Origin of the sequence: Citrobacter freundii complex sp. 2024EL-00216 (genome assembly GCF_043945515.1) — a bacterium.
Classification (GTDB): Bacteria; Pseudomonadota; Gammaproteobacteria; order Enterobacterales; family Enterobacteriaceae; genus Citrobacter; species Citrobacter portucalensis.
Window position 1 is genome coordinate 115344 of record NZ_JBIMRA010000003.1, and the last position, 230686, is coordinate 346029.

At 51.4% G+C, this 230686-nt stretch carries 189 protein-coding genes, 4 tRNA genes, 1 other RNA gene and 2 pseudogenes (1 of these 196 running past the window's edge); 77 read left to right on the top strand and 119 right to left on the bottom strand.

All coding sequences use genetic code 11. The features are described 5' to 3' along the window. On the bottom strand, window positions 1-1024 hold the beginning of the coding sequence (locus tag ACHHZ7_RS04940) for an EAL domain-containing protein (protein WP_008785653.1). 1187 nt of this gene lie to the left of the window's left edge; only the first 1024 of its 2211 coding nucleotides appear in the window; its start codon is at window positions 1022-1024; its stop codon lies off the left edge, out of view. A gap of 610 nt (window positions 1025-1634) precedes the next feature. On the opposite strand from ACHHZ7_RS04940, the gene ACHHZ7_RS04945 reads away from it, so the two are divergent. From ACHHZ7_RS04945 to lapD, 6 genes are read left to right on the top strand one after another with little or no spacing between them, the layout of a single operon-like run. Next, on the top strand, window positions 1635-2861 hold the full coding sequence (locus tag ACHHZ7_RS04945; RefSeq protein ID WP_395148698.1) for a diguanylate cyclase domain-containing protein: 1227 nt from the start codon (window positions 1635-1637) through the stop codon (window positions 2859-2861). After that, on the top strand, window positions 2792-3829 hold the full coding sequence (locus ACHHZ7_RS04950; RefSeq protein WP_395148769.1) for a putative bifunctional diguanylate cyclase/phosphodiesterase: 1038 nt from the start codon (window positions 2792-2794) through the stop codon (window positions 3827-3829). The genes ACHHZ7_RS04945 and ACHHZ7_RS04950 overlap by 70 nt, the downstream gene beginning before the upstream one ends. Further along, window positions 3822-4754 (top strand): amino acid ABC transporter substrate-binding protein, encoded by a 933-nt coding sequence (locus ACHHZ7_RS04955; protein WP_048236654.1) that lies wholly within the window; start codon window positions 3822-3824, stop codon window positions 4752-4754. Before ACHHZ7_RS04950 ends, ACHHZ7_RS04955 begins: the two co-directional genes overlap by 8 nt. Window positions 4755-4761: 7 nt before the next feature. Further along, window positions 4762-5631 carry a transporter substrate-binding domain-containing protein gene (locus ACHHZ7_RS04960; RefSeq protein ID WP_223849080.1) on the top strand — a complete coding sequence of 290 codons (870 nt, stop codon included), beginning with the start codon at window positions 4762-4764 and terminating at the stop codon, window positions 5629-5631. Window positions 5632-5633: 2 nt separating this feature from the next. After that, complete coding sequence (gene lapG / locus ACHHZ7_RS04965; protein WP_032941747.1) at window positions 5634-6326, top strand: cysteine protease LapG; 693 nt, start codon at window positions 5634-5636, stop codon at window positions 6324-6326. A 9-nt stretch (window positions 6327-6335) separates the two neighbouring features. After that, a complete protein-coding gene (gene lapD, locus ACHHZ7_RS04970) occupies window positions 6336-8270 on the top strand; it encodes a cyclic di-GMP receptor LapD (protein WP_060683325.1) in 1935 nt (644 codons plus the stop codon). A gap of 77 nt (window positions 8271-8347) precedes the next feature. Here lapD and ACHHZ7_RS04975 read toward each other — a convergent pair whose 3' ends face one another. After that, window positions 8348-8623, bottom strand: coding sequence for a hypothetical protein (locus ACHHZ7_RS04975; protein WP_008785658.1), 276 nt, complete (start codon window positions 8621-8623; stop codon window positions 8348-8350). Between the two features lie 62 nt (window positions 8624-8685). After that, window positions 8686-19758, bottom strand: coding sequence for a retention module-containing protein (locus ACHHZ7_RS04980; protein ID WP_395148701.1), 11073 nt, complete (start codon window positions 19756-19758; stop codon window positions 8686-8688). 332 nt (window positions 19759-20090) lie between these two features. Here ACHHZ7_RS04980 and ACHHZ7_RS04985 point away from each other — a divergent pair, with 332 nt between their 5' ends. The 3 genes from ACHHZ7_RS04985 to ACHHZ7_RS04995 all read left to right on the top strand — a co-directional run bounded on the left by ACHHZ7_RS04985 (window position 20091) and on the right by ACHHZ7_RS04995 (window position 25076). After that, complete coding sequence (locus ACHHZ7_RS04985) at window positions 20091-21434, top strand: TolC family outer membrane protein (RefSeq protein ID WP_032944790.1); 1344 nt, start codon at window positions 20091-20093, stop codon at window positions 21432-21434. A gap of 89 nt (window positions 21435-21523) precedes the next feature. After that, window positions 21524-23716, top strand: a complete 2193-nt coding sequence (locus tag ACHHZ7_RS04990) for a type I secretion system permease/ATPase (protein WP_050592545.1) — start codon at window positions 21524-21526, stop codon at window positions 23714-23716. Continuing rightward, complete coding sequence (locus tag ACHHZ7_RS04995) at window positions 23703-25076, top strand: HlyD family type I secretion periplasmic adaptor subunit (protein WP_032944793.1); 1374 nt, start codon at window positions 23703-23705, stop codon at window positions 25074-25076. The genes ACHHZ7_RS04990 and ACHHZ7_RS04995 overlap by 14 nt, the downstream gene beginning before the upstream one ends. 41 nt (window positions 25077-25117) lie before the next feature. On the opposite strand, the gene ACHHZ7_RS05000 is transcribed toward ACHHZ7_RS04995, so the two are convergent. Continuing rightward, window positions 25118-25675: a helix-turn-helix domain-containing protein gene (locus ACHHZ7_RS05000; RefSeq protein ID WP_225623030.1), complete on the bottom strand. Its 558-nt coding sequence runs from the start codon at window positions 25673-25675 to the stop codon at window positions 25118-25120. Between the two features lie 503 nt (window positions 25676-26178). Here ACHHZ7_RS05000 and ACHHZ7_RS05005 point away from each other — a divergent pair. The 5 genes and pseudogenes from ACHHZ7_RS05005 to ACHHZ7_RS05025 form a co-directional block, all read left to right on the top strand. Next, complete coding sequence (locus tag ACHHZ7_RS05005; protein WP_032944795.1) at window positions 26179-26964, top strand: winged helix-turn-helix domain-containing protein; 786 nt, start codon at window positions 26179-26181, stop codon at window positions 26962-26964. Further along, window positions 26964-27476: a hypothetical protein gene (locus ACHHZ7_RS05010; RefSeq protein ID WP_003825820.1), complete on the top strand. Its 513-nt coding sequence runs from the start codon at window positions 26964-26966 to the stop codon at window positions 27474-27476. Before ACHHZ7_RS05005 ends, ACHHZ7_RS05010 begins: the two co-directional genes overlap by 1 nt. A gap of 555 nt (window positions 27477-28031) precedes the next feature. Beyond that, the gene (locus ACHHZ7_RS05015; protein ID WP_016239654.1) at window positions 28032-29216 is read left to right on the top strand and encodes a DUF4297 family anti-phage-associated protein; all 1185 of its coding nucleotides are present in this window, start codon (window positions 28032-28034) and stop codon (window positions 29214-29216) included. Beyond that, window positions 29216-30931: an anti-phage-associated helicase HerA gene (gene herA / locus ACHHZ7_RS05020; protein WP_016239655.1), complete on the top strand. Its 1716-nt coding sequence runs from the start codon at window positions 29216-29218 to the stop codon at window positions 30929-30931. Before ACHHZ7_RS05015 ends, herA begins: the two co-directional genes overlap by 1 nt. 136 nt (window positions 30932-31067) lie before the next feature. Beyond that, window positions 31068-31283: pseudogene (locus ACHHZ7_RS05025) on the top strand (hypothetical protein); the annotation flags it as partial. A 213-nt stretch (window positions 31284-31496) separates the two neighbouring features. Here ACHHZ7_RS05025 and ACHHZ7_RS05030 read toward each other — a convergent pair. Beyond that, entirely contained in the window at window positions 31497-31691 is a 195-nt protein-coding gene (locus tag ACHHZ7_RS05030) for a hypothetical protein (RefSeq protein WP_016239656.1), read from the bottom strand. Window positions 31692-32391: 700 nt separating this feature from the next. Then, window positions 32392-32657: pseudogene (locus tag ACHHZ7_RS05035) on the bottom strand (integrase core domain-containing protein); the annotation flags it as partial. A 214-nt stretch (window positions 32658-32871) separates the two neighbouring features. On the opposite strand from ACHHZ7_RS05035, the gene ACHHZ7_RS05040 reads away from it, so the two are divergent. From ACHHZ7_RS05040 to ACHHZ7_RS05100, 13 genes are all read left to right on the top strand, one after another. After that, window positions 32872-34419 carry a class I SAM-dependent DNA methyltransferase gene (locus ACHHZ7_RS05040; protein ID WP_045286511.1) on the top strand — a complete coding sequence of 516 codons (1548 nt, stop codon included), beginning with the start codon at window positions 32872-32874 and terminating at the stop codon, window positions 34417-34419. Beyond that, window positions 34416-35537 (top strand): restriction endonuclease subunit S, encoded by a 1122-nt coding sequence (locus tag ACHHZ7_RS05045; protein WP_021536851.1) that lies wholly within the window; start codon window positions 34416-34418, stop codon window positions 35535-35537. Before ACHHZ7_RS05040 ends, ACHHZ7_RS05045 begins: the two co-directional genes overlap by 4 nt. A 58-nt stretch (window positions 35538-35595) precedes the next feature. After that, window positions 35596-38835, top strand: a complete 3240-nt coding sequence (locus ACHHZ7_RS05050) for a type I restriction endonuclease subunit R (RefSeq protein ID WP_060415841.1) — start codon at window positions 35596-35598, stop codon at window positions 38833-38835. 52 nt (window positions 38836-38887) lie between these two features. Then, window positions 38888-39481 carry an anti-phage protein KwaA gene (kwaA, locus tag ACHHZ7_RS05055; RefSeq protein WP_064150751.1) on the top strand — a complete coding sequence of 198 codons (594 nt, stop codon included), beginning with the start codon at window positions 38888-38890 and terminating at the stop codon, window positions 39479-39481. A gap of 10 nt (window positions 39482-39491) precedes the next feature. Next, window positions 39492-40463, top strand: a complete 972-nt coding sequence (locus ACHHZ7_RS05060; protein ID WP_060415843.1) for a Kiwa anti-phage protein KwaB-like domain-containing protein — start codon at window positions 39492-39494, stop codon at window positions 40461-40463. Window positions 40464-40892: 429 nt separating this feature from the next. Beyond that, window positions 40893-41879: an ankyrin repeat domain-containing protein gene (locus ACHHZ7_RS05065; protein WP_045286509.1), complete on the top strand. Its 987-nt coding sequence runs from the start codon at window positions 40893-40895 to the stop codon at window positions 41877-41879. 356 nt (window positions 41880-42235) lie between these two features. After that, the gene (locus tag ACHHZ7_RS05070) at window positions 42236-42676 is read left to right on the top strand and encodes a hypothetical protein (protein WP_045286508.1); all 441 of its coding nucleotides are present in this window, start codon (window positions 42236-42238) and stop codon (window positions 42674-42676) included. 15 nt (window positions 42677-42691) lie between these two features. Then, window positions 42692-43636 carry an ankyrin repeat domain-containing protein gene (locus tag ACHHZ7_RS05075; protein ID WP_395148708.1) on the top strand — a complete coding sequence of 315 codons (945 nt, stop codon included), beginning with the start codon at window positions 42692-42694 and terminating at the stop codon, window positions 43634-43636. Between the two features lie 177 nt (window positions 43637-43813). After that, entirely contained in the window at window positions 43814-44218 is a 405-nt protein-coding gene (locus tag ACHHZ7_RS05080; protein WP_001594377.1) for a hypothetical protein, read from the top strand. Next, the gene (locus tag ACHHZ7_RS05085; protein ID WP_060415844.1) at window positions 44215-45450 is read left to right on the top strand and encodes a relaxase/mobilization nuclease domain-containing protein; all 1236 of its coding nucleotides are present in this window, start codon (window positions 44215-44217) and stop codon (window positions 45448-45450) included. The genes ACHHZ7_RS05080 and ACHHZ7_RS05085 overlap by 4 nt, the downstream gene beginning before the upstream one ends. A 189-nt stretch (window positions 45451-45639) precedes the next feature. Next, window positions 45640-45912: a hypothetical protein gene (locus ACHHZ7_RS05090; protein ID WP_016239672.1), complete on the top strand. Its 273-nt coding sequence runs from the start codon at window positions 45640-45642 to the stop codon at window positions 45910-45912. A gap of 49 nt (window positions 45913-45961) precedes the next feature. Then, the gene (locus ACHHZ7_RS05095; RefSeq protein WP_016239673.1) at window positions 45962-46348 is read left to right on the top strand and encodes a hypothetical protein; all 387 of its coding nucleotides are present in this window, start codon (window positions 45962-45964) and stop codon (window positions 46346-46348) included. A gap of 26 nt (window positions 46349-46374) precedes the next feature. Then, a complete protein-coding gene (locus tag ACHHZ7_RS05100) occupies window positions 46375-46695 on the top strand; it encodes a hypothetical protein (protein ID WP_016239674.1) in 321 nt (106 codons plus the stop codon). A 145-nt stretch (window positions 46696-46840) separates the two neighbouring features. On the opposite strand, the gene ACHHZ7_RS05105 is transcribed toward ACHHZ7_RS05100, so the two are convergent. Then, window positions 46841-47266, bottom strand: coding sequence for a hypothetical protein (locus ACHHZ7_RS05105; protein WP_004114857.1), 426 nt, complete (start codon window positions 47264-47266; stop codon window positions 46841-46843). A 983-nt stretch (window positions 47267-48249) separates the two neighbouring features. On the opposite strand from ACHHZ7_RS05105, the gene ACHHZ7_RS05110 reads away from it, so the two are divergent. Beyond that, window positions 48250-48816 carry a helix-turn-helix domain-containing protein gene (locus tag ACHHZ7_RS05110; protein WP_016239675.1) on the top strand — a complete coding sequence of 189 codons (567 nt, stop codon included), beginning with the start codon at window positions 48250-48252 and terminating at the stop codon, window positions 48814-48816. An 89-nt stretch (window positions 48817-48905) separates the two neighbouring features. Here ACHHZ7_RS05110 and ACHHZ7_RS05115 read toward each other — a convergent pair whose 3' ends face one another. After that, window positions 48906-49481, bottom strand: a complete 576-nt coding sequence (locus ACHHZ7_RS05115) for a hypothetical protein (protein WP_016239676.1) — start codon at window positions 49479-49481, stop codon at window positions 48906-48908. Then, window positions 49478-50947 carry a tyrosine-type recombinase/integrase gene (locus ACHHZ7_RS05120; protein ID WP_016239677.1) on the bottom strand — a complete coding sequence of 490 codons (1470 nt, stop codon included), beginning with the start codon at window positions 50945-50947 and terminating at the stop codon, window positions 49478-49480. Before ACHHZ7_RS05120 ends, ACHHZ7_RS05115 begins: the two co-directional genes overlap by 4 nt. 159 nt (window positions 50948-51106) lie before the next feature. Here ACHHZ7_RS05120 and mutS point away from each other — a divergent pair, with 159 nt between their 5' ends. Beyond that, a complete protein-coding gene (gene mutS / locus ACHHZ7_RS05125) occupies window positions 51107-53674 on the top strand; it encodes a DNA mismatch repair protein MutS (RefSeq protein WP_395148772.1) in 2568 nt (855 codons plus the stop codon). 92 nt (window positions 53675-53766) lie between these two features. Here the strand turns inward: mutS and ACHHZ7_RS05130 are convergent, their stop codons facing one another. Genes ACHHZ7_RS05130 through ACHHZ7_RS05140 form a run of 3 tightly spaced genes read right to left on the bottom strand, consistent with a single transcriptional unit; the run spans window position 53767 to window position 56034 of the window. Continuing rightward, window positions 53767-54003 (bottom strand): non-oxidative hydroxyarylic acid decarboxylases subunit D, encoded by a 237-nt coding sequence (locus ACHHZ7_RS05130; protein ID WP_032944812.1) that lies wholly within the window; start codon window positions 54001-54003, stop codon window positions 53767-53769. 10 nt (window positions 54004-54013) lie between these two features. Next, window positions 54014-55441, bottom strand: a complete 1428-nt coding sequence (locus ACHHZ7_RS05135; protein WP_060683321.1) for a non-oxidative hydroxyarylic acid decarboxylases subunit C — start codon at window positions 55439-55441, stop codon at window positions 54014-54016. After that, window positions 55441-56034, bottom strand: coding sequence for a non-oxidative hydroxyarylic acid decarboxylases subunit B (locus ACHHZ7_RS05140; RefSeq protein ID WP_057068062.1), 594 nt, complete (start codon window positions 56032-56034; stop codon window positions 55441-55443). Before ACHHZ7_RS05140 ends, ACHHZ7_RS05135 begins: the two co-directional genes overlap by 1 nt. 160 nt (window positions 56035-56194) lie before the next feature. Between ACHHZ7_RS05140 and ACHHZ7_RS05145 the strand changes: the two genes are divergently transcribed. After that, window positions 56195-56599, top strand: a complete 405-nt coding sequence (locus ACHHZ7_RS05145) for a MarR family winged helix-turn-helix transcriptional regulator (protein ID WP_060683320.1) — start codon at window positions 56195-56197, stop codon at window positions 56597-56599. Window positions 56600-56741: 142 nt separating this feature from the next. Here the strand turns inward: ACHHZ7_RS05145 and rpoS are convergent, their stop codons facing one another. The 12 genes from rpoS to cysD all read right to left on the bottom strand — a co-directional run bounded on the left by rpoS (window position 56742) and on the right by cysD (window position 66568). Further along, window positions 56742-57734, bottom strand: coding sequence for an RNA polymerase sigma factor RpoS (gene rpoS / locus ACHHZ7_RS05150; RefSeq protein WP_000081498.1), 993 nt, complete (start codon window positions 57732-57734; stop codon window positions 56742-56744). A gap of 62 nt (window positions 57735-57796) precedes the next feature. Continuing rightward, window positions 57797-58879 (bottom strand): murein hydrolase activator NlpD, encoded by a 1083-nt coding sequence (nlpD, locus tag ACHHZ7_RS05155; protein ID WP_223849051.1) that lies wholly within the window; start codon window positions 58877-58879, stop codon window positions 57797-57799. A gap of 184 nt (window positions 58880-59063) precedes the next feature. Beyond that, complete coding sequence (locus tag ACHHZ7_RS05160; RefSeq protein WP_003034172.1) at window positions 59064-59690, bottom strand: protein-L-isoaspartate(D-aspartate) O-methyltransferase; 627 nt, start codon at window positions 59688-59690, stop codon at window positions 59064-59066. After that, a complete protein-coding gene (gene surE, locus ACHHZ7_RS05165) occupies window positions 59684-60445 on the bottom strand; it encodes a 5'/3'-nucleotidase SurE (protein ID WP_032944818.1) in 762 nt (253 codons plus the stop codon). The genes ACHHZ7_RS05160 and surE overlap by 7 nt, the downstream gene beginning before the upstream one ends. Then, complete coding sequence (gene truD, locus ACHHZ7_RS05170; RefSeq protein WP_060683319.1) at window positions 60426-61475, bottom strand: tRNA pseudouridine(13) synthase TruD; 1050 nt, start codon at window positions 61473-61475, stop codon at window positions 60426-60428. Before truD ends, surE begins: the two co-directional genes overlap by 20 nt. Next, on the bottom strand, window positions 61472-61951 hold the full coding sequence (gene ispF, locus ACHHZ7_RS05175; RefSeq protein ID WP_003034167.1) for a 2-C-methyl-D-erythritol 2,4-cyclodiphosphate synthase: 480 nt from the start codon (window positions 61949-61951) through the stop codon (window positions 61472-61474). Before ispF ends, truD begins: the two co-directional genes overlap by 4 nt. A 55-nt stretch (window positions 61952-62006) precedes the next feature. Next, window positions 62007-62702, bottom strand: coding sequence for a 2-C-methyl-D-erythritol 4-phosphate cytidylyltransferase (gene ispD, locus ACHHZ7_RS05180; protein WP_003825722.1), 696 nt, complete (start codon window positions 62700-62702; stop codon window positions 62007-62009). An 18-nt stretch (window positions 62703-62720) separates the two neighbouring features. Then, window positions 62721-63032 carry a cell division protein FtsB gene (gene ftsB, locus ACHHZ7_RS05185; protein ID WP_003034163.1) on the bottom strand — a complete coding sequence of 104 codons (312 nt, stop codon included), beginning with the start codon at window positions 63030-63032 and terminating at the stop codon, window positions 62721-62723. 214 nt (window positions 63033-63246) lie between these two features. Continuing rightward, window positions 63247-63570 (bottom strand): DUF3561 family protein, encoded by a 324-nt coding sequence (locus ACHHZ7_RS05190; RefSeq protein WP_060683318.1) that lies wholly within the window; start codon window positions 63568-63570, stop codon window positions 63247-63249. A 47-nt stretch (window positions 63571-63617) separates the two neighbouring features. Continuing rightward, the gene (gene cysC, locus ACHHZ7_RS05195) at window positions 63618-64223 is read right to left on the bottom strand and encodes an adenylyl-sulfate kinase (protein WP_060683317.1); all 606 of its coding nucleotides are present in this window, start codon (window positions 64221-64223) and stop codon (window positions 63618-63620) included. Then, window positions 64223-65650 (bottom strand): sulfate adenylyltransferase subunit CysN, encoded by a 1428-nt coding sequence (cysN, locus tag ACHHZ7_RS05200; protein WP_008785677.1) that lies wholly within the window; start codon window positions 65648-65650, stop codon window positions 64223-64225. Before cysN ends, cysC begins: the two co-directional genes overlap by 1 nt. Window positions 65651-65659: 9 nt before the next feature. Then, entirely contained in the window at window positions 65660-66568 is a 909-nt protein-coding gene (gene cysD / locus ACHHZ7_RS05205; RefSeq protein ID WP_003034152.1) for a sulfate adenylyltransferase subunit CysD, read from the bottom strand. 254 nt (window positions 66569-66822) lie between these two features. Between cysD and ACHHZ7_RS05210 the strand changes: the two genes are divergently transcribed. Beyond that, window positions 66823-67866 carry an aminopeptidase gene (locus ACHHZ7_RS05210; protein WP_032944823.1) on the top strand — a complete coding sequence of 348 codons (1044 nt, stop codon included), beginning with the start codon at window positions 66823-66825 and terminating at the stop codon, window positions 67864-67866. A gap of 46 nt (window positions 67867-67912) precedes the next feature. On the opposite strand, the gene cysH is transcribed toward ACHHZ7_RS05210, so the two are convergent. From cysH to cysJ, 3 genes are all read right to left on the bottom strand, one after another. Next, the gene (gene cysH / locus ACHHZ7_RS05215) at window positions 67913-68647 is read right to left on the bottom strand and encodes a phosphoadenosine phosphosulfate reductase (protein ID WP_060683316.1); all 735 of its coding nucleotides are present in this window, start codon (window positions 68645-68647) and stop codon (window positions 67913-67915) included. An 83-nt stretch (window positions 68648-68730) separates the two neighbouring features. Next, window positions 68731-70443: an assimilatory sulfite reductase (NADPH) hemoprotein subunit gene (gene cysI, locus ACHHZ7_RS05220; RefSeq protein WP_060683315.1), complete on the bottom strand. Its 1713-nt coding sequence runs from the start codon at window positions 70441-70443 to the stop codon at window positions 68731-68733. Further along, entirely contained in the window at window positions 70443-72242 is a 1800-nt protein-coding gene (gene cysJ / locus ACHHZ7_RS05225; RefSeq protein ID WP_060683314.1) for an NADPH-dependent assimilatory sulfite reductase flavoprotein subunit, read from the bottom strand. The genes cysI and cysJ overlap by 1 nt, the downstream gene beginning before the upstream one ends. A gap of 430 nt (window positions 72243-72672) precedes the next feature. Between cysJ and queD the strand changes: the two genes are divergently transcribed. Beyond that, window positions 72673-73035 carry a 6-carboxytetrahydropterin synthase QueD gene (gene queD / locus ACHHZ7_RS05230; RefSeq protein WP_060683313.1) on the top strand — a complete coding sequence of 121 codons (363 nt, stop codon included), beginning with the start codon at window positions 72673-72675 and terminating at the stop codon, window positions 73033-73035. Window positions 73036-73125: 90 nt separating this feature from the next. Here queD and queE read toward each other — a convergent pair whose 3' ends face one another. The 3 genes from queE to ACHHZ7_RS05245 all read right to left on the bottom strand — a co-directional run bounded on the left by queE (window position 73126) and on the right by ACHHZ7_RS05245 (window position 76114). Then, on the bottom strand, window positions 73126-73797 hold the full coding sequence (gene queE, locus ACHHZ7_RS05235) for a 7-carboxy-7-deazaguanine synthase QueE (protein WP_003034139.1): 672 nt from the start codon (window positions 73795-73797) through the stop codon (window positions 73126-73128). Window positions 73798-73868: 71 nt separating this feature from the next. Further along, entirely contained in the window at window positions 73869-74558 is a 690-nt protein-coding gene (locus ACHHZ7_RS05240; RefSeq protein ID WP_048225328.1) for an N-acetylmannosamine-6-phosphate 2-epimerase, read from the bottom strand. Further along, window positions 74558-76114, bottom strand: coding sequence for a maltose/glucose-specific PTS transporter subunit IIC (locus ACHHZ7_RS05245; protein ID WP_060683778.1), 1557 nt, complete (start codon window positions 76112-76114; stop codon window positions 74558-74560). Before ACHHZ7_RS05245 ends, ACHHZ7_RS05240 begins: the two co-directional genes overlap by 1 nt. 165 nt (window positions 76115-76279) lie before the next feature. Between ACHHZ7_RS05245 and ACHHZ7_RS05250 the strand changes: the two genes are divergently transcribed. Then, complete coding sequence (locus ACHHZ7_RS05250) at window positions 76280-77104, top strand: MurR/RpiR family transcriptional regulator (protein WP_395148720.1); 825 nt, start codon at window positions 76280-76282, stop codon at window positions 77102-77104. A gap of 55 nt (window positions 77105-77159) precedes the next feature. Here ACHHZ7_RS05250 and eno read toward each other — a convergent pair whose 3' ends face one another. The 5 genes from eno to rlmD all read right to left on the bottom strand — a co-directional run bounded on the left by eno (window position 77160) and on the right by rlmD (window position 85089). Continuing rightward, window positions 77160-78458, bottom strand: a complete 1299-nt coding sequence (gene eno, locus ACHHZ7_RS05255; RefSeq protein ID WP_003034129.1) for a phosphopyruvate hydratase — start codon at window positions 78456-78458, stop codon at window positions 77160-77162. An 87-nt stretch (window positions 78459-78545) separates the two neighbouring features. Next, window positions 78546-80183 (bottom strand): glutamine hydrolyzing CTP synthase, encoded by a 1638-nt coding sequence (pyrG, locus tag ACHHZ7_RS05260; RefSeq protein ID WP_003034127.1) that lies wholly within the window; start codon window positions 80181-80183, stop codon window positions 78546-78548. Window positions 80184-80533: 350 nt separating this feature from the next. Next, a complete protein-coding gene (gene mazG / locus ACHHZ7_RS05265) occupies window positions 80534-81325 on the bottom strand; it encodes a nucleoside triphosphate pyrophosphohydrolase (RefSeq protein WP_003825693.1) in 792 nt (263 codons plus the stop codon). 130 nt (window positions 81326-81455) lie between these two features. Then, complete coding sequence (gene relA, locus ACHHZ7_RS05270) at window positions 81456-83690, bottom strand: GTP diphosphokinase (RefSeq protein WP_003825690.1); 2235 nt, start codon at window positions 83688-83690, stop codon at window positions 81456-81458. Between the two features lie 100 nt (window positions 83691-83790). Next, on the bottom strand, window positions 83791-85089 hold the full coding sequence (rlmD, locus tag ACHHZ7_RS05275) for a 23S rRNA (uracil(1939)-C(5))-methyltransferase RlmD (protein WP_395148723.1): 1299 nt from the start codon (window positions 85087-85089) through the stop codon (window positions 83791-83793). Window positions 85090-85146: 57 nt separating this feature from the next. On the opposite strand from rlmD, the gene barA reads away from it, so the two are divergent. Beyond that, on the top strand, window positions 85147-87903 hold the full coding sequence (gene barA, locus ACHHZ7_RS05280) for a two-component sensor histidine kinase BarA (RefSeq protein ID WP_060683311.1): 2757 nt from the start codon (window positions 85147-85149) through the stop codon (window positions 87901-87903). Between the two features lie 263 nt (window positions 87904-88166). Here the strand turns inward: barA and ACHHZ7_RS05285 are convergent, their stop codons facing one another. From ACHHZ7_RS05285 to syd, 8 genes are all read right to left on the bottom strand, one after another. Further along, on the bottom strand, window positions 88167-89309 hold the full coding sequence (locus tag ACHHZ7_RS05285; protein ID WP_060683310.1) for a glycerate kinase: 1143 nt from the start codon (window positions 89307-89309) through the stop codon (window positions 88167-88169). 82 nt (window positions 89310-89391) lie between these two features. Continuing rightward, on the bottom strand, window positions 89392-90732 hold the full coding sequence (gudD, locus tag ACHHZ7_RS05290) for a glucarate dehydratase (RefSeq protein ID WP_008785687.1): 1341 nt from the start codon (window positions 90730-90732) through the stop codon (window positions 89392-89394). 20 nt (window positions 90733-90752) lie between these two features. Continuing rightward, window positions 90753-92093, bottom strand: a complete 1341-nt coding sequence (locus tag ACHHZ7_RS05295) for an enolase C-terminal domain-like protein (protein WP_048215648.1) — start codon at window positions 92091-92093, stop codon at window positions 90753-90755. A gap of 2 nt (window positions 92094-92095) precedes the next feature. Further along, window positions 92096-93448 (bottom strand): galactarate/glucarate/glycerate transporter GudP, encoded by a 1353-nt coding sequence (gudP, locus tag ACHHZ7_RS05300; RefSeq protein ID WP_048215647.1) that lies wholly within the window; start codon window positions 93446-93448, stop codon window positions 92096-92098. Window positions 93449-93791: 343 nt separating this feature from the next. After that, on the bottom strand, window positions 93792-94241 hold the full coding sequence (locus ACHHZ7_RS05305) for a flavodoxin (RefSeq protein WP_003825676.1): 450 nt from the start codon (window positions 94239-94241) through the stop codon (window positions 93792-93794). Between the two features lie 19 nt (window positions 94242-94260). Beyond that, complete coding sequence (gene truC, locus ACHHZ7_RS05310; protein WP_003825671.1) at window positions 94261-95043, bottom strand: tRNA pseudouridine(65) synthase TruC; 783 nt, start codon at window positions 95041-95043, stop codon at window positions 94261-94263. After that, complete coding sequence (locus tag ACHHZ7_RS05315; protein WP_003825670.1) at window positions 95043-95372, bottom strand: YqcC family protein; 330 nt, start codon at window positions 95370-95372, stop codon at window positions 95043-95045. Before ACHHZ7_RS05315 ends, truC begins: the two co-directional genes overlap by 1 nt. 632 nt (window positions 95373-96004) lie before the next feature. Next, window positions 96005-96550 carry a SecY-interacting protein gene (gene syd, locus ACHHZ7_RS05320; RefSeq protein WP_060683309.1) on the bottom strand — a complete coding sequence of 182 codons (546 nt, stop codon included), beginning with the start codon at window positions 96548-96550 and terminating at the stop codon, window positions 96005-96007. Window positions 96551-96618: 68 nt separating this feature from the next. On the opposite strand from syd, the gene queF reads away from it, so the two are divergent. The 5 genes from queF to xni all read left to right on the top strand — a co-directional run bounded on the left by queF (window position 96619) and on the right by xni (window position 103141). Beyond that, window positions 96619-97467 (top strand): NADPH-dependent 7-cyano-7-deazaguanine reductase QueF, encoded by an 849-nt coding sequence (queF, locus tag ACHHZ7_RS05325; protein WP_003825665.1) that lies wholly within the window; start codon window positions 96619-96621, stop codon window positions 97465-97467. Window positions 97468-97580: 113 nt separating this feature from the next. Then, entirely contained in the window at window positions 97581-98945 is a 1365-nt protein-coding gene (ppnN, locus tag ACHHZ7_RS05330; protein WP_003034076.1) for a nucleotide 5'-monophosphate nucleosidase PpnN, read from the top strand. A gap of 560 nt (window positions 98946-99505) precedes the next feature. Then, on the top strand, window positions 99506-100795 hold the full coding sequence (locus ACHHZ7_RS05335; protein WP_003034073.1) for an HAAAP family serine/threonine permease: 1290 nt from the start codon (window positions 99506-99508) through the stop codon (window positions 100793-100795). Window positions 100796-100848: 53 nt separating this feature from the next. Further along, on the top strand, window positions 100849-102216 hold the full coding sequence (locus tag ACHHZ7_RS05340) for an L-serine ammonia-lyase (protein WP_060683308.1): 1368 nt from the start codon (window positions 100849-100851) through the stop codon (window positions 102214-102216). A gap of 169 nt (window positions 102217-102385) precedes the next feature. Continuing rightward, window positions 102386-103141 carry a flap endonuclease Xni gene (gene xni, locus ACHHZ7_RS05345; RefSeq protein WP_003825659.1) on the top strand — a complete coding sequence of 252 codons (756 nt, stop codon included), beginning with the start codon at window positions 102386-102388 and terminating at the stop codon, window positions 103139-103141. 76 nt (window positions 103142-103217) lie between these two features. On the opposite strand, the gene fucO is transcribed toward xni, so the two are convergent. Together fucO and fucA are read right to left on the bottom strand one after the other, a co-directional pair. Next, window positions 103218-104366: a lactaldehyde reductase gene (gene fucO, locus ACHHZ7_RS05350; protein ID WP_060683307.1), complete on the bottom strand. Its 1149-nt coding sequence runs from the start codon at window positions 104364-104366 to the stop codon at window positions 103218-103220. Between the two features lie 11 nt (window positions 104367-104377). Beyond that, window positions 104378-105025 (bottom strand): L-fuculose-phosphate aldolase, encoded by a 648-nt coding sequence (fucA, locus tag ACHHZ7_RS05355; protein ID WP_003825656.1) that lies wholly within the window; start codon window positions 105023-105025, stop codon window positions 104378-104380. 563 nt (window positions 105026-105588) lie between these two features. Here fucA and fucP point away from each other — a divergent pair. The 5 genes from fucP to fucR all read left to right on the top strand — a co-directional run bounded on the left by fucP (window position 105589) and on the right by fucR (window position 111442). Further along, the gene (gene fucP, locus ACHHZ7_RS05360; protein WP_008785696.1) at window positions 105589-106899 is read left to right on the top strand and encodes an L-fucose:H+ symporter permease; all 1311 of its coding nucleotides are present in this window, start codon (window positions 105589-105591) and stop codon (window positions 106897-106899) included. A gap of 31 nt (window positions 106900-106930) precedes the next feature. After that, a complete protein-coding gene (fucI, locus tag ACHHZ7_RS05365) occupies window positions 106931-108706 on the top strand; it encodes an L-fucose isomerase (RefSeq protein WP_060683306.1) in 1776 nt (591 codons plus the stop codon). Between the two features lie 107 nt (window positions 108707-108813). Next, entirely contained in the window at window positions 108814-110232 is a 1419-nt protein-coding gene (fucK, locus tag ACHHZ7_RS05370) for an L-fuculokinase (protein ID WP_008785697.1), read from the top strand. A 1-nt stretch (window position 110233) separates the two neighbouring features. Then, window positions 110234-110656 carry an L-fucose mutarotase gene (gene fucU, locus ACHHZ7_RS05375; protein WP_060683305.1) on the top strand — a complete coding sequence of 141 codons (423 nt, stop codon included), beginning with the start codon at window positions 110234-110236 and terminating at the stop codon, window positions 110654-110656. Window positions 110657-110713: 57 nt separating this feature from the next. After that, window positions 110714-111442, top strand: coding sequence for an L-fucose operon activator (fucR, locus tag ACHHZ7_RS05380; protein ID WP_060683304.1), 729 nt, complete (start codon window positions 110714-110716; stop codon window positions 111440-111442). A 35-nt stretch (window positions 111443-111477) separates the two neighbouring features. On the opposite strand, the gene rlmM is transcribed toward fucR, so the two are convergent. From rlmM to ACHHZ7_RS05400, 4 genes are all read right to left on the bottom strand, one after another. Beyond that, entirely contained in the window at window positions 111478-112578 is a 1101-nt protein-coding gene (gene rlmM, locus ACHHZ7_RS05385; protein WP_003034040.1) for a 23S rRNA (cytidine(2498)-2'-O)-methyltransferase RlmM, read from the bottom strand. Beyond that, the gene (locus ACHHZ7_RS05390) at window positions 112571-112966 is read right to left on the bottom strand and encodes a DUF423 domain-containing protein (protein WP_003034037.1); all 396 of its coding nucleotides are present in this window, start codon (window positions 112964-112966) and stop codon (window positions 112571-112573) included. Before ACHHZ7_RS05390 ends, rlmM begins: the two co-directional genes overlap by 8 nt. An 18-nt stretch (window positions 112967-112984) precedes the next feature. Beyond that, window positions 112985-113902, bottom strand: a complete 918-nt coding sequence (gcvA, locus tag ACHHZ7_RS05395; RefSeq protein WP_003034035.1) for a glycine cleavage system transcriptional regulator GcvA — start codon at window positions 113900-113902, stop codon at window positions 112985-112987. A 365-nt stretch (window positions 113903-114267) separates the two neighbouring features. Further along, a complete protein-coding gene (locus ACHHZ7_RS05400) occupies window positions 114268-114495 on the bottom strand; it encodes a YgdI/YgdR family lipoprotein (protein ID WP_003825635.1) in 228 nt (75 codons plus the stop codon). Window positions 114496-114687: 192 nt separating this feature from the next. Here ACHHZ7_RS05400 and csdA point away from each other — a divergent pair, with 192 nt between their 5' ends. Continuing rightward, window positions 114688-115893, top strand: a complete 1206-nt coding sequence (gene csdA / locus ACHHZ7_RS05405) for a cysteine desulfurase CsdA (protein WP_032944843.1) — start codon at window positions 114688-114690, stop codon at window positions 115891-115893. Next, complete coding sequence (gene csdE / locus ACHHZ7_RS05410) at window positions 115893-116339, top strand: cysteine desulfurase sulfur acceptor subunit CsdE (protein ID WP_060683303.1); 447 nt, start codon at window positions 115893-115895, stop codon at window positions 116337-116339. Before csdA ends, csdE begins: the two co-directional genes overlap by 1 nt. A 77-nt stretch (window positions 116340-116416) precedes the next feature. Here csdE and tcdA read toward each other — a convergent pair whose 3' ends face one another. Together tcdA and mltA are read right to left on the bottom strand one after the other, a co-directional pair. Further along, window positions 116417-117223, bottom strand: coding sequence for a tRNA cyclic N6-threonylcarbamoyladenosine(37) synthase TcdA (gene tcdA / locus ACHHZ7_RS05415; protein WP_003825630.1), 807 nt, complete (start codon window positions 117221-117223; stop codon window positions 116417-116419). Between the two features lie 108 nt (window positions 117224-117331). Then, window positions 117332-118429: a murein transglycosylase A gene (mltA, locus tag ACHHZ7_RS05420; protein WP_008785702.1), complete on the bottom strand. Its 1098-nt coding sequence runs from the start codon at window positions 118427-118429 to the stop codon at window positions 117332-117334. A 205-nt stretch (window positions 118430-118634) separates the two neighbouring features. On the opposite strand from mltA, the gene ACHHZ7_RS05425 reads away from it, so the two are divergent. The 3 genes from ACHHZ7_RS05425 to ACHHZ7_RS05435 all read left to right on the top strand — a co-directional run bounded on the left by ACHHZ7_RS05425 (window position 118635) and on the right by ACHHZ7_RS05435 (window position 119050). Then, window positions 118635-118711 (top strand) — tRNA-Met (locus ACHHZ7_RS05425). Window positions 118712-118863: 152 nt separating this feature from the next. Then, window positions 118864-118940, top strand: a tRNA-Met gene (locus ACHHZ7_RS05430). Window positions 118941-118973: 33 nt separating this feature from the next. Beyond that, window positions 118974-119050 (top strand) — tRNA-Met (locus ACHHZ7_RS05435). Window positions 119051-119124: 74 nt separating this feature from the next. On the opposite strand, the gene amiC is transcribed toward ACHHZ7_RS05435, so the two are convergent. Next, window positions 119125-120378 (bottom strand): N-acetylmuramoyl-L-alanine amidase AmiC, encoded by a 1254-nt coding sequence (gene amiC, locus ACHHZ7_RS05440; protein ID WP_048215635.1) that lies wholly within the window; start codon window positions 120376-120378, stop codon window positions 119125-119127. A 234-nt stretch (window positions 120379-120612) separates the two neighbouring features. Here amiC and argA point away from each other — a divergent pair, with 234 nt between their 5' ends. Next, window positions 120613-121944: an amino-acid N-acetyltransferase gene (argA, locus tag ACHHZ7_RS05445; protein ID WP_003034012.1), complete on the top strand. Its 1332-nt coding sequence runs from the start codon at window positions 120613-120615 to the stop codon at window positions 121942-121944. Window positions 121945-122041: 97 nt separating this feature from the next. Here argA and recD read toward each other — a convergent pair whose 3' ends face one another. The 12 genes from recD to rppH all read right to left on the bottom strand — a co-directional run bounded on the left by recD (window position 122042) and on the right by rppH (window position 140431). After that, window positions 122042-123871 carry an exodeoxyribonuclease V subunit alpha gene (gene recD, locus ACHHZ7_RS05450; RefSeq protein WP_060683302.1) on the bottom strand — a complete coding sequence of 610 codons (1830 nt, stop codon included), beginning with the start codon at window positions 123869-123871 and terminating at the stop codon, window positions 122042-122044. Beyond that, entirely contained in the window at window positions 123868-127413 is a 3546-nt protein-coding gene (gene recB / locus ACHHZ7_RS05455) for an exodeoxyribonuclease V subunit beta (RefSeq protein ID WP_060683301.1), read from the bottom strand. Before recB ends, recD begins: the two co-directional genes overlap by 4 nt. Then, window positions 127406-130294, bottom strand: coding sequence for a pitrilysin (gene ptrA / locus ACHHZ7_RS05460; RefSeq protein ID WP_032944851.1), 2889 nt, complete (start codon window positions 130292-130294; stop codon window positions 127406-127408). The genes recB and ptrA overlap by 8 nt, the downstream gene beginning before the upstream one ends. Window positions 130295-130473: 179 nt before the next feature. Next, on the bottom strand, window positions 130474-133842 hold the full coding sequence (gene recC, locus ACHHZ7_RS05465) for an exodeoxyribonuclease V subunit gamma (protein ID WP_060683300.1): 3369 nt from the start codon (window positions 133840-133842) through the stop codon (window positions 130474-130476). 12 nt (window positions 133843-133854) lie between these two features. Further along, window positions 133855-134178: a prepilin-type N-terminal cleavage/methylation domain-containing protein gene (locus ACHHZ7_RS05470; RefSeq protein ID WP_008785708.1), complete on the bottom strand. Its 324-nt coding sequence runs from the start codon at window positions 134176-134178 to the stop codon at window positions 133855-133857. Continuing rightward, entirely contained in the window at window positions 134163-134570 is a 408-nt protein-coding gene (locus ACHHZ7_RS05475) for a DUF2509 family protein (protein WP_060683299.1), read from the bottom strand. Before ACHHZ7_RS05475 ends, ACHHZ7_RS05470 begins: the two co-directional genes overlap by 16 nt. Continuing rightward, entirely contained in the window at window positions 134567-135130 is a 564-nt protein-coding gene (locus ACHHZ7_RS05480; RefSeq protein ID WP_060683298.1) for a prepilin peptidase-dependent protein, read from the bottom strand. The genes ACHHZ7_RS05475 and ACHHZ7_RS05480 overlap by 4 nt, the downstream gene beginning before the upstream one ends. Next, a complete protein-coding gene (locus ACHHZ7_RS05485; RefSeq protein WP_060683297.1) occupies window positions 135121-135591 on the bottom strand; it encodes a prepilin peptidase-dependent protein in 471 nt (156 codons plus the stop codon). Before ACHHZ7_RS05485 ends, ACHHZ7_RS05480 begins: the two co-directional genes overlap by 10 nt. A gap of 183 nt (window positions 135592-135774) precedes the next feature. Beyond that, window positions 135775-136569, bottom strand: a complete 795-nt coding sequence (thyA, locus tag ACHHZ7_RS05490) for a thymidylate synthase (RefSeq protein WP_060683296.1) — start codon at window positions 136567-136569, stop codon at window positions 135775-135777. 6 nt (window positions 136570-136575) lie between these two features. After that, on the bottom strand, window positions 136576-137451 hold the full coding sequence (gene lgt, locus ACHHZ7_RS05495; RefSeq protein WP_003825606.1) for a prolipoprotein diacylglyceryl transferase: 876 nt from the start codon (window positions 137449-137451) through the stop codon (window positions 136576-136578). A 190-nt stretch (window positions 137452-137641) separates the two neighbouring features. After that, entirely contained in the window at window positions 137642-139888 is a 2247-nt protein-coding gene (gene ptsP, locus ACHHZ7_RS05500; RefSeq protein ID WP_003825604.1) for a phosphoenolpyruvate--protein phosphotransferase, read from the bottom strand. 12 nt (window positions 139889-139900) lie between these two features. After that, window positions 139901-140431, bottom strand: coding sequence for an RNA pyrophosphohydrolase (gene rppH, locus ACHHZ7_RS05505; protein ID WP_003825602.1), 531 nt, complete (start codon window positions 140429-140431; stop codon window positions 139901-139903). Window positions 140432-141115: 684 nt separating this feature from the next. Here rppH and mutH point away from each other — a divergent pair. From mutH to ACHHZ7_RS05525, 4 genes are all read left to right on the top strand, one after another. Next, window positions 141116-141811, top strand: a complete 696-nt coding sequence (mutH, locus tag ACHHZ7_RS05510; RefSeq protein WP_003033965.1) for a DNA mismatch repair endonuclease MutH — start codon at window positions 141116-141118, stop codon at window positions 141809-141811. A 75-nt stretch (window positions 141812-141886) separates the two neighbouring features. Then, the gene (locus ACHHZ7_RS05515) at window positions 141887-142600 is read left to right on the top strand and encodes a TerC family protein (protein WP_003033961.1); all 714 of its coding nucleotides are present in this window, start codon (window positions 141887-141889) and stop codon (window positions 142598-142600) included. 144 nt (window positions 142601-142744) lie between these two features. Next, window positions 142745-142963 (top strand): lipoprotein YgdR, encoded by a 219-nt coding sequence (gene ygdR, locus ACHHZ7_RS05520; protein ID WP_000758660.1) that lies wholly within the window; start codon window positions 142745-142747, stop codon window positions 142961-142963. Window positions 142964-143069: 106 nt separating this feature from the next. Beyond that, complete coding sequence (locus ACHHZ7_RS05525) at window positions 143070-144110, top strand: NADP(H)-dependent aldo-keto reductase (protein ID WP_060683295.1); 1041 nt, start codon at window positions 143070-143072, stop codon at window positions 144108-144110. Between the two features lie 100 nt (window positions 144111-144210). On the opposite strand, the gene lplT is transcribed toward ACHHZ7_RS05525, so the two are convergent. Together lplT and aas are read right to left on the bottom strand one after the other, a co-directional pair. Further along, window positions 144211-145404, bottom strand: coding sequence for a lysophospholipid transporter LplT (gene lplT / locus ACHHZ7_RS05530; RefSeq protein WP_060683294.1), 1194 nt, complete (start codon window positions 145402-145404; stop codon window positions 144211-144213). After that, window positions 145397-147556: a bifunctional acyl-ACP--phospholipid O-acyltransferase/long-chain-fatty-acid--ACP ligase gene (gene aas / locus ACHHZ7_RS05535; RefSeq protein WP_060683293.1), complete on the bottom strand. Its 2160-nt coding sequence runs from the start codon at window positions 147554-147556 to the stop codon at window positions 145397-145399. The genes lplT and aas overlap by 8 nt, the downstream gene beginning before the upstream one ends. Window positions 147557-148153: 597 nt before the next feature. Here aas and galR point away from each other — a divergent pair. Then, window positions 148154-149182, top strand: coding sequence for an HTH-type transcriptional regulator GalR (gene galR, locus ACHHZ7_RS05540; protein ID WP_008785714.1), 1029 nt, complete (start codon window positions 148154-148156; stop codon window positions 149180-149182). 13 nt (window positions 149183-149195) lie between these two features. Further along, window positions 149196-150206 (top strand): LacI family DNA-binding transcriptional regulator, encoded by a 1011-nt coding sequence (locus ACHHZ7_RS05545; protein WP_008785715.1) that lies wholly within the window; start codon window positions 149196-149198, stop codon window positions 150204-150206. Between the two features lie 78 nt (window positions 150207-150284). Here the strand turns inward: ACHHZ7_RS05545 and lysA are convergent, their stop codons facing one another. Beyond that, window positions 150285-151541: a diaminopimelate decarboxylase gene (gene lysA / locus ACHHZ7_RS05550; RefSeq protein ID WP_060683292.1), complete on the bottom strand. Its 1257-nt coding sequence runs from the start codon at window positions 151539-151541 to the stop codon at window positions 150285-150287. 118 nt (window positions 151542-151659) lie between these two features. Here lysA and ACHHZ7_RS05555 point away from each other — a divergent pair, with 118 nt between their 5' ends. Beyond that, complete coding sequence (locus tag ACHHZ7_RS05555) at window positions 151660-152595, top strand: LysR family transcriptional regulator (protein ID WP_008785717.1); 936 nt, start codon at window positions 151660-151662, stop codon at window positions 152593-152595. Here ACHHZ7_RS05555 and ACHHZ7_RS05560 read toward each other — a convergent pair. Then, window positions 152567-153274, bottom strand: coding sequence for an aspartate/glutamate racemase (locus ACHHZ7_RS05560; protein WP_060683291.1), 708 nt, complete (start codon window positions 153272-153274; stop codon window positions 152567-152569). The two genes, ACHHZ7_RS05555 and ACHHZ7_RS05560, sit on opposite strands and share 29 nt — an antisense overlap. A gap of 141 nt (window positions 153275-153415) precedes the next feature. On the opposite strand from ACHHZ7_RS05560, the gene ACHHZ7_RS05565 reads away from it, so the two are divergent. Then, entirely contained in the window at window positions 153416-153742 is a 327-nt protein-coding gene (locus tag ACHHZ7_RS05565; protein ID WP_003825583.1) for a cupin domain-containing protein, read from the top strand. 106 nt (window positions 153743-153848) lie between these two features. On the opposite strand, the gene araE is transcribed toward ACHHZ7_RS05565, so the two are convergent. The 5 genes from araE to ACHHZ7_RS05590 all read right to left on the bottom strand — a co-directional run bounded on the left by araE (window position 153849) and on the right by ACHHZ7_RS05590 (window position 160072). Beyond that, window positions 153849-155267, bottom strand: a complete 1419-nt coding sequence (gene araE, locus ACHHZ7_RS05570) for an arabinose-proton symporter AraE (protein ID WP_003033926.1) — start codon at window positions 155265-155267, stop codon at window positions 153849-153851. A 315-nt stretch (window positions 155268-155582) separates the two neighbouring features. Then, entirely contained in the window at window positions 155583-156344 is a 762-nt protein-coding gene (kduD, locus tag ACHHZ7_RS05575; RefSeq protein WP_003033923.1) for a 2-dehydro-3-deoxy-D-gluconate 5-dehydrogenase KduD, read from the bottom strand. Between the two features lie 57 nt (window positions 156345-156401). Then, a complete protein-coding gene (kduI, locus tag ACHHZ7_RS05580; protein ID WP_048215619.1) occupies window positions 156402-157238 on the bottom strand; it encodes a 5-dehydro-4-deoxy-D-glucuronate isomerase in 837 nt (278 codons plus the stop codon). A gap of 668 nt (window positions 157239-157906) precedes the next feature. After that, window positions 157907-159085, bottom strand: coding sequence for an acetyl-CoA C-acetyltransferase (locus ACHHZ7_RS05585; protein ID WP_032944867.1), 1179 nt, complete (start codon window positions 159083-159085; stop codon window positions 157907-157909). A gap of 102 nt (window positions 159086-159187) precedes the next feature. Then, window positions 159188-160072 (bottom strand): LysR family transcriptional regulator, encoded by an 885-nt coding sequence (locus ACHHZ7_RS05590; RefSeq protein WP_060683290.1) that lies wholly within the window; start codon window positions 160070-160072, stop codon window positions 159188-159190. Window positions 160073-160173: 101 nt separating this feature from the next. Between ACHHZ7_RS05590 and ACHHZ7_RS05595 the strand changes: the two genes are divergently transcribed. Together ACHHZ7_RS05595 and ACHHZ7_RS05600 are read left to right on the top strand one after the other, a co-directional pair. Further along, a complete protein-coding gene (locus ACHHZ7_RS05595) occupies window positions 160174-160629 on the top strand; it encodes a multidrug/biocide efflux PACE transporter (RefSeq protein ID WP_008785723.1) in 456 nt (151 codons plus the stop codon). A gap of 142 nt (window positions 160630-160771) precedes the next feature. Beyond that, window positions 160772-162001, top strand: a complete 1230-nt coding sequence (locus tag ACHHZ7_RS05600; RefSeq protein ID WP_008785724.1) for an amino acid permease — start codon at window positions 160772-160774, stop codon at window positions 161999-162001. A gap of 387 nt (window positions 162002-162388) precedes the next feature. On the opposite strand, the gene rcnR is transcribed toward ACHHZ7_RS05600, so the two are convergent. Further along, window positions 162389-162661, bottom strand: a complete 273-nt coding sequence (rcnR, locus tag ACHHZ7_RS05605) for a Ni(II)/Co(II)-binding transcriptional repressor RcnR (protein WP_060683289.1) — start codon at window positions 162659-162661, stop codon at window positions 162389-162391. A 120-nt stretch (window positions 162662-162781) separates the two neighbouring features. Between rcnR and ACHHZ7_RS05610 the strand changes: the two genes are divergently transcribed. Continuing rightward, window positions 162782-163678 carry a nickel/cobalt efflux protein RcnA gene (locus tag ACHHZ7_RS05610; RefSeq protein ID WP_060683288.1) on the top strand — a complete coding sequence of 299 codons (897 nt, stop codon included), beginning with the start codon at window positions 162782-162784 and terminating at the stop codon, window positions 163676-163678. Window positions 163679-163723: 45 nt separating this feature from the next. On the opposite strand, the gene ACHHZ7_RS05615 is transcribed toward ACHHZ7_RS05610, so the two are convergent. The 7 genes from ACHHZ7_RS05615 to ACHHZ7_RS05645 form a co-directional block, all read right to left on the bottom strand. Next, the gene (locus ACHHZ7_RS05615) at window positions 163724-165106 is read right to left on the bottom strand and encodes an amidohydrolase family protein (protein ID WP_060683287.1); all 1383 of its coding nucleotides are present in this window, start codon (window positions 165104-165106) and stop codon (window positions 163724-163726) included. Between the two features lie 12 nt (window positions 165107-165118). Continuing rightward, the gene (locus tag ACHHZ7_RS05620; RefSeq protein ID WP_060683286.1) at window positions 165119-166069 is read right to left on the bottom strand and encodes a carbamate kinase family protein; all 951 of its coding nucleotides are present in this window, start codon (window positions 166067-166069) and stop codon (window positions 165119-165121) included. 26 nt (window positions 166070-166095) lie between these two features. Beyond that, window positions 166096-167646, bottom strand: coding sequence for a hypothetical protein (locus ACHHZ7_RS05625; protein ID WP_060683285.1), 1551 nt, complete (start codon window positions 167644-167646; stop codon window positions 166096-166098). Window positions 167647-167763: 117 nt separating this feature from the next. Continuing rightward, window positions 167764-169182: a DUF1116 domain-containing protein gene (locus ACHHZ7_RS05630; protein WP_008785728.1), complete on the bottom strand. Its 1419-nt coding sequence runs from the start codon at window positions 169180-169182 to the stop codon at window positions 167764-167766. After that, window positions 169182-170729: an acyl-CoA synthetase FdrA gene (gene fdrA, locus ACHHZ7_RS05635; RefSeq protein WP_060683284.1), complete on the bottom strand. Its 1548-nt coding sequence runs from the start codon at window positions 170727-170729 to the stop codon at window positions 169182-169184. The genes ACHHZ7_RS05630 and fdrA overlap by 1 nt, the downstream gene beginning before the upstream one ends. Then, complete coding sequence (locus ACHHZ7_RS05640) at window positions 170707-171495, bottom strand: DUF2877 domain-containing protein (RefSeq protein ID WP_060683283.1); 789 nt, start codon at window positions 171493-171495, stop codon at window positions 170707-170709. Before ACHHZ7_RS05640 ends, fdrA begins: the two co-directional genes overlap by 23 nt. A gap of 126 nt (window positions 171496-171621) precedes the next feature. Next, window positions 171622-172227 carry an ankyrin repeat domain-containing protein gene (locus ACHHZ7_RS05645; protein WP_008785731.1) on the bottom strand — a complete coding sequence of 202 codons (606 nt, stop codon included), beginning with the start codon at window positions 172225-172227 and terminating at the stop codon, window positions 171622-171624. A gap of 390 nt (window positions 172228-172617) precedes the next feature. Here ACHHZ7_RS05645 and ACHHZ7_RS05650 point away from each other — a divergent pair, with 390 nt between their 5' ends. Next, on the top strand, window positions 172618-173547 hold the full coding sequence (locus ACHHZ7_RS05650) for a LysR substrate-binding domain-containing protein (protein ID WP_003825551.1): 930 nt from the start codon (window positions 172618-172620) through the stop codon (window positions 173545-173547). Window positions 173548-173589: 42 nt separating this feature from the next. On the opposite strand, the gene ACHHZ7_RS05655 is transcribed toward ACHHZ7_RS05650, so the two are convergent. The 6 genes from ACHHZ7_RS05655 to pgaA form a co-directional block, all read right to left on the bottom strand. Beyond that, complete coding sequence (locus ACHHZ7_RS05655; protein ID WP_003033869.1) at window positions 173590-173862, bottom strand: GNAT family N-acetyltransferase; 273 nt, start codon at window positions 173860-173862, stop codon at window positions 173590-173592. 11 nt (window positions 173863-173873) lie between these two features. Then, on the bottom strand, window positions 173874-174104 hold the full coding sequence (gene yjdI, locus ACHHZ7_RS05660; protein ID WP_003825544.1) for a 4Fe-4S mono-cluster protein YjdI: 231 nt from the start codon (window positions 174102-174104) through the stop codon (window positions 173874-173876). A gap of 82 nt (window positions 174105-174186) precedes the next feature. Further along, complete coding sequence (gene pgaD, locus ACHHZ7_RS05665) at window positions 174187-174693, bottom strand: poly-beta-1,6-N-acetyl-D-glucosamine biosynthesis protein PgaD (protein WP_003825542.1); 507 nt, start codon at window positions 174691-174693, stop codon at window positions 174187-174189. Beyond that, window positions 174690-176024 (bottom strand): poly-beta-1,6-N-acetyl-D-glucosamine synthase, encoded by a 1335-nt coding sequence (gene pgaC / locus ACHHZ7_RS05670; RefSeq protein ID WP_003033859.1) that lies wholly within the window; start codon window positions 176022-176024, stop codon window positions 174690-174692. The genes pgaD and pgaC overlap by 4 nt, the downstream gene beginning before the upstream one ends. After that, entirely contained in the window at window positions 176021-178042 is a 2022-nt protein-coding gene (pgaB, locus tag ACHHZ7_RS05675) for a poly-beta-1,6-N-acetyl-D-glucosamine N-deacetylase PgaB (RefSeq protein WP_048215612.1), read from the bottom strand. Before pgaB ends, pgaC begins: the two co-directional genes overlap by 4 nt. Window positions 178043-178051: 9 nt before the next feature. Next, complete coding sequence (gene pgaA, locus ACHHZ7_RS05680; protein WP_060683282.1) at window positions 178052-180514, bottom strand: poly-beta-1,6 N-acetyl-D-glucosamine export porin PgaA; 2463 nt, start codon at window positions 180512-180514, stop codon at window positions 178052-178054. A gap of 816 nt (window positions 180515-181330) precedes the next feature. On the opposite strand from pgaA, the gene ACHHZ7_RS05685 reads away from it, so the two are divergent. Further along, window positions 181331-181867 (top strand): GNAT family N-acetyltransferase, encoded by a 537-nt coding sequence (locus tag ACHHZ7_RS05685; protein WP_060683281.1) that lies wholly within the window; start codon window positions 181331-181333, stop codon window positions 181865-181867. A gap of 33 nt (window positions 181868-181900) precedes the next feature. Here ACHHZ7_RS05685 and ACHHZ7_RS05690 read toward each other — a convergent pair. Continuing rightward, window positions 181901-181974 (bottom strand) — tRNA-Gly (locus ACHHZ7_RS05690). Between the two features lie 79 nt (window positions 181975-182053). Then, window positions 182054-182812: an amidase activator ActS gene (gene actS, locus ACHHZ7_RS05695; RefSeq protein ID WP_020996306.1), complete on the bottom strand. Its 759-nt coding sequence runs from the start codon at window positions 182810-182812 to the stop codon at window positions 182054-182056. Window positions 182813-182978: 166 nt separating this feature from the next. On the opposite strand from actS, the gene idi reads away from it, so the two are divergent. Next, window positions 182979-183533, top strand: a complete 555-nt coding sequence (idi, locus tag ACHHZ7_RS05700; protein WP_032944889.1) for an isopentenyl-diphosphate Delta-isomerase — start codon at window positions 182979-182981, stop codon at window positions 183531-183533. Between the two features lie 77 nt (window positions 183534-183610). Here idi and lysS read toward each other — a convergent pair whose 3' ends face one another. From lysS to xerD, 5 genes are all read right to left on the bottom strand, one after another. Further along, window positions 183611-185128 (bottom strand): lysine--tRNA ligase, encoded by a 1518-nt coding sequence (gene lysS, locus ACHHZ7_RS05705; RefSeq protein WP_395148748.1) that lies wholly within the window; start codon window positions 185126-185128, stop codon window positions 183611-183613. Between the two features lie 9 nt (window positions 185129-185137). Then, window positions 185138-186236 (bottom strand): peptide chain release factor 2 gene (gene prfB / locus ACHHZ7_RS05710; RefSeq protein WP_100194817.1). Its coding sequence is split into 2 segments (ribosomal slippage): window positions 185138-186160 and window positions 186162-186236, totalling 1098 coding nucleotides; the frame shifts between segments, so codons are not numbered across the junction. A gap of 91 nt (window positions 186237-186327) precedes the next feature. Beyond that, entirely contained in the window at window positions 186328-188061 is a 1734-nt protein-coding gene (gene recJ, locus ACHHZ7_RS05715) for a single-stranded-DNA-specific exonuclease RecJ (protein ID WP_048215591.1), read from the bottom strand. 5 nt (window positions 188062-188066) lie between these two features. Next, window positions 188067-188777: a bifunctional protein-disulfide isomerase/oxidoreductase DsbC gene (gene dsbC / locus ACHHZ7_RS05720; RefSeq protein ID WP_060683280.1), complete on the bottom strand. Its 711-nt coding sequence runs from the start codon at window positions 188775-188777 to the stop codon at window positions 188067-188069. 23 nt (window positions 188778-188800) lie between these two features. Continuing rightward, entirely contained in the window at window positions 188801-189697 is an 897-nt protein-coding gene (gene xerD / locus ACHHZ7_RS05725; RefSeq protein ID WP_003825519.1) for a site-specific tyrosine recombinase XerD, read from the bottom strand. Between the two features lie 113 nt (window positions 189698-189810). Here xerD and fldB point away from each other — a divergent pair, with 113 nt between their 5' ends. Next, on the top strand, window positions 189811-190332 hold the full coding sequence (gene fldB, locus ACHHZ7_RS05730) for a flavodoxin FldB (RefSeq protein WP_003026933.1): 522 nt from the start codon (window positions 189811-189813) through the stop codon (window positions 190330-190332). Between the two features lie 101 nt (window positions 190333-190433). Here the strand turns inward: fldB and ACHHZ7_RS05735 are convergent, their stop codons facing one another. Next, window positions 190434-190841 carry a protein YgfX gene (locus tag ACHHZ7_RS05735; RefSeq protein ID WP_003825515.1) on the bottom strand — a complete coding sequence of 136 codons (408 nt, stop codon included), beginning with the start codon at window positions 190839-190841 and terminating at the stop codon, window positions 190434-190436. Next, window positions 190822-191088: an FAD assembly factor SdhE gene (sdhE, locus tag ACHHZ7_RS05740; protein WP_003825514.1), complete on the bottom strand. Its 267-nt coding sequence runs from the start codon at window positions 191086-191088 to the stop codon at window positions 190822-190824. Before sdhE ends, ACHHZ7_RS05735 begins: the two co-directional genes overlap by 20 nt. Before the next feature lie 257 nt (window positions 191089-191345). Between sdhE and ygfZ the strand changes: the two genes are divergently transcribed. Then, window positions 191346-192329, top strand: a complete 984-nt coding sequence (gene ygfZ, locus ACHHZ7_RS05745; protein ID WP_060683278.1) for a tRNA-modifying protein YgfZ — start codon at window positions 191346-191348, stop codon at window positions 192327-192329. Between the two features lie 131 nt (window positions 192330-192460). On the opposite strand, the gene ACHHZ7_RS05750 is transcribed toward ygfZ, so the two are convergent. Beyond that, entirely contained in the window at window positions 192461-193123 is a 663-nt protein-coding gene (locus ACHHZ7_RS05750; protein WP_060683277.1) for a hemolysin III family protein, read from the bottom strand. Window positions 193124-193286: 163 nt separating this feature from the next. After that, entirely contained in the window at window positions 193287-193598 is a 312-nt protein-coding gene (gene yqfB / locus ACHHZ7_RS05755; protein ID WP_048225466.1) for a N(4)-acetylcytidine aminohydrolase, read from the bottom strand. Window positions 193599-193650: 52 nt separating this feature from the next. Here yqfB and ACHHZ7_RS05760 point away from each other — a divergent pair, with 52 nt between their 5' ends. Both ACHHZ7_RS05760 and bglA read left to right on the top strand, forming a co-directional pair. Then, complete coding sequence (locus ACHHZ7_RS05760) at window positions 193651-194379, top strand: MurR/RpiR family transcriptional regulator (RefSeq protein ID WP_008785744.1); 729 nt, start codon at window positions 193651-193653, stop codon at window positions 194377-194379. Between the two features lie 120 nt (window positions 194380-194499). Then, the gene (gene bglA, locus ACHHZ7_RS05765; RefSeq protein ID WP_060683276.1) at window positions 194500-195933 is read left to right on the top strand and encodes a 6-phospho-beta-glucosidase BglA; all 1434 of its coding nucleotides are present in this window, start codon (window positions 194500-194502) and stop codon (window positions 195931-195933) included. Window positions 195934-196026: 93 nt separating this feature from the next. Here bglA and ACHHZ7_RS05770 read toward each other — a convergent pair whose 3' ends face one another. The 8 genes from ACHHZ7_RS05770 to ACHHZ7_RS05805 form a co-directional block, all read right to left on the bottom strand. Continuing rightward, on the bottom strand, window positions 196027-196770 hold the full coding sequence (locus ACHHZ7_RS05770; RefSeq protein WP_060683275.1) for an SDR family oxidoreductase: 744 nt from the start codon (window positions 196768-196770) through the stop codon (window positions 196027-196029). Window positions 196771-196847: 77 nt separating this feature from the next. Continuing rightward, complete coding sequence (gcvP, locus tag ACHHZ7_RS05775; protein WP_003825499.1) at window positions 196848-199721, bottom strand: aminomethyl-transferring glycine dehydrogenase; 2874 nt, start codon at window positions 199719-199721, stop codon at window positions 196848-196850. A gap of 127 nt (window positions 199722-199848) precedes the next feature. Continuing rightward, window positions 199849-200238 carry a glycine cleavage system protein GcvH gene (gcvH, locus tag ACHHZ7_RS05780; protein ID WP_060683274.1) on the bottom strand — a complete coding sequence of 130 codons (390 nt, stop codon included), beginning with the start codon at window positions 200236-200238 and terminating at the stop codon, window positions 199849-199851. A gap of 25 nt (window positions 200239-200263) precedes the next feature. Continuing rightward, the gene (gene gcvT / locus ACHHZ7_RS05785; protein WP_048215585.1) at window positions 200264-201358 is read right to left on the bottom strand and encodes a glycine cleavage system aminomethyltransferase GcvT; all 1095 of its coding nucleotides are present in this window, start codon (window positions 201356-201358) and stop codon (window positions 200264-200266) included. Window positions 201359-201810: 452 nt separating this feature from the next. Further along, a complete protein-coding gene (ubiI, locus tag ACHHZ7_RS05790) occupies window positions 201811-203013 on the bottom strand; it encodes an FAD-dependent 2-octaprenylphenol hydroxylase (protein WP_008785748.1) in 1203 nt (400 codons plus the stop codon). A 115-nt stretch (window positions 203014-203128) separates the two neighbouring features. After that, complete coding sequence (gene ubiH, locus ACHHZ7_RS05795) at window positions 203129-204307, bottom strand: 2-octaprenyl-6-methoxyphenyl hydroxylase (RefSeq protein ID WP_060683273.1); 1179 nt, start codon at window positions 204305-204307, stop codon at window positions 203129-203131. Continuing rightward, window positions 204304-205629, bottom strand: coding sequence for a Xaa-Pro aminopeptidase (gene pepP, locus ACHHZ7_RS05800; RefSeq protein ID WP_060683272.1), 1326 nt, complete (start codon window positions 205627-205629; stop codon window positions 204304-204306). The genes ubiH and pepP overlap by 4 nt, the downstream gene beginning before the upstream one ends. Window positions 205630-205653: 24 nt before the next feature. Beyond that, window positions 205654-206232 carry a YecA family protein gene (locus ACHHZ7_RS05805; RefSeq protein ID WP_003026978.1) on the bottom strand — a complete coding sequence of 193 codons (579 nt, stop codon included), beginning with the start codon at window positions 206230-206232 and terminating at the stop codon, window positions 205654-205656. A 167-nt stretch (window positions 206233-206399) separates the two neighbouring features. On the opposite strand from ACHHZ7_RS05805, the gene zapA reads away from it, so the two are divergent. From zapA to ACHHZ7_RS05820, 3 genes are all read left to right on the top strand, one after another. Continuing rightward, a complete protein-coding gene (zapA, locus tag ACHHZ7_RS05810) occupies window positions 206400-206729 on the top strand; it encodes a cell division protein ZapA (protein ID WP_003026980.1) in 330 nt (109 codons plus the stop codon). 41 nt (window positions 206730-206770) lie between these two features. After that, window positions 206771-206954: non-coding RNA, 6S RNA (gene ssrS, locus ACHHZ7_RS05815), on the top strand. Between the two features lie 19 nt (window positions 206955-206973). Then, a complete protein-coding gene (locus ACHHZ7_RS05820) occupies window positions 206974-207570 on the top strand; it encodes a 5-formyltetrahydrofolate cyclo-ligase (RefSeq protein ID WP_048236724.1) in 597 nt (198 codons plus the stop codon). A 121-nt stretch (window positions 207571-207691) separates the two neighbouring features. On the opposite strand, the gene serA is transcribed toward ACHHZ7_RS05820, so the two are convergent. Both serA and rpiA read right to left on the bottom strand, forming a co-directional pair. Beyond that, window positions 207692-208924: a phosphoglycerate dehydrogenase gene (gene serA / locus ACHHZ7_RS05825; protein WP_003825480.1), complete on the bottom strand. Its 1233-nt coding sequence runs from the start codon at window positions 208922-208924 to the stop codon at window positions 207692-207694. Window positions 208925-209195: 271 nt separating this feature from the next. Continuing rightward, a complete protein-coding gene (rpiA, locus tag ACHHZ7_RS05830; protein WP_003825479.1) occupies window positions 209196-209855 on the bottom strand; it encodes a ribose-5-phosphate isomerase RpiA in 660 nt (219 codons plus the stop codon). Between the two features lie 170 nt (window positions 209856-210025). Between rpiA and argP the strand changes: the two genes are divergently transcribed. The 5 genes from argP (at window position 210026) to ACHHZ7_RS05855 (ending at window position 216572) form a co-directional block, all read left to right on the top strand. Further along, the gene (argP, locus tag ACHHZ7_RS05835) at window positions 210026-210919 is read left to right on the top strand and encodes a DNA-binding transcriptional regulator ArgP (RefSeq protein ID WP_060683271.1); all 894 of its coding nucleotides are present in this window, start codon (window positions 210026-210028) and stop codon (window positions 210917-210919) included. Between the two features lie 233 nt (window positions 210920-211152). Further along, window positions 211153-213297, top strand: a complete 2145-nt coding sequence (gene scpA, locus ACHHZ7_RS05840) for a methylmalonyl-CoA mutase (protein WP_060683270.1) — start codon at window positions 211153-211155, stop codon at window positions 213295-213297. Then, window positions 213290-214285 (top strand): methylmalonyl Co-A mutase-associated GTPase MeaB, encoded by a 996-nt coding sequence (gene meaB / locus ACHHZ7_RS05845; RefSeq protein WP_060683269.1) that lies wholly within the window; start codon window positions 213290-213292, stop codon window positions 214283-214285. The genes scpA and meaB overlap by 8 nt, the downstream gene beginning before the upstream one ends. Before the next feature lie 10 nt (window positions 214286-214295). After that, on the top strand, window positions 214296-215081 hold the full coding sequence (gene scpB / locus ACHHZ7_RS05850; RefSeq protein WP_060683268.1) for a methylmalonyl-CoA decarboxylase: 786 nt from the start codon (window positions 214296-214298) through the stop codon (window positions 215079-215081). Between the two features lie 24 nt (window positions 215082-215105). Next, window positions 215106-216572 (top strand): acetyl-CoA hydrolase/transferase family protein, encoded by a 1467-nt coding sequence (locus ACHHZ7_RS05855; RefSeq protein ID WP_060683267.1) that lies wholly within the window; start codon window positions 215106-215108, stop codon window positions 216570-216572. Here ACHHZ7_RS05855 and ACHHZ7_RS05860 read toward each other — a convergent pair. From ACHHZ7_RS05860 to tkt, 8 genes are all read right to left on the bottom strand, one after another. Next, complete coding sequence (locus ACHHZ7_RS05860) at window positions 216569-217465, bottom strand: LysR family transcriptional regulator (RefSeq protein WP_003026999.1); 897 nt, start codon at window positions 217463-217465, stop codon at window positions 216569-216571. The genes ACHHZ7_RS05855 and ACHHZ7_RS05860 overlap by 4 nt on opposite strands. Before the next feature lie 123 nt (window positions 217466-217588). After that, window positions 217589-218335, bottom strand: a complete 747-nt coding sequence (locus ACHHZ7_RS05865) for an oxidative stress defense protein (RefSeq protein ID WP_060683266.1) — start codon at window positions 218333-218335, stop codon at window positions 217589-217591. 93 nt (window positions 218336-218428) lie between these two features. Continuing rightward, window positions 218429-219064: an arginine exporter ArgO gene (gene argO, locus ACHHZ7_RS05870; protein WP_003027005.1), complete on the bottom strand. Its 636-nt coding sequence runs from the start codon at window positions 219062-219064 to the stop codon at window positions 218429-218431. Window positions 219065-219256: 192 nt separating this feature from the next. Further along, complete coding sequence (locus ACHHZ7_RS05875) at window positions 219257-220117, bottom strand: small-conductance mechanosensitive channel MscS (protein WP_003825461.1); 861 nt, start codon at window positions 220115-220117, stop codon at window positions 219257-219259. A 191-nt stretch (window positions 220118-220308) separates the two neighbouring features. Then, entirely contained in the window at window positions 220309-221388 is a 1080-nt protein-coding gene (fbaA, locus tag ACHHZ7_RS05880) for a class II fructose-bisphosphate aldolase (RefSeq protein ID WP_003027029.1), read from the bottom strand. 88 nt (window positions 221389-221476) lie between these two features. After that, on the bottom strand, window positions 221477-222640 hold the full coding sequence (gene pgk / locus ACHHZ7_RS05885) for a phosphoglycerate kinase (RefSeq protein WP_003027032.1): 1164 nt from the start codon (window positions 222638-222640) through the stop codon (window positions 221477-221479). Window positions 222641-222679: 39 nt separating this feature from the next. Continuing rightward, window positions 222680-223708: an erythrose-4-phosphate dehydrogenase gene (gene epd, locus ACHHZ7_RS05890; RefSeq protein ID WP_008785759.1), complete on the bottom strand. Its 1029-nt coding sequence runs from the start codon at window positions 223706-223708 to the stop codon at window positions 222680-222682. A gap of 491 nt (window positions 223709-224199) precedes the next feature. Beyond that, window positions 224200-226191, bottom strand: coding sequence for a transketolase (tkt, locus tag ACHHZ7_RS05895; protein ID WP_003825453.1), 1992 nt, complete (start codon window positions 226189-226191; stop codon window positions 224200-224202). Between the two features lie 279 nt (window positions 226192-226470). Between tkt and ACHHZ7_RS05900 the strand changes: the two genes are divergently transcribed. Next, window positions 226471-227229, top strand: coding sequence for a M48 family metallopeptidase (locus tag ACHHZ7_RS05900; RefSeq protein ID WP_032944921.1), 759 nt, complete (start codon window positions 226471-226473; stop codon window positions 227227-227229). A gap of 99 nt (window positions 227230-227328) precedes the next feature. Here ACHHZ7_RS05900 and speB read toward each other — a convergent pair whose 3' ends face one another. From speB to yqgB, 3 genes are all read right to left on the bottom strand, one after another. Next, on the bottom strand, window positions 227329-228249 hold the full coding sequence (gene speB, locus ACHHZ7_RS05905; protein ID WP_005123314.1) for an agmatinase: 921 nt from the start codon (window positions 228247-228249) through the stop codon (window positions 227329-227331). Window positions 228250-228456: 207 nt separating this feature from the next. After that, complete coding sequence (gene speA, locus ACHHZ7_RS05910) at window positions 228457-230433, bottom strand: biosynthetic arginine decarboxylase (RefSeq protein ID WP_020996310.1); 1977 nt, start codon at window positions 230431-230433, stop codon at window positions 228457-228459. Then, window positions 230426-230572: an acid stress response protein YqgB gene (yqgB, locus tag ACHHZ7_RS05915; RefSeq protein ID WP_071692618.1), complete on the bottom strand. Its 147-nt coding sequence runs from the start codon at window positions 230570-230572 to the stop codon at window positions 230426-230428. The genes speA and yqgB overlap by 8 nt, the downstream gene beginning before the upstream one ends. Between the last annotated feature and the right edge of the window lie 114 nt (window positions 230573-230686).

The following is a 230686-nucleotide window of genomic DNA, read 5'->3' on the forward strand; positions in this document are numbered from 1 at the left end:
TCAGCGCCCGTAAATTTGCCATGCCTGTCATCGGGTCAGTCAGCCCCAGCAGCAGCGCCTGGTTAAAGCGCTGACGGGTAAATTTTGCCAGTACCCCCATGATCACAATGGTGAGTGAAAAGACAAAGATCAACGTCGAAACCAGCGCCTGATGCAGCATGAAGTTAACATCGCTGGCGATATAGCTGTCGTTATGTTTGCCTAAGATGATTAATACGATCGTCCACACCAGCATTGTGAACAAGTGGCCAATCTTGATTGCTCCCCACAACATCAACGGAAATAACAGGATCAGGCTATAGATAGAGAAAAAAACATCCAAATTATCCGGTGATGTTAAGAAGAACATCAGAAAAAACAGCAAGATGCACCATGATATAACGCCGTAGACGCCGATATTGCCTTTACACTGTTCAGCAATGGCCCGCAGAAAGGTCAGCAGGAAAGACGGTCGACGAATGATGCGGTAAATCTTGTAAAATAAAGGGATCCCCGTCAAGCAACCGTTGATGATCCCCTGAATACGTACCAGCATGCCCAGACTCAACGCCGGAATGTTATCCACATCGGGGCGTTGTCCGTGGGCGACAAACATTGCAAAGAGTTTGCTGAACACCAGATACAGCAGGACGTTGTAGCCACAAAGCCAGAGCAGACGATTAAAGCTAATTTTGATGCGACCAAAGCTAACGCAGCTGCGTCTGCCGGTGAATTTGCGGTACGCGGCATAACTTAAGGTCGACGCGATGATCAGGCACAACGCATCTACCCGTTCATTTTGCGGACCGACCACAAACATGACCGTCAGGAACAGAAGAAACCCCGGCAACACCCGAAAACCGAACAAGACCAATGCGGCAGAAAATACGGCTAGCTTGAGATCGTAAACTGTTAAAATAGTATTATTGAGAATGCTATAACCGTTAAGATATTGTGCCAGCGGGTAAAAAAGGCCAGGTAAGACAAGTGGCAGGCACCATTCCCGAATGTTTTTTATCGTGTTTGAATTTATTATTGCGTCCAAATCAATTTATCCGCTATGCACTATACCAATAGGACTTTAATCCAGACTCGAATGTCACAAACAAATCCTTTTGGGTCAGCCGATGAACCATAGCAAAATTGTCAACATTGACCGCGCACTGAGAAAATAAAATAAGGTTCTATAATGAAGAGAGCATGTTATTCATATCAAATCAGGAAATAAATACCCATTTATAGACAAAAATGGACATCCGGTGGGGATGAAATCACTAAAATGCCTGTCAAAAAAACTGCTAATTCATTGATGTTTAGTAAAAAACAAAAAATCCTTTGTCAGTTTCCCAACACCTCCAACCAGTGCGTATAAAAAATCTTCTCAAGCACCATGAATGTCAACATTAATATCCTGAAAGGGGCATTCAGAAAATGTATTTTTATGTACACTTTTGCCTATTGACGAAAAGGGCAGCGTTATCTATATTCGCATACCGTTATTTTTGTCATTACTCACCATGGTTCAATGTTAGTTATTTGTTACGTCATTAAGTTTCACATCTTTCATCTACTTATTTGCAACAATAATATTCCATCAAGTAATAACAGAAATTAATTTTAGTATCGAATAATCTTTTCAGGAATTAACATAATCCGTGGCAAAGTCTCTGTTTTCCCTTAAAGCAATAAAAGGGTGGCAACATTCAATCACTGGCAAAATAACGCAATTCTTGCTGGCGGGTATCGTTATTGCGTTTAGTGCTGGCGCGTTTACCAACTGGAGCCTGATAGATAACTTTTCTTATCAGCAGTGGGTACAGCGGGCTGAAGCGAATGCACAGATTATGACCTACATCATCCGCAACGTGTATACCACCGTTTCGGTCGAAACCAGCGACGCAGGGCAGATATCCCGCATTGTCTCCGACAGACAGATTGGTGACACCGACTCTATTATGCAAACCGGTTATAACCCGGTTGACGTTCTGGCACTGGCTTCAGTACAGACCCATAGCCCCACCTGGTTGTTTCTGTATACGCCGGAGAAAGGGTTTGTTGGCATCAACAACAAGTCAGAAGAGGGTGAAGGGATCATCTCTTTCCCCGGTCGTCTGCCGCGCGATGTGCTGGGTAACTACTATGTTGGCTTCGCCCAAATTAATGGCGAAGAGTGCTTTATCAGCGCCGTTCCTATTTTGACGCCTTCAGGTGAGATCCTCGGTAGCCTGATTAGCAGCATTGGAAAAAAAAGCGATCTCTACGCCACCTACGATGCGATGCTGAAAAAAAGCAGTATCATTTTTGTTCTGATTTTGCTGGTAACGCTGGCACTGGTCACGATGTTTATGCGCCGTTTATTCCGTCCGGTTCCGCTGCTGATTAACTCCCTTACCCGCATCGCCCATGAAGAGACGGACTGTATAACGCCCTATCTTGATCAGGACGATGAGATTGGACATCTGGCCGGGGCGATTGAAAAATTGCGCGTCGCCATGAAAGAACGCGGCTATCTGCAACGAATGCATGAAATGTCGCAAAAGATGGAGCATATGGCCCATCATGATTCACTGACCGGATTGCCCAACCGCGTTTCGTTTGGCCAGGCGTTAGATAAACGCGTCAGTGAAATCCATCAGGACGAAAAACCATTTAACCTGCTGTTGATTGACCTCGACAACTTCAAACCAGTAAACGACACCTTTGGTCATAAAGCGGGCGATGAGCTGTTAATCAGCGTTGCCCAGCGCCTGCGCAGCTCTTGCTGGGACCTAACGATATCGCAGCGCGTCTGGGCGGTGATGAATTCGCCATTCTGCAACATGTCAGCGATAACGCCATCAAAGAAGCGAATCGGCTGGCGAAGCGGATTATTCGTGCGCTGAGCACCCCGTTTACCTGGAGTACGCATACTTTTTCCATCAGCTGCAGTATCGGTATCACCACCGCGCCGTATCAGGGCAATAATACCTCGACGTTGATGATCAATGCCGACCTTGCCATGTACGCCTCAAAACATCATGGCCGGGGTTGCTTCCATTTCTTCGAAGACGGCATGGTGATGAAGCATACCCACAGCCTGTTTATTAATCAGGAAATCATCGATGGTATTGATAACAAGGAATTCGAGCTTCATTACCAGCCAATCATCAATCTGGAAGATGAAAGCGTATATGGCTACGAATCGCTGATACGCTGGAATCATCCCACCAAGGGTCTGATTTACCCTGATTATTTTATCAACATCGCCGAGAACTCCGGTCTGATTGTCCGTTTGGGCGAATGGATTATTCGTCAGTCCTGTGAAGCCGCTGCCAAATGGCCGGAGCGTATCAGGGTAGCCGTCAATATATCGGCCTACCAACTGCACAGCCCAGGACTGGTTGACGTTATCAAAGATGCGTTACGCATCAGTCAACTTTCAGCCGAACGTCTTGAAATAGAAATTACCGAATCCGAAAAGCTGGATAAGTCGATTGCCTTGCCCGTGCTGCAAGAGATCCGCTCACTGGGCATTGAAATCGCGATGGATGATTTAGGCACCGGCTACGCGGCGCTGGATTATCTGCTGATCTATCCTTTCACTCGCATCAAGATTGCGCGCACGCTGGTCGATAAGCTCCAGCAAGATAATGCCAGTCAGTATTTGATTGTGATGCTGATTCAGTTTGCCCATAAGTACAATATGTCGGTCACCGCTGAAGGGGTAGAAACCGCGCAGCAGCGTGACATTCTGCGCGACATTGAGTGCCAGAATGTTCAGGGCTATTTCTTTAGCTATCCGCTGCGCGAGCGTGAAGTGCTTTCCGCATTTGCCAAAGAGGTCATTGAAGAAGGACTGTGCAATGTCTGACTTCTTTCGCCAGGTAAAGCGCATGCTGACGATTTTTGCCCTGTTAATAGTTTCAGCAACGCCATGCTTAGCAGGCTCAGCCCTGCCGTTGCACACGCTGGAGCAAATCGCCAGCAAGAAAAGCATTACCCTTGGTTATCAGGATGATGCGTTTCCTTTCTCCTGGCAGAATGGCAACGTACCTGCCGGCTATTCCATTGATATTTGCAACAGTATCGTCAGCGCGCTCAAGACAAAACTTCAGCTTAAAAACCTGAAGGTTGAGTGGGTAAAAGCTAACTCGGCATCGCAGTTTGTCCTGATTAAAAATCACATGGCAGACATCATGTGTATCCCGGCCTTTTATTCGAAAAGTCGCCACAGCATTAGCGAGTTCTCGCTTCCGTTTTATTTTTCAAGTACCCGCTTCGTCATGCGTAAAAATGAAAGCAACGACAATCTGGCAGAGCTTTCCGGACATAGCGTACTGGTAAAAAGCGGCACGATTTACGTTGAGCAACTGCAAAAAGTGAATGCCGCCAATGACCTGGATATTAATATTCAACTCGATACCAACAACATTACCGCCTTCAATGAACTGAAGAATGGTGAGTATTCTGCACTGATCTCCAGTACGGTTTTACTCAAAGGGATGATCGCGCAAACGCCTAATCCTGGAGACTATAAACTTTCCGACATTGCGCTCAGCGCCCCGCTACCGGCCGGCTTGTTACTCCCGTTACACGATAAAGAATTTAAAGAATTTGTTGATGACACTCTCTCCTCGCTGATGGCCAGCAACGAATTTACTGCGCTGTACAATAAATGGTTTCAGTCACCGATTCCGCCGAAAGCCATTAATTTAAACATTCCCATGTCAGATAACCTGAAAGCATTAACGTCTGCTAAAAAGAAGATCAGTTTTGATTATGAAAAATATAATTAATCGTGAGATGACAAGGGTGAACCGCATAGTGCAATGGCTGTTTTTACTGGCAGGCATCGGTATCACCCCCGCGCTGATGGCGCAGCAGAACGCCGCGACGCTCGATCATATTCAGAACAGCAGCGTGCTCAACGTGGGTTATCGCCAGCTGCCACCGTTTTCTTTTACTGACCACAATGGCAAAGTCACGGGTTATACCATCGCGGTATGTAACATGATTGCCGATAAGTTGCGCCAGTATTTGAAGCTCAACAGCTTAACCATTCATTATATCCCCGTGAATTTTGCCGAACGTTTCTCCGCATTAAACACACGGAAAATAGATATGGACTGTGGTGTAAATACTAACGCACCGGAGCGGACCTCCAGCGTTTCATTTTCGCTCAACTACTATACCGCGAAAATGCGCATCATCTCTTTGCGTAAAAATAATATAAATTCAATTGCCGATCTAAAAGGACGCACGGTAAGTCTGACCGGTAGCTCTAAAGATTTGCTGGAATTTAATAAAGCCAACAGAGAGCAACACCTTAATATTTCAACGATTACCACCACCACTATAAACGGCGCATTTGAGAAAATGGCGCATAATGAATCCGCCGCTTTCTTTGTCGATGACATTCTGGCCTGGCCGCTGATTAATCATAGCGAGCAACCTGAACTGTTCAGCGTCTCTTCTGAGAGCATCGGCAATGAGATGCACTATGCCATTATGATGAGGAAAAACGATCCGCAGTTTGTGACGTTTGTTGACAGTACGCTGACAGATTTTTTTGCCTCGCCGGCCAACGTGCAATTACGTAAAAAGTGGTTGTCCCCTTGGTCCTGCGAAAAGATGAAAAACCCGTCACCGGGCAGTTGCCAGCATAGCCATTGAACATTATCCGCCGCTGCTTACGCCACCGCCTGCTACGCCTGTGGAAAATCCCCGGGGCGCTGCTGCTATTGCTGTCAGTCCATTCGCTACGCGCGGCCTGGGATTTTGCCAATATTCAACAAAAGTCCGATGCGCTATATGGCCCGGCAACACCAGAAGCACAGCAACGGATCCACGCCTGGCAACAGCTTCTGCTCCAGTTGCGTAATGCTGACGAGCAAACGCAATTACGCGCCGTAAACCAATTCTTTAACGAGAAGATCCGCTATACCGAAGATATTGATGTCTGGCATAACGTCGATTACTGGGCGACCCCTATCGAGTCGCTGCGCAAAGGTGAGGCGGATTGTGAAGACTACGCAATCGCCAAATATTTCACCCTCCGCCAGTTGGGCGTGTCAGAAGACAAACTTCGCATCACCTACGTTAAAGCCCTGCGTTTAAATCGCGCGCATATGGTGCTCACCTGGTACGCCACCCCTGGGGCGATTCCTCTGGTGCTCGACAGCCTGACCAGCACCATTTCGCCTGCTACGCAGCGCATGGACTTATTACCCGTCTACTCCTTTAACAACACTGGCCTTTGGCTTCCCGGCAATCAAAACAATAAACGCGTTGGGGACAGCAAGAGGCTTTCTCGCTGGCAGCAAGTTTTCACCAAAATGCGGGAAGAAGGCTTCCCGATGGATAAATAGGAATCGCCCGTGTCTCTTTTTAAACAGTTACTTCTGGCAATCTCTCTCTTTATGATGGTTGTGTTCAGCGGCAATTTTATTGTGACGCTGGAGAGTTCTCGCAATCAGTCCAATAACCAACTCCTTTCACATGCCCAGGATGCCGCAACGGCGCTAGGCGTTTCGCTGACGCCCAACGTCAACGACCCGGCAATGATCGAGCTGATGGTCAGCTCCATTTTCGATAGCGGTTACTACAAAAAAATCCGCATCGTCGATCTGGCAAACGGCAAAATAATGCTTGAGCGTAGCGCGGTAGCGACAATTCCCGACGTTCCCGGTTGGTTCGTCGCTCTGGTGGATGTTACCCCGCAAACCGGTGAAGCAACGATTATGCGCGGCTGGCAGCAGGCAGCTCGCGTGGAAGTGACCAGCGATCCTATCTTTGCCGTGCAGCGTCTGTGGGACAATACCTTAGGCAATCTGTTGTGGATGCTGTCCTGTAGCCTTGCCTGCTTAATCGCCGGTATTCTGCTGCTGCGCAAACTGCTGCGCCCACTCAATTACATGGCAAAACAATCCGAAGCTATTACCCGTCGTGAGTTTCTGACACTCCACGAGTTACCCAAAACGCCGGAATTACGCCGCGTTGTAGGCGCCATGAATTTAATGGCAGCTAAGCTTAAATCGTTATTTGAAGAACAAGCTATCTACAGCGAACGCCTGCACAATGAAGCTTATCTCGACAGCCAGACCGGGGTAGCCAACCGCCGGGCATTCGATATGCAGCTCCAGGCGCGACTGAGTGATGCCGATACGGCACCAGGATATCTGATGCTGGTTCGCGTTCAGGATTTAGGTGGCCTGAATCAGCGCTTTGGCGGACCGCATACTGATAAGCTGTTGCTCAACATCGCCAACCTGCTGAACGCGCACAGAGAAAAGTATGCCCCTCTCGACAGCACGCTCGCTCGCATTCGCGGCGGTGAATTCGCCCTACTCTGCCCTGGCGTGACGCACGGAGAAATGCTGGAGCTGTGTAATTCATTGTCTCAGAAACTCACGGCCTTTTACGCTACTGGAATGTCAGACCAACAGCCGGTTGCCTATACCAGCATGGTGCCATTCAGCGCCGGAGAAAATGCCCAGTCATTGCTGATCCAGGCCGATCGCCTGCTGGTTGAAGCGGAAACACACACCAACCATCAGGTCGTTCCTACCACCGAAATACCTGCAGCTACAGAAGATCAGCATTTGTGGTTTGTTCGCCTGGAGCATGCGCTGACAAATCAACAGTTTCAGTTGGTTTATCAGCCGGTGGTTGATTGCCGCCAGCCGGACAAAATCCTGCATTACAAGGTACTGTCGCGCATTATTGATGAGCAGGGTAACGCCATTACCGCGGGGCGGTTCTTGCCGTGGATCCACCGCTTTGGCTGGAGTCATCGACTCGATAAAGTCATGTTGAAGCTCACATTGAACCAGTTGAAAACCGCGCCAGGAAAACTAGCGTTGAGTATTTCTGGCAGTTCTGTCGCCAGCGCGACCGCCATTGCAGACCTGCTCAATCCGTTACGGTACTCACCGAAATTAGCCAGCAAGCTGATTCTGGAACTGGATGAAAATCAGTTACCAGGCCCCCATCAGATGGCGGCATTTGTTAAAGCCGTAGGTCAGCATCGCTGCGCGCTGGGACTGCAACACTTCGGTAGCCGTTTCGATATGATCGGTCATCTGTCGCAATGGGGTCTTGCCTATCTGAAAATCGACAGCAGCTATATCCGCAAAATTGATGAGGAAAATGATAAGCGTTTGTTTATTGAAGTATTGTGCAGTGCCACGCGCAGTATTGATTTGCCGCTCATTGCCGAGCGAGTTGAAACGGAAGGTGAGCTTATGGTGCTGCAAGAATTAGGGATTGATGGTGCAATGGGGCAATTATTAGGTGAGCCCGCACCATTGTGATAAAACTGGCGTCTTGATACGCCTTTGTATAGCCGGATGGCGCTACGCTTATCCGGCCTACAAACTGCCTGCATCAGCTAAAATATACGATCATCGTTGCCAAGCAGTTGTTCTAACCCGCCAAGTTCCTGGCGCGCGTTCGCGCGATTCATTAATTTAACCTGCGCCATCGGCGGAAGATCGGTAATAGCAATCACGCCTTTACGGATCAACAGGTAAATCAAATCGTCGAGCACGCGAACCATCTCCAGGTCGCTTTTTTGCAGCATCGCTAAAGCCTGCTGGTTGTCATTTTCAGGACTTTTTGCCACGCCTTCTGTCTGCACGTTTGCAGCAGATGAATCAGAGTTCATATCAGTGCCTTTTCATTTCACATGACGCTGCTGCCCTGTTTACACGGGGCAGCAGGCAATCGTTAGTGAGTGTGGTTTTGATCGGGTTTAGCAATCAGGTGATCCAACGAGTAGGTCGGAGAATGCAGATCGCCGCTTGCCGGAGTAGACAGCGCGGTATCTATTCCATGCGCCACTTTTGCCGGACTGGCGATCAGGTGATGATCGCCGCCGCTTTGAATGTACTTCGCAATATCCACACCTTCATGCAGTTCACGCGCCAGATCGCTGAGATCGACTTTTTCGAGCACGCCCTTCGCCTTATCGTCTGCGCTGAGTACCGCTGTCGCCTGACCGTGTCCGGTCGCTGCTGGTGCATAAGACAGAGATAATGCGTTATCGTCGAACAGGTTATGCAGCGCATGCTGCATCGCAGCATGATTCCCTTTATCCACCGTATGCCCTTTCACTGGTGCAGGCTCGTCCATCGTCACGTTCAACGTTTGGCTATAAGGCGTAATATTACCGTGGTTATCATGCGCCTCGACCAATACGTTCACACGGTTATGACCGGCACGGAATGCGGAGGTATCGGCCTCAATGTCATAGGTCAACCCATTAATGCCCTGATGAAGAATGGCATCGTACTGATGACCATTTACCAGCGCTTTAATATGATCGCCATCATTCACATCACCGCTCACGCTGCCGGTAATATGCGTGACGGCATCGTGTGATTCGGCACGCGAGATGTGGTTATCACCGGCGATCTTATCTACCACGATACTGGCGTCAGCGTGTGTATCAAGGACGATGGTTTTGTGATCGCTCACATCGATTGTATTACCCGCGTCGTCGTGTAACGTCGTTTTCACATCAATATCATTGATACCTTCCTTCAGATATGCGCTCTGGACAGCAACCTGATAAACCGTTGATGATCCAGGTGCCAGCGTAGCCTTCATAAGGTGACCGTTGATATTCACTTCAACAACATCGGTAGAATGGGTATCCCCAGAGACCGTAAAGCGAATCACTGTGTCTGACTGCGATTCTTTCAGGTTAACGACGTTATCTGCTGCGATGCCGTCATTGATAGTAATCGCACCATCGGCATGAGTATCCAGCACCACGTTTTTCTGATCGTGCACGTCTAACGTATTCCCTGCGTCATCGTGTAACGTCGTTTTCACCTCAATCTTATTATCGCCCTCATTCAGATACGTTCCCGGAACCGCAACCTGATAAACCGTCGAGGAGCCAGGTACCAACGAAGCCTTCATGTTGTTGCCATTGACGCTAACATCAACGACATCGGTCGGGTGAGTGTCGCCGGAAACCGTAAATTTAATCACCGTGTCTGACTTCGATTCATTCAGGTTAACGACGTTGTCGCCTGCGATGTGGTCATTAATGGTAATTGCACCGTTGGCCTGCTCATCAACGGAATAGGTATGTGTCGATTTTGCGGTGAACGGGTTCCCCGGCGCGTCATGGCCGGTAAGCTCAACGTCAATAACTTTGTGCGCATCACTACGTAGAACCGCCGAATCCACGTCAATCTGATAGCCCAGACCGCCGCCGCTCAGGGTGATGACGCTCCCTTGATACTTATGCCCGCCGATGGTCAAGGTAACCGGATCATAAAGCTGCGCGTCACCGCCGACATGGCCGGTGATGGTCACCTTCTGCCCCGACAGCTCCTGGTGGTTGAGGACGTTATCCACCGTGATGCTGTCAATGTCGACGCTACCTGAAGCCACGCGGTCGATGAGGATCGTCTTATCGGTATCAATCTGCTGGCGGTTACCGGCATCGTCATGGGCGACGACATGGGCAGTAATATGCTGGTCATGAACCAAATCAACCGTACTGACTTCAACGCGGAACACCTTCTTACCGCCGCTGTCGGAGACTATCGCCGGCAGATCTTTGCCATTGACGGTGACGGTAACCTGATCGCCGACCTCAACGTCGCCGGTCACAGAACCGGTGATGATGGTGGTCGGTTTCCCGGCTTCAACGTTATTCAGCACGTCATCATTGGACACTGGGTCCAGGACAATTGTCGCATCCACGCGCTCGTCAATTATCACGATTTTGTCATACGTCGCAGTCTGGATATTGCCTGCCGTATCATGACCCGTCACGCTGACATGAATAGTCGGATCGGCCTGAAGATCCGTGGTACTCACGAATGCTTTATACCCCAACTGCCCGTTCATATGCGGCAGTTCAATGACAGTGGCCTCAACCTGGTTGCCATTAACGGTGATATAGACCTTGTCGTTTTTGTGTACGTCACCATCCACGGTACCGCTGACTTCAACCTTGCCAGCCTGAATCTCAGCGGCATTGATAACGTCGTCACCGCCCACGGTATTAACCGTTACCGCTGCCGATGCCGTGGTATCGACAGAAAACGCTTTGATGATACTGGTGTCCTGAACGTTGCCAGCCTTGTCGTGGCCGGTCACTTTAGCGTCGATGGTATGGTCAGCTACCAGGTCTGACGTATTTACATCAACTGTGTAGTGATTACTTGCATTAATAACGGCATTGTAATCATGACCATTGACCGTCAAGGTCACGTTTTCACCGGGTTTAACATCGCCGGAAACGGAACCACTCACCGTGGTCTTTGCTTGTCCAACTTCTTGCGAGTTCAGTACGTTATCAGTTGTGATGTTATCAATCGTAACGCCCGCATCAGCGTTGAGATCGACCTCAACGTGCTTCGACGTCGAATCAGTACCAGTGTTTCCGGCAGCATCGGTAGCGCTTACCGACGCGGTAATGTCCGGGTTATTACGCAGATCGTTTATGCTGACATCCTGCGACCAGACCCATCCCGTGGTGCCTGCATGTACCACAGCGGTTAAAGTATTACCATTCACCTGCAGCGAGACTACGCTACCGTCATGGATGCCTTCGCCGCTGACCGTACCGCTGATCGTTGTTGTGCCGCTTTTCGCTTCCGAACCATTGATAACGTCATCACCGGCGACATTGTCCATGGTGATGTGGACTGGGTTATCGATATCGACCTGAATGGTTTTCAGCACGCTCGAGGTGTCGCTACCCGCGGAGTTACTGACGGTAATTGATACCTCAAATGTCGGGTGCGCCTTAAGTACGTCGGTAGGAACATCAACCTGATAGCCTAATTCACCCGGCAGGCCAGGAATCGCGATCATTTTGCCAGGGTATTGATTGCCGTTAATGGTGACAATAACCGTATCATTGACGCTTACATCCCCAGTTATCAGACCACGAATCGGCGTAGTGGATTTACCCTCTTCAACTTGGTTGATTACATCATCGCCCGTCACCGGATCGACGGTGAGGTGGACATGCGGTTTCTGTGGTAGCGAGGTTCCTGTGCCGGTTGTAGATGTAGTGATTGGCGTCAAATTGGTATTAAAACTGCTACCGCCAGCAACAGGAATTTGTGCTACCCAAGGTAGGTCATAATATTGATGTGCCACCGCCATAGCGACATTGCCATGATTGTCGTGGCCAATGACAGTTACAGTAATATTGCCGTCATCATCCCAATAATCAGTGCTAATGTTCAGTGTGTATCCCAGCTTCCCATCCGGTAAGGTGATAACGGTGGTGTCCAATCTGTTTCCATGACCTACGTCAATATGGATAAGATCGCCGAATTGCGCATCATGATCAACATGTCCCACAACCGTCACATAATCAGGTCTGGCTCCAGCAGCAAGGTCTTGCGGAACCCAGTTTTTAGCTGAGTCAATAGTGATGCCAATCTGAGCAACGGTATCAATCTCCACCGGCCTAGCATCATGCCCGTACGCAACGTTGCCAGCCGCATCCTTTGCCGTCACCTCGGCATGGATATTCGGATCCATCAGCAGATCGAGCGTTGAAACCTGAGTGCTAAACACGTGCTGACCGTTGCTGCCATCCTGCACCGGGGCATAGTAGGTCTGATGGTTGATGGTCAGTTCAACCAGATCCCCCACTCGTACATCGCCACCCACGGTACCGGTCACGGTGGTCTGCGGGTTATGCGCATCTTTGTAGCTGATAACATCATCATGATGATCCGTTACCAGCGGGTCGATATTGACGATAGCCTCAGCGTGATCGTCGATGGTCACCGTGCTTGTCGCATCCGCCGTCGCGGTATTCCCTGCGGCATCATGGGTGGTAATCGTCGCCGTGATATTCGGGTCGTTTTTCAGCCACTGAGTATCCACCTCGACGCTATAGCCCAGCGTCCCCAGCTTCGGCAGTTCGACCACCGTCGCATCAACCGTATTGCCGTCAATTACCAAGTGAACGATATTTCCCTTGTGCGCGTCGCCGCCCACCGTGCCGCTGATGATCGTTTTCGGTGCCTGCAGTTCAGTACCGTTCAGAACGTTATCACCCGTCACGCGATCGATGGTGATCGCAGCAAAAGCCCGGTCGTCCAGATTAACGTCATGGTGCGCCACCACGTGCGCATGGTTCTTCGCCGCATCGGTAACGTCCATGGTGACTTCAATATGCGGGTTGGCGACCAGATCGGCGGTATTGACGATAATACGGTAGCCCAGATGGCCATTGATATCGTCCACCGAACCTTTATAAGTGACGCCGTTGATGGTCATGACCAGCGGGTCGCCTTTTTGAACTTCGCCGGTCACGGTGCCGCTCACAACCGTAGTGGTCTGATGCTGCTCGTCATAATTCAGCGTGTTGTCTGGCGTAACGTCGTCGATTGTAATCGTCGCGTCGATGCGGGTATCGATCACCACCGTGGTCTCAGCATTGGCCGTCGCCGGGTTGCCCGCAACATCGGTGGTGCTAACGGTGGCCGTTAAATGCGGATCGGACAGCAGATCGGCGGTACTGACTTTGATGCTATACCCGAGATGACCGCCCTGATCGCTGACTTTCCCGGTCAGGGTATGACCATTCACGGTAAGGTAAACGGTATCATTGGCGTGCACATCGCCGCCGACTCTGCCGGTCACATAGGTGAACGGCTGGCGGGATTCATCGCCGTTGACCATATTGTCGCCGGTAACAGGATCGATAGTCAGCAGCGCTTTCGCGTGCAAATCTACCGCCATATCCTGCGTGGCTTCGGCTTTCTGCTGGTTGCCAACATTATCGACCCCAACCACCTGCGCAACGATATGCGGATCTTTCACCAGATCGCCCGTCAGCACATCCAGCTTATAGCCCAGCGCATTATTGTGCTCCGGGAGTTTCTGTACCGTTGCGTCGTAGTGGTGACCATTGACGGTAACAATCACTTTATCGCCCATGTGCACATCACCAGAAACGGTACCCATCACTTCGGTGGTGTGTTTTGTGGACTCGGCGCCGTTAATCATATTGTCGCCCGCCACGGTATCAATGGTAATCCCTGCCTGGGCGTGGTTATCAATTTTTACTGTATGCGTCGTGGACTTGACAACTTCGTTCCCCACGGCATCGTGCGACGTTACGGTAGCCTTGAAGGTGACATCTTTGTCCTGGTTGCTCTGGTTGTCGCTAAAGTCAGAGGACAGAACCGGGATTTGATACCCCAATTGACCGTTGCCCAGAACGATAACCTTGCCGGTATAGGTGTTACCGTTAATCTCAACGCACACATCATCGTCAACCTGGGCGTCTTTACCCACGACGCCGCTAACCAACTGCCAGGTCTTGTCCAACTCGAAATGGTTGAGTACGTTATCATCCGTCACCGGATCAATCGTAATCGTCGCTTCCGCGTGCAGATCGATATGCACCATATGGTCGTGCGTTACCGTTGACGGGTTACCGTGTTCATCGACGGTTGAAATGGAGACATGGACCTTCTGGTCGCTGCCATCTTTCAGATTATCGGTGCTGACTTCAATGCTGTAGCCCAGCGAGTGGTTAGAGAGTTCAATAACCTTGCCGCTATAGGTTTTGCCATTGAAGGTTAAGGTGACAACATCGTCTTTCTGCGCATCGCCGCCAACCGGCCCCGTGATGATCGTCTTATGCAGGTCGGACTCGGCTTTACTGATAATGTCATCACTTGCGACGGTATCGATGCCGATAGAGGCGCTGGCATCCAGATCCAGACCCACGGTACGATCCGCGGTTGCCGTGGTTTCGTTACCATGACTATCCGTGGTGTGAATGCTCGCATGAATCACCGGATCGTTGACCAGGTTCTGGGTGTCCACCGGGATATGATAGCCGAGGCCACCGTTCGCCAGCTTCTCCACCGTGCCTGAGTAGTGCTGACCATTAATCACCAGCTCAGCGGTATCGTACTCTTTCGCATCGCCGCTTACCGTGCCGCTGATGGTGGTCTTACCGTTATGGTCCGTCGATTCTTTGATGTTGATGAAGTTATCATCCGTCACGCCATCAATGGTGATATGCGATTGGGTGTACATATCAGCGCTAATGGTTTTCGTCGCAGAATGCGTGACGCTGTTCCCTGCCGCATCGCTGGAGGTGACCGAAATGGTAATTTCCGGATGACTCATCAGCATATGGGTATTCATCGGGAAGCTATAGCCCAGCTTGCCGCCCGCCAGCGTGACAACAACGCCTTGCATCACCGGGACGCCATCCAGCTGCAACTCCACCACATCCCCGGCCGCCGCATCCACGCCGGTGACGGTACCGGCGATCTGCGTGATACCGCCGTTTGCGGAAAACTCCTTGATATTAATAACGTCATCACCGGCAATGGTACCAATATGCACCTGGTTTACCGCAAAGTTGTCGATATGCACGCTGTGGTTGCTGATCGCCGTCACTTCGTTGCCTACCGCATCATGCGAGACAACCGTCGCCTTGATGTTGACGTTTTTATCCTGGTGGCCCTGGTTGTTGCTGAACGCCGACGAGTCGACCGGGATTTGGTAGCCCAGTTGACCGTTATTCAGCGTAATGACTTCCCCCTTAAACGTGTGGCCATTGATCTCAAGGCTGACAACGTCGTGAAGCTTCGCATCACCATCGACGGTGCCGGTGATGAGTTGCTGAGCCATATTCAGTTCGCTATGGTTCAGGGTGTTATCGGCGGTCACCTTATCAATCGTAATGCTCGCTTCCGCGTGCAGATCGATATGCACCATATGGTCGTGCGTTACCGTTGACGGGTTACCGTGTTCATCGACGGTTGAAATGGAGACATGGACCTTCTGGTCGCTGCCATCTTTCAGATTATCGGTGCTGACTTCAATGCTGTAACCCAGCGAATGGTCAGGCAGTTCAAAGACCTTGCCGCTATAGGTTTTGCCATTGAAGGTTAAGGTGACAACATCGTCTTTCTGCGCATCGCCGCCAACTGGCCCCGTGATGATCGTCTTATGCAGGTTGGACTCGGCTTTACTGATAATGTCATCACTTGCGACGGTATCGATGCCGATAGAGGCGCTGGCGTCCAGATCCAGCCCAACGTGGTGTTTCGTCACCGCCGTCATTTCGTTGCCATGCTCGTCCGTGGTATGGATGCTGGCATGAATCACCGGGTTGTTGACCAGGTTCTGGGTATCCACCGGGATATGGTAGACCAGATTGCCGTTCGCCAGCTTCTCCACTTCCCCCGAATAGTGTTGACCATTAATCACCAGCTGAACGGTGTCATGCTCTTTTGCATCTCCGCTCACCGTGCCACTGATGGTGGTCTTGCCGTGATTGTCCGTCGATTCCTTGATGTTGATAAAGTTATCAGCCGTCACGTCATCAATGGTGATATACGACTGTGTATACAGATCGGCGCTGATGGTTTTGGTTTCAGAATGCGTGACGCTGTTCCCTGCCGGATCCGTAGAGGTAACAGAAACCGTAAATTCCGGATGAGTTACCAGCTTATGGCTATTTACCGGGATGCTATAGCCCAGTCCACCGCCCGCCAGCGCGATAACCACACTGTGAATCACCTCGCCGCCCTTCAGTGCCAGGGTAACCGCATCCCCCATCTTCGCATCCACGCCGGTTACGGTACCGGCGATCTGCGTAAAGCCGCCGTTCGCGGAAAACTCCTTAATATTAATAAGGTCATCACCCGCGACGGTGTCGATATGTACCGTGTTTTCCGCGAAGTTGTCGAGATGCACGTCGTGGCTGCTGGTGGCAATCGCCAGGTTGCCCGCCGTATCGTGAGACGTGACGCTGACATGGACCGTCGCCTCTTTCAGCACATGACCCTGGTTATCGGAGAACGCGTCCGAATCCACCTCGATGCGATAACCGAGGGTATTTTTCCCGGTATCAATCACCTGGCCGTGATACTGGTGGCCGTTAATTTCCACCAGCACCGGGTCGCCCGCTTTCGCGTCTTCCCCGCGCACGTTTCCGGTAATCGTCTGCTTCGCCGCCGACAGCTCAGTAAAGTTCAGGGTGTTGTCGGCAGTGACATCATGAATATTGACGGTGTTATGCGCTTTAGTGTCCAGCACCACGGTACGGTGCGCCAGCGCGGTCACTTCATTACCCACCGCATCGTGGCTGACCAGCGTCACCACCACCGCATTTTTACCTTCCTTCAGCGTGCCGACCGGCACCGCCACTTCGTAGCGCAGTTCGCCGTTATCATCGACCACCGTTCCGGTAAAACTCTGCCCCCGCACGCTGACGGTAACGGTATCCCCCGCTTTGGCATCGCCGCCTGCCACGCCGCTTATCAGCGTGGTCATGCGGTTTTCAATGGCGTTGACCACATTGTCGTTCGCGACGGTATCGATATGTACCGTGTTTTCCGCGAAGTTGTCGAGATGCACGTCGTGGCTGCTGGTGGCAATCGCTAGGTTGCCCGCCGCATCGTGGGAGGTGACGCTGACATGGACCGTCGCCTCTTTCAGCACATGACCGACGTTGTCAGAGAACGCCGCAGAATCCACCTCGATGCGATAACCGAGGGTATTTTTCCCGGTATCAATCACCTGGCCGTGATACCGGTGGCCGTTAATCTCCACCTGCACCGGGTCGCCCGCTTTCGCGTCTTCCCCGCGCACGTTTCCGGTAATCGTCTGCTTCGCCGCCGACAGCTCCGTGAAATTCAGGGTGTTGTCGGCAGTGACATCATGAATATTGACGGTGTTATGCGCTTTAGTGTCCAGCACCACGGTACGGTGCGCCAGCGCGGTCACTTCGTTACCCACCGCATCGTGGCTGACCAGCGTCACCACCACCGCATTTTTACCTTCATGCAGCGTGCCGACCGGCACCGCCACTTCGTAGCGCAGTTCGCCGTTATCATCAACCACCGTTCCGGTAAAATTCTGCCCCTGTACACTGACGGTAACGGTATCCCCCGCTTTGGCATCGCCGCCTGCCATGCCGCTTATCAGTGTGGTCATGCGGTTTTCAATGGCGTTGACCACATTGTCGTTCGCGACGGTGTCGATATGTACCGTGTTTTCCGCGAAGTTGTCGACATGCACGCTGTGGGTGTCGGTGGCAATCGCCAGGTTGCCCGCCGCATCGTGAGAGGTGACCGTTACCTTCACGTCCATATAACCATCGACTTTTGCAACGTTGTTGGCAAAATCGGCAGCGTTCACCGCAATACGATAGCCCAGCGTGCTATTGCCGAGATCGATGATCTGACCGTTGTACTGGTGGCCATTGATCTCTACCAGCACCGGGTCGCCCGCTTTCGCGTCTTCCCCGCTGACGGTTCCGGAAATCACCTGGTTACGCATATACAGCTCTGCACGATTCAGGGTGTTATCTGTCGTGACATCATCAATCGTGAGGTCGTTATGTGCCTGGGTGTCCAGTACCACGGTGCGGTGCGTCACGGCAGTGGCTTCATTGCCTACCGCGTCATGGCTTACCAGCGTCACCTGCACATCGTTAGCCCCCTCGTTGAGGGTTGCGGAAGGCACAACGATTTCATAGCGTAGCTGGCCATGATCGTCGAAAACCGTGCCGTGAAACGCTTTGCCCTGAATGGTCAACGTGACCGGATCACCCGCTTTCGCATCACCGCTGGCAATGCCAGAAATAATGGTCGGCATACGAAACTCATTAGCGTTGACGACATCATCATTCGCCACCGTTTCAATGGTCACGGCATTTTGCGCATACAGGTCGTTATCGACATGATGATCCGTGGAAACAATGGTGGTATTTCCTGCGTCGTCAGTAGAGGTTAACGTGGCGTGGATGTTCGGGTCATGCAGTAACCCCTGGGTCAGTACCGGGATGGTATAAGTCAGAGTCCCATTTCCGGGGTCGGTAACAACACCGGTATATTCTTTACCATCAACCAATAAAGTAACGATATCGCCGGGTTTAGTGTCGCCGCCGACCGACCCGTGGATCAGGGTTTGCGGCTGACGTGACTCTTCGTAGTTAATGAGGTTATCCGGCGTGACGTTATCAACGGTAATGTCGATGTGTGGTCCGGTAATATCAATCAGCGCATGATCAAAACTTTCTGCCGTCCGTCCCGTCACATCGGTGGCTATTGCCACCACTGTTACATTTCCCGGGACCAGTCCCCCCAGATCGGTATCAATATTCCAGTGCCCGTTGCTCACCGGGACAGTAACGGTGAATGTATTTTTTTGGCTATCGGTGAAGGTGAGTGTGATGTGATTTTGATTACTGGTGCCGCTTAAATGGGTCTGATGGAATTCGCTTTTGTTAATGAAACCGTCGTTGCCGGCAAACTCGGTAATTTGTACCTCAGGCGGGAAAACACTCGCGGAACCTGCGGTAACTCCCCCTATCGGCAGATTGATATCCCAGTTCGGGCTTCCCAGACCTTTGGTGTTAAAACCTGCTGTCGGATCAACCACCTGCCCGGTCAATTCAAGCTGAACCAGAGTGTGCCCCCCGCCGCCACCTTCTAATGTTACCGGTGCTTCATTACCCGCCGCGGTGGCTTCCAGCACCTGCGTCGGGTCAGCGCCATCGGCAATGGCCTTTTGTGCGGCGGCAATATCCTGAGCACTACTTTCCGGATGATGGCTGACCTGTAGCCCGTGCTCACCCCAATGGCTATTACGGCCTATATCCAGCGTTTTTCCGTCTGGTAAAGAGATACTTACCGCGCCGCTGGCACCGGTCACAATTTCTTCACCGCTATATACCCTGTCGCCTTCATGAACCAGTCGTTGTGCACCATTGGCATCAACTACGTAAACCTGTCCAATAATTGCTTTGATCACACCGAGTAATTTGCTCACCGTAACCTCACTTAATTACCATCATTATTTTTATAAACTCGTTAATATATTAACGAACAAATATCACATTCAATTAATGTAAACATTAATATCTCAATGTAGAAAAAAACACATTTTATAGAATGCAATTACATGAGACTTGACTGGCAAATGAATATAATAAAAAATAACCAAAAATAAAACACGATGTGACAAAACATGTCGCTGAATAGCTGATTACAGTCATCAATTAAGACAATTCATATTTGTTAATTAATATAACGTGTTTGTAAAAATGGATGATAGCGACGACATCTGGATGTCATAACCGTGAGATATAGGGCATTCATGTCATGAAGAAGTTTTTAGTTTTTCTGCTTTCATGTTTTTCAATAAATGCAGTAAACGCAGAAGACTTACAAAATACCGTTAAAGATGCATTAGCGAATCATCCTGAAGTTAATGCTGCAATAAATAGCCGTTATTCCTCGGAGCAAGATCTGCGGGCGGCACAAGGTGGCTATTTGCCATCACTGAATTTAAATGCCGAGGCCGGGCGCAAAAATGTTGATGATGCAACTACCCGCGCTGCAGGACGCAATAACGGTCTGACTCAATCACCTAACGAGGCGACTATCAGCCTCGAGCAGAATGTGTTTAACGGCTTTGCGACCAACAGCGAAGTGGCGCGACAAAAAGCGACCGTTGACTCACGCGCCTATGGTGTGATGAACACCAGTGAAAGCACCGCTTATGCGGTGATTCAGGCCTATTTCGACGTGCTGCAACGCGAAGAGTTTGTTCGCCTTGCTGAAGACGATCTGGCGAACCACGAGCGCATTTACGACCAGATAAAACTGCGTACCGATCAGGGCGTTGGGCGCTCCGGGGATTTTATGCAGGCCGAAGCGCGTCTGGCGCAGGCGCGAAACAACCTGCTGACCGAGCAGACTAACCTTGAAGATGCGAAAACCACCTTTATCAGCGTGACGGGCATGGATCCGCAGGGCTTAAGCCAGCCAGAGAGCATTGACTCTCAGCTGCCAACCTCGCTGGAAGATGCCAAAAGTCGGATGGAAAAAAATAATCCATTACTGAAGTCTGCCAATGCGGATATCGAAGCTGCGCACCAGCAGTATGAAGCGTCGAAATCCACCTTCTATCCACGTGTGGACGTTGAGCTTTCCCGAGGGATTAGCAACAACACCGATACCACCAGCGCACACACCGAAGAGTGGGAAGCGATGGTCAAACTGCATTACAACCTGTACCAGGGCGGCAGCGACAAAGCCAACATGAACTCCCGCGCTTATCTGCACAAGCAGGCTCAGGATGTACGTAATAACACACTGCGCCAGCTGAATCAGGAGCTGCGCCTGGCCTGGACCGCACTGCAAAACGCACGCGCTCAGATTCCTTCGGCGGAAAAATACGCTGACCGCAGCGTCAAAGTACGCACGGCTTATCAGGATCAATTTAGTCTTGGCGAGCGTACGCTGCTGGATTTACTCGATAGTGAAAATGAAGTGTTCTCCTCTAAACGCCGTCTTGTTGAATTACGTTATCTGGCCATGACCAGTGGCTACCGTATTAGCGAACGCACCGGGGAATTAATGAACATTCTAAAAATCACACCGCCGCCTTCAGGACAACCGGTAGATTCAGCAGAAGAAAATAGCTTACCGGAACTTCATTAATAATTATTAATCCCCAATAAATCTCTGACCTGCACGCTTATAATTAGCTTGCTATTATTTAACCGTGCACGGTCAGAATGGTTGCGAAAATGAGTGCACAAGCCGAATTATTAAATGACGTCCCTGAGAATTACGCTAACCCTAATTCTCAACATCACGACCCACGTAGCCATAATGACGACCCGTTATTAGATAGCTTACTGATTCTGTGTTTTCTGCACGGTAAACCGGCGAGTCGTTCAACATTAAGCAGTGGCCTGCCATTAGAAAACGATCGGCTCACGCTGAATATATTCCCACGCGCGGCGGCAAGGGCCGGTTTAAAGGCGCGAGTCGTCACGCGCACGCTCGATAAAATTCCGGCAATGTCTCTGCCTGCTGTCTTGTTATTGAATGCAGGGGGAACCGGGGTGTTGTTGGCCTGGAACGATGACGGTAGCGCCCGTTTTATGCCCAGCGAAAGCGAAGGTGGGGAAATTTGCGTTGATGCTGCCACGCTTGAGCAAAACTATGCGGGCAAAGTCATTTTTGCGCATCCGCGCCACGAATTCGATTTGCAGGCAGAGGCCTTTTTGCCGCGCACCAAATCCTGGTTTAAAGACACGCTGAAGCTGTCGCGTTTTCTGTATATGGATGCGGTATTGGCCAGTCTGTTAATCAACCTGATTGCGCTCGGCACACCGCTCTTTACCATGAATGTGTATGACCGCGTCGTGCCAAACCAGGCAACGGTCACATTATGGGTGCTGGCAGTCGGCATCTGCCTGGCTTTTGTCTTTGATCTGATTTTAAAAATGCTGCGCGGTATCTGCCTTGATATTGCAGGTAAGAAAAGCGATCTCATCATCTCTTCGACCCTGTTTGAGCGCATTGTCGGTATGGAGATGAAAGAGCGCCCGGCACGCGTGGGCAGCTTTGCACAAAACATTCACGAGTTTCAGTCACTGCGTGATTTCCTCTCATCCCTCACTTTGACGACGATTATCGATTTGCCCTTCACCCTGTTACTGCTGATTGTTATTGGCATTATCGGCGGCGCGCTGGCATGGATCCCGGTACTGACATTACCGATTGCCCTATTGTGCAGTTGGGCACTACAAAAGCCGGTCAACGCTGCTGTGGCAAAAACCATGAGCCTCGCCAGCGAACGTCAGGCACTACTGATTGAAACCCTGAGCAGTCTGGATGCTATCAAAGTGAATAATGCCCAAAGCGAACGCCAGTTCCAGTGGGAACAAACGCTGGGCAGCCTGAGCCGTCTCGAACTGCGGGTGAAAACCTTGTCCAGCCTGGCCAGCAACCTTACCGGCTGGTTCCAGCAAATTTCAGGCGTGGTGATGATCATCGTCGGGGTGTACATGATTATCGACGGCAAACTGAGTATGGGTGGCTTGATCGCCTGCTACATGCTTAACGGCCGGGCACTCATGCCGCTGGGTCAGCTCACCGGCCTTATCGCCCGCTATCAGCAGGCGAAACTGACCATCAAAAACACTGAGAAAATGATGTCGCTGACGCAGGAGCGCCGTGCGGATGAAAACCCGCTCAAGCGTGAACAGTTACAGGGCAGCATTGAATTTCGCGATGTGGATTTCAGCTACCCGGAGCAACAAAACCTGTCGCTGCACAAAATTAACCTGACCATTCAGCCCGGTGAGCGCATCGGCATTATCGGGCGCAGCGGTTCCGGTAAAAGTTCACTGAGTAAACTTATCGTCAATTTATACCAGCCGAGCGCCGGGAACCTGCTGATCGATGGTATCGACTCTCGCCAGCTGGATGTGAACGATCTGCGCCACAGCATCGGCTACGTGCCACAGGACATCCAGCTATTCAACGGCACGCTGCGCGATAACCTGCTGTGCGGAGCGCGCTATGTCGATGACGAAACCATGCTGCGAGCGGCAGAACTGGCTGGCGTCAACGAATTCGCACGCCTGCATCCCGACGGCTATAACCTGCAGGTCGGCGAACGCGGCTCCCAGCTTTCCGGCGGGCAACGGCAGGCGGTGGCACTCGCGCGTGCACTGTTGCTTGATCCCCCTCTCCTGCTACTGGATGAACCCACCAGTTCAATGGACAACACCAGCGAAGAGAAGATCAAACTCGCGCTGGCCCCCTGTATTGCGGGAAAAACGTTATTACTGGTCACGCACCGCGCTTCCATGCTGTCGCTGGTTGACCGTCTGATTATTGTTGATAAAGGTCGCATCATCGCAGACGGTCCGAAAGGGGTAGTGATGGATGCGTTGAAAAAGGGGCAAATTAATGCGTCTCGCTGATCTCCTGACTCGTGCCCGCAGTCACATGCAGCACTATTTTCGCGGTCGTGATGAAAATCAAACCGACAGTATTAATGAGGTTAGCCAGGCCATAATTGATGACGCCCCAAGAGTGATACGACTGACGTTGTGGGTGATCCTCGCGCTGGTGGTGCTGTCCTTCATCTGGGCTGGTTTTGCAAAAATTGATGAAGTGACACGCGGTGAAGGCAAAGCGATCCCTTCATCAAAACTGCAAAAAATCCAGAACCTGGAAGGGGGAATTGTCACCGAGCTGTACGTGCATGAAGGGCAAATCGTTAACGCCGGAACTCCACTACTGCACCTAGATGACACGCGCTTCGCCTCCAACGTGGGTGAAACTGAAGCCGACAAACTCGGTCTGCGCGCCAAGGTAGAACGCCTGACGGCGGAAGTTGAAAACCGGGACTTTGTGATTTCACCCGAGATAGCCAGCCAGGCGCCGGAAGTCGCCCGGGGAGAAACCGAGCTGTACAACAGCCGTCGGGAACAATTTCACAACGAAATTTCCGGGCTCGAAGAACAGCTGGTGCAGAAAAAACAGGAGCTGCGCGACTTTGAGTCAAAGGAGGATCAGTTTAAGCACAGCCTCGGGTTAATCCGTCAGGAAATCAAAATGTCCGAGCCGCTGCTCGCTTCAGGCGCCATTTCAAAAGTCGAACTGCTGCGCCTGCGTCGTACCGAGGTGGAAACCGCCGGGCAGCTCAATTCTATTAGCCTGTCGCTCCCCAAGGCTACGTCAGAAATTAAAGAGATTGAGAATAAAATCGGTGAAAGCCGTGGCCGTTTCCAGAGCGATGCGCTGGCCCAACTCAATGAAGCTCGCACTAATCTGAGTAAAACCCAGGCAAGCGTTAAAGCACTGGAGGATCGGGTGAACCGTACCATGGTCACCTCACCGGTGCGGGGTATCGTCCAGCAGGTGATGGTGAATACTATCGGCGGCGTCATTCAACCGGGCAGCGATCTGGTGGAAATCGTTCCGCTGGATGACAAACTGTTAATCGAAGCCAAAATCCAGCCGCGCGATATCGCCTTCCTCCATCCGGGTCAACATGCGATGGTGAAATTTACCGCTTACGATTACACCATCTATGGCGGTCTGCAAGGCGAAGTAGTGCAGATAAGCCCGGACACCGTTACCGATAAGCAGGGGCGAAGCTTTTATATTGTGCGTTTGCAGACGGACAAAAATTACCTGGGAACAAAAGAGCATCCGATGCTGATCATTCCCGGCATGGTGGCGAGCGTCGATATTCTCACCGGCAAGAAAACGATTCTGAGCTACCTGTTAAAACCGATTATTCGCGCACGCGCGGAAGCACTCAGAGAACGTTGATCGGTTGCGCTCCCTTACATTTTGCCGGGGAGCGCATGAATTTATAACGGCGTGCAAAAAGAGAGCTTTCCACGATTCAGGGTGATTTTCCCGTCATTAACCAGCTCCTGTAACACCTTATGGATAGCACTACGTGAAATATGGTTACGGGTCAAAATAAAAGTATACACGGATGTTTTCTCGCGAACCTCTGGTTCCATCGACCAGATATATTTTACGTGTTCAATAACCTGCTCACGAATAGTACGGTGCGACTGCAACGCTTCACGCTGAAAATAACGTTGAAGATGATGCGTTAAGATATCAAACGCCTGCTTCCATAAGTTTTTGGTCGTAAACAGGTGATCGGCATTTTGGACGCTCATCGCCCACATTTCACAATCGGTATCACAACGCAAATAGTGGCCAGCCACTTCCGTACGCATTTGTGGCAGGCCGAGAATAGCAGGTGCAGAAATACTCACCGTGACTAAATCGTTTTCCACACGATAAACAGAGACAGTCCCTTTCTCCAGAAATAAGATTTGTCCATCGGTCTTCAAATCAATACGCTGACGTTTTTTACGTAACGACAGCCAGGCATTATCCGACTTCTTCATTTCATCGCCAACGAGCACTACAGCATTTTCAATTTCTTTCTGGAAAATGGGACTCTCTACCGCAAATTATGGCTTAGTCAAAAAGATGGTTAAATTTACTCGGCACTAAAAATAAATGTCAGCTCGCAAACAAGCTGACATTTATTCCCATCTACATCTACCACCGGCATTCCCTGGTGCCATTGACGCGTTAAGGTTCATGCTGTTTTCGCGTGGTGGTGTCAGGCAGTATATGGCGCTGTCCATAAAGAATTAATGGCAATCATCTTTGTCGACATTTTTTCATCTTTCTGTTCTTTGCAGAGTAGCCAAAAAGATACAATTAATTGATTTTAATGGGTTTTATTTTCATTAAAAAGTTATCATTCTTGTTATATCATGATACCAAATTGCAACACTTCGCGGTTCTCGCTGTGGGATCAGGTCCATGCTGGTGGTCTTTATAGGCTCAGTGGTATCATGACTAAACAACCACCAGACGCATCATCAAGAGTAGAGACAATATGTCTGAGACTGGCAATGTCAGTTATCTGATTGAAAATAGAATAATATTTACGCCAGCCACACAATGTCTGGCGCGGGTAGATCACCCCAATCAGCGGATAAAACTCAAACAATCAGCGTCGTTATGTCTTTTATTACTTATTCAACATCGCGGGCAAGTGGTTTCTCAAAACGAATTACTGGAATTCGGTTGGGGTAAAAATCACCGGCAGGTGAGTTTCAACGCCTTTTATCAAAGCATTCTCTCGTTGCGTAAAAGCTTACTGCAGCTGGAGCTTGAACAACCGCTGATCACAACGATCCCCCGCAAAGGGCTGATCATTCAAGAAGAGTTTGATATTCAGGTCATTGAAACACCGGAGGAGAACTCTGCTTCTGCTGAAGAATCCTTAGCGCCAGATGCCACCATTGAGGAATTTTTGGCTGACACACCGCGTCAACCTTTGATAACGGCTGCAGAAACAGTAATGTTGGCACTTACCCTGATAATTTGTGTGCTTATATTATATCCGTGGCAAGCCAGCGATGATTATTTCTCCGGCTATATCGTTGCGGATAAAGCACCCACTGGCTGTCAGTATTATTTCAATAACGATGCCAGTAATTTCTCCCGGCATACCGCGTTTATCGACAAAAACCCAGGACTGTGTCAGAGCCATAAATTTATCTATATCACGACCTATCCTGAGTCTAAGAAACTGTCCGTACTGGTGTGTCGCTCACCGATAAAAGCCAGGCAAGAAAATGCCTGTCAGTCGGTATATTACCCACGGTATGATAGCTAATGAACTTATATCCCCGAACGTCCCGCATCCAGACAGGTATTATCCTGCTGCTTTGTTTTGCTGCGCTTATTCTTACTGTCGTCTATCGGTACAGTAAGAACAATGGCGAGTTACATGATCTCACCTGCCGCTCTGCCATCGAAATTGTACGCAATACAAGCTCGTTCCGAGGGATTATTGATATTAAAACCGGGGGCAGTAAAGGTATTGTGAATATTGATGGTATTATCAAAGATGCCGAAAATAATGAGCAAACCGTGCAACGCATGGTACTTTTTACACAATCCAGCTACGGCTCAAGCCCGGTTTGGATTTCACAGAAAATCCAAATTTCCAATCGCGAAACAGCTCCCGCCAGCCTTATTCAGGAACTCCTCCCCGATTTTTTCCTGACCAACACCAGCGTATCCAACGTCGATTTTTTTGCACTGAACAGCGCGACATACCTGATTACCAAAGAGGGGATCCCCTATCTGTACTGCCAGAATTATGCTTTGCCGGAAAATGAATAATCAATAAGCGTTCTGGCGGCAAAACCTACGGATGAATCTCAGTCGTTGTCGGTGATAAGATAGACCATTCAGGTCGAGCCAACGCTCGTCGTTACTGCCCATCAGGCGGCTTTCGAATGACAAATTTGTGGGTTTATGTGAGTTTCCAGGGGCTCACGTGAGACTGCCCAGGTCCCCAAAAAGATTAAAAAAAGAGCAAAAGCGATATGAAAGAGTCACTTGATACGGACTTCACGAACCACACCCCAATGATGCAGCAGTATTGAAAAATATAACATATCCAACTGATTGTATTGAAAATTTAAAATAGCCATATAACAAAAGGTTACACATAAGCTACTTTTTGGGGTTTCAGGCAAGAAACTAAAAATTATTAACGCCATCAAATTATTCACATCTTAATAATTAGCATTGAAATTTAATGTTTTTGGTTCTTTGTACATGTCAATGGCTTGTCTTTGTGGCAGAATCATAAAGCTATGCAATCATTGCATTGTTATTAACACAGCATATTTTTATATACTTTTAACACCTTACCTCAAAAAGGATAACAAAGTGGACAGAAGTGCGGTTGATACAATTCGTGGGTATTGTTATCAGGTTGATAAAACGATTATTGAGATTTTTTCGTTACCACAAATGGATGACTCGATTGATATAGAGTGCATTGAAGATGTTGATGTCTACAACGATGGGCATTTAACTGCGATACAATGCAAATATTATGAAAGTACCGATTATAACCACTCCGTTATATCAAAGCCCATAAGATTAATGTTGTCACACTTTAAGGACAATAAAGAAAAAGGGGCTAATTATTATCTTTATGGGCATTATAAATCCGGTCAAGAAAAGTTAACACTCCCATTAAAAGTTGACTTTTTCAAATCTAATTTCCTCACCTACACCGAAAAAAAAATCAAACATGAATACCATATTGAAAATGGGCTTACCGAAGAGGATCTACAAGCCTTTTTGGATCGGTTAGTTATAAATATCAATGCAAAATCATTTGATGATCAAAAAAAAGAAACTATACAAATAATAAAAAACCATTTCCAATGTGAAGATTATGAGGCAGAGCATTATCTTTATTCTAATGCTTTCAGAAAAACATATGATATCTCTTGTAATAAAAAAGATAGAAGGATAAAAAAATCTGATTTTGTTGAAAGTATCAACAAATCAAAAGTCTTATTTAACATATGGTTTTATCAATATGAAGGAAGAAAAGAATATTTAAGAAAATTAAAAGAATCTTTCATACGCAGAAGTGTAAACACCTCACCTTATGCTCGTTTTTTCATCTTAGAATTTCAAGACAAAACTGATATAAAAACAGTTAAAGACTGTATATATAAAATACAATCAAATTGGTCTAATTTATCTAAAAGAACAGATCGACCATATTCTCCTTTTTTACTTTTTCATGGCACCAGCGATGCCAATTTATACGAATTAAAGAATCAATTATTCAATGAAGATCTAATTTTCACTGATGGGTACCCTTTTAAAGGAAGTGTATTTACCCCCAAGATGTTAATCGAAGGTTTTTCAAATAAAGAAATCCACTTCCAATTTATCAACGACATAGATGATTTCAATGAAACACTGAACAGTATTAATATAAGAAAAGAAGTTTACCAGTTTTATACGGAAAACTGCCTTGATATCCCATCCCAACTACCCCAGGTAAACATACAAGTTAAAGACTTTGCCGACATAAAGGAGATAGTGTAATGAGCAGGAATAATGATATTAATGCAGAAGTAGTATCGGTATCGCCAAATAAATTAAAAATTTCCGTAGACGATCTTGAAGAATTTAAGATAGCAGAAGAAAAATTAGGTGTAGGATCTTATTTAAGGGTTTCAGATAATCAAGATGTTGCTCTTCTGGCGATCATAGATAATTTTTCTATTGAAGTTAAAGAAAGCCAAAAGCAGAAATACATGATAGAAGCAAGTCCAATAGGTCTTGTTAAAAATGGAAAATTCTATCGCGGTGGAGATTCACTTGCACTTCCTCCTAAAAAAGTGGAACCAGCGAAATTAGACGAAATAATATCCATATACTCAGATAGTATAGATATAAATGACCGTTTTACTTTTTCAAGCTTATCGCTTAATACCAAAGTATCCGTACCTGTGAATGGGAATAGATTTTTCAATAAACATATCGCTATCGTAGGTTCAACGGGTTCAGGTAAATCCCACACTGTTGCAAAAATACTTCAAAAAGCCGTAGATGAAAAGCAAGAAGGTTATAAGGGATTAAACAATTCTCATATAATTATTTTTGATATACATTCTGAATATGAAAATGCATTCCCTAATTCAAATGTATTAAATGTAGATACATTAACCCTTCCATATTGGCTATTAAATGGTGACGAGTTAGAAGAGCTTTTTCTTGACACGGAAGCAAATGATCACAATCAAAGAAATGTGTTCCGTCAGGCAATAACATTAAATAAAAAGATACATTTTCAAGGAGATCCAGCCACAAAGGAAATAATAAGCTTTCACTCGCCATATTATTTCGACATTAATGAAGTCATCAATTATATTAACAATAGAAATAATGAAAGAAAAAATAAAGATAATGAACATATTTGGTCAGATGAGGAAGGAAATTTCAAGTTTGACAATGAAAATGCTCATAGGTTATTCAAAGAGAATGTAACTCCTGATGGAAGTTCAGCCGGTGCTTTAAATGGAAAACTTCTCAATTTTGTTGATCGATTACAAAGTAAAATATTTGATAAGAGATTAGATTTTATTCTGGGTGAAGGTAGCAAATCCGTAACATTTAAAGAAACATTAGAAACTTTAATAAGCTATGGAAAAGATAAATCAAACATAACAATACTTGATGTAAGCGGTGTTCCTTTTGAAGTACTTAGCATATGTGTATCATTGATATCTCGATTAATTTTTGAATTTGGCTATCATTCAAAAAAAATAAAAAGAAAATCTAATGAAAACCAAGATATCCCAATATTAATTGTTTACGAAGAAGCACATAAATATGCTCCCAAAAGTGATCTGAGCAAATACAGGACATCCAAAGAAGCAATTGAGAGGATTGCAAAAGAGGGTAGAAAATACGGAGTAACCCTTCTCCTTGCAAGTCAGAGACCTTCTGAAATTTCAGAAACAATATTTTCTCAGTGTAATACTTTTATCTCAATGCGATTAACTAACCCAGACGATCAAAATTATGTTAAGCGATTACTCCCGGATACAGTAGGTGATATTACAAACCTCCTACCATCGCTCAAAGAAGGTGAGGCCTTAATCATGGGGGATTCAATATCAATACCTTCGATTGTAAAAATAGAAAAATGTACAATACCCCCATCGTCAATTGACATCAAATATCTTGATGAATGGAGAAAAGAATGGGTAGATTCGGAGTTTGATAAGATAATTGAACAATGGAGTAAAAGTTAATTTCAGAAGTGGATTCACTCTTGCTCAAGAGTGAATCCACTAATATCATATCCTAATGATATAGTTTAATAAAATCTATTCTGGAATCATTAGGCTGAGAGTTAATAGATTCTTTTATCTTCCCTATTGTATAAGAAGCTCTCTTGATAGGCTTCCTCCGGTCGTTCCTGCTATCAATGTTGAAGCTTGGAAATCACTCTCTAACATATCCCAAAAGCTGAACTGCCTTACAAACCATCTTAATGCAAAAAGTAGCAATAGTGAGTTAACTAAAACAGAGATCTTCGCAGTCAATAAACAGATCAAAGAGCTTCGCTTGTGCCAGACAGCCTCTATGAGTAGGTATTCATAAGAGGGAATGCAACGGCCCCTCAGTTTGAGGATAGTTATCACCCCTCTAAAAATAGCCCTGAGGGCAGATTGTTAGGATTGCAATTAACCATTAAATTCTTTTTATGTCTTTACCTTTATCTGAATTTTCTAATATGATTGAAGAAATTACTTTTTCTTCTTTTTTTGCAATTAGAGATTGGATATTAATAGTTCCAAAATCTAATTTATCGCCCTACCAGTACATGAATTCTTTTATTACGGGAGTCATATCGTCTATAACCTCTTGAGATCCTTCGTTATAAATAAAAGACAGTATTTTTAAATTTTCAACATCAATCTCACGCACAATTATCCGAAACATATCATTAGTTGGATATAAATTCGTTTCATTCAATGCTATATTTAATTTACCAAGCATTTCATTCATAAGCAACTCTACTTCATCTAAAGCCTTATTATATTTAACTCCTTATTTTTAATTGATATAACATTATCACTATCATTTAAATAAGAAATGTCAACGCTTGTCCAAAAACAAATAAAAATTATTTAAAAAGAATTGCATGAGTGAATATTTTAAATTACAAACACAATACTGTGTCATCTATGCAACCGAAGCGTAAATTTTATCATCTCCTGAGCTGCAACAGAATATTTAAAACAAATACAAGTGAAGCTGTATATATTTACATAAAAATATCAGCCACTCCGATTTTTATGATTATACGAAATGAAGCAAGGGCTAACTCTGCGAAGCCGCTGCGCTTGCTTCTTCGAGTTCCCCTTGCTTTTCTGCCCTTCGGTTAGAAAAGAAACCAAACCGCTACCAACCTTGAATATCTATATTTTTGAATAGATACCCCCCTCCTTAACTACCACTATCAAAAATAGAAAAATCATCTTACAAATAACCCACACACATTATTTTAGATTGCTACCTTATTAAATTAAAAATTCAACCTTAGATGGAATTTAATGTACAAGGAATGTCCTACTGTAACGGAGAATTTTAAACATTAAAAATTATAACTATGGTTTGTCATAGCCTGTACATCTATTCACCTCATGCATATGCACTAAGAAAGTTTTTTTGAATACTGGAGTTGCCCCTGCTAAAACGGACACGGTTAATTAACTGCTAATATGGCATCACGATATTCGCGTGGCGATTTCATGTTCAACCTCTTGTGTGGATGCAGATTATTATAATCCTCTATCCATTATGCCATTTTTCCATCACTGAGACTGCATCCGGCAGATCATTTACATACACGTAATCTCACTTGAACGTCTTTACAAACGATTCTGCCATGCCGTTACTTTCCGGACTGCGTACTGGTGTAGTACTCACGATGAACCCCAGTGAACTGGCGAATGTGCGAGTGGCATCGGCTGTGCAGCAATTATGCCAATGACAGTGGCTCCATTGACGGCAATGACCTGACATCTACAATCCCGCTACAAAGCATTTACTCCATGAGTCATTGCACTTGCTGAGCTACACGAACACACTAAAACCAGATAATAATTAATCGCTGTATAAGCTCGTAACGAGCGGAACTTTAAGGCAAAATAGAGCCATCTCCCCCCTTCACAAAGTTACGCTAATGGCCAGAAAACCTAAAGAAATCAAAACAGACCCGTTAGAGGTCATCCTGTGGAAAGCGGCTGACAAGCTACGTAAGAACATTGATGCAGCCGAGTACAAGCATGTCGTGCTGGGCCTCATTTTCCTTAAGTATATTTCTGATTCTTTTGAATCTCATTATGAGTTGCTGAAGGCTGGTGAAGGCGAGTTCGCAGGCGCTGACCCGGAAGATAAAGACGAGTACACCGCTTACAACATTTTCTTTGTCCCTGAGCTTGCACGCTGGAACTATCTAATATCTAAGGCCAAGCTACCCGAAATCGGTAAGCTGGTTGATGATGCTATGGAGCTTATCGAAGCGGGTAACCCACAGCTAAAAGGTGTGCTGCCGAAAGTCTACGCTCGCCAGAACCTCGACGCCACTGTGCTGGGTGAACTGATAGATCTGATTGGCAACATTGCACTGGGAGATGCCAAAGCGCGTTCTGCTGATGTATTAGGCCACGTATTCGAATACTTCCTTGGTGAATTCGCACTGGCAGAAGGTAAACAAGGCGGTCAGTTCTATACACCAAAATCCATTGTTAGCCTGCTGGTTAACATGCTGGAACCCTACAAAGGCCGTGTCTTTGATCCCTGCTGTGGTTCTGGTGGTATGTTCGTTCAGTCAGAAAAATTTGTTGAAGCGCATCAGGGAAATATTGACGATATTTCGATTTACGGTCAGGAATCCAACCAGACCACTTGGCGTCTGGCAAAAATGAACCTGGCTATCCGGGGTATCAATTCAGAACACGTCCGCTGGAACAGTGAAGGTTCTTTCCTTAACGATGCTCATAAAGATTTGAAATCTGATTTTATCATTGCCAATCCACCGTTTAACGTGTCTGACTGGTCCGGTGAGCAGCTTCGTGGCGATGCCCGTTGGCAATACGGTATCCCACCTACCGGGAATGCTAACTTTGCCTGGATGCAGCATTTTCTGTATCACCTGTCGCCAAAAGGTCAGGCTGGTGTTGTACTGGCAAAAGGGGCTTTAACATCTAAAAGTTCTGGTGAAGGTGATATCCGTGCCGCACTGGTAAAAGATGCCAATGTGATTGACTGTATCGTTAATTTACCTGCAAAACTGTTCCTGAACACCCAGATCCCTGCGGCGTTATGGTTTATGCGTCGTGATCGTGAAAATAGCAGCCAATATCGTGATCGCAGTAAAGAAATTCTGTTTATCGATGCCCGTAATCTTGGTCATTTGATTAATCGTCGTACCAAAGTGCTTTCTGACGACGATATTAAAACCATCGCAGACACCTACCATAACTGGCGTAACAAAGGTGGCGAATATGAAGATATTGCGGGTTTCTGTGCGTCAGTAGACATTGATGAAGTTGCTAAACTTGATTATGTGCTGACACCTGGTCGTTATGTTGGCCTTGCTGACGAAGAAGACGATTTTGACTTTAAAGAACGTTTTACGGCTCTTAAAGCGGAGTTTGAAGCACAATTGGAAGAAGAAGCGCATCTGAATAAGTCTATCGCTGAGAGTCTGGCGAAGGTGGTTTTATGAGTCAGTGGATAAAAACTAAACTTGGTGAGATTGTCATTCTTAATTATGGTAAAGCATTAAAGGCACAGGATAGGAATGCTGGCTCTATACCTGTATATAGTTCAGGTGGATTAACTGGTTGGCATAACAAAGCATTAATAAACGAACAAGGAATTATTATTGGTCGTAAAGGAACTGTTGGGAAAGCGTACTTAACTTATGGACCATTTTGGTGTATTGATACTGCTTATTATATTTTACCTAACCCTTCGAAATATGATTTTGTTTTTTTATTCTATTTGTTGAAAACATTAGGGCTGGAAGAACTGAACGAAGATAGCGCTGTTCCTGGACTAAACAGGGATACCGCTTATAGTCAAGAGATCCTATTACCTTCACTGCCAGAGCAAAAAGCCATCGCCTCTGTACTGTCCTCTCTTGATGACAAAATAGACCTGCTTCATCGCCAGAATAAAACTCTGGAATCCATGGCCGAAACCCTGTTTAGGCAGTGGTTTATTTTAGATAGCACTGGTGTATCAGTTAGTATAGATCAGATAATTGACTTTAATCCAAAGCGAACTTTAATTAAAAGCCAAGACGCTACTTATTTGGACATGGCTGGACTGAGCACTGTTATTTTTCGTGCAAATGGATATTACAGACGTCCATTTTCTTCAGGAACTAAATTTACTAAACGAGATACCTTGCTAGCCAGAATTACCCCATGTTTAGAAAATGGGAAAGCGGCCTATATTGATTTTTTAGACGACAATGAAACTGGATGGGGTTCTACCGAATTCATAGTTATGCGTCCTAAAAAAGAAATCCATCCTTTTATCTCATATATCATGTGCCGAAACCCGGACTTCAAAGAATATGCAGAAAGCTGTATGGAAGGTTCAACTGGCAGACAACGAGTTAACTTGGATCATCTTAAGAAGTTCAATGTTAATCTGCCAACAGAAGCTTCCCTACGTATAATTAATGAGTTATTAGATTCATTTGAAAGTAAACTTATTAACAACTCAAAACAAATTGATAGCTTAGAAAAACTCCGCGATACCTTACTTCCCAAACTGATGAGCGGTGAAGTACGGGTTCAGTATGCAGAAGAAGCAATCGCATCAGTAGCATAAAATAATTATGCGGGTGTACAGCCCGCTCTCTGGTTAAGCGGCAATAAGGACAGTACGCATGGCAAAGATGACCGAATCCGATATTGAAGTAATGGCAATTGAGCACCTGCAAGGGCTGGGCTATGAGTATGTTTACGGCCCGGACATTGAACCCAGTGGAATCAATCCGTTACGTAGCTATCAGCAGGTTATCCTTGAAGATAAAGTGCGTACAGCATTGCAACGAATTAATCCGCACCTTAGTGAGCAGAAGTGTGAGGAAGCTCTAAAACAGGTGATGCAGATCAGCTCACCTGACCTAATGGCAAACAATCTAACCTTTCATCGCCTTTTGACCGAAGGAATCAATATCGAAGTCAGCAAGGATGGTAATACACAAGGGGAGCTGGCCAGCCTGATCGACTTTAACGATCCCACTAATAATGCATTTCTGGTCATTAATCAGCTCACCATCAAAGAAGGCAACCATACCCGCCGGCCGGATCTTATTTTGTTCATCAACGGTCTGCCGTTAGTCGTTATTGAACTCAAAAATGCTGCTGACGAAAATTCCACGTTATCAGGCGCTTATAACCAGATTAAAACCTATCAGAACCAAATATCCAGCCTATTTACGTACAATGTGTTTAATGTGATATCTGACGGACTGGATGCCAAGGCGGGGACGATTTCTGCTGATTTCAGTCGTTATATGACGTGGAAAACCGCAAACGGTAAAACGCCAGCTACCAGTACCCAACCACAGCTCGAAGTTTTATTACATGGTTTACTTAATCCTGTAACTCTGCTGGACATGATCCGCCACTTTATTGTGTTTGAAGCGAGCAAACATGAAGACAGCAAAGGGATTATCAGTATCCGCACTGTTAAAAAAATGGCAGCTTATCACCAGTACTACGCGGTCAATGCAGCAGTACTTTCCACTATTCGTGCCTCGGCGGTGAATGCTTACTCCCCCTCTGCCGAAGTGGCATTACGCCAGCAGGGACGTAACAGTAAAGTTCTTGTTAATGCGCAAAAAACCGGAGATCGTAAAGCGGGGGTCGTGTGGCATACCCAGGGTTCCGGTAAATCGCTTTCGATGGTGTTTTATACCGGGAAGATTGTACTGGCGCTGAATAATCCAACAGTGGTAGTGATCACTGACCGTAACGATTTGGATGATCAGCTATTCGGTACGTTTTCTTCTGCCACTCAGCTACTTCGTCAGACACCAAAACAGGCCAACAACCGGGAAGAACTCAAAGAATATTTGCGTGTCGCCTCTGGCGGTGTGGTGTTTACTACTATTCAAAAATTCCAGCCTGATGATGGCAGCAATATCTATGAGTTGCTGTCCGACAGAACTAATATTGTCGTTATCGCTGATGAAGCACACCGTTCCCAGTACGGTTTCAGCGCCAAAGAAGTTGACGTGAAAGACAGCGAAGGCAACGTAACAGGTAAACGCACCGTTTACGGCTTTGCCAAATATATGCGTGATGCCTTGCCCAATGCTACCTATCTTGGCTTTACCGGAACCCCCATAGAAAAAACGGACGTAAACACACCTGCTGTTTTTGGTAACTACGTTGATATCTACGATATCTCACAGGCCGTAGAAGACGGTGCAACCGTGCGTATCTTCTATGAAAGCCGTCTTGCCAAAATTGCCATCAGTGACGAAGGTCGCCAGCTAATTGAAGACTTCGACGATGAGTTTAACGAAGACGAGCTGACGCTTACCCAGAAAGAACGGTCTAAATGGGCCAGAATCGAAGGTTTGATTGGCAGTTCAAAACGTATTAAAGCTATTGCGGCGGATATGGTTCAGCACTTTGAACAGCGCTTAAAATCTAATGCCGATCATGGCAAGGGCATGATTGTCACCATGTCCCGTCGTATTGCTGCTGAACTTTATAAAGAAATCATAGAGTTAAAACCTGAATGGCACAGCGATAATCTAAATGATGGCGTGATTAAAGTCGTCATGACCTCTTCTGCTGCTGACGGACCAGAAATCGCTAAACACCACACCACAAAAAAAGAACGTCAGGTTCTGGCTAATCGTATGAAGGATGACGACGACAAGCTGAAACTGGTGATAGTGCGTGATATGTGGTTAACCGGCTTCGACGCTCCCAGCATGCATACGCTGTATATCGACAAACCAATGAAAGGCCACAACCTCATGCAGGCAATTGCCCGTGTGAACCGTGTGTATAAAGATAAGATAGGCGGTCTGGTTGTTGACTATCTGGGCATTGCCTCTGATTTAAAAGAAGCCCTCTCCTTTTACTCTGATGCAGGTGGACGTGGAGATCCTGCTGAGGTTCAGGAAGAAGCTGTAACGCTCATGCAGGAAAAGCTGGAAATCCTGGAAGGCATGATGCATGGCTACGATTACAAAGCTTACTTTGCCGCAACTACTTCACAACGCCTGACAATTATTCTTGAATCAGAAAACCATATTTTAGGGCTGGATAACGGTAAAGGTAAAATGCGTTTCCTGGCTGCGGTTGCAGCCTTGTCGCAGGCATTTGCATTGGCGACACCGCACGATAAAGCAATGGAAGCGGCACCCGAAGTAGCATTCTTCCAGGCCGTAAAAGCCAGACTGAATAAATTTACTGAAAACTCAGACGGATCAGAAGAAGAACACAATGACAGTCTGGAAGTTCGGGTAAAACAGACTATCGATCAGGCTCTGGTTACCGATAAAGTTGTTGATATTTTTGACGCTGCTGGGATACAAAAGCCAGATATTTCCGTTCTTTCTGAAGAATTCCTTCAGGAAATGAAGGATTACAAACACAGAAATATTGCTTTGGAAACGCTTAAAAAACTGCTTTCTGACGAGATTAAGGTTCGCTCGAATCAAAGTATCACCCAAGGCAAAAAACTGATTGATATGCTGACCTCTGCAATCAATGGCTACCAGAACAAGGTACTGACCGCAGCGGAGGTAATTGATGAGCTAATCAAGCTTGCCAAGACTATCCAGGAATCTGACAGCCTTGCCAGCCAGTTAAACCTCAGCGCTTATGAATATGCCTTCTATTCTGCTGTTGCAGATAACGACAGTGCTCGCGAGTTAATGGAAAAGGAAAAACTACGAGAACTGGCAGTCGTACTTACAGAGGCTATCCGCAACAATGTCAGTCTTGACTGGACAGTGAAAGAAGCAGCAAGAGCAAAAATTCGCGTGGTGGTAAAACGTCTGCTCAAAAAATATGGTTATCCACCCGATATGTCCTTGCTCGCCACAGAGACCATTTTGAAGCAGGCTGAACTTTTAGCTGGAGAATTAGGAAAATGATTCCCCTAAATTTTTAACATACAAACTATTTTAAGTTATACAGGAGAAGCTAATGGATAGCAGGCCATATCTTAAAACAGTACTATATATACTATCACTATGGCTTCTATTTTTATCATTATTAATTATGTCCTTCGATAAGGTTTTGATAAAAAATGTGTGGGACTATATTTTTACTGAAAACTTTACTTTCTCAATCTCGTCATTGAAAGTGAGAAATATCGTTTTCATAGTTAGTTTGATTTTCATTTTTATTGGTGCAATTATTTTAATAGTCCTTGCAAATAGCTTTGGTTCGGGTTGGTCTGTTGCATGCACTGTCTCGGATATTAGCAATGAAAACCATGAACATTTAGAGTTTTTAACCACTTATATAATGCCCTTAGTTTTCACTGATGTCGATAGTAAGAGAACTGTATTAAATTTAGGGTTGATGATATTTGTAATCGGCGCAATATACGTAAAGACAAACCGGTTTTATTCTAACCCATCACTTGCAATACTCGGATTCAGAATATACAAAGCTAATGTTCATGACCGTGGAGTGAAAAAATGCACAGTAATCTGCCGCAGTGTTCTAAAGAGTACAGATAATATAAAGTATATAAAAATCGACGATGAAACTTATTTGGCTAAAATAGTGTAGAGGTCATGACATGTTCACTAACATTGAAAATATTTCAAAATCGAAACGCATTTCTGGCGAAGCTTTTTTTGTCGCTGATATTCAAGGTACGATAGATATATTCAAGGTTAACCTTGAACCTGATGCTGAAAAAGATCTGACCACTTCATTTTCTAAAAGCTTAATCAATAATATTATTGAACCTAACAGAGGTAAAGTGGCCGTTCCACTTGTATCCACTTTATTAGAAAGAGATAAACAAGTTTTCGAATATGATCACTTAGCAATTAATCATCTCCCAATTGAATTTACTAAAATGAACAACGTGCTAAATTTCGGTGTCAATGGGAATGCAACACAGTTTGATTTTGCAACACAAAGCCTAACATCGGTAAAAGCCGTAATTTACCACCTTTGTGATGGTAATGGAAACAGCGTAGTCATTTACCAACATAAATATCCTGTTTCTCTACATAAGAAAACAAAAAAGTCTTTCTTGAGTCTAAATGGCAGAACCTTAGATAAGATCACTCATGACAGTATTGATATAAATGACACGATTGACTTCTTCTTTTTTCAGAATAAGTACTATGCGCTAAACATTAAACTTCTTGAAAGAATGTATGGATTAGAAAGTGTAATAGATAATCTTGCAAATAACTCAACGCCATTAATAATAAACCTTGGAATTGTTAATACACAAGGAATGCCAGTGCCACTAGATATTTTCAAGGACATGTATAAAGACAGAGCATTTATGCGTAGACTTGCTATGGTTTCAAAAGGGAACTTAGTAAAAACGGGAGTTTCAGTCCCTCAAATACAACAAGTTATGCAAAAATTTCCTGTATTTCAACGGAATATTGATCTAACAGGAGGATTAATAAACCTTAATACTAAAGATCAAAAGAGATACTTTATCCGGCTTCTAAATAATGAAGCATCTTTTGCAGCACTTGATAACTCGCCCTTCCTGGCTGTTGAAAAAGACTCCGCTGCTTAAATTTTAAATGAGCATCCTCAAGCCGAATAACTTAAAGGATGCTCTTCAAATTTTAATAAGAATTATCAACAGAAAAAAACCTCATAAAAAACACTACTCATTTAATTTCCAAAATTAAGAAGAACATTAATAACCACCATTATATTACATGATCTTTTCCATATCCTATAGCATTACTCTCTATATTATTAATATCTGAGCCTCTAATTATCTCCTTTATACAAATTAGTTCCAATATGGATAAATATTCTTGTGAAAATGGTTAATCCACATCACATAGGATAACCTTAACGTCCCTATGTTCCATTAAGTTAAGAATAACCTCAAGCAAACCAAATCAGATACCCCCTAATAAAACAAAAATAAATTTGAATACCGTAAAATCTGGTGTCATTAATATCTTGAAAACAACAAAAAAGGAGATAAACAATGATATCAAGAGAAAATAATAAAAATAACCTATTCCGTGTAAAGTCTAAAAATGGTGTCCTTCGTTGCCTCAAGGCTGGCATGGATATAAATATGTGCAATAGTAAAGGTCAAACTGCTCTTTTTACCTGTAATGTACCCGAAGCTATACAGGCAATGATTGACGCTGACATTGACATTCACCACTTAGACAATGACGGAAACAATGCATTGTTTTATGCTCAAAATATAGAGACGGTGGAACTTCTTGTCAGCAATGGAATTAATGTAAACCACAGAAACAAGTCAGGCACCCTTGCCATACAGCATATTAATGTTTCACCTGGGTTAATAAAATATCTTATCAAAGCAGGACTAGATATCCATGCCAAAGATAGCTATGGCAATTCCTTTCTTTTCATTCCATTTGAAGGATATGTGTACGATGCACTAATTGAGGCTGGTTGCGACATTAATCATAAAAATATAAGTGGACAGACAGCATTCGATCACTGGCAGTCAGAAAATAATAGCATAGTTGGTAAATATACGCACTGGGAATCTAAAAATGATAACTACATGCGCTTCCTTATCCGTAATATTCACCTTACAAACAGTTCAAAAATTGTATTCAAGAACATTACATTTAAATCAATTGAGCTGTTGTCATTGCTTATAAAACAAAAAAATGAATTTGAGATAAGTGATAAATGTATCATAACACCAACAAATGCCGACGCTAAAAAATTAATTTTACAACTAAAGAAGCTGACAGACATTAGTCATGTTTGGTTTTACATAAGCAGTACATATCTACTGACGCACTATGCAGGAAGACTGCTAATTAAATGGTTAATACGTAATGATATAAAAGTTGATATAGAATCACTAAAAGAACGCTACTTCTATGAAGAAATCCTCCAGGAAAAATCACAGAGAGAGCAAAAGGTTTTACGAACAACGCTTCAACCAGTTACCTGTAAAGCAATTACAAAAAAAAGATTATGAATTGAATCTGCCTGAACACTCTCCCCTTGGCTTTAACCTTTAGTTAGATAGCCAAGGGGCGCTAACATCATTAATTTAATACAAAGCCCCACATTGCACCTTAGCACTTTGATAAATTTATTTTTTAAAACACCCTCATCGCCAATTCATACAATATCAATCACTACTCTCAAACCAAATCAATCAAATAAAACACAGCACTTTTTGATAAAAATAATATAACAATGAAAAACAACACCTTATATGAAATATAATAAAAATATAACTATTTAATTAAATAAATATAAAAATATATTTGCATTTTGTTTATTTAATAATATATATTTCATTTGTTAATTAAATAAAGGAGAACTAAAATGAATAAAACAAACTATCCAAGCCTGACTAACTATCTCGCCAAAACAAAAAAGAACGCAGATCTTTATAGATTATATAATCCACAATTTTCTTTTTTCTGCAAAAGTGACACTCAGGAGCAAAGATTTTATTTCGATTATTTCTCAAGACATATGGTCTCGAAGAGAAATATTTTAACCGTATTCTCTATCTATACATTCACCTCTTATAACATGAACAAAAAAGAGACAATAAAAAATTTCATTCGATTTCTCAAAACGACGAATGAAAGTACATTCCATAATGCTTTTTCATTTCGCGGTGGTAACATTTTGTATGTAAGCAACAAAAACATGTTGAAAGAGATCTCATGGTTTTCACTCGCTCGAATTTACGAAGACATTAAAAAAATAAAGGAATATAAAACCAACCATGAAAACTATATCAGATTAGTCGCTTAACAGAGGAGAAAAATTATGAATAACAACGCAATAAATGCATTACTCTCTTGTAAAACTCCAAAAGACATTCAGGCTTGCATTACTGCAGGCTCCGATATTAATACACTGGATTCGTTTGGAAGAAATATACTGTTTTACTGTAAAAACCCAAGAATGATTGACACTCTGGTTAAAGCAGGAATAGATTTTAACCATGTTGACAACTATGGTCACAATGTTTTGTTTAACCAGCGAAATCCTCACATACTGAAAAAATTGATTGATTCCGGCGTAGATATACACCACAAAAATGGTCTCGGCCAAACCTGTTTATGCTCGTTAGCTGATAATATATCCTGTTGCAAAACCCTGATCAATGCTGGAATTAATGTCAACAATGTGGATAAATGCGGAAGAACAATACTTTTTTACGTAAAAAATCACTCTATCTTTGATTTGATGGTACAGGCCGGTTGCGATATAAACCACAGAGATAACCAGGGTCATGGTATTTTTGAAATTTGCTATTCATTAGGCGATTTCAAAGCCAAAATGCTCATTCGTCATATTAGTATGAAGGATAGCAGTCCAGTAATTTTCAACTACCTCAACAGCGAAAGTCTGCAGATAATGGATTTGCTTCAGAAGAAAAACCTTAACTTTACTATCTCTGATAACTGCCAGGTTTATCTAAGTGCCAATGAAAATGAAATGAGCTCTTTCTTCAGTGAAATAAAGAAGAAGACAGATATCAGCAACACACATTTTCGCCATATTGTACTGCGAGGTTATGATTTACGCGGGGACATTGAAACCATTAAATGGTTTATCCGCAATGATATCAAAATAGATAAAAAACAACTGGAACAGCATATTCGACATGATGAGATTTGTAAATATATAGCAGAACATGAGAGAAAGAAACTTAGCGAAATTATGAAACAAACAATCTCTTTAATGCCAGTAAAACGTAGATTGTAACCTCCGCCCCTCCTCACTGTCATAATGAATTTAATATGAACCCTATTTTTACCCAGAGCAGATTACCTAATTAGCAATCTGCTCCACCTCTCTTATTTATAAATTTCGACAATGCCTTGACTTATTTTACCAATGCGCTAACTGTAGATCATGAACACATTTTAAAAAAGGTTAGATATGCATAAAAATGAAAGTAAAGAAGATCTATCAAGAAGCTCAAGAAGAGGTAAATTCCATACAGCAAAATATTCACCTAATGAAGTTCGAACTCACTGCGTCAGCGTTCGGTTAAACGAAGAAGAATTATCTATTCTCGATAGTAAAAGAGGCCCTTATAAAAAAGGGGAATGGCTAAGAATGGCATCCCTCAACAAACTCCCACCGGTATTACCTGAAATCAATCGTGAAGCATGGATTAAACTCGGCAACCTTTCACAGGATTTAAACCGCCTGCTGAATCATCTCGACAGCAAAAGCCCTGACAGCGAACTGACCCGTACAGAACTCTTCGCCCTGCGCAGACAAATCAAAACTCTCAGGGATCACCTTATTCCATCAACCTTTCTGGAGCAAGACCAGTGAAAGGCATGCAGAAAATAAAGCGGGGTAAACAGTTTGCAGGTGTGGTTCTCTATAGCCTTAAGCCAGGATCTCACCACAAAATCACGCCTTATATTATCGGTGGCAACATGACGGGAAGCACTGCTGCTGAACTTATCAGTGAATTTGAAGGCACAAGACTACTGCGCCCCGGTGTCGCCAAACCTGTCTGGCATAATTCGCTTCGCCTGCCAAAGGGAGAAACACTGTCAGTCAGACAATGGGCGGCATTCGCTGACGATTATATGACCCGGATGGGATTCACTGAAACCCATCTTCGCTGCTATATCATGCACGATGATTCGGACGGGCAGCATATCCATATAATAGCTAACAGAATTAACATGGTCGGTGGGAAATTATACCTTGGTAAAAATGAAAACCTCATCAGTACCCGGATTATCAGCGAACTGGAGAAAGTCCACAAACTCACTCAAACTACACCTGCAAACAGTGGTCATCGTCAGGAGAAAAGAAAGCCTTCCCGCAATGAGCTGATGATGGCTGAACGAACGACAACTCTCTGCCCCAAGTCCACTCTGCAGAGCCTGATTGATAATGCGTTAACCGGCCGCCCTGATTTGCTGACTTTTATCACTATGCTGGAAAAGGAAGGCGTGAACTGTAAACCCAATATCGCCTTAACGGGAAAAATGAACGGCTTTTCATTTCAGTATCAGGGCATTGCCTTTAAAGCATCTCAGTTGGGTAAGAAATATGGCTGGTCTTACCTGCAAACGCTGATTGATTTCGTACCGGAACATCTGACTTTACTGAAACAAGCACAAAAGCCAATACTACCTGCACCAGTGCCAGTGCCAGTGCCAGTGCCAGTGCCAGTGCCAGTGCCAGTGCCATCATGCGAGTCTGAAGAACAGGCTGCAAACCGGGAAACGATTCTGGAGAAAATCCATCAGCTTGAAGAAAAAATTCGTCTGGAAAGACAACAGGAGACAGTGGGTATCATTCAGCTCAGGAGCAAGCTGCACAATACAACCCGTCAGATACCCCGCCAGCGTCGCCTGAAGGTGTGGCTTTTATTACTCAACCAAATTGTTGTACTTCTAAGGCGCAGGGGAATGTCACTGCTGCATGCCACAACACATCCTTTCCGCAAGATTCTTCATCTGCACCTGTTAGCACCCGTTCCTTTCACAGCCAGTCATTCTCCTCAGGAACAATCAGTTAGGAATAACCAGCACCACACACCATAAGGTGTGCTAGTCCATAACGAAACAATAGTCAATGAATAATTGATCGTTTGTATAGATCGATAATTAAGTTATGATAGCCATAAGCTATCACGAAGTAATCATCGATCGGTACAAGCAATTTTACTAAAGCGGGTCATTCATCGAAAATGTTCAAAAATACATCATCTTAAATCAGTCCTTGGAGTCACGATGGATAATAAAACGATTAGCTGCCCCTTCTGCTTTACACAAAGCCCACATGGTGTGCGGGTTTGCAAAGGCTGTCATGCAAAAGTGGCCTATGGTGAAAGCCCGCTCAGTGTGGCATTCTTGTTTCAATTCGTGGCATTAGCTATCGCCTGGTTAGTATTTTCATTAACCGGCAGCACTCCTGTCTCAGTCATTACGTTTTTTGCCAGCGTCATTATTCTTATCTGCATTATTAAAAAGAAATATGCAGATAGAGTTATTTTTATACGGTGATATTAATTTCACACTACCGCAAACATAAAAAACTAATATGAGATAACTTATGAACAGATTCATGATTTCTGTGTTTTTTATTTCTTCTTTCCTTATTTCTGGTTGTTCAACATCAGGCAATCAGCAACTGAAAAAAGAAACATCACAAAGTCTGCAGTCTAAAATCATCAAAAATAAAACAACGAAATCAGAAATCATTACCGCATTAGGTGAGCCCGAAACCAAGACTACACTTGATAGTGGAAATGAAGAATGGACTTATTCGATGGATAACAATCAGTTTGATGCCACCACATTTATTCCCGTTGTTGGGCTGCTGACGGGGGGCTCACAGACGCAGGCCAAAACGCTGGAAATCGAATTTAAAGGAGAAACGGTCAGCAAATGCTCGTTCTCTGAAAATAAAAGCAGAATGAATACAGGTCTGATTCAATAACTCACGTTACAGCCAGGGAATTATTTATGAAAACTTATGCCGTTATCACACTCGTTACCGCTGCATCGTTGCTGAGTGGCTGTAACAGCGAACCTTCCGAACAGGATATTTACACTGCCATGAATAAGGTCGTTGCGCAGGCGAATGCTTTCGTGAAATCTATAGCAGGCAAGGATGTCCCAAAAGACGCACTGCGCGAATTAAAATCAGTCAAAAAGCATGACTGCGTAGAAGTCTCTGATCAAAGTTATAAATGCAATGTGACGGCTATTGTCGATAACGAAAAGCGTACTGCTGCTGTAACCCTTGTCAAAACGGATGATGGCTGGCAGGTCGTTGATAAGTAAACCCACCTTAAAGCCATCACGACAGGCGGGACGCCAACTGGGTGGCTCCTGCCTTTTTAATACTCGATTATGACCTGCCGGAAACGCCAGCTCCATTTCTCTCCACCATTCAGCATCCCATTCCTTGTACACGCTGCTGCCGCTATCAAAGTCTTTTCCTGATCACTGAGCCTGGCGGAGTATAAGCCAGAGAGCCTGCAATGCGTTTCTTTTCATACTGAGCCAGCAAATCAGCATAAATATGCTCTGCTTCGTCCAGATTGCCTGAAATATAATTCACAAGTGAATTCAGGCAATGCAGCAATGTATTGCTGTTTGCAAGCTTCCTGAGCAGAGTTGTGTTCAGGGTTGAAACGACTCCTGTAAACATCTGCATAATATTATCAACGTGATAACATGAATTGCGATACTGCGCCCGTGAATAAAAATACTTCAGATGATACCCGGCGAAGAGAACATAAAGTTTTTTGTAAAAGACATTGTTATTAACGCTGTTGTGATGATGGGTTATAAATTTATCAACAACATGTATAAACTTTTCCTCCTGAGATAAAACATCAATAGCACTCATAATTTTCTCCATTTTTTACTTTTATAATTAAGTACTATCATCTTCAAAAAGTAAAATCAATAGTAATTTAAAAATATTTTTATAAAACAATATTTATTCTATTCTCACTTAAAACAGCTTTCACTGTGGAGATATTGAGTCCTCCAGATTGCATTACTATTTCATATTTCAATTATCTGAGTCATTTCCATATTTCAGATAAAAAAACCACAGGAATATTTTTGAGAGCGTGCTACGCACTGGCTTACGCCCCGACTACCGATAAATGTTAATTATTTTTACCAAACCGGTGAAAACCATAATTTTGTTTCCCTGGCAGCGCCGCTGAGTGCCCACAGCACTCACTCGCTGAAGCAGAAAGGGTTTTTCCGAAGGGTCCCGGCGTGAGCCGTACTCAGCAAATGGGCAAATCATGTATCTGTGTTCGCTTTCCCGATCAACTCAGCCTCCTGATTTTTTGCGCGAAGCGTATTTGTAATGACAGTTAACCTCAGGTCTATGAACTCGTGCGCGAAGCGTATTTATACTTACAGAAAATACTGTAGTAATGTTCTGAAGCCCAATGGCGCAACACACAGTTGCGCATGCTTCCCTTAAGAAATGATATTATATAAGAAAAACAATAATAAAAGTATTTTCATCAGGTACACCAAGGCCTTGATTATCGTTCTAATGCAAAACTGTGGTTTCTTATTTCTTTATCACTCTTTTATCTTGCAGAACACATTTGAAAATTAACCAATAAAATCAATTAATTAAACAAACCCTGTCGTTATTAACTTCAGCACCAAAAATCATTAATTACATAACAGGTGATGGTGAAATTTAGCACCCCTTGTTTTAAATTTGATAACCAACCATCTCCCGCTAAATAACAACCGTAAAATCTCAAAGTAAATACAATTAAATAATGCTACCACCAAAGTTGACAAATAAATTAAATGTGCCATATATGTAATCACAACAATAAAAAAGGAGCCATCATGTCAATCACAAGCGTTGTATTAACTAAAGAACAAAAGTCCATTATTGCAGAAGCATTAGAGGTTATGCCTGAAGATCTGGAAGAAATAAAGATTAAAGCAAATAGCTATAAAAAAACGTCATTCAGAGACGATTTCTCAATGATATTCAAAGGCAATATGGCCACACTCGCCAGGATGGATTTGACGCCCACAGCGTTTAGAATTGTGCTTTATCTCTTCTCAGTAATTGATTATGGAAATATTATCCCTGATTTTTCACAGTCACGTATAGCCAAAGATCTTGGGCTGAATAAATCAAATGTCTCACGCGCATTCAAAGAGTTATTTGAGAGAAAAATACTTATTCGTGACGCCATAGATAACCAAGTATACCTTAATTCAAACTTGTGTGTTAAAGGAATCCCTCGTCGTTTCAATGAAGATCTGATGGATAAATTTAGAAAGTCCAGACTGGAGACAGAAGACTTTGCCAATTCGTTTAACTTTTATCGTGCAGGGAGTAAAACAAAGCCGGTTAAAAATCCCAAAAGAAGATATCCTACAGACGGCATTCCATTTGATTAAAATAATAAATAATGCTGTTGAACAATTTATACTTCCGCAAATGACTATTTCCCAATACAAATTCAACTTTATATTGGGAATAAAACTAATCATAAGATATCATTAAGTATATGACGTTCTTGTTCAACTTCACATGATTTAATCATCCCACTTAGTACTCTAACAAAAACGTCATTCCATTTCTGACGCTCTCTCGAAGTATGCCAGTTCTCAAACAACACTTTTTCAAGAGAGATCCAAATAACTTCTGCGCGAGAGGTATTTAATAGCTCCTTGAATACTTCGTCAGATACAGTAAGAGCATGAGAATAGATTTTATTATCAATAGTCCAGAAAGGCTCTGGCTTGGTAAAATCAGTCAAAGAAGCAAAAGCCAACCCACGGATCTGTGCTGCTTCCATTGTGCTGTTCACTTTATGATGATCCCGCCATGTTCTTAAATCACCTAAAAGATAATTTACTCGTTGATTCCTTGCCTTGCTGTCTTCTGCCTGGTATTGAATATAAGCGGGACCATTACCAGTCTGGCGATAACGAGCCAATGTTTTGACACTTACACCAAGATAAAGGGCCGAAACTTCAGCACTCAGGGTTGCATCATCTGGCATACTACCAAATAGCCGCCATACTTCGGCGTATTCCCTTAAAGTATCAATAGTACTCATTCCTTGTTCTCCTGATTTACTGGCAATGGTGGATACTTCGCTGAAGCCAAAAGTGTATTGTACAATTCTGGTGACGTCATCAGCATATGAAGCTCAATCAGTTGAAGAGCCTCAAATACCCGCTCTTTATCAGGCTCAGCATATCTTTCAGTAGGGTCTGTGGTATTACGGTGGTTAAGCAATCTTTTCACCACTGCATACGAAGTAAGCCCTTCTGCAACTCGACCAAAGGTTCTTCGTAGATCGTGCATTCCCAACTTTATTATTCCGGCTTCCAGACAGATATACTCGCGTAAGCTTTTACTATCAGAATAGTGCCCAACCTTACTCCGCGACGAACGAGCCGGAAAAACCCATTTGCGTTTATCTGCGCGTATTTCGGTATCATTGACGATATCTCGCCGGTCTTCCAGAATTCGCTTTGTCGCATCGCAGATTGGAAGCTCATGGTCATTACGATTCTTCGTGTCGTAAAAGCGAATCACTCGATTTTCGAGATCGACATAGCTGGTCGTTCTAGCCTCTTCTTGTGTCAGGGCCTCTCGCCAGCACAGTGTTGCTGTTTCTTCCTTCCTGGCTCCTGTCAGAATGGTCAGCAACAGATAATCACAACCCAAGCGATTAAAACTTCGCTTATTGTGTAATGCAGTTAAGAACCGTCCCAAAGTATCTTTTGGGGACAATGGATTTCGAACGCCCTTGGCACGATAGCTATCTTCCAGCTCAGATCGTGTTCTGAACTTCTTCTGTACCTTTAAAATTGAAAAAGGGTTGTAGGACAACGAAGGTTGTCGTTGCTGGGTCTGAGCATTCCCAGCTTCAATCTCGATTGCGTGTTTTACAGCAACATTGGCCCACCTAAAAGTCTGTTCTGCTGCTGTTCTGGCTCTTGAAGCAAGCTCGTCAAACTTCCGAAGGATTTCATTACCAGTAAGATCCTTGATTCGAAGGTTTTGCCATTCTTTCAACCGATTCTCAGCTTTGTTTAACACATTGAGAGTGTTTGGTTTAGCAGGTTTGGTTCTGCCAAGTAAGTGACTCCTGTATTGGGCAAAAGCTTCACTCACAGTCAATTCAGCCAGATCGAGTTCCCTTTTAATCTTGTTGGGATTTCTCTTTGTTGCAATCATTGTCTGAACCAACTGCCGAGCTGCCTCACGGGCTTGATCGATACTCGGAAAATCGGACACATTCCCAACCTTTACTTTCAAGACAGAGCTTGGCTTCTTACCCTCACTGACATTACGATCTGACGAGGCTACTCTTCGCTGGATTACATAGGTTTTTTTCGTCAAACTGACCTTCACACCGAAGCCAACGGGTGAATCTCGATGATCGTCAAAAACTATGTAAGGTTTTTGGTCAGGGTTGGCTTCGAAAACGACTTTTCCAGAACTACTGAGTTCAGGCTTAACATTAATACTTAACTTATTGATAATAAAAGCCTGATTGAGAGTTGTTTTCAAAGCATCACCACCATTTGTAGCCCAGAGAAGGAGTAAAACTAATCTATCACACCTTGAGCTACAATTGAGCTACAAATTTATTGGTTTATATGGGTTTAAAGGGGTTTTACCTAGGGCCATATGAGCACTTGAAAGAATTAAATAATGAGTAAAATCAATATGAATGAAGACATTGATAAGGACTTCTCTAGCCATACACCGATGATGCAGCAGTATCTCAAGCTGAAAGCCCAGCACCCGGAGATACTGTTGTTTTACCGCATGGGCGACTTTTACGAACTGTTTTATGACGATGCGAAACGTGCGTCTCAGCTGCTTGATATCTCCCTGACCAAACGCGGCGCGTCTGCGGGCGAGCCAATCCCGATGGCGGGCATTCCTCACCATGCGGTAGAAAACTACCTCGCCAAGCTGGTCAACCAGGGTGAATCCGTCGCTATTTGTGAACAGATTGGAGATCCGGCGACCAGCAAAGGTCCGGTCGAGCGCAAAGTGGTCCGTATCGTCACGCCAGGCACCATCAGTGATGAAGCGCTGTTACAGGAACGCCAGGACAACCTGCTGGCCGCTATCTGGCAGGACAGTAAAGGTTATGGTTACGCAACGCTGGATATCAGCTCCGGGCGTTTTCGTGTTAGCGAACCCGCCGACCGCGAGACCATGGCCGCAGAATTGCAGCGCACTAATCCCGCTGAACTGTTGTATGCCGAAGATTTCGCTGAAACCTCACTGATTGAGGGACGTCGCGGATTACGTCGTCGTCCACTATGGGAATTTGAAATCGATACCGCTCGCCAGCAGCTAAACCTGCAGTTTGGCACGCGGGATCTGATTGGCTTTGGCGTAGAAAACGCCCCGCGTGGATTATGCGCGGCTGGCTGCCTGCTGCAATACGTAAAAGATACCCAGCGTACCTCGCTGCCGCATATTCGTTCCATCACCATGGAACGTCAGCAGGACAGCATCATTATGGATGCCGCCACGCGCCGCAATCTGGAAATTACCCAGAACCTGGCGGGCGGCGTTGAAAACACGCTGGCTTCAGTACTCGACTGCACCGTGACGCCGATGGGCAGCCGTATGCTCAAGCGCTGGCTGCATATGCCGGTCCGCGACACCAGAGTCCTCACTGAACGCCAACAGACCATCGGCGCGCTACAGGATTCCACCGGTGAATTGCAACCCGTGCTGCGTCAGGTCGGCGATCTGGAACGTATCCTGGCACGTCTGGCCCTGCGTACCGCGCGTCCGCGCGATCTGGCCCGTATGCGTCATGCATTCCAGCAATTACCGGAACTGCGCGCACAACTGGAAAGCGTAGACACTGCCCCCGTACAGATGCTGCGCGAGAAAATGGGCGAGTTTGCTGAGCTGCGTGAACTGCTGGAACGTGCCGTAGTGGAAGCTCCACCTGTGCTGGTTCGCGACGGTGGCGTCATCGCCCCGGGCTATAACGAAGAACTGGACGAGTGGCGAGCGCTGGCTGATGGCGCAACTGACTATCTGGACAGACTGGAAATCCGTGAGCGCGAGCGCACCGGTCTGGATACGTTGAAGGTCGGGTTTAACGCCGTTCACGGCTACTACATTCAGATCAGTCGCGGGCAAAGTCATCTGGCGCCGATTAACTATGTGCGTCGCCAGACGCTGAAAAATGCCGAACGCTACATTATTCCGGAACTGAAAGAGTACGAAGACAAAGTTCTGACGTCAAAAGGCAAAGCGCTGGCGCTGGAAAAACAGCTGTACGAAGAGCTGTTCGACATGCTGCTGCCGCACCTGGCTGATTTGCAACAAAGCGCCAGCGCGCTGGCAGAACTGGACGTACTGGTCAACCTTGCGGAACGCGCTTATACCCTGAATTACACCTGCCCGACCTTCACCGACAAGCCTGGTATTCGTATTACCGAGGGACGTCATCCGGTGGTTGAACAGGTGCTGACCGAGCCGTTTATCGCCAACCCACTTAACCTCTCGCCTCAGCGACGGATGCTGATTATCACCGGCCCGAACATGGGGGGTAAAAGTACCTATATGCGCCAGACTGCGTTAATTGCGCTGCTGGCCTACATCGGCAGCTACGTTCCGGCGCAGAAAGTGGAGATCGGGCCTATCGACCGCATCTTTACCCGCGTGGGCGCAGCGGATGATCTGGCCTCCGGTCGTTCCACCTTCATGGTAGAAATGACCGAAACCGCCAACATTCTGCATAACGCCACCGAGAACAGCCTGGTGCTGATGGATGAGATTGGACGCGGCACCTCCACCTACGACGGCCTGTCGCTGGCGTGGGCGTGCGCGGAAAATCTGGCCAATAAAATCAAAGCATTAACGTTGTTTGCCACCCACTACTTCGAACTGACTCAGTTACCGGAGAAAATGGAAGGCGTAGCAAATGTGCATCTTGATGCGTTAGAGCACGGCGATACCATCGCCTTCATGCACAGCGTACAGGATGGTGCGGCGAGCAAGAGCTATGGTCTGGCGGTAGCTGCCCTGGCTGGTGTACCAAAAGAGGTTATTAAACGCGCGCGGCAAAAACTTCGCGAACTGGAAAGCATCGCGCCGAATGTTGCTGCAACTCAGGTCGACGGCACGCAGATGTCGCTCCTGTCAGCTCCGGAAGAAACGTCGCCCGCCGTTGAAGCACTGGAAAATCTCGACCCGGATTCGCTAACGCCTCGCCAGGCGCTGGAGTGGATCTACCGGTTGAAGAGTCTGGTGTAACGCCGTAATGCCCGATGGCGCTACGCTTATCGGGCCTTCAAAATATCGCTATATGTAGGCCGGGTAAGGCAAAGCCGCACCCGGCGTGTTGATTAGCGCTTATCTTCAGCCAGCAGCGGTGGAATACTCGGCACCATCGGTGCGTCATCAATATCCTTCTGCGTCATGCGAAACGCTTGCGGGTAGTGCTCGCGGCTGGTACGGCGTAGCGGCTCAGTATCACGCCAGGTGTATAGACAATGCTGGCACTGATATACCGTCCAGACACCTTTTACCGGCGAGTTTGCCATCACTTCAATATGTTCATCGGCACAACGTGGACAAATCATCTGCTACTCCTTATTTACGGTTGGCCAGCATGGCGGTCATTTTTTCTGCCCAGGCTTTTGTTTCCGGTAAATCGCATACCGGCTGGCTGTAGTGCCCACGGTTATCCGGCGCAACCGGCGTGGTCGCATCAATAATTAACTTGTCGGTAATCCCCGCCGGACTGGAACCCGGATCAAGCTCCAGCACCGACATATTCGGCAATTGCACCAGATCGCCCGCCGGATTGACCTTCGAAGACAGCGCCCACATCACCTGCGGCAGGTTGAACGGATCAACATCCTCATCAACCATAATCACCATTTTCACGTAACCCAGGCCATGCGGCGTCGTCATGGCGCGCAGCCCCACCGCGCGGGCAAAGCCGCCGTAGCGTTTTTTGGTGGAGATAATTGCCAGCAAACCGTGGGTATACATGGCATTCACCGCCTGCACTTCCGGGAATTCGGCTTTCAACTGTTGATACAGCGGTACGCAGGTTGCCGGCCCCATCAGGTAGTCAATCTCCGTCCACGGCATCCCCAGATACAGCGATTCAAAAATTGGTTTGGTGCGATAAGAGACTTTATCGATACGCACGACCGTCATATTACGTCCACCGGAATAGTGCCCGGTAAACTCGCCAAACGGCCCTTCGATTTCACGCTTACGGCCTTCAATGACCCCTTCGAGGATCACTTCTGAACCCCATGGCACGTCAAAGCCGGTGAGCGGCGCGGTAGCGATCGGATACGGACTTTCACGCAGCGCTCCCGCCATTTCGTATTCCGACTGATCGTACTTCAGCGGCGTGGCCCCCATCAGGGTGATGATCGGATCGTTACCCAGCGTGATGGCAATCGGCAGATCTTCACCACGCTCTTCGGCTTTATGCAGGTGCAGCGCGATATCGTGCATCGGCACCGGCTGCAGGCCAAGCTTGCGTTTGCCCTTCACCTCCATACGATAAATGCCGACGTTCTGTTTGCCAAAGTTGTCCGGATCCAGCGGATCGCGCGACACCACGCAGGCTTTATCAAGATAGAAACCGCCGTCGCCATCGTTCAGGCGAAACAGCGGCAGAATATCAAACAGGTTGATCTCATCACCATCAACACAGTTTTCAGCCCACGCCGGATTGGCGCGACGCTCCGGCGTAACCGGAAATTTATCCCAACGGCGAATAAACTCATCAATCTGTTTTTTCACTGGGGTATTTGGCGGCAGGCCTAAAGAGATGGCGTGATTCTGCCACGAACCAATAGTGTTCATCGCCACGCGGGCATCGGTAAAACCACGAATATTGTCAAACCACAGCGCTGGCGCACCGTCACCAATGCGCCCGGTCGCATTGGCTGCCGCAGCCAGATCCGGCTCGGCGTTAACTTCTTCACTGATTTTCAGCAATTGCCCCTGGTCATCCAGCGCCTGTAAAAAGCTGCGCAAATCATCAAATGCCATTATTCATTCTCCTGTGAAAAATTCTGCGCCTGCCGTAAACCCTGCCAGCGACGGGCGTTGGGGTGTTCCAGACCAAACTGATCGAGCACACGCGCAACGATATGCTGAGTGATGTCATCGACCGTTTGCGGGTGGTTGTAATATGCGGGCATCGGCGGGACCATCGCCACGCCCATGCGGGAAAGCGCGAGCATGTTTTCCAGATGAATAGTGCTAAGCGGCATTTCACGCGGAACCAGAACCAGCTTGCGCCCTTCTTTCAGCACCACATCAGCAGCGCGCCCCACCAGCCCTTCCGCGTAGCCTGCACGAATACCGGCCAGGGTTTTCATACTGCAGGGGATAATGATCATGCCGTCAGTACGAAACGATCCAGAGGAGATGGTCGCTGCCTGATCCGCCGGGTTGTGGCAATAATCGGCCAACGCAGACACATCACGGACGCTGTACGGTGTTTCCAGTTCAATAGTGGTTTTGGCCCACTTTGACAGCACCAGATGGGTTTCCACCTCGGGCATTTCCCGCAGCGCCTGCAATAGCGACACACCAAGGGGCGCACCGGTTGCCCCGGTCATTCCGACAATCAGTCTCATTTAGTCTCTCAACTTTTGTTCGTGCACGAACATTTTGATTAAAATACTCTCACATAACATTTCGGGCAAGGTCATCGAGCACAGATCGCTAAAGCCGCAATTGTTAAAAAAAGATGCGTAACCCGCTATGATAGAGACTGACAGGAATTCCGGAGCGCTCATGCCGTTACGAAATAAAGCATTTCACCTTTTACGTCAGCTCTTCCAGCAGCATACGTCCCGCTGGCAACATGAATTACCGGATCTGACCAAACCACAGTATGCGGTGATGCGCGCCATTGCTGAACGTCCCGGTATTGAGCAGGTTGACCTGACCGAAGCCGCAGTCTGTACCAAAGCAACCCTTGCGGAAATGCTGAGCCGAATGGAAAAACGGGAGCTGGTCAGGCGTGAACATGACCCGGCAGATAAGCGTCGACGGTTTGTTTATTTGACCGCGCAAGGAGAAGCATTACTGGACAGCGCAACTCCGTTAGGCGATAGCGTGGATGATGAGTTTTTGGGGCGATTATCTGATGAAGAACGTGAGCAGTTCACACGTCTGGTGCGTAAGATGATGAACTAACCTGCCGGATGGCGACATAAATGTCTTATCCGGCCTACAAAGTCCTGCTCCCCGTAGGCCTGATAAACGCAGTGCCATCAGGCAACAAACATAGAAAAAGGCCAGTCCCAATGAGACTGGCCTTTCTTGATAGAACTTGTGCTTACTCGCGGAATAACGCTTCGATATTCAGTCCCTGAGTCTGCAGGATTTCACGCAGACGACGCAGACCTTCAACCTGAATCTGGCGAACACGTTCACGGGTGAGACCAATTTCACGGCCCACATCTTCCAGTGTCGCAGCTTCGTACCCCAGCAGACCAAAACGACGTGCCAGCACTTCACGCTGTTTGGCGTTCAGTTCGAACAGCCATTTGACGATGCTCTGTTTCATATCATCGTCTTGCGTGGTGTCTTCCGGGCCGTTTTCCTTTTCATCGGCCAGAATATCCAGCAACGCTTTTTCGGAATCGCCACCCAGCGGGGTGTCTACCGAGGTAATACGCTCGTTGAGTCGGAGCATACGGCTGACGTCATCAACCGGTTTATCCAGTTGTTCAGCAATCTCTTCTGCGCTCGGTTCGTGGTCCAGTTTATGCGACAACTCACGCGCGGTACGCAGATAGACGTTCAGCTCTTTTACAATATGAATCGGCAGTCGGATCGTACGGGTTTGGTTCATAATCGCCCGTTCGATCGTCTGGCGGATCCACCAGGTTGCGTATGTTGAGAAGCGGAACCCGCGTTCCGGGTCAAACTTCTCGACTGCACGGATCAGTCCCAGATTGCCCTCTTCAATCAGGTCCAGCAATGCCAGACCACGATTGCCATAACGACGAGCAATTTTCACCACCAGACGCAGGTTACTTTCAATCATGCGACGGCGGGATGCGACATCCCCACGCAGTGCGCGACGCGCAAAATAAACTTCTTCTTCGGCTGTTAACAGTGGTGAATAACCAATCTCACCAAGGTAAAGCTGAGTCGCGTCCAACACACGCTGTGTGGCCCCCTGCGATAACAGCTCTTCTTCAGCCAGGTCGTTATCACTGGGTTCCTCTTCACTCAAGGCTTTTTCATCAAAAGCCTCTACTCCGTTCTCATCAAATTCCGCATCTTCATTTAAATCATGAACTTTCAGCGTATTCTGACTCATAAAGGTGGCTCCTACCCGTGATCCCTAACGGAACTAGCACGTGAAAGCCTGGTTCCGCCGAATTATCGCTGCGGTAAATAGCGCAGCGGGTTTACGGATTTCCCCTTGTAACGAATTTCAAAATGCAAGCGTGTTGAACTGGTTCCGGTGCTACCCATGGTAGCTATTTTCTGCCCCGCCTTGATTTCTTGTTGTTCCCGGACCAGCATTGTATCGTTATGGGCGTAGGCACTCAGGTAATCATCGTTGTGTTTGATGATAATAAGATTACCGTAACCGCGCAGTGCGTTACCGGCATATACGACGCGTCCATCTGCGGTCGCGACAATAGCCTGTCCTTTACTGCCTGCAATATCGATCCCTTTATTGCCACCTTCAGTAGCCGCGAAGTTTTCGATTACTTTGCCGTCAGTCGGCCAGCGCCAGGTAGAGATTGGCGAGCTGGTTGACGTTGAGCTTGCAGTTGATTCGGTTGCGCTAACTGCTGGAGCCGTTACAGGCGCTGTGACAACGGTCCCTGCAGGCTTGTTGTTCGGCAACATTTTATTAGCACTTTGTTCACCTGAATCCTCAGAATACGTAATTGTTGGTTTCGAAGCAACAGCAACGGTGGAATTTTGTGCAGGGTTGGTCACAACTCCTTGCTGTGCTGCATCCGCCTGGGTGATGGCATTCCCACCAGTAATCGGTGTACCCGACGCGTTGCCCACTTGCAGAGTTTGACCGACATTCAGGCCATACGGGGCCGGAACGTTATTGCGTTGTGCGAGATCACGGAAATCGTTCCCGGTAATCCAGGCGATATAGAAAAGGGTATCGCCTTTCTTAACAGTATAGGTACTGCCGCCCGTATAGCTACCTTTCGGAATGTTCCCATACTTACGGTTGTACACAATACGACCGTTTTCCATCTGCACAGGCTGTTCCGCAACAGGCTGGATCTGTGTTGACTGTGTGGTCGGACGCTGCACCGGCTGGATCTGTGGCGTTTGCTGTACTGTCGACGTCGAGCCCATTTTTGGTGGAGGCGTAATCAGCATGCCGGAATTGGTGTTCGTTGATGCACCGCCATCAACGGAACTGACCGGTGCAGGTGGATTCGAGGTATTTGAACAACCTGCCAGCCATAATGAAACCAGTGACAATGCCGCAATGCGGCGAACGGTAAATTTGTGGCTTCCCGCGCTCATTTATCCCCCAGGAAAATTTGGTTAAAACCAGTGACGTAATCACCGTGCAAGGCATCGGACTGGGCACTGGAAACGTGACCACGATACGCTTACTAATTCCAGAATATCCAGGAAAACTCCAGGTATTCAGAGCCTGTATCTACGCAAGCTCCCCTTTTACTAAGGGAACGAAACGTACGGCCTCCACGGTATCGATAATAAATTCGCCTCCCCGACGACGCACCCGTTTCAGAAACTGGTGCTCGTCGCCCACGGGTAAGACGAGAATGCCGCCTTCATCCAACTGCATCATTAGCGCAGTTGGGATCTCAGGCGGCGCTGCCGTAACAATGATAGCGTCAAACGGGGCTCGCGCTTGCCAGCCCTGCCATCCATCACCATGACGGGTAGAAACATTATGTAAATCAAGCTGTTTAAGTCGACGACGCGCCTGCCACTGCAAACCTTTAATGCGCTCAACAGAGCACACATGATGCACCAGGTGCGCCAGAATCGCCGTTTGGTAGCCAGAGCCGGTACCAATTTCCAGCACCCGGGACTGCGGCGTTAACTCAAGCAGCTCGGTCATCCGCGCAACCATATAGGGCTGCGAAATCGTCTGCCCCTGACCAATCGGCAGGGCAATATTGTCCCAGGCCTTATGTTCAAACGCCTCATCAATGAATTTTTCACGCGGCACGGCGGCAAGTGCATCGAGAACAAGCTCATCTCTGATGCCCTGCGCACGTAATTGTTCAAGAAGAGTGTGTACGCGTCTGCTTACCATTGCGTGTCGGCTCCCACGCTGTCTAACCAGTCAGAAACAACTTCATGCGCGCCATATGCGGTTAAATCGACATGCAGCGGCGTAATGGAAACATAGCCTTCATCGACGGCGGCAAAATCAGTATCCGGTCCGGCGTCGCACTTTTCGCCCGGCGGCCCGATCCAGTACAGCGTATTACCGCGCGGATCCTGCTGTGGGATCACCTGATCCGCAGGATGGCGGCTACCGCAGCGGGTGACGCGGATACCTTTAATCTGATCCAGCGGTAAATCCGGCACGTTGATATTCAAAATGCGCCCGGTGCGCAGCGGTTCGCGACTCAGCGCCCGTAAGATACGGCAGGTTACTGCGGCAGCAGTATCGTAGTGTTTATGCCCATCAAGTGAGACCGCCAGCGCAGGAAAGCCCAGGTGACGACCTTCCATCGCCGCCGCAACGGTACCGGAATAGATAACATCATCGCCCAGATTAGGACCGGCGTTAATACCAGACACAACAATGTCCGGACGCGGACGCATTAATGCGTTCACGCCCAGATAGACGCAATCGGTAGGTGTACCCATTTGTACGGCGATATCACCGTTTTCATAGGTGAACGTGCGAAGTGAGGATTCCAGCGTCAGCGAGTTAGACGCGCCACTGCGGTTACGATCCGGGGCAACCACCTGTACGTCAGCAAACTCACGCAGCGCTTTCGCCAGCGTTTGTATACCGGGTGCGTGGACCCCATCATCGTTACTCAGCAATATACGCATAATCACCCATTGTGTTAATAAGTTCCCTTACAACACTGGTGGCGAAGCTACCTGCCGGTAGCCAGAAACGTAACTCAACGGTTACGTCATCCCACCAGTTCCAGCTTAATTGTTGTGGATACAGCAACATAGCACGACGCGATGCGTCGACTTTCTCGCGCAACAACAGCGATTGCAGCGCGGTTTCATCAGCAATAGCGGCTTCTTCAAACGCCAGCGCGTCGCGCTGAGTTCCCCACTCACCGCTGCCCGGTAATGCCGCTGTTACCATCAATTCTTTATCATCGACGCGACGCTGTAATTCAGTTTGTTCTTCCAATGTGGCGACAAACCAACTTCCGCGTCCCGACAATTGTAGCGCATCGCCGTCAACAACTTGATTAAAGTCTGTTTTTTTCAAGCGTTCACTGACTATCTGATTAAACAACGCGCTACGGGCCGCCGACAACCAAAAACTGCGCTTATTGCGATCGCGCACCGGCGCATCGCTTTGCGCCCAACGCAGCGCCCCTTGCAGGTTGCTGCCGCCGATACCAAAACGCTGAGCACCAAAATAGTTCGGTACGCCGCGCTCGCTAATCGCCTGCAAACGCGCTTCAACGTCATTTCGCTGGCTCACTTCACGCAGCACCAGCGTAAATTCGTTACCTTTCAGCGCCCCTAAACGCAGCTTACGCTTGTGGCGCGCGTACTCCAGCACTTTACAGCCTTCGAGTTCAAATTTGCTTAAATCAGGCATTGCATTGCCCGGCACGCGCGCGCACAGCCACTGTTCCGTGACTGCATGCTTGTCTTTCTGGCCAGCAAAGCTCACTTCACGGGCGTGAATTTTCAGGAACTTCGCCAGCGCGTCAGCCACAAAACGGGTATTACAGCCGTTTTTCAGGATACGCACCAAAATGTGCTCACCTTCGCCATCCGGTTCGAAGCCTAAATCTTCGACGACGACAAAGTCTTCAGGATTCGCTTTCAGAACGCCATGGCCTTGTGGTTTGCCATGGAGATACGTCAGATCTTCAAACGCAGTCATTTCGTTGCCTTAATGAGTAACGCCACCGCTTCACAGGCAATCCCTTCCCCACGCCCGGTAAAACCGAGTTTTTCCGTGGTGGTCGCTTTCACGTTAACATCATCCATATGGCAGCCGAGATCTTCGGCAATAAACACGCGCATTTGCGGAATGTGCGGCAGCATCTTCGGCGCCTGAGCAATAATCGTCACATCCACATTACCAAGCGTATAGCCTTTGGCCTGAATACGCCGCCAGGCTTCTCGCAATAATTCACGACTATCTGCACCTTTAAAGGCCGGGTCGGTGTCCGGGAAGAGTTTACCGATATCCCCCAGCGCAGCCGCGCCCAGCAGTGCATCGGTTAACGCGTGTAACGCCACGTCGCCATCAGAATGCGCCAGCAATCCTTTTTCATACGGGATGCGCACACCACCAATGATAATTGGGCCAACTCCGCCAAAAGCGTGTACGTCGAAACCGTGTCCAATTCGCATTATGCCTTCTCCTGATATACACAACATCCTCCAGGCAGCCTGAAGAATGATGTATCTAGATAGTTCGGGTCAGATAAAATTCCGCCAGCGCCAGGTCTTCCGGGCGGGTGACTTTGATGTTGTCAGCGCGTCCTTCGACCAGCAGCGGATGAAAACCGCAATATTCAAGCGCCGAGGCTTCGTCCGTAATGGTTGCGCCTTCGTTTAGCGCACGGGTCAGACAGTCATGCAACAGCTCGCGAGGGAAAAACTGCGGCGTCAACGCATGCCATAAATCGGTGCGATCGACCGTATGGGCGATGTCTGTTCGGCCCGGCTCCGCGCGTTTCATCGTGTCGCGCACCGGCGCGGCAAGGATCCCACCGATGCGGCTGGTTTCACTTATTGCCAGCAAACGAGATAAATCTTCCTGATGCAGGCACGGACGCGCGGCATCATGCACCAGTACCCAACTGGCCTCACCTGCCGCTTGCAAACCGGCCAGGACAGAATCGGCTCGCTCGTTGCCACCATCCACCACGGTAATTTGCGGGTGCGCTGCGAGTGGAAGTTGGGCAAAGCGACTGTCGCCTGGGCTAATAGCGATGACGACTCGCGTCACCCGGGGATGAGCCAGCAGCGCATCAACCGAGTGTTCGAGAATGGTTTTATTGCCAATAGAGAGGTACTGCTTAGGACACTCTGTTTGCATTCGGCGGCCAAACCCGGCAGCCGGCACCACGGCGCAAACGTCCATTAAAGTGGCTGCCATGTTAAATCCCTGGACGGTTTATCGATTGTTTTGCCCTGCAGTCTGAGCGCGTTTAGACGCGTCAGGCACCAGACGATAAAAAGTTTCGCCTGGCTTAGTCATACTGAGTTCGTTACGCGCGCGCTCTTCGATAGCCTCTTGCCCGCCATTGAGATCGTCAATTTCGGCAAAAAGCTGATCGTTACGCGCTTTCAGTTTCGCGTTTGTAGCTTGCTGCGCCGCAACATCATCGTTGACGCGACTATAGTCATGTATGCCGTTCTTACCGAACCACAGCGAATACTGTAGCCAGACTAATAAAGCCAGCAACAGCAACGTAAGTTTACCCATCCTGCCCCCTGAAAAACGGCATCAACATCCCATAAACTCCGCTGGCAACTTTACATCAACGGACGGGAATGCCGCGACAACGCGGGCAAATGTACCACATTTGCTCGTTGTTACGTATACCCCGTGTAAGGAGAACATAATCTCATTGTTGGTTACGGTTTGAATTATGGCCAGACAGTGAACAACAGCGGCGATCGCGTGAAAGGACGTATGCCTAACCCAGTAGCCACAGGAACAGTGCTCCAAACATTGCGCCAACCACCAGCAGGGTACAGGTAATACTCAGCAGCAACCGCCCCTTCAATAGCGAATGCAGGGCAATACCCGCGACAATCGCCACGGGCAACAATGCGAGGAAAAAGGGCCATGTATAAAGGAAGAAAAACAGTGTGTTAGGGCCATACATCAGACATGGGAATCCCAGCGCCAGCAACCACGCGACAAAACCGACCACGGCTCCTGGGAGTGACCAGGTAGTTTCGTCGTCGGCAGCGAAGGTATCTGACTCTGTAATAGTAATGTTATGGCTGTTACGCATATCTAATCCTGTGACCGTGACTGACCGGGCATGCAAGCTCGGGTGTCTCAGGATCTGATAATATCTTCCTGCCTCAGCAGGTCTAATAATTGAGGAACCAAATTTGTTACCAATTGTTCACCATCAAGATGAATCTCTGGCGATTCAGGCGCTTCGTAAACCGAGTCAATTCCGGTGAAATTGCGCAACTCCCCCGCTCGCGCTTTTTTATACAGCCCTTTTGGATCGCGAGCTTCGCACGTTGCTAATGGCGTATCGACAAAAACCTCAATAAAACGCCCTTGGCCCACGCGCTCGCGAACCATTTTTCGCTCGGCGCGATGTGGAGAGATAAACGCAGTCAACACCACCAGGCCGGCGTCTACCATCAGGTTAGCCACTTCACCAACCCGACGAATATTCTCCTTGCGATCGGCATCGCTAAACCCAAGATCGCTGCACAGACCGTGACGCACGTTATCGCCATCCAGCAGATAGGTGCTCACCCCTAGCTTATGCAGCGCCTCTTCCAGCGCCCCTGCTACCGTGGATTTACCGGAACCTGACAGCCCGGTAAACCACAGCACAACACCACGATGACCGTGGCGTTGTTCCCGCTGTTGCGGTGTAACAGGATGGGCATGCCAGACGACGTTTTCGTCATGCAGCGCCATTATTTTCCTCCCAGCAGATCGCGCGCACCCCAGTGTGGGAAGTGGCGACGCACCAGTGCATTAAGCTCCAGCTCAAACGCGCTGAACTGAGAAGCTGTGGCAAGCTCCTGGACGATTGGCTCACGCACCAGTCCCGCGCCAACGGTAACGTTGGTCAGGCGGTCAATGATAATCAGCCCGCCCGTAACCGGATTCTGCTGATAGGTATCCAGCACCAGCGGCTCATCAAAAGTCAGATTAACCAGACCGATACCGTTCAGCGGTAGCGCTTCAACGTCACGTTGGGTCAGGTTATTAATATCGACCTGATACTGCACGCTATCTACGCGTGCGCGGGTCTTCTTGCCCGCGACTTTTATGTCGTAGCTCTGCCCTGGCGACAACGGTTGTTCCGCCATCCACACCACATCAACAGCTGCGCTTTGTACTGTCGGCAGCGTTTCACCGGCATCAAGTAACAGGTCACCCCGGCTGATATCGATCTCATCTTTCAGCACCAGGGTGATCGCTTCACCCGCATGCGCTTCCTGTAAATCGCCATCAAAGGTTACGATCCGCGCCACGCTCGACTCAACGCCGGACGGCAGCACTTTGACGCGCTGTCCGACCTTCACGCTACCGGAGGCCAGCGTTCCGGCATAACCACGGAAATCCAGATTCGGTCGGTTCACATACTGCACCGGGAAGCGCATCGGCTGAGTATCAACAATGCGCTGGATCTCAACGGTTTCCAGCACTTCCAGCAGCGTCGGACCGCTGTACCACGGCATACTGGCGCTTTGCGAAGCCACGTTATCGCCTTCCAGCGCAGAGAGAGGCACAAACCGGATATCCAGGTTGCCCGGCAGTTGTTCAGCAAAAGTAAGATAGTCTTCGCGAATGCGGTTAAATGTCTCTTCGCTAAAGTCCACCAGATCCATTTTGTTGATCGCCACTACCAGGTGTTTGATCCCAAGTAGCGTGGAGATAAAGCTATGACGACGAGTCTGATCCAGCACGCCTTTACGCGCATCGATCAATAGGATCGCCAGGTCGCAGGTCGACGCGCCGGTCGCCATGTTACGGGTGTACTGCTCATGCCCGGGAGTGTCCGCAATAATAAATTTACGCTTCTCGGTAGAGAAATAACGATACGCCACGTCGATGGTGATGCCCTGCTCGCGCTCGGCCTGCAAGCCGTCAACCAATAACGCCAGATCAAGCTTTTCGCCCTGAGTGCCGTGACGTTTACTGTCATTGTGCAGCGATGAAAGCTGGTCTTCATAAATCTGACGCGTGTCGTGCAGCAGGCGGCCAATCAGGGTACTTTTCCCATCATCCACGCTACCGCAGGTTAAAAAGCGCAGCAGACTTTTGTGTTGCTGGGCAACCATCCAGGCTTCAACGCCGCCTTCATTAGCAATTTGTTGTGCAAGTGTCGTATTCATGGCGGCTCCTTAGAAATACCCCTGACGTTTCTTCAGCTCCATGGAGCCCGCCTGGTCGCGGTCAATCACGCGGCCCTGACGTTCACTGGTGGTTGAAACCAGCATCTCTTCGATGATTTCCGGCAGCGTCTGCGCATTCGACTCCACCGCGCCTGTCAGCGGCCAGCAACCGAGCGTACGGAAACGCACCATGCGTTTTTTAATCACTTCACCGGGTTGCAGATCGATTCTGTCGTCATCAATCATCATCAGCATGCCGTCGCGTTCCAGCACCGGACGCTCCGCCGCCAGATACAGCGGCACGATATCGATATTTTCCAGCCAGATGTACTGCCAGATATCCTGTTCAGTCCAGTTAGAGAGCGGGAAGACGCGAATACTTTCGCCTTTGTTAATCTGCCCGTTGTAGTTGTGCCACAGCTCCGGGCGCTGATTTTTAGGATCCCAGCGATGAAAACGATCGCGGAAAGAGTAAATACGCTCTTTGGCACGCGATTTCTCTTCGTCACGACGAGCACCGCCAAACGCGGCATCGAAACCGTATTTATTCAGTGCCTGCTTCAGCCCTTCAGTTTTCATAATGTCGGTATGCTTGGCGCTACCGTGGACAAACGGGTTGATACCCATCGCCACCCCTTCCGGGTTTTTATGCACCAGCAGTTCGCAGCCGTAGGCTTTCGCCGTGCGGTCACGAAACTCGTACATTTCGCTGAATTTCCAGCCGGTATCAACGTGCAGCAATGGGAACGGCAGCGTGCCCGGATAAAACGCTTTACGCGCCAGATGCAGCATTACGCTGGAATCTTTGCCGATGGAATACATCATCACCGGATTAGAAAACTCGGCGGCCACCTCACGAATGATATGGATGCTTTCCGCTTCCAGTTGCCGCAGGTGGGTAAGTCGTTTTTGATCCATAACCGTTCCTATGTAATGCCGTTATTTTGCTAACGATGCTCAGATAACCTGACTATAGGGAGGGCAAGAGGGCGAATGAAATTACGAATTGGAATGAGTAGTTCCTCAAAGGAATAACGATCCGGAAAAGCAAATATCAAAAAGTGCTTAAGCTACCGGAATTCGGGCATTTAGGAGCAAATGAAATTGTTTTACCTCGATCACGGTTTCATACTAGCGGCTGAAAATTTCTGCTTGGTATTTAAGGACTCATCATGTTTCTCGCATTGCGCCACCTTCTTGCAGCCATGGCGCTCGGCGCGTGCTTCATCCTTCCCGCACAGGCAACATCTTCGAAGCCCGGAGATATCGCAAATACCCAGGCTCGATATATCGCAACGTTTTTCCCAGGCCGCGTGACGGGATCTCCGGCAGAAATGTTGTCTGCTGATTATATACGTCAACAATTTCAGCAGATGGGTTATAGCAGCGATATTCGGACGTTTAATAGCCGTTATGTTTATACCGCCAAAGATAACCGTAAAAACTGGCATAACGTAACGGGAAGCACCGTTATTGCTGCACATGAAGGCAAAGCGCCGCAGCAGATTATTATTATGGCGCACCTCGACACCTACGCCGCACAAAGCGACGCCGACTCCGATGCCAATCTGGGTGGATTAACCCTGCAAGGTATCGATGACAACGCTGCAGGTGTTGGCGTAATGCTGGAACTGGCGGAAAAACTCAAAAACGTGCCGACGCAGTACGGTATTCGATTTATCGCCACCAGCGGCGAGGAAGAAGGCAAACTGGGCGCGGAGAACATCCTGAAGCGAATGAGCGCCGCCGAGAAGAAAAACACGCTGCTGGTTATCAACCTCGATAACCTGATCGTCGGCGATAAGCTCTATTTCAATAGCGGCAAGAAAACCCCGGAAGCGGTGCGAAAACTGACGCGCGACCGGGCACTGGCTATCGCGCACAGCCGCGGTATCGTTGCCAGCACCAATCCAGGTCTGAACAAAGACTATCCGAAAGGCACTGGATGTTGTAACGATGCAGAGGTCTTCGACAACGCGGGGATTGCCGTTCTTTCAGTTGAAGCGACTAACTGGAACCTGGGCAAGAAAGATGGCTATCAACAGCGCGCCAAAAGCGCCTCATTCCCGGCAGGCAACAGCTGGCACGATGTGCGACTGGATAACCAGCAGCACATTGATAAAGCGTTACCGGGCCGGATAGAGCACCGTAGCCGCGACGTGGTACGCATTATGCTGCCGCTGGTAAAAGAACTGGCAAAAGCGGGTAAATCCTGAAGAAGGGATCCGGTAGGATGTAAATCTTACCGGCCCCCCTTTCCTGTTACCCTTCGTGCAGTCCGCACTCACGCTTCAATCCGAAGAAACGAGTCTCTTCTTCCGCCATACCCGGCTCCCATTTGCGGGTGGTGTGGGTATCGCCTACCGACAGATAGCCCTGATCCCACAACGGATGGTATTTCAAACCGTATTTTTGCAGATACTGGTAAACCGTACGGTTATCCCAGTCGATGATCGGCAGAACTTTAAACACGCCGCGCTGGATAGCCAGCACCGGCAAATGCGCACGACTGCCCGATTGCTCTCGACGCAGACCGGCAAACCAGGTTTGCGCGTTCAGCTCCTGCAGCGCCCGGTTCATCGGCTCGACTTTGTTGATGTCATTGTATTTTTCAATGCCTTCAACGCCCTGCTCCCACAGTTTGCCGTAGCGCGCTTCTTGCCAGGCCGCACTTTCCTTTGCCCGGTAGACTTGCAGATTAAGCTTAAGCTTGTCCGTTAACTCATCAATAAACTGATAGGTTTCCGGGAACAGGTAGCCAGTATCGGTGAGGATCACCGGGATATCCGGGCGAACCTGATTTACCAGATGCAGGCTCACTGCCGCCTGGATACCAAAACTTGATGACAGTACATATTCACCAGGCAGGTTTTCCAGCGCCCACGCTACGCGATCCTCGGCGCTCAATTTTTCCAGTTGGTCGTTGGTTTGTGCCAACGCCATAACGCGTTCAACTTTCGGCAGTTCGTTCAACGCGTTGAGATCGAGTTTGGACATAAGTTCCTCACTGTTTGCCTTGCCTGATGGCGCTGCGCTTATCAGGCCTACCGATTCAGCAGACCCGATAAGTCAATTTCACATTATTCCCAGAAATCCCGGGCGGGATCGAGCACCGGGCGAATAATGCCCGCACGCACCGTAAAGTCACCGAAGCCTTCACCCGCTTCGCGCTCTTTCGCCCAGCGCCCAATCAGTTCATCCAGCGATGCCAGAATTTCCGGCTCGGTGATGTTCTCTTTAAACATCCGGGGAATACGAGTTCCGATACGGTTGCCCCCTAAATGGAGGTTGTAACGCCCGGGTGCTTTACCCACCAGACCAACTTCCGCCAGCATCGCACGACCACAACCGTTCGGGCAGCCGGTCACACGCATGACAATGTTTTCATCACTCAGGCTGTGCTTCGCCATCAGCGTGTCGATGTTGTCGATAAACGTTGGCAGGAAGCGCTCGGCTTCCGCCATCGCCAGCGGACAGGTCGGGAACGAGACGCAGGCCATCGAGTTTTCACGCTGCGGAGTGACCGCGTTCATTAAGCCACTCTTCTGCGCAATCTTCTCGATCTTCGCCTTTTCACTCTCAGGAACACCGGCAATGATCAGGTTCTGGTTCGCGGTAATGCGGAACTCACCTTTGTGGATCTTCGCGATCTCAAGCAGACCGGTTTTCAGCGGTCGGCCCGGATAATCGAGGATACGGCCGTTTTCAATAAACAACGTCAGATGCCATTTATTGTCGATCCCTTTCACCCAGCCGATACGATCGCCGCGACCGGTAAACTCGTACGGACGGATCGGCTCAAACTTGATCCCCGCCCGGCGCTCAACCTCTTCCTTGAAGGTGTCGACGCCGACGCGCTCAAGGGTGTATTTGGTTTTGGCATTTTTACGGTCGGTACGGTTACCCCAGTCGCGCTGAGTCGTCACCACCGCTTCCGCGATCGCCAGCGTATGCTCAAGCGGCAGATAACCAAACTCGCTTGCTGTGCGGGCGTAGGTTTTCTTGTTGCCGTGCTCAATCGACAAACCGCCGCCCACCAGCAGGTTAAAACCCACCAGCTTGCCGTTTTCCGCAATCGCCACGAAGTTCATGTCGTTGGCGTGCAGATCGATGTCGTTCTGCGGTGGGATCACGACCGTGGTTTTAAACTTACGCGGCAGATAGGTTTGACCGAGGATCGGCTCTTCGTCGGTAGTCGCGACTTTTTCCTGATCCAGCCAGATCTCTGCATAGGCGCGGGTGCGCGGCAGCAGATGTTCGGAGATCTTTTTCGCCCACTCGTAGGCTTCCGCGTGCAGCTCAGATTCATACGGGTTGGAGGTGCACAGCACGTTACGGTTCATGTCGTTGGCTGTCGCCAGCGCGTCCAGGCCGACGGAGTGCAGCATCTGGTGTACCGGCTTAACGTTCTTCTTCAGAATGCCGTGAAACTGGAAGGTCTGACGGTTGGTCAGGCGAATGCTGCCGTAAATGGTGTTGTCATGGGCGAACTTATCGATCGCCTGCCACTGTTTGGTGGTGATCACCCCACCTGGCAGACGACAGCGCAGCAGCATCGCGTGACGCGGCTCCAGCTTTTGCTCGGCACGTTCGGCGCGGATATCGCGGTCGTCCTGCTGGTACATACCGTGAAAACGGATCAGCAGGAAGTTGTCGCCTTTAAACCCGCCGGTCAGGCCGTCGTTTAAATCTTCGGCAATGGTACCGCGCAGATAGTTGCTTTCCAGCTTCATACGCTCAGCGTCGGACAGTTTGCCTTCGACCACCAATGGTCCTGGATGTTTTTCGCTCATTAGTAGACATCTCGCTGATAACGGCGCTCAATGCGCAGCTCACTTAAAAATTCATCCGCCGCTTCGATATCCATACCACCGAATTCGGCAATCACTTCCAACAACGCCTGCTCAACGTCTTTCGCCATGCGATTGGCGTCGCCACAGACATAAATGTGCGCACCGTCGTTAATCCAGCGCCACAGCTCCGCGCCCTGTTGGCGCAGTTTATCTTGTACGTAGACTTTTTCTTTTTGATCGCGGGACCAGGCGAGATCGATACGGCTCAGTACGCCCTCTTTGACGTAACGCTGCCATTCCACCTGATACAGGAAATCTTCGGTAAAGTGTGGGTTACCAAAAAACAGCCAGTTTTTGCCTTCGGCTCCGTCAGCCGCACGTTGCTGCATGAATGCACGGAACGGCGCAATCCCCGTACCCGGTCCAATCATAATTACCGGCGTCTGCGGGTTCGCCGGCAGACGGAAGTTGTCGTTGTGTTCAATGAACACGCGAACTTCACCTTCTTCTTCCACGCGGTCGGCGAGGAAACTGGAAGCACCACCAGCACGGGCGCGACCTTCTATCTCATAACGCACCACGCCCACGGTGACGTGCACTTCGCTTTCCACTTCCGCCTGGGAAGAAGCAATGGAGTACAAACGCGGCGTCAGCGGACGCAGAAGATCAACTAACGCCTGAGCATCCAGTTGCGCCGGAGAGAAGCGCACCATATCGACGATGGGCGTGGTTGCGGCGTAATGCTGCAACTGTGCTTTGTCACCGACTAACGGCAGCAAAGTTTCGCTGCGGGTTAAGGTGGCATAGTTCTCTACGATATTGCCGGTGTTAACCGTCAGCTCGAAATGCCACTGCAACGCTTCAGCGAGCGACAGGGTTTTGCCTTCAACCGTGACCGGCTCATCACCTTTCAGCCACAGCAGTTCAACCAGTTCTTTAACCAGAGCCGGGTCATTCTGATACCAGACGCCCAGCGCATCGCCCGGCTGATAACGCAGGCCAGAATCGCCTAAATCAATTTCAATATGGCGCACGTCTTTTTCAGAGTCGCGGCCGGTAATTTTCTGATTCACCGCAAGCGACGCCCTCAGTGGCGCTTCTTTGGTGTATGGGCTGGTGTGTACTTCATTTACTGCACCGCTCGCGGCAACTTGCACAGACGGTGCCGCAGGCGCACGCGCTTTCAGAACATCAACCAGACGAGAACGCCACTGCGCAGCCGCGGCCTGGTATTCGACATCGGCATCTACACGATCGAGCAGACGTTCACCGCCCAGCTCAGCCAATTTCGCATCGAAGTCTTTTCCTGCCTGGCAGAAAAACTCATAAGAGGTATCGCCAAGACCAAACACGGCAAAAGCGGTGTTATCAAGCTTCGGCGCTTTTTTCGAGAACAGGAATTTGTGCAACGCCACGGCTTCTTCCGCCGGTTCACCTTCCCCTTGCGTCGACGCCACCACGATCAGCAGTTTTTCATTGGCGATTTGTTTGAATTTATAGTCGCCAGCGTTGATGAGAGTGACGTTGAGCTTCGCGGCGATCAGATCATCGCGCAGGGCTTCCGCCACACGGCGCGCATTACCGGTTTGCGAGGCGGAGATAAGCGTAATGCCAGGCATTTCAGCGACAGGCGCAGGCGCCACCGCGTTGCTGCCAGGCTGCTGATTCAGCACGCCCCAAAAATAGCCAGAAACCCACGCAAGCTGTGCGGGAGTGAAATCGGTCGTGGCCGCCTGAAGGCGTGCCAGTTGCTCCGGGTTTAGCGGTAGCAAAGCGGAAGGTGGGGCCTGTGTCGTCATGCGTTGTCATGTTCCAGTAAGCAAAGCGGATTTCAGCAATAAAACCCAAACTGAAGATAAGGTTAACGGCGGGGATAGTAACAGTTAAAGAAGGGATGGAAATAACAAATAACCAAATGGACTAACCTGTTTTAGTTATAGTTATTAACTGCAAAACAGATTATATAAGCATTTGATATATAAATAATTAACCATTATTGGTTGTATGAATATGTAGCTTTGGTACTGAGCATCCTTTTATACACTAAATAATTTAAGATGCATCGAGGCGGCAACTGAGCAAGTCCCCAGGAGCTTACATGAGTAAGTGACTGGGGCGAGCAAAGGCAGCCAACAAAGAAGCAGCTTAAAGAATGACGTGTATAAATAATGATAAAATTTGCTCTTTACGGTACCCTACCGCGGTTTTTCGCATTCTTGAGAGTAAAAAATGTCCACCACCTTGTTTAAAGATTTCACCTTCGAAGCCGCTCACCACCTGCCGCATGTACCGGAAGGGCATAAGTGTGGCCGCCTGCATGGTCACTCATTTATGGTGCGTCTTGAAATTACCGGTGAAGTCGATCCGCATACCGGTTGGATCATGGATTTTGCTGAGTTAAAAGCCGCGTTTAAGCCGACTTACGACAGACTCGATCACTACTATTTGAACAATATTCCTGGCTTAGAAAATCCAACCAGCGAAGTGCTGGCCAAATGGATTTGGGATCAGGTTAAACCTGTGGTCCCTCTGCTGAGTGCTGTAATGGTGAAAGAAACCTGCACAGCGGGCTGCGTTTATCGCGGCGAGTGATTGTAGCTTGCCGGATGGCAACGCGTCTTATCCGGCCTGCAACGAGCAATAAACTATGGCCGGGTAAGCGAAACGCCCCCGGCACAGTTATCAGGCAATATTCAGATACTTATGGGTCTGCATCGACAGACGCCAGTTACGCGCAATACAGGTATCAATGCACAAACGCGTCGCATCTTCTTTCTGGCTGATTGGCTGTAAGGCGATGATTCGCGGTTTGTCGTCACTCAACGTCGCCAGCAGTTCATCCAGTGCTTCAATATCGCGGACGCGGCCAACCGGATGCTTGATTTCATTCGCGCGCTCCAGCGCCTGTGACAGCACATCATAGCCACCGCGCATATTCACCTTCGGCGATACGGTCACCCAGGTATTCGGCGTACAGCGTACTTCGTGCGTGCCGCTGGTCTCAATCTGGCAGCTAAAGCCGTTCTTTTCCAGCAGGTCAGTCAGCGGCATCAGGTCATGAATGCAGGGCTCGCCACCGGTGATCACCACGTGACGGGCGGTATAGCCCTGACGCGAAATGACCGCCAGCAGATCTTCGCTGCTCGCAGCACCCCATTTATCGCTTTCTTTGGTCTTGGCCAGGATGCTGTACAGGGAGACTTCCCGATCCTCAAGCTTATCCCAGGTGTGTTTGGTATCGCACCAGGCACAGCCAACCGGGCATCCCTGTAAACGAATAAAAATGGCGGGGACGCCGGTAAAGTAACCCTCACCTTGCAGGGTCTGGAACATCTCGTTAATCGGGTACTGCATAGCGCTCTCAATATGGGGATAAACGATAATTATCGCAGATCCCCGCCAAAGTATCATGCCCCATCGATGCTTTACGAGGCGATCGCTGCGACAAAGCGTGCCGTTATCTGCTGCGGACGCGTGATAGCCCCACCAACCACCACGGTATGGGCACCTAATGCCAGGCATCGTGCAGCACGTTCAGGAGTATCAACGTTCCCTTCCGCCACAACCGGTACGCTAACCGCAGCCAACACATCACGTAAAAAACCGCAGTCGTTTTCCGCCAGCACATGCCCGGCAGTATCAGCGGTATAGCCGTAGAGCGTAGTGCCCACACAGTCAAAGCCCAGGCGCTCGGCGGTCACCGCTTCGTCTACGGTGGCAATATCCGCCATCAGCAGTACGGACGGATAGCGAGCGCGGATCTGCGTAACCAGTTCTTCCAGCGTTTGCCCACCGGGGCGCGGGCGCGCTGTCGCATCCAGAGCAATAATTTCCGGCTCAACGGTCATCAGTTCATCGACTTCCTGTAAAGTGGCCGTGATAAAGACATCGCTATCCGGATAATCACGCTTGATAATCCCAATCACCGGTAGAGAGACGCTCTCTTTGATCGCGCGAATGTCCACCACGCTGTTTGCACGAATACCTACCGCACCGCCCTGCGCTGCCGCCAGCGCCATACGTGACATAATAAACGGGCTGTGCAGGGGCTCATTTTCCAGCGCCTGGCAGGAGACGATTAATTTACCTTTCAGGGAATCCAGTACAGTTTTCATTACGATAAGATCTCTTCGACTTCGTTTTTAATGATGGTGACATGCGGGCCATAAATCACCTGAACCCCGTTGCCGCGAATAATTACGCCACGCGCTCCGGTCGCTTTCAGCGCCGCTTCATCAACCTTGCTGCTCTCTTTCACCGTCACGCGTAGACGTGTGGCGCAACAGTCCACCTCTTCCAGATTCTCTTTGCCTCCCAGCCCAGTAATTACGGCCGCAGCACGCTCACTTTGCGGCAGGCCGGATTCAGTCGGCGCTGCGTTTTCACGACCAGGCGTCAACCAGTTAAAGCGGTTAATCAAATAGCGGAAGGTGAAGTAGTAAAGGAAGAACCACGGGATCCCCACCATGGGGACGTACATCCAGTTGGTTTTAGCTTCCCCCTGTAGCACGCCGAAGAGGAGGAAATCGATAAGCCCACCCGAAAAGGTTTGCCCGATGGTGATATGTAAAATATGCGCCATCATAAACGCCAGACCATCGAAGAAGGCGTGAATGACGTATAACACGGGTGCGACAAACAGGAAGGAGAACTCGATAGGCTCAGTGATACCTGTCAGGAAAGAGGTCAGGGCCGCTGACAACAGCAGACCAGCGACAAGTTTTCTGTTCTCAGGCTTGGCGGTGTGGTACATCGCCAGACATGCGCCAAGCAGGCCAAACATCATGGTGATGAAGCGCCCGGACATAAAGCGCGAGGTGCCCGCATAGAACTGCTGCGTATTCGGATCGGCAAGTTGCGCGAAGAAAATACGCTGCGTACCTTCAACTAACTGGCCGTTGACGATTTCACTACCGCCAAGCGCTGTCGTCCAGAACGGCAAATAAAAGATATGGTGTAAACCCAGTGGGCCAAGCATACGCAGGATGAAGCCGTACAACAGCGTCCCCAGATAGCCTGTCGCATCCACCAGACCACCCAGTCCAAAAATGAGTTTCTGGAAATGCGGCCAAACCACCGTCATGACCGCACCCACGACAATCGCGGCAAGGGAGCTAATAATCGGTACAAAGCGCGAACCGCTGAAGAAACCAAGGAACTGAGGTAATGAGACTTTATTGAAACGGCTATGCAGCGCGCAGGTGACAAGCCCAATCACCACCCCACCGAACACACCCGTTTCCAGTGTCTGAATACCCAGCGTCATCCCCTGGCCTACGGCACCGGGATTCTCGTGTGCCAGCGTTCCGTTGAGCGTCAATAAAGCGTTGATGGTGGCGTTCATCACCAGAAATGCCAGCAATGCCGCAAGCCCGGCGGTGCCTTTATCCGTTTTCGCCAGTCCCACTGCGACACCTACCGCAAAGAGCACCGACAGGTTGGCAAACACAATAGAACCTGCGCTGGTCATGATCGTGAAGATTGCCTGTAACCAGTCAACGTTCAAAAATGGATAAGCAGTCAATGTGTTTGGATTCGACAGCGCGCCGCCAATCCCTAACAACAGCCCCGCAGCGGGCAGTACCGCAATCGGCAGCATGAACGATTTGCCGAACCGCTGTGCCTTTTCGAACCATGCGCCCGATGAAGCGCCGCTAAACATTTGCATCATTTTTTCATCTCCCCGATTAATGATGAAAATTTTTACCATATTTAATTTATAAAATGAAAATTATCATCAAAATCCAGGAAGCCGATCATACTTTTTTAAAATGACTGGCATCTCTCCCCTGCTTTCCGCCACACTATCAACAGATAAACGCATTAAGGATTTTGCATGTCAGAAAATGAAAACCTGCTGCTGAGATTGCGCCAGGGCGTTGACGGATATAGCCGAACACAGCAGAAGCTGGGAGAGTTTGTGCTCAGCGATCCGGCAAAAGTTATCTACCTGACGATTACCGAACTGGCGCGTGAAAGTGACACCAGCGAGGCGAGCGTCACACGTCTGTGCCGCGCACTAGGGTGTAAGGGTTATAACGAATTCAAAATGGCGCTGGCACTCGATCTCCAGCAAGGACAGCCGGTAGAGCACAGCGGAGATGAGATTGACAATGTGGTCAATGAATCCGTACAAGCGCTGCAGGACACAGCAAAATTACTCGACAGGACATTACTGGAATCCGCCGCTTTGGCGCTGCATCAGGCCCAGTCGGTACAGATTTATGGCGTAGCGGCCAGCGCTATTCTGGGTGAGTATTTACATTACAAACTCCTGCGCCTCGGCAAACCTGCACAATTGTTCAGTGACATGCATCGTGCAGCCATGAATGCCGCAACGCTTAACAAAGACACGCTGGTGGTAGCGATTTCCAGTTCCGGCTCGACGCGCGATCTACTGCATGTCGTTAAACTGGCGTGTAAGCAAGGCGTGCGCGTACTGGCGTTAAGTAATACGCCGCGCAGCCCGTTGGCTTCGCTGAGTGATATTCAACTGGTCGCAGCCAAACCAGAAGGTCCGTTGAGTGCTGGCGCGCTAAACGCCAAGGTGGGAGTGATGCTGTTGGTAGAACTACTGACTACGTCGCTGATTGCTCTGGATGAAAAGTACAGTAATGTGAGCCAGCAAACCGCCAGCGCGACCCTTCCTCTACTGCTTTAAGAGCATAAAAAAACCCGCCGCAGCGGGTTTTTACGTTAAGAGTTAAAGAACAGGATTACGCCTGACCTTTGATCTCTTTACGACCGTTGTACGGTGCTTGTTCACCCAGAGCTTCTTCGATACGAATCAGCTGGTTGTACTTAGCAACGCGGTCAGAACGGCTCATAGAACCAGTTTTGATCTGGCCTGCAGCAGTACCAACAGCCAGGTCAGCGATGGTAGCGTCTTCAGTTTCGCCAGAGCGGTGAGAGATGACAGCGGTGTAGCCAGCGTCTTTCGCCATTTTGATCGCAGCCAGAGTTTCGGTCAGAGAACCGATCTGGTTGAATTTGATCAGGATGGAGTTAACGATGCCTTTTTCGATGCCTTCTTTCAGGATCTTGGTGTTAGTTACGAACAGATCGTCACCAACCAGCTGGATTTTGTCGCCCAGTACTTTAGTCTGGTATGCGAAACCGTCCCAGTCAGACTCGTCCAGACCATCTTCGATGGACACGATCGGGTACTGTTTGGTCAGTTCTTCCAGGAAGTGAGTGAATTCTTCGGAGGTGAATGCTTTGTTGCCTTCGCCAGCCAGAACGTATTTACCGTCTTTGTAGAATTCAGAAGCTGCACAGTCCATCGCCAGGGTGATGTCTTTGCCCAGCTCGTAGCCAGCTGCTTTAACCGCTTCAGCGATTACAGCCAGAGCTTCAGCGTTGGAACCCAGGTTCGGCGCGTAGCCACCTTCGTCACCAACTGCAGTGTTCATACCTTTAGCTTTCAGAACTTTAGCCAGGTTGTGGAACACTTCAGAACCCATACGAACAGCTTCTTTCAGAGTCTTAGCGCCAACCGGCTGAATCATGAATTCCTGGATGTCGACGTTGTTGTCAGCGTGCTCACCACCGTTGATGATGTTCATCATCGGAACCGGCATGGAGTATTTACCCGGAGTACCGTTCAGTTCAGCGATGTGTGCATACAGCGGCAGGCCTTTTGCAGCTGCTGCTGCTTTGGCGTTCGCCAGGGACACAGCCAGGATGGCGTTTGCACCGAAGTTGGATTTGTTTTCAGTACCGTCCAGATCGATCATGATCTTGTCGATGCCAGCCTGATCTTTAGCATCTTTACCCAGCAGAGCCTGAGCAATTGGGCCGTTAACAGCTGCAACAGCTTTCAGTACGCCTTTACCCATGAAACGGGATTTGTCGCCATCGCGCAGTTCCAGTGCTTCGCGGGAGCCAGTAGAAGCACCTGACGGAGCTGCTGCCATACCAACGAAACCACCTTCCAGGTGTACTTCGGCTTCAACAGTCGGGTTACCACGGGAGTCGATGATTTCACGACCGATGATTTTAACGATTTTGGACATTAGATTTTCCTCAGTACAAGTTAAACTAAAACTCCAGACAAACAATGCACCCTAAGGGGTGCATTGCCGTTCTAACTTATTTACTTCTTACTTCGCCTGACGCTTCTGATGTTCACTGGCGGCTTTCACAAAGCCGGCAAACAGCGGGTGCCCATCACGTGGCGTGGAAGTAAATTCCGGGTGGAACTGACAGGCCACGAACCACGGATGATTCGGTACCTCAATGATCTCGACCAACTGATCATCACCGGAACGGCCTGCAATACGCAGACCCGCAGCTTCAATCTGTTTCAACAGCATATTGTTGACTTCGTAACGGTGGCGATGGCGTTCAACAATTGTCGGCGCGCCGTACAGCTGACGAACCAGGCTATCGTCGCTCAACTGACACTGCTGCGCACCAAGGCGCATTGTGCCGCCCAGATCGCTCTTCTCGGTACGGACTTCGACGTTGCCGTCTTCATCGCGCCATTCGGTAATCAGGGCCACCACCGGGTACTTACAGTCTGGCACAAATTCCGTGGAGTTGGCGTTGTCCATACCCACTACGTTACGTGCAAACTCAATCAACGCAACCTGCATACCCAGGCAAATGCCCAGATAAGGAATATTGTTCTCACGCGCAAAGCGCGCCGTCGCGATTTTACCTTCAACACCGCGGTAGCCGAAGCCGCCCGGGATCAGGATTGCATCAAGACCTTTCAGGATCTCAACGCCACGCGTTTCGACATCTTGCGAATCGATCAGCTTGATGTTGACGGTGACACGATTCTTCAGACCACCGTGCTTCAGCGCTTCGATAACTGACTTATAGGCATCCGGCAGTTCAATGTACTTGCCGACCATACCGATAGTCACTTCGCCTGCCGGATTCGCTTCTTCGTAGATAACCTGTTCCCATTCTGACAGATTAGCTTCCGGACAGTTCAAGCTGAATCGTTTACAAATATAATCGTCAAGGCCCTGAGATTTCAACAGGCCCGGGATTTTATAGATGGAATCGACATCTTTCAGAGAAATCACCGCTTTTTCCGGAACGTTACAGAACAATGCAATTTTTGCACGTTCATTAGCCGGAACTGCGCGATCGGAGCGGCAAATCAGGATATCTGGCTGAATACCGATAGAAAGCAGCTCTTTTACAGAGTGCTGAGTCGGTTTAGTTTTGACTTCACCTGCCGCCGCCATGTACGGAACCAGCGTCAGATGCATAAACAGCGTGTGCTCACGGCCAATTTCTACGGCCATCTGGCGAATCGCTTCAAGGAACGGCAGAGATTCGATATCCCCAACGGTTCCGCCGATTTCGACCAGAACAACATCATGACCTTCACCGCCTTCCAGAACGCGCTCTTTAATGGCATTCGTGATGTGCGGGATAACCTGAACTGTTGCGCCCAGGTAGTCGCCACGGCGCTCTTTACGCAGAACGTCGGAGTAGATACGACCCGTAGTGAAGTTGTTGCGGCGGCTCATTTTGGTACGAATGAAACGCTCATAGTGACCCAGGTCCAGGTCGGTTTCAGCGCCGTCTTCGGTAACGAACACTTCCCCGTGTTGGATTGGGCTCATAGTACCTGGATCGACGTTGATGTACGGATCCAGTTTCATCATGGTTACATTGAGGCCACGGGCTTCAAGAATGGCTGCCAGGGAGGCTGCGGCAATGCCTTTTCCCAGAGAGGATACGACCCCGCCGGTCACAAAAATATAGTTCGTTGTCATGCTGGACCTGAGAAGTTAGGGTGAAACGATGGAATTACCAAGACGGGAAAGTAGTATACCCGAACATGACGAGCGCCACAAACTTTCATTATCCCCTCTCCTTCGTTCTTCAAGCCGCACCGGTGTTGGCTTCCTTCACTCACCCCAGTCACATAGCATTTCTATGTTCCTGGGGATTCTTTCAGTCGCCGCCTTGTTGCGACTCGAATAACTCGAAGAGGCAGTATACAAGGTGTTTCATCAACATAACGGGAAGAGAAAATAGCCTCTTTTGGGTAAATGTTTTTGACGTAAATCAAGCGCTTGTTATTTAAAAAATCACACAAATCGCCCTTGACCGACGAAATCCCTTAGAGATCAATTTCCTGCCGTTTTACCTGTTGCCAGACTTCTTCCATAGTTTCCAGATCAACACCAGTCATTTCCAGACCGCGCGAAGCCACAATTCGCTCAACTTCACGAAAACGCCGCTCAAACTTCTCGTTCGCTTTCTGCAATGCGGTCTCTGCTTTAGTGCCTAAATGCCGGGCCATATTAACCGTAGCAAACAGCAGATCGCCCATTTCCTCCTCCAGTTTAGCCTGGTCGACAACAGCCTGCTTAGCCTCAAACATGACTTCGTCGATCTCTTCGTAAACCTTGTCGACAACCGGTCCTAACGTTTTCCAGTCGAAGCCAACATTTGAGCAGCGTTTCTGGATTTTTTGGGCGCGCATTAATGCCGGTAAACTGCGGGGAATATCGTCGAGTGCGGAATGCTGTGCCTTCTGGGCGCGTTCTTCACTTTTGATTTTTTCCCAACGGGTCAAAACCTCAGTACTGTTACTGGCAGAAACATCAGCAAAAACATGTGGATGACGGCGTTCAAGCTTGTCGCTTATCGCAGCACAAATATCATCAAAGTTGAAGCGTCCTTCTTCCTGCGCCATCTGGGCGTAAAACACCACCTGGAACAGCAGGTCGCCCAGCTCTCCGCGCAGGTCGTCAAAATCTTCACGCGCAATCGCGTCCAGCACTTCATAGGTTTCTTCGAGGGTGTATGGGGCAATAGTGGAGAATGTCTGCTCTTTGTCCCACGGACAGCCGTTTTCCGGATCGCGCAGGCGCTGCATAATACCGAGCAGTCGGTCGATTTGATTCATTGGAATGTCCTGAAATTTCAATACAGTAGACCGGATAAGGCGATAGCCGACATCCGGCAACATAGCAATGCCTGATGGCAACGCTAACGCGTCCTATCAGGCCTACAAGGTTATCCGGCCTACAAAATAATTAATTACCGTGCAAGCGACGTGCGTCAATCACATCCGGTACCTGGTTCAGCTTGCCGAGCACGCGCCCAAGCACCTGCAGGTTATAAATTTCGATGGTCATATCGATGGTGGCCAGCTGTTGTTTGGTATCACTTCGGCTGGCAACTCCCAGCACGTTCACCTTCTCGTTGGCGAGAATCGTGGTGATATCACGTAACAAGCCGCTGCGATCGTTGGCCTGGACGCGAACCACCAGCGAATACCCTGCCGAGTAGCTTTCACCCCAGACTGCATCAACAATACGTTCCGGCGCATGGGAGCGCAGCTCAGCCAGCTGTTCACAATCCGCCCGGTGCACGGAAATACCGCGTCCCTGGGTAATAAACCCGACAATCTCATCGCCTGGAATCGGCTGGCAGCAGCGGGCGATGTGGTGCATCAGGTTACCTACCCCTTCCACCACCACACGACCGTCGTCTTTACGACGGCTCTGCGGTGCCTGCGTTTTCTGCTGAAGCTGTTTCAGCGCGGCGGCATCCTGTTCGGCAGCGCTTGGCTTATTAAACTGCGCCTGCAGGAAGTTCACCATTTGGTTGAGGCGGATGTCTCCTCCGCCAATCGCCGCCAGCAACTCGTCCAGCTCATTGAAGCTGTAGCGCGGCAGCAGGTGTTTTTCCGCCTCTTTCAGGCTGATACCTAAATGCGCCAGTTCATCGTCGAGGATCTGGCGACCAGCAAGGATGTTTTTGTCGCGGTCCTGTTTACGGAACCAGGCGTGGATCTTCGAACGCCCACGACTGGTGGTTACGTAGCCAAGGTTAGGATTCAGCCAGTCGCGGCTTGGGTTTGGCTGTTTCTGGGTGATAATTTCAATTTGATCGCCCATCTGCAGCTGGTAGGTAAACGGTACGATGCGCCCACCAATTTTCGCGCCAATGCATCGATGCCCCACATCGCTATGAATGTGGTAAGCAAAATCGAGCGGCGTGGAGCCCGCAGGTAAGTCCACAACGTCGCCTTTTGGCGTAAAGACGTACACGCGGTCATCAAAGACCTGGCTACGAACTTCATCCAGCATTTCACCGGAATCTGCCATCTCTTCCTGCCAGGCAATCAGCTTACGCAGCCACGCAATACGATCTTCATGACCAGAACGCGCCGCGCCTGAAGCGGTGCCCTCTTTGTACTTCCAGTGCGCCGCGACGCCCAGTTCGGCATCTTCGTGCATCTGTTTTGTACGGATCTGAATTTCGATGGTTTTCCCGCCCGGCCCCAGTACAACCGTATGGATTGACTGGTAGCCATTGGGTTTCGGATTTGCAACGTAATCATCGAACTCATCCGGCAGATGGCGATAGTGAGTATGTACTATCCCGAGTGCGGCATAGCAGTCCTGTAAACGCTCTGCCACGATACGCACTGCGCGTACATCGAACAGTTCATCGAAGGCCAACTGCTTTTTCTGCATTTTGCGCCAGATGCTGTAGATATGCTTCGGACGTCCATACACTTCGGCTTTGACGCCTTCCGTTTTCATCTCTGAGCGCAAATGACCGACGAACTCATCAATGTAATGTTCCCTGTCGATACGACGTTCATGCAGCAGCTTGGCAATGCGTTTGTATTCAGCCGGGTGCAGATAACGGAAGCAATAATCTTCCAGCTCCCATTTTAATTGCCCGATTCCCAAACGGTTGGCCAGCGGTGCATAGATATTGGTGCACTCTTTTGCCGCCAGAACGCGTTCATCTTCCGGCGCATCTTTCACTTCACGCAGATGGGCAATCCGCTCTGCCAGCTTGATGACCACACAGCGGAAGTCATCCACCATTGCCAGCAGCATGCGACGGACGTTATCGACCTGCTCGGAAGAAACTGAATCGGTATGCGTGGCTTTAAGCTGGCGTATCGCCGCCATATCACGCACACCGTGGATAAGATGAACAATGGATTTGCCCACGCTCTCGCGCAGGATGTCTTCACTGACCACGTTGGCATCAGCCAGAGGGAACAGCATTGCTGCACGCAGCGTGTCGATATCCATGCTCAACATGGAGAGAATTTCTACCATCTCCACGCCACGCCACAGCAGCAGATCCGCATCCGGATGCCCCTGTGTCTGCTGGAGGCAGTACGCCCAGGTTTCGGCTAAGCGTTCACACGACTGCTGGCTGGAGATCCCCAGACTCGCGATCCATTTCTTTGGATCAAACTCACCAGCTTTATTTATATGTGCACTTCTTACCGCAACCATTGTCCTCTCCTTAAGGGGCCAGGCCTGTCGAAGTCGACAAGCCCTACCCATTGTCTTTCATGCTGCATTACAACCCGAAATCCAATGGGTACAAAATTCATTACAAACGCTCAAACAGGACCATTGATTCCAGGTGTCCAGTGTGCGGAAACATATCGAGCATCGCCAGTCGCCGTATGGCGTATCCAGCGTTGAGCAAAGCATCGCTGTCACGAGCCAGCGTTGCTGGGTTACAGGATACATAAACAACGCGTATAGGTTCTAATTTTATAATATGTTGCATCACACCTGCAGCCCCCGCACGCGCAGGATCGAGCAATACTTTGTCGAATCCGTTTTTCGCCCACGGCTGTCGGGTAACATCTTCCTCAAGGTTTTCATGAAAGAATGTCACATTGTGTAATCCGTTATTCAGCGCGTTTTCTCGGCCTTTTTCCACCAACGCAGGAACACCTTCTACGCCAACCACGCTTGCTGCCCGAGTTGCCAGCGGTAGGGTAAAATTTCCCATGCCACAGAACAGATCGAGTACACGATCTTCAGGTTGCACATCAAGCCATTCCAGCGCACGGGCGACCATTTGTTGGTTTACCCCTTCATTGACCTGAATAAAATCGCGCGGGCTGAAGGTTAACCGTAGTCCATTTGAATCATACCAGGGCGATTCTTCTGATATTGATTCCATTATCTCGCTTTGCGGGGCCAGAAACAAAGACAGCCCCTGAGAATGCGAAAAGCATTCCAGTTTTTCTTTATCCGCAGCACTCAATGGCGCCGTGTGGCGCAAAATCATCAGGGTTCCACTTCCCGCCTGCACCAGTTCGACATGGCCAAGATGGCGTAACCCTTGCAGACTTTCCAGACACGCTCTGAGATGGGGCAATAACGCCTCAAGCTGGGGCACCAAAATAGGGCATTGTTTGACATCGATAATGTCGCTGGAACCGGATTTGCGAAACCCCATCTGCAATTTTTGTTCTTTTGGCCGATAGTTCAGACTCAAACGTGCGCGACGACGATAGCCCCACGGTGCATCAGCTATAACATCCGACACCTCACATTTCATTAAACGCGACAACGCTGCGCTTTTGCTACGCTGCTGCAATGAGATGCTGGCATGCTGCTGCTGGCAACCGCCGCACACGCCAAAATGCGGGCAACGTGGCACTTCACGCTGCGGGCTGTCGTTTAAACGTCGTTTTACTTGCGCGCGGGCAAACTGTTTTTTATCTTCGGTAATCACCACCTCGGCGCTTTCCTGGGGTAGCAATTCCGGTATAAACAACGCCTTTCCGTTATGGCGAGCGACGCCCTGACCGAAAGGATCAAGGTCATTGACGGTAACGGTTATGATCTGACGCGTCGTCACGCGTCGTTTTGCAGAGTAGAATTGCGCCATCGACGAGATATTTCTCTATTTAACAGTGTGACCCTAATTGTCCCATAACGGAACTCCATGACCAACTACAGCCTGCGCGCACGCATGATGATTCTGATCCTGGCCCCGACCGTCCTGATAGGTTTGTTGCTCAGTATCTTTTTTGTTGTGCATCGCTATAACGACTTGCAGCGTCAACTGGAAGATGCTGGTGCCAGCATCATTGAACCACTCGCGGTCTCCAGCGAATATGGCATGAACCTGCAAAACAGGGAATCCATCGGCCAGCTTATCAGCGTGCTGCATCGTCGCCATTCCGATATCGTGCGGGCAATTTCTGTTTATGACGAAAATAACCGACTGTTCGTCACCTCAAATTTTCATCTCGATCCGTCTGAAATGCAGTTGGCGACAGGTTCACCGTTTCCCCGGAAGCTGAGCGTCACCCGGCACGGGGATATCATGATCCTGCGAACCCCTATTATATCGGAAAGCTATTCACCGGATGAATCCGCCGTAAGCGACGCCAAAAACACCAAAAATATGCTGGGGTATGTGGCGCTTGAGCTGGACCTTAAGTCCGTACGATTGCAGCAGTACAAAGAGATCTTTATCTCCAGCGTAATGATGCTGTTTTGTATTGGTATTGCGTTAATTTTCGGCTGGCGTCTGATGCGCGACGTGACCGGCCCGATTCGCAATATGGTGAATACCGTTGACCGAATACGTAGAGGACAGCTCGACAGCCGCGTGGAAGGTTTCATGCTGGGCGAGCTGGATATGCTTAAAAATGGCATCAACTCGATGGCTATGTCTCTCGCTGCTTACCATGAAGAGATGCAGCACAACATCGATCAGGCCACCTCTGACCTGCGCGAAACGCTGGAGCAGATGGAAATCCAGAACGTCGAACTGGATCTGGCGAAGAAACGCGCCCAGGAAGCGGCACGTATTAAGTCTGAGTTTCTGGCAAACATGTCCCACGAGCTGCGAACACCGCTGAATGGCGTGATTGGCTTCACCCGTCTGACGCTAAAAACCGAGCTCAACACCACACAGCGCGATCACCTGAATACCATTGAACGCTCGGCTAACAATCTGCTGGCCATCATCAATGATGTACTCGACTTCTCCAAACTTGAGGCGGGCAAGCTGATTCTGGAAAGCATTCCGTTCCCGCTGCGCAGCACGCTGGATGACGTCGTTACGCTGTTAGCGCATTCATCCCATGATAAAGGGCTTGAGCTGACGCTGAATATTAAGAATGACGTACCGGACAACGTCATCGGTGACCCGCTGCGTTTACAGCAGGTGATCACCAATCTGGTCGGCAACGCCATCAAATTTACCGAAGGCGGCAACATCGACATTCTGGTCGAGAAGCGAGCCCTTAGTAACACGAAAGTGCAAATTGAAGTACAAATCCGCGATACCGGGATCGGTATTCCTGAGCGCGATCAATCCCGTCTGTTCCAGGCTTTCCGTCAGGCGGATGCCAGTATTTCCCGGCGTCATGGCGGAACCGGGCTAGGTCTGGTCATTACGCAAAAACTGGTCAACGAAATGGGTGGGGATATCTCCTTCCACAGCCAACCTAATCGGGGTTCCACGTTCTGGTTCCATATCAGCCTCGATCTCAACCCTAACGTGCTTATTGATCGTTCGACAACCCGATGCCTTGCCGGTAAACGATTGGCCTACGTCGAACCTAACGCCACCGCCGCACAATGCACGTTAGATATCTTGAGTGAAACACCGCTGGAGGTGATTTACAGCCCTTCGTTCTCCGGGTTGCCAGCGGAGCACTACGACATTCTATTGCTGGGCATTCCGGTCACTTTGCGCGAACCACTCACCATGCAGCATGAGCGGCTGGCAAGCGCAGCAGCGATGTCCGACTTCCTGTTGCTAGCCTTGCCTTGTCATGCACAAATTAATGCTGAGAAATTGAAACAGGGCGGCGCGGCGGCGTGTCTGTTGAAACCTCTCACCTCAACCCGCTTACTGCCTGCGCTGACAGAGTATTGTCAGCTGAACCACAGCGCGGATCCGCTGCTGTTAGACGAGAGCAAAATCGCAATGACCGTCATGGCGGTAGACGACAACCCGGCGAACCTCAAGCTGATTGGCGCACTGCTGGAAGACAAGGTCCAGCACGTCGTGCTCTGTGACAGCGGGCATCAGGCGGTGGATCGCGCCAGACAAATGCCGTTTGACCTGATCCTGATGGATATTCAGATGCCAGACATGGACGGTATTCGTGCCTGCGAACTGATCCACCAGCTTCCTCATCAACAGCAGACACCGGTCATTGCGGTCACCGCACACGCCATGGCCGGGCAGAAAGAGAAGCTGCTCAGCGCCGGGATGAACGATTACCTGGCGAAGCCTATCGAGGAAGATAAGCTGCATAATCTGCTGTTACGTTACAAACCGGGCGCAAGCACATCGCTGCGAGCACTCACCGCAGAACCTCTTGAGCCGGTCGTCAATCCGAACACAACGCTCGACTGGCAACTGGCATTAAGGCAAGCCGCGGGTAAGAACGATTTGGCGCGGGATATGCTGCAAATGCTGATCGATTTTCTGCCTGAGGTGCGTAACAAAATCGAAGAGCAACTGGTCGGAGAGAACCCCGAAGGGCTGGTGGATATGATTCACAAGCTGCACGGCAGTTGCGGTTATAGTGGTGTCCCCCGCATGAAAAACCTGTGTCAGCTCATTGAACAACAGCTACGCAGTGGAACCAAAGAAGAAGAGCTGGAACCTGAGTTTTTAGAGCTTCTGGATGAAATGGACAACGTTGCACGCGAAGCGAAACGGATATTGGGGTAATATTCGCCGGATGCGGCGTAAACGCCTTATCCGGTCTACAGGTTTCGCTGTTTACCGTAGGCCCGATAAGCGTCGTGCATCGGGCACATCGCCGGATGCGGCGTAAACGCCTTATCCAGCCTACAGGCTTCGCTGTTTGCCGTAGGCCCGATAAGCGTCGCGCATCGGGCAGTAAACGCCTTATCCGGCCTACAGGTTTCGCTGTTTGCCGTAGGCCCGATAAGCGTCGCGCATCGGGCACATCGACGAATGCGGCTAACAATTCAGCGTAATTGCTGCCCTGCTTTAAGCGTTGCGGCTACGTTTCGCGCCGTCATTCGTACGTTGTCGCTCGCGTTCTTTAGCGCCTCATCCAGGGTACAGATGGTATAGATGACGCTGAAAACCGCATCCAGCCCATGCTCGTGGACCACACCGACATCCGCCGTCAGGCTACCTGCGATACCGATAACCGGCTTGTTGTAACGCTTTGCGACCTTCGCCACGCCAACCGGAACCTTACCGTGAATGGTCTGACTATCAATGCGCCCTTCACCTGTGACCACTAAATCCGCATCCGCAACGCAGGCATCAAGGTGTAACGCATCGGTCACTATCTCAATACCGCAGCGTAACTGTGCGCCGCAAAACGCATACAGTGCCGCCCCCATACCACCCGCCGCACCACCACCGGCCAGATCCAGCACGTTGACGTCCAGATCGCGGGCAATAAGTCGCGCATAGTGCGTGAGCGCCCGATCCAGGCGGGTAATCATCTCCGGCGTAGCCCCTTTTTGCGGACCAAAAACCGCAGATGCGCCCTCTTTTCCAGTCAACGGGTTGGTCACATCGCAAGCAACTTCTATACGGCACCCGGCAAGACGGCTGTCTAACTGAGAAATATCAATTCGGGACAGAGATTCCAGACCGATTCCGCCTTGCGCAATTTCGTTATTTTGCGCATCCAGCAGTTTTGCTCCCAGCGCTTGCACCATCCCGGCACCGCCATCATTGGTGGCGCTACCGCCAATCCCAATGATGATATGCTCAACGCCAGCGTCCAGCGCATGACGGATTAACTCCCCGGTTCCCCAGGATGTCGTTTTCAGCGGATCGCGTAAACCCACAGGAACCTGTTCCAGTCCGCTGGCGGCCGCCATTTCGATAAACGCCGAGCGCTCATCACCAGATAAACCATAAAATGCCTGAATTGTGTTGCCCAAAGGGCCGGTAACATCAACATGCACAAGGTGACCTTGCGTTGCGGCAACCATCGCTTCGACCGTTCCTTCACCGCCATCTGCAACCGGAATCTTCACGTAATCCGCATCGGGCCAGATCTCACGAAACCCCAGCTCTATAGCCGTTGCCACCTCAAGCGCACTCAAACTTTCCTTATAGGAATCGGGTGCGATTACTATTTTCATAAAGCATCCTTACGCATGTTGATTATGTTAAGCATACACCAGGAGCAAAACCGCTCACTCTATAGGAGCGGTCCTGGATCACTTAGCGAACCATGCACGGACGCTTATTATCAAACGTCCAGTTCGGGATAAGATACTGCATACCCATCGCATCATCACGCGCACCCAGTCCATGTTGCTGGTACAGCTCATGCGCTTTCATGACCTGATCCATATCCAGCTCCACGCCCAGACCCGGTTTTGCCGGAACCTGCACCATGCCGCCTTTGATTTCAAACGGCTCTTTGGTCAAGCGCTGGTTGCCTTCCTGCCAGATCCAGTGGGTGTCGATAGCGGTTATTTTACCCGGAGCCGCCGCCGCGACATGCGTAAACATCGCCAGCGAAATATCAAAGTGATTGTTAGAGTGCGATCCCCAGGTCAGCCCGAACTCATGGCACATCTGCGCCACACGGACAGAACCCTGCATGGTCCAGAAGTGCGGGTCCGCCAGTGGGATATCCACAGACTGCAACGACAGCGTATGCCCCATCTGACGCCAGTCGGTGGCGATCATGTTGGTGGCGGTCGGCAGACCGGTGGCGCGGCGGAACTCCGCCATCACTTCACGACCAGAGAAGCCCTGCTCGGCACCGCACGGATCTTCCGCATAGGCCAGAGAACCCTTCAGATATTTGCCGATCTTAATCGCTTCATTTAGCGACCACGCGCCGTTCGGATCCAGCGTGACGCGGGCCTGCGGAAAGCGTTTCGCTAGCGCGACAATAGATTCCGCTTCTTCTTCCCCGGCCAGTACGCCGCCTTTCAGTTTAAAGTCGTTGAAACCATACTTCTCATACGCGGCTTCCGCCAGGCGCACTACCGCATCCGGGGTCATCGCTTCTTCATGACGCAGACGATACCAGTCGCATTTATCATCCGGCTGACTCTGGTACGGCAGCGGCGTTGCCTTACGGTTACCCACGAAGAACAGATAACCCAACATTTCAACTTCGCTACGCTGCTGGCCATCCCCCAGCAAAGAGGCGACGTTTACACCCAGATGCTGACCTAACAGATCCAACATGGCCGCTTCGATCCCAGTAACCACATGAATAGTGGTACGTAAATCGAAGGTCTGCAAACCGCGACCGCCCGCATCACGATCGGCAAAAGTATTGCGTACTGCATTTAGCACGTTTTTGTATTCACCTAACGTTTTACCTACCACCAACGGGATCGCATCTTCCAGAGTTTTGCGGATTTTTTCGCCGCCGGGAATTTCACCCACGCCGGTATGACCGGAGTTATCTTTAATAATCACAATATTGCGCGTGAAGAACGGAGCATGTGCGCCGCTCAGGTTCATCAACATGCTGTCATGACCCGCAACCGGAATAACCTGCATAGAGGTAACCAATGGGGTAGAAAATTGTGCGCTCATAATTAAGTCCTTATTCAAAATTAGTGGCGGCCGAAAACGGGACGTTTACGGTCAAAAGTCCATCCGGGGATCAGATACTGCATTGGGCCTGCGTCATTACGCGCGCCGCCGGGCAGCGCCTTATAGGCTTCATGCGCTTTCTGTACCTGATCCCAGTCCAGTTCCACGCCCAGACCGGGCGCATCGGGTACCGCAATTTTTCCGTTTTTAATCTCCAGCGGATTTTTGGTCAGGCGGCAATCGCCCTCCTGCCAGATCCAGTGGGTATCAATAGCCGTTGGATTACCCGGCGCAGCCGCACCAACGTGGGTGAACATCGCCAGCGAAATATCAAAATGATTGTTAGAATGGCAGCCCCAGGTCAGGCCCCAGTCATCGCATAACTGTGCCACGCGTACCGCGCCAGAAAGGGTCCAGAAGTGCGGATCGGCCAGCGGAATATCTACTGAATTCAGCATCACCGCATGGCCCATTTCACGCCAGTTGGTAGCTATCATGTTCGTTGCTACCGGCAGACCGGTTGCACGGCGGAACTCGGCCATCACTTCACGGCCAGAAAAACCCTGTTCAGCGCCGCATGGATCTTCGGCGTAGGTCAGAACATCGTTCAGCCCTTTACACAGGGAGATGGCTTCATCCAGCAGCCAGGCACCGTTGGGATCAACCGTAATACGCGCATCCGGGAAGCATTTTTTCAGCGCACGAGCGGTGTCGATTTCCTGCTCGCCAGGCAGTACACCACCTTTGAGTTTGAAATCTTTAAAGCCGTAGCGATCCTGCGAAGCCTGAGCCAGACGTACCACTGCCTCACTGTTCATCGCTTGCTGATGACGCAGGTGATACCACTCATGGTTTCCCGGCGTACTTTCCAGATACGGTAAATCGGTCTTTGTGCGATCGCCCACGTAGAACAGATAGCCGAGTACGGTGACCGCATCGCGCTGCTTGCCCGGCCCTAACAGTTCACAAACCGGCACGTTGAGCGCCTTGCCCAGCAGGTCGAGCAATGCGGCTTCCAGCGCCGCTACCGCATTGACCCGTAGTTCAAAGGTCCAGGCGCCTTTGCCAAAGGTGTCAAAATCAGCGGCCTGGTTGCCCTTATGCACCTGCTGCACCACCTTATTCAGGCGCGCCACTTCCTGGCCCAACACCTGCGGAATCGCATCCACCAGCGTCTGATAAATCACTTCACCACCAGGCGCTTCACCGACACCGGTGTTTCCGGCATTATCGGTGAGCACCACGATATTACGAGTAAAGTATGCGTTATGCGCGCCGCCAATATTGAGCAGCATGCTGTCATGACCGGCCACCGGGATGACCTTCATATCGGTAATAACTGGACTCGATTGTGTTGTCATCATCATTGTCCTGCGACAGGTTTCAGTTCGATACGTTTAATATCGCCCACCAGCACCAGATAGCTCACCACCGCAATCAGCGCATGTACCCCGACGTAAATCAACGCGCCGTTAAACGAGCCGGTAGTCCCGACGATGTAGCCGATAGCAATTGGCGTGACGATGCCGGAGATGTTGCCAAACATGTTGAACAAACCGCCGCTCAGACCGCTGATCTCTTTAGGTGCGGTATCAGCCATCACCGCCCATCCCAGCGCACCGATACCTTTGCCGAAGAAGGCCAGCGCCATAAAGCCGATGATCATCCACTCCACATTGACGTAGTTACAGAACACCATCACCATCGACAGCAGCATACCGAGTACGATTGGCGTTTTACGGGCGATATTCAGCGAACCGGTACGGCGCATCAGCCAGTCGGAAATAATGCCGCCGAGCACGCCGCCGGCGAATCCGCAAATGGCCGGAACCGAAGCAACAAAGCCAGCTTTCAAAATCGACATACCGCGAGCCTGCACCAGATAAACCGGGAACCAGGTGATAAAGAAGTAGGTCAGCGCGTTAATGCAGTACTGGCCGATGTAAATCCCGATCATCATCCGTGAACCCAGCAGCTGTTTGATTTGCCCCCACTTCACGCTAAACGGCACTTTTGTTTTGGCTGCCGCCTGATCCATGTTGATCAGCGCCCCACCTTCTGCAATGTACTCCAGCTCTTTTTGGTTTACGCCCGGGTGCTGGTTCGGTTCATGAATCACCTTCAGCCAGACGAAGCTGATAACAATCCCAAGACCGCCCATAAAGAAGAACACGTGCGACCAACCCACTTCGTGGGTCAGCCAACCCATGATTGGCGCGAAGATAACGGTGGCAAAGTATTGCGCAGAGTTAAAGATAGCGACCGCTGTGCCCCTTTCCTGTGCCGGGAACCACGCCGCCACAATACGACTGTTGCCGGGGAAGGAGGGCGCTTCAGCTAAACCGACGAGGAAACGCAGGGTAAACAGCGCAACGATAATGCCGAAACCACTGAAGATATCGACAAAACCCTGCAGCAGGGTAAACATGGACCAAATAAAGATGGACCAGAAATAAACGCGTTTTGAACCAAAGCGGTCGAGCAACCAGCCGCCGGGGATCTGGCCGATAACATAGGCCCATGAGAAAGCGGAGAATACATACCCCATCCCTACCGCATCCAGACCAATGTCTTTGGCCATCTCCGAACCGGCAATGGATAAGGTGGCGCGATCACCGTAGTTGAAGGATGTGACGATAAACAGCATCACCACTATCCAGTAGCGAGCGTTAGTGCGTTTTTCCGCGCTGCTCGCCGCCTGACTTAATGAACTCATTGTTGCACTCCTGAATCCTGGCTTTCGCCAGTTCATTCTGTACAGCACCTGTAGGGTGATCAGAATGAGAGGTTAGTGTGTGGCAGTGTTGGTACAGCTCAGGGCCGTTTTATTCTGACTCGCTGCCATTCCGGGAACTGACGGGAAAAGTATATGAAGGAGTGCCACTGACCCTCACCGTGCATGAACACAACATTAGGGAGGCAGTGAGAAGTTGTTTGGGGCATAAGCCCAAAGTAGTGGAAGTTAGTTCACGTAATTGGGGTTTTATTGCCGGGTGGTGGCTTCGCCTGGCCCGGCTTGCGGTTCAAATGGGGGTTGCATGCCCGTACGAGCGAGGGAGTTATTTAAGCAAGGTTCCCCAGTTTTCTACCCAGGGATTGGATTCGCTTTCCGGTTCAGGATGCTCGCTGGCATCAATCAGCAGCATTTCTCCTACACGGTGGGCGCTTTGTTCCTGCAACAGCGCATCGAACTGCTTGCCGCCATTGCAGAAATTAACGTAGCTACTGTCGCCCAGCCCAATTACCCCGTAATGCAGATTTGGCTGGAAACCGAGATTATCTTTGATCCCCTGAAACAGCGGCACGATGCTATCCGGCAGATCGCCCTGCCCGGTCGTGGAAGTCACCACCAGTACATATTTATCCTGATATGCCTGCCAGTCGCTAAGCTCCGGATCTTCGAACACCGTAGCTTTATGACCCTGCGCCGTCAAAATAGCTTCGGCCTCTTCGGCAACCAGCAGCGCGTTTCCGTACATCGTGCCGACAAAAATTCCAATTTCCGCCATAACCGTAATCTCCTGGGACTTAAGAATCTATCTGCTCATCCTGACCTGACAGCCCGCTGAACTCAACCCTTTCATTCTCAGGGAGAAGTCCACGCCAGCCAAACTGTGATAACGCCTGCATCCAGACGTCATCCAGTCCGGCGCGAATAACCAGCGGTTCGCCGGTGAAAGGATGGGTCAGCGCAAGCTGGCTGGCATGCAGCATCAATCTCTGGCAACCGAAATGCTCTGCGGCGCTGCGGTTTTGCCGCAAATCACCGTGCTTGCTGTCGCCGATAATCGGATGGCGCAAGTGCGCCAGATGGCGTCTGAGCTGGTGCTTGCGACCGGTTTTAGGGTCCAGCTCCACCAGCCCGTAACGGGTAGTCGGATAACGCCCAGTCGCTACCGGCATTTCTACCGTTGCCAGGCCACGATAATGGGTGACAGCAGGCTGCGGGCCTTTATCATCGCGGGCAAACTTATCGGCAATCTTATCCAGCTCTTCGACCAGCGGGTAATCCAGCACGGCATCATCCATCAGCCAGCCACGCACAATCGCATGATAGCGTTTCTGAATTTGATGATGTTCAAACTGCTGGGACAGCAAACGCCCGGCTTCGCTGGACAGTCCCATCAGCAGCACGCCGGAGGTTGGTCTGTCGAGACGATGGGCGGTAAATACGTGCTGACCAATTTGGTCGCGCACCGTTTGCATCACCACCACTTTCTCATCCCGGTCGAGCCAACTGCGGTGAACCAACCAGCCCGAAGGTTTATTGACGGCGACCAGCCATTCGTCCTGATAAAGAATTTCCAGCATCAGGCGTTATCACTAGTAAACAGCGCATCCAGCTCCTGCAATGCCGCCAGAAGAATGTCGCGTTGCGGGTGATCGGCTGCCAGCGCCATTTCGTAATACGGTGCGACGGCAAAAGCCTGCGGAAGCGGCTGCGCGTTATCAATCAACGTATGCATGCGGGGAATCAACACCCACTGCAGCCACTCGACCGGTTCCATGGTATCCATACAAAAAGGCTGTGTACTGGTAAACAGATGCTCTGCTGGCTCATCCATCCGCCAGTGATGATGTTCACGCAGTAGCGCTTCAAGTGCATGTAACTGCTGGCGCACACGGTCATGAGTCGTCATGAAATTAACCTCAATGATGAAAAAATCTGGCGCGAAGAATAGCACTAGTGAAGGGAAATAAAAAAAGGGAGCACTGTAAAAACAGTGCTCCCGGTTCGTTTCGCAGCATTCCAGCTACTTTTAGTGCTCCCTGCTCATCCTTGACAACTTTTCCTGTGGTCTTGCGACCGTGTTCATCCTGAACTTTTGCATCCTGCTCACATCACCCCGATGTGAAAACTTCATCCTGAAGTATCCTGGCCATCCAGACCCGCCGAACATCCTGACCGGCTCTCATTCTCCATCCTGGAGGTGTCCTTTAACGCATCCAGCGTCTTCCTCTTTGCTTCGTCCTGAAGCCTGTCCTTGCAACACCGTCCTGGTGTATCCTGGCGAAGAGCCATCATCCTGATGTTCTCTTCGTTGTGCGACTCCTTGTCGACAGATATAGAATCGCCTGTTTCGCTTTGTCTTACAAGATGCTTACAGGCTTACCCTTATGATTATTTTCATATGAAAGTTGACAATAAAACACTAACCAATTGAATAATAATAAATTATTATTTTATCAATTCATTAAGTCTTTACTTATCACCTGGCAATGTCCTACAGGGTTTGTAAGAGATCTCTCACAAGATTCAGGGCAAACTGGATTACAGAACTGGCTTAAGTTGAGTGAGGAATTCCGCAAGTGAGGCCGCCAGCACCGTTCGTTTACGGGTTCCCAGCGTTTCTTTGCACACTTCACCGGACAGATTGCACACCGAAATGACGTCAAGCTCATTATCTTGTGTGGCAATAAAAAGCGTAGGTGATAGCTTGAGGCGCTTTTGCGTAACCAGATGACCAATCAGGTTTTCCTGAACGCGCCTGAAGTCATCTTCACTCCAGGTTTGCAGCAGCGTGAGCTTTTCATCCGCAAACTGCGCGTGCATATCACCAGCAAACTGGGTGGTGTAAAAAGCGTGAACGGCAGGTTGTACCACAATATCAAAGGCCCGTTCAACCGCATTGAGGTTATTTTCGCCGACAAAAGGTTGAGGCTGCCAAAATACCGCATCGTCTGTGGAAGAAATGATACACGGAGAAGGTACGCCATACAGCTCTTCGCTGAGCGGCCAACTGTTGTTTTTTTCATGCCATGCGCCGCAATAACGCGTCGTAAAGGCTATCAACGCCTGCGCTGTCAATTCGTCCACTGATTTCTCTCTTCACAAAAGCCAGGATACACTTGTCGCATAGTGTATCTGGTTTATGACGGTGAAACATGTCCTCTTATGAAAATCATCAGGCGCTTAACGGCCTGACACTCGGTAAATCAACGGATTACCGAGACAATTACGATGCAAGTCTGTTGCAGGGCGTTCCGCGCAGCCTGAATCGCGACCCGCTGGATTTAAAGGCCGATAACTTGCCTTTTCACGGTGCGGATATCTGGACGCTATATGAACTGTCGTGGCTGAATGCCAACGGCTTACCGCAGGTCGCGGTCGGTCACGTGGAACTGGATTACACCAGCGTAAATCTGATTGAGTCGAAAAGCTTTAAGCTTTACCTGAACAGTTTTAACCAGACGCGTTTTGATTCCTGGGACGCGGTACGCCAGACACTGGAAAACGATCTTCGCGCCTGCGCTCAGGGCGATGTCAGCGTGGCGCTGTACCGCCTTGACGAACTGGAAGGGCAGCCGATAGCCCACTTTAATGGGACCTGTATCGACAATCAGGATATCGTCATCGACAACTACCAGTTCAGCACTGCGTATCTGGAAAATGCCGTGAGCGGTGAAAAGGCAGTCGAAGAGACGCTGGTCAGCCATCTACTGAAATCCAACTGTCTGATTACCCATCAGCCTGACTGGGGCTCCATACAAATTCAGTATCGTGGACGGAAAATCGACAGAGAGAAGCTGCTGCGTTATCTGGTCTCCTTCCGCCACCATAATGAATTTCATGAGCAGTGCGTGGAACGTATTTTCAATGACATTCTGCGCTTCTGCCAGCCAGAGAAACTGAGCGTCTATGCACGCTACACGCGACGTGGCGGCCTGGACATTAACCCATGGCGCACCAACACCGATTTCACTCCGGCAACCGGTCGTCTGGTACGTCAGTAATCTTTTTTCTCAATTTTGCGTGCCGGATTCCGCGCGCAAGGTTGTGAAAGGTCATAAGCCAGGGCTATTGTAATCAATAGGGAATGACGTGTTGCGTCCCATAAGGAGTTTACTTGATTACACATATTAGCCCGCTTGGCTCAATGGACATGTTGTCGCAGCTGGAAGTCGATATGCTTAAACGCACGGCCAGCAGCGACCTGTATCAACTGTTTCGTAACTGTTCGCTTGCCGTTCTGAACTCCGGCAGTTTGACCGACAACAGTAAAGAACTGCTGTCCCGCTTTGAAAGTTTCGATATTAACGTACTGCGCCGCGAACGGGGCGTGAAGCTGGAACTGATCAACCCACCTGAAGATGCGTTTGTTGATGGACGCATTATTCGTGCGCTACAGGCTAACCTGTTTGCCGTGCTGCGCGACATTCTGTTCGTCAATGGACAGATCCATAACGCCGGTCGTTTTCAGCATCTGGATCTCGAAAGCTCGGTGCATATTACCAACCTCGTATTCTCGATCCTGCGTAATGCCCGGGCGCTGCACGTTGGTGAAGCGCCGAACATGGTCGTCTGCTGGGGCGGCCACTCAATCAACGAAAATGAGTACCTGTATGCCCGTCGCGTCGGCACCCAACTGGGCCTGCGCGAACTGAACATCTGTACCGGCTGCGGTCCGGGGGCGATGGAAGCGCCAATGAAAGGCGCCGCGGTCGGCCACGCCCAGCAGCGATACAAAGACAGCCGCTTTATTGGCATGACCGAACCGTCAATCATCGCCGCTGAACCGCCTAACCCGCTGGTAAACGAACTGATCATCATGCCGGACATTGAAAAACGTCTGGAAGCGTTCGTGCGTATCGCCCACGGTATTATCATCTTCCCGGGTGGCGTAGGGACAGCAGAAGAGCTGCTGTATCTGCTGGGGATCCTGATGAATCCGGCCAACAAAGATCAGGTTCTACCGCTGATCCTGACCGGACCAAAAGAGAGTGCGGATTACTTCCGCGTGCTGGACGAATTTATCGTGCACACGCTAGGGGAAGATGCGCGTCGCCACTATCGCATTATCATTGACGATGCGGCCGAAGTGGCGCGTCTGATGAAAAAAGCGATGCCGCTGGTGAAAGAAAACCGTCGCGACACAGGAGATGCTTACAGCTTTAACTGGTCGATTCGTATCGCGCCCGATCTGCAGATGCCGTTCGAGCCGTCCCATGAAAACATGGCCAACCTGAAGCTGTACCCGGATCAACCCGTTGAAGTATTGGCCGCCGATTTACGTCGTGCATTCTCCGGTATTGTGGCAGGTAACGTGAAGGAAGTCGGGATCCGCGCTATTGAAGAGTTTGGCCCGTACAAAATCCACGGTGACCGCGAAATGATGCGCCGCATGGACGATCTCCTGCAGGGCTTTGTTGCACAACATCGTATGAAGTTACCGGGCACTGCGTATATCCCTTGTTACGAGATCTGCGCCTAACCTTCAACACCCGCTAGCAGCGCTAGAGCGGTGACAGTTTTGTCCATATCAAAGCCGGGTTTGGCGCACTTGCCTCCCGGCTTTTTTTAGTGATACCAGTCACATAGCCCCGACAATCATATAAATACCAGTGATGATTCATTAAAAACAGCGCGTCACGCAAACGATTACCTTGAAAAACCAACCGTGATTTATCTTAGAAAATTATTATTAGTCGCCGAAATCATCTAAAAACAACAGTTTTTACAGCTGAACACGCCTATCTTCGCGCCTTCGCTTTCATGAGATATGTCGTTAATGTTAGCCTTCGCGCCCGTAAATTCGCTTTGACTATTTTTTAACAGATTAATGGCCCAAATTTATCCACATAAAAGGTGGATTATTGCATTTGGGATCCCGATCACTGATACATTCATTACTAAAATGTATCTTTCCGCCCGAAAATTATTACGGCGAAAAATTATATAAAAATCGCTCAACGAATTTCGATTTACAGTCGGGTACTTTCTCATTGGATTGACCCCAAACCCGACTTTTTAAGCTTCCTCCAGGAGAAATAGATGGAAAACACTCAAACCAGCACTATCGTTACGGGCCAGACCCGCAGCGCATGGCGCAAAACAGACACCATGTGGATGCTGGGCCTTTACGGCACGGCGATTGGGGCGGGTGTATTGTTCCTGCCGATTAACGCAGGCGTAGGCGGTATGATCCCGCTGATCATCATGGCGATCCTTGCCTTCCCAATGACCTTCTTTGCACACCGCGGTCTGACTCGCTTTGTGCTGTCCGGTAAAAATCCGGGTGAAGACATCACCGAAGTTGTAGAAGAACACTTTGGTGTTGGTGCAGGTAAACTGATTACCCTGCTCTACTTCTTCGCTATCTACCCGATTCTGTTGGTTTACAGCGTAGCAATCACCAACACGGTTGAAAGCTTCCTGACCCACCAGCTGGCGATTACGCCGCCGCCGCGCGCAATCCTGTCACTGATCCTGATTGTCGGCATGATGACCATCGTGCGCTTCGGTGAGCAGATGATCGTTAAGGCGATGAGCATCCTGGTATTCCCGTTCGTTGCGGCTCTGATGCTGCTGGCGCTGTACCTGATCCCTCAGTGGAGCGGTGCGATTCTGGAAACCATGTCTTTTGACTCTGCGGCAACCACCGGCAACGGCCTGCTGTTGACCCTGTGGCTGGCAATTCCGGTAATGGTGTTCTCCTTCAACCACTCCCCGATCATCTCCTCCTTCGCCGTGGCGAAGCGTGAAGAGTACGGTGATGAAGCAGAGAAAAAATGCTCCAAGATTCTGGCATTCGCTCACATCATGATGGTACTGACCGTTATGTTCTTCGTCTTCAGCTGCGTGTTCAGCCTGACTCCGGCAGACCTGGCAGCAGCGAAAGAGCAGAACATCTCGATTCTGTCTTACCTGGCGAACCACTTTAACGCGCCGATTATTGCCTGGATGGCACCGATCATCGCGATTATCGCTATCACCAAATCCTTCCTGGGCCACTACCTGGGTGCACGTGAAGGCTTCAATGGTATGGTGATTAAGTCTCTGCGTGGCAAAGGCAAATCCATCGAAATCAACAAACTGAACAAAATCACTGCGCTGTTCATGCTGGTAACCACCTGGATTGTGGCGACGCTGAACCCAAGCATCCTCGGCATGATTGAGACCCTGGGTGGCCCAATCATCGCGATGATTCTGTTCCTGATGCCGATGTATGCCATTCAGAAAGTACCGGCAATGCGTAAGTACAGCGGCCATATCAGCAACGTCTTCGTTGTGATTATGGGCCTGATCGCTATCTCCGCTATTTTCTACTCTCTGTTCAGTTAATTCCCCTGCGCCGCTCCTCGGGGCGGCGCACCTCGATACACAATGGACGCCTCATGATTAGCGTATTCGATATTTTCAAAATCGGCATTGGCCCTTCCAGCTCCCACACTGTTGGCCCGATGAAAGCAGGCAAACAATTCACGGATGACCTGATTGCACGCGGAATTCTCACTGACGTAACCCGCGTAGTGGTTGATGTCTATGGCTCTTTATCTCTGACGGGGAAAGGTCACCATACCGACATCGCGATAATTATGGGCCTGGCGGGTAATCTGCCGGATACCGTAGACATTGATGCCATTCCGTCCTTTATCCAGGATGTGAATACTCATGGGCGTTTGCTGCTGGCAGACGGTCAACATGAGGTCGAGTTCCCGGTCGACAAGTGCATGAATTTCCATGCGGACAATCTGTCCCTGCACGAAAACGGGATGCGCATTACCGCACTGGCGGGCGAAAAGGCTATTTACAGCCAGACTTACTATTCCATTGGCGGTGGGTTCATCGTTGATGAAGAACATTTTGGTTTACCGAACAACTCTCCGGTAAACGTGCCATATCCGTATAAATCCGCAGCTGATTTGCAACGTCATTGCCAGGAAACCGGCCTGTCGCTTTCCGGTCTGATGATGCAAAACGAACTGGCGCTGCACAGCAAAGAAGAGCTGGAACAGCACTTTGCTAACGTCTGGGAAGTGATGCGTACCGGGATTGAACGCGGCATCACCACCGAAGGTGTATTGCCGGGCAAACTGCGCGTTCCGCGTCGTGCTGCTGCGCTGCGTCGCATGCTGGTCAGCAGCGACAAAACCACCACCGACCCGATGGCGGTTGTTGACTGGATCAACATGTTCGCGTTGGCCGTGAACGAAGAAAACGCAGCCGGTGGACGCGTGGTGACTGCACCAACCAACGGTGCATGCGGGATTGTTCCTGCCGTACTGGCGTATTACGACAAGTTTATCCGTGAAGTGAACGCTAACTCGCTGGCACGCTACATGCTGGTCGCGAGCGCCATTGGTTCACTGTACAAGATGAACGCCTCTATCTCTGGTGCCGAAGTCGGCTGTCAGGGTGAAGTTGGCGTCGCCTGCTCCATGGCAGCGGCTGGTCTGGCTGAACTGCTGGGCGGTAGCCCAATGCAGGTGTGCATCGCGGCAGAAATCGGTATGGAACACAACCTGGGTCTGACCTGCGACCCGGTTGCCGGCCAGGTTCAGGTACCGTGCATTGAGCGTAATGCCATTGCTTCGGTTAAAGCGGTGAACGCTGCACGTATGGCGCTGCGCCGTACCAGTGAACCACGCGTGTGCCTCGATAAAGTTATCGAGACCATGTACGAAACCGGTAAAGACATGAACGCCAAATACCGTGAAACCTCTCGTGGTGGTCTGGCGATGAAGATTGTCACCTGCGATTAATTCTCAGCACATTTTCGTATCTGTAGGCCGGATAAGGCGCTCGCCGCATCCGGCTTTTATTGCCTGATGGCGCTTCGCTTGTCAGGCTTACGGATAGCGCTCTTTCGCAATGCTCGTCTCCATTCGTCGTGAATGTTACCCTACAGACTAATTTGTTAGGGAGAACACCGTGGCCGTCCACCTGCTCATTGTTGATGCACTGAATCTCATCCGCCGTATTCACGCCGTACAGGGCTCCCCCTGCGTGGAGACATGCCAGCACGCACTCGATCAGCTGATTGTGCACAGTCAGCCCACGCACGCCGTGGCGGTATTTGATGACGAAGCGCGTAACAGCGGCTGGCGTCACCAACGGTTACCTGACTACAAAGCCGGTCGCCCGCCGATGCCTGACGATTTACACCAGGAAATGCCCGCCTTACGCGCCGCTTTTGAACAGCGCGGCGTCTGCTGCTGGGTATCCAGCGGGAATGAAGCCGATGATTTAGCCGCCACTCTGGCGGTGAAAGTTAGCCAGGCGGGACACCAGGCGACTATCGTCTCAACCGATAAAGGCTACTGTCAGCTACTCTCCCCAACGCTGCGGATTCGCGATTATTTCCAGAAACGCTGGCTGGATGCGCCGTTTATCGAGAAAGAGTTCGGCGTACTGCCGCAACAGTTGCCTGATTACTGGGGACTGGCTGGGATCAGCAGTTCTAAAATACCGGGGGTAGCCGGTATTGGTCCTAAAAGCGCCACACAACTGCTGGCACAGTTTCCAACGCTGGAAGCGCTGTATGAACACCTGGATGATGTACCGGAGAAATGGCGCAAGAAACTCGAAGAACATCGGGAGATGGCGTTTTTGTGTCGCGATATCGCGCGGCTGCAAACAGACTTACATATCGACGGAAACCTACAGCAGCTACGGCTGGCGCGGTAGTCTTATTTCCGGATGGCGCTGCGCTTATCCGGCCTACTTATTGTACAACCCTGTAGGCCAGATAAACGCCAGGTGATTACCAGGCGGTATGGTACAGCTCAACGATATCTCCAAGGCTCGCTTCACGCGGATTTCCCCCGGTACAAACATCGTCAAATGCGGCTTGCGCCAGCGCAGGAATATCCTCTTTACGGACGCCAACATCGCGTAGATGCAGTGGGATACCTACATCGCGATTAAGGGCGAAGACGGCATCCACCGCCGCTTTGCGTGCCTCTGCCAGCGTCAGTCCTTCAACCTTAACCCCCATTACCCGGGCGATATCGCGGAATTTTTCCCCGGTGAATTCGGCGTTATAGTGCATCACGTGTGGCAGCAAAATGGCATTCGCGACGCCGTGCGGCGTGTTGTAGAACGCGCCTAACGGGTGTGCCATGCCATGCACTAATCCCAGACCTACGTTGGAGAAACCCATCCCGGCAACGTACTGGCCCAGAGCCATCGCTTCCCCCGCCTGGCTGTCACCCACAACGGAACCGCGTAATGACCCGGCAATAATTTCGATGGCTTTAATGTGCAGCGCATCGGTAAGCGCCCACGCAGCCCGCGTGATGTAGCCTTCAATGGCATGAGTCAGTGCATCTACGCCAGTAGCCGCTTTTAATGCAGCAGGCATGCCGTCCATCATGTCAGCATCAATGAACGCCACCTGCGGGATGTCATGTGGATCGACACAAACAAACTTACGCCGATTCTCTTCGTCAGTGATCACGTAGTTAATGGTCACTTCCGCCGCCGTTCCCGCAGTGGTTGGTATAGCCATAACTGGCACGCTCGGGAAGCGTGTCGGCGATAACCCTTCAAGGCTGCGTACATCCGCAAACTCCGGGTTATTGTTAATAATGCCAATCGCTTTACAGGTATCCTGCGGGGAGCCACCGCCAATGGCGACCAGATAGTCTGCGCCGCTTTGCTGAAAGACACTCAATCCTTCCTGCACTACCGCAATGGTTGGATTAGGAATAACGCCTGAATAGATTTCCCATGCCAGACCTGCAGCATCCATTCGGGAAGTCACCTTCTCAACAATGCCGCACTGCACCAGATTTTTATCAGTCACAATCAATGCTTTGCGATAACCACGACGAATAACTTCATCGGTTAATGCGCCAACAGCTCCCCGGCCAAACCATGCCGTTTCGTTCAGAATCATTCTGTTCGCCATCGTTTTATCTCCTATTCCTCAATACGCAATCCATATGTTTTGAATTTTTCCAGCACAATAGCAATAGCCTCATCGTCCAGTACCGGAACCGGATCGGTAATCGCCAGCGTGCTGAGATAAAGCTGCGCCAGCACTTCCACTTCATGCGCTAACCACAGGGCTTTTTCCAGATTTTCCTCGCAGGCGATCAGCCCATGATGCTGCAACAGCGTTGCTTTTCGGTTTTTCAGCGCTACCGCAACGTGCTCGGAAAGCTCACGCGTACCAAACGTCGCATATGGCGCACAGGGAATTGAGTTACCGCCAGCCGCCGCAATCATGTAATGGATTGCCGGGATTGGCCGATTGAGAATAGAAACAGCAGTACAATGCACGGCATGATTATGGACCACCGCCTGAGCATCGGGACGCGTCTGATAAGCGGCCATATGGAACCGCCACTCGCTGGAAGGTAATTTCCCTTCTTCGTGCTGCCCCTCAGCGTTGATGTACACAATGTGGGATTCGGTGAGTTTGTCATACGGAATACCCGTCGGGGTAATTAACATCCCGTCCTGGTAACGCACACTTACATTACCCGCAGTCCCCTGATTCAACCCCAGACGGGTCATTTCCAGGCAGGTATTGATAATCTGCCGTGCCAGCGTATTTCGTTCCATTACTTACCTCTCTCAGTGAGTCAAAATGCGACAACAGAACATTGCTAATACCTCGACGCTCTGTTGATTTAAGCGGGTATTTGCTAACTATCATCATGCTGAATAAAGAGAAGGGAATTTTTAGCACTGGATTTTGTGATGTTCATCAACTAATAACGCTGAATAAAAACATGCAGGCATAATATTACAATTGCAAAATGTCCGTTCTTAATAAAACCATTGTAAAACGGTCATTTGCAAATAAAATGTTATCATTGCCCGTTTTCCACTTAACTAATTAATTCGGGCATTATCCCTGTGGCTTTTTAATTTATTTTTCTCAAACGGTCATTGTTTTAAAGAAATTAAAGTGATGATAATCACATAAACCCACACCCTGAGCATAAATGTGACCACCATCATATTAATGGCCGGTTTTTATTTGAAAATGAATTCATGAGTTCATTCATGAAGGCCAATTTTATCTGGCAGGTTACCGGAACTCACCTGGATTAGCAGGTTGGTAAAAATCACCAATCGTACTCTTAAGCTGTTGAACATGCTTATGAACTGATGAGGATGCTATGGGAAACACATCAATACAAACACAAAGTTTTCATGCGGTAGAGCGGGGGCAGACAAAAAATTATGTCATTCCCTTCGCGTTACTCTGTTCACTGTTTTTTCTTTGGGCGGTTGCCAATAATCTTAATGACATTTTATTACCACAATTTCAGCAAGCTTTTACATTAACAAACTTTCAGGCTGGCCTGATTCAATCTGCTTTTTATTTTGGTTATTTCGTCATTCCAATCCCAGCCGGGATCCTGATGAAAAAACTAAGTTATAAAGCAGGCATTATTACCGGATTATTCTTATATGCCATCGGTGCAGCATTATTCTGGCCAGCGGCTGAGGTAATGAATTACACCTTATTCCTGATTGGACTATTTATTATTGCGGCGGGCTTAGGTTGTCTGGAAACGGCTGCCAACCCCTTTGTAACCGTACTGGGCCCGGAAAGCGGCGGTCACTTCCGATTAAATCTCGCGCAAACTTTTAACTCATTTGGTGCCATTATTGCGGTTGTTTTTGGGCAAAGTCTTATTTTGTCTAATGTGCCACATCAATCTCAAGACGTACTCGATAAGATGGCGCCAGAACAGCTAAGCGCCTACAAGCACAGCCTGGTGTTATCGGTTCAAACCCCTTATATGATCATCGTCGCGGTCGTTTTGCTGGTCGCCCTGCTGATCATGTTTACCAAGTTTCCGACCCTGCAAAGTGACGATCACAGTGACAACGCTCAGAGTTCATTCTCCGCGTCCCTTTCCCGCCTGGTGCGCATTCGCCACTGGCGTTGGGCGGTGCTGGCGCAGTTCTGCTACGTCGGTGCACAAACTGCCTGCTGGAGCTACCTGATTCGCTACGCAATCGAAGAGATCCCAGGCATGACGCCAGGTTTCGCCGCCAACTACCTGACCGGCACCATGGTGTGCTTCTTTATCGGTCGTTTCTCCGGCACCTGGCTTATCAGTCGCTTTGCGCCGCATAAAGTGCTGGCCGCATATGCCCTGCTTGCCATGATTCTGTGCCTGATTTCCGCCTTCACCGGTGGCCAGATCGGCCTGCTGGCCCTGACGTTGTGCAGCGCATTTATGTCGATTCAGTACCCAACCATTTTTTCTCTGGGGATCAAAAATCTGGGACAAGACACCAAATACGGCTCGTCTTTTATCGTCATGACCATCATTGGCGGCGGCATTGTGACCCCGGTGATGGGCTTTGTCAGCGATGCCGCTGGCAATATCCCGACCGCTGAACTGGTCCCGGCGCTTTGCTTCGCCATCATCTTTATTTTTGCCCGCTTCCGTTCACAAACGGCAGCCAACTGAATATTTATCCGAATAACGTGAGGAATCTGTGATGAAAAAAATCAGCTTACCAAAAATTGGTATTCGCCCGGTTATTGACGGACGTCGTATGGGTGTACGTGAGTCGCTCGAAGAGCAAACCATGAATATGGCTAAAGCTACCGCAGCGCTTATCACTGAAAAACTTCGTCATGCCTGCGGCGCACAAATTGAATGTGTGATTGCCGATACCTGTATCGCCGGCATGGCGGAATCCACAGCCTGTGAAGAAAAATTCAGCAGCCAGAATGTTGGCGTGACGATTACCGTTACCCCATGTTGGTGCTACGGCAGTGAAACCATCGACATGGATCCGATGCGCCCGAAAGCGATCTGGGGCTTCAACGGCACGGAACGTCCGGGGGCGGTTTACCTGGCCGCCGCACTGGCAGCTCACAGCCAAAAAGGCCTTCCTGCCTTCTCCATCTATGGTCATGACGTACAGGATGCAGACGACACATCTATCCCTGCCGATGTTGAAGAAAAACTGCTGCGCTTTGCCCGTGCCGGCTTAGCGGTCGCCAGTATGAAAGGGAAAAGCTACCTGTCTGTCGGTGGTGTATCAATGGGCATCGCCGGTTCTATCGTCGACCATAACTTCTTTGAATCCTGGCTGGGTATGAAGGTGCAGGCGGTTGATATGACCGAGCTGCGTCGTCGCATTGACCAGAAAATCTATGATGAAACCGAGCTGGAAATGGCGCTGGCGTGGGCGGACAAAAACTTCCGCTACGGCGAAGATCAGAACGCGCAGCAATATAAGCGTAACGCTGAACAAAGCCGCGCAGTGCTGAAAGAAAGCCTGCTGATGGCTATGTGCATTCGCGACATGATGCAGGGTAACAAAAAGCTGGCAGACAAAGGTCTGGTCGAAGAATCCCTGGGCTATAACGCGATCGCCGCGGGCTTCCAGGGGCAACGTCACTGGACCGATCAATACCCAAATGGCGATACCGCCGAAGCGTTGCTCAACAGTTCCTTTGACTGGAATGGCGTTCGTGAACCGTTCGTTGTCGCAACCGAAAACGACAGCCTGAACGGCGTAGCGATGCTGTTCGGCCATCAACTCACCGGCACGGCCCAGGTCTTTGCCGATGTGCGCACCTACTGGTCGCCAGAGGCGGTTGAACGCGTGACGGGTAAACCGCTGACCGGCCTTGCTGAGCACGGCATCATTCACTTGATTAACTCCGGTTCTGCGGCACTGGACGGTTCCTGCAAACAGCGCGACAGCGAAGGTAAACCGACCATGAAACCACACTGGGAAATCTCGCAGAAAGAGGCGGATGAATGCCTGGCGGCAACCGAATGGTGCCCGGCTATTCACGAATACTTCCGCGGGGGCGGTTACTCATCTCGCTTCCTGACTGAAGGCGGTGTGCCGTTCACCATGAGCCGTATCAACATCATCAAAGGGTTGGGACCGGTGCTGCAAATCGCGGAAGGCTGGAGCGTGGAATTGCCGAAAGATATGCACGACCAGCTTGATGCGCGTACCAACTCCACATGGCCAACCACCTGGTTTGCTCCGCGCTTAACCGGCAAGGGCCCGTTCAGCGATGTCTATTCCGTCATGGCTAACTGGGGCGCTAACCACGGGGTGCTGACAATTGGTCACGTAGGTGCGGACTTTATCACTCTGGCTGCCATGCTGCGTATCCCGGTGTGCATGCACAACGTGGAAGACGAGAAAATTTATCGTCCTTCCTCCTGGGCCGCCCACGGTATGGATACGGAAGGTCAGGATTACCGCGCTTGTCAGAACTACGGTCCGCTGTATAAGCGTTAAACATCGAGCGATTGCCTGATGGCGGCGCGGCCTACGAAGCACACGGTTTTGTAGGCCGGATAAGGCGAAGCCGCCATCAGGTAATAGGTAATCTCCCAGGAGCAATTATGAAACAAGAGGTTATTCTGGTTCTCGACTGTGGCGCGACCAACGTACGGGCCATTGCCGTTGACCGACAGGGGAAGATTGTCGCCCGCGCAGCGACCCCGAACGCCAGTGACATCGCCGCAGAAAACAGTGCCTGGCACCAATGGTCGCTGGAGGCCATTCTGCAACGCTTTGCCGACTGCTGTCAGCGGCTTTCCTCACAATTGGCCGCCTGCCAAATTCGCGGGATCGCCGTCACCACCTTCGGCGTGGACGGCGCGCTGGTGGATAAGAACGGCAAACAACTGTACCCGGTGATCAGCTGGAAATGCCCACGTACCGCAGCGGTAATGGAGAATATCCATCGCTACATGTCACCGCAGCAACTGCAGGAAATCTCCGGCGTTGGGGCGTTTAGCTTCAATACGCTGTACAAACTGGTGTGGCTGAAAGAGAACCACCCGCAATTACTGGAACAGGCGCACGCCTGGCTGTTTATCTCGTCGCTTATCAACCAACGTTTAACCGGCGAGTTCACAACTGACATCACCATGGCGGGAACCAGCCAGATGCTGGATATCCAGCAACGTGATTTCAGCCAGGACATTTTGCAGGCAACAGGCATACCGCGTCGCCTGTTCCCGCGTCTGGTTGAAGCAGGCGAACAAATTGGGGTACTGCAACGCGAGGCCGCCAGCCAGCTCGGACTTCCAGAGGGTATTCCAGTCATCTCTGCCGGACACGACACACAGTTTGCGCTATTTGGCGCAGGAGCCCAACAGGATGAACCAGTACTCTCTTCCGGCACATGGGAAATTTTGATGGTACGCAGTGCGCAGGTAAACACCTCCCTGCTCAGTCATTATGCGGGCTCCACCTGTGAGCTGGATAGTCAGGCTGGGCTTAACAATCCCGGTATGCAGTGGCTGGCCTCCGGCGTGCTTGAATGGGTTCGAAAGCTGTTATGGACCGCGGACACGCCCTGGCAAACGTTGATTGATGAAGCTCGGGATATTCCCGCTGGTGCCGAAGGGGTGAAGATGCACTGCGACCTCCTGGCCTGTCAGAATGCGGGCTGGCAAGGGGTTACCCTCAATACTACCCGTGGACACTTTTATCGCGCCGCGCTGGAAGGACTGACAGAACAACTGCAGCGGAATCTGCAAACGCTGGAAAAAATCGGCCATTTCCAGGCCACTGAACTGCTATTAGTTGGCGGGGGCAGCCGCAACATCTTGTGGAACCAAATCAAAGCGAACGTTCTCGGGATCCCTGTCAAAGTGCTGGATGATGCCGAAACCACCGTGGCAGGCGCCGCAATGTTTGCCTGGTCAGGCATCGGGGAATTTACCTCCCCGGAGCAGGCGCGCGAACAGGTGCGCTATCAGTACCGTTACTTCTATCCGCAAACCGAATCCGAACTCACAGGAGTCGAGTAACATGCTTAAAACGATATCTCCCTTAATTTCCCCCGACTTACTGAAAGTGCTGGCCGAAATGGGACACGGCGATGAGATTATCTTTTCCGATGCCCACTTCCCGGCCAACAGCATGGGGCCACAGGTCATCCGCGCTGACGGTCTGCTGGTCAGCGATCTGCTGCGGGCGCTTATTCCGCTATTTGAACTGGACAGCTACGCCCCACCGCTGGTGATGATGGCTGCGGTTGAAGGCGACACTCTCGATCCTGACGTTGAGGCTCGCTATCGTCAGGCACTTTCAATACAGCCCCCCTGCCCGGACATCACGCGTATTGACCGCTTTGCCTTTTACGAACGAGCACAAAAGGCGTTTGCGATCGTTATCACAGGAGAGCGGGCAAAGTACGGGAATATTCTTTTAAAAAAAGGGGTAACGCCGTAATCTCTGGTCAGAATGCCCGTCAGGTACGGGCATTCATCATAAGATGAGGATCAGAACATGAAAGCGGCGCGCCAGCAGGCAATCGTAGATCTGCTTACTAACCACAAAAGCCTGACAACCGAAGCCCTGGCTTTGCAGCTTAACGTCAGCAAAGAGACCATCCGCCGCGATCTCAGCGAGTTACAGACCCAGGGAAAAGTGTTACGCAACCACGGTCGGGCCAAAGTTATTCACCGGGAAAATCAGGACAGCGGTGACCCATTTCATATTCGACTCAAAAGCCACTATGCGCACAAAGCGGATATCGCCCGTGAAGCGTTGGCCTGGATCGAAGAAGGTATGGTGATTGCCTTAGACGCCAGCTCTACCTGCTGGTATCTGGCGCGACAATTACCGGACATCAACATTCACGTTTTTACCAACAGCCAGCCCATCTGCCAGGAATTGGCTAAACGTGAACAGATTCAGCTTATCAGCTCCGGCGGTCGCCTTGAGCGCAAATACGGTTGCTACGTTAATCCCTCGCTTATCTCGCAGCTAAAACCACTCGAGATTGACCTGTTTATTTTTTCCTGCGAAGGGATCGACAGCGACGGTGCGCTCTGGGACTCAAATGCAACCAACGCAGACTTCAAATCCATTCTGCTTAAGCGTGCATCGCAGTCTTTATTACTGATCGATAAAAGTAAATTTAATCGTTCGGGAGAGGCCAGAATTGGGCATCTGGATGATGTGACGCATATTGTTTCAGATACACAGCTGATTGAAGCAATCCAGGCCGAATAGGGCAATTATGCCGCCATCCGGCCTGGGTTGTAGCCTTATCGCTCGTCGCGACGACCGCCGACGGCAGCCCACAGACGACGTACGTGAACGGTTACTTCTTCACGGTCATGATACAGCTGACGCGCCTGAATCTGGGCATTTACACCATGTTCATCAAGCTGGGCCTGAATGTAAGCCAGGTTCTGTGATACCTCTTCGTAGCGTTTTTTCATCGGCAGCTTGAGGTTGAAGATCGTCTCACGACACCAGCCGTTGACCAGCCATTGTGCCATCAGCGCGGCAACCTTCGCCGGCTTCTCCACCATGTCACAGACCATCCACGAAATGTTATTGCGATTCGGACGGTACTTAAATCCGTCTTCACGTAGCCAGGTGACCTGTCCGGTATCCATCAGGCTTTGCGCCATCGGACCGTTATCCACGGAGTAAACCCACATATTGCGTTTAACCAGCTGATAGGTCCATCCGCCCGGGCAGGCGCCTAAATCCACCGCATACATTCCGTTCGCCAGACGCTCATCCCATTCATCGGCAGGGATAAACACGTGCAGCGCTTCTTCCAGCTTGAGCGTTGAACGGCTCGGCGCATCGGCTGGAAACTTCAGACGCGGAATCCCCATGTAAAACGGTGAGTTATTGTCAGGCCAGGAATAGCCGGTATAACAACAGCCAGGGGCGATAAAGAAGACGTGAACCACCGGACGCTTTGGCGTTTCATACTTTGCCAGTACGCCCGCTTCGCGCAGCGCTGCACGCAACGGTACGGTAAATTTACGGCAAAATTTAACCAGCTCTTTGCTTTCATTGGTGTCGGCAACTTCTACTCGCAGATCGCCACCCTTTTCCACCACGCCCTGCAACATGCCAACGATCGGTGTAATACGATCTTCCGGCGGTAAGTATTGCAGCAGCTCGCCCACCACAAACATTTGACGAGCAAAAATCAGCGAACTAAACGGCAGCTCTTTCACTAACTTTTCAGCATCGTCCTGCTGATAGCATTCGAAGATGACGTAACCCGCATTGTCTTTCACGCGGGCAAAACCGAAGATTTCCCGGCGTCCTGCTTTATCCGTAATTTCTGCGGCGCACTCTTTTTCAAAACCTGGGCGACACAACAATACAACCTTATTCATGGCTAACGCCCTTACGTTTCAATCGAATAGCGCCCACTAACATCAGCGCCCAGCCTACGAGGAAGCTGAAGCCGCCGACAGGGGTAACAAACGCCCACAGGCGTAAATGAGAGAGCGCGAGACAATACAGGCTGCCGCTAAACAGCACTGTACCTAATGCCAGAAACACGCTACTCCAGTAAAACCAAATACTAATGCGCCGTTGCATGGCGACGGCCAGGCCAAAGATAGCCAGCGTATGAAACGCCTGATACTCAAGGCCGGTCTGAATCCACCCCATTTCAACAACACCGAGGGTTTTGCTCAGAACATGTGCCCCAAAGGCGCCCAACGCCACAAAGATAAAGCCACTTACGGCGGCAAAAATCAGCATAAAACGGCTGGTCATTTGAATACCCTACGTAAATTATTGTTCATAACGAAAGCGGAATTTTTCTTGTTCCGTGGCCGCTTTCGCCAGAATCCACTGACGGAAGGCGGCTATTTTACCCAGTTCTGCCTGACTGTCATGACAAACCAGATAAAATGCGTTTTTGCTGACCAGAACATCGTTAAACGGACAGACCAGACGTCCGGCTTCAATTTCGGACTGCGCCATGACGTTGTTAGCCAGCGCGATCCCCTGTCCATGGATTGCAGCCTGTAGCACCATGGCGCTATGGCTGAAGATAGGTCCCTGCTGCACGTTGATATGATTCAGGCCAAGCTGGCGCGTATAGGCTTGCCAGTCTCGCCGCGACGCATCATGCAATAAAGTGTGTTTTGCCAGGTCGTCCGGTGTCTTTAGCGGTTTATCACCGGTAAGCAACAGCGGAGAGCAGACCGGCAATAAATATTCTGCGTACAATTTTTCAACGCGCAGACCCGGCCAGTTGCCGCGTCCGTAGAAAATCGCCACATCAACATCATCAGCCAGTTTGTCTTCCTGACGGTCCACCGCCTGGATCCTGACATCGATTCCCGGATAAGCTGAGTTAAAGCTAGAGAGTCTGGGCACCAGCCATTGGATCGCAAAACTGGGCAATAAACTAACGGTAAGCGCACCTTTTGCACTGCGTGCCTGAAGTTTACGCGTCGCGTCGGTTAATTGCGAAAAAATCTCTTTAATGTCGAGAAAGTAGCTTTGACCTTCTTCCGTTAACAGCAAAGATCGATTGCGTCGACGAAACAGTTTTAGCCCCAAAAAATCCTCAAGTGACTTGATTTGGTGACTTACTGCGGCCTGCGTCACAAAAAGCTCTTCTGCTGCGCGAGTAAAGCTTAAATGACGCGCTGCAGCATCAAAAACACGTAACGCATTTAAGGGTGGTAATCGTTTTGACATGACTTTTAGGCTTTGATGTTAAATGAATTTAACAATTAGCTAACAGGCTGTAACCTATTAGTTTTTTTTATCTGAGCCATTATAAATTGTCCGTTGAGGTTCTACCAGCAAATACCTATAGTGGCGGCACTTCCTGAAGCCGGAACGAAAAGTTTTATCGGAATGCGTGTTCTGGTGGGCTTTTGGCTTACGGTTGTGATGTTGTGTTGTTGTGTTTGCAATTGGTCTGCGATTCAGACCATGGTAGCAAAGCTACCCTTTTTCACTTCCTGTACATTTACCCTGTCTGTCCATAGTGATTAATGTAGCACCGCCAAATTGCGGTGCTTTTTTTTGTCCACGTTTCGTCGATGGCCGACCGGCTATTATTGCTCCAGTTCTACCATCTCTTTCACGTCAGTGCGGTTAATCTGCTGTTTGTTGCCGTTAGCGTCTTTATACGAAATCATCCCCGTCTCATTATCGGTCTGTGGTTTACCATCAGCTACGATTGATCGACCATCATTGGTGTGCATCACGTAATTCGAACCAGAACAGGCGCTCAGGGCAAAAGTCAGCATACAGGCAGAAATAATGGCGGCAGTCTTTTTCATCTTCTTCTCCTTAAAGCGATTTATGCTATTAAAAACATACTCCGTAACAGGCAAAATTGTTCGCCTAACGCTATTTAGCATAAGACACTGAACGGGCTTTGCCAGGATATCCAGAGTATTCCGATGGTTAGCACAACCCTTGTATCAATGCCCTTTTTGCGCCACGATCGGTTTACTGAACTGAGGAATACCATGAACGCTTTTAACCCCGCGCAGTTTCGCGCACAATTTCCCGCACTCAACGATGCTGGCGTCTATCTCGACAGCGCTGCTACGGCGCTAAAGCCACAGGCGGTCATTGAGGCTACCCATCAGTTTTATAGCCTGAGTGCCGGGAACGTCCATCGCAGCCAGTTTGCTGAAGCCCAGCGCCTGACCGCACGCTATGAAGCCGCGCGGGAAAAAGTCGCACACCTGATTAATGCGTCGGATGACAAAACCATCGTCTGGACCCGCGGCACAACGGAAGCGATCAACATGGTTGCCCAAAGCTATGCGCGTCCACGCCTTCAACCGGGTGATGAGATTATCGTTAGCGCAGCGGAACATCACGCCAACCTCGTTCCCTGGCTGATGGTCGCGGAGCAAACGGGGGCTAAGGTTGTCAAACTCCCACTCACCCCCCATTTATTGCCAGACGTTGAGCGCCTCACGCAGCTCATCACCCCGCGCAGCCGCATTCTGGCGCTCGGGCAAATGTCGAACGTCACCGGTGGCTGCCCGGATCTGGTCCGCGCCATTACGCTCGCCCATGCGGCTGGCATGGTGGTGATGGTTGATGGTGCCCAGGGGATTGTGCATTACCCTGCCGATGTACAGCAGTTGGATATTGATTTCTATGCGTTTTCAGGCCACAAGCTATATGGCCCCACCGGTATTGGCGTGCTGTACGGTAAGCCGGAACTGCTGGAAGCCATGTCTCCCTGGCTTGGGGGCGGTAAGATGATTAGCGAAGTCAGTTTTGACGGTTTCACCACTCAGCCCGCACCATGGAAGCTGGAAGCCGGTACGCCTAACGTTGCAGGCGTTATCGGGCTAAGCGCGGCGCTCGAATGGCTGGCGGACGTCGACGTTGCGCAGGCCGAAAACTGGAGCCGGGGTCTGGCGACGCTGGCAGAAGATGCCCTCGCGAAACGCCCTGGCTTTCGTTCCTTCCGCTGCCAGGACTCCAGTCTGTTAGCCTTTGATTTCGCGGGTGTTCATCACAGCGATATGGTCACTCTATTGGCCGAATATGGCATTGCGCTGCGCGCGGGGCAACACTGCGCACAACCGCTGCTGGCGGAACTCGGCGTATCCGGAACACTACGCGCCTCATTTGCCCCTTATAATACCCAAAGCGATGTGGATGCGTTGGTCGCAGCCGTCGACCGCGCGCTGGAAATATTGGTGGATTAATGACAAGCCCTCAGTTCGCCGGACACCCGTTTGGCACAACCGTAACCGAAGAGACGTTACGCAATACCTTTATCCCGCATACTCAGTGGGAAGATAAATATCGCCAGCTGATTCTGCTGGGTAAGCAGTTGCCGGTGCTCCCGGATGCGTTAAAGGCGCAGGCCAAAGAAATTGCGGGCTGCGAAAACCGCGTCTGGCTAGGGCATACTCTTCATGAGAATGGCACTCTGCATTTCTTCGGCGACAGCGAAGGTCGAATAGTACGCGGGCTGTTGGCGGTATTACTCACCGCGGTCGAAGGTAAAACGGCAGCCGAGTTACTGGCGCGTTCGCCGATGGCGTTATTTGACGAACTGGGTTTACGCGCTCAGCTCAGCGCCTCGCGTAGCCAGGGACTACATGCTCTGAACGAGGCGATTCTCGAGGCGGCCCAGAAAGCCGGATGACGACGCAGATACGTCTTATCCGGCCTACAACACTGCACGAACTGTAGGTCGGATAAGCGTAGCGACATCCGACACAATCAGGCCTGACGCGCGGCCTTCGCCATCATCTTCTTCAGCGCATGGGAGACAGCAACAAAGCCAAAGGTGGCTGTCACCATGGTGGCCGCGCCAAACCCGGAGGCGCAATCCATACGCTTCGGCCCTTCCGCCGTCGCTTTCATCGCACATACCGAGCCATCCGCCTGCGGGTAAACCAGCGCTTCGGTCGAGAACACGCAGTCCACGCCCAGCTTGCCTTTGCTGTTTTTCACCACGCCAAAATCGCTTTTCAGCCGCTCACGTAGCTTGGCCGCCAGCGGATCCTGGATGGTTTTTGCCAAATCAACGACCTGAATCTGCGTAGGATCGATCTGTCCGCCCGCACCACCGGTGGTCACCAGCGGAATTTTGTTACGCCGACAGTACGCGATCAGTGCCGCTTTTGGGCGCACGCTATCAATCGCATCGATGACGTACGAAAATCCCGCATTCATATATTCAGCAACGTTATCTGGCGTAACAAAATCATCGACCACGTTCACCCGGCACTCCGGGTTAATCTGTCGGATACGCTCCGCCATCACTTCAGCTTTTGCCAGACCGACGTTATCACGCAGCGCATGGATCTGGCGGTTTGTATTGGTGACGCACACATCATCCATATCGATGAGTGTGATAGCGCCAATACCGGTTCGCGCCAGCGCTTCCGCCGCCCATGACCCTACTCCACCAATCCCAACAACGCAAACGTGTGATTGGGCAAACAGCTGCAACGCATTTTCGCCATACAGACGTGCCGTACCGCCAAAACGTTGGCGCCAGGCATCGCTAATAACCACAGACATAGAACCTCAAATTCATTAATACCGAGCAGTCTGACTGCCTGATGTCGGCTACGCCTTATCAGGCCTACTCAATAATGTAGGCTTGATAAGCGAAGTGCCATCCCGCCATTAACCGCTGAACACGTTACCCGCACCCGGCGCTGTTTTTAGTACCCATACGCGACCGTAGTGATTATACCACCCGGCACGGTGTCCGGCGTCAGCGCCAATACCCTGATAGATGTCGAAGTGTTGCCCTTTAATAGCCCCACCCACATCTAACGCCACCATCAGGCGCAGTTCGTACTGGCCGGTAAACTTGCCGTTATTGTCCAGTAACGGGACTTCCGCCAGTAACGTTGTGCCCGCAGGAATGATACTACGGTCAGAAGCTACGGACGCGCGGCCAATCAGCGGCACCGCGCTGGCCCCTTTCACCGGAGCAAAAGATTGCGGTTTAAAGAAGACAAACGATGGGTTCTGCTCCAGCAGCTCACGCACTTCGGCTTCGCTGTGCGTTTCACCCCAGTGGCGAATAGCCTGCATCGACATATCTTCTTTTTTCACTTCGCCACGGTCGATAAGCACTTTACCGATACTGCGATAGGCGTGGCCGTTTTTCCCGGCATAGCTAAAGAAGTTGAGCGGGCTGCCATCGCCAAAATCGATGTAACCACTGCCCTGAACATCCATAATGAAGTTATCCATCAGGGAGTTGCTGTATGCCAGAATATAATTGTCGCTTAGCGCGCCCGCGTAGATCTCGGCACGAGAGGGTAAGCGCCCACGTTTTGGCGGCATGCGATAGATAGGATACTGAAACTCGCCCTGGCGCGTATGGCGCGCCTGGATAACCGGTGTGTAGTAACCGGTAAACTGGACGTTACCGTAGTTGTCCGCCCCTTCCATTTGCCAGGCATCAATACCAAACTGGCGCATACTGCGCGTATCACCGCCCGCACGTAACCATTGCTGGATAGCGTTGTAGACGTCGCTCTGGTTGCCGTACAAACGTGGCGAAGCGCTGCGAATTTGATTAACCTGCTCGGCGAAATCTCCGGCATTGATTGGCGCGCCAACCGCATCAGGCTGGTTCACCAGTGAGAAAGGCTGGGTAAATTTCCCGTCTTTATACTGCTGCCCACGATCGGTGGGTTTTGAGGAACACGCGGCGAGCATCGCGACTACAGCTCCCGCCAGAAGATATTTTGCCCAACGTCCTTTCATTGTTCTCGTCTTATGTTGCCTGAATGCGAGACGAAGATAACAAACCCCCGAACCTAATGAAATGCGTATACATACCCGAACGCAAATTTTGAGCAAAAAATAATCCAGAATGCGTTGTTTTTGTTCATTTTCACCCTAAAAACGTGATCAAGGTGAAAAAAGGGTTGCATGAAAATGCGAGCAGAGTATAGTGCGCATCCACGGACGCGGGGTGGAGCAGCCTGGTAGCTCGTCGGGCTCATAACCCGAAGGTCGTCAGTTCAAATCTGGCCCCCGCAACCAATTAAAATTTGATGTAAGATTTTTGCAAAGTAGTTCGAATCACAGCAAGGCGGCGACGCAGTGAATCCTTAGGAGCTTACTCCAGTAAGTGACTGAGGTGAACGAGGAAAGCCAACGCTGATGTGGTTTGAAATACGAAGCAAAAAGACGGACGCGGGGTGGAGCAGCCTGGTAGCTCGTCGGGCTCATAACCCGAAGGTCGTCGGTTCAAATCCGGCCCCCGCAACCAATCAAATTTGATAAAATATAAGCAGTACGGTGACGCGGGGTGGAGCAGCCTGGTAGCTCGTCGGGCTCATAACCCGAAGGTCGTCGGTTCAAATCCGGCCTCCGCAACCAACACATTAAACACCTCAACGGGTGTTTTTTTGTTTCTGCCGCCCATAAAAAAAGCGCTTTTCAGCGCTTTTTTGTTATCCCCTTCTCGCCAGCGTCGCCCCATCGGCAAAGTAGGCTTTAATCCCTGCCAGAATCGACTCTGCAACTTCCTGCTGGAAGGTCGCCGTTTTGAGTTTGCGCTCTTCCTCAACGTTACTGATAAATGCCGTTTCGACCAGAATAGACGGGATATCCGGAGCTTTTAGTACCGCAAACCCGGCCTGTTCAACCTGGTTCTTGTGCAGATTGTTGATTTTGCCAAGCTTACTCAATACCGCTTTACCAAACTTCAGACTGTCGGCGATGGTCAGCGACTGCACCATGTCGAACATGGTGTGGTCGACATAGCGGTCACCGCTCTTACTGACGCCACCAATGAGATCCGATGCGTTCTGGGTCTGCGCCAGATATTTCGCGGCGGTACTTGTCGCACCTTTGGTCGAGAGCGCAAACACCGACGAACCGCTGGGTTGTCGACTGGTAAAGGCATCGGCGTGAATAGAGACAAACAGGTCAGCACGCTGCTTCTGCGCTTTCGCCACGCGGACTTTAAGCGGAATGAAGATATCTTCATTTCGTGTCATAAAGACCTTCATGTTGCCCTCTTTCTCTATGAGGGCTCGCAGGCGGCGGGCAATCTGCAGCACCACATCCTTTTCACGCGTCTTGTATTTCCCCACCGCACCGGAGTCTTCTCCGCCGTGGCCTGGATCCAGCATAATGACAATGGGACGATCGCGCCCCGCTTTACCCGGCTGCGGGCCACTTTGTGCAGGTGGCACCTGTTTATCCAGATCGCCCTTGTTGTAATCTTCCAGCAATGCCAGCAGCGGATCCTGAACGTCCTGGGCATTCGCTGGATAGAGATCCATCACCAGACGTTCTTTAAAGCCTGCCACCGGAGCCAGCGCGAAAAGTTGCGGCTTCACATTCTGTTTCAGCTCGAACACCATCCGCACGGTCTTTGGATCAAACTGGCCAACGCGCGCCGACTTAATATACGGATCGTCAGGACGAATCTGCGTCCCAATACCCTTGAGCACCGAGTTCAAATTAACGTCTTCAATATCCACAACCACACGCTCAGGATTACTCAGGGCAAACTGTTTGTATTTCAGCAGACGGTTAGATTCTACCGTGACGCGAGTGTAGCTGGACGCAGGCCAGATACGTACGGCAACGACCTGACTCACGGCCGCCAGACCCACCTGGCTGACGCTCAAAAGCCACATAGCACCCGCACCTTTCAATAAACGGCGGCGACTGATTGCTGAATTGGATCCCGACATGCTTCTCCCGAGCAAAGAAATCTTTTTTAGAGGTAATACGTAAAACGTCCGAATTGACCGGAAACTTTAGCGAATGACGCATAATCTGTCATCTATAAAAGGGTAAACATTCTTTTTATATTCACGGCATTACTGAGAAAAATCTTCGGCATGGGTAAAAATTACGCTTGCGCATAGCGCAAAAACAGAATAAAAATACACAAATTACGAATAATCATGCAATGAGGGTGTGCCGTGGTGAAGGAGCGTAGAACCGAACTGGTACAGGGATTCCGCCATTCTGTTCCCTATATCAATACCCATCGGGGAAAAACGTTTGTCATTATGCTGGGCGGCGAAGCCATCGAGCATGAAAACTTTTCCAGTATCGTCAATGACATTGGTCTTCTTCATAGCCTCGGCATCCGCCTGGTCGTGGTCTATGGCGCACGACCGCAGATTGATGCCAATCTTGCGGCGCATCATCATGAGCCGGTGTACCACAAAAATACGCGCGTTACCGACGCTAAAACGCTGGAGCTGGTCAAACAGGCTGCGGGTTTACTTCAGCTTGATATTACCGCCCGCCTGTCGATGAGCCTGAATAATACGCCATTGCAGGGTGCTCACATCAATGTGGTCAGCGGTAATTTTATTATCTCTCAGCCGCTGGGCGTTGATGACGGCGTAGATTACTGCCATAGCGGGCGTATTCGTCGTATTGATGAAGATGCCATTCACCGCCAGTTAGACAGCGGCGCAATTGTGCTGATGGGCCCGGTCGCCGTTTCCGTCACCGGTGAGAGCTTTAACCTGACGTCAGAAGAGGTCGCCACGCAGTTGGCTATCAAACTGAAGGCCGAGAAAATGATCGGCTTTTGCTCCTCTCAGGGTGTCACCAACGATGACGGCGATATTATTTCCGAGCTGTTTCCTAACGAAGCTCAGGCTCGCGTTGAGTTGCAGGAAGAGAAAGGCGATTACAGCTCCGGCACGGTGCGCTTCCTGCGCGGGGCAGTGAAGGCCTGTCGCAGTGGCGTACGCCGTTGCCACCTGATCAGCTATCAGGAAGATGGTGCATTGCTGCAGGAACTGTTCTCCCGCGACGGGATCGGTACGCAGATCGTAATGGAAAGCGCCGAGCAGATCCGTCGCGCTACCATTAACGATATCGGCGGGATTCTGGAGCTTATCCGCCCGCTGGAGCAGCAAGGTATTCTGGTGCGCCGCTCGCGCGAGCAGTTGGAAATGGAGATCGACAAATTCACGATTATTCAGCGTGATAACCTGACCATCGCCTGTGCCGCTCTGTACCCTTTCCCGGAAGAGAGGATTGGCGAAATGGCGTGTGTAGCAGTGCATCCGGACTACCGTAGCTCGTCACGCGGGGAAGTGTTGCTGGAACGAATCGCCGCGCAGGCCCGGCAAATGGGGTTGAGCAAGCTGTTTGTGTTAACCACACGCAGCATCCACTGGTTCCAGGAGCGCGGCTTCACGCCGGTGGATATCGACCTGCTGCCGGAAAGCAAGAAAGAGATGTACAACTATCAGCGGCGGTCAAAAGTGCTGATGGCGGATTTGGCATAGGAGTGGTTGCCGGATGCGGCATAACTGCCTTATTCGGCCTACATCGCTGGCACATCTTTTTTAGGCCGGATGGCGCTGACGCTTATCCGGCCTACATCTACATCATGCCGTCATTAAATAATGCTGACAGCCCGCTGCGACGTTCAGTGCGGGTGGCAATGGCGCGGCTCAATATCCGCTCATCGGCATACAGCGACAGGCGGCGACGCGCGCGGGTAACGGCGGTATAGACCAGCTCGCGGGTAACCACGGGTGAATGTTGGCTGGGTAAAATCAACGCCGCGTGATCAAACTCAGATCCCTGCGATTTGTGCACCGTCATTGCCCAGGTGGTTTCATGTTCAGGCAAGCGGCTGGGCTGCACCGATTTGATAGAACCATCCGGCAGCGCAAACCACACCCTCAGGCCCTGTCCACGGTCGAGGGCAACGCCGATATCACCGTTAAATAATCCCAGCGAACTGTCATTGCGCGCGATCATCACCGGCCTTCCCTCATACCAGCGGCTATGGGTCGAACGATGAATTTTACGTTTTTGCGCCATCACCTGCTCAATGCGTTCATTCAAACCACTAACGCCAAACGGACCTTCCCGCAGGGCGCATAGCAGTTGATACTCATTGAAGGCCTGAATGACAGCCCCCGGCTCGGCACCCTCGTGCAGCAAATCCAGGTAGTGCCCATATCCCGACAGCGCCTCATCCAGCATCGCGGCATAATCCTCGCTGCTGTGTAGCGTGCGTTTTTCGATGTCGCTAAATCCCTGCTGGAACACCGTTTTTATCGCAGTTTTGTCGCCGCGATTAATTGCCGCAGCCAACTGACCGATTCCGGAATCGCTGCCGAAACGGTAGCTCTTTTGCAGCAGGCACAGACTGTCGCGCAACGCTGCTGCCTGAATTCCCGAACCGGCAGGAATAGCGCTCCCGGTCAGGCGACTGAGCTGGCGGGCGCGTTCCGGGGTAAACCCGTCACCAACGAAAGCACAGATATCCCCCAGCACGGCCCCCGCTTCGACGGAAGCGAGCTGGTCGCGATCGCCCAGAAAAATCACCCGTCCGTGCGGCGGCAGCGCATCGATAAGGCGCGACATCATCGGCAAATCAATCATCGAGGCTTCATCCACCACCAGCACATCCAAATGCAGCGGGTTTCCCGCATGATGACGCAGGCGCTGACTGCCAGGCTGAGCGCCTAATAATCGATGCAGCGTACTGGCGTCATCGGGGATGCGTTTCTTTTGCTCATCGGTTAGCGGTAGCTCTCGTAACGCCGCGCCCAGTGAGGCGGTCAGGCGCGCAGCCGCTTTTCCCGTTGGCGCCGCCAGTCGAATACGACAACGCTCACCGTCTGCCATTTGAATCAACGCCGCCAGCAGCCTTGCGACCGTTGTCGTTTTTCCCGTCCCCGGTCCGCCGGAGATCACCGATATCCGGCGGGTGAGCGCAACAGCAGCGGCTACTTTTTGCCAGTTAACCCCCTCCGATGGCGGAAACAGCGCCGCCAGCGTGTGGGTCAACCGTTGTTCATCCACTTCAATGGCGTGGTTCACTTCACTGAAAAAGCGAGCTACCTTACGTTCGTTGTGCCACATCCGGTTCAGATACAAGCGATCGCCGTACAGCACCAGCGGCGTGGGTTGCTCGCCACGGCTTACCGCACTGGAAGCCAGCAGACATTCCGCCCAGTCTTCTGGCTCGCCCGTTTCAGCTAGCCAGGCGCTTAACAGAGGATGCGCGTCCTCGCTCAGAGATAACCGTGAAAGCGGTAAGCAGACGTGCCCTTCTCCCGCTTCACGACTGAGCAACGCCGCAGCCAGCGCAACGGCAGGGTTGTCACTTCCGGCAACCGCCAGCGCGAACTGAGCATCCAGAGGCCGGAGCTGTTTTTGCTCAACAGCCTCCAGAAATCGTTTCTGGATTGTCATAGCATCGTCTCCTGCACCGCACCGGCAAACATCTCGTCCATCAACGCAATCAACTCTCCGTCAGGTCGGGTCGCGTAAATTCCCTGCTGCGGATTTTCACTGTCAACGCCGCGCAGGAAGAGATAGATAACGCCGCCAAAATGGTGTTCATAATCGTAATCAGCAATGCGATGGCGTAAGTAGCGATGCAGCGCGAGGGTATAAAGTTGGTATTGAAGGTCGTAGCGATGCGCCTGCATGGCAGAGGCCATCGCCTGCTGCGTATAGGCGGAGCTGTCTTCGCCCAGCCAGTTCGATTTGTAATCGAGCAGGTAATAACGCCCCTGGTGGCGGAATACCAGGTCAATAAAACCTTTCAGCATGCCGCGAACCTGCATAAAGTCCAACGCAGGGCACCCCGCCGAGAGCGGATCGTATTGGCGAATTAACGCATCAAGCTGGTTGGCCATCAACGGCTGCGAAATCGGCAGATAAAACTCCATCTCCACCTGTTTTTCACGCGCGGATAGCTGGCTCAAACTCACGCCCGTCTCGTTGAGAGGCGCCTGCAAAATGGCGTCCAGCCATTCGGTCAAAACCGGCGTCCAGTGCGCGTCATAACCGCCCAACGCCAGTTGCTCCTCGACCCAATGCGGATCCACCGGTTGCGTAAAATCGAGGTCTTCAAACAGGCTATGCAAGAACGTACCCGGCGAAGCGCCACGCGGGAACTGGTGCGGTGTGAGTCCTAGTTCTTCAATAACCTCACCGACGCCTGCGGCATCGATATCCAGTCTTGGGATCAGATCCTGCGCGATACCCTGTCCACGCTGTTGCAAACCGGAATAACTGGTCACGCGCCAGCTATCACCGGGCTTACGCTGCAGTATTTTCGCACTCAGTTCGCTGCTAACAGCCTGCGCAACCTGCCAGGGTTCACCGTCAGGCTGCGCGGGAGTCTGGCAAGCAATATCGTTGCTACAAAGCGCTTCAATCGCGCTACGCAGACCCACGGCATCCATCGGCTCACCTTTTTGCAACAGGCGACCAAGCGCGCTCTGATGCACATCGGTATCCCCTTTTTTATCGCCCCGACGTCGTACCAACGGCGCAACGCCAAGGCTGCAATGCCATACCGAACGGGTTAGCGCGACATACAGCAAACGCAGATCTTCCGCCAGACGCTCTGCTTCGGCTAGCTCAACGCTCTCCTCAGCATCGCTGAGATCCAGCACGGCTTCAAAAGAGCTACGATCGTGGTAGAAAGCCTGATCCTGAACGCGGAAATTGGTGATAAACGGCAGCCAGACCAGCGGATACTCCAGCCCTTTCGATTTATGGATGGTGACGATTTTGACCAGATGCTTGTCGCTTTCCAGCCTGAGCTGCTGGCTGGACGCGTTGCTGTCGGGTTCAAGAATATGCTGGGACAACCAGCGCACCAGCGCATGCTCGCTTTCCAGCTGCGAGCCCGCTTCCTGCAACAGTTCGCAGATATGTAAAATGTCGGTCAGTCGACGTTCGCCTCCCGCCGTCGCCAGCAGGTTCTCTGCAATCTGGCGAGCCGTCATCAGCGCACGTAGCATCGGCATCACGCCGCGTTTATGCCAGATCTGACGATAGCCGTCGAATTCTTCGACCACCGCATCCCAGGCATTCTCGTCGGTATTTAACGCTTCAATATCCTGCGCATTCAGACCCATCATTGAGGTCGCCAGCGCGCTACGCAACGTGTTCTCACGTTCCGGCGTCATCACCGCCTGCAGCACCCATAGCAACTCCTGCGCTTCCAGTGTTTCAAATACGCTGTCACGGTTGGAGAGGTAGACAGAGGGAATGGCCAGTTGCGTCAGCGCATCACGGACCAGCGCCGCCTCCTGGCGGCTACGCACCAGTACGCTGATATCTGACGCGCGTACCGGGCTGGATGCTTTGCCACTGACCAGTTGCGCTGCGCCAGAATGCCCGGCTTTAAGCCAGTCGCGAATTTGTGTGGCGCACACCTGGGCCATGTAGCTCTGATAATCGCCTACGCCGCAACTTTCTCCTTCCATCAGCCACATACTCATAGCTGGCTGCGTTTCGCCGTGCAAAACAAACCGTAACGCCTGGTTTTTTTCTGCGGATTTTACCGGGCTGAAAGGGATTTCGCGGAACATAAAGGCGTCGTCCATCTGGCTGAAAAGCGTATTCACGCTATTGACCATGCCGGGGGCCGAACGCCAGTTGGTATCGAGCGTATAGTGTGCGCTGACTTCGCTGCGCGCCTTCATATAGGTGAAGATATCCGCGCCGCGAAACGCGTAAATTGCCTGTTTCGGATCACCAATTAGCAGCAGTGCGGTATCCGGCTGATGCTGCCAGATCCGACGAAAAATACGGTACTGCTGCGGATCGGTATCCTGGAATTCATCGATCATGGCGACCGGGAAACGAGTACGAATAGCCGTCGCCAGCGCATCGCCGCTTTCACTGCGCAACGCCGCATCCAGACGGCTGAGCATATCGTCAAAACCCAGCTCGCCGCGGCGACGTTTTTCCTCGGCAACTGCCGAGCGGATCTCCGCCAGCGCCCGGGTGATCACCAGATCGCGGAGAGTTAACGGTTCGCTAAGCAGTTCATCAATAGCGACAAACAGCGGGTGCTGAGGGGTTATCCCGCCCGCTTTGGTGCGCTCTTCCAGAAAACGCTGTGAGAATTTCTCCAGCGCGTCAGGAAGCTGGTAACTTTGTGTTTCTTCCTGCGCCCACGCGCTGATCTTTTCGATCCACTTGCCCTGATTACCGCGATTAAATTTACGCCGGTCAATTCCGGAGGCTTCCATCAGGCCATCCAGCTCATCAACAGAATCACGCCATTGCTGCTTGATCTGGTTAATGCGCGCGAGAATTTGTTCATGCCGGGAGGCCAGCGTTTCGTCATCAGACGGTGGCGCCTTGATAACCGGCGCTTCCCCCTGCAGATAGCGATCGATATCTCTCAGAAGCGCTTGCGGTCCTTTCCACGTTTCAAAAACCACCTGCGCAATGTCGCGAGGCAGCGGGTAGCAGTGCCGACGCCAGAAGTCCGCGCAGGCCTGATAGCGCAGCAGCGATTCATCTTCTATCAGCTGCTGTTCGAACAGCATGCCTGACTCAAAGGCATTGAGACTGAGCATACGCTGACAAAAGCCGTGGATGGTAAACACCGCCGCTTCATCCATCTGTCTTTCAGCCAATAGCAGCCACTGCGCGGCCTGTTTTTTATCGGCAATTTCATCTAACAAACGGGCATATAGCGGGTTGTCGGTGGTTTCACGCAGGCAGGCAATTCGCAGTTCATGAATATTGCTACGAATTCGACCACGCAACTCTTCGGTAGCCGCCTCGGTGAAGGTAACCACCAGCAGTTCTTCGACGGTCAGAGGACGAGGAAAGGCGGCAGAGCCGCCCAGTCCAAGCAGTAAACGTAAATACAGGGCGGCGATGGTAAAGGTTTTACCGGTGCCCGCAGAGGCTTCAATCAGGCGCTCGCCCGTCAGGGGCAAGCGCAGTGGATCAAGGGACTCAGCGGCATCATTCATTCTTATCACTCATCAGGGGTAAGGTTTGCTGCAACGCGCTGACGGTCTGCCACACTTTCCAGCCTTCCGGGTGCACATATTCTGCTTTCCCATTCTGACTGCCGGAAACCTGTGACAATATCGCCATGCCTTGCGGCTCAACCACCGCCTGATGGAAGAAGTCGGCAAGTTTTTGCGGCGTCAGCAGTTTAATCTGAGCCACTATTTTATCACGTGAATCGAAGCGCATATTGCCGCGATCAAAATCTTTGCTTAACTGTGAGGCTTCTGCCCCCAGCGTTTGCGGCGCCTGTAGCATTTGCGCAATAATCGCCTGCTGAATTTGCGCGAACTCTTCAGGTTTCATCGCCCGCAGCTTCGCTTCCGCCGTCGGGAAGAACGCTTTATAACGCTCCCAGAGGTAAGACGGCTGCTTATCACTGCTTTGCAGCAGGAACCCCATTCCCCACTGACGGCCAACGCTCATCGGGAAAGCAAATACGGCGTAGCCTAACTGTTCTTCAGTACGCAGCTGATTGTAGAACCACGGCTGAACAATCTGACCTAACATAGCGCTGTAGGCTGAACTGGCGTATTCATCGTATCCGGTTGGCACAAATACCGCGGCCAGCGCTGAATCCGTGCTGCTGCCTGCTTTTTCGAAGATGACGGACTGCTTCTTGTCCACAACCACATCTTTGTTGCGACACCACTGTGACCCGTTCGCACCAAGCTGTTTTTGGATATCCCGCGCCATGCTCGTCGTCTGAGCTTCGCTCATATTGCCAATGACCAGGAATTCAGGTCGCGCACCGGTTTTTAAGGCGTCGCGGTAGGTCATCACCTCTTTCAGGGTGATGGAAGGCAGCAGCTTACGGCGCTCGTCGCGGGAGAAGTACGGCACCTGAGAAAGCATCTGCACCGGCATAATAGCCTGATCGTAAGCTTTACCCTTTTCTGCGGAATCCATCATCTGGGCATACCAGGATTTCGCCTGTTCCAGCTGTTCGTCCGTTGAGGTATAGCTGAAATAGCCACTCAGCAGCGCCTGAAAAAGCTGCGGCAAACGTTGGGTGTAGCCGTTGGCGTTAAGCATCAACCCATTGTTAGCGTTGGTAGAGAAACCAATTCCACCTACCGATGCCTGGTTACTTAACTGATCGAGCGCAATCCCTGCCAGGTAATCGTTAAGTGCGAATAAGACCTGGTTGCGGGCGCTGTCCATGGCTTTCGGGTTACGCAGGATCACGCTGACGTCAGCCTTCGGCTCGCTGGCAAAATACTGGCTCGGGGCATACACCACGCGTAAATCCGGCTCATCAACGATCAGCTCAGGATGAGCGTATTTTTTATCCGTCTTAATCAGCGTGAAATCATCCGGAATGTAGGGGTTCAACTCCGGTAACGACAGCGCAATGCCCTGCGCTTTTTGCTGCCAGTCGGCAAAGGTTTTGTCGCTGATTTTATCCACCTGGTAAGGCGCATCGACAAAATAAGCGGTTTTATTATGTGGCTCTTTCGCGCTGATATACCAGATACGCGCATTCTGCGGCGTCATCATTGCCAGACGTTGCTCAACGGCTTTCGCATCGTACTGATCAGCTATATTCACCGCATCCAGCGTATGCTCGACAGGAACGCGGATCATGGTATCAGCCAGCCATTCCACATAGTCCATATCACGGGTGATGGAGGGATAACGGAAATCGAGATCCAGCACGTGCGCCAGCTCGTCAAAATAGCGTTTATCGACACCTTTCTCGCGTAACAAATTGAGGTAGCTAAAGATTGCTGCGACAACTTCATCGCGGTTCGCCAGCCCCTTGTCGGTTAACGTCGCGGAAATGGCTAATACGCCGCTGTTCCCGTTGACCACCGGATCGGAGTCTGCGCGAATACCTTCAACCAGGCCCTGCTTTTGCAGCCAGTCAGACAACGTGCCCGGGCTACGATTGCCAATCAGGTAGGTCACCAGTTCATCGGTTTTACTGCGGAACTGCGCGCTGTTGTTATCGATACGAAACTCGACGCGCAATACTTTACGCGGCATTGCCGGAACATAGTGGATGATGATGCCCTTTTGCGCATCAGTGACGACCGGGACGGTAATCTCAGGCTTTGCGATATTCCTGTTCGGTACGCGCCCAAAGGTGTCAGCCGCTATCCGCGCCAGCTCTGGCAGCGGTTTATTGCTATAAATCACCGCCTTCATCAGGTTCGCAGAGTAGTACTTTTCATGAAATTTTTGTAATGCTTGCAGCACCGGGTTGCCCGGTTTATCGCTTAATGTCTCAAGATTCCCGCCAGAGAAACGCGAACCTGGGTGCGCCGGGTTGATCGTCTCAGCGCTCACCTGCGCCATACGCATCCCGTCTCGGGTACGCGCCAGTGTCAGCTCGGAGTTAACCGCGTTACGCTCGCGGTCGGCATATTTTTTATCCAGCAATGGATCGGCAATAGCATCCGCCAGGCGATCCACCGCCCCCACCAGCGCGTCGTTTTCGACTTCAAGATAGAAGGCCGTACGATAAGGCGCAGTGCTGGCATTGTGGCTACCGCCGTGCATTTTCAGGAATTCAGCCAGGCTGTCCGGCTGTGGGTATTTTTTCGAGCCCATCAGACACATGTGTTCGAGATAGTGCGCCAGCCCCTGATGATCGTCCGGATCTTCCAGCGAGCCCACGGGGACTACCAGTGCAGAAAGGGATTTCACGGCCTGAGGATCGGATACCAGCAGCACAACCATGCCGTTATCAAGGCGCACGGCCTGATACTGACGGGTGTCTTTATCGCTTTTACGGATGGTTTCAGCTAAAGGCTGCCAACCGGTATCTGCCTGACTTACGGGAACCCAAAGGGCGACGAACAACAATAATGCGCTGAACCAGGTGCTGCGGGGCATTCACAAACCTCATCATTAACGTATTCACCTGTTCACTGCAAACCACGTATCAATACGTGGCCTGAACAGGGCAAGACTTTGTGCTGAACAAATCAGCATCTTCTCTTTGTAAGAATCAGTCCGTGACAGAATGCGCATCATAGTGGAAGCCATCGAATTGCGCAATTTTTATACAATCATCATGACTGATTAAAGCGAAAAATCGGTAACAGGTAGCGCTGAGACTGTAAAACAATAGCCTCCTGCGTATCAGCATCCAGTTGACGCCAAAGACGCTGATACCAGATATCATCACCTTCGCCACGTACCATCATGTTGCCTTCATAGGCTTGCAGAAACTTACTGCGCGCTTTTTGCAACGTTGCATCGTCATCTAACATGGCATCATTTGCGGCGTCATAACAGGTTTTTATCCATACACCACCGCTTTCGGGTAATACCAGCAACGGTGACGACATGCCTTCCCGATACCCCTCAATGAGTTGCGACAGGTACAGCAGCGCCTGTTCTGCATCCAGCGGCGGAAAACGCCATTCTCCGTCTTTACGCAGGAACAATCGGCTCTCTCCCCTACCGCCACTGGCACAATAGACAAGATGTTCCAGCCAAAGTTGCACACCCTGCGCAATGCTTATCAAAGATGGGCGCCAGCGCAACAAACCGTCCTCTTGCACCTGCGGCAGCCAACCGGTGATTTGCACGCCGTGACAGTTAAGATCGATTTCCATGCTCTGACAGGGCTGACGACAGGCGATAATGCGTTCAGCCAGCGACTGCATTTCCTGACGCTGCGTATCCCACAGAATTTCGCCAAACGGCCCATAGGGTAGCGCGCCCGCCGCACGAAAACGGCGGAACAGTCGTTCAGCATCGTTCTCTTCAACCAGCGTATTAAGCAATTGCTGATTAAGCTGGTAGCGGGTTAACCCTTCAAGAGTGAAAGGTTCCGTATCCGGGATCTCACTCTCTTCAGAGTGGAAGTTGACCCTTAAACGCATCTGGAAAAAGGCGCGTACCGGATGTGCCCAAAATCGCTGCAGCGTTTCCAGCGTTAGCGTTTCTGGCATTTCAAAGGGAAGAGGCTGCACAAAATCCGTGTGCGCTTTTCCTGACAGACTCGCCGCAGGCAGCCATTCCCGGGCATAGCTTTGCTGTTCGCCCGGCAAATAGTTTTGTGCATCAAAGGGCATACGGGTATGCAAACGGGTTATATGCGCTTTTACCCTTGCCTCGCTTTGATCGCAGGTCAACGATTCATCGCCCGGCAGATAATGGCTTTGTCCAATGTAGTCCATCAGTTCTTGCACCAGCACCGACGGGAAGCGCTCGCTGTTATCCTGAATAGAGCGGCCAATGTAGCTGATGTAGAGCGTCTGCTGTGCCGAAATTAATGCTTCGAGGAACAAATAGCGGTCATCATCGCGACGACTGCGATCGCCCCGCATCGGTTTTTGGCTCATTAAATCAAAGCCCAGCGGCGCAAGTTGACGCGGATAAACCCCATCGTTCATACCCAGCAGGCACACCACTTTGAACGGAATGGAGCGCATCGGCATCAGCGTACAAATGTTAACGGGCCCCGCCAGGAAGCGCTGGCTGATGCGTTCCTGGTCAAGGCGCTGGGCTAGCTCATCACGCAACAGAGAGAGCGGTATAGCATCGCCGTACTCAGCCCCTAAACCTTCGGTAATAATGGCCTGCCACTGCTGTTCAATCAGCGTCATTGCCGCTTCGGTGTCCGCGTCCGGTAGGAAGAAATCATTAAGCATTTCCCGACAAACGGGTAGCCACTCTTCCAGCGGTCGTTCCTGCGCCAACCCTCTACGCCAGAGATTAAGCTGCATCAGCAACGAGGCCAAATGCCCTACCAGCTCGGCAATCAGGCCGCTGGACTCATCGTAAGGCAATACCGATTGCCACTCGCCCTGCGAGCTTTCCATCGCGTAGCCGAGCAGCATACGCGTTAAACCAAATTGCCAAGTATGCTGACCTGTAGGTGGAAGTTCCAGTTCACGCACGTTATCGTCGTCAATTCCCCAACGAATCCCGGATTCATTGACCCATAAACGAAGATAGCGCAACCCTTCTTCATCAATGTTGAAACGCGCCGCCAGCACGGGAACATCCAGTAACGCCAGGACATCCTCTGAGACAAAACGGCTATCCGGCAGCGACAGCAGGCTGATAAAGGCCTGTAAGACGGGATGAGACTGGCGTGCCCGACGGTCAGATATCGCATAAGGTAAGTAACGCTCGGCTGGCGCGCTACCAAAGACCGACTGAATGAATGGGCTGTAGCTGTCGATGTCCGCCACCATCACGATAATATCGCGCGGTGTCAGCGTTGGGTCCGCTTCCAGCATGGCCAAAAGCCGGTCATGAAGAATTTCCACCTCGCGCTGTGGGCTATGGCAGACATGGAAAGTCACGCTGGTGTCGTTCAGCTCAAGCCGGCGTTTATTGTCGCTACGGGAATATTCTTCCAGCGTAACGCCCGCCACGGCATGACTTTCAAGTTCCAGAATATCCGATTGAATATTATGCAAAAGGTTGTCAGGCGTAATGTCGACAAACGCATCCATTTCCTGACTGTTTTCCAGCTCCGAAAGCAAATAAATGTAATCACGCCCCAGCTTGCCCCACGAGGCCAGCATCGGGTTGCCCACATCCTGTTCGCCATCGCTGTTAAATAATCCTTCGGCTTTCTGATTATCACGAAACAGCAGCAGATGCCGTTCTTCAAAGCTGTGCCGACGCTGACGTGCCATCAGCTTCGCCAGCCAGGCCGGATCTTTAATATCCCCCCAGTAGTAGCGACAAGGGTTGGTAAACAGCAGATGAATATCAATGTGCTTACCCAGCGCCTGCAAGGCCTGCAGGTAAACCGGCGGTAGCGCCGAAATACCGCAAATAAAGACCCGAGAAGGCAGTCCCTGCGGGCACTCGGACGCGTTTTCCAACGTCTGAATAAATCGTTGGTATAAATTGGCACGATGCCAGCGCGGCTGGCCCAATTCCGCGGTGTATTCCACCAGCGCTTTCCACAACGGTGCCTGCCAGGCCTGAGACTCGCCAAGTCCCTCAACCTGTCGCCCCGCTTCCCACTGGGTCAACCAGTCAGGGCGGTAGACTAAATACTGATCGAAAAGGTCAGCCGCGCGCGAGGAAAGCTGAAAAAGCTTACGTTTATCAGTGTCGTCCGTCAGATAGTGGCGTAGCAATGCGAAGTCATCGCTATCCAGCAATTGTGGCAACAGCGTCATCAACTTCCAGCTCATGCTCTGTTTGCTGAACGCACTCTCTTTCGGGATATCCGGCAGCACGCGCACAAACATATCCCAGATAAAACTCGCGGGCAGCGGAAAATCGATATTGGCGGCAATACTAAACTTCTGTGCAAGAGTCATTTGTAGCCACTGCGCCATACCGGTACTTTGAACCAGGATCATCTCAGGTTCAAAGGGGTCGTCCAGCCGCTCGCGCTCAACGATAAATTCCATTAACGCTTCCAGCACATCCAGACGGTTGGAGTGGTAGACCCTTAACATAGCGACTCCTGACTACTGACGATTCGGGCAATGCAGACGCGTCATCTGACCCTGCCTGCCGAGGGGTGAAGAAATTATAACGTTGATGCTGACACATCCCGCTCTCGTTGTCTGCATTCGGTTAACCTGCCAGTTCACAGGCGATGAAAACGGGTACAGCTGGGTTTGCTGCCAGGCGTGGCGCCAGAGTTGCTGATACTGGTTTCTGATGATAAAGCTGTTCATTAGCACCCGCTGGTATCCTGACAACGCGGTCACAATCATGATCATTAGTACCATTGCCAGCATCACTTCCGGCAGACTAAAGCCACGCTGTCTGTTCAGGGGATCTGGCATAACGTCTGCTCCTTTAGCGGACAAAAATCGCTCCAGCCACGCGCCGAGAATTCTATGTTGCCATCAATAATCCCCCCCTGACGCCATAACGATATCCCTTCATAGTGGGCAATAAGCAGAACAAAATTATTGGTAAGCAGGCGCAGGCAAACCGCGGCATCCTGCGTGGGATCGCGCCGACACTGTACGGCGGGTTGTAAGCGCCAGGGCTGCGTACGCCCCCATTCCATCGCGGATTGCACTACCGCCTGACGCTGCAGCGCCTGACTTTGTGTGACCACACGCGCAGCAAAACTGGCCTCCTGTCTGCTAACACCTTGCAGCAGCAGACTACCGAGCACCAGCAGCAACAGGACCATTGCCAGAGAAGATACGCCTCGCTCACGGTTCACAGGTTGAATCCCGTAACGCTGTAGACCGCTTCAACAACTTTTTGTGGTTCGTCATTGCTCACTCCACGCAAACGCAGCGTAAGAAGCGGGGAATATCCGCTGAATTTCAGCCTTTCAACCTGGAATACCTCAATCTGCATCGTGGCCGGATCGGTCATTTTGTCCCATCCTTTGCCAGTGCAGCCGGTGGCTCCACGCACGGTTTCCAACACCTTGTCCTGTAAACGAAACCCTATAGAATCATCCTCTTTCACGGGACCGCTTTCCCAAACGCCATTGCTGTTGGCATCCCAGCGGGCAATAACACAGTCTCCCTTAGCCGATATCACCAGTCCCTCTCCGACACAGTTTCCCCGGCAATACCCCGCCCGCTGAAGATGCTTCGCCACGGTGTAGACCCGCTGCCATATTTCATCTTCCAGTACTAACTGGCGCGTGTTACGCAGAATCTCTCGCTGTAGCGCCGGTAAAAATCGTGCTGAGCTAAGCAATAAAATACTGCTAATCGCCATGGCAATGAGCATCTCCAGCAGTGAAAATCCCCGTTCATTTACTGACATAATCTGGCCTCATCACGCTCGCAAAGCCTGATTCGCCCCCAGCCAGACACCACCACGCGCCATTCCCCAGTCGCATTTTTCAGGCGTATATGTCCGGCCCATGCCGTATTGCGCAGTCCAAAAAAGGCCAGTGAAGGTGTTATCTCTGCCATTTCGACGTCGTCCCAGGGCGGTGTAAAAACCAAAGACGAAACGGGTCGGCACGTGGTTTGCGAAGCCGCAGAGCTGACAAAACACCATGATGTGCCATCCCGAATCACGCTTATCACGTGATCGCGGTTACGCCAGTTAGCATCTTCACGCAGTTGCAGCAGGTAGTCCCGCACCTGGCAGGCGGTCTGCCACAGCCGCTGTTGCTGCTGCCAGCGCTGCCAACCATACAGCCCAGATGCACCAAGCGCCGCGACAATCAGCATCGCAATCAGGGTTTCAAGAAGCGTGTAACCTTGTTGTTTTTTCATGTCGCCAGTATGGCGTGAGGAAAATGAATAACGAGCGGGAAATTCGGTTTCTACGGCGAGCTATGGGGAATATTTAGCGCGTTACAGGCCGTTGCAATATTTCAGGAATCCACGCCGAAGAACGCGATTTGAGACAAAAAAAACCGACGCACATGGGCGTCGGTTGTGACAGCATGAAACAGGTTAGATAGCTACCGGTGCTTTAATACCCGGGTGCGGATCGTAGCCTTCAATTTCGAAGTCTTCGAAGCGATAGTCAAAGATTGATTCAGGCTTACGTTTGATAACCAGTTTCGGCAGCGCGCGCGGTTCACGGCTAAGCTGCAGATGAGTTTGATCCATATGGTTGCTGTACAGGTGCGTGTCGCCGCCGGTCCAGACAAAATCACCCACTTCCAGATCGCACTGCTGCGCCATCATGTGTACCAGCAAAGCGTAGCTGGCAATGTTAAACGGCAGGCCGAGGAACACATCGCACGAACGCTGATACAGCTGGCAGGAGAGCTTGCCATCCGCCACGTAGAACTGGAAGAACGCATGGCACGGTGCCAGCGCCATTTTATCCAGCTCGCCGACGTTCCATGCTGAAACGATGATGCGGCGAGAGTCCGGATCATTTTTCAGCTGGTTTAGCACGGTGGTGATCTGGTCGATATGGCGACCATCTGGCGTAGGCCACGCGCGCCATTGTTTGCCATAAACCGGGCCTAAATTACCGTTTTCATCCGCCCATTCGTCCCAGATTGAGACGTTGTTTTCATGCAGGTAGGAAACGTTAGTATCACCCTGCAAGAACCACAGCAGCTCATGAATGATCGAGCGTAAATGGCAGCGTTTAGTCGTAACCAGCGGGAACCCTTCCTGCAGATTAAAACGCATCTGATGACCAAAAATGGAAAGCGTTCCGGTTCCGGTACGGTCGTTTTTCTGTGTGCCTTCATCCAGCACTTTTTGCATCAGTTCTAAATACTGTTTCATGGTTCCTCAGGAAACGTGTTGCTGTGGGCTGCGGCGGTACGCCCAAACCATCATAATAATGCCTGCGACAATCATCGGGATAGAGAGGATCTGCCCCATGCTGATGTACTGTACCCAGGTGCCGGTAAACTGCGCATCCGGCTGGCGGAAGAATTCAACAATAATACGAAACGCGCCATAACCAATCAGGAACAGACCGGATACCGAGCCCATCGGGCGCGGTTTGCGAATGTACAAGTTCAGAATAATAAACAGCACAACGCCTTCCAACGCCATCTCATAAAGCTGTGAGGCGTGGCGTGGCAGCGAGCCGTAGGTATCAAAAATAGACTGCCATTGCGGGTTAGTTTGCAGCAGTAAAATATCTTCGGTACGGGAGCCCGGGAACAGCATGGCGTACTTGAAGTTCGGGTCAACGCGTCCCCACAGCTCACCGTTGATAAAATTGCCCAGACGCCCTGCACCAAGGCCAAAGGGAATCAGCGGGGCAATGAAATCAGAAACCTGGAAGAACGAACGCTTAGTGCGTTTGGCGAAGATAATCATCACCAGGATCACACCGATAAGTCCACCGTGGAAGGACATACCGCCGTCCCAGACGCGGAACAGATACAGGGGATTATCGAGGAATAACGGGAAGTTATAGAACAGTACGTAACCAATACGCCCACCGAGGAAAACCCCGAGGAAGCCCGCATACAGTAAGTTTTCTACTTCATTTTTGGTCCAGCCACTGCCCGGACGATTCGCGCGGCGCGTCGCCAGCCACATCGCGAAAATAAACCCCACCAAATACATTAAGCCGTACCAGTGAAGCGCGACGGGTCCGATTGAGAAAATGACCGGATCGAAATCCGGAAAATGCAGATAGCTACTGGTCATCTGTCACCACAAGTTCTTGTTATTTCGCTGAAGTCAGACAGCAATTGATAAGCGCGCCTGCATAATGCAGGCGCTCCAAAGGTGCGAATGATAGCACAAGGGGTTAGAAGCGGATGCCGGGAAGATGTAAAAGATCTGTATAGGTAATCTCTATCCCCCGTAATACCTGATAGCGCTACGCTTGTCAGACCTACAATCCCCCGCGAATCAAGCCCCCCATGCCACGACGCTCCATGAAGGCCGCTACCTGATGGCGTACTTCTGTTGCCATCTGTGCCTCCAGGCTGCGCTGCGCCAGCGTTTGCGCCTCATCAAAATCGATATGACGCAGCAGATATTTTACGCGAGCGACAGAACGACCGTTCATCGACAAATGACGGAAACCGAGACCGATCAGAATAGCCACGCACATCGGGTCGCCCGCCATTTCACCACACAGGCGCAAATCGATACCGCTTCTTTCGGCTTCCTGCGCAATCATCGCCAGCGCACGCAACATCCCCGGATGCAGGCTGTCATAAATGCTGGCTACCCGTGTGTTGTTACGATCGACGGCCAGTATGTACTGGGTAAGGTCGTTGGTTCCAACCGAGATAAAGTCTATCCGGTTTGTCAGATGCGGCAGCATGAACACCATCGACGGAACTTCCAGCATGATGCCAATGCGCGGTTTCGGGATCTCGTAACCGATCATCTCCTCCACTTCGCGTCCGGCGCGTTCAATCAAACGTCGCGCTTCGTCCACTTCATCGATGCTGGTTACCATCGGCAGCAAAATGCTCAGGTTTCCGGTTGCCGCATTCGCACGCAGCATAGCGCGAACCTGGATCAAAAAGATCTCCGGCTGATCGAGCGTTATGCGGATCCCTCGCCAGCCAAGGCAGGGGTTCTCTTCACTGATCGGCATATAGGGCAGCTGTTTATCGGCGCCGACATCCAGCGTACGCAGGGTCACCGGCTTGTCGTTAAACATTTGCAGCATACCCTGATACTGCGCAACCTGTTCTTCTTCCGAAGGAAATCCGCTTTGCAGCATGAACGGAATTTCGGTGCGATACAGGCCAATGCCGTCGATTCGGCTACCCAGCTTTTCTTCATGTTCCGGGCTGAGGCCCGCATTGAGCATCACCTTCACGCGCTCGCCGCTTTTCAGCTGTGCTGGCTGGTTGACGTCGTCTTCCGCCAGGCGGCTCAGCTCAATTTCTTCACTGATAAGACGCTGGTATTCCTGGATCAATACCGGTTCCGGATCGACCAGCAGTTCACCACGATAACCGTCCACCACCAGCGTACGGCGATGCAGCACCGACGGCTGGATATCGGCCCCCATAACGGTAGGGATACCCAGCGCACGCACCATAATTGCCGCATGAGAGTTGGCTGCGCCGTCCCGGACAACCACGCCAACTAACCGGTCCTGAGGAAGCTCCGCCAGCGTGGTTGCTGAAAGTTCATCCGCCACCAGCACAAAGCGTTCCGGCCAGGCATTCGGCCCCTGGATAGAGTCATCAAGGTGGAACAGCAGACGCTGGCCCAGCGCGCGTAAATCTCCGGCCCGCTCTTTGAGGTAGTTATCGCTCAGCGCGGCGAACTGTTCGGCAAACTTTTCAATGATCGTTTTAACCGCCCACTCGGCCACCGAACCGTTATCCACTTCCGCAAACAGCTCGCGGCGCAGACGGGTATCGGAAAGCAAGTGCGAGTAAAGATCAAAGATCGCCGCCGTTTCTTTCTGCGCCCCAGCGGTAAAACGCTTGCTGTAGCGGCGGAATTCGTTCGCCGCTTCTTCCAGCGCACCGGTCAGTCGCTCGCGTTCAAGCACAGGATCCAGCGTTGAAGCCTGGTAGACCTGTTCCATCAACGGCAGCGTCGCATCCTGCCAACCTTCGGCTATTGCCACACCAGGAGCGGCAGGCAGCGCACGGATGCGCGTTTGACGGTACTGGCCGAACAGCGCGTTTAGCTGCGACTGCGAAAGTATGGCCGCCATTTGCGTGGCGAGCGTGACGAGGAAAGACTCTTCACTTTCATCGTACTGACGCAGTTCACGCTGCTGCACCACCAGCACACCTAAAAGCTGGCGACGCTGAATGATCGGTACGCCTAAGAATGCACGAAAACGCTCTTCTTTTACCGAAGGAATGTATTTGAAGCTGGGATGTTTTTGCGCATCGGCGAGGTTGATAGGTTCCGCCAGCCTGCCAACCAGGCCAACGATACCTTCATCAAACGCGAGTGCGACAGTGCGACCACGTGGTTTTTTTAGTCCCCGGGTCGCCATGAGGTAATAACAACGTCGATCGTGATCGGCCAGATAAACCGAACAGACCTCTGTATCCATCGCAAGACAGATGTCGGTAACCAGTATATTCAGCGCTTCGTTCAGACGCGGAGCACTGGCCACCTTTTCGACTATTTCGCGCAGGCGGGTGAGCATAATTTGCGTAGCTTAACCTCTTTTACGTCTGTACGCAGGTGCGCTTTGCGGTTTAGGAGTGCTCTCCTGAAGCGCCATGACAACACTTGCGAATTCTTTCATCACCCTGCGATAGACATCGCGTTTAAATGACACCACCTGTCGAACCGGATACCAGTAACTCACCCAGCGCCAGCCGTCGAACTCAGGTGTACTGCTGGTTTGCATATTGATTTCAGCATCGCTGCTGACCAATTGCAGAAGAAACCATTTTTGTTTCTGGCCGATACAAACCGGCTTTGTGTCCCAACGCACCAAACGTTTCGGTAACTTGTAACGCAACCAGTTACGAGTAGAAGCAAGGATCCGTACATCTTTACGACTGAGACCCACTTCTTCAAAGAGTTCCCGGTACATCGCCTGCTCTGCTGTCTCTCCTGCGTTGATCCCACCTTGTGGGAATTGCCAGGAGTGCTGACCAAATCGCCGGGCCCACATGACCTGCCCCTGGCGGTTACAAATTACTATCCCTACATTCGGGCGGTAGCCATCGTCATCAATCACCGGACTACCTCAACATAAACCTTATATACAAACGATTGTTTCACACTCCTGAGGGGCGGTAAACCACTCTGTTAAGGGTGCGATATTCTAATAACAATTGAATAACTCACAGTTAAATGCCGAGTTATAAACAGAAGAAGGGCAAGCAAGGCGATTTTATTCACCTTTTCTGTGGATATAGTTGTGAAGAAGTACGGAATTACTATGGGAAAACCCAGAACAGTCCGAATAAGACATTCGTCACATATCAAAAATACTCTTATACATTCATAAAGTTAAAACCGATCCACGCAGATTAACACACAGAAATGTGATGTGCATCACGCATACGATCTTCACGCTGATGAAAGATCGACCAGCGTTGGTTTTATCCACAGATTATGCCAATAAGTTAGGCACAATTTGTGTGAAAATTCGATTTTCGTCGCACGTCAAGGCTGTAAATTGAAACAGTAGTGGGGGTTTTTCACAGTTATCCCATCTTTCTGTGGATAACATGGTGTAAGATCCTGTTCATTGTCAGTGACCAGAATTGGAAAACCCGCTTCGCTGTTGCGCAACTCTGCGAACGTGAATCTAAAAACCAATATAAATCATAGAATTGAATAAAGCATGTGGAAAAAGATAAACTCTGTCCACACGGTATAAAATCATTGCTCATTTTTTCACCTAAGGGTTAACCCGATGCCAGAACTCCGTCCGTTGCTTTCTCCCCCTGAATCTGAAGCCCAGTTGCTGAGCCAGGCACGGCAGCTTTCGGGCTACGCGTTAGGAGAATTAGCGGCAATGGCGGGAATCGTTACGCCGAAGGATCTTAAGCGCGATAAAGGCTGGATTGGCGTCCTGCTGGAAATCTGGCTCGGTGCCAGCGCGGGCAGTAAACCAGAGCAGGATTTTGCGGCGCTGGGCGTGGAGCTGAAAACGATCCCTGTGGACAGTCTTGGCAGACCGCTGGAAACCACCTTTGTGTGTGTGGCGCCGTTAACCGGCAATACCGGCGTCACCTGGGAAACCAGCCATGTACGGCACAAACTCAAACGTGTTCTGTGGATCCCGGTAGAAGGCGAACGCAGCATCCCTCTGGCTGAGCGCCGCGTCGGCTCTCCCCTGCTGTGGAGCCCGAATGAAGAAGAAGACCGGCAATTGCGTCTGGACTGGGAAGAGTTAATGGACATGATTGTGTTAGGACATGTCGAACGCATCACCGCTCGCCATGGGGAAGTACTGCAACTGCGTCCTAAAGCCGCCAACGCCCGCGCGCTTACCGAGGCCATTGGCGCCAACGGCGAACCCATCCTGACCCTGCCACGCGGCTTTTACCTGAAAAAGAACTTCACCCGCGCATTGCTTGAGCGACATTTCTTGTTCCAGGCGCAATAGGCACCGTCCGGCCTTTCACCCGCCGCGTTACGGGCCTATAATTACCGCTTCTTTTTTTTGGCAGGACTTTGTTCGATGTTATTTGCATGGATAACCGATCCTAACGCCTGGCTTGCGCTCGGTACGCTGACGCTGCTGGAGATCGTTCTTGGGATCGACAATATTATTTTCCTTTCTCTGGTTGTAGCCAAACTCCCGACAGCGCAACGCAATCATGCCCGACGTATTGGGCTGGCGGCGGCGATGATCATGCGTCTGGCACTGCTGGCTTCTATCGCCTGGGTAACGCGGCTGACAAACCCGTTATTCGAGCTGTTTGGAGAGGCGATATCAGCACGCGACCTGATCCTTCTGCTGGGGGGATTGTTCCTGATCTGGAAAGCCAGTAAAGAGATCCACGAATCCATTGAAGGTGAGGAAGAGGGGTTAAAAACCCGCGTATCTTCTTTCCTGGGCGCGATTGTACAGATCATGTTGTTAGACATTATCTTCAGTCTGGATTCCGTGATTACTGCGGTTGGTTTGTCCGATCATCTGTTTATCATGATGGCGGCGGTGGTGATTGCCGTAGGCGTGATGATGTTTGCTGCTCGCCCGATTGGTGAGTTTGTCGATCGCCACCCTTCGGTAAAAATGCTGGCGCTCTCGTTTCTGATTCTGGTCGGTTTTACGCTGATTCTGGAAAGTTTCGACGTCCACGTTCCAAAAGGATATATCTATTTCGCCATGTTCTTCTCTATCGCGGTAGAGACCCTGAACCTGTGGCGTAATAAAAAAAATCCGCTCTGATGAAATCCATCGCTCCCCGCAAGGGGAGCGAATGCCAGCCACACCTACCCCTTCTCACAGTTTAAGATTTTACTGCTTTCACCCTGCACAACTTCGCGTTATTACTAAACTATTGTCAGACGCAGGCCATGTGAGGATAAGCAGATGAAAAAATGGGCAGTTTTGATTTCCGCCGTAGGACTGGCTTTTGCCGTTTCCGGATGCAGCAGCGATTATGTTATGGCGACAAAAGATGGTCGAATGATCCTGACCGATGGAAAACCAGAAATTGACGATGATACTGGTCTGGTGAGCTATCACGACCAGCAGGGCAATGCGATGCAGATTAACCGCGATGATGTGTCTCAAATCATTGAACGCTGATGGTTGAGGTCAGCAGCGCGCTGGCCTTAACAATTTTACTTCCCTTTTTCTCTTCCCTCAGCCATTTTTATAATCCTTATGTCGTGATTATAAAAAGGAAACGGCTATGCAATATCACCGTATACCCCACAGCTCGCTGGAAGTCAGTACACTGGGGCTGGGCACAATGACGTTTGGTGAACAAAACAGCGAAGCCGACGCACATGCACAGCTCGATTATGCCGTAGCACAGGGCATTAATTTGATCGACGTTGCCGAGATGTATCCGGTACCGCCACGTCCTGAAACCCAGGGTCTCACCGAAACCTACGTAGGTAACTGGCTCGCCAAACACGGCAGCCGCGAAAAGCTGATCGTTGCTTCTAAGGTCAGCGGACCATCACGTAACAACGACAGCGGCATTCGACCGAATCAGGCGCTGGACCGTAAAAATATCCGTGAAGCGCTGCACGACAGCCTGAAAAGACTGAGAACCGATTATCTGGATCTGTATCAGGTTCACTGGCCGCAGCGCCCGACCAACTGTTTTGGTAAGTTAGGCTACAGCTGGACAGACTCCGCGCCGGTCGTTTCCCTTCTCGATACGCTGGACGCGCTGGCCGAGTTTCAGCGCGCTGGGAAAATTCGCTACATCGGCGTTTCTAATGAAACCGCGTTTGGCGTGATGCGCTATCTACACCTGGCGGACAAACACGATCTGCCACGCATCGCCACCATCCAGAACCCCTACAGCCTGCTGAACCGCAGCTTTGAGGTTGGACTGGCTGAAGTGAGCCAGTATGAAGGCGTTGAGCTGCTGGCTTACTCTTGCCTGGGCTTCGGTACGTTAACCGGGAAATACCTGAACGGCGCGAAACCTGCCGGTGCACGCAATACGTTGTTTAGTCGTTTCACGCGCTACAGCGGCGAGCAGACGCAGAAAGCCGTTGCGGCCTATGTGGATATCGCGAAGCGCCATAATCTGGATCCTGCGCAAATGGCGCTGGCATTCGTGCGTCGTCAGCCGTTTGTCGCCAGTACTTTGCTGGGCGCCACGACGATGGAGCAGCTAAAAACCAACGTTGAAAGTCTGCATCTGGAGTTGAGCGAAGAAGTACTGGCGGAGATTGAAGCGGTGCATCAGGTGTATACCTATCCTGCACCGTAACAGTTAGCGCCTGATGGCGCTACGCTTATCAGGCCTACAAAGTGAGCATCCTGTAGGCCGGATAAGGCAACGTCGCCATCCGGCAACAGCATACAACAGACTATTGGCGGCGCTGCCAAATCCACAGCGCCGCAATCGCCAGCGCAAACAGCGCACCAAATCCAATACCAATCGCAACTGCCGGGATCCCCACCAGCACCGCCAGTGAGTAAATCCCCAGCATCAACAGCATCGCGCTGTTTTCACCCAGGTTTTGCACCGCTATCGCATTACCCGCGCCGACGCTTTTCTTACCCCGTTCCTGCAGCAACGCATTCAACGGCACCACAAAGAAGCCACCCGACACGCCGATAAGCATCAGCAATGCGTAGGCCGGAAGCAGCGAATGTTGAAGAGAGAAAATCAGCACCACGACGCCAATCAGGATCCCAGCAGGCATACAGCGCGACACGGTTTCCAGCGTTACCAGCTTCGCGGCCGCACCCGCACCGACCACAATCCCGATTGCTACCATGGCATTGAGGTAGGTCGGGGTGGCGTTATCGGTGATGCCGAGCGCCACCGGGACCCACAGCACCAGCAGAAAACGCAGCGTAACGCCCGCGCCCCAAAAAAGGCTGGTTCCCACCAGCGAGAAACGCGTCTCGCCATTACGCCACAACGATGAAGCCGCACAGAAGAAACTGCGCGTCATTTTCCCCAGATGCCAGGACTGGCCAGGACGAGCCGCGGCCAGTTTCGGGATATACAGGTTAGCCACCACCGCGCCAGCATAGGCCAGGGCACAGGCAGAAAGCGCGGCAATCACGTGCCAGTCGGCCAGAACGCCGCCGGCGACAGAACCGAGCAAAATCGCGGCAATGGTGGAGGCTTCCATCAGGCCGTTAGCCTTCACCAGTTTGTCGCCGGTAGTCAGTTCACCGAGAATGCCGTACTTGGCCGGTGAATATGCCGCCGCGCCGATCCCCACCAGCGTATACCCAAGAAACGGATTAATACCGAAGCAAATACTCGCCGCGCCCAGCAGTTTCAGAGCGTTCGCGAACATCATCACTCTGCCTTTGGCAAAGCTATCCGCCACCTGTCCCACAAAGGGAGCAAACAGAATGTAAGCGCCCACAAACACCATTTGCAGGACTGGCTGACTCCAGTCCGGATAGAATTGTTCTTTCAGCAACGCCAGCGTAGCAAACAGCAACGCATTATCGCCAAACGCCGACAGAAACTGCGCGGCGATAACGGACATCATCCCTTTGGACCAGATTGAAGTGTTAGTGTGCACTGACTCACTCATGTTGTTTTTCCGGCTCATCGACCCAGCTTTTCAGCGTAACAAAATCCGGCTTACCGCTGCCGAGTAAGGGGAGTTGCTTCAGATGGCGAATATCACGCGGTACGGCGAGTTCAGGTACACCGTGCGCCCGCGCATACTGCTGTAGTTTTTCACGTGTCAGCTCGCTGTCGGTAGTGAACAGCACCAGCGCCTCACCTTTGCTGGCATCACTCTTGATCGCCGTGGCGTGCATTTTGTCTGGGGATACCGCCAATGCCAGTTGCTCAACCATTTCCAGCGAAACCATCTCTCCGGCAATTTTAGCGAAACGCTTAGCGCGCCCCTGAATCTGTACAAAGCCGTTTTCATCAAAGCGCACGATGTCTCCGGTGTCATACCAGCCGCGCTCAATCTCACCTTGCGCATTTTCTGCCGTCGGCACTTCCAACACGCCAGGTTTTTCGACGCGCAAATAGCCGCTCATAATATTAGGACCTTTCAGCTGTAAACGCCCACCGTCCTCAATTCCCGGAACGGCCAACAGTCGAGCATCCATACCAGGCAAGATGCGCCCTACCGTTCCCGATTTTGCCGCCATTGGTACGTTAATCGACACAACCGGCGCACATTCCGTCACGCCATAGCCTTCAAGAACGCGCAGGCCAAATTTCTCCTGCCACAGCTGCTTTGTGCTGTCCTGAAGTTTTTCCGCTCCCGCCACCACATAGCGCAGGCGGTGGAAATCGTACGGATGCGCAAAACGCGCGTAGTTGCCGAGGAACGTTGAAGTACCAAACAACACGGTGCAGTTCCGGTCGTATACCAGCTCTGGCACAATGCGGTAATGCAGCGGGCTGGGATAAAGAAACACTTCTGCGCCAGTCAGTAGCGGCGTGAATAATCCCACCGTCAGGCCAAAGGAGTGGAACAGCGGCAGCGCCGACATAAAACGGTCATCGGCGGTGAAATCGGCAATCGTTTTGATCTGCTCAACGTTCGCCAGAATGCTTTTATGACTGTGAACCACACCTTTCGGATGGCCTTCTGAGCCAGAAGTAAAGAGGATCACCGCAGCGTCTTCCGGCTGCTGCTTCACCTGCGCCAGATGCGGTGCCAGCAGATGTGAGAAAATCCACAGCTTATCGCTGAAGGTCACATCAGCTTTTAAGTCTTCCAGATAAACCCAACGCACCTGGGTGAGCTGTTCCGGTAAATGCCAGAGTTTGCCTTTATCGAGAAACTGTCGGGATGTGAAGATCGTTTTAATTTCAGACGCAGTAATGGCGCTGGTCAATCCTTTCACGCCCGCGGTGTAGTTCATCATGGCCGGAATGCGTCGACGCGCAATGGCGCCAAAAATAACCGCCGCGCTGATCCCCGCGTTTGGCAGCATCAGGCCGATTTTTTCACCTTCGACGCTGTATTTTTCCAGAATACGGGCCACAAAGAGCGTCTTTGTCAGCAGTTTGCGGTAGCTGTCCGGGGTAAAGTTAACATCTTCAATGCAGTTTTTGCCTGCGCCAAAACGGTATTTCGCCGCCAGCAGCGACTCGTATAGCGTTTCACGCGGACGAACCGCCATGCGTGCTTCCATCATAATTTGATGCAGCATCTCTCCGGCAATTTTGCGGCGATCGCGAGCACGCGGTGCTTCCGGCATCGGCAGTTGTGTCGGCGGTAGGATATGTAAGCGGATGCGCGGGAAGAATCGCTGTTTAACCAAACCTTTCAGGCGGCTAAAGTGGGAAAGCTCCGCGCCTTCAATGCGCACAGGGACCACCGTCGCCCCAGACTTTGCGGCAACAAACCCCGCGCCGTCATAAATTTTCATTAACGAACCGGACGTCGAAATACGTCCTTCCGGGAAAATAACCACCGGACGGCCCTGTTCGACCAGACGAACCAGATGTTTAATCGACATCGGTTTGGTTGGATCTAACGGTACGAAATCAATCAACGGGGTTAGCCAGCGCATATACCATTGCTGGCTGATCGAGGTGTAAACAGCGAAGACGGGACGAATCGGTAAAAAGAGCGCCAACAGGATGCCGTCTATAAATGAGACATGGTTGGGAGTGATTAGAACGCGTTCTCCCTGTAGCGCGCTGACATCGCCCGTGACGCGAACGCGGAAAAGCACGCGAAACAGATTACGAAAAAAGCCAAATAGCATCTCAACTCCCTGTGCCATTAATTATATGAACATCAATGGTGGGAGAGTATACGAGTTGGGGAATGGGCGCGACAGGTAACTGGTAAATACAATCCGAAAAAAAACCTGCGCATCCGCGCAGGTTGGTGCAAGAGACAGGTACGAAGTGCGTACCGAATAATCTCACCAATCAATACCTCTGGGATCTTGATTGTGGTCGTCAGCAGCCAGATACGCCAGTGCGAAAACGCAAAGGAATGAACCCAAATGCAACGAGTTGTGTAAATTATCGGTTACTGTTACAGATAGGCTGAAGGTAAAAAAAAACCTGCGCATCTGCGCAGGCTGGTGTAATTCTAGTGATCAACCCGAAAGTTGATTTCACCTATCAATACCTCTGGGATCTCAACTCTAGCAATCTGCTCAGTTCCCTCACCAGCGAACAATCGCAACAGCACATCGCAAAGTGTAAGCAAAAATTAGCATTTTCTATTTTCTGTCTTACTTCGCTCGTGTGCGCTCACATTTGCGACGTTCTGACGGGCAATCTGCTTGAACAGCCAGCCATTTTCCGTAACACTGACGGAATGTAAGCGTTTACCCACAACAGGTACTATCATGGCGACCATAAAGGATGTAGCCCGACTAGCTGGTGTATCAGTCGCCACCGTTTCTCGAGTGATTAATGATTCCCCTAAAGCCAGCGAAGCATCGCGCCTGGCCGTAACGAGTGCAATGGAATCACTCAGCTACCACCCCAACGCCAATGCGCGTGCGCTGGCACAACAATCCACTGAAACCATCGGTCTGGTGGTAGGTGATGTGTCCGATCCATTTTTTGGGGCAATGGTTAAAGCTGTCGAGCAGGTGGCGTATAACACCGGTAATTTTTTACTGATTGGTAACGGCTACCATAACGAACAGAAGGAACGACTGGCGATTGAACAGCTCATTCGCCACCGCTGCGCAGCCCTTGTTGTCCACGCAAAAATTATCCCGGATGCTGAGCTGGCATCACTCATGAAGCAAATCCCCGGCATGGTATTGATTAACCGTATTCTGCCGGGATTCGAACAACGCTGCGTTGCCCTTGATGACCGTTTCGGCGCATGGCTCGCGACCCGACACCTCATTCAGCAGGGCCATACACGCATTGGCTATCTGTGCTCCAATCACACGATTTCAGATGCGGAAGATCGTCTGCAAGGCTATTACGACGCGCTGGCAGAGAGCAATATTCCTGTCAGCGATCGACTGGTAACGTTTGGTGAACCAGATGAAAGCGGCGGTGAGCAGGCCATGACCGAGTTACTTGGCCGTGGCAAAAACTTCACTGCGGTAGCCTGCTACAACGACTCAATGGCGGCTGGTGCCATGGGCGTATTGAATGATAACGGCATTGATGTGCCGGGAGAAATCTCGCTGATTGGTTTTGATGATGTGCTGGTTTCCCGCTACGTGCGCCCACGTCTGACCACGGTGCGCTACCCGATCGTGACGATGGCAACCCAGGCTGCCGAACTGGCGCTCGCGCTGGCGGAAAAGCGCCCCGTGCCTGAAATTACCCACGTTTTTAACCCAACTCTGGTGCGTCGCCATTCCGTTTCGACGCTGACAGAGCCGGGTAATTCATCGTCAAACGAATAACCAGGATAGCGTTATGACTACGATGTTGGACGTTTCACGACACGCAGGCGTCTCAAAAGCGACCGTTTCGCGCGTACTGAATGGCACGGGTCAGGTAAAAGAGAGCACGCGCCAGAAAGTGTTTAAGGCCATGCAGGCACTTGATTATCGGCCTAATTTTTTAGCGCGCTCTTTGGCAAACCGCACCAGCAACAGCATTGGTCTGGTAGTTTCCACATTTGATGGATTCTACTTTGGCCGCCTGCTGCAACAGGCTTCACGCCAGACGGAATCTCACGGCAAGCAGTTGATCGTCACCGACGGACACGACACACCAGAGCGTGAGCAGGAAGCCGTGCAAATGCTGGCGGACAGGCAGTGCGACGCCATTATTCTCTATACCCGCTATATGAGTGAAAAGGCGATTATGTCGTTGATGAACAGCATTGCTATGCCCTTGCTGGTCATCAACCGTGATGTCAGCCAGGCCCGCGATCGCGCAATTTTCTTTGAACAGGAAGACGCGGCCTATCAGGCGGTCAATTATCTGATCTCGCAGGGCCATAGCGATATTGCTTGTATCACTGTGCCTGGCCATACGCCTACCGGTAAATCACGCCTGATGGGGTATCGTAAAGCGCTGGAAAAAAACGGTATTCCCTGGGATCCCGATAAGGTCAAATACGGCGACTCCACGATGACGCGAGGCTATGAGGCCTGCCGTGAACTGCTGGAGGAAGGGGTGAAATTTAGCGCCCTGTTCGCCTGTAACGATGACATGGCATTAGGCGCATCAAAAGCGTTACATCAGGCCGGGCTAAGGATCCCAACGGACGTCTCACTGTTTGGTTTTGATGATGCGCCCAGCGCCAAATGGCTGGAGCCGGGGCTGTCTACCGTTTATCTACCGATTGATACCATGATAACCACGGCAATCGACCAGGCTATCCGGCTGGCCAACGGCGAGAGCGTCGAGCCAATCCCACCGTTCACCGGCAAACTGGTACTACGTGACTCAGTAACGCTCGGGCCATACTTTAAGTAATCAAATGCCGGATGGCGGCGCAGTTAATCTCGTAGGCCGGATAAGCGTAGCGCCATCCGGCATTTCACAACGCTGTAATCAGATTAATTCCAGCGCTAACAGCTCATCAATGGTCTGGCGACGGCGAATCAGCCGCGCCACGCCGTTATCGAACAAAACCTCCGGCAGCAGCGGACGGCTATTGTAGTTTGACGACATTGACGCGCCGTACGCCCCGGTATCATGCAGCACCAGATAATCGCCCGGCACCACCGCAGGCAACAGACGGGTTTCCACATTTCCGCCCTCCTGCTGGGTAAACACGTCGCCAGATTCGCACAGCGGCCCGGCTACCACGGTTTCCCGATGTGGGGTGTGTTCCAGAGAGCGACCATCCCCTGCCAGCGCGGAGATATGGTGATAACTACCGTACATGGCCGGGCGCATTAGATCGTTGAAGCCCGCATCGATCAGCACAAAGTGGCGGCTACCCATCTCTTTTACGCTACGCACCTGCGCCACTAACACGCCAGCTTCCGCGACCAGAAAACGCCCCGGCTCTATCTCAAGCGCGATCGGGTGACCCAGGTGTTTAGCAATCTGTTCACGCGCAGCGTTCCACAATCCAAAGTAGTGATCGGTATCGATTGCCTCTTCGCCTTCGTGATACGGGATTGATAAACCGCCACCTGCGGAGATCGCCTCCAGATCCTGGCCAAATTCAACCACCTGGCGCACCATCGCACCGCACACCTGCTCCAGATGCGCATAGTCCACGCCGGAGCCGATATGCATATGAATCCCCACCAGCTTCAGCTTATAGCGCTGAATCACCTCCAGCGCCGCGGGAAGATCGCTATACCAGATCCCGTGCTTGCTGTTTTCGCCGCCGGTATTGGTTTTCTGACTGTGCCCATGCCCAAAGCCAGGGTTTACGCGTAGCCACACGCGATGGCCCGGCGAGACCTGGCCCAGTTGTTCCAGCATATCCACCGACCCGGCATTTACCGGAATGCGCAATTCATGCACCCGCGCGAGCGTCGCTTCATCAATCATATCGGCGGTAAAGACGATTTCATCTTTCCCCGGTACGAAGCCTGCCGCCAACGCACGTTCAATTTCGCCAAGCGAGACGGAATCAACCTTCACGCCCTGCTCGCGCATCAGGCGCAAAATATGAATATTCGAACATGCCTTTTGGGCGAAACGCACCACGTCAAACTGACTCAATTTGGCAATCTGCCCGCGGATAATCTGCGCATCATAGACCCACACCGGGCAGCCGAATTCGGCAGGCAGGCGCAGCAGGTTGTCGGCGGTCAGGTCAGTGTCAGTACTATTGAGTGGGCGTGGCATGGTGTGCTCCGGTATTGGCTTTTTTATGATTACGCCACAGCCCGAAAAGAATAAAAAATATCGTTTTATCGTAAGTCTATGCAAAAATGATATGGATTGATTCATTTGAGGATTGCCCATGCCCGCCGTTAACCTGCGACACATCGAAATTTTTCACGCCATCATGACGGCAGGCAATCTGACAGAAGCCGCGCGCATGCTACATACCTCGCAGCCCACCGTCAGCCGGGAACTGGCCCGATTCGAGAAAGTGCTGGGATTAACGCTGTTTGAACGTACGCGTGGCCGACTGCACCCAACCGTGCAAGGGTTACGTCTGTTTGAAGAGGTGCAACGTTCGTGGTATGGCCTGGACAGAATTGTGAGCGCCGCCGAAAGCCTGCGCGAGTTTCGCCAGGGCGAATTGTCGATTGTTTGCCTGCCGGTATTCTCACAGTCTTTTTTACCGCCGCTGCTGCAGCCATTCCTCGCACGCTATCCACAAGTCAATATTCAGATAGTGCCGCAGGAGTCACCGCTGCTGGAAGAGTGGCTGTCGGCGCAGCGCCACGATCTGGGGTTAACGGAAACGCTGCATACGCCTGCCGGAACGAAACGCACCGAATTGCTGGCGCTGGATGAAGTGTGCGTGTTGCCGCAGGGCCATCCGCTGACTAAGAAAGCGGTGTTAACGCCGCAGGATTTTCAGGGAGAAAACTACATCAGCCTGTCGCGCACCGACAGCTACCGTCAGCTACTGGATACCCTGTTTAATGAGCACCAGGTGAAGCGCCGCATGGTGATTGAAACCCATAGCGCCGCTTCAATTTGTGCAATGGTACGGGCAGGCGTTGGGATCTCGGTGGTGAACCCACTTACCGCGCTGGATTACGCCAGCAGCGGAGTCGTTATCCGCCGCTTCAGTATTTCGGTACCCTTTACAGTCAGCCTGATTCACCCGCTTCATCGCCCCGCCTCGGCGCTGGTTGATGCTTTTACGGCGCATCTGCAGGCCCATCTACCGAGGCTTATTGACCCACTGGAGGCTATTTTGCATCCGCAGCCGAAAGCATAAACGCCACCGCATCTTGCGCATGGATTGCCGCAGTGTCGAAAACCGGTAGTGGGCTTAGCTCGGTGGGAACCAGCAGACCAATCTCGGTACAGCCAAAGATAACCCCTTGCGCCCCCTGTTTCGCCAGTTGGTCGATGACGCTCAGGTAATAATCGCGGGAAGCCTCGCTGAATTCACCGAGACACAGCTCATCGAAAATAATCTGGTTTATTTTCTGACGATCATCAGCTTCAGGGATCAACGTGCTAATGCCGAATTCAGTCTGTAAACGCCCGCGGTAAAAATCCTGCTCCATGGTGTAACGCGTACCCAGTAGCGCCACGTTGTTCATCTGCTGCTTTTGTATCGCCCGCCCCGTCGCGTCAGCAATATGCAGAAACGGCACATCACAGGCGCTTTCAATCGCCTCAGCAACTTTGTGCATGGTGTTGGTACACAGCACAATTCCTTGCGCCCCGGCTTGCTGTAGCCCTGTGGCGGCCTGCGCGAGGATCTCACCGGCTCGCTGCCAGTCACCGCTTGACTGACAGGCTTCAATCTCGTGAAAATCCACGCTGTGCAACAGAATCTGTGCCGAATGCAGGCCACCCAGACGCTGTTTTACCCCTTCATTAATGAGTCGGTAATAAGGAATGGTAGATTCCCAGCTCATACCGCCTAACAGACCGATCGTTTTCATCATTTCCCCTGACTCGTTGTTGTCTCTCCAGTGAACCAAAGATGTGATCAACTTTCCACATCTGTTGGCGTGCATTTCTTTTTTTAATTTTCTGATATAACTTTAATGAAACATTGTTTTAATTAATTACAGGAAGGCCGGATGTTTATTTTTCATAAAGAGACCACGCTTGACGATCTGGGCAATGGCGTTACCCGGCGCATTCTTGCTCACGGCGGTAACATGATGGCGGTTGAGGTGAACTTCGAGCAAGGCGCAATCGGCCCGATGCACAATCATCCGCACGAGCAGCTGACTTACGTGTTGTCCGGTGAGTTTGAATTTACCATCGGCGAAGAGAAACATATCGTTAGGGCGGGCGATACCCTGTATAAACAGCCCAACATTATGCATGGCTGCGTCTGCTTAAAACCGGGAACGCTGTTGGATACCTTTACCCCAATTCGCGAAGATTTTCTGCACGGGTAAGGCGCTAAATAAAAAAACCGGGTCGCGTTGACGCTTTCCCGGCCTATAAGAGACTCCACTCGCAGGCCGGATAAGGCTGAACCGCTATCCGGCATGCTTGTCTGACTTACACCCCAATATCTCTTAACTTCTCGCCTGCCATCAGCTTACGTTCGATATGCTCCAGCGTGACGTTTTTGGTTTCTGGAATCAGCCAGAACGTGATGCCAATAAACACGACGTTCAGCGCAGTATAGAGCCAGAACGTACCGGCGGCACCAATGCTGTCGAGCAGCGTCAGGAACGTTGCGCCAATGATCATATTCGACACCCAGTTGGTGGTGGTGGAGCAGGTAATACCAAAATCACGGCATTTCAGTGGCTGAATTTCCGAACACAGAATCCACACCACCGGCGCGGCGCTCATTGCATAGCCTGCAATACACATCATCGTCATGCCAACTGACAGCCAGGATAGTCCACTGGAAGCCGTGCCGTTATCAAACTGCATCAGGCAATATCCGAGCACCAGCGTCCCGATGGCCATTACGCTGAAACCAATTTTCAGCGCCGGTTTACGTCCTGCTTTGTCGACCGTGAAGACGGCAATAAAGGTGGCGAACATAAACGTTAAGCCAACTACCAGCGTGGCAATCATCTGCTGCTCTGTGGTAGTAAAACCCGCCATTTTAAAAATGCGCGGCGCGTAGTACATGATGATGTTCATCCCGGTGAACTGCTGCATCGCCTGCAGTAACATTCCGAGGAAAACCGCGCGACGCACGTTACGGTTAATTTTAAACAGCGCCCAACCCCCCTGCTTTAGCTTCAGGCTTTCACGGATTTCGTTCAGCTCATCGCGGGCTTTCTCTGACGTATCGCGCAACATGCGCAGTACTTCTTCAGCTTCGATGTGGCGACCTTTCTCCGCCAGCCAGCGCGGGCTGTTGGGCAAGAAAACAACCAGAATAATCAGCAATACAGCCGGAAGCGCCAGCACGCCAAGCATAGCGCGCCAGTTACCGCTGTAGCTGAACGCGGTATCGGACAAAAAGGCCAGAACGATGCCCAGCGTCACCATCAGCTGATACATACTGATCATCTTGCCACGCACATTTTCGCTGGCCATTTCAGAGAGATAGAGCGGTGCGGTGTAAGACGCGATCCCCACCGCTACGCCCAGCACCACGCGAGCAAAAATGAGCATTTCTACGCTGGAGGCAAACGCCGAGCCCAGAGATCCGACGACGAAAAGGATCGCGCCCGCCATCAGGCTGTATTTGCGCCCCAGGCGGAATGACAACCAACCGTTAAACAGCGCACCAATTGCCGCACCCAGCATCATGCTGCTTACCACCCACTCCTGCAGGCGGCTGGTCAACACAAAGTGATCGGTGATAAAAGGCAACGCGCCAGCAATCACGCCAATATCCAGGCCGAATAACAACCCTGCGACGGCCGCAGAGATAGAAACAAACATATTCATACGTCGCGTATCGCGCACTGGGCGCGGCGCTAAAGCAGCATCATTATTTATTGAGACCATTTTTTCCTGCCAGATACAGAGTAACCATGCCATTGAAAGTAAGGGATCCCTTGCAGGAAGCGTCAGGCGGGAAACGGCAAAAATATGGATTAAATAGCTACACCACATGGTTATGTGATGGATATTCCAATTTTAAAATTTACCGACAATCACTCAATTAAATTTAATTTATTGATATTAAAGGATATTAAAAACAATAAATTTATACGTATGAAATTTAATATGGAATAATTTATAACCACAATATGGATTTTATTAATCCGGATATAAAAAAACCCTGCCAGAGGGCAGGGTTTAACGGTTCTGGAAAGTGAATTAACGTGCCAGCCAGCCGCCATCTACTGCAACGGTATAGCCGTTGATATAGTCAGATGCGCTGGACGCCAGGAACACGACAGGCCCCATCAGGTCGCTCGGTAAACCCCAACGACCCGCCGGGATACGATCGAGGATCTCTGCGCTACGTTGCTCATCAGCACGCAGCTGTTGAGTGTTATTCGTCGCCATGTAACCCGGTGCAATCGCGTTGACGTTGATGTTATGTTTTGCCCACTCGTTCGCCATCAGACGGGTAACACCCATTACGCCGCTTTTAGACGCGGTGTAAGACGGCACGCGGATCCCGCCCTGGAAGGAAAGCATAGAGGCGATGTTGATAATTTTGCCGCCGTTACCCTGAGCGATAAAATGCTTCGCCGCAGCCTGAGACATAAAGAACACGCTCTTAATGTTCAGGTTCATCACGTCATCCCAGTCTTTTTCGCTGAAGTCGATCGCATCGTCACGACGGATAAGACCCGCGTTGTTGACCAGAATATCAATATGGCCGAATTCTGCCACTGCGCGCTCCAGCAGTGCCGGAATACCATCGATTTGACGCAGATCGGCGGTCAGGCTTAAAAAACGGCGGCCCAGTGCGGTCACGCGTTCGATGGTTTCTGTCGGTTCAACAATATTGATACCGACGATATCGCAGCCCGCTTCAGCCAGGCCCAGCGCCATACCCTGACCCAAACCTGTGTCACAACCGGTCACAACGGCGACTTTACCTTCAAGAGAGAATGCATTCAAAATCATTGTAAATCCTTAATTTTTTATAATGCCCGCCGCAGCAGGCACGGCTGTCGCCCGCAACTAGCGCAGATCTTTTACTGCAACATGGTCCATATCATCAAAGACCTGGTTTTCGCCGACCATGCCCCAAATGAACGTATAAGCTTTTGTGCCGACACCGGAGTGAATAGACCAGCTTGGAGAAATCACCGCCTGCTCGTTGTGCATCACAATATGACGCGTTTCCTGAGGCTGACCCATCATGTGGAAGACGCAGGTGTCTTCTTCCATATTGAAATAGAAATAGACTTCCATACGACGTTCATGGGTATGACACGGCATGGTGTTCCACAGGTTACCCGGAGCCAGCTCAGTCAGACCCATGCTCAACTGGCAGGTTTCCAGAACATCCGGCACAAAGTATTTGTTGATGGTACGACGGTTACTGGTGAGGTCATCACCCAGCGTCACTGGCGCAACGTCTGCAGGCGTGACTTTCTTAGTTGGGTAAGTCGTGTGTGCCGGCGCGCAGTTGTAGTAAAACTTCGCCGGTTTCGCCGTATCAATACTGGCGAACACCACTTCTTTTGCCCCTTTTCCGACGTACAGCGCGTCGCGATGACCAATTTCATAGCACTGGCCGTCAACGGTAATCGTGCCCGGGCCGCCGATATTGATCACACCCAGCTCACGACGTTCGAGGAAATAGGTTACGCCCAGCTGTTTGCCGACTTCGCCACCCACAGAGACGGTTTTGGCCACTGGCATAATGCCGCCAACAATGATGCGGTCGATGTGACTGTAGACCATGGTGTATTCATCTGCGACAAACACTTCTTCGACCAAAAACTCATTACGCAGCCCCTGAGTGTCCAGGGTTTTCGCATGCGCACTATGGATACTTTGTCTTACGTCCACATTTACCTCCAGTGATAAATTGACCGTGAATGCTTAAACGAATAGCAAAACGCTGTTCCGTTTTATCTTATGCGCTCATGATATCCCTCCCTGAATGTGTTTTCAATTATAAATAAAACGATGTTTCATTTTTTCCGCATCTTATTATCAAAAGTGTAAGTGCGATCACGCTAGCGCATATAAATCGCAAAAATGGTTTCAATAAAATCATTTAAAACAATTAGATAGATAAAAAAACAAAAGAGTAGATCATTAGTGGCAGGGATAAGATATTGAAAATACAGCCAGGCTCATACGTCATTCACACACCTTTTCTAACAAAGTGCGCTATCAACCACATGAAATGAAACAACGTTTTGATATGTTGGCAGGGTTTAGAGTGTATGTTTCTGTAACTGGCCTTGCCCTCCTGTTGGAGGGCTTTTTTATAGAGGAAGAGATAACACGGCAGAAAACTGTTCGAGAAGAAAAATATATACCCTAAATAATTCGAGTTGCAGGACAAAACTTCCCGGCCGTTTTGAACAGCGCTTGCGCTGGCCCCGAAGGGGTGAGGCCGTAAGGCCGAATCACGCGGCGACGCAGCGAATTCCCCGGAGCGTACATAAGTACGTGACTGGGGTGAGCGAGTAAAGCCAACGCACATGCAGCTTGAAGTATGACGGGGATTAGTCTCGTTCGATAGCGAGCGCCACCCCCTGACCACCACCAATACACAGTGTTGCCAGGCCCTTGTGCGCCCGACGTTTCACCATTTCATGTACCAGCGAAACCAGAATACGACAGCCAGAAGCGCCAATCGGATGGCCGAGCGCAATGGCCCCGCCGTTCACATTCACCCGCCGTTCATCCCACTCCAGCATTTTCCCAACGGATAATGCCTGCGCGGCGAAGGCTTCATTAGCTTCGATAAGATCAACATCAGCCAGTTGCCAGCCCACACGCTCAAGGCAGCGGCGTGTTGCATACACTGGCGCAATCCCCATGAGCGCAGGGTCGACTCCGACGCTGGCAAAGGCGCGAATACGGGCCAACACAGGTAAGTTAAGTTCCTGCGCCTTGGCCTCGCTCATCATCATCACCGCAGCGGCACCGTCGTTGATGGATGACGCGTTACCCGCCGTTACCGAACCGAGTCTGTCAAAGGTAGGATCCAGACGCGCCAGCCCTTCGGCGCTGGCATCGGTACGCGGTTGTTCGTCGGTGTCCACCACGAACGATTGCCCATTACGCTGTGTTACCACCGGCACGATTTCATCTTTAAAGCGTCCGGCATCAATTGCCATCCGCGCTTTGTGCTGCGAGTGCAGCGCGTAGGCATCCTGCAATTCGCGGCTGATTCCGTATTCTCGCGCCAGGTTTTCCGCGGTAACGCCCATGTGATAGTCGTTGAAGGCATCCCACAGACCGTCATGTACCAAGCTGTCGACCAGCTGGCTATTCCCCAGCTGTGCGCCAGTGCGGCTATCGGTAAGGACATGCGGTGCACGGCTCATATTCTCTTGCCCGCCCGCAATCACAATGTCGGCTTCGCCACACTGGATAGCCTGGGTCGCCAGATGCAGCGCTTTCAGACCCGAGCCACAGACATCGTTAATGGTGATGGCGGAAACGGTATTGGGTAGCCCACCATTGATGGCAGACTGACGCGCAGGGTTCTGCCCGGCACCTGCGGTAAGCACCTGTCCGAGGATCACTTCATCCACAGCGTGAACGTCCACGCCCGTGCGTTCCAGTAACGCCTTGACCACCATGCTGCCTAACTCAACGGCAGAGTGGCGCGCCAGCGTCCCCTGGAAGCAGCCAATCGGTGTCCTTAATGCCCCGACGATCACAACCTCTTTCATCACTACCTCAGCGCAAAATAACACCGCAATAGTAGATGATTGTTAAAAATAGTTATCAAGGTTGTTTAAAAACGGTGATTTTTATCACAAAGGAAATTCGTATCACTTATTGGTCATCTGAACGCCACTCTGCTGTAAATGGTCACGCAGCCAGCTTCCTGCCACACCAGGCGGTGATTTCTTATTCCACAACAGATCGATAGAGATAGCCTTTGGCCAGCTAGGCATCTTTAATTGCACCAGTGGTTTTTCTGCCGCAAACTCCTCCACCAGCGCACAAGGGAGCGCGCACCAGCCGAATCCCTGAACAGCCATACTTAGCAATAACAGGTAGTTAGGAGCAGACCAGACGGGACCGCGCGCCACGTTGGTGCCGCTTTCCAGATAGGTATTCAAGCGCAGCTCGCGCCAGGTGTGTAGCTGCTCCCACTGCAGTTTTTCTTGAGCCGCGAGCGGATGCGACGCTGCAACGTATAATCCCATCCAGGTTTGCATCGGCAGACGCGTAACGCCCATGTCGGTCGGGTAATCCTCCCGCGCCTCGATCAACCCCACCTGAGCACGTCCTTTTTGCAGCAGATCGATCACGTCTTCATCTTCACCAATCAGGCATTCAAACTCGGTATGGGGAAACTTGCGATCAAACTGCACCATCAACTCTTCCAGCACATCCGGATGCAGCGTGTCAGACAGCACAAAGGTCAGACGCGCCTCAGTTTCACCCGACAGCGAGATCGCCGCCTCATCGAGACGTTCGCTGGCCGTCAGAATAGCCTGCACATAGCCCAACACCCGCTTACCTTCCTCGGTCAGCGTTGGCTGGCGGGATGAGCGGTCAAACAGCGCAAAACCAAGATCGGCTTCCAGATGCGCAATGGCCGTACTGATAGTGGACTGGCTTTTACGCAACCGCCGGCCCGCCGCAGAAAATGAACCGCAGGAAACGGTCTCCACAAATGCCGTTAATGCTTCAGGAGAATAACGCATGAACTATCTACTTTATCGATGGATACTATCTTTTAGATATCACATAAAACGATAAAATTGCCACCATTCCGTTATCCGGGCATCAAAGAAGGTTTTAGGTTATGCAACACGATACTGTCCAACGCCGCTCGTTAGTTGAGCGTATTTTTCATGCCGTCTGCTTTGAAGGCATTGCCACCGCGATCCTCGCACCAACCACCGCATGGTTGATGCAGCGCTCGGTACTGGAAATGGGCGGACTGACCATTCTTCTCGCCACCACAGCGATGATCTGGAATATCATTTATAACGCCCTGTTTGACCGTTTGTGGCCGTCGCACCTGGTAAAACGTACGGCGAAAGTGCGAGCATTTCACGCGTTAGGCTTCGAGAGCGGTTTTATTGTGATCGGGGTGAGCATCGTGGCGTATGTGCTGAACGTCAGCCTGGTTCAGGCATTCACGCTGGAAATAGGTTTCTTCCTGTTCTTCCTGCCGTACACCATGTTCTATAACTGGGCTTATGACACGTTACGCGAGCGCGTTATGAAGCGCCGCCAGCAGCGCGTTACTGCCTGATAATTAAAATAATAGTCGGAATCTTCTCGGTTCCGGCTATTGTCCCATTCACTCGCCCTCTTGTTCACACCTCCCCCAGCCTCTGCCATTTGTGGTAAATTGCGCTTCTTTTTGTTTATTTTATAGTTGATACGTTCAAATAATGTCGAAATTTTGGTCAAAAGAAGAGACTCTCTGGAGCTTCGCACTATATGGGACTGCCGTCGGCGCAGGAACCCTATTCCTACCCATACAGCTGGGTTCTGCAGGCGCGGTAGTATTGTTTATCACCGCACTCGTCGCCTGGCCTTTAACCTACTGGCCGCACAAGGCGCTGTGTCAGTTTATCCTGTCCTCAAAAACGTCGGCTGGTGAAGGGATCACTGGCGCGGTTACCCACTACTACGGCAAGAAGATTGGCAGCCTGATCACCACCCTCTATTTTATTGCCTTCTTTGTGGTGGTGCTGATCTACGCCGTAGCGATAACCAATTCACTCACTGAACAGCTGGCAAAACATATCACTATCGATCTGCGGATCCGCATGTTGGTCAGCCTTGGCGTGGTGCTGGTGCTGAACCTGATTTTTCTGATGGGCCGACAAGCTACTATTCGGGTCATGGGCTTTTTGGTGTTCCCGCTCATCGCGTACTTTTTGTTCCTTTCGCTCTACCTGACCGGAAGCTGGCAGCCAACGCTACTCACCGGCCAGATGTCTTTCGATCAGCACACGCTTCATCAGGTTTGGATATCTATTCCCGTGATGGTTTTCGCTTTTAGCCATACGCCAATTATCTCTACGTTCGCCATCGACAGACGAGAGAAATACGGCGAGCAGGCCATGGGTAAATGCAAAAAAATCATGAAGGTAGCCTACGTCATCATCTGCCTGAGCGTACTGTTTTTCGTCTTCAGCTGCTTGCTTTCGATTCCGACAAACTATATCGAAGACGCGAAAAATGAAGGCGTGACGATTCTTTCCGCGCTGTCGATGATGCCAAACGCACCGGCATGGCTGTCGATTTCCGGGATCATCGTTGCCGTTGTCGCGATGTCAAAATCGTTCCTCGGCACCTACTTTGGCGTGATTGAAGGGGCAACGGAGGTAGTAAAAACGTCGTTGCATCAGGTGGGTGTGAAGAAAAGCCGGGCCTTTAACCGCGCTCTGTCCATCATGCTTGTCTCGGCTATCACGTTTATCATCTGCTGCATTAATCCTAATGCTATTTCAATGATTTACGCGATAAGCGGCCCGCTGATTGCCATGATTCTATTTATCATGCCGACATTGTCTACCTATCTGATCCCGGCGCTGAAGCCGTACCGTTCAGTGGGTAATCTGATCACCCTGATTGTCGGTCTGCTGTGCGTATCTGTGATGTTTTTTGGCTAGAACGTGTTGTTTAACGGCTCATTCTCCTGGAAGTGGGTGCGATGTCGTTCAGTTAACGACTCAATTTCAGAAAGTATCAACCTGTGTTGGCGGAAGTAATGAACATGCTATCTCAGAGAAGGGTTCCGTTCACCTCATGTTCATCGTTTCTCTGAAGCACCGATTCCTGTGAACGTGCAAGGGAGGCTCACCGCCGCCTCCCTTGCAACCTAGGCTCCCGGCGGGATTGTAAAGGGCGTGGCGAAGAACGCCCTTTACACGTTCACGGGTATCAATGCTTCAGAAAAATAACACTGCTGAGGTGAACGGAACCCTGAGAAAGAATCACATGTTCACCCTACATGCTTAACTGGACGGTATTGAACGTGGATGAGCCGTTAAACTGACTTATTTGATGTACGAATCCAGCACTTTCAGGACCACATCCAAATCCTCTTCGCGCTTAATTTCATCGCCCTGATGCACAATGTGCTCGGTCAGATGACCTTTAATCACTTCACGCATTAATCCGTTTACTGCCCCGCGGATCGCCGCTATTTGCTGCAATACTGCCGCGCATTCATGCGGTTCATCCAGCATGGCTTTCAACGCCGCTACCTGCCCCTGAATCTTGCTGGTTCGGGCTTTCAGCTTTTGTTTGTCGCGGATCGTATGTGACATAACTTTACCTTTTTAACGTCTGGCTGTAGGGACAATACCATCGACATTCTACTGGGGGGTAGTATTTGATACTGGGGGGGAGTAGAATCAGGCGAAATTAAACAACTAAGAATCATTCTCATGGGTGAGTTTTCTACGCTTCTTCAGCAAGGTAACGCCTGGTTTTTCATTCCCAGCGCGATTCTATTGGGTGTGTTGCACGGCCTGGAGCCGGGGCATTCCAAGACGATGATGGCGGCCTTTATTATTGCCATTAAGGGGACCATCAAACAGGCGGTGATGCTGGGGCTGGCAGCAACGCTGTCGCATACCGCCGTGGTATGGCTGATTGCGCTCGGTGGGATGTATATCAGCAAAGCGTTTACTGCCCAGGCCGTTGAGCCCTGGCTGCAGTTTGTCTCGGCGATTATTATTCTCGGGACCGCATTCTGGATGTTCTGGCGAACCTGGCAGGGAGAGCAGAACTGGCTGGCCCAGACGCATCACGACCACAATCACGACCATCACCACCACCATGATCATGATCATGATGACCATCATCATGACCACGATGACGATCATCACCATCATCATCACGAACACGAGCATAATCACGACCATGCCGCACTGGCAGGACTCACCGAAGGATCGAAAGAGTATCAGGATGCCCACGAACGGGCGCATGCCACCGATATTCAGCGCCGCTTTGCGGGCAAAGAGGTCACCAACGGCCAAATATTACTGTTCGGTCTGACCGGCGGGCTTATCCCGTGCCCAGCCGCCATTACGGTGCTGCTGATTTGCATCCAGCTCAAAGCCTTCACGCTGGGTGCGACCATGGTGCTGTGCTTCAGCCTCGGGCTGGCGCTGACGCTGGTAACGGTGGGCGTGGGAGCGGCAATCAGCGTGCAACAGGCGGCCAAACGCTGGAGCGGATTTAACACGCTGGCACGCAAAGCTCCCTATTTTTCCAGCGCACTCATTGGCATGGTGGGGTTGTATATGGGGATCCACGGCTATCTGGGAATTGTCGGCTAACAAGCAAAGAGCGCAGCAGCGATTGCCGCCGCGCGTAAAACCAGATTAGCTTGCGACACTCCCCCACACCAGTTGCCCTTTATGGAAGGTCGCGGTGCGTGGGGAAATTCGCGCGACCGCTTCCGCCGAACAGGAGGCATCCACCAGCACAAAACTGGCTTCATCCTGCGCTTTCGGCCACACGCGCTCACCTTTATCGTTTAGCGGCAGCACATCGCCGGTGGCAAGAAACAGCGCACGCGACAGGTTAAGCTCATTGGGGCGAATATAGAGCTGGGCGTACAGATTCGCCTTCTCCAGCATGTCTCCCAGCCCGTACGGCGACCAGTGATCAATTACGCTGTCGGTTCCGGTAATCACCTCCACGCCTTTATCGCGCAGCTGCTTGAGCGGCATGTGCAAGGTACCGATCGGCACCGTCGAGGCAATGGTAATCTGCTGCGCCGCCATACGGCCCGCCAGCGCGTCAACCTGCTGTTCGTTCAACGTTGCCAGCGCAAACGCGTGGCTGATGGTCAGTTTGCCCTTTAACTGCGGCGTTTTCTCCACCGTTTCCACCATGTAATTCACCGCCGCCACACCCGCCGGACTGGTTTCATGCAGATGGATATCTACACCTTTATCGTAATCCAGCGCAATCTGGAACATGGTGTCGAGGGATTTTTCCATCGCTCCATCGACGCTGGTTGGGTCCAGACCGCCGACGTAATGCGCTCCCGCCTGCATCGCTTCACGCATCAGCGGTTCAGATTTTGATAACAGCAGGCCATGCTGCGGAAATGCCACGATTTCACAGGCAAAACCCGGTTGACGACGCGCCAGTACCGCCTGCAGGTTTTCGAGATTTTTCAGCCCGGAAACCGGTTCTATGTTGCAGTGGCTGCGGGCGATCGAGGTGCCTTTTGATTGCAGCAGATCGATCAGCTTTTCTGCGCGCTCCTGCGTATAAGGCTGGAGTTCAGGCAGCAGCTTTTGTTCCAGGCGGATCATATCCTGAATAGTGGTGCCAGCCGGACGGTTCAGCGAACGCCAGGGACCGCCGTAAAAGGTTTTATCCAGATGGATGTGCATGTCGCGCATGGCGGGCAGCATCAGCTTTCCACCCGCATCATAGTGGGGCAGAGTCGCATCCGGATGCTGCTTATTCTCGCGCAGCGCAACGATTTTTCCGTCCTGGATTTCAACGGTTTGCAGCGCGGTACGGGTGTGCACCACCACCGAGTTTTCGTAATCAAAGCCCGCTTCCAGCAGGACGTTATCCAGGTAATAGTGTTTATCGTTAATCGTCATTGTGCTCTTCGACCCGCAGGTGTTCCCGACAGGATTAGCAGCATACGCGACCGGAGCGACCGCGCCAAACAGCGCGGCAGCGGTCACCATTTTTCCGCTCTGGCTTAAAAATTCACGGCGGCTGTTACTTTCCTTCATTCACGTCTCCTCTCAGGAATGGACAATATGGGTGCCCGTTTCGCCGCGCAGTGCGGCAGGCAGGCATTCCGGCGTGGTGATGATCACTCGTTTACCGCCACGCTCCAGAAACGCCAGGCTGGCAACGATCTTGGGTAACATGCTGCCAGGCGGGAAATGTCCCTCCTGCATGTAACGGGTCATCGTTGCGACATCCACCGTATCCAGCACCTGCTGGTTGGGTTTGCCAAAATGAATACAGACCTGCTCGACGCCGGTGGTGATCACCAAAATGTCGGCGCGGATCTCCTGCGCCAGTAGCGCCGTGGAGAGATCTTTATCAATCACCGCGTCCACGCTCTGGTAATCCCCTTGATCGCTACGCACCACCGGGATCCCGCCGCCGCCCGCGCCAATAACCACAAAGCCTTGCTGGGTCAGCGTTTTGATCGCCTCCGCCTCGACAATGCGCTTCGGTTGTGGAGAGGCGACTACCCGACGGTAGCCGCGCCCCGAATCCTCAACAAAGCGCCAGCCCGGATTGACCCGCTGCAGTTCATCACGCTGCACTTCGCTAAAGAACGCTCCAATGGGCTTGGTCGGATTAGCGAAGCCCGGATCGTTTTTGTCGACCTCCACCTGCGTGACCACCGTAACTGCCCTCTGCTCACCGCACCGCGCCAGACGGTTATTCAGCGCCTGTTGGATCAGGTAACCGATACCGCCCTGCGTATCGGCAACGCAGTTTGCCAGCGGGGTAAGCGGCAGCCCTTCACGCTCGTGTGCGATTTCCGCACGCCGTAGATCCAGCCCTACCTGTGGCCCGTTACCGTGCGTCAGCACAATGTTGTAGTCCGATGCCAGCATCTCCAGCACCGTATCCGCTACCGCTTTCACCGCTTCAGCCTGGTGTTCAATCGACTGGCTGGCGTTATCTTTGATAATGCTGTTGCCGCCAATGGCAACGACCACAAGTTCTTTCATAGTGTTATCTTCCGCTTGCAGGCAATTCAGGTCGTTTTCGTTGGTTCCTGCTCAGGCGCAGTCACCGCTTCACGGCTATCAAGAACATGCTTGAGGACAAACATGCCACTCATCATCAGGTAGGCCACAACAAACATCATCGAGCTGCCTTCCGCAAAGCCAACCGCCGGGGAGTGAATCACGCCAAACAGCGATAACAGCGCGCCAAAGGCTGCGGCAATCGCCCCGCGTAACGGCTTGTTCATAATGGCGAAGATAGCGACGCAGCCCCACAGCATGCTGGCCAGCGGTGCGCCGCTTCCCAGATGCACCAGTCCGTCGTAATAGACACCTTTGCTGTGCAGCAAGTCACTACCCAGTTTCCCCGCGGATGTTCCGGCGGCACCCATCACGCTGTTGACGATGGTCAATGCCCAGTTGGCGATCCACGGGAACAGACAGATGAAGATAACGGGAACCTCGACTTTGGGCGTTTCTCGCACCACCTGGTTGGCGGTCACCACGCCGATAAACACCAGAATCGGCACTATCGCGGTCATCGGAATAATGGCGAGCATAAACGCGCCCAGCCCAAACAGCGGCACCAGGAACATGGTGATGCCTGAAGCGAGGGTATAGCCGATGCTGGCGCCCATCGCTTTCCAGCCCGCATGCCCAACATATACGGTCACCGGGAACGGGTTACCCAGCATGCAGCCGAGCATGGAGGCAAAGCCGTTCGCCATCATGACCTTACGGGTGTTGTACTCATCGCCCGCCGCGTGCGCACTTTCAATGTTCTCAAGGTCAAAAATATAGTTCGCCAGGCCCAAAGGAACTGCAGAAGCCAGATACGGCAGTGCGTGCGGTAAACCTTGCAAGAAGCTGTCGACATGAATTTCCGGCGGGTTGAAGCCAAAGGAAGACATCGAAGCTTTAATGGCTTCCGGGCTTTGTAAACCGGAGATCCACGCCAGGGCCGTACCGGCAATCAGCAGCAGTAAACCGGTAGGAATACGGGCAAAAATCGGCTTCTTACCGAACCAGTTAATGAAGATCAGCAACAGGACGATGAAAGAAACCGTCGGCGCTTCGAATGCCTGCAGCATCGGGTTCATCGCCAGCAGCAACAGCCCCAGGCCGGACAGACAAGAAAGCAGTACCGTACGTGGGATCATCTTGCGGATGGTCTCGCCCAGGAAGGAGCCGCCGACCAGGATCAGCGCTTCGACAAAGCACCACACCAGGGCTATCTGGATAGCGAAGTTGGCATCTTGGGTTTGCTGATAAACCGGCATCAGCACCAGGAAGGTCACGGTGAAGATTGACGGTGCACTCGGTCCGGACGGCAGCGCCGTTACGTCGTTACGCCCGGTGTGCTTTGCCATCTGCAGGCCAAACCAGGCGTAGCAGACGCTGGCCACCAGCACCGCCAGACCAAAGGCAGGCGCAATACGACCGTAGACAATTTCGGTAGGGATCCCGACGACAAAAATGAGCAGCCCCATCATTGTCAGCAGGTTAGTCAGGTTGTTGGTCATCAGCCCAAAGTAAGCCGCCCAGTCACCACGTTTCCATTCTAGTTTTATGCTGTTCATGGAATATCCTTAACAGGTTAAGCATCATTTGCGATCGCGGAGATCGCCCGGCCCTGCAGGTAAGCAACGTTTTTCGCTTCGCTACTGTGGGGCTAACCGCGTTAGCCCCGGTTATTGTTATTGGCAGTAGCGGTCGCGCCAGTTGAGGATCGCCTTTTCAAAACAGGCGAACGGCGGGTGAACTATTCCGGCGCCGATCATGCCGATCCCCGCGTCTTTGTGCGCAATAGCGGTGTTGATCACTGGCAAAATGCCGGTGCTGCCCACGCGCGTAATGTCGATAGCGGTCGGTACGCCCATAAAACCAAGCAGCGGAATGGTGACGTTGGGGTTTTCGCCGAGAGTGATTTCTCGCATCTGGCGAGAGAAATCAACGGCCTCTTCGACCGTACCGCCCACCAGCGCTACGATGGCCGGTGCCGTCGCCATCGCGAAACCGCCAATGCCGTAGGTTTCTGTTATCGCGCTATCGCCGATATCACGTCCGGAATCTTCCGGCTTATAGCCCGCAAACATCGGCCCAATCACCTGCTGCGCCGGACCGGTAAACCACTGGCCCGGTAAGCCGCTAATGCGCAGACCGAACTCAACGCCGTTGCGCGCCATCGTCGTCACCACGGTGCTGTATTCAATACCGTGTGCAGCGTCCATTGCGGCTTTACACATCGCCATCCAGGTCGGTCCGGAGAAGTAATCACTACTAAGGACGAACTCGAACACCTCACGTTGCTGCTCAACCGGATAGCCGGTCTGAATAATCCACGGCGTCAGCGCCTGAATCAGCAGCGCCGTCCCGGCGTTGTTGCGGTTATGGCACTCATCACCCATGTGCAATGCCTGCGCCAGCATCAGGCGCAGATCGATTTCGCCCGCCAGCTTCATAGCGTCACGCAGCATCGGTCCCAGCACATCGCGCATCCAGTTCAAACGATCGATAACGCTCTGATCGTTCGCGCCCATACGCAGGATCTTCGCCATCTGCTCGCTCATATTGGTATATGCGCGGTTGCCATAGGTTTTGTTCTCGACGATGTGCATAAACATCGATGCCGACGTCACGCCCGCCATCGAGCCGACACAGTCATGCTCGTGGCACGGAGAGAAGATGATTTCACCCGAGGCGGCCAGTTCGGCGGCTTCATCCAGATCTTTCGCCAGCCCTTCAAAGACCAGCGCCCCGGTTACCGCCCCCTTCATTGCGCCGCACATTTTTTCCCAGCGGATTGGCGGCCCGGCGTGCAGGATGGTGTTACGGGTCATGCCCGGCACGACGTTGATCGCCTGGTCATAGCCAATCAGCACCGGATGCGACTGGATAATGCGTTCCAGCGCCTGCTGGTTAGCGGCCGCGATTTTGTCTGCCAGCGGTGAATCGGCAATGTCGTCCAGTGCCGCTACCACCTGCATGTTGCCCTGGCCCGGCGGCGTCCAGTCGAGCTGGGTCACCGGTACGTTCTGCTTTTTCAGGTCATCGCTGAACATTGCGATACCAACGTTAATCACGTTCAGCGGCTGGTTAAACAGTGTCTGGCTCATCAGGCTTCCTCCCCTTTACAGATAAATTCACGCGCCAGCAATCCGGTGTTGGTGCTACTGCTCGCCCAGATAACCCCGGCGTCGGTCAGCATCTGACACTGTTTTTCCAGCGACGGCGTATCAAGATCGGTTCCCAGCACATAGCCGAGGATCTCAAGCGGACGACCGTCTGCGGCGGCGATCGCTTTGGCTTCAACGATCGCATCGAGCATCACGCCAACCGGATCTTCATGCGATCCAAATCCAAGGACGAAGTCCATCACGATCACGCCAACTTCAGGATCGCGCGCTTCCTGTAACAGACGACTAATGCGGTTGGTGGGATCGATCATCGGGTGCGGTTTGCCGTTGGTAAAATCGTCATCACCGAAATCGAGGAAGGTATGCGCCACGCTGCGGTTGAGATCTTTCAGGCGGAATGCCGGATCCGGATGAATGTTGCTGTAAACTTCGGCATGTTTTTCCATGGCAGCAAACATCGCCTCATCGCACAACGTGCCGCCACAGAACAAGCCACGGATGTACTTTTGTTGCGGGGTCAGACGGGCGCGAACCTCTTCAATCAGCGGCCAGTTGAGCGGATGCAGATCCAGACTCTCTTTTTTCACGCCGGTCAGCAGTACCGCTTTCAACGCCGCCTCTTTAGTACCGCGGGCAAACTGCAGGCCTTTTTCATCCGCAGGCGCGGCTTCACGTCCGAGGAAACACACCACCACGGGCTTATGACAGGCGCGCGCACGTTCCAGCACCTTGCGCGCCACCGCTGGCGCAGGCGGTTTGGAGATAAGTGCGATGATCTCAGTTTGCGGATCGGCCTCCAGCATGCCAATCGCGTCAAGCATCATCAGGCCACCAATCTTTTCGCTAAGATCGCGTCCACCTGTGCCAATCAACTGGGAAATTCCGCCGCCAAATTCGTGAATGCGTACGCTCAGCTCCTGGCTGCCGGTACCGGAGGCACCAATAATTCCGATGTTGCCGCGACGCACCGCGTTGCCAAAACACAGCGCCGCGCCGTTAATGATGGCGGTTCCGCAATCTGGCCCCATCATCAACAGTCCTTTTTCATGCGCCAGCTGCTTAAGCGCCAGCTCGTCCTCAAGAGAGACGTTGTCAGAGAACAGCATCACATTGAGGTTATTTTGCAGCGCCTGGCGCGCTTCACGCGCGGCAAACAGGCCATTGACTGAGATCACCGCCAGATTGCTCTCAGGAACATGCTTCTTCGCGCTGGCAAGCGTGGCATAGCGCGCTTCATGCTGGCCACCCTGCTCTTTATGCGTAAACAGATCGTCAATCGCCACCAGCGTCTGGTCGTTCGCCGCCTCGCTGGCGCCTTTAATGACAATCATCAGATCGCCACTTTTCGCCTCTTCCAGCTCAGGCGTCAGCAGGCCGAGATTCTTCAGCACACCCTTATTCATCTCTGTCGCCATAGCCACAAACGCCTGCTCAACGCCATCGAGCTTATTTGCGCGCGTGGAGATAGACATCAGTGAGACAGAATCAAAATACGTGTTCTTTTTAACAACTATCCTGATCGACATAATTCCCTCCGGACCTGTGGCTCAGGGCGCAGGCATCCGCCATGCCATACAGCATGTCGCAGCCAGAACTTGAACCGATATTTTTAATGTCAGTAATATATTGCGTAGAAACGAGTTGTTGCTCAGTAATAAATTGGTTCAGCAGCCGTCCGATGCTTTCCCGATAACGCTGATTAAATGCTTCCTCTAGCGTTATTTTGCTAAGTAGCGTTGTATTATTTCCTGCACGTTGCAATGCCGCTAAAAAATCGTCTCTATATTTCCTCAGCGGATGTCCGGGAATAAATAAAATGGTGCTTAAGCCTACTAAATAATCATCCGATGAGGGCGTCAGCCCTATCCCCAAACCAATTAAATGGCTGACCGCCGTAGTAATATTTTCTCCTGTACGCAACGCCGTCAGTAATGTTTGTCGGCGGTTGAGTAATTGACGGGTGATTTCCTGATAAAACGGATTGTCACCCCGGTACAGAAATAATGTGTCGTCGCTTTTTAGCTGTTGGCGGATAACCTCTTCCCAGTGCTGCCAGCCGACTGCGGCAAGGCTTGCTGCATCAGATGTCCACCGTGGTATTCGCCACAGCTGGCAACCGGCGGTTTCTATCCATTTATCATTGCCAACAACTATTCCCGACCCGCTAAAATTGACCCGCTCACCGGGGTGAAACAGGTCTTCACAATGCGTCAGCGCCAACCGACAGCTGTTAGGGGCGTTATCACAATCTTCACTCAGTAACGTCAGCAGCCGCTGCTGTTCGGGTATCAACAGGTTTACCGCGTGGGAAAAAACCTGTTCAACCCGTCCCGTTCCCCGGAAAGTGAGAAACGCGCTGTCTGCGGTTAGCGCCCGTACGCATCGCCGTGATGGCGTAGCGATAATGGCGCTCCTGTGTCAGGCTCCGGCCGCAATCAGCAGCTCGGCAATTTCGTGGTACCCTTTCTCTCGCGCCAGTTCCAGCGGGGTTTTACCGTATTTATCCGTCATGTGCGGGTTTGCGCCATGGTCAAGCAGCAGCTTAACGATCTCCTGCTGCTTCGCACCGCCGTCATTTAGCACGATGGCTTCCAGGAGCGGCGTCCAGCCAACAAAATTAGTATGGTTGACATTGATATCGGTACGCAGCAGTAGTTCGCGCACGATCTCGACATGACCTTTTTCGCTGGCAGGTGTAATACCAACGCCGCCAAAACGGCTCAGGCAATTGAGGTCGGGGTCAGCCGGTAATACCGTACGCAACAGCGTTAAATCATTAGTCAGGCAGCTAATCAGGAAGGGATTAAAACAAGTTTGATCTTGTTTATTAATATCGGCACCCGCAGCAATCAATAAAGAAACACAGTCATAATGTTTATTCAGGCTGGCAATAATAATGGCAGTACGCCCCTGGCGGTTGGTGGCGTTAATATCCACATTTTTTGCCAGACAGGATTTTAATCCATCGGCATTGCCCTGCTCTGCCGCCAGCAGAAATTCAGTAATGAGTTCTTTCTCTGACATAATCGCTCTCCTGCAGTTTTTTAGACTTTTTAAATATCCGATAACCTGAGAATAGCAATAGAGTGCAGAGAATAACATCCGCTTAAATTTCATTCATCGTTAGCGCATCGATTATTGAATCAATTTTAACAATGAGAGCAAAACGTGCTGTAGTGCAATCTTTCCCTTATGGCTGGGGCCCTTTTAGCCACTAATCAGTAGTCCGGAAAATCAGGCGGTATGCTGCACGGATAGCGGCCTGCAATTAAAATACAGAAGTGTGATTGCCTTCAAATCAAATGTAAAACTAGTGTTAAATTCTGTTCAAAACTGATTGCTCTGTATAAGGATTACAAATACATTCAACAATCATCGTGGTGCGGATGCGCATTGTCGCCGGAGGGGAGAAAGATGAATTCAATATTTACCGAGGAAAACCTACTGGCATTTACGATGGCTGCCCGCTATAGCAGTTTCAGCAAGGCAGCGGAGGAGCTTGGCTTAACCACATCGGCAATTAGTTACACCATTAAGCGCATGGAAATGGGTCTCGACGTGGTGCTGTTTACCCGCAGTACTCGCAGCATTGAGCTGACCGAGTCCGGGCGTTACCTGTTTCGCAAGGCGACCGACCTGCTCAACGATTTCCACGCCATCAAGCGCAGCATTGATACCATCGCTCAGGGAATTGAGGCTCGGGTGCGCATCTGCATTAACCAGCTGTTGTATACCCCTCAACATACGGCGAGGCTGCTGCAGGTACTCAAGAAACAGTTTCCAACCTGCCAGATAACCGTCACTACAGAGGTGTATAACGGCGTCTGGGATTCGATCATCAATAACCTGGCCAATATCGCCATTGGCGCGCCCGATACATTACTGGACGGCGGCGGAATTGATTACACCGAGATCGGCGCGATCCGTTGGTCGTTCGCGATTGCTCCGGATCATCCGCTGGCGTTTATGCCTGAACCCATCTCTGAGAGCCAACTGCGCCTGTACCCGAACATCATGGTGGAAGACACCGCACACACCATCAACAAAAAAGTCGGTTGGCTGTTACACGGTCAAGAGTCGATTCTGGTTCCCGATTTTAATACCAAGTGCCAGTGCCAGATCCTGGGGGAGGGCATCGGTTTTCTGCCAGACTATATGGTGCGCGAGGCGATGGAAAAGTCATTGCTGGTGACACGGCAGATCCACAACCCACGTCAGGATTCACGAATGCTTTTGGCAACCCAGCATTCGGCAACCGGTCGTGTCACTCAGTGGATTAAAAAAGAGTTTGGCCCACAAGGGATACTGACGGGGATTTATCAGGATTTACTGCATCGGGCGTGATGCACCGGGTGGCTGTTATACCTTCCGGTGCATATAAGATAATCAGGCGCGGATATCGTCGTACTCGCGGGTTTTATCAAATTCATGTTTGGCAAACGGGCACAGCGGAATAACTTTGCGGTTTTCAGCGCGCATCTTCTCTACCACTTTCGCCACCAGCTGTTTGCCGACGCCCTGACCTTTCAGGCTGGGATCGACATCGGTATGTTCAATGATGCTCAGATGCTCGCCCGTCGGCACGAAAACAATCTCGGCAACCTGGTTGCCCTCAGCATCATTGACATAAAACTTGTTATGGCCTGCAAGAATTTCCATGCTTCCCTCACTCATTTTTGGCGATATTTCAGCGCACCGCTCGGACAGGTATCGATGACCTTGATGACCGTGGCAACGTCCACTTCATCCGGAATAATCCACGGTTTACGTTTCAGGTTAAACAGCTTCGCGCTTCCCCGCACGCAATTGCCCGAATGCTGACACATCGCCGTGTTGAAGTAGACGTCAATCTTCTCGCCGGTATAGGCCCGGTAACCTGCATCCAGTAGTTCCTTATCCACGACATTGCCTCGCATTTTTTTATTGTCTGGGTCTAATCATAGACCTATGCGAGGCTGAAGGAAGCGGCTGAAAGCAGAAATATCATTCAGGCTTTTTCTGTATCGACGGCTGCGGCTCTGGCGGCAAATACTCCAGCATCGCAGGCGTCGGCGGCGGGAGGCGGTTATCGGCAATATCCCTGTCCACATCGATATGACTGATTTCGCCATTCTCATGATGGTGGACCGTCAGCACCCTCGCCTTGTTCAGTTCCGTAACCAGCTCCCGGGTAATACGCAAACTTTCTGCCAGCTCATGGTCTTCAAGCCCGGGTCTGCGACTGCGGCGTTCGACCCGAAAACGAAACTGGTTGTACTTCGCCCAGCCAATCAGCACCAGGCCGTTGACCAGGGCGACAAGGATATAAAACGTGACCGTATCCAGCGTGGTGAAAAAGGGTCGCACACCCATATACGGTGAATGCGCCAGGGCTGTGATCAGCCCTTTATAGATCAAATAGATAAATCCAACCCATGCGATGGCCGTCAACAACACATCGATGATGCGCGGCAGCAAACGCCGCTCCGTGAAGATCAGTGGCTGGTTCATGATTCAATCCTCCCAATACCGCGGTCAGGACTAACCCAACGCGCTCTGCCACGTTTGCGTTTGAGCATCACTTTCGGGAACGCGACCAGCGTGGTGAACAGGCTTAGCATCCAGTACACCACCGGGAACCAGATAATCCAGAACAACGAGGCGCCAATGCCTTTTTCATAGCGTCGTTCAATCATCAGGCTCACCGCAAACTGCAGCAAGCACACCACGCCGAGGATAAGCCCGGTAAAGGCTGGCGGGAAAAGATGCTGTACATACAGCGAGTCCGGCATCGGGATCATCAGTCCTAACAGGAACAGCACGATACTGATCGCATAGGCAAAAGACCAGGCGGTAGAAAAACAGAACTCAAGAAACAGCGGCCACATGCGACGGAACTCCCACGACCACAGACGACGCATGTTAACGATAAACACCTCTGCACCACCCTGCGCCCAGCGCAAACGCTGCTTCCATAGCCCTTTTAACGTTTCAGGCATCAGGATCCAGCACAGCGCGCGCGGCTCAAAGAATACCGACCAGTGGCGCAATTGCAGCTTCCAGCTGATATCGATATCTTCGGTGATCATGTCCGGGCTCCAGTAACCGACCTCGGCCAACGCGCGACGACGAAACGCCGCAACTACGCCGGAAACGGTAAAGATCTGCCCATAGACTCGCTGAGTACGCTTAATTAAGCCGATAATGGAAGAGAACTCACCGACCTGCACACGACCGATTAACGTAGAGCGGGTTCGAATACGCGGGTTCCCCGTCACTGCACCAACGCGCGGGAACTGGATCAGAGGAGCCACAATATAGGCAACGGCATCACGATCCAGTAACGCATCGCCATCAATGCACACCAGGTAATCACTGCGCGCAGCGGCTGCACCGGTCTTGAGCGCCAGCGCTTTACCCTGGTTTTCAGCCAGATGAATCACCCGCAGGCTGGGGTATTCCACTGCCAGTTGTTCCAGCACGTCGTGAGTGTCATCCGTCGAACCATCGTTGATGGCGATCACTTCGATATTCTTATATCGCTGTGCCAGTGCTGCCTCAATGGTTTCACGCGCGTTGATCCCTTCGTTAAAACAGGGGATCAGAATGGACACCAGCGGATTCCCCGGCAGGGTCGGTGGTGGCGTGTCATCTCCCCATTTCCAGTGACGTTCACGGTAAAACCAGAAATAGACCCCGCCGCTTATCCACAAAGCAGACATGAACAAAGGCCAGAAGAAGACGAAGTTCAACATCACTTCACCTGTAAAGATGACTGCCACACCAAACGGCAGGCTGAACATCAGGCAAAGTATCAGGAAAGCAATAATGCGATCGGTCATTTTTGCGGATACCAGTATGAGGAGAACGTCGAGCGAATCTCTGACATCTCAGGTTTGTCGCTGATGAAATCATCCGGGTAATAGCCGTAGTTACCTGCACCGCTTAATTTCAGCTGGCGCATCCATTCGGCTATTTGTTTTCCGCTGATTTCAGCCTGATCCCCGGATTTACGCCAGTCTCGTGCCTGCAGTTCAAACACGGTTTTATCCAGCGCCCCAGGGGTTTGTGCAACGGCATTCACCAGTCGGTCAAGCCATGCGTTGGCATCATTGGCCGGGATCTGTTCCATGAATGGCATCGCCATCGGCGCCGTCCAGTCATAGGTATTGAGGAAATCATTCAGGTTTTGTGCAAACCAGGCTTCACTTTCAGGCTCCAGTACCGGCATGGCGTAAATATTGCGCGCAGTTTGCACCTGTGGACCGCGAATATTACGCACCGTCCGGGTCAGTTGTTTGGTGAAGTCAATCAGCATCTTACTTTTCAGGCGAGTCCAGCGCTCGAACGCCTGAGGATTATTACGTATTTGCTCGATACTGCCCGGAAGCCCTGCGGCACGGTAGGCGGCTAACGCCTCCGGTGACGCATCTTCAAAATCCGTCAGGAAAGCATCGTCATGGAACAAAATACCTTTGAAGCTGGCGTGCTTCGCCAGGTCTTCATAGATTTCAGTGATGCGTTTGCGCGCTTCGCTGTCCCAGGGCGAGAGACGAACATAGTTCTCGTGATTGATAGCAGTGCGTCCCGTTTTCGGATCCCATGCGGTTACGCGTGGAATGGACGCGTCGAGATCGAAAGCCAGAACCGGCATCCAGGCATACACCGTCACCCCTGCCCGCGTTTGTAACTGCCAGGAGATATAGTTAAAGAGATCGGCACGCATCGGCAGCCAGCGGTTGGGGAAATAGAGTTCGCGAATATTCCCGTCGCCCTGCGGATCGGCGTACGCCTGCAGGAAGACATGAGAAATACGCATGTCATAAACGCGCTGGATCAGCTTATCGATATTTCGCTTCTGCTGAGCAGGGTCTTTGTCATACACGTAATCCAGATCGACATGCATCACGCGCATCGTCTGTGGTTCACGGACCTGAGCGACCTGACTGGCAAAGCGCTTAAGGGATGGGTTATCAGAAATCAGCACGCGCGGAATATCATCGAGAAACGCGGCATTTGCCAACCCTTCATTAAGCGTAAAGGCCATCTTATAGCCATGCTCTTTGGCCAGGTTTAACGTTGTACCGTTGGCTGCGCCGTAAGGCCATACCCACGCGCGCGGCGATTTTCCGGTCACCGCTTTGATCTTGTTAGTGATCAGAGAGATATCCGTGTTTATACGTCGCGTGTACTGTTCGTCCGTTTCGTAAGTGCCGGTTTTCTTATCATACAGGCGGTTCGCCACAGCGGGCTCTTTACTCCCCTGCGGGTTGGCCTCAGCGCCAAAGTGCGAGTTCCAGGTGTGCGCACCGACTTCTACCAACGGCGACTTGCCCATTTCTTCGACCATTTTCCAGGTGGCGAATTTGTCTCGCGCGGTCATTAAGCCGCCAAAATCGACTTTTTTGTTGGCTGGCGCATCAACCCAACTGCCTACAGGCGCCCAGAGCGCAGGCCAGTTATAGGCTTTCAGCAATGGCCAGACGCGGGTATAAAAACTGCTATATCCGTCGTCAAAGGTGAGTAATACCGCTTTTTCCGGCAGTACAATTTTACCGTCATGGGCGTCCAGAATTTGCTGCACGCTGATCGGCTGATAGCCATTATCACGCAGCCAGGCCATTTGGTCGCTCAACGCGCTGGTACGCACAGAGAGGTAGCGCTGGTCGGCTGCACCATCCTCCACATCATGGTAGCCGAGCACCAGAAAGCTATTTTTCGGCCACGGATGATCCGCCGTCAGCGGCGTTCTCTCTGCGGGAGGAACATAGCGAGGCGTTGTATTGTGCGCGCTGCTGCACGCGGTAATCATCAGCCAGCCAGCGATTAATGCGCTAAGCCACAGGCATCTTTTCAGCATGAACAATCCTTAAAACCTGACATTTAAATCGAAAGCGAGGGAGATATTCCGCTCACGTTTACCGTCATAGGGGCGTTTATCCCAAATCAGCATCACCCCGCCGTCTACGACGTTGTTCCATTTAAGCCGTTGGCCGTATCCCACCTGGACGATAGCGCCTGCATCTTCACCTTGCTGCCAGTAGCCACCTACGCCAGCCAGACCTTGCTGCGTCCAGACGGTATCATAGTGGCGGTAAAGAACCTGCTCTGCGCTCAGGCCAGGGACAACCGAAAAATCACTCTTCGGGTTGTAATACGGAACATTTTCTTTGGTGTTGGTGCTCCCGCCGATACCCGGCGTAAAGTCCAGCGTGAAGCGCGGCGTGGTCCACATGCGCTCTTTTCCGCTGAGTCCATATTCGATGCGATCGTTACCGTCCGAGAAATGTGATGCGGCAAACGACAGTTGATATTCACGTCGTTCGTTTTGATACCAGCGAACAAACATATCGCCGCCGTTGGCATACACGCCACTACGCAGCGCGCGCAACGGGGTATTGCGAGAGAGGCGCTCGGCCGACCCACCAACGCGCCAGTTGTCATTGAAGTCATGCCAGCCGGATAGACGCCCGCCAATCTTCTGACCATCGCCATAATTTCGGCCTGACACTTCCATTTCCGCCCAGTAATCACGGGAAGTCCATTCAGCCCCCGCCGCCAGATCGCGGCTGATGCCCTTCCCTTCCTCAAATTCACCAGTAGCAAAGTTGAATCCGGTAAACAGTCGCCAGTTGTCATTAATCGGCGGACTGTAAATAGCCGTGTTGATGTTGAAGTCATTCTTACCGCTGACCGGGCTATCGGACGAGATCCCCTGCGTTCCGCTAATGCGCACTTCCGACATTTTGTGGACATCACGAATACGCGCGAGGCGCAGCGTCGCTTCATCATCCGGGCTACGGGCAATAACGTCATCCGTCAGTTCATCTGCCTGTTTCCACTCCTGAAGATTCAGTGCAACGTAAGCCTGCTGACGTTCCAGCTCCAGGTTGCTTGGTTCAATGACTTCCGCCAGCTTAAGCTCTTTCTCCGCCGCATGCGGCAACCCACGCGCTTCAAGCACAGAGGCATAAGATATGCGCAGTCCCTGGTTACCAGAGCCTGTTCGTGCCAGATGCTCTGCGAGCTTTTCTGCCTCTGGCAGTTCATTGGCAGCGATATGATATTGCGTCAGTAGCGACTGTCCGAGCAGCCAGTTATCGTTAGGCTGCGGCGTTGGCGAGCCATAGATACGCCGCAGATACGGACTCTCTTTGATCAAATCATCGACTTGTTTTTTGGCAGCATCGAAGTTTTCATTATCAATGTGCGCGTAGAACAGATCTTGTTGATCCTCAGGACTGAGCGGCGTCACCGGGATAGGTCCATTCGGGTAGTAGATGCTCGCCAGCATCGCTTCGGTTTTTTCCGGCTGGCGTTCGCTTAACCATGCTGATGCCACCCAGCGTTTTGCATAGTTTGGTACTTCGCCGCTTGCAGAAAGGGATTCATACTCATCAATCACTTCGGCAGTACGCTTACGCACCAACAGGGCACCCATACGGTCAATTCTCGCCCGACGGACATCATTCTGCGCAGACGGCTCATCTTTCCAGGCCGCCAGCAACTGGTCATAACGGGCCAGCGCTTTATCGGCCACGATAAACCGTTCTTCTTCATTACGTGCGGACGTATAGGAGGAGCGTACCATTTCAGCCGCCGCATCAAGCTCAAGACGGCGCTTCACTGGATCAGCAGTGGGAACGACCTCCGCCATATTTAAAGCGGGTCCGGAAACGCGGTTCGCCGACAGCGCAGATAGCAGCGTGGATTTTGCATTTTTGTTGCCTGGATCAACATCATCCGCCTGGCTGGCAACCAACAGTGCATCCCAGTTTTTCCCCTGAGAATGATATACGTAGGCAAGCAGTGCGTCGGAGTCTGCGCCCGGATGCGCCTGCGCCCATTTATTCGCTTCAGTAAGGGCTTGTTGGTTGTAGCGCGCATCCGCCAACGTCATTATCCAGCCGGTGCGTACATCCACGTTATCAGGCTCTTCCTGTAAAACGCTTTCCCACACCGCCAATGAATCATTCCAGTTTTTCTGGTTACGGTACGCACGTGCAGCGGCGACTTTGCCGCGCGCAGGCACATCCATCTGCCCACGATACCGCTGCCAGATTTCAATGGTTGTTTTATCGTTGTTATCGACCCAACCAGAAACTTGCAACCAGTCGGCAACCTGATTTGGCGTTAGCGCACTTTTCTTTCCCTGATCCTCAAGGTAGCGCAATAGCGGCGCACTATTCCCTCCCCGCGCTTCAATAACCAAAGCATCATAATCTGATACCGCAGCAGAGATTTGCATAGGGAAAAGAATGCTTGCCGTAAATAAACAGCTTACAGACTTAAAACGTTTAATGAAGTTGGCATGTCGACGCATACTGAACATATCTGCCCTTATATCTTACATCAGAGTAAAAATAAGCGTTTTCAATAAGTTACGGTCAATCCCTGACAGTTGCCGACCATGTAAGATGCACTGCCGCTTATTTCGTAATAGGGTTATGAAGCAATTAATTCTTTCGTCTTATTGACTACCCGCACCGCGTCCTCTAATCGTTGGACAGGAGGCATAAACTCGGGAATTTTATCACTCCATGTAGTTCGTGGCTACGCAATAAGAAAAGTCTTAGGCAAAAAAGTATTTTAGACTAAATAATCCTAATACTCTTGGGATTGAATTCTGGATTTAAACAAAGTTTGCCCGGTGACATCATGTGACGATGCTTACTATTGCTGGTTAGCATAGCTACACCGCGCAACTGTTTGCATGGTAACTATTTTGAGAGGTGAATAGAGAAAAATCTGATAATAGGCTCTCTGCTAACAACAAAATATAACTTAATTTTTAGGGCTCAAACAGGGCCAATGAAATGAAAATAAGGGTACAGGCGCAAGAAGAATTAGATACAGTAACAATGCGTTGAAATCAAACAACTTTATTTATCATTTTTCGAAACCTACCATAATTGGTATTTGGAAACTCAATCAAATACATGCGTGAATAATTGTGTATTACTCTACCTGTTAATATATTTACCAACCTTGCGTACTATTGACAATATCAACCACAATCAATTATTTCCCCTTACAATATGCAAGCCTATTTGCATTACAAGCAACTGATAGAAGCATAATTTTTTGCACTTACCTTCCCCTCAGTCTTTCAGGTAATCTGGGCAAAGACGCCAATGGGAGCCGGTCAATGAAAATCGTTAACGCAGAAGAAAAGCACATCCCCGCCATACGCGATATCTATGCACATCATGTTCTTCACGGTACCGGCAGCTTTGAAACCGACCCGCCGGATGCAAACGAGATGCTTGCTCGTCTGGAAAAAATCCGCAGCCTTGGGCTACCGTGGGTCGTCGCGCTGCAGGAAGATAAGGTCATGGGATATTGCTACCTCACCCGCTACCGCGAGCGCTATGCCTACCGCTATACCCTTGAGGATTCGATTTATATTGCTCCAACGGCTCAGCGTCAGGGTGTAGGAAAAGCCTTACTGCGTCATGTGATTGGCTGGGCTGAAGCACAGGGTTATCGGCAACTGATTGCCATCGTCGGCGACAGCAATAATCAGGGATCGTTAAAAGTCCATCAGCAGGCCGGATTTACGCAAATCGGCACACTGAAAAACATTGGCTTCAAACATGGGCTATGGCTCGACACGGTATTGCTACAACGTAATCTGGGTGAAGGTAACGGCACGCTACCACCGGATTCCGGTGTCGCTATCTAACGTTTTTAAGGATTAATTACAGGGAGAGAATTTTGGAGCGGGCGAAGGGAATCGAACCCTCGTATAGAGCTTGGGAAGCTCTCGTTCTACCATTGAACTACGCCCGCATCGAAGTGCGTAAGGGATTATAAACCTTACGCTCTTCTTGGCAAGGGACTAACCGACTGACTGGCGATTAAATCACCGTCAGCATTTTGGCTTACTGCCCTGCGGCGGCAAATAACGCAGCGGATCGATAGCCGTCGCCCGGTAGCGGATTTGGAAATGCAGCCGCACCGTAGTCGCATCCGAGCTGCCCATCGTCGCGATTTTCTGCCCGGCCTTCACGTTTTGACCGTTGTTCACCAGCATGGTGTCATTATGCGCATACGCAGTGATGTAGTCCTCACTGTGCTTAATCATGATGAGATTACCATAGCCCCGCAGCTGATTACCGACGTAAACCACCTTCCCGGCGCCGGCGGCATAAATCGGTGTACCGCGCGCAGCCGAGATATCAATGCCCTTGTTGCCGCCGTCCGCGGTTGAATAAGGCAGGATCACCTTACCGCTGGCAGGCCACAGCCAGCAACGTTGCCCTACCGGAGGCCAGGAAGACTGCGGTACGGACGAAGACGGTCTGACCGCTGCCGTTTTGGTTGAGGATTTCTTGGTTGTTTTGCCAGAGTTAGAACTGGTTTTCGCGCCACCGCTGACCTTCAGTTTTTGCCCTACTTCAATGGTATAGGGCGGTGAAATATTATTCAGGCGGGCGATCTCTTTCACGCTGGTCCCGGTAGCGCGCGAAATACGGTATAGCGTATCCCCCCGCTTCACGGTATACACGGAGCCGGAATAACTTCCTGTATCAGACGACTTGCTCCCGGAACACCCTGCTAACAGCAGACCGACGCACAGCAACATCACGATACCCAGGCCATTTTTCTTCAGGCGTCCTGCACTCAAAACAATACCTCGCAACATTTTCAGACGCTTTATCATAGCAGCCAGAAACCGGATGCCAAATCATATCGCGCAACGAACCGTCGGCCCTGGCATTTCACACCCTCTGTTAATCAATCTGACTTAATTAAGCATATAATATGGATGCTTAAGATTGATGGTGGACGCTATGCGACAGGAACATGTCATTTTATTGAATGAGCAGGACCAACCCTGCGGAACGCTGGAAAAATATGCGGCGCATACCGCCACAACCCCCCTGCATTCCGCTTTCTCGTGCTGGATATTTAACGAGCTGGGCCAACTGCTGGTCACCCGCCGCTCGCTGCACAAAAAAGCCTGGCCTGGCGTCTGGACCAACTCTGTCTGTGGTCACCCGCAGTTGGGTGAAACCCACGAAGCCGCTATTGTCCGCCGGGCTCGCTTCGAACTGGGTGCAGACATCGACTCGCTCAGCCCCGTGTATGCTGACTTTCGTTATCGCGCTACAGACCCGAGTGGAATTGTGGAAAACGAAGTGTGCCCGGTTTATGCCGCACATATCGTAAGTCCGCTACAGCTAAACCCAGATGAAGTGATGGATTGCCAGTGGAGCAGTCTTGAGGATGTCTTAAGCGGGATTGACGCGACGCCGTGGGCTTTTAGCCCGTGGATGGTAATGCAGGTTGCAGACAAAGAAGCGCGTACGCTGTTGCGGAATTACTGCCAACAAATTATTGCCTGATGGCGCTACGCTTATCTGGCCTACATAACGAATCGTAGGCCGGATAAGGCGTCAGCCGCCATCCGGCATTTCACATCTTACTTAACCGGGCGCATCGCCGGGAACAGGATCACGTCGCGGATAGTGTGGCTGTTGGTGAACAGCATAACCATACGGTCGATACCAATGCCCAGACCCGCAGTCGGCGGCAGACCGTGTTCCAGAGCGGTAACGTAGTCTTCGTCATAGAACATTGCTTCGTCATCACCCGCATCTTTAGCGTTAACCTGATCCTGGAAACGCTGCGCCTGATCTTCCGCATCGTTCAGCTCGCTGAAACCGTTACCGATTTCACGTCCGCCGATGAAGAATTCGAAGCGGTCAGTGATTTCCGGGTTTTCGTCATTACGACGCGCCAGCGGAGAAACTTCTGCCGGGTACTCGGTAATGAAGGTCGGTTGAATCAGGTGCGCTTCCGCAACTTCTTCAAAGATCTCGGTCACGATACGGCCCAGACCCCAGCTCTTCTCAACTTTGATGCCGATAGATTCAGCAATCGCTTTTGCAGAGTCGAAGTTATCCAGATCGGCCATGTTGGTTTCCGGACGGTATTTCTGAATCGCTTCGCGCATGGTCAGTTTTTCGAACGGCTTACCGAAGTCGAAGACTTCTTCACCATAAGGCACTTCAGTCGTTCCCAGAACGTTCTGCGCCAGCGTACGGAACAGCGATTCGGTCAGTTCGATCAGATCTTTGTAGTCCGCATAAGCCATGTAGAGTTCCATCATGGTGAACTCTGGGTTATGGCGAACAGAGATGCCTTCGTTACGGAAGTTACGGTTAATTTCGAACAGGCGTTCGAAGCCGCCAACCACCAGACGCTTGAGGTACAGTTCCGGCGCAATACGCAGGTACATATCCAGATCCAGCGCGTTATGATGGGTGATGAACGGACGCGCAGCGGCACCGCCAGGGATCACCTGCATCATCGGGGTTTCCACTTCCATAAAGCCGCGACCCACCATGAACTGACGGATGCCAGCCATAATTTGTGAACGCACTTTAAAGGTATTGCGGGATTCATCGTTAGAGATGAGATCCAGGTAACGTTGACGATAGCGCGCTTCCTGATCCTGCAGACCGTGGAATTTGTCCGGCAGCGGGCGCAGCGCTTTGGTCAGCAGACGCAGTTCGGTGCAGTGAATAGACAACTCACCGGTCTTGGTCTTGAACAACTTACCTTTCGCGCCGAGGATATCGCCCAGATCCCATTTTTTGAACTGCTCGTTGTAGACGCCTTCAGGCAGGTCATCGCGAGCAACGTACAGCTGAATACGGCCGCCAACGTCCTGCAGCGTAACGAATGATGCTTTACCCATAATACGACGGGTCATCATACGGCCAGCAACGGATACCTCAATGTTCAGCGCTTCCAGCTCTTCGTTTTCTTTCGCGTCGAAGTCAGCATGCAGTTGGTCTGAGGTATGATCGCGACGGAAATCGTTCGGGAACGGGATCCCCTGCTCACGCAGGCTCGCCAGCTTCTCACGGCGCGTTTTCAGTTCATTGTTAAGGTCGGCTACCGCGTCAGCGCCCTGTACGTGTTGTTCAGACATGTTGGTTCCTCATAACCCTGCTTTCAAACTTGCTTCGATAAATTGATCCAGGCTGCCATCCAGCACCGCCTGCGTGTTACGGGTTTCAACCCCGGTACGCAGATCTTTGATGCGGGAGTCATCAAGGACATAAGAACGAATCTGGCTACCCCAGCCGATATCTGACTTGTTGTCTTCCATCGCCTGTTTCTCGGCATTCTTCTTCTGCATTTCCAGTTCATAAAGCTTCGCTTTCATCTGCTTCATGGCCTGGTCTTTGTTCTTGTGCTGGGAACGGTCGTTCTGACACTGCGTCACAATCCCAGTCGGGATGTGGGTAATACGCACCGCAGATTCCGTACGGTTAACGTGCTGACCACCCGCACCGGAGGCACGGTAAACGTCAATACGCAGATCCGCCGGGTTGATATCGATATCAATATCATCATCAACTTCCGGATAAACAAACGCAGAACTGAACGACGTATGGCGACGTCCGCCGGAGTCGAACGGACTCTTACGAACCAGACGGTGTACGCCGGTTTCAGTACGCAGCCAACCGTACGCATATTCGCCAGCAATTCTGATGGTTACGGATTTAATACCCGCCACTTCACCTTCAGACTCTTCAATAATTTCAGTCTTAAAGCCGCGCGCTTCAGCCCAACGCAGATACATGCGCATCAGCATGCTTGCCCAGTCCTGCGCTTCCGTACCGCCAGAACCTGCCTGAATATCGAGATAGCAATCTGCGCTGTCATATTCACCGGAGAACATACGACGGAATTCCAGCTGGGCCAGCTTATCTTCCAGCGTGTCGAGTTCTGCTACGGCTTCGTTAAAGGTTTCTTCGTCGTCGGCTTCTACAGCCAGTTCCAGCAGGCCGGAGACATCTTCCAGGCCCTGGCTCATCTGATCGAGCGTATCAACGATGGCTTCAAGAGAAGAACGCTCTTTACCCAGCGCCTGCGCGCGTTCGGGTTCGTTCCATACGTCCGGCTGTTCCAGCTCGGCGTTTACTTCTTCCAGACGCTCTTTCTTGGCATCATAGTCAAAGATACCCCCTAAGAACGTCAGAGCGCTCCGTGAGGTCCTGAATGCGGTTATTTACCGGATTAATTTCAAACATTGTCTGATTTCTTTTATTGGACTAGTCAAAATGCGGTGATAAGAGCGGGATTGTAACTAATCCACGCCCTTTTTTATAGCGATTAGTGACGCTAAAGTGGCCAGATATTGTCGATTATAATCTGCAAACTACGGTTGCCGCGAAACTCATTAATATCCAGTTTGTAGGCAAGCTGAACTTCGCGCACGCCGTTGTCCGGCCAGCAGGTGGTATCGATGTTAAACGCAATGCCGTCCAGCAGCGGACCACCGCCTACGGGCTCGACCATTACCTTCAGATGACGCTCACCGACCAGACGCTGCTGGAGCAAACGGAAATGCCCGTCAAACAGCGGTTCCGGGAACATTTGTCCCCACGGTCCGGCATCGCGTAGCATTTGTGCGACCTCCATGGTCATCTCCGCTGCGCTCAGTGGGCCATCCGACACCACTTCACCTTGCAGTAAGGCGGGATCCAGCCACTCGGTAACCAGTTCGCCAAAACGCTGCTGGAAACGCTCAAACTGCGCCTCTTCAAGCGATAACCCCGCCGCCATGGCGTGACCGCCAAACTTGATGATCATGCCCGGATGAAGGGTGTCCAGGCGCTCCAGCGCATCACGCATGTGCAGCCCCTGAATCGAACGCCCGGAGCCTTTGAGAGTACCATCACCTGCCGGGGCAAACGCTATCACCGGACGGTGGAATCGCTCTTTAATGCGCGATGCCAGAATCCCCACAACGCCCTGATGCCACTCGGGATGATACATTGCCAGGCCGCCCGGAAGCGTATCGCTACTGCGTTCCAGCTTTTCACACAGGGTAAGCGCTTCGGCCTGCATACCCTGCTCAATCTCTTTGCGCGTCTGGTTGAGTGCGTCCAGCTCATTGGCCAGCACGCGCGCTTCACCAATGTTGTCGCACAGCAACAGCGCTACGCCAACGGACATATCGTCCAGACGCCCCGCCGCATTCAGCCGTGGCCCGAGGGCAAAACCTAAATCACTGGCTGCCAGCTTTAGGGGGTCGCGATTGGAAATCTCCAGCAGTGCTTTGATACCAGGGCGGCATTTTCCAGCACGGATACGGCTTAAGCCTTGCCACGTCAGAATGCGGTTATTGGCATCCAGCGGTACCACGTCCGCCACCGTGCCAAGCGCAACCAGATCGAGCAAATCCGCCAGGTTCGGCGGTGCAATGCCTCGCTCATCAAACCAGCCTTTGTCACGCAGGAAAGTGCGCAGCGCCAGCATCAGATAGAAGGCTACACCAACGCCTGCCAGCGATTTCGACGGGAACTCACAGTCGTGCAGGTTAGGATTGATGATCGCCTCCGCGCCCGGCAGCGTATCCCCTGGCAGGTGGTGATCGGTCACAACGACCGGGATCCCCAACGTTCTGGCATGTTCGACACCCGCGTGAGACGAGATGCCGTTGTCTACGGTGACAATCAGCTGAGCACCACGGGCATGGGCCTGATCAACGACTTCCGGGCTTAAACCATAACCGTCCTCAAAACGATTTGGCACCAGGTAGTCAACGTTACTGCAGCCCAACGCGCGCATCGCCAGGATGCTTAGCGCCGTGCTGGTCGCGCCATCGGCATCGAAATCGCCAACAACGATGATGCGAGTTCCCGCACGAAAGGCGTTGTAGAGGATCTCAACCGCCTTTTCGACACCGTTTAAATGCTGCCACGGCAGCATTCCTTTGACGCTACGCTCGAGCTCCTGCGCGCTACGTACACCGCGACTGGCGTATAAACGACGCAACAATGGCGGCAAGTCATCAGGCAGCTCGGCTGTCTCGTCGGCTTCACGCCGACGAAGTTGTATCTGTTGTTTCACGCGAATTATTTACCGCTGGTCTGTTTTGCATGTGCGTCGAGGAATTCTTTCATCTCTTTCGGGCCCTGATAACCAGGTACGACATAGCCATTGCTCAGCACAATCGCCGGTGTACCGCTGACGCCAAACTGTACGCCCAGCGCATAGTGGTTAGCGATATCCACATCACAGGTCGCCGCTTTCACGCCCTTGCCTGCCATCGCATCATCAAAGGCTTTGTTTTTGTCCTTAGCACACCAGATAGACTTCATGTCCTGCTCAGCCTGGCTGTCCAGCCCCTGACGTGGGAAGGCCAGATAACGAACGGTGATCCCCAACGCATTGTAATCTTTCATCTCTTCATGCAGCTTGTGGCAGTAACCACAAGTGATGTCGGTGAAAACGGTAATGACGTGTTTTTCCTGCGGCGCTTTGTAGATGATCATCTCTTTTTCCAGCGCGTTCAGATGCTTCATCAGCAGTTGGTTGGTGACATTCACCGGACTTGCGCCGCTCACGTCGTACATCGGTCCCTGGATAATATGTTTACCGTCTTCGGTAACGTACAGCACGCCGCTATTGGTCAGTACGGTTTTCATGCCCGCAACCGGAGCAGGTTGAATCTCGGTGCTCTGCACACCCAGCTTTGCTAATGACTGACGAATTGCCGCGTCGTCTGCATGTACCATGCCGGAAAACGCCGTCGCCAGCAGGGTGATCATAAAACGTTTTTTCATAGCCTATCCTATCCTGTCAGCACTCACGCTCGCGGGTGATGCTGTTGATGTAGTTGCCGCAAGCGCTCCGTTGCGACATGAGTATAAATTTGCGTTGTCGAGAGATCGCTATGCCCCAGTAGCATCTGCACCACGCGCAGGTCTGCGCCATGGTTAAGCAGATGCGTGGCAAACGCGTGCCGCAGGACGTGCGGTGATAGCTTTTCGCTGTCGATTCCCGCCAACACAGCATAGTGTTTGATACGATGCCAGAAGGTCTGACGGGTCATCTGTTGCGCCCGCTGACTAGGAAACAGCACATCAATCGATACGCCGTTGAGCAACCATGGACGCCCATGCTCCAGGTATGTTTCCAGCCAGTACACAGCCTCCTCACCCAACGGGACAAGGCGCTCTTTGTTACCTTTACCGATCACCCGTACCACACCCTGACGCAGGCTGACGTCACTCATCGTCAGTCCTACCAGTTCAGACACGCGCAGGCCTGTTGCATACAGCACTTCCAGCATGGCTTTGTCGCGTAGCTCCAGCGGTTGCTCAATAAGCGGCGCTTGTAGCAGCCGCTCAACCTGCGCTTCGCTGAGATCTTTAGGCAGGCGCTGCGGAAGTTTAGGTGATGCAAGCGAGGCGCTGGGGTCATCTTCGCGATATTTTTCGCGGTACAGATGCTGAAAAAAACGTCGCGTCGCACTGAGCAAACGTGCGGAACTGGTGGCTTTATACCCTCCATCCATCCGCTCAGCCAGCAAGGCTTGCAGATCATCACTTTGCGCGGTCGCAAGCGAAGCGCCGCGGTGATGTAACCATTCCACAAGCATGGTCAGATCGCGACGATACGCACTTAATGTGTTTTCCGCCAGATTTCGTTCCAGCCACAGGGCATCAAGAAACTGCTCGATGCGCGCCAGATCCTGTTCCACTCGCGCCCCTTATTCCACTCTCATTTTTGATGCATTATGCCTCATTGTGCCGAGAATGCGGCGATTCTGTTACACTACCCGCAACGCTACAGCAGAATTGAGATGTTTACGTCATGAACATGGGTCTTTTTTACGGTTCCAGCACCTGCTACACCGAAATGGCAGCAGAAAAAATCCGCGATATCCTGGGTCCCGAACTGGTGACACTGCACAACCTCAAAGACGATTCTCCGACCCTAATGGAGCAATATGACGTGCTCATTTTGGGCATCCCAACCTGGGATTTCGGTGAAATTCAGGAGGACTGGGAAGCGGTCTGGGAGCAACTGGACGACCTCAACCTGGAGGGCAAGATTGTCGCGCTTTACGGTATGGGCGATCAGTTGGGATACGGCGAATGGTTCCTGGATGCGTTGGGTATGCTGCACGATAAACTGATCACCAAAGGTGTAAAGTTTGTCGGCTACTGGCCCACAGAAGGCTACGAATTCACCAGCGATAAACCCGTCATTGCTGATGGACAGCTGTTTGTTGGCCTGGCGCTGGATGAGACGAACCAGTACGATCTCAGCGATGAACGCATTCAGGCCTGGTGCGAGCAAATTCTTGGGGAAATGGCCGAGCACTGGTCCTGATAACCGATTTGCCGGATGACGGCGTAAATGCCTTATCCGGCCTGCATGACGCACCTAACTGTTGGCCTTCAAGCTGCGCGCCATCAGGCATGTGTCATGCGTTACCCTTGCTTCGCCTTTTGCAGCATCAACCGCCGTAAATCCCGCCACTCTGCATCATCCATACTGTCTGCTGCCAGCCACAAATGTTGACGTTTTCCGGCATCAGATCGCAAGCGTAGCATCATACCTGTTTTAACCATCCAGGGGGCGCTAACGATAGACCACTCTTGCCCTTGCCAGCGCAGACGGCCATCCATCAATAGCCGAATCTCACCCTGACAGGCGTTGATTCGACGCTGACTGCGAACGCTATCGAACACCACCAGAGAGAGCAAAACCAGCCATAATGGGGTGTAGCTCAATGGCCAGGGCATCAATAAAATAAACACCGCGACCAGCCCATGAATTAGCAGTGAAAGCCACTGCGCGCGCCATGATACGCGTAAATCAGATTGCCACTGGACCACGTTCCCGATTCCGTGTCTGGATAAGTCGCACCATCTGTTCCAGCTGCTCATCAGCTGGTTTCCCATGATTCATCAACCAGTTAAATAAATCTGGATCATCACATTCTAGCAGACGGATAAAGATACGTTTTTCTTCGTCACTTAAGCTGTCATATTCATGTTCGAAAAACGGCATGATCGAGATGTCCAGCTCGCGCATACCGCGGCGGCATGCCCAATGAATACGTGCTTTGTTGTTAATATCCATGTTCTTCTCCCTGTCTCGCGAAAACGAAGTATCCCGCTATTGTAACGTGTTTTTCCCGCTCTTTTTACGGGAATATCAGTAAACTGAAGCTCGCTCGCTAAATAAAACCTTATTAAGCCAAAGGATTCACCAATTTTAGATGTCTCCTCGCAAAGCACAATATATGGCACAAATAGCCTGTTTAAACCGCTTGCAATGGGCCATAGCTCTTTTACCATTAGTCATCATCACTGCGTTAAGCAAATCAGGACATTATTATGGCTTTTACATCTTTTCCTCCTCGCCAGCCTTTTGCGTCAACGCGTTTACCTCTGACGCTAATGACGCTCGATGACTGGGCGCTCGCCACCATCACCGGTGTCGACAGTGAGAAGTATATTCAGGGTCAGGTCACGGCGGATGTCAGCCAGATGACCGAGCATCAGCACCTGTTGGCTGCACATTGTGACGCCAAAGGTAAAATGTGGAGCAACCTGCTTCTGTTCCGCCGGGGTGACGGTTTTGCATGGCTTGAGCGCCGTAGCCTGCGTGATGCGCAGCTCACTGAGCTGAAAAAATACGCGGTCTTCTCGAAGGTGGCGATCGCCCCAGACGACGAGCGCGTCCTGTTGGGCGTAGCGGGATTCCAGGCACGTGCAGCGCTGGCCAATCTCTTTAGCGAATTACCGAACAGTGATAAGCAGGTCATTACCGAAGGTGCCTCCACGGTATTGTGGTTCGAACACCCTGCCGAACGTTTTCTGCTGATCGTTGATGCTACCACAGCAGAAACCTTGGTTGAAAAGCTGCGTGGCGAAGCAGAGTTAAATAACAGCCAGCAGTGGCTGGCGCTGGATATCGAAGCGGGTATCCCCGTTATTGATACAGCCAACAGTGCACAGTTTATTCCACAGGCTACCAATCTGCAGGCTCTGGGCGGGATCAGCTTTAAAAAAGGCTGCTATACCGGTCAGGAAATGGTGGCTCGTGCAAAATTCCGCGGAGCCAACAAGCGCGCCATGTGGACTCTGGCAGGTGCCGCCAGTCGGGTACCGGAAGCGGGCGAAGATCTTGAATTAAAAATGGGCGAGAACTGGCGCCGTACTGGTACCGTACTTGCTGCAGTACAACTGGCCGATGGTCAGGTACTGGTGCAGGTTGTGATGAATAACGACATGGAGGCCGACAGCGTGTTCCGCGTCCGTGACGACGCAAAAACGCTGCGTATCGTACCGCTGCCATATTCGTTAGACGAAGAGTAATTGGTAGGCCTGATAAGCGCAGCGCCATTAGGCAATTCGGCACAGGCCGCCGGATTGCGGCATTGCCTCGTCCGGCCAACAAAATACAGCCCGGGCGAGGCGTTTACGCCGCCCCCGGGGTTGCACTGAATCTATGCGTGTTGCCCCACGTACAGATAGATCGCCAGGAAGTGGCAAACGCTGCCGCCCAGCACAAAGCCGTGCCAGATCGCATGGTTATAAGGAATACGCTTACAGACGTAGAAAATTACGCCCAGCGAATACACTACACCGCCAACAGCCAGCAACGTCACGCCTCCCGTCGCCAACTTCACCGCCAGTTGATACACCACAATCAGCGAAAGCCAGCCCATTGTCAGGTAAGTCACCAGCGACAGAATTTTAAACCGGTGTGCGATGGTCAGTTTGAATAAAATACCGATCAGCGCCAGGCTCCAGATAACAATCATAAGTCCACGTGCCAGCGGCGAATCAAGCCCCACCAGCAGAAATGGCGTGTAGGTCCCGGCAATCAGCAGATAAATCGCACAGTGGTCGAACTTTTTCAGCCAGACTTTCGCTCTCTGATGGGGGATCGCGTGATACAAGGTTGAGGCGAGGAACAGCAGGATCATGCTGCCGCCGTACAGGCTATAGCTGGTAATCGCCATAGCGCTGGCATTGGTATCCACTGCCTGAACCAGCAACAACACCAGTCCGACAATCCCAAACACCAGCCCGATACCGTGACTGATGCTGTTGGCTATTTCCTCTGCCAGCGAATATCCCTGCGCGATTAATGGCTTCTGAACCATAACTTACTCCCGAGAAACGAACACTATCGTGATTGCTCCTCTAGCGTAACTGAGAATGGTTCCAGTGAACATCTGTTAGCTAAAATAATTATCAGATAAATATTTGTCATTAAAAATCATGCTGTTAGATTTTGAATTTCAGCTAACATGCGTACCATTAAAATCAAAGGCATTTAAAATCAATCACATAAAATTGCGTCTGATCCGGGTAAATCTCGGCAATGACATGTTTAAGTTCTTCAAGCGTCATATTTTCCTGCTGGGCATGTTTATCCGTCAGCGTATCCAGCGTGACGGTTGAGGTGCCAACAACCTCAATCGTGCAGAAGTAACCGTCATCTTCGAAGCGCCCAACCCGTAAAATGTCCCCGGCTTTGAAGTGTGATTCAGACTCGTCACGAATAGTGATGGTCTTGCGTCCGGCCAGAATGTCATCCTGGAAACGCTGAAAAAAAGTGATGTCATTTGGCTGCATGTTATTATTCCCTGTAGATGAAGTCTGATGAGTGAGTTTTGCCATTGTGAGTATGTTCTCCCACGCTGCCATCGCCAGTCTCAACAATCTTGAGATGCTGGTCTACAACTATGTCATCAAAAACCGTGACAAAGTCATGTACATGACCATTCGAGAACTGGCCGATGCCGTGGGTGTTTCCACTACCACCGTACTGCGCTTTTGCCGCAAGCTTAAGTGTGAAGGTTACTCAGAATTTCGCGTGCGCTTCAAATTATATTTAGAGCAGAATGAACCGCAACAGGCTAATTTCGGTGCCAGCGAAATTATCAGCTTCTTTAAAGGCGTTAATAATGATGAGTTCGATAACCTGCTCGATCAGGCTGTTGATATTATATTATCTTCCGAACGCATTATATTCGTCGGAGCGGGAACATCCGGAGCCTTAGCCAAATATGGCGCACGTTTTTTCTCAAACGTTGGAAAATTCAGTAATCACATTGATGATCCTTATTTCCCGGTAACGAATGACATGGCCAGAAACGCGCTGGCGATCGTGCTTTCCGTTTCCGGTGAAACAGAAGAGATCCTGCGTTTTGCCAGCCAGTTCAGCCTGCATAACTGTAAGGTCCTGTCAGTCACCAGTCATGAACATTCGCGGCTGGCCAAATTGGCTGACTTTAATCTCTCCTGGCACGTTCCACAGACGCGCATTGCCGGGGTATACGATATAACCACACAGATCCCTGTTATTTATATTCTGGAGTCACTCGGCCGCAAGCTGGCGAAAAGAATAGCGTAAAAAAACAATCTGTTTTTTGGATGTAACAAATCACATTAGCGCTATTTTGTTATATCGTGACATTTATCTTTCCTTTGTTAGACTCAAAATCAGATTGTATTAATTTGAGACTGAGCGCAGATGAAAAAACTTACCTTACCAAAAGATTTTTTATGGGGCGGCGCGGTTGCGGCGCACCAGGTTGAAGGCGGCTGGAACAAAAGTGGCAAAGGCCCCAGTATTTGCGATGTACTGACCGGTGGTGCGCACGGCGTTCCGCGAGAAATCACTCAGGAAGTTGTGCCCGGTAAGTACTACCCCAACCACGAAGCCGTCGATTTTTACGGTCATTACAAAGAAGACATTAAGCTGTTTGCTGAGATGGGCTTCAAATGCTTCCGTACCTCAATCGCCTGGACGCGTATCTTCCCCAAAGGGGATGAAAGCCAGCCGAATGAAGAAGGGCTAAAGTTCTACGACGACATGTTCGATGAACTGCTGAAGTACAACATCGAACCGGTCATCACCCTTTCCCACTTTGAAATGCCGCTGCACCTGGTTCAACAATACGGTAGCTGGACCAATCGTAAAGTCGTCGATTTCTTTGTCCGATTTGCTGAAGTCGTTTTTGAGCGCTACAAGCACAAGGTCAAATACTGGATGACCTTTAACGAGATCAACAACCAGCGCAACTGGCGCGCACCGCTGTTTGGTTATTGCTGCTCCGGCGTGGTGTATACCGAGCATGAAAACCCGGAAGAAACCATGTACCAGGTGCTGCATCACCAGTTCGTGGCCAGCGCTCTGGCAGTGAAAGCCGCACGCCGCATCAACCCGGAAATGAAAGTCGGCTGCATGCTGGCGATGGTGCCGCTGTACCCGTTCTCCTGTAAGCCTGAAGATGTGATGTTCGCGCAGGAATCGATGCGTGAGCGCTACGTTTTCACCGACGTTCAACTGCGCGGCTACTATCCATCATATGTACTGAACGAGTGGGAACGCCGCGAATTCAACATCCGAATGGAAGCCGGAGATGAGCAAATCCTGCGTGAAGGCACCTGTGACTATCTCGGATTCAGTTACTACATGACCAACGCGGTAAAAGCGGAAGGCGGCAGCGGCGATGCCATTTCTGGTTTTGAGGGCAGCGTACCGAACCCGCACGTAAAAGCGTCCGACTGGGGCTGGCAGATTGATCCGGTCGGTCTGCGTTACGCCTTATGTGAACTGTATGAGCGCTATCAGAAACCGCTATTTATCGTAGAAAACGGATTTGGTGCCTACGACAAAGTGGAAGAAGACGGCAGCATCAACGACGACTATCGCATCGACTATTTGCGCGCCCACGTTGAAGAGATGATGAAAGCGGTAACCTATGATGGCGTAGACCTGATGGGCTACACGCCGTGGGGCTGCATCGACTGTGTCTCGTTCACCACCGGTCAGTACAGCAAACGTTACGGCTTTATCTACGTGAACAAACACGACGACGGCACCGGCGATATGTCGCGTTCACGCAAGAAAAGTTTTAACTGGTACAAAGAGGTGATTGCCAGCAACGGCGAGAAACTTTGATTTTTTGCCGGATGGCGGCGTATACGCCTTATCCAGCCTACAGATTAAATTCCCGTAGGCCGGATAAGCATAGCGCCATCCGGCGATTAAATCCTACTTCCCGCCAGCCAGTTCCAGAAAACTGCCCGTTACGTACGACGCCTTCTCGCTCAGCAGCCAGGTAATCGCCTGCGCGACCTCCTCCGGTTGTCCTCCGCGCTGCATAGGCAACATCGATTTCACGCGATCGACCCTTCCCGGCTCGCCGCCTGAAGCGTGCATTTCAGTGTAGATAAGACCAGGTCGCACGCAGTTTACGCGGATCCCTTGCGCTGCAACCTCCAGCGCAAGGCCGGTGGTGAGCGTGTCCACAGCGCCTTTTGAGGCCGCGTAATCAACATATTCGAATGGCGCACCAAGCCGCGATGCCGCCGAAGAGACATTCACAATCGCCCCGCCTTGCCCTCCGTGTTTGAACGACATCCGCTTTACCGCTTCCCGACAACACAAAAAATAGCCGGTAACATTGGTCGCCAGCACGCGGTTAATTCTTTCGGCGGTTAGGCTTTCCACCGTGCTCTGTTCAAACAAAATCCCGGCATTATTCACTAACGCAGTCAGTGGTTCACCTTCGCGGTCAATAGATTCAAACATTGCCACAACCTGGCTTTCATCGCTGATATCAGCCCCTAGAGCAAACGCCTTTCCCCCGACAGCGACAATAGTATTCACCACCTCCGTTGCCGCACGGATATTGTGATGAAAGTTAACCGCAACCGTGTAACCCTCTTGCGCTAACTGCAGCGCGGTTGCCCGCCCGATGCCGCGACTGCCGCCAGTAACCAGTGCGATTCCCATGGATACCTCCAGATATGAAAAAGCCGGGAGGCGACTTCGCCTTACCCGGCCTACAAAAGCTTTACTGCGCGGAAAAGTTACTGATATTCGCTCATCGGCACGCAGGAGCAGAACAGGTTACGGTCACCGTAAACATCATCAAGGCGTTTCACGGTCGGCCAGTATTTGTTCGCCACACCAGCCGGGAAGACGGCGATTTCGCGGCTATAACCGTGATTCCACTCCGCGACCAGCTCGTTTTGCGTGTGCGGTGAGTTAACCAGCGGGTTATCTTCCAGTGACCATTCACCGGCTTTCACGCGATCGATTTCAGCGCGGATTGCCAGCATCGCATTGATAAAGCGATCAAGTTCCACTTTGCTTTCAGATTCAGTCGGTTCAACCATCAGGGTACCCGCGACCGGGAATGACATGGTCGGCGCATGGAAACCGTAATCGATCAGACGCTTGGCAATATCCAGTTCGCTGATGCCGGTCTCTTCTTTCAGTGGGCGAATGTCGAGAATGCATTCATGCGCCACGCGACCGTCGCGACCAGTATACAGCACCGGATAAGCATCTTTCAGACGGCTGGCAATGTAGTTAGCGTTAAGGATAGCCACCTGGCTTGCCTGCTTCAGACCTTCTGCACCCATCATACGGATATACATCCAGCTGATTGGCAGAATGGATGCACTACCGAACGGCGCCGCAGAAACTGCGCCCTGACGGGTGAGCATTCCTTCAATCTGCACTACGCTGTGACCCGGTACAAACGGTGCCAGATGTGATTTGACGCCAATCGGTCCCATACCTGGGCCGCCGCCGCCGTGCGGAATGCAGAATGTTTTATGCAGGTTGAGGTGCGAGACATCTGCGCCGATAAAGCCCGGCGTGGTGATCCCAACCTGAGCGTTCATGTTCGCGCCATCGAGGTAAACCTGGCCGCCAAACTGGTGTACAACGTCGCACACTTCACGGATCGTTTCTTCATACACGCCGTGAGTAGACGGATAGGTCACCATGATGCAGGAGAGATTCGCAGCATGTTGTTCTGCTTTTGCTCGCAGATCGTCCAGGTCGATGTTGCCGTTCTTATCACACGCGACAACCACAACCTGCATCCCCGCCATCTGTGCGGATGCTGGGTTGGTACCGTGGGCAGAAGCCGGGATCAGACAGATATCGCGGTGGCCTTCGTTACGGCTTTCGTGATAGTGACGAATCGCCAGCAGACCCGCATATTCGCCCTGCGCGCCGGAGTTCGGCTGCATGCAGACGGCGTCATAACCGGTCAGTTTTACCAGCCACTCGGAAAGCTGGCCGATCATCTGGTGATAACCTTCTGCCTGCTCTGGCGGGCAGAACGGGTGAAGTTCAGCGAATTCCGGCCAGGTGATAGGGATCATCTCGGCGGCAGCGTTCAGCTTCATGGTGCAAGAACCCAGCGGGATCATTGCCTGGTTCAGCGCCAGATCTTTGCGCTCCAGCGAGTGCATGTAGCGCATCATCTCGGTTTCGCTGTGATAGCGATTAAACACCGGATGGCTGAGGATCGCATCGTCACGCAGCATGCTGTCCTGAATGGAACGGCTGTCGAGCGCCACATCTTTATCCAGCGTATCGATATTCAAACCGTGGCTGTCGCCCAGCAGAACATTGAACAACTGCACCACGTTTTCACGGGTGGTGGTTTCATCGAGCGTAATACCTACCGCGTTATGGATATCGCTACGCAGGTTGATTTCTGCCGCTTCGGCACGCGCCAGAACAGCCGCTTTGTCGGCCACTTCAACACACAGAGTGTCGAAGTAGTGCGCATGGCGCAGCTTCAGCCCTTTCTGCTGCAGACCGGCCGCCAGAATATCAGTCAGGCGGTGGATGCGATTAGCGATACGTTTCAGGCCAACCGGACCATGATAAACGGCATACAGGCTGGCGATGTTGGCCAGCAGAACCTGCGAGGTACAAATGTTGGAGTTCGCTTTCTCACGGCGGATATGCTGCTCGCGAGTCTGCATCGCCATGCGCAGTGCGGTATTGCCCGCCGCATCTTTCGATACGCCGATAATACGGCCTGGCATGGAGCGTTTGAATTCGTCTTTAGCGGCGAAGAATGCCGCGTGTGGGCCGCCGTAACCCATCGGTACGCCGAAGCGTTGCGCAGAGCCGAAAACAATATCCGCGCCCTGTTTGCCCGGTGCAGTCAGCAGTACCAGCGCCATAAAGTCGGCAGCGACACTGACCACAACTTTACGGGATTTCAGCTCGGCAATCAGTTTGCTGTAGTCGTGCACTTCACCGGTGGTGCCAACCTGCTGCAACAGCACGCCAAACACATCCTGGTGATCCAGTGCTTTCGCCGCGTCATCAACAATGACGTCAAAGCCAAAGGTTTCTGCACGGGTGCGAACCACGTCCAGCGTTTGCGGGTGAACATCAGCCGCCACAAAGAAACGGTTGGCATTTTTCAGTTTGCTGACACGTTTGGCCATCGCCATGGCTTCAGCAGCCGCAGTGGCTTCATCCAGCAGAGAAGCGGAAGCCATATCCAGCCCCGTCAGGTCCAGTGTGACCTGTTGGAAGTTCAGAAGAGCTTCCAGTCGTCCCTGGGAGACTTCCGGCTGATACGGCGTATATGCGGTGTACCAGCCTGGGTTTTCCAGCATGTTACGCAGAATAACCGGTGGCAACTGCACGGCGGTGTAGCCCATGCCAATGTAGGACGTGAAGCGCTTGTTACGCCCGGCGATGGCTTTTAATTCAGCCAGCGCAGCGTATTCGGTCGCCGCCTCGCCAACCTGTGGCGGGGTTGCGAGCTGAATGTCTTTCGGCACAATCTGGCCGATCAGCGCGTTTAACGACTCGGCGCCAACCGCATTCAGCATCTCTTGCTGCTGCGCGGCGTCCGGTCCGATGTGGCGTTCAATGAAAGCGCCGCTGTTTTCAAGCTGGCTTAACGTCTGTGTCATGGGCGATGGTTCCTGAAACGTGCAGTGAATCGTGATTGTCTCTAACTCAATTGCCCGGTGGCGCTGACGCTTACCGGGCCTACATAAAACCGTAGGCCGGATAAACGCAGTGCCATCCGGCACAATCTTATTCGTCTTCCAGTAATGCCTCGTACGCAGTGGCATTCAACAGCGATTCAATTTCGCTTTCATCGCTGGCTTTGATTTTGAAAATCCAGCCGCCCGCATACGGTTCGCTGTTGACCAGTTCCGGGGAGTCGCTGAGCGCATCGTTAACCGCAACAATCTCACCGCCTACTGGCGCATAGATATCGGATGCCGCTTTTACGGACTCCGCAACGGCGCAATCATCGCCCGCGCTGACGGTGGCGCCAACTTCTGGCAGGTCAACGAAAACCATGTCACCTAACAGCTCCTGAGCGTGTTCGGTGATACCAACGGTGTAAGAGCCGTCAGCTTCTTTGCGCAGCCATTCGTGTTCTTTGCTGTATTTCAGTTCTGCAGGTACGTTGCTCATCAATCAATCTCCAAAAAAGGATGAATTACGCGACGGCTTTGCCGTTACGCACAAAAACAGGTTTAGTCACTTTTACCGGCATTTCACGGTTACGGATCTGTACGATCGCAGTCTCACCGATACCCGCAGGCACGCGCGCCAACGCGATGCTGTAACCCAGGGTTGGGGAGAATGTGCCACTGGTGATAATGCCTTCATGCTGGTTGCCAGAAGCATCGGTGAAACGCACTGGCAGTTCATTACGCAGCACGCCCTTCTCAGTCATCACCAGCCCGACCAGCTGTTCGTGGCCTTTTTCGCGCTGCATTTCCAGTGCTTCACGACCAATAAAGTCGCGGTCGGCAGGTTCCCACGCAATGGTCCAACCCATATTGGCTTCCAGCGGAGAAATCCCTTCGTCCATCTCCTGACCGTACAGGTTCATACCCGCTTCCAGACGCAGGGTGTCGCGCGCGCCGAGACCACAAGGTTTGACACCAGCCTGTACCAGCGCACGCCAGAAATCTGCCGCCTTTTCATTCGGCATGGCAATTTCATAACCTGCTTCGCCGGTATAACCGGTGGTTGCGATAAACAAATCACCTGCCTGAACGCCGAAAAACGGCTTCATGCCTTCAACCGCATGGCGCTGCTCGTCAGTAAACAACGTAGCTGCTTTTTCCTGCGCATTTGGCCCCTGCACCGCAATCAGCGACAGGTCGTCACGAACGGTGATGTCGATGGCGTAAGGTTCAGCGTGTTGGGTAATCCAGGAGAGGTCTTTTTCGCGGGTGGCGGAGTTTACAACGAGGCGGAAGAAATCTTCAGTGAAGTAGTAGACAATCAGGTCATCTATCACGCCGCCCGAAGCGTTGAGCATCCCGGAGTAGAGGGCTTTACCCGTCTTCGTTAGCTTCGCGACGTCGTTTGCCAGCAGATAACGCAAGAACTCCCGGGTGCGGCTACCGCGCAGGTCGACGATGGTCATATGCGACACATCAAACATTCCGGCGTCGGTGCGAACAGCATGGTGTTCATCGAGCTGAGAACCGTAATGCAGTGGCATCATCCAGCCATGGAAATCGACCATGCGCGCGCCACATAGCGTGTGTTGTTCGTACAAAGGAGTCTGTTGAGCCATCTTTTCCTCGTTGAATAAGCGGGGCTACCAACTCTTTCGCGGTGAAATTTTCGCCACGAAACCCAGCACCGCAGCCGCTCCAGGGGCTACGACGCAAACGTTCTCTTTGTCCTGAACTTACCACCGAAACAGACGCTAAACCATAAGTCAAAATTAACCATCACATTAGCTTATGGCGAAAAACAGCCAGATCGACAACAGAATAAAACTCCATACATATAGCAATTAATCAGAACAACAAACAAAGATAAGCGCAAAAATACAGCATCAATCCACATTAAATGTGGAAAAAATGTCAAAAATGGCGTTATGAAAAAAACGTAATATTAGAAAAACTAATGCGAAAAAAGGCGTGGAATTAGATTATTTCAAATGAGAGAAGCACCCCGGCGCGAAGGCCGGGAGAGGAAAGTGTGACGGGTCTCAAACTCTTAAGATTGTCCTTACGGACACTAACGTAACCACTCGGGAAGATCGTTCAGTCCCATCGCCTGACGGATGAGTTGTGGCTTTACGCCCGGGAGGGTATCGGCCAGTTTCAGCCCAATATCGCGTAGCAGTTTTTTCGCCGGATTCTCGCCTGCAAACAGTTCACGGAAACCCTGCATCCCCGCCAGCATCAGCGCTGCGCTGTGCTTACGACTGCGCTCGTAGCGGCGTAAATAGAGATACTGCCCAATATCTTTGCCCTGACGCTGTAGCCGCTTAAGTTCATCGATCAGCTCCGCCGCATCCATAAAGCCAAGGTTAACCCCTTGACCCGCCAGCGGGTGGATGGTATGCGCCGCATCCCCAACCAGCGCCAGACGATGGGCCGCGAACTGGCGAGCATAACGTCCCGTCAGCGGAAACGCCTGACGTTCGCTTTCAAGGCTGCACAGCCCCAGACGATTATCAAAGGCGATATTCAGCGCCTGATTAAACTCGTCAACGCTTGCCTGCTGCATACGTTCTGCTTCCTGCGGCGAGAGCGACCAGACAATAGAACACAGGTGTGGATCGCTGAGTGGCAGGAATGCCAGGATCCCCTCACCATGAAACGCCTGACGCGCAACCGCACCGTGAGCTTCCTGCGTGCGGATAGTCGCCACCAGCGCATGATGACGGTAGTCCCAGAAGGTGAGCGGAATGTCCGCTTTATTGCGCAGCCAGGAATTAGCACCATCGGCACCGACGACCAGACGCGCCGTCAGCATTGCGCCATCTTTGAGGCTCAGAAATGCCTCGTTCTCGCCCCAGGCCACCTGCTGTATTTCAGCTGGCGCCATCAGCGTAATATCCGCTGAACGCTGTGCCTTTTGCCACAACGCATAATGGATTTCTGAGTTTTCAACGATGTGGCCCAAATGGCTGTAACCCATGCTCTGGTCATCAAATTCAATGCGTCCAAAGCTGTCTTTGTCCCAGACTTCCATGCCGTGGTAGCAGCAAGCGCGACGGGCAACAATGTCGGACCAGACGCCAAGACGGGTAAGCAGTTTTTCGCTGGCTGCATTAATGGCCGAAACGCGAAGCTGAGGAGGTGCATCCGCCGCCAACGGCTGCGGAACATGTTGTTCTAATACAGCAACGCGCAACCCACTGCCCTGCAGGCCGCAGGCAACCGCCAGTCCCACCATGCCGCCACCAACAATTGCTACATCAACACTTTGCACTGTTTATACCTCGAAACCTGTAATCCGTAGGCCTGATAAGCGCAGTGCCATCAGGCATTTTTGCGGGGACCCTTGCCGGATGTCGGCGTTGCCTTATCCGGCCTACAGGTCATATTTATCGTGCAACCCAACCCAGGGTCCGCTCCGCCAGCGCATCGCGCGCAGGGGTGAATAATTCCATCGCCATCAACCCGACATTGCGCCCAACAACCAGCGGGGCCCAGTGATTGGCAAACAAATACACTAAATTGTTGGTCACACCAATCGTCGTCTCGCGATCGCGCTCGCGGCGCTGCTGATAGCGTGCCAGCACCGCATAATCACCCACATCTTCCGCGCCGTTCTGCGCCTGCGTCAACGTCTCAGCAAGGCTCATTACATCGCGCAGGCCAAGGTTGAAACCTTGCCCGGCAATGGGATGCAGCGTCTGGGCGGCGTTCCCTACCAGCACGGTACGATGGGTAATCGCTTTCAGCGCCGTAGTTAACGAAAGCGGATAAGCGCTGCGTTTACCAGACTGGGTAATACGTCCCAGTCGCCAGCCAAAAGCGGTTTGCAGTTCACGGCAAAACTGTTCGTCGGACAAGGCCATGATCTCATCACGCTGCTCCAGCGGATGGCACCACACCAGCGAGCAGCGACCGTCAGACATTGGCAGCATTGCCAGCGGACCATATTGCGTGAAGCGTTCAAACGCTCGCCCGTCGTGCGGTACAGAGGTCGTGACGTTGGCAATCACCGCCAATTGCTCATAAGGCTGTTGCAGCCAGTCAACACCGCAGGCAGTCGCCAGTGCGGAACGCGTGCCGTCAGCAGCCACCAGCAGGCGACCGGTAATCATCTCGCCATTCTCCAGCGTCACTTCAACGCGCTCCTGCGTGCGCGACACGCTGGCTACGCGGTCGGGGCAGTGCAATGTGACGCCCGGTGCTTTGCGCAGCAGCGCAAACAGACGCAGCCCGACGTCGTGCAGTTCTACCACCTGACCCAGAGCCGGAATACGGTATTCCTGCGCATCCAGCGTCACAAATCCGGCATGGCCGCGATCGCTGACGTGAACCGTTTTAATGGCCGTTGCGCAATCGGCAATCGCCTGCCATACACCAATTCGCGCCAGCTGTTGGCAGGTTCCTGCCGCCAGCGCGATCGCCCGGGCGTCAAACCCAGGATGACGGTCAGTTTCAGGTTCGCTCGCTTCTATCAGATGAACTGGCAGCGTCCCATGACTGAGCTGGGAAATGGCCAGCGCCAGCGTCGCACCGACCATACCACCACCAACGATAATCACGCTCATTGCAGACGCGCCGCAGCCATTAAGGCTTCAATGTCATCAGCTTTCTTCACTACGCTGGCGGTCAGGTTTTCATTGCCGTCCTCGGTGATGAGGATGTCATCCTCAATACGAATGCCGATACCACGATAAGCCGGCGGTACATCTGCATCCGGCGCGATATATAGTCCCGGTTCGACGGTGAGTACCATTCCCGGCTCAAGAATACGTGAGCGGTCCTGACCATAAACGCCGACGTCGTGCACATCCAGACCCAGCCAGTGACTTAGGCCATGCATAAAGAATGGGCGGTGCGCATTTTCGGTAATCAACTGATCGACATCACCGTGCAGAATGCCAAGCTTCACCAGACCCGTAATCATGATGCGCACCACTTCGCCAGTGACTTCCTGAATGGACGTTCCGGGACGATACAGACGCAGGCTGGTCTCTAAGGATTCCAGTACGATATCGTAGATTTCACGCTGTGCTGGGGTAAATTTACCGTTTACCGGGAAGGTACGCGTAATGTCACCCGCATAGCCTTTGTATTCGCATCCAGCGTCGATTAGCACCAGATCGCCATCGCGCATTTCACTTTCATTTTCGGTGTAATGCAGGATACAGCCGTTTTCACCGCTGCCGACAATCGTGTTATAGGACGGATAACGCGCGCCATGACGGGTAAATTCATGGTGAATCTCCCCTTCTAACTGGTATTCAAACATTCCCGGACGGCATTTTTCCATCGCGCGGGTATGCGCCAGTGCGGTGATTTCTCCGGCACGACGCATGACCGCAATTTCTTCCGGTGATTTGAACAGGCGCATTTCATGCACCATCGGACGCCAGTCGATAATCGCGGCAGGCGCGTGCAGATTTTGTCTGGAGCCTTTGCGCAGTTTATCCAGCGCCGTGCACACAATCTCGTCGGCCCAGGCATACTCGCCCTGGGCGTGGTATACCGCATCCAGACCATTGAGCAGCAAATACAGCTGTTGGTTGATTTCACTGAAGGCCAGCGCCCGGTCAACGCCAAGTTTTGCCGGGGCTGCATCCTGGCCCAGACGGCGGCCAAACCAGATTTCCGCTGTCAGATCGCGAACCCGATTGAACAAAACGCTGTGGTTATGAGTGTCATCACTTTTAATCAGCACCAGCACGGCTTCAGGTTCGTTAAAACCGGTGAAGTACCAGAAATCACTGCTTTGGCGGTATGGGTATTCACTGTCCGCACTACGCGTCGTTTCCGGTGCGGCAAAAATCAGCGCGGCGCTGCCGGGCTGCATTTGAGCCAGTAAAGCCTGGCGACGACGCTGGAATTCTTGCTGAGATATCTCGCTCATCACACTCTCCTTTGCGTTTCGTTCTTAGTGCAGAGTCGGTTTACGGACTTCCGGCGCGGTCGGCTGCTGACGCGTAAACGTGTCATGGCACAGCAAGGCGGCTACGCGCACGTATTCGATGATCTCTTCGAGCGACATTTCCAGCTCTTCCTGATCTTCGTCTTCGTCATATCCCAACTGAGCGATATTGCGCAGGTCGTCAATCGCTTCCCCGGTTTCGCCGGTCACTTTGTCGAGCTTCGGCTGCGTGACGCCAAGGCCCAGTAAAAAGTGGTTTACCCATCCCGCCAGCGCATCGGCGCGATCGAACACGCTGACGTCATCCCCTTCAGGCAGATAAAGCTGAAAAAGGAAGCCGTCGTCTTCGAGGGCATCACTGGTGGCTGAGTGCATTTTCAGCAGCGCCTGAGCCAGCTCATGACCAAAGGCCAGACCTTCGTTCGTCAGGTCGTGCAGCAGCGGCTGCCATGAGCTGTCGTTGTTTCCGCCGCAAATCATTCCGCTTATCAAGCCGTGCATTTCGGCCGGGGTTAATCCAGCCCCTTGTTGGTTCAAAAACTGGCTAACTTCGTTGTAACCAGGCATTTCGTTCTGTATAGACATAAGCATTCGTCATCAAAGGGAGGAATATTCATGGTATGCTACCACTTTGGACCCTGGTGGACCAGAAAAGGGCTTGTATCTTGATACCAGGGTAGCTATAGTGTCGCCCCTTCGCGGACCCACGGTCTGGAGACGAAGGCAGCGCAGTCAATCAGCAGGAAGGTGGCATGTCTGCACAACCCGTCGATATCCAAATATTTGGCCGTTCACTGCGAGTGAATTGCCCGCCTGAACAAAGGGATGCGTTGAATCAGGCTGCGGACGATCTCAATCAGCGATTGCAAGATCTGAAAGTTCGCACTAGAGTCACAAATACTGAGCAGTTGGTTTTCATCGCCGCGTTGAACATCAGCTATGAATTAACTCAGGAAAAAGCGAAGACGCGTGAGTACGCGGCGAGCATGGAACAACGTATTCGGATGCTACAACAGACCATCGAACAGGCGTTGCTTGATCAGGGTCGCATAACCGAAAAAACGGGCCAAAACTTTGAATAACACTTTTCGGTTTACTGTGGTAGAGTGACCGTGAAGACAAAATTTCTCTGAGATGTTTGCAAGCGGGCCAGTCCCCTGAGCCGATATTTCATACCACAAGAATGTGGCGCTCCACGGTTGGTGAGCATGCTCGGCCCGTCCGAGAAGCCTTAAAACTGTGACGACGCATTCACCTTGAACCAAGGGTTCAAGGGTTACAGCCTGCGGCGGCATCTCGGAGATTCCCTTCTACCTGGCAACAGCCATGACATTACATTCTGAACTCCCTTTATCCCGGCAAGAAATCCGTCAACTAATTCGGCAGCGTCGTCGCGCGCTTACTTCCGAACAGCAACGACAATACGGTCAGCAAGCCGCGACCCGAATGCTCAGTTATCCCCCTGTTGTACTCGCTCATACCGTGGCGGTATTCCTCTCGTTCGATGGCGAACTCGATACCCAGCCGCTAATAGATCAGCTGTGGCGAGCGGGCAAGCGCGTCTATCTTCCGGTTCTTCATCCCTTCAGCCCTGGCAACCTGCTGTTCCTGCATTATCATCCGCACAGCGACCTGGTAACCAATCGCTTAAAGATCCAGGAACCACGACTTGATGTACGTGACGTATTGCCGCTCTCACAGCTGGATGTACTGATTACGCCGTTAGTGGCGTTTGATGAGGTCGGGCAACGCCTGGGTATGGGCGGCGGATTTTACGATCGGACGCTTCAAAACTGGCAGCAGCATAAGATCCAGCCCGTAGGCTACGCGCACGATTGTCAGCGAGTGGAAAAGCTGCCTGTCGAAGAATGGGATATCCCGCTGCCTGCGGTGGTGACGCCGTCCAAAATCTGGGAGTGGTAGCCGTTTTTTGCCGATTGCGGCAAGGCTCGAAAACAGAATGTATGCGTTACAGAAAGAGATTTTGAGGCCGGGAAATCAGAGGAAAGATGGGCAGGTCAACCGCCTGCCCATGTAGAGGAAATCAGTACAGCAGACGAGCGCGAATGGTTCCCGGAAGGGCTTTCATCGCCAGCAGCGCTTTCTCTGCCACATCTTCATCCGCTTCAATATCAATAACCACATAACCTACCTGTGCGGAAGTCTGCAGATACTGCGCGGCAATGTTGACGCCCTGCTCGGCAAAAATCTGGTTCAGCGCAGTCAGTACGCCCGGACGGTTTTCGTGAATGTGCATCAGACGACGACCGCCGTGCAGCGGCAGCGAAACTTCCGGGAAGTTAACAGCAGACAGCGTAGAGCCGTTGTCAGAATACTTGGTCAGTTTCCCAGCCACTTCCAGACCGATGTTTTCCTGTGCTTCCAGCGTTGAACCACCAATGTGCGGCGTCAGGATCACGTTATCGAAATCACACAGCGGCGAAGTGAAAGGATCGCTGTTGGTTGCCGGCTCGGTTGGGAATACGTCGATTGCTGCCCCTGCCAGGTGCTTGGTCGCTAACGCGTCGCACAGCGCAGGAATATCAACAACTGTGCCGCGTGCGGCGTTAATCAGCAGCGCGCCTGGTTTCATCAACGCAATCTCACGCGCGCCCATCAGATTTTTGGTGGAGGCATTTTCCGGTACGTGCAAACTGACCACGTCGCTCATATTGAGCAGGTCGGAAAGATGCTGCACCTGCGTGGCGTTGCCGAGCGGGAGTTTATTTTCAATATCATAGAAATAGACGTGCATCCCCAGCGATTCCGCCAGAATGCCTAGCTGAGTACCAATGTGACCATAACCGATGATCCCCAGTTTTTTGCCACGCGCTTCAAACGAGCCGGTAGCCAGTTTATTCCACACGCCGCGGTGTGCTTTGGCGTTAGCTTCGGGTACGCCGCGTAGCAGCAGCAGCAGTTCGCCAATCACCAGTTCCGCAACGGAACGTGTGTTAGAGAATGGTGCGTTAAACACGGGGATACCGCGCTTTGCCGCAGCGCTGAGATCAACCTGGTTGGTGCCGATACAGAAGCAGCCAATCGCGACCAGTTTCTCTGCGGCGTCAATCACATCTTCAGTCAGATGGGTACGGGATCGCAGGCCAATGAAGTGGGCATCACGGATGGACTCTTTCAGTTGTTCAGTGTCCAGAGCGCCTTTATGAAACTCGATGTTGGTATAACCTGCTGCACGAAGGCTTTCGAGCGCTTTTTGATGCACGCCTTCAACCAGCAGAAATTTAATCTTATCTTTCTCCAGTGATACCTTTGCCATTTCCCCGACCCTGTCTTTTTTTGTTCAAACTGATGTGTTGTGTGTGGGATTTTCATCCGTCTCTTCAACATATCAAAAAATAATATTGCGGCAATATGAACGTTTGCGTCGCCGTGCTGAAGAAATGTCATTCAGAGAGAAATGTCAGAGGAAAATACTGGCGATAACTTTTTCTTTGGAGAGATCGGCAGGACAATATTATAAACGTGACACAAGTCACCAAATTTGCCCTGCCAAAATTTTTTTAACGGGAGAAGACACTCCCGTCAGATCATTTTACGATAGTTTTCACGCCGTCTGGCGTACCGATCAGCGCAACATCCGCACCACGGTTGGCAAACAGACCGACGGTTACCACGCCCGGAATCGCATTGATGGCGTTTTCCATCGCGATGGCATCGAGGATCTCCAGACCGTGTACATCAAGGATCACGTTACCATTGTCCGTCACTACGCCCTGACGGTATTCAGGACGACCGCCCAGCTTCACCAACTGGCGAGCCACAGCGCTGCGCGCCATTGGGATCACTTCAACCGGCAGCGGGAAGTTACCGAGAATATCGACTTCTTTGGACGCGTCGGCAATGCAGATAAATTTCTTCGCCACGGAAGCAATAATTTTTTCACGGGTCAACGCTGCGCCGCCGCCCTTGATCATCTGCATGTGGCCGTTGATTTCATCCGCGCCGTCAACGTATACGCCGAGGCTGTCCACTTCGTTAAGATCGAACACGTGGATACCGAGGCTTTTGAGTTTTTCGGTTGAAGCGTCCGAACTGGATACCGCACCTTCAATCTGACCTTTCATTGTGCCCAGCGCATCAATAAAGTGTGCGGCTGTTGAACCTGTACCTACGCCCACAATGGTACCGGGCTGTACATACTGAAGTGCCGCCCATCCTACTGCTTTTTTCAGTTCATCCTGCGTCATGATCGTTTCGCCTGTGGTGTGAATATGGTGGGAAAATTCACGCGCATTATAGAACATTGTGCAGAAAAATGTTCCCACACCCGCTCGCAAGCGGCGGATTTCGTCTTTACCCAACCTAAATTTGTGTCATAGTGCAGAACAAGCAAAATTTTCAGGAGTGCGTCAAAGCAATGAAACGTCCGGACTACAGAACACTACAAGCACTGGATGCGGTTATTCGTGAACGAGGATTTGAGCGCGCGGCGCAAAAGCTGTGCATCACGCAATCCGCGGTTTCACAGCGCATAAAACAGCTTGAGAATATGTTCGGACAACCGCTGCTGGTGCGTACCGTACCACCACGCCCAACCGAACAGGGGCAGAAACTACTGGCGCTTTTGCGTCAGGTTGAACTGCTGGAAGACGAGTGGCTGGGTGATGAACAAACCGGCTCGACGCCACTGCTGCTCTCACTGGCGGTGAACGCCGACAGTCTGGCGACCTGGTTGCTTCCGGCGCTGGCTCCGGTACTGGCAAATTCGCCGATTCGGCTGAACCTGCAGGTTGAGGATGAAACCCGAACTCAGGAACGTCTGCGTCGTGGTGAAGTGGTCGGTGCGGTGAGTATTCAACATCAGGCGCTGCCAAGCTGTCTGGTGGATAAACTCGGCGCGCTGGACTACCTGTTTGTCGGTTCTAAACCTTTCGCCGAGCGTTATTTCCCTAACGGCGTCACCCGCTCTGCCCTGCTGAAAGCCCCAGCGGTAGCGTTTGACCATCTTGATGATATGCACCAGGCGTTCCTGCAACAAAACTTCGACCTGCCGCCGGGCAGCGTGCCGTGTCATATCGTTAACTCGTCTGAAGCCTTTGTTCAGTTGGCGCGTCAGGGAACGACCTGCTGCATGATCCCCCACTTGCAGATTGAGAAAGAACTGGAAAACGGCGAGCTTATCGACTTAACACCGGGTCTGTTCCAGCGCCGGATGCTGTACTGGCACCGTTTTGCACCGGAAAGCCGCATGATGCGCAACGTCACCGATGCGCTGCTGGCCTATGGTCACAACGTACTGCGTCAGGATTAAACCGCTCATAACCTCTGAGTGCCGGATGGTGGCGTAACGCCCTATCCGGCCGACAAGCCTTTTACCCTCTTTTCATGCTATTCCCGCCACGTCTTTGAAATAAATCACAAAATCAAACACGCCACGCGGCAAAAAACGACGCCCTGTTGGCTATTTTTTGCTGGCGACAAGCCAAATGAAAAAGCTCACCGTATTCGCAAAGATTCAACTTATTGCGTAATACGGAGCAAAAAATGGCAAACGTGCAGGAGTGGCAAACACTCGCCAATAAAGAACTCAGTCGCCGGGAAAAAACCGTCGAGTCGCTGGAAAGACAGACGGCGGAAGGGATTGCCATCAAGCCGCTGTACACCGAAGAAGACCTCGATAATCTGGAAGTCACGGGCACCCTTCCCGGCCTGCCGCCTTACGTGCGTGGCCCGCGCGCCACCATGTATACCGCGCAGCCGTGGACCATTCGTCAGTACGCCGGTTTCTCTACCGCCAAAGAGTCCAACGCCTTTTACCGCCGCAACCTCGCCGCCGGGCAAAAAGGGCTTTCCGTCGCCTTTGACCTTGCCACCCATCGTGGCTATGACTCTGACAACCCGCGCGTGGCAGGTGACGTCGGTAAAGCAGGCGTGGCGATCGATACCGTCGAAGATATGAAGATACTGTTCGACCAGATCCCGCTGGATAAGATGTCGGTATCGATGACCATGAACGGCGCGGTTCTGCCGGTGCTGGCGTTTTATATCGTCGCTGCAGAAGAACAAGGCGTAACGCCGGAACAACTCACCGGGACCATTCAGAACGATATTCTGAAAGAGTACCTGTGCCGCAACACCTACATTTATCCACCAAAACCGTCCATGCGCATTATCGCCGACATCATCGCCTGGTGCTCCGGCAACATGCCGCGCTTTAACACCATCAGCATCAGCGGCTATCACATGGGTGAAGCCGGAGCGAACTGCGTGCAGCAGGTAGCGTTTACGCTGGCAGACGGTATTGAATACATCAAAGCTGCACTCTCCGCCGGACTGAAAATTGATGACTTCGCCCCACGCCTGTCGTTCTTCTTCGGCATCGGCATGGATCTGTTTATGAACGTCGCCATGCTGCGCGCGGCGCGCTATTTGTGGAGCGAAGCGGTCAGCAGCTTTGGCGCGACCAACCCGAAATCTCTTGCTCTGCGTACCCACTGCCAGACGTCTGGCTGGAGCCTGACCGAGCAGGATCCATATAACAACGTGGTACGAACCACAATTGAAGCACTCGGCGCTACGCTTGGCGGTACCCAGTCGCTGCATACCAACGCCTTTGATGAAGCGCTCGGTCTGCCCACCGATTTCTCCGCCCGTATTGCGCGTAATACGCAAATCATCATTCAAGAAGAATCAGAGATCTGCCGCACCGTTGATCCGCTGGCCGGATCGTATTACGTCGAGTCACTCACCGATCAAATCGTGAAGCAGGCACGCACGATCATCAAACAGATTGACGAGGCAGGCGGCATGGCGAAAGCGATCGAAGCCGGGCTCCCTAAACGGATGATCGAAGAAGCTTCCGCGCGTGAACAGTCGCTGATCGACCAGGGTAAGCGCGTTATCGTCGGCGTCAATAAGTACAAGCTGGATAAAGAAGACGAGACGTCGGTACTGGAGATCGACAACGTGAAGGTGCGCAACGAGCAGATTGCCTCGCTGCAGCATATCCGCACCACCCGCGACAACGATGCCGTTAAAGCCGCGCTCACGGCACTGACCCACGCCGCGCAGCATAATGAAAACCTGCTGGCTGCTGCCGTCAACGCCGCCCGCGTTCGCGCCACGTTGGGTGAAATCTCCGACGCGCTGGAAGTCGCTTTTGATCGGTATCTGGTTCCCAGCCACTGCGTCACCGGAGTGATTGCGCAAAGCTATCATCAGTCAGACAAATCCGCCGATGAGTTTGACGCTATCGTTGCGCAAACCGAACGATTTCTCGCGGAAAATGGCCGCCGCCCGCGTATTCTGATCGCCAAGATGGGTCAGGACGGCCACGATCGCGGCGCGAAGGTAATCGCCAGCGCCTATTCCGATCTCGGTTTCGATGTCGATCTCAGCCCGATGTTCTCCACTCCGGAAGAGATCGCCCGTCTGGCGGTAGAAAACGATGTGCATGTAATAGGCGCATCGTCACTGGCGGCGGGCCATAAAACGCTGATCCCGGAACTGGTTACCGCACTCAAAAAATGGGGGCGTGAAGATATCTGCGTGGTAGCAGGAGGCGTTATTCCGCCACAGGATTACGCCTTTCTGCACGAGCATGGCGTGGCAGCCATATATGGCCCCGGCACACCAATGCTTGACAGCGTCCGCGATGTGTTAACCCGTATCAGTCAGCATCATGATTAACGCCACCACGCTTGAAGATACCGTCCGCCGTTTGCGACTCGGCGAACGGGCTACGCTCGCCCAGGCGATGACGCTGGTCGAAAGCAACCACCCGCGCCACCAGCCGCTAAGTACGCAATTGCTGGACGCGATTATGCCGTTCACCGGTAACGCCCTGCGCTTGGGGATCACCGGTACGCCGGGCGCGGGCAAAAGCACTTTCCTGGAAGCATTCGGCATGCTGCTTATCCACCACGGATTACGGGTAGCGGTGATCGCCGTCGATCCCAGCAGCCCGGTCAGCGGCGGCAGCATTCTTGGCGATAAAACCCGCATGACGGAGCTGGCCCGCGCCGAATCTGCGTTTATTCGACCGGTCCCTTCCAGCGGTCATTTAGGCGGTGCCAGCCAGCGCGCCCGCGAATTAATGCTGCTGTGCGAAGCGGCTGGCTTTGACGTGGTGATTGTGGAAACCGTCGGCGTAGGACAGTCAGAAACCGAAGTCGCAGGCATGGTGGATTGCTTTATCTCACTGCAAATCGCTGGCGGTGGCGACGATTTACAGGGCATCAAAAAAGGACTGATGGAAATGGCGGATCTGGTCGTCATCAATAAGGACGACGGTGATAACCATACCAGCGTTGCCATTGCCCGCCATATGTACGAATCCGCCCTGCATATTCTGCGCCGCAAATATGACGAGTGGCAGCCGCGGGTTCTGACCTGTAGCGCCCTGGAAAAACGCGGTATCGAGGAGGTTTGGCAGGCGATTAGCGACTTTAAAACGTGCCTGACCGCCAGCGGCCGACTGGAAAAAGTTCGCCAGCAGCAGGCGGTGGACTGGTTACACCAACAGGCTGAAGAAGAAGCCCTGCATCTGTTGTTTGCCCGCACTGATTTCGACCGCTATTTCCAGCAGACGCTTCAGGCCGTCAAAAACAATGATCTTTCGCCGCGCACCGGTCTGCGGCACATCAGCGAATTTATTCAGCATCATTACTTTCAATAAAGAGAACATTATGTCTTATCAATACGTCAACGTGGTCATCATCCAGAAAGTCGCGGTTATTGAGTTCAATTACGCCCGCAAGCTCAATGCCCTGAGTAAAGTGTTTATTGACGATCTGATGCAGGCGCTGAGCGATCTCAATCGTGCAGACATTCGCTGCATCATTCTGCGCGCTCCAAGCGGGGCCAAAGTGTTTTCTGCCGGGCATGATATTCATGAACTCCCGACCGGACGTCGCGATCCGCTCTCTTATGACGATCCGCTGCGTCAGATAACCCGTATGATCCAAAAATACCCGAAGCCGGTGATCTCCATGGTCGAAGGCAGCGTCTGGGGCGGCGCGTTTGAGATGATCATGAGCTCCGATCTGATCATTGCAGCCAATACCTCCACTTTCTCGATGACCCCGGTCAACCTCGGTGTGCCATATAACCTGGTGGGCATCCACAACCTGACCCGCGACGCTGGTTTTCACATAGTAAAAGAGCTGATTTTTACCGCTTCGCCCATCACCGCTCAACGCGCCATGGCGGTCGGGATCCTTAACCATGTCGTGCCCGTCGAGGAACTGGAAGATTTCACTCTGCAAATGGCGCACCACATCTCGGAAAAAGCGCCGCTGGCCATCGCCGTCATCAAAGAAGAACTGCGCGTGCTGGGTGAAGCGCACACCATGAATTCTGATGAGTTCGAGCGTATTCAGGGCATGCGCCGCGCGGTGTACGACAGCGAGGATTATCAGGAAGGGATGAACGCGTTTATGGAAAAACGTAAACCAAATTTTGTTGGCCATTAATCACGTCCGAGGAAGGAGACGGCCATGAAACGGATGAACGCCGAACAGGCGGCAGAAATTATCCAGCACGATGATATGGTGGCGTTTAGCGGCTTTACCCCTGCGGGTTCACCCAAAGCGTTACCCAGCGCAATTGCCCAACGCGCCTGCGAACGGCATCAGAACGGGCAGCCTTTTCAGATCCGCCTGCTGACCGGAGCATCAATTGGCGCCGCCGCTGATGATGTTCTATCCGCGGCGGATGCCGTTTCCTGGCGTGCGCCTTATCAAACGTCAACGGGCCTGCGCGAGAAAATTAATCAGGGCCAGGTGAGGTTTGTCGATCTCCATTTGAGTGAAGTGGCGCAAATGGTTAATTACGGTTTTTTTGGCGAAATCGATGTTGCCGTCATTGAAGCCTCCGCCATCGCGCCAGATGGCCGGATTTGGCTTTCCAGCGGTATTGGCAATGCACCCACCTGGCTGCTACGGGCGAAAAAGGTGATAATCGAGCTGAATCATTACCATAATCCGCGCGTGGCGGAGTTTGCCGACATCGTAATACCCGGCGCACCGCCGCGGCGTAACAGCGTACCCATTTTTCATACCATGGATCGCGTAGGCAGTCAGTGCGTACAGATAGACCCCAAAAAGGTGGTTGCGGTGGTGGATACCGAGCAGCCCGATGCCGGAAATGCGGCGGATAAAACCAATCCGGTCAGCCAGCAAATTGCCGATAACGTAGTCACTTTTTTGCTGGCAGAAATGGCCCACAAACGTATTCCAGCTGAGTTTCTGCCCTTACAAAGCGGCGTGGGCAATATCAACAACGCGGTAATGGCGCGACTGGGCGAGAACCCGGATATCCCGCCCTTTATGATGTATTCGGAGGTGTTGCAAGAGTCGGTGGTGCATCTGCTGGAAACGGGCAAGATAACAGGTGCCAGCGCCTCCAGCCTGACCATTTCAGCCCCGTCGCTACAGAAGATTTACGACAACATGGACTTCTTCGCCAGCCGGATTGTGCTACGCCCGCAGGAGATCTCCAATAACCCGGAAATCATCCGTCGGCTGGGGGTTATTGCGCTCAACGTCGGTCTGGAGTTTGATATCTACGGCCATGCCAATTCCACGCACGTTGCGGGGGTGAACCTGATGAATGGCATCGGTGGCAGCGGGGATTTCGAGCGCAACGCCTACCTGTCTATCTTTATGGCGCCGTCGATTGCCAAAGGCGGGAAAATCTCCACCATCGTACCGATGTGCAGCCATGTCGACCACAGCGAACATAGCGTTAAAGTGATCGTGACCGAACAAGGGATTGCCGATCTGCGTGGGCTATCTCCGATGCAGCGGGCGCACACAATTATCGATAACTGTGCGCACCCTCTTTATCGGGATTATCTGCACCGCTATCTGGAGAAAGCGCCCGGCGGGCATATCCATCACGATCTCAGCCATGCATTCGATCTGCATCGCAACCTTCTCGAGACTGGATCGATGCTCGGCTAACTTGCGCTACCGTCACGATCTTCAGCAATATGCTGGAGCATGGTGGCGGTATAGCGATGATTTTTCAGCGAATAGAGAAACTCCTGCATATACATGGGGCTGCCGGGCGCATCGAAATACTTTAGCGTCGACGGGTTCACCAGCCGCCAGGCGAAATGAGGGATCACCGTCAAAAACTGTCCGCGCTCTACCGCGCTGATCTTGGCCATAAAGCTGTACGGACGGTAGATAATCGTCGGGTTGATCCCGCAGGGCCGCATGTATGCATCCAGCATCGCCTCAAAGTTGGCGCGATTCTGGAAGCGCATTTGCAGCCAGGGCAGCTCGCGCAGCAGATCCTGCGGCTGTTTTTCTTCGTAGCGCCGGGAAACGAGAAACCCCAGACGCAGCGGAGGCAGCTCGCTAATCGCCAGATTCTCCAGTTCCTGGACGCGAGGGGAAACGTGCTGCGGCGAGATAATAAAATCCAGTTTGCGATCGAACAGGTTATCAATCACCCCATTCTCGCTGAATTCAACGGCCTGAGCCGTCACGCCGTCATACTTGTCACCAAGGCTAATCAACTGGTCAAAAATAATCGTTGGGTAGGTATTGTCGATACCGATGACGATTTCCCGCGAGCGGCGAGAGGCGTTATGGATTTCGTTATCAATGGCAGAAAGGCGCTGATAAACGGGAAACAGCTTCTGATACAGCTCTTGTCCGGCTTTATTCAGGCTGATGTTGTTATCTTTGCGGGTAAACAGCGTATAGCCGATTTGATCTTCCAGTGCGGCAATGCTTTTACCGAAAGGCGATGCGGTCATATGTATTTTTTCTGCCGCTCTGGCGATGTTATTGGTTTGCGCCAGCAGAATGAAATTACGCATCTTTTTCGAGATAAAAATATCCATAGCGTCCCCTTAAAAATCGCTATGGCCTATCCTCATTACGGCGAAAAAAAAGACTGGATGTAGGGTCTCATTTTTACAGTTGCTCACAGAAAAAACCCGGCTGGAAAGCCGGGTCTGCAATGATTACTGGGTTTTGGCTGGCGTTGCTGCTGGTTGCACCGCCGTCGGCTCAATCTGGAAGACCACATCAACCTGATCGTCAAACTGAATAACCGGCTGTTCGTAGGTTTCCTGAGCGGATGTCGCAGGCGCTGCATCTGCTTTCATCATCCGTACCATCGGGCTCGGTTGATAATTGGAAACGTGGTAACGCACGCTGTAAACGGGCCCCAGTTTGCTGTTAAAGCCCGCAGCTAACTGCTCAGCCTGATGAATAGCATCATCAATTGCTGCTTTACGCGCTTTATCTTTGTAAGTATCCGGCTGGGCAACGCCAAGCGATACCGAACGGATCTCATTCAGACCGGCCTTCAGTGCACCATCGAGCAGCGCATTGAGTTTGTCCAACTGACGCAGCGTGACCTCAACGGTACGTACCGCACGATAGCCTTTAAGGACGCTTTTACCATTCTGGTAGTCGTAGTCCGGCTGGGTGCGCAGGTTTGCCGCGCTAATATCTTTCTTCGCTATCTGGTTCTGTTCAAGGAAGGACAGATATTGCGCCACGCGCTCATCAGCCTGCTTCTTCGCTGAAGCCGCATCCTTTGCAGCTACGTTCACTTCAATCGCCAGAGTAGCGATGTCTGGTGTCGCATCCACGCTTGCCGTTCCGGAAGTCACGATGTGCGGTCCATTTGGCAACTCATTTGCCTGTACCGATAGTGCGCTGAATCCGACTAATGCCGCCAGGGCCATTATTTTGAACTTCACGGTCGTTCCTCCATGTTTCATTAATTACCCCGAAACTCAGGGCACATGCAGGCAAGCTTAGCCGATCTCGCTGCGTTGTCCATCAGACAACACTTAGTTGAACAACGCATGAACGTGCGCAACACCTTCTTTTGCCAACTGAAAAGCGATAAACCACATCACCAATCCTACCAGGGTATTGATGATCCGCTGTGCTTTAGCAGTGCGCAAACGCGGAGCGAGCCAAGCCGCAAGCAATGCCAGGCCGAAGAACCACAGGAACGAAGCGCTGACGGTACCCAGCGCAAACCAGCGCTTAGGCTCAACGTCCAGTTGGCCTCCCAGACTCCCCAACACCACAAAGGTATCCAGGTAAACATGGGGGTTGAGCCATGTCACCGCCAGCATAGTAGCGATAATTTTCCAGCGTCCCTGCTTCATCACCTCGGCGCTGGCCAGTTCCAGGTTACTGCTCATCGCCGTTTTTAACGCCCCGAAACCGTACCAGAGTAAAAATGCCACCCCACCCCAGGTGACAAGCGCCATCAGCCATGGTGACTGCATCAGCAAGGCGCTACCGCCAAAGATCCCCGCGCAAATCAGCACTAAGTCGCTGATAGCGCAGAGTAAAGCAATCATGATGTGATACTGGCGACGGATCCCCTGATTCATCACGAAGGCGTTTTGCGGACCGAGCGGAAGTATCATAGCCGCACCAAGTGCAAGCCCTTGAAAATAATACGATAACACGTTAATCATCCCGAACTGTTTCTCTTAGGAGCAGACTATAGCGCGGGGAAAACATTAGCGGAAATGGATAATTTTAATCAGGGATAAGAAGAATTAATACCAAGGGTGGGGAAATGCCGGATGACGGCTGACGCCTTATCCGGCCTACAAAACCTGTGGGCCCGGTAAGCGATAGCGCCACCGGGCACGCGATTACTCTGCCGCGCTCTCTTTCACACGCTTGAAGTTCACATCCATCTGCGGGTACGGGAAGCTGATACCGTTGGCGTCAAACTCGCGTTTAATACGCTCCAGTACGTCCCAGTAGACGCTTTGCAGATCGCTACTGTTGCTCCAGACGCGTACCACAAAATTAATCGAGGAAGCGCCCAGCTCATTCAGGCGCACCGTCATTTCACGATCTTTAAGGATACGCTCGTCAGACTGAATGATATCGGTGAGGATTTTTTTCACCTGATCGATATCGGAGTCGTAAGCCACGCCGATGATAAATTCGTTACGACGAACCGGCTCACGAGAGAAGTTAATGATGTTCCCGGCAATGATTTTACCGTTTGGGATCACAACAATCTTACCGTCTACGGTACGCATAGTCGTGGAGAAAATCTGCACGTTGAGTACGGTTCCCGCTACGCCGCCGAGGTCTACATACTCACCTGCGCGGAACGGACGGAACATCACCAGCAGCACGCCAGCGGCGAGGTTGGACAGCGAACCTTGCAGCGCCAGACCAACGGCTAAACCTGCGGCACCGAGAACGGCAATCACAGAAGCGGTTTGTACCCCAACGCGACCCAAAGCGGCAATCAGCGTGAACGCGATAATACCGTAGCGCACCAGTGCGGAGAGGAAGTCAGCAACGGTTGCATCAATTTTACGTGCCACCATCAGGCGGTTAACGGTGTTTGATACGATTCGCGCCACAATCATACCGATAATGACAATGGCGATGGCCGCAACGATGTTGACGGCATAGCTTAACAGCAGCTCCTGATTGCGGACCAGCCAGGTGCCCGCACCATTTATGCTGTCGACAACATTCAAATCTTCCATTCAATATTCCTTTTTTGCTTACCCAAATGGGAAAAATAAAGCCGTCCCAACGGGACTGGCAATCTGACAAGGGTAAACAATAAACCTGGATTTTGCCAAACAGATCACAGAATTCTCTGCCAGCAGCATATTGAAATGGCAATAAAAAAGGCCCGCATTTGCGGGCCTCATGTCACGTAGAACGGCGTAAATTACAGAACGTCAACCGCGTTCAGTTCTTTGAAAGCCTGTTCCAGACGGGTGATCATGGTTGCCTGACCAGCACGCAGCCATACGCGCGGATCGTAGTATTTCTTGTTCGGCTGATCTTCGCCTTTCGGGTTGCCCAGCTGGCCCTGCAGGTAAGCTTCGTTCGCTTTGTAGTAGTTCAGAACACCTTCCCAGGTAGCCCATTGGGTATCGGTGTCGATGTTCATTTTCACTACGCCGTAGCTTACGGAGTCTTTGATTTCCTGAGCAGTAGAACCGGAACCGCCGTGGAAGACGAAGTTCAGGCTGTTGTGCGGCAGGTTATGTTTCTTAGAAACATAGTCCTGAGAGTCGCGCAGGATGGTCGGGGTCAGAACAACGTTACCCGGCTTGTAAACGCCGTGTACGTTACCGAAGGAAGCTGCGATGGTGAAACGCGGGCTGATTTTGCTCAGCTCGGTGTATGCGTAATCAACGTCTTCCGGCTGGGTGTACAGTGCAGAAGCGTCCATGTGGCTGTTGTCCACGCCGTCTTCTTCGCCACCGGTGCAACCCAGTTCGATTTCCAGGGTCATGCCCATTTTGGACATGCGCGCCAGGTATTTGGAACAGATTTCGATGTTCTCTTCCAGAGACTCTTCAGACAGGTCGATCATGTGAGAAGAGAACAGCGGTTTGCCGGTTGCTGCGAAGTGTTTTTCACCCGCGTCCAGCAGACCGTCGATCCACGGCAGCAGTTTCTTCGCGCAGTGGTCAGTGTGCAGGATAACCGGAACACCGTAGTGTTCAGCCATCTGGTGAACGTGATGCGCGCCAGAGATAGCACCCAGGATTGCAGCGCCCTGAGGAACGTCAGACTTCACGCCTTTACCCGCGATGAAAGAAGCACCACCGTTGGAGAACTGTACGATTACCGGCGCTTTAACTTTTGCAGCGGTTTCCAGAACGGCGTTGATGGAGTCGGTACCCACGCAGTTAACAGCTGGCAGAGCAAAGTTGTTTTCTTTTGCTACCTGGAAAACTTTCTGTACGTCATCACCAGTGATTACGCCTGGTTTTACGAAATCAAAAATTTTAGACATATTACGAATCCTGTATCTTCGGCCTTGGAAAGGGCGCGCGCTCTAAAGCGCGCTAATAATTGGGCAGGTTTCCCTGCCCATTAAATGCTTACTTTTTAGCGCGCTCTTCGAGCATCGCTACTGCTGGCAATACTTTACCTTCCACGAATTCGAGGAAAGCGCCGCCGCCAGTGGAGATGTAGGAGATTTTGTCAGCAATGCCGAACAGGTCGATTGCTGCCAGGGTGTCACCGCCGCCTGCGATAGAGAACGCTTCGCTGTCTGCGATAGCGTTAGCAACGATTTCAGTACCTTTGCGGAAGTTCGGGAATTCGAACACGCCAACCGGGCCGTTCCACAGAATGGTTTTAGCATTTTTCAGGATGTCAGCCAGCTGCTGTGCAGAAGCGTCGCCGATGTCCAGGATCTGCTCGTCTTCTTTCACATCGCTAACGGACTTCAGAGTAGCCGGTGCAGTTTCAGAGAATTCAGTCGCTACGCGAACGTCAGTCGGGACCGGGATGTCGCAAGTGGTCAGCAGACGCTTAGCTTCGTCAACCAGGTCAGCTTCGTACAGGGATTTACCCACGTTGTGGCCTTGAGCGGCAACGAAGGTGTTCGCGATACCACCGCCAACGATCAGCTGGTCAGCGATTTTTGACAGAGAATCCAGAACGGTCAGTTTGGTGGAAACTTTAGAACCGCCAACGATAGCAACCATCGGACGAGCAGGTTCTTTCAGTGCTTTACCCAGCGCATCCAGCTCAGCAGCCAGCAGCGGACCTGCGCAAGCTACATCAGCGAATTTACCGATACCGTGAGTAGAAGCCTGTGCACGGTGAGCTGTACCGAAAGCGTCCATTACGAATACGTCGCACAGCGCAGCATATTTTTTGGACAGTGCTTCGTCGTCTTTCTTCTCGCCTTTGTTGAAGCGAACGTTTTCCAGAACCACCAGTTCACCGGCAGCGACTTCAACGCCGTCCAGGTAATCTTTTACCAGGCGAACCGGAGCAGACAGTTTGTCTTTCAGGTAGTTAACAACCGGCAGCAGAGAGAATTCTTCGTTGTACTCGCCTTCGGTAGGACGACCCAGGTGGGAAGTTACCATCACTTTCGCACCCTGTTTCAGGGCCAGTTCGATGGTCGGCAGAGAAGCACGGATACGCGCATCGCTGGTTACTTTCCCTTCTTTAACTGGTACGTTCAGGTCCGCACGGATAAAAACGCGTTTACCAGCCAGATCCAGATCGGTCATCTTAATTACAGACATGGTGAATCCTCTCGTTGATTCATAAAGTTTTGTCGACGCTCAAGCGTCGAGCCTGAAACCAATAGCAGCCATCGCTAACGTAGTGTCGAGCATACGGTTAGCAAAGCCCCATTCATTATCACACCAGACCAGCGTTTTGATCAGGTGAGCGCCACTCACACGCGTTTGCGTACCATCAACGATGGCGCTGTGCGGGTCGTGGTTAAAATCTACAGAGACCAACGGTAATTCCGTATAGTCAACTATACCATGAAATGCACCTTGTGCTGCTTTTTGCAGCAACTGGTTGACTTCACTGGCTTTTACTGGTTTTTTCACCGTCACGCTTAAGTCGATCGCCGTCACATTTATGGTCGGTACACGCACCGCTATCGCTTCAAAACGATCGTTAAACTGCGGGAAAATTCGCGTGATGCCCGCCGCCAGTTTGGTATCAACTGGAATAATCGACTGGCTGGCCGCTCGCGTGCGACGCAGGTCAGGATGATAAGCATCAATAACCTGCTGATCGTGCATCGCGGAGTGGATCGTGGTGACGGTACCAGACTCAATGCCGTAAGCATCATCCAGCAATTTAATGACGGGTATTATGCAATTCGTGGTGCAGGAAGCGTTGGAAACGATCCGGTGCTCAGCGCGCAGCTGATCCTGATTAACGCCATACACAACGGTTGCGTCGATGTCGTGACTACCAGGATGTGAAAAGAGCACTTTTTTTGCACCAGCGGCAATATGCGCCTCGCCGTGTTCGCGATTGCCGAAGACCCCCGTACAATCCAGCACGATGTCGACACCCAGTTCGCGCCATGGAAGTGCATCGAGTGTTCGCTCATGCAGAATGCGGATAGCGTCATCGCCAACGATGAGCTGGTCACGTTCCTGACGAACATCCCAGGCAAAACGTCCATGGCTGGTGTCATATTTCAACAAATGCGCCATGCCTGCAGCATCCGCAAGTTCGTTGATTGCCACCACGGTGATTTCCGCCCGACGCCCGGATTCATACAAAGCACGAACCACGTTGCGTCCGATGCGACCGAAACCATTAATCGCTACGCGTACGGTCATAGGTCTCCTGCAAGGATTTCTCAGAAACGATGTGGCAGACAGAGTAATGCAGCAAATCGCTCAGGGAAACCTTACCTGTCGCAAACTGCGACTAATTGGTTAATTGTCGAACATTTAATCGACTGAAACGCTTCAGCTAGAATAAGCGAAACGCGGAATAAAAGGAATGATTGTCCAGCAACAGAACACAGTTATCTGACTTGCGTCACATTTTAACGCCCTTCAACGCTAAATTTATTCCATATTCCAGAATGACGAATAACCGTAGCAAAATTATTTCGTTGTCGTGTTACACACCCTGATTTAAATCAGAAAGCCCCCTAACCTACATCTAATCACCAGCGCGAGGTCCGAGTCCCGGAGCCCTTCAACGATGCCGCAGACGGTCTGGATAGCAGACTGCGCCGTGCGATTGCGCAACGCGCGGCGCGTTCCGGAAAAGCAAAAAAAAACGGGTCGCCTGAGCGACCCGTTTTCACCTGTAATCGAAATTACAGCAGTTCTTTTGCTTTCGCGACAACGTTGTCTACGGTGAAGCCGAACTCTTCAAACAGCAGCTCTGCCGGAGCAGACTCACCAAAGGTGGTCATACCGACGATTGCGCCGTTCAGGCCCACGTATTTGAACCAGTAGTCCGCGATACCTGCTTCCACTGCAACGCGAGCGGAAACCGCTTTCGGCAGCACAGACTCACGGTAAGCGGCATCCTGTTTGTCGAACGCGTCGGTAGACGGCATGGAAACCACGCGAGCCTTCACGCCTTCGGCAGTCAGTTTGTCCCACGCAGCCACAGCCAGCTCAACTTCAGAACCAGTTGCGATGAAGATCAGTTCCGGCTGACCGTCGCAGTCTTTCAGCACGTAACCACCGCGAGCGATGTTTGCCAGTTGCTCTTCGGTACGCTCCTGCTGTGCCAGGTTCTGGCGGGAGAGGATCAGCGCGGTCGGGCCGTCCTGACGCTCAACACCGTATTTCCACGCAACGGCGGATTCAACCTGGTCACACGGACGCCATGTGCTCATGTTCGGGGTCACACGCAGAGAAGCAACCTGCTCTACCGGCTGGTGAGTCGGGCCGTCTTCGCCCAGACCGATGGAGTCGTGGGTGTAGACCATGACCTGACGCTGTTTCATCAGCGCAGCCATACGCACCGCGTTACGGGCATATTCCACAAACATCAGGAAGGTGGAGGTGTACGGCAGGAAACCACCGTGCAGGGAGATACCGTTCGCGATAGCGGTCATACCGAATTCACGCACACCGTAATGGATGTAGTTACCGGCAGTATCTTCGTTAATCGCTTTCGAACCAGACCACAGCGTCAGGTTAGACGGTGCCAGGTCAGCGGATCCGCCGAGGAATTCAGGCAGCAGAGGTCCGAAGGCTTCAATCGCGTTCTGAGAAGCTTTACGGCTGGCGATTTTCGCCGGATTAGCCTGCAGCTTAGCAATGAACTCGTTCGCTTTTGCGTCGAAGTCAGACGGCATTTCACCTTTCATACGACGGGTAAATTCAGCCGCTTCCTGCGGGTAGGCTTTCGCATAAGCAGCGAACTTCTCGTTCCATGCAGCTTCTTTTGCCTGACCGGCTTCTTTCGCATCCCACTGCGCGTAGATTTCAGACGGGATTTCGAACGGCGCGTATTTCCAGCCCAGCTGTTCACGGGTCAGTGCGATTTCTGCATCGCCCAGCGGTGCACCGTGAGAGTCGTGAGTACCCGCTTTGTTCGGAGAACCGAAACCGATGATGGTTTTGCACATCAGCAGGGACGGTTTGTCGGTTACTGCGCGTGCTTCTTCAACTGCGCGCTTAATCGCGTCAGCATCGTGGCCATCAACACCACGAACCACATGCCAGCCGTAAGCTTCAAAACGCTTCGCGGTGTCATCGGTGAACCAGCCTTCAACGTGGCCATCGATAGAGATGCCGTTGTCATCGTAGAACGCAACCAGTTTACCCAGCTTCAGCGTACCAGCCAGGGAACATACCTCGTGAGAGATACCTTCCATCATGCAGCCGTCGCCCATGAAAGCATAGGTGAAGTGGTCAACGATGTCGTGACCTGGACGGTTAAACTGCGCCGCCAGCGTTTTTTCAGCGATAGCCATACCCACTGCATTCGCAATGCCCTGACCCAGAGGACCTGTAGTGGTTTCAACACCCGCGGTGTAACCCACTTCCGGGTGACCCGGAGTTTTGGAGTGCAGCTGACGGAAGTTCTGCAGCTCGGACATCGGCAGATCGTAGCCGGTGAGGTGCAGCAGGCTATAAATCAGCATGGAGCCGTGGCCGTTGGACAGCACGAAGCGGTCACGGTCAGCCCAGGACGGGTTAGTCGGGTTGTGGTTCAGGAAATCACGCCACAGGACTTCGGCAATGTCAGCCATACCCATCGGGGCACCCGGGTGACCGGATTTGGCTTTCTGTACTGCGTCCATGCTCAGCGCACGAATAGCATTGGCAAGCTCTTTACGTGAGGACATTTTGACTCCAGATCGGATAATGAAGGCTGAGCCCTTAACGACTTGACGACAGCGCGTTTTGGGCTACGCCGGAAAAAAGTGCCAACAATGTAACCCAAGCCGCGTGTCATGTACATGGAGCATCCTTTTGCCGCTTCAGAAATCTCTGGATCATGCGCGCAAGTTGCGCAATCTTCTCGCCCGCGTATTGTTCTTTTCTTTATACTTAGGCCGAGCGTCGGTTCACCTGCAAACGACGTAATTTTTAGAATAATCCTGACTTTGTGCGGAAGAGAAAAAATGAAAATTCGCGCTTTACTGCTTGCTACGAGCATGGCTGCGGCATTGACCGGCTGCCAGAACATGGACTCCAACGGACTGCTTTCTTCTGGCGCGGAGGCTTTTCAGGCCTACAGTCTGAGCGATGCTCAGGTAAAAGCGCTGAGCGATCAGGCCTGTAAAGATATGGACAGCAAGGCTACTATCGCCCCGGCCAGCAGCGAGTACGCAACGCGTCTTGGCAAAATATCCGCCGCGCTTGGCGATAACATTAACGGCCAGCCGGTGAACTACAAAGTCTATATGGCGAAAGATGTGAATGCCTTTGCCATGGCAAACGGCTGTATCCGCGTATACAGCGGCCTGATGGATATGATGACCGACAACGAAGTCGAAGCGGTGATCGGCCATGAAATGGGCCACGTCGCGCTGGGTCACGTGAAAAAAGGTATGCAGGTTGCGCTGGGTACCAACGCCGTACGTGCAGCGGCGGCATCCGCTGGCGGCATTGTCGGCAGCCTGTCGCAGTCGCAACTGGGCGATCTTGGCGAGAAACTGGTGAACTCGCAGTTCTCCCAGCGTCAGGAATCCGAGGCGGATGATTACTCGTATGATTTGTTGCGCAAACGCGGAATCAATCCGGCAGGTTTAGCCACCAGCTTTGAGAAACTGGCCAAACTGGAAGCTGGACGTCAAAGCTCAATGTTTGACGATCACCCGGCATCCGCTGAACGTGCGCAACATATTCGCGATCGCATGAGCGCAGACGGGATCAAATAACCGTTAATCGTGCCGGATGCAGCGTGAACGCCTTATCCGGCCTACATTGTTGCTGAATTTGTAGGCCGGATTAGCGTTAGCGACATCCGGCAAAACAACTTATTCGCCTTTCTTCGCCGCCTGAATATACAGCATTTCCAGAGCCAGTGTAGCCGCCGCCAGCGCGGTGATCTCAGACTGATCGTAGGCCGGAGCCACTTCAACGACGTCCATCCCGACGATGTTCAGATCTTTCAGACCACGTACCAGCTTGATCGCGCGGTCAGACGTCAGACCGCCAATCACTGGCGTACCGGTACCCGGAGCAAACGCCGGATCCAGGCAGTCGATATCAAAGGTCAGGTAGACCGGCATATCGCCAACAATCTGCTTAACCTGGGCGATGATGTCATCTACGCCGCGATCGTTCACCTGGCAGGCATCCAGCACGGTAAAGCCGTTGTCTTTGTCGAATTCGGTACGAATACCAATCTGCACAGAGTGATTCGGATCGATCAGACCTTCGTTCGGCGCAGTGTAGAACATGGTGCCGTGGTCGAATTCGCAGCCGTTCGCGTAGGTATCGGTGTGGGCATCAAAATGCACCAGCGCCATTTTACCAAAATGCTTAGCGTGTGCGCGCAACAGCGGCAGCGTGACGAAGTGGTCGCCGCCGAAAGAGAGCATGCGCTTACCGGCAGAAAGCAGCTTCTCAGCATGAGCCTGCAGTTTTTCACTCATTTCACGCGCATCACCGAAGGCATAAACCAGATCGCCGCAGTCCACCACGTTCAGGCGCTCGCGCATATCGAAGTTCCACGGGAAGCGGTTATGCTCCCACGCCAGGTTAGTGGAAACCTGACGGATCGCCGCCGGACCATGACGCCCGCCCGCACGACCAGACGTTGCCATATCAAACGGTACGCCGGTGATCACCCAATCGGCGTCGCTGTCGTATGGCATGAAGTTCATCGGCAGACGTAAAAAACCAAAGGCGTTAGAAACCAGGGAGTTGTCGTATTGATGACCTAAGGTGCTCATGTACTGACCTCTTTAAAAATCGATGAAAAAAAATCCCCTCCGCGTCGTTAAGCCCGACGAGGAAGGGATTGATTTGGTAGCTGCATATTTACGGCAAATTATCGCCGTTATTTTGTACGGATTCAAGTAAGTGCCACAAATGCGGCTTCGCTTTATCCGGCCTACTTTCGTAGGCCCGGTAAGCGTAGCGCCAGCAGGCATTTATCGTTACTCATCTTCCAGATAAGTATAACCGTACAGACCGGCCTCAAACTCTTCGAGGAACTGTTGCTGCAGCTCGGTATCCAGATCGGTGTTTTTCACCTGGTCACGGAACTGCGTCAGCAGGGTGTTCGGATCCAACTGCACGTACTGCAGCATATCCGCCACGGTATCCCCTTCGTCGGACAGCTCAACTTCTACGCTGCCGTCAGGGAAGACGAACACGTCAACCGCTTCGGTATCACCAAACAGGTTGTGCATGTTGCCGAGGATCTCCTGGTACGCCCCCACCATAAAGAAGCCCAGCATCGGCGGGTTCTCCGGGTCATATTCCGGCATCGGCATGGTGGTCGCAATGCCATCACCGTCAACGTAGTGGTCGATAGCGCCATCAGAGTCACAGGTGATATCCAACAGCACCGCGCGGCGCTCAGGTACCTGATTCAGTCCTTCCAGCGGCATTACCGGGAACAGCTGATCGATCCCCCACGCATCCGGCATCGACTGGAACAGCGAGAAGTTGACGTAAATCTTATCCGCCATACGCTCCTGCAGCTCGTCGATAATCGGGCGATGCGCGCGGTTGCTCGGGTCGAGTTGTTTCTGCACTTCATGGCACATGTTCAGATAAAGCTGCTCAGCCCACGCGCGCTCTTGCAGGCTAAAAGTACCTGAAGAGTAACCAACGTGAATATCGTGCAGATCCATCTGGCTGTCGTGCAGCCATTCACGCAGCGAACGGCGCGTGCCCGGCTCGTGCATCTCTTGCCAGGTTTCCCACATGCTTTGCAGGGAACGCGGCGCGTTGTCTGCCGGAGGCGTCGCTTCGGTAATTTCGCTACGCTCAACGCCGATAATGTTAGATACCAGCACGGTATGGTGCGCGGTAACCGCGCGGCCAGACTCGGTGATTACCGTCGGATGCGGCAGACCGTGTTCTTCACAGGCGTCGCCAATAGCCCAGATGATGTTGTTAGCGTATTCGTTCAGGCCGTAGTTTACGGAACAGTCAGACTGCGAACGGGTACCTTCGTAATCCACGCCCAGACCACCGCCCACGTCGAAGCACTGGATATTGACGCCAAGCTTGTGCAGCTCAACGTAGAAACGCGCCGATTCACGTACGCCGGTGGCGATATCACGAATGTTCGCCATCTGCGAGCCAAGGTGGAAGTGCAGCAACTGAATGCTGTCCAGACGACCGCGCTCGCGCAGAATTTCGACAAGCTGCAGCACCTGGTTTGCCGCCAGGCCGAATTTTGATTTTTCCCCGCCGGAGGACTGCCACTTGCCAGAGCCCTGCGACGCCAGACGCGCACGCACGCCCAGACGCGGAACGACATTCAGGCGTTCAGCTTCATCCAGCACGATTGCAATTTCAGACATCTTCTCGATGACCAGATAGACCTTATGGCCCATCTTCTCGCCAATCAGCGCCAGACGGATATATTCACGGTCTTTATAACCGTTACACACGATCACGCTACGGGTCATTCCGGCATGAGCCAGAACGGCCATCAGTTCAGCTTTGGAACCCGCTTCCAGCCCCAGCGGTTCGCCGGAGTGGATCAGCGATTCAATCACGCGGCGGTGCTGGTTGACCTTGATCGGGTAAACGAGGAAATAGTCACCGTTGTAACCGTAAGATTCACGGGCACGTTTAAACGCGGCGTTAATCGAACGCAGACGGTGTTGCAGGATCTGCGGGAAGCAGAACAATGCAGGCAAACGCTGGCCCTGCGCTTCACGGGCTTTCACCAACTCAGCAAGGTCAACGCGCGCTTCGGGTACGTCCGGATCCGGGCACACGCTGATGTGACCCAGTTCATTGACGTCGTAGTAGTTATTACCCCACCAGGCAATATTGTAAGTACGCAGCATCTTGCTGGCTTCCTGGGAACTCATTGCAACCTCCTGCATGGAGCGTAGTACACCGTGTTCGCCTGCTGACGAAGGCGAACCCAAAGAAATGTCGTCAGACATAGCGAACCTCAATTTTATTAACAAGTGTAAAACAGTTGACTACTATCGCAATCCGAAGACGCGATAACAACCCAAATACAGGCAGAATTTGCAGCAGATAGTGCTGACGCTCCGACTGTGCGACCGGTTTCTTTTTCATATCAATGTAAACACGTAACCGAACTTAATGCTGACGGTTCGGCGAAACCACGAGAAAACTCTTGTTTACCAAGAGCGCCCTTGTTCAGTTCTTAGTGACCGTTACCGGCTCTTG

Coding starts and splice junctions, on each gene's coding strand:
- ftsB (WP_003034163.1), bottom strand. CDS start 63,032: ATGGGTAAACTTACGTTGCTGTTGCTGGCTTTATTAGTCTGGCTACAG.
- scpA (WP_060683270.1), top strand. CDS start 211,153: ATGGCAAACGTGCAGGAGTGGCAAACACTCGCCAATAAAGAACTCAGT.
- ACHHZ7_RS05140 (WP_057068062.1), bottom strand. CDS start 56,034: ATGAGACTGATTGTCGGAATGACCGGGGCAACCGGTGCGCCCCTTGGT.
- ACHHZ7_RS05010 (WP_003825820.1), top strand. CDS start 26,964: ATGAACTTATATCCCCGAACGTCCCGCATCCAGACAGGTATTATCCTG.
- ACHHZ7_RS04960 (WP_223849080.1), top strand. CDS start 4,762: ATGACAAGGGTGAACCGCATAGTGCAATGGCTGTTTTTACTGGCAGGC.
- fucP (WP_008785696.1), top strand. CDS start 105,589: ATGGGAAACACATCAATACAAACACAAAGTTTTCATGCGGTAGAGCGG.
- ACHHZ7_RS05000 (WP_225623030.1), bottom strand. CDS start 25,675: ATGAAGAAGTCGGATAATGCCTGGCTGTCGTTACGTAAAAAACGTCAG.
- truC (WP_003825671.1), bottom strand. CDS start 95,043: ATGCTGGAAATTCTTTATCAGGACGAATGGCTGGTCGCCGTCAATAAA.
- ACHHZ7_RS05875 (WP_003825461.1), bottom strand. CDS start 220,117: ATGGAAGATTTGAATGTTGTCGACAGCATAAATGGTGCGGGCACCTGG.
- ACHHZ7_RS05480 (WP_060683298.1), bottom strand. CDS start 135,130: ATGTCAGTAAATGAACGGGGATTTTCACTGCTGGAGATGCTCATTGCC.
- ACHHZ7_RS05090 (WP_016239672.1), top strand. CDS start 45,640: ATGGATAATAAAACGATTAGCTGCCCCTTCTGCTTTACACAAAGCCCA.
- fucK (WP_008785697.1), top strand. CDS start 108,814: ATGAAACAAGAGGTTATTCTGGTTCTCGACTGTGGCGCGACCAACGTA.
- idi (WP_032944889.1), top strand. CDS start 182,979: ATGCGACAGGAACATGTCATTTTATTGAATGAGCAGGACCAACCCTGC.
- fbaA (WP_003027029.1), bottom strand. CDS start 221,388: ATGTCTAAAATTTTTGATTTCGTAAAACCAGGCGTAATCACTGGTGAT.
- lgt (WP_003825606.1), bottom strand. CDS start 137,451: ATGACCAGTAGCTATCTGCATTTTCCGGATTTCGATCCGGTCATTTTC.
- lysA (WP_060683292.1), bottom strand. CDS start 151,541: ATGCCACGCCCACTCAATAGTACTGACACTGACCTGACCGCCGACAAC.
- fldB (WP_003026933.1), top strand. CDS start 189,811: ATGAACATGGGTCTTTTTTACGGTTCCAGCACCTGCTACACCGAAATG.
- ACHHZ7_RS05250 (WP_395148720.1), top strand. CDS start 76,280: ATGTCAGAAAATGAAAACCTGCTGCTGAGATTGCGCCAGGGCGTTGAC.
- pepP (WP_060683272.1), bottom strand. CDS start 205,629: ATGAGCGAGATATCTCAGCAAGAATTCCAGCGTCGTCGCCAGGCTTTA.
- herA (WP_016239655.1), top strand. CDS start 29,216: ATGAGCAGGAATAATGATATTAATGCAGAAGTAGTATCGGTATCGCCA.
- ACHHZ7_RS05285 (WP_060683310.1), bottom strand. CDS start 89,309: ATGAAAATAGTAATCGCACCCGATTCCTATAAGGAAAGTTTGAGTGCG.
- tkt (WP_003825453.1), bottom strand. CDS start 226,191: ATGTCCTCACGTAAAGAGCTTGCCAATGCTATTCGTGCGCTGAGCATG.
- ACHHZ7_RS05050 (WP_060415841.1), top strand. CDS start 35,596: ATGGCAAAGATGACCGAATCCGATATTGAAGTAATGGCAATTGAGCAC.
- rlmM (WP_003034040.1), bottom strand. CDS start 112,578: ATGAATAAGGTTGTATTGTTGTGTCGCCCAGGTTTTGAAAAAGAGTGC.
- fucU (WP_060683305.1), top strand. CDS start 110,234: ATGCTTAAAACGATATCTCCCTTAATTTCCCCCGACTTACTGAAAGTG.
- yqgB (WP_071692618.1), bottom strand. CDS start 230,572: ATGAAAAAGAAACCGGTCGCACAGTCGGAGCGTCAGCACTATCTGCTG.
- ACHHZ7_RS05595 (WP_008785723.1), top strand. CDS start 160,174: ATGCAACACGATACTGTCCAACGCCGCTCGTTAGTTGAGCGTATTTTT.
- ACHHZ7_RS05005 (WP_032944795.1), top strand. CDS start 26,179: ATGTCTGAGACTGGCAATGTCAGTTATCTGATTGAAAATAGAATAATA.
- ACHHZ7_RS05075 (WP_395148708.1), top strand. CDS start 42,692: ATGAATAACAACGCAATAAATGCATTACTCTCTTGTAAAACTCCAAAA.
- rpiA (WP_003825479.1), bottom strand. CDS start 209,855: ATGACGCAGGATGAACTGAAAAAAGCAGTAGGATGGGCGGCACTTCAG.
- speA (WP_020996310.1), bottom strand. CDS start 230,433: ATGTCTGACGACATTTCTTTGGGTTCGCCTTCGTCAGCAGGCGAACAC.
- ACHHZ7_RS05590 (WP_060683290.1), bottom strand. CDS start 160,072: ATGCGTTATTCTCCTGAAGCATTAACGGCATTTGTGGAGACCGTTTCC.
- yqfB (WP_048225466.1), bottom strand. CDS start 193,598: ATGCAGCCAAATGACATCACTTTTTTTCAGCGTTTCCAGGATGACATT.
- ACHHZ7_RS04995 (WP_032944793.1), top strand. CDS start 23,703: ATGCGTCTCGCTGATCTCCTGACTCGTGCCCGCAGTCACATGCAGCAC.
- fdrA (WP_060683284.1), bottom strand. CDS start 170,729: ATGTCGATCAGGATAGTTGTTAAAAAGAACACGTATTTTGATTCTGTC.
- dsbC (WP_060683280.1), bottom strand. CDS start 188,777: ATGAAAAAACGTTTTATGATCACCCTGCTGGCGACGGCGTTTTCCGGC.
- ACHHZ7_RS05295 (WP_048215648.1), bottom strand. CDS start 92,093: ATGACAACACAATCGAGTCCAGTTATTACCGATATGAAGGTCATCCCG.
- relA (WP_003825690.1), bottom strand. CDS start 83,690: ATGGTTGCGGTAAGAAGTGCACATATAAATAAAGCTGGTGAGTTTGAT.
- pyrG (WP_003034127.1), bottom strand. CDS start 80,183: ATGACAACGAACTATATTTTTGTGACCGGCGGGGTCGTATCCTCTCTG.
- ACHHZ7_RS05900 (WP_032944921.1), top strand. CDS start 226,471: ATGAAAATTCGCGCTTTACTGCTTGCTACGAGCATGGCTGCGGCATTG.
- ACHHZ7_RS05650 (WP_003825551.1), top strand. CDS start 172,618: ATGAATTCAATATTTACCGAGGAAAACCTACTGGCATTTACGATGGCT.
- mazG (WP_003825693.1), bottom strand. CDS start 81,325: ATGAATCAAATCGACCGACTGCTCGGTATTATGCAGCGCCTGCGCGAT.
- kduD (WP_003033923.1), bottom strand. CDS start 156,344: ATGATTTTGAATGCATTCTCTCTTGAAGGTAAAGTCGCCGTTGTGACC.
- sdhE (WP_003825514.1), bottom strand. CDS start 191,088: ATGGATATTAACAACAAAGCACGTATTCATTGGGCATGCCGCCGCGGT.
- ACHHZ7_RS05525 (WP_060683295.1), top strand. CDS start 143,070: ATGCAATATCACCGTATACCCCACAGCTCGCTGGAAGTCAGTACACTG.
- ispF (WP_003034167.1), bottom strand. CDS start 61,951: ATGCGAATTGGACACGGTTTCGACGTACACGCTTTTGGCGGAGTTGGC.
- pgaD (WP_003825542.1), bottom strand. CDS start 174,693: ATGAACCAGCCACTGATCTTCACGGAGCGGCGTTTGCTGCCGCGCATC.
- ACHHZ7_RS05335 (WP_003034073.1), top strand. CDS start 99,506: ATGGAAAACACTCAAACCAGCACTATCGTTACGGGCCAGACCCGCAGC.
- zapA (WP_003026980.1), top strand. CDS start 206,400: ATGTCTGCACAACCCGTCGATATCCAAATATTTGGCCGTTCACTGCGA.
- ACHHZ7_RS05070 (WP_045286508.1), top strand. CDS start 42,236: ATGAATAAAACAAACTATCCAAGCCTGACTAACTATCTCGCCAAAACA.
- thyA (WP_060683296.1), bottom strand. CDS start 136,569: ATGAAACAGTATTTAGAACTGATGCAAAAAGTGCTGGATGAAGGCACA.
- serA (WP_003825480.1), bottom strand. CDS start 208,924: ATGGCAAAGGTATCACTGGAGAAAGATAAGATTAAATTTCTGCTGGTT.
- pgk (WP_003027032.1), bottom strand. CDS start 222,640: ATGTCTGTAATTAAGATGACCGATCTGGATCTGGCTGGTAAACGCGTT.
- amiC (WP_048215635.1), bottom strand. CDS start 120,378: ATGTCGGGATCCAATTCAGCAATCAGTCGCCGCCGTTTATTGAAAGGT.
- ACHHZ7_RS05585 (WP_032944867.1), bottom strand. CDS start 159,085: ATGAAAGAGGTTGTGATCGTCGGGGCATTAAGGACACCGATTGGCTGC.
- gcvH (WP_060683274.1), bottom strand. CDS start 200,238: ATGAGCAACGTACCTGCAGAACTGAAATACAGCAAAGAACACGAATGG.
- pgaB (WP_048215612.1), bottom strand. CDS start 178,042: ATGCTGAAAAGATGCCTGTGGCTTAGCGCATTAATCGCTGGCTGGCTG.
- ACHHZ7_RS05045 (WP_021536851.1), top strand. CDS start 34,416: ATGAGTCAGTGGATAAAAACTAAACTTGGTGAGATTGTCATTCTTAAT.
- ACHHZ7_RS05315 (WP_003825670.1), bottom strand. CDS start 95,372: ATGACGACTCATGACCGTGTGCGCCAGCAGTTACATGCACTTGAAGCG.
- ACHHZ7_RS04990 (WP_050592545.1), top strand. CDS start 21,524: ATGAGTGCACAAGCCGAATTATTAAATGACGTCCCTGAGAATTACGCT.
- recD (WP_060683302.1), bottom strand. CDS start 123,871: ATGACAATCCAGAAACGATTTCTGGAGGCTGTTGAGCAAAAACAGCTC.
- cysJ (WP_060683314.1), bottom strand. CDS start 72,242: ATGACGACACAGGCCCCACCTTCCGCTTTGCTACCGCTAAACCCGGAG.
- ACHHZ7_RS05105 (WP_004114857.1), bottom strand. CDS start 47,266: ATGAGTGCTATTGATGTTTTATCTCAGGAGGAAAAGTTTATACATGTT.
- galR (WP_008785714.1), top strand. CDS start 148,154: ATGGCGACCATAAAGGATGTAGCCCGACTAGCTGGTGTATCAGTCGCC.
- mutS (WP_395148772.1), top strand. CDS start 51,107: ATGAATGAAGACATTGATAAGGACTTCTCTAGCCATACACCGATGATG.
- lplT (WP_060683294.1), bottom strand. CDS start 145,404: ATGAGTGAGTCAGTGCACACTAACACTTCAATCTGGTCCAAAGGGATG.
- ACHHZ7_RS05160 (WP_003034172.1), bottom strand. CDS start 59,690: ATGGTAAGCAGACGCGTACACACTCTTCTTGAACAATTACGTGCGCAG.
- ACHHZ7_RS04985 (WP_032944790.1), top strand. CDS start 20,091: ATGAAGAAGTTTTTAGTTTTTCTGCTTTCATGTTTTTCAATAAATGCA.
- ACHHZ7_RS05645 (WP_008785731.1), bottom strand. CDS start 172,227: ATGTCAGAGAAAGAACTCATTACTGAATTTCTGCTGGCGGCAGAGCAG.
- mutH (WP_003033965.1), top strand. CDS start 141,116: ATGCCAGAACTCCGTCCGTTGCTTTCTCCCCCTGAATCTGAAGCCCAG.
- epd (WP_008785759.1), bottom strand. CDS start 223,708: ATGACCGTACGCGTAGCGATTAATGGTTTCGGTCGCATCGGACGCAAC.
- ACHHZ7_RS05095 (WP_016239673.1), top strand. CDS start 45,962: ATGAACAGATTCATGATTTCTGTGTTTTTTATTTCTTCTTTCCTTATT.
- ACHHZ7_RS05515 (WP_003033961.1), top strand. CDS start 141,887: ATGTTATTTGCATGGATAACCGATCCTAACGCCTGGCTTGCGCTCGGT.
- ACHHZ7_RS05565 (WP_003825583.1), top strand. CDS start 153,416: ATGTTTATTTTTCATAAAGAGACCACGCTTGACGATCTGGGCAATGGC.
- ACHHZ7_RS05210 (WP_032944823.1), top strand. CDS start 66,823: ATGTTTCTCGCATTGCGCCACCTTCTTGCAGCCATGGCGCTCGGCGCG.
- fucO (WP_060683307.1), bottom strand. CDS start 104,366: ATGGCGAACAGAATGATTCTGAACGAAACGGCATGGTTTGGCCGGGGA.
- mltA (WP_008785702.1), bottom strand. CDS start 118,429: ATGAAAGGACGTTGGGCAAAATATCTTCTGGCGGGAGCTGTAGTCGCG.
- bglA (WP_060683276.1), top strand. CDS start 194,500: ATGAAAAAACTTACCTTACCAAAAGATTTTTTATGGGGCGGCGCGGTT.
- ACHHZ7_RS05805 (WP_003026978.1), bottom strand. CDS start 206,232: ATGTCTATACAGAACGAAATGCCTGGTTACAACGAAGTTAGCCAGTTT.
- ACHHZ7_RS05620 (WP_060683286.1), bottom strand. CDS start 166,069: ATGAAAGAACTTGTGGTCGTTGCCATTGGCGGCAACAGCATTATCAAA.
- csdA (WP_032944843.1), top strand. CDS start 114,688: ATGAACGCTTTTAACCCCGCGCAGTTTCGCGCACAATTTCCCGCACTC.
- araE (WP_003033926.1), bottom strand. CDS start 155,267: ATGGTCTCAATAAATAATGATGCTGCTTTAGCGCCGCGCCCAGTGCGC.
- cysD (WP_003034152.1), bottom strand. CDS start 66,568: ATGGATCAAAAACGACTTACCCACCTGCGGCAACTGGAAGCGGAAAGC.
- ACHHZ7_RS05240 (WP_048225328.1), bottom strand. CDS start 74,558: ATGAAAACTGTACTGGATTCCCTGAAAGGTAAATTAATCGTCTCCTGC.
- ACHHZ7_RS05615 (WP_060683287.1), bottom strand. CDS start 165,106: ATGAAGGAAAGTAACAGCCGCCGTGAATTTTTAAGCCAGAGCGGAAAA.
- ygfZ (WP_060683278.1), top strand. CDS start 191,346: ATGGCTTTTACATCTTTTCCTCCTCGCCAGCCTTTTGCGTCAACGCGT.
- ACHHZ7_RS05545 (WP_008785715.1), top strand. CDS start 149,196: ATGACTACGATGTTGGACGTTTCACGACACGCAGGCGTCTCAAAAGCG.
- ispD (WP_003825722.1), bottom strand. CDS start 62,702: ATGGCAGCCACTTTAATGGACGTTTGCGCCGTGGTGCCGGCTGCCGGG.
- rcnR (WP_060683289.1), bottom strand. CDS start 162,661: ATGTCACATACGATCCGCGACAAACAAAAGCTGAAAGCCCGAACCAGC.
- surE (WP_032944818.1), bottom strand. CDS start 60,445: ATGCGTATATTGCTGAGTAACGATGATGGGGTCCACGCACCCGGTATA.
- ACHHZ7_RS05060 (WP_060415843.1), top strand. CDS start 39,492: ATGTTCACTAACATTGAAAATATTTCAAAATCGAAACGCATTTCTGGC.
- ACHHZ7_RS05820 (WP_048236724.1), top strand. CDS start 206,974: ATGACATTACATTCTGAACTCCCTTTATCCCGGCAAGAAATCCGTCAA.
- ACHHZ7_RS05135 (WP_060683321.1), bottom strand. CDS start 55,441: ATGGCATTTGATGATTTGCGCAGCTTTTTACAGGCGCTGGATGACCAG.
- ACHHZ7_RS05630 (WP_008785728.1), bottom strand. CDS start 169,182: ATGAGCCAGACACTGTTTAACCAGCCGCTGAACGTGATTAACGTTGGT.
- ubiH (WP_060683273.1), bottom strand. CDS start 204,307: ATGAGCGTGATTATCGTTGGTGGTGGTATGGTCGGTGCGACGCTGGCG.
- gcvP (WP_003825499.1), bottom strand. CDS start 199,721: ATGACACAGACGTTAAGCCAGCTTGAAAACAGCGGCGCTTTCATTGAA.
- ACHHZ7_RS04975 (WP_008785658.1), bottom strand. CDS start 8,623: ATGAACTCTGATTCATCTGCTGCAAACGTGCAGACAGAAGGCGTGGCA.
- cysC (WP_060683317.1), bottom strand. CDS start 64,223: ATGGCGCTGCATGACGAAAACGTCGTCTGGCATGCCCATCCTGTTACA.
- ACHHZ7_RS05560 (WP_060683291.1), bottom strand. CDS start 153,274: ATGAAAACGATCGGTCTGTTAGGCGGTATGAGCTGGGAATCTACCATT.
- ACHHZ7_RS05080 (WP_001594377.1), top strand. CDS start 43,814: ATGCATAAAAATGAAAGTAAAGAAGATCTATCAAGAAGCTCAAGAAGA.
- ACHHZ7_RS05340 (WP_060683308.1), top strand. CDS start 100,849: ATGATTAGCGTATTCGATATTTTCAAAATCGGCATTGGCCCTTCCAGC.
- gudP (WP_048215647.1), bottom strand. CDS start 93,448: ATGAGTTCATTAAGTCAGGCGGCGAGCAGCGCGGAAAAACGCACTAAC.
- aas (WP_060683293.1), bottom strand. CDS start 147,556: ATGCTATTTGGCTTTTTTCGTAATCTGTTTCGCGTGCTTTTCCGCGTT.
- recB (WP_060683301.1), bottom strand. CDS start 127,413: ATGAATGATGCCGCTGAGTCCCTTGATCCACTGCGCTTGCCCCTGACG.
- ACHHZ7_RS05065 (WP_045286509.1), top strand. CDS start 40,893: ATGATATCAAGAGAAAATAATAAAAATAACCTATTCCGTGTAAAGTCT.
- ACHHZ7_RS05400 (WP_003825635.1), bottom strand. CDS start 114,495: ATGAAAAAGACTGCCGCCATTATTTCTGCCTGTATGCTGACTTTTGCC.
- meaB (WP_060683269.1), top strand. CDS start 213,290: ATGATTAACGCCACCACGCTTGAAGATACCGTCCGCCGTTTGCGACTC.
- ACHHZ7_RS05600 (WP_008785724.1), top strand. CDS start 160,772: ATGTCGAAATTTTGGTCAAAAGAAGAGACTCTCTGGAGCTTCGCACTA.
- ACHHZ7_RS05245 (WP_060683778.1), bottom strand. CDS start 76,114: ATGATGCAAATGTTTAGCGGCGCTTCATCGGGCGCATGGTTCGAAAAG.
- ACHHZ7_RS05855 (WP_060683267.1), top strand. CDS start 215,106: ATGAAACGGATGAACGCCGAACAGGCGGCAGAAATTATCCAGCACGAT.
- ACHHZ7_RS04955 (WP_048236654.1), top strand. CDS start 3,822: ATGTCTGACTTCTTTCGCCAGGTAAAGCGCATGCTGACGATTTTTGCC.
- ACHHZ7_RS05685 (WP_060683281.1), top strand. CDS start 181,331: ATGAAAATCGTTAACGCAGAAGAAAAGCACATCCCCGCCATACGCGAT.
- queF (WP_003825665.1), top strand. CDS start 96,619: ATGTCCTCTTATGAAAATCATCAGGCGCTTAACGGCCTGACACTCGGT.
- csdE (WP_060683303.1), top strand. CDS start 115,893: ATGACAAGCCCTCAGTTCGCCGGACACCCGTTTGGCACAACCGTAACC.
- cysN (WP_008785677.1), bottom strand. CDS start 65,650: ATGAATACGACACTTGCACAACAAATTGCTAATGAAGGCGGCGTTGAA.
- ACHHZ7_RS05190 (WP_060683318.1), bottom strand. CDS start 63,570: ATGCGTAACAGCCATAACATTACTATTACAGAGTCAGATACCTTCGCT.
- ACHHZ7_RS05555 (WP_008785717.1), top strand. CDS start 151,660: ATGCCCGCCGTTAACCTGCGACACATCGAAATTTTTCACGCCATCATG.
- lysS (WP_395148748.1), bottom strand. CDS start 185,128: ATGTCTGAACAACACGTACAGGGCGCTGACGCGGTAGCCGACCTTAAC.
- cysI (WP_060683315.1), bottom strand. CDS start 70,443: ATGAGCGAAAAACATCCAGGACCATTGGTGGTCGAAGGCAAACTGTCC.
- queD (WP_060683313.1), top strand. CDS start 72,673: ATGTCCACCACCTTGTTTAAAGATTTCACCTTCGAAGCCGCTCACCAC.
- ACHHZ7_RS05470 (WP_008785708.1), bottom strand. CDS start 134,178: ATGCCAGATCCCCTGAACAGACAGCGTGGCTTTAGTCTGCCGGAAGTG.
- ACHHZ7_RS05390 (WP_003034037.1), bottom strand. CDS start 112,966: ATGACCAGCCGTTTTATGCTGATTTTTGCCGCCGTAAGTGGCTTTATC.
- ACHHZ7_RS05130 (WP_032944812.1), bottom strand. CDS start 54,003: ATGATTTGTCCACGTTGTGCCGATGAACATATTGAAGTGATGGCAAAC.
- ACHHZ7_RS05760 (WP_008785744.1), top strand. CDS start 193,651: ATGTTCTCCCACGCTGCCATCGCCAGTCTCAACAATCTTGAGATGCTG.
- fucI (WP_060683306.1), top strand. CDS start 106,931: ATGAAAAAAATCAGCTTACCAAAAATTGGTATTCGCCCGGTTATTGAC.
- truD (WP_060683319.1), bottom strand. CDS start 61,475: ATGACTGCGTTTGAAGATCTGACGTATCTCCATGGCAAACCACAAGGC.
- rlmD (WP_395148723.1), bottom strand. CDS start 85,089: ATGGCGCAATTCTACTCTGCAAAACGACGCGTGACGACGCGTCAGATC.
- gudD (WP_008785687.1), bottom strand. CDS start 90,732: ATGAGCGCACAATTTTCTACCCCATTGGTTACCTCTATGCAGGTTATT.
- ACHHZ7_RS05115 (WP_016239676.1), bottom strand. CDS start 49,481: ATGAGTACTATTGATACTTTAAGGGAATACGCCGAAGTATGGCGGCTA.
- speB (WP_005123314.1), bottom strand. CDS start 228,249: ATGAGCACCTTAGGTCATCAATACGACAACTCCCTGGTTTCTAACGCC.
- scpB (WP_060683268.1), top strand. CDS start 214,296: ATGTCTTATCAATACGTCAACGTGGTCATCATCCAGAAAGTCGCGGTT.
- ptrA (WP_032944851.1), bottom strand. CDS start 130,294: ATGCCCCGCAGCACCTGGTTCAGCGCATTATTGTTGTTCGTCGCCCTT.
- ACHHZ7_RS05860 (WP_003026999.1), bottom strand. CDS start 217,465: ATGGATATTTTTATCTCGAAAAAGATGCGTAATTTCATTCTGCTGGCG.
- kwaA (WP_064150751.1), top strand. CDS start 38,888: ATGGATAGCAGGCCATATCTTAAAACAGTACTATATATACTATCACTA.
- ACHHZ7_RS05305 (WP_003825676.1), bottom strand. CDS start 94,241: ATGGCGGAAATTGGAATTTTTGTCGGCACGATGTACGGAAACGCGCTG.
- pgaA (WP_060683282.1), bottom strand. CDS start 180,514: ATGTTCAGTATGCGTCGACATGCCAACTTCATTAAACGTTTTAAGTCT.
- ACHHZ7_RS05610 (WP_060683288.1), top strand. CDS start 162,782: ATGGGTGAGTTTTCTACGCTTCTTCAGCAAGGTAACGCCTGGTTTTTC.
- ACHHZ7_RS05145 (WP_060683320.1), top strand. CDS start 56,195: ATGCCGTTACGAAATAAAGCATTTCACCTTTTACGTCAGCTCTTCCAG.
- ACHHZ7_RS05040 (WP_045286511.1), top strand. CDS start 32,872: ATGGCCAGAAAACCTAAAGAAATCAAAACAGACCCGTTAGAGGTCATC.
- rpoS (WP_000081498.1), bottom strand. CDS start 57,734: ATGAGTCAGAATACGCTGAAAGTTCATGATTTAAATGAAGATGCGGAA.
- barA (WP_060683311.1), top strand. CDS start 85,147: ATGACCAACTACAGCCTGCGCGCACGCATGATGATTCTGATCCTGGCC.
- tcdA (WP_003825630.1), bottom strand. CDS start 117,223: ATGTCTGTGGTTATTAGCGATGCCTGGCGCCAACGTTTTGGCGGTACG.
- ACHHZ7_RS05770 (WP_060683275.1), bottom strand. CDS start 196,770: ATGGGAATCGCACTGGTTACTGGCGGCAGTCGCGGCATCGGGCGGGCA.
- ptsP (WP_003825604.1), bottom strand. CDS start 139,888: ATGCTCACCCGCCTGCGCGAAATAGTCGAAAAGGTGGCCAGTGCTCCG.
- eno (WP_003034129.1), bottom strand. CDS start 78,458: ATGTCCAAAATCGTTAAAATCATCGGTCGTGAAATCATCGACTCCCGT.
- argP (WP_060683271.1), top strand. CDS start 210,026: ATGAAACGTCCGGACTACAGAACACTACAAGCACTGGATGCGGTTATT.
- ACHHZ7_RS05655 (WP_003033869.1), bottom strand. CDS start 173,862: ATGGAAATTCTTGCAGGCCATAACAAGTTTTATGTCAATGATGCTGAG.
- pgaC (WP_003033859.1), bottom strand. CDS start 176,024: ATGACCGATCGCATTATTGCTTTCCTGATACTTTGCCTGATGTTCAGC.
- ACHHZ7_RS05100 (WP_016239674.1), top strand. CDS start 46,375: ATGAAAACTTATGCCGTTATCACACTCGTTACCGCTGCATCGTTGCTG.
- fucR (WP_060683304.1), top strand. CDS start 110,714: ATGAAAGCGGCGCGCCAGCAGGCAATCGTAGATCTGCTTACTAACCAC.
- ACHHZ7_RS05750 (WP_060683277.1), bottom strand. CDS start 193,123: ATGGTTCAGAAGCCATTAATCGCGCAGGGATATTCGCTGGCAGAGGAA.
- ygdR (WP_000758660.1), top strand. CDS start 142,745: ATGAAAAAATGGGCAGTTTTGATTTCCGCCGTAGGACTGGCTTTTGCC.
- ACHHZ7_RS05625 (WP_060683285.1), bottom strand. CDS start 167,646: ATGAACAGCATAAAACTAGAATGGAAACGTGGTGACTGGGCGGCTTAC.
- ACHHZ7_RS05485 (WP_060683297.1), bottom strand. CDS start 135,591: ATGAAAAAACAACAAGGTTACACGCTTCTTGAAACCCTGATTGCGATG.
- gcvT (WP_048215585.1), bottom strand. CDS start 201,358: ATGGCTCAACAGACTCCTTTGTACGAACAACACACGCTATGTGGCGCG.
- recC (WP_060683300.1), bottom strand. CDS start 133,842: ATGTTAAGGGTCTACCACTCCAACCGTCTGGATGTGCTGGAAGCGTTA.
- queE (WP_003034139.1), bottom strand. CDS start 73,797: ATGCAGTACCCGATTAACGAGATGTTCCAGACCCTGCAAGGTGAGGGT.
- ACHHZ7_RS05030 (WP_016239656.1), bottom strand. CDS start 31,691: ATGAATGAAATGCTTGGTAAATTAAATATAGCATTGAATGAAACGAAT.
- ACHHZ7_RS05110 (WP_016239675.1), top strand. CDS start 48,250: ATGTCAATCACAAGCGTTGTATTAACTAAAGAACAAAAGTCCATTATT.
- fucA (WP_003825656.1), bottom strand. CDS start 105,025: ATGGAACGAAATACGCTGGCACGGCAGATTATCAATACCTGCCTGGAA.
- cysH (WP_060683316.1), bottom strand. CDS start 68,647: ATGTCCAAACTCGATCTCAACGCGTTGAACGAACTGCCGAAAGTTGAA.
- gcvA (WP_003034035.1), bottom strand. CDS start 113,902: ATGTCAAAACGATTACCACCCTTAAATGCGTTACGTGTTTTTGATGCT.